General features: G+C 35.9%; 196 protein-coding genes, 6 tRNA genes, 1 other RNA gene, 2 pseudogenes and 1 riboswitch (2 of these 206 only partly in view). Of the genes and pseudogenes, 80 read left to right on the top strand and 125 right to left on the bottom strand.

Annotation, left to right across the window (positions count from 1 at the left end; translation table 11 throughout):
- The 5 genes from C7377_RS06990 to pyrB form a co-directional block, all read right to left on the bottom strand.
- Window positions 1-259 carry the beginning of a putative DNA modification/repair radical SAM protein gene (locus tag C7377_RS06990; RefSeq protein WP_116496614.1) on the bottom strand. 1,001 nt of this gene lie to the left of the window's left edge, so 259 of the gene's 1,260 nt are visible here — the first part of the coding sequence; it begins with the start codon at window positions 257-259; the stop codon falls past the left edge of the window.
- Window positions 260-326: 67 nt separating this feature from the next.
- Entirely contained in the window at window positions 327-1,814 is a 1,488-nt protein-coding gene (locus C7377_RS06985) for a dihydrolipoyl dehydrogenase family protein (protein WP_116496613.1), read from the bottom strand.
- A 39-nt stretch (window positions 1,815-1,853) separates the two neighbouring features.
- Complete coding sequence (locus tag C7377_RS06980) at window positions 1,854-2,483, bottom strand: hypothetical protein (RefSeq protein ID WP_116496612.1); 630 nt, start codon at window positions 2,481-2,483, stop codon at window positions 1,854-1,856.
- 4 nt (window positions 2,484-2,487) lie between these two features.
- Window positions 2,488-2,943 (bottom strand): aspartate carbamoyltransferase regulatory subunit, encoded by a 456-nt coding sequence (locus tag C7377_RS06975; protein WP_116496611.1) that lies wholly within the window; start codon window positions 2,941-2,943, stop codon window positions 2,488-2,490.
- A gap of 34 nt (window positions 2,944-2,977) precedes the next feature.
- Window positions 2,978-3,883: an aspartate carbamoyltransferase gene (pyrB, locus tag C7377_RS06970; RefSeq protein ID WP_116496610.1), complete on the bottom strand. Its 906-nt coding sequence runs from the start codon at window positions 3,881-3,883 to the stop codon at window positions 2,978-2,980.
- A gap of 189 nt (window positions 3,884-4,072) precedes the next feature.
- Here pyrB and C7377_RS06965 point away from each other — a divergent pair, with 189 nt between their 5' ends.
- The 5 genes from C7377_RS06965 to C7377_RS06945 all read left to right on the top strand — a co-directional run bounded on the left by C7377_RS06965 (window position 4,073) and on the right by C7377_RS06945 (window position 9,349).
- Window positions 4,073-4,972 (top strand): TIGR01777 family oxidoreductase, encoded by a 900-nt coding sequence (locus C7377_RS06965; RefSeq protein ID WP_116496609.1) that lies wholly within the window; start codon window positions 4,073-4,075, stop codon window positions 4,970-4,972.
- Between the two features lie 181 nt (window positions 4,973-5,153).
- Window positions 5,154-6,659, top strand: coding sequence for an OmpA family protein (locus tag C7377_RS09795; RefSeq protein ID WP_133241470.1), 1,506 nt, complete (start codon window positions 5,154-5,156; stop codon window positions 6,657-6,659).
- Window positions 6,660-6,728: 69 nt separating this feature from the next.
- Window positions 6,729-7,826: a DNA replication/repair protein RecF gene (recF, locus tag C7377_RS06955; protein ID WP_116496607.1), complete on the top strand. Its 1,098-nt coding sequence runs from the start codon at window positions 6,729-6,731 to the stop codon at window positions 7,824-7,826.
- Complete coding sequence (locus C7377_RS06950; protein ID WP_116496606.1) at window positions 7,819-8,109, top strand: DciA family protein; 291 nt, start codon at window positions 7,819-7,821, stop codon at window positions 8,107-8,109. Before recF ends, C7377_RS06950 begins: the two co-directional genes overlap by 8 nt.
- 40 nt (window positions 8,110-8,149) lie before the next feature.
- Window positions 8,150-9,349, top strand: coding sequence for a pyridoxal phosphate-dependent aminotransferase (locus C7377_RS06945; protein WP_116496605.1), 1,200 nt, complete (start codon window positions 8,150-8,152; stop codon window positions 9,347-9,349).
- On the opposite strand, the gene C7377_RS06940 is transcribed toward C7377_RS06945, so the two are convergent.
- The 6 genes from C7377_RS06940 to pdxA are packed head-to-tail and all read right to left on the bottom strand — an operon-like array spanning window position 9,344 to window position 20,917.
- Complete coding sequence (locus tag C7377_RS06940) at window positions 9,344-9,859, bottom strand: GNAT family N-acetyltransferase (protein WP_116496604.1); 516 nt, start codon at window positions 9,857-9,859, stop codon at window positions 9,344-9,346. The two genes, C7377_RS06945 and C7377_RS06940, sit on opposite strands and share 6 nt — an antisense overlap.
- Before the next feature lie 6 nt (window positions 9,860-9,865).
- Window positions 9,866-11,185, bottom strand: coding sequence for a dihydrolipoamide acetyltransferase family protein (locus C7377_RS06935; protein WP_116496603.1), 1,320 nt, complete (start codon window positions 11,183-11,185; stop codon window positions 9,866-9,868).
- A gap of 4 nt (window positions 11,186-11,189) precedes the next feature.
- Window positions 11,190-11,816 carry a recombination mediator RecR gene (gene recR / locus C7377_RS06930; protein ID WP_116496602.1) on the bottom strand — a complete coding sequence of 209 codons (627 nt, stop codon included), beginning with the start codon at window positions 11,814-11,816 and terminating at the stop codon, window positions 11,190-11,192.
- Window positions 11,817-11,834: 18 nt separating this feature from the next.
- Window positions 11,835-19,250, bottom strand: coding sequence for a T9SS outer membrane translocon Sov/SprA (sov, locus tag C7377_RS06925; RefSeq protein WP_116496601.1), 7,416 nt, complete (start codon window positions 19,248-19,250; stop codon window positions 11,835-11,837).
- Window positions 19,251-19,841, bottom strand: coding sequence for a Holliday junction branch migration protein RuvA (gene ruvA, locus C7377_RS06920; protein WP_116496600.1), 591 nt, complete (start codon window positions 19,839-19,841; stop codon window positions 19,251-19,253).
- A 2-nt stretch (window positions 19,842-19,843) separates the two neighbouring features.
- Window positions 19,844-20,917, bottom strand: coding sequence for a 4-hydroxythreonine-4-phosphate dehydrogenase PdxA (gene pdxA / locus C7377_RS06915; RefSeq protein ID WP_116496654.1), 1,074 nt, complete (start codon window positions 20,915-20,917; stop codon window positions 19,844-19,846).
- Between the two features lie 239 nt (window positions 20,918-21,156).
- Here pdxA and C7377_RS06910 point away from each other — a divergent pair, with 239 nt between their 5' ends.
- Together C7377_RS06910 and C7377_RS06905 are read left to right on the top strand one after the other, a co-directional pair.
- Window positions 21,157-22,572 (top strand): dihydrolipoyl dehydrogenase, encoded by a 1,416-nt coding sequence (locus C7377_RS06910; protein ID WP_116496599.1) that lies wholly within the window; start codon window positions 21,157-21,159, stop codon window positions 22,570-22,572.
- A 30-nt stretch (window positions 22,573-22,602) separates the two neighbouring features.
- The gene (locus tag C7377_RS06905) at window positions 22,603-23,403 is read left to right on the top strand and encodes an aspartate dehydrogenase domain-containing protein (protein ID WP_116496598.1); all 801 of its coding nucleotides are present in this window, start codon (window positions 22,603-22,605) and stop codon (window positions 23,401-23,403) included.
- A gap of 42 nt (window positions 23,404-23,445) precedes the next feature.
- Here the strand turns inward: C7377_RS06905 and C7377_RS06900 are convergent, their stop codons facing one another.
- Entirely contained in the window at window positions 23,446-24,657 is a 1,212-nt protein-coding gene (locus C7377_RS06900; protein ID WP_116496597.1) for a carboxypeptidase-like regulatory domain-containing protein, read from the bottom strand.
- 226 nt (window positions 24,658-24,883) lie between these two features.
- Between C7377_RS06900 and C7377_RS06895 the strand changes: the two genes are divergently transcribed.
- From C7377_RS06895 to C7377_RS06870, 6 genes are all read left to right on the top strand, one after another.
- A complete protein-coding gene (locus tag C7377_RS06895) occupies window positions 24,884-26,200 on the top strand; it encodes a M16 family metallopeptidase (RefSeq protein ID WP_116496596.1) in 1,317 nt (438 codons plus the stop codon).
- Between the two features lie 3 nt (window positions 26,201-26,203).
- On the top strand, window positions 26,204-28,258 hold the full coding sequence (locus C7377_RS06890) for a M16 family metallopeptidase (protein ID WP_116496595.1): 2,055 nt from the start codon (window positions 26,204-26,206) through the stop codon (window positions 28,256-28,258).
- A gap of 222 nt (window positions 28,259-28,480) precedes the next feature.
- Window positions 28,481-29,125 (top strand): LysE family translocator, encoded by a 645-nt coding sequence (locus tag C7377_RS06885; protein WP_116496594.1) that lies wholly within the window; start codon window positions 28,481-28,483, stop codon window positions 29,123-29,125.
- Window positions 29,126-29,344: 219 nt separating this feature from the next.
- Window positions 29,345-31,327 (top strand): monovalent cation:proton antiporter family protein, encoded by a 1,983-nt coding sequence (locus C7377_RS06880; RefSeq protein WP_116496593.1) that lies wholly within the window; start codon window positions 29,345-29,347, stop codon window positions 31,325-31,327.
- Window positions 31,328-31,516: 189 nt separating this feature from the next.
- The gene (locus tag C7377_RS06875) at window positions 31,517-32,149 is read left to right on the top strand and encodes a coiled-coil domain-containing protein (protein ID WP_133241469.1); all 633 of its coding nucleotides are present in this window, start codon (window positions 31,517-31,519) and stop codon (window positions 32,147-32,149) included.
- Between the two features lie 35 nt (window positions 32,150-32,184).
- Window positions 32,185-32,556, top strand: coding sequence for a hypothetical protein (locus tag C7377_RS06870; RefSeq protein ID WP_116496591.1), 372 nt, complete (start codon window positions 32,185-32,187; stop codon window positions 32,554-32,556).
- Here C7377_RS06870 and C7377_RS06865 read toward each other — a convergent pair.
- Both C7377_RS06865 and C7377_RS06860 read right to left on the bottom strand, forming a co-directional pair.
- The gene (locus tag C7377_RS06865; RefSeq protein ID WP_116496590.1) at window positions 32,553-33,167 is read right to left on the bottom strand and encodes a deoxynucleoside kinase; all 615 of its coding nucleotides are present in this window, start codon (window positions 33,165-33,167) and stop codon (window positions 32,553-32,555) included. The genes C7377_RS06870 and C7377_RS06865 overlap by 4 nt on opposite strands.
- A 3-nt stretch (window positions 33,168-33,170) precedes the next feature.
- Entirely contained in the window at window positions 33,171-33,797 is a 627-nt protein-coding gene (locus C7377_RS06860; RefSeq protein WP_116496589.1) for a deoxynucleoside kinase, read from the bottom strand.
- Window positions 33,798-33,907: 110 nt separating this feature from the next.
- Here C7377_RS06860 and C7377_RS06855 point away from each other — a divergent pair, with 110 nt between their 5' ends.
- Entirely contained in the window at window positions 33,908-34,174 is a 267-nt protein-coding gene (locus tag C7377_RS06855) for a DUF493 family protein (RefSeq protein WP_116496588.1), read from the top strand.
- A gap of 87 nt (window positions 34,175-34,261) precedes the next feature.
- Here C7377_RS06855 and C7377_RS06850 read toward each other — a convergent pair whose 3' ends face one another.
- Window positions 34,262-36,310 (bottom strand): M13 family metallopeptidase, encoded by a 2,049-nt coding sequence (locus C7377_RS06850; RefSeq protein WP_116496653.1) that lies wholly within the window; start codon window positions 36,308-36,310, stop codon window positions 34,262-34,264.
- 397 nt (window positions 36,311-36,707) lie between these two features.
- Between C7377_RS06850 and serC the strand changes: the two genes are divergently transcribed.
- The 5 genes from serC to C7377_RS06825 all read left to right on the top strand — a co-directional run bounded on the left by serC (window position 36,708) and on the right by C7377_RS06825 (window position 42,470).
- Entirely contained in the window at window positions 36,708-37,778 is a 1,071-nt protein-coding gene (serC, locus tag C7377_RS06845) for a 3-phosphoserine/phosphohydroxythreonine transaminase (RefSeq protein WP_116496587.1), read from the top strand.
- A gap of 153 nt (window positions 37,779-37,931) precedes the next feature.
- Window positions 37,932-38,855 carry an NAD(P)-dependent oxidoreductase gene (locus C7377_RS06840; protein ID WP_116496586.1) on the top strand — a complete coding sequence of 308 codons (924 nt, stop codon included), beginning with the start codon at window positions 37,932-37,934 and terminating at the stop codon, window positions 38,853-38,855.
- Between the two features lie 26 nt (window positions 38,856-38,881).
- Window positions 38,882-40,129 carry a DUF1015 domain-containing protein gene (locus tag C7377_RS06835; protein ID WP_116496585.1) on the top strand — a complete coding sequence of 416 codons (1,248 nt, stop codon included), beginning with the start codon at window positions 38,882-38,884 and terminating at the stop codon, window positions 40,127-40,129.
- 165 nt (window positions 40,130-40,294) lie between these two features.
- Entirely contained in the window at window positions 40,295-41,866 is a 1,572-nt protein-coding gene (locus tag C7377_RS06830; RefSeq protein WP_116496584.1) for a beta-N-acetylhexosaminidase, read from the top strand.
- An 85-nt stretch (window positions 41,867-41,951) separates the two neighbouring features.
- A complete protein-coding gene (locus C7377_RS06825; RefSeq protein ID WP_243408306.1) occupies window positions 41,952-42,470 on the top strand; it encodes a glutathione peroxidase in 519 nt (172 codons plus the stop codon).
- 3 nt (window positions 42,471-42,473) lie between these two features.
- Here C7377_RS06825 and C7377_RS09380 read toward each other — a convergent pair whose 3' ends face one another.
- Window positions 42,474-42,644, bottom strand: a complete 171-nt coding sequence (locus C7377_RS09380; protein WP_165806863.1) for a hypothetical protein — start codon at window positions 42,642-42,644, stop codon at window positions 42,474-42,476.
- Between the two features lie 94 nt (window positions 42,645-42,738).
- Here C7377_RS09380 and C7377_RS06820 point away from each other — a divergent pair, with 94 nt between their 5' ends.
- Window positions 42,739-44,442, top strand: coding sequence for a L,D-transpeptidase family protein (locus C7377_RS06820; RefSeq protein WP_116496583.1), 1,704 nt, complete (start codon window positions 42,739-42,741; stop codon window positions 44,440-44,442).
- Window positions 44,443-44,449: 7 nt separating this feature from the next.
- Here C7377_RS06820 and C7377_RS06815 read toward each other — a convergent pair whose 3' ends face one another.
- The gene (locus C7377_RS06815; RefSeq protein ID WP_116496582.1) at window positions 44,450-45,214 is read right to left on the bottom strand and encodes a murein L,D-transpeptidase catalytic domain family protein; all 765 of its coding nucleotides are present in this window, start codon (window positions 45,212-45,214) and stop codon (window positions 44,450-44,452) included.
- Between the two features lie 157 nt (window positions 45,215-45,371).
- On the opposite strand from C7377_RS06815, the gene C7377_RS06810 reads away from it, so the two are divergent.
- Entirely contained in the window at window positions 45,372-46,322 is a 951-nt protein-coding gene (locus C7377_RS06810) for a DUF6427 family protein (RefSeq protein WP_133241468.1), read from the top strand.
- Between the two features lie 60 nt (window positions 46,323-46,382).
- Window positions 46,383-47,039: a uracil phosphoribosyltransferase gene (upp, locus tag C7377_RS06805; RefSeq protein ID WP_116496580.1), complete on the top strand. Its 657-nt coding sequence runs from the start codon at window positions 46,383-46,385 to the stop codon at window positions 47,037-47,039.
- A gap of 72 nt (window positions 47,040-47,111) precedes the next feature.
- Here the strand turns inward: upp and C7377_RS06800 are convergent, their stop codons facing one another.
- The 4 genes from C7377_RS06800 to C7377_RS06785 all read right to left on the bottom strand — a co-directional run bounded on the left by C7377_RS06800 (window position 47,112) and on the right by C7377_RS06785 (window position 51,072).
- Complete coding sequence (locus C7377_RS06800; RefSeq protein WP_116496579.1) at window positions 47,112-48,545, bottom strand: MFS transporter; 1,434 nt, start codon at window positions 48,543-48,545, stop codon at window positions 47,112-47,114.
- A 35-nt stretch (window positions 48,546-48,580) separates the two neighbouring features.
- Window positions 48,581-49,324 carry a 3-oxoacyl-[acyl-carrier-protein] reductase gene (fabG, locus tag C7377_RS06795; RefSeq protein ID WP_116496578.1) on the bottom strand — a complete coding sequence of 248 codons (744 nt, stop codon included), beginning with the start codon at window positions 49,322-49,324 and terminating at the stop codon, window positions 48,581-48,583.
- A gap of 21 nt (window positions 49,325-49,345) precedes the next feature.
- The gene (locus tag C7377_RS06790; RefSeq protein ID WP_116496577.1) at window positions 49,346-50,542 is read right to left on the bottom strand and encodes a DEAD/DEAH box helicase; all 1,197 of its coding nucleotides are present in this window, start codon (window positions 50,540-50,542) and stop codon (window positions 49,346-49,348) included.
- Window positions 50,543-50,604: 62 nt separating this feature from the next.
- A complete protein-coding gene (locus C7377_RS06785) occupies window positions 50,605-51,072 on the bottom strand; it encodes a low molecular weight protein-tyrosine-phosphatase (protein ID WP_116496576.1) in 468 nt (155 codons plus the stop codon).
- Window positions 51,073-51,260: 188 nt separating this feature from the next.
- Between C7377_RS06785 and C7377_RS06780 the strand changes: the two genes are divergently transcribed.
- On the top strand, window positions 51,261-51,779 hold the full coding sequence (locus tag C7377_RS06780) for a DUF4136 domain-containing protein (protein ID WP_116496575.1): 519 nt from the start codon (window positions 51,261-51,263) through the stop codon (window positions 51,777-51,779).
- Window positions 51,780-51,890: 111 nt separating this feature from the next.
- Window positions 51,891-54,245, top strand: a pseudogene (locus C7377_RS06775) (bifunctional dihydroorotate dehydrogenase B NAD binding subunit/NADPH-dependent glutamate synthase).
- 78 nt (window positions 54,246-54,323) lie between these two features.
- Here C7377_RS06775 and C7377_RS06770 read toward each other — a convergent pair.
- A complete protein-coding gene (locus C7377_RS06770) occupies window positions 54,324-55,598 on the bottom strand; it encodes a mechanosensitive ion channel family protein (RefSeq protein ID WP_116496574.1) in 1,275 nt (424 codons plus the stop codon).
- Window positions 55,599-55,904: 306 nt separating this feature from the next.
- Between C7377_RS06770 and C7377_RS06765 the strand changes: the two genes are divergently transcribed.
- From C7377_RS06765 to C7377_RS06740, 6 genes are all read left to right on the top strand, one after another.
- Window positions 55,905-56,972, top strand: a complete 1,068-nt coding sequence (locus tag C7377_RS06765) for a bifunctional 3-deoxy-7-phosphoheptulonate synthase/chorismate mutase type II (protein ID WP_165806867.1) — start codon at window positions 55,905-55,907, stop codon at window positions 56,970-56,972.
- A 10-nt stretch (window positions 56,973-56,982) separates the two neighbouring features.
- Window positions 56,983-57,594, top strand: a complete 612-nt coding sequence (locus tag C7377_RS06760) for a rhomboid family intramembrane serine protease (RefSeq protein ID WP_116496572.1) — start codon at window positions 56,983-56,985, stop codon at window positions 57,592-57,594.
- A 153-nt stretch (window positions 57,595-57,747) separates the two neighbouring features.
- On the top strand, window positions 57,748-58,734 hold the full coding sequence (locus tag C7377_RS06755) for a GntR family transcriptional regulator (protein ID WP_116496571.1): 987 nt from the start codon (window positions 57,748-57,750) through the stop codon (window positions 58,732-58,734).
- Window positions 58,735-58,740: 6 nt separating this feature from the next.
- On the top strand, window positions 58,741-59,907 hold the full coding sequence (locus C7377_RS06750; RefSeq protein WP_207778439.1) for a galactokinase: 1,167 nt from the start codon (window positions 58,741-58,743) through the stop codon (window positions 59,905-59,907).
- A gap of 3 nt (window positions 59,908-59,910) precedes the next feature.
- Window positions 59,911-61,578, top strand: coding sequence for a sodium/sugar symporter (locus C7377_RS06745; protein ID WP_116496570.1), 1,668 nt, complete (start codon window positions 59,911-59,913; stop codon window positions 61,576-61,578).
- A gap of 101 nt (window positions 61,579-61,679) precedes the next feature.
- Entirely contained in the window at window positions 61,680-63,098 is a 1,419-nt protein-coding gene (locus tag C7377_RS06740; protein ID WP_116496569.1) for a carbohydrate porin, read from the top strand.
- Between the two features lie 79 nt (window positions 63,099-63,177).
- On the opposite strand, the gene C7377_RS06735 is transcribed toward C7377_RS06740, so the two are convergent.
- The 14 genes from C7377_RS06735 to C7377_RS06670 all read right to left on the bottom strand — a co-directional run bounded on the left by C7377_RS06735 (window position 63,178) and on the right by C7377_RS06670 (window position 80,830).
- A complete protein-coding gene (locus C7377_RS06735; RefSeq protein ID WP_116496568.1) occupies window positions 63,178-64,467 on the bottom strand; it encodes an alginate export family protein in 1,290 nt (429 codons plus the stop codon).
- 28 nt (window positions 64,468-64,495) lie between these two features.
- A complete protein-coding gene (ccsA, locus tag C7377_RS06730) occupies window positions 64,496-65,290 on the bottom strand; it encodes a cytochrome c biogenesis protein CcsA (protein ID WP_116496650.1) in 795 nt (264 codons plus the stop codon).
- Between the two features lie 5 nt (window positions 65,291-65,295).
- Entirely contained in the window at window positions 65,296-66,540 is a 1,245-nt protein-coding gene (locus tag C7377_RS06725) for a cytochrome c biogenesis protein ResB (protein WP_116496567.1), read from the bottom strand.
- Window positions 66,541-66,555: 15 nt separating this feature from the next.
- Window positions 66,556-68,040, bottom strand: coding sequence for an ammonia-forming cytochrome c nitrite reductase (gene nrfA, locus C7377_RS06720; RefSeq protein WP_116496566.1), 1,485 nt, complete (start codon window positions 68,038-68,040; stop codon window positions 66,556-66,558).
- A 35-nt stretch (window positions 68,041-68,075) separates the two neighbouring features.
- Entirely contained in the window at window positions 68,076-68,681 is a 606-nt protein-coding gene (gene nrfH / locus C7377_RS06715) for a cytochrome c nitrite reductase small subunit (RefSeq protein WP_116496565.1), read from the bottom strand.
- A gap of 212 nt (window positions 68,682-68,893) precedes the next feature.
- On the bottom strand, window positions 68,894-69,787 hold the full coding sequence (gene dapA / locus C7377_RS06710; RefSeq protein WP_116496564.1) for a 4-hydroxy-tetrahydrodipicolinate synthase: 894 nt from the start codon (window positions 69,785-69,787) through the stop codon (window positions 68,894-68,896).
- 55 nt (window positions 69,788-69,842) lie between these two features.
- Window positions 69,843-71,129, bottom strand: coding sequence for a uracil-xanthine permease family protein (locus tag C7377_RS06705; RefSeq protein WP_116496563.1), 1,287 nt, complete (start codon window positions 71,127-71,129; stop codon window positions 69,843-69,845).
- A 4-nt stretch (window positions 71,130-71,133) separates the two neighbouring features.
- A complete protein-coding gene (gene ligA / locus C7377_RS06700; protein WP_116496562.1) occupies window positions 71,134-73,140 on the bottom strand; it encodes an NAD-dependent DNA ligase LigA in 2,007 nt (668 codons plus the stop codon).
- 55 nt (window positions 73,141-73,195) lie between these two features.
- Window positions 73,196-73,373: riboswitch (cobalamin riboswitch) on the top strand.
- Between the two features lie 255 nt (window positions 73,374-73,628).
- On the bottom strand, window positions 73,629-74,471 hold the full coding sequence (gene prmC / locus C7377_RS06695) for a peptide chain release factor N(5)-glutamine methyltransferase (protein ID WP_116496561.1): 843 nt from the start codon (window positions 74,469-74,471) through the stop codon (window positions 73,629-73,631).
- Window positions 74,472-74,474: 3 nt separating this feature from the next.
- On the bottom strand, window positions 74,475-76,616 hold the full coding sequence (locus C7377_RS06690; protein WP_116496560.1) for a RelA/SpoT family protein: 2,142 nt from the start codon (window positions 76,614-76,616) through the stop codon (window positions 74,475-74,477).
- Between the two features lie 88 nt (window positions 76,617-76,704).
- The gene (locus C7377_RS06685) at window positions 76,705-78,444 is read right to left on the bottom strand and encodes a phospho-sugar mutase (RefSeq protein WP_116496559.1); all 1,740 of its coding nucleotides are present in this window, start codon (window positions 78,442-78,444) and stop codon (window positions 76,705-76,707) included.
- 178 nt (window positions 78,445-78,622) lie between these two features.
- Window positions 78,623-79,972: a trigger factor gene (gene tig, locus C7377_RS06680; RefSeq protein WP_116496558.1), complete on the bottom strand. Its 1,350-nt coding sequence runs from the start codon at window positions 79,970-79,972 to the stop codon at window positions 78,623-78,625.
- Window positions 79,973-80,043: 71 nt separating this feature from the next.
- Window positions 80,044-80,125 (bottom strand) — tRNA-Leu (locus tag C7377_RS06675).
- A gap of 165 nt (window positions 80,126-80,290) precedes the next feature.
- Window positions 80,291-80,830, bottom strand: a complete 540-nt coding sequence (locus C7377_RS06670; protein WP_116496557.1) for a nitroreductase family protein — start codon at window positions 80,828-80,830, stop codon at window positions 80,291-80,293.
- 141 nt (window positions 80,831-80,971) lie between these two features.
- Between C7377_RS06670 and C7377_RS06665 the strand changes: the two genes are divergently transcribed.
- The 3 genes from C7377_RS06665 (at window position 80,972) to C7377_RS06655 (ending at window position 85,752) form a co-directional block, all read left to right on the top strand.
- Window positions 80,972-83,380: an alpha-ketoacid dehydrogenase subunit alpha/beta gene (locus C7377_RS06665; RefSeq protein WP_116496556.1), complete on the top strand. Its 2,409-nt coding sequence runs from the start codon at window positions 80,972-80,974 to the stop codon at window positions 83,378-83,380.
- 114 nt (window positions 83,381-83,494) lie between these two features.
- Complete coding sequence (locus C7377_RS06660; RefSeq protein WP_116496555.1) at window positions 83,495-85,036, top strand: ArnT family glycosyltransferase; 1,542 nt, start codon at window positions 83,495-83,497, stop codon at window positions 85,034-85,036.
- 20 nt (window positions 85,037-85,056) lie between these two features.
- Window positions 85,057-85,752, top strand: coding sequence for a rhomboid family intramembrane serine protease (locus tag C7377_RS06655; RefSeq protein ID WP_116496554.1), 696 nt, complete (start codon window positions 85,057-85,059; stop codon window positions 85,750-85,752).
- Here the strand turns inward: C7377_RS06655 and trmD are convergent.
- The 3 genes from trmD to C7377_RS06640 are packed head-to-tail and all read right to left on the bottom strand — an operon-like array spanning window position 85,721 to window position 88,626.
- Window positions 85,721-86,395, bottom strand: a complete 675-nt coding sequence (trmD, locus tag C7377_RS06650) for a tRNA (guanosine(37)-N1)-methyltransferase TrmD (RefSeq protein WP_116496553.1) — start codon at window positions 86,393-86,395, stop codon at window positions 85,721-85,723. The genes C7377_RS06655 and trmD overlap by 32 nt on opposite strands.
- Entirely contained in the window at window positions 86,385-87,644 is a 1,260-nt protein-coding gene (locus tag C7377_RS06645; protein WP_116496552.1) for an aspartate kinase, read from the bottom strand. Before C7377_RS06645 ends, trmD begins: the two co-directional genes overlap by 11 nt.
- Before the next feature lie 25 nt (window positions 87,645-87,669).
- A complete protein-coding gene (locus C7377_RS06640; protein ID WP_116496551.1) occupies window positions 87,670-88,626 on the bottom strand; it encodes a transporter in 957 nt (318 codons plus the stop codon).
- A 559-nt stretch (window positions 88,627-89,185) separates the two neighbouring features.
- Here C7377_RS06640 and C7377_RS06635 point away from each other — a divergent pair.
- From C7377_RS06635 to C7377_RS06625, 3 genes are all read left to right on the top strand, one after another.
- Window positions 89,186-91,999, top strand: a complete 2,814-nt coding sequence (locus C7377_RS06635; protein WP_116496550.1) for a type I restriction endonuclease subunit R — start codon at window positions 89,186-89,188, stop codon at window positions 91,997-91,999.
- On the top strand, window positions 91,999-93,066 hold the full coding sequence (locus C7377_RS06630) for a restriction endonuclease subunit S (protein WP_116496549.1): 1,068 nt from the start codon (window positions 91,999-92,001) through the stop codon (window positions 93,064-93,066). The genes C7377_RS06635 and C7377_RS06630 overlap by 1 nt, the downstream gene beginning before the upstream one ends.
- Before the next feature lie 219 nt (window positions 93,067-93,285).
- Window positions 93,286-94,812, top strand: a complete 1,527-nt coding sequence (locus C7377_RS06625) for a class I SAM-dependent DNA methyltransferase (protein ID WP_116496548.1) — start codon at window positions 93,286-93,288, stop codon at window positions 94,810-94,812.
- A 427-nt stretch (window positions 94,813-95,239) separates the two neighbouring features.
- On the opposite strand, the gene C7377_RS06620 is transcribed toward C7377_RS06625, so the two are convergent.
- The gene (locus tag C7377_RS06620) at window positions 95,240-96,616 is read right to left on the bottom strand and encodes a tyrosine phenol-lyase (RefSeq protein ID WP_116496547.1); all 1,377 of its coding nucleotides are present in this window, start codon (window positions 96,614-96,616) and stop codon (window positions 95,240-95,242) included.
- A 196-nt stretch (window positions 96,617-96,812) separates the two neighbouring features.
- On the bottom strand, window positions 96,813-99,680 hold the full coding sequence (gene gcvP, locus C7377_RS06615; protein WP_116496546.1) for an aminomethyl-transferring glycine dehydrogenase: 2,868 nt from the start codon (window positions 99,678-99,680) through the stop codon (window positions 96,813-96,815).
- A gap of 236 nt (window positions 99,681-99,916) precedes the next feature.
- On the opposite strand from gcvP, the gene C7377_RS06610 reads away from it, so the two are divergent.
- Window positions 99,917-101,275: a dipeptidase gene (locus tag C7377_RS06610; RefSeq protein WP_116496545.1), complete on the top strand. Its 1,359-nt coding sequence runs from the start codon at window positions 99,917-99,919 to the stop codon at window positions 101,273-101,275.
- A 72-nt stretch (window positions 101,276-101,347) separates the two neighbouring features.
- Window positions 101,348-101,554 carry a heavy-metal-associated domain-containing protein gene (locus tag C7377_RS06605; RefSeq protein WP_116496544.1) on the top strand — a complete coding sequence of 69 codons (207 nt, stop codon included), beginning with the start codon at window positions 101,348-101,350 and terminating at the stop codon, window positions 101,552-101,554.
- A 4-nt stretch (window positions 101,555-101,558) separates the two neighbouring features.
- Here C7377_RS06605 and C7377_RS06600 read toward each other — a convergent pair whose 3' ends face one another.
- The 3 genes from C7377_RS06600 to C7377_RS06590 all read right to left on the bottom strand — a co-directional run bounded on the left by C7377_RS06600 (window position 101,559) and on the right by C7377_RS06590 (window position 104,062).
- A complete protein-coding gene (locus C7377_RS06600; protein WP_116496649.1) occupies window positions 101,559-102,527 on the bottom strand; it encodes a glycosyl transferase family 90 in 969 nt (322 codons plus the stop codon).
- Window positions 102,528-102,626: 99 nt separating this feature from the next.
- Window positions 102,627-103,340: an FKBP-type peptidyl-prolyl cis-trans isomerase gene (locus tag C7377_RS06595; protein WP_116496543.1), complete on the bottom strand. Its 714-nt coding sequence runs from the start codon at window positions 103,338-103,340 to the stop codon at window positions 102,627-102,629.
- Between the two features lie 29 nt (window positions 103,341-103,369).
- Window positions 103,370-104,062 carry an FKBP-type peptidyl-prolyl cis-trans isomerase gene (locus C7377_RS06590; RefSeq protein WP_116496542.1) on the bottom strand — a complete coding sequence of 231 codons (693 nt, stop codon included), beginning with the start codon at window positions 104,060-104,062 and terminating at the stop codon, window positions 103,370-103,372.
- A 147-nt stretch (window positions 104,063-104,209) separates the two neighbouring features.
- On the opposite strand from C7377_RS06590, the gene hpt reads away from it, so the two are divergent.
- The 4 genes from hpt to C7377_RS06570 are packed head-to-tail and all read left to right on the top strand — an operon-like array spanning window position 104,210 to window position 107,268.
- Window positions 104,210-104,755 (top strand): hypoxanthine phosphoribosyltransferase, encoded by a 546-nt coding sequence (hpt, locus tag C7377_RS06585; RefSeq protein WP_116496541.1) that lies wholly within the window; start codon window positions 104,210-104,212, stop codon window positions 104,753-104,755.
- Entirely contained in the window at window positions 104,748-105,332 is a 585-nt protein-coding gene (locus tag C7377_RS06580) for an adenylate kinase family protein (RefSeq protein ID WP_116496540.1), read from the top strand. The genes hpt and C7377_RS06580 overlap by 8 nt, the downstream gene beginning before the upstream one ends.
- 6 nt (window positions 105,333-105,338) lie before the next feature.
- On the top strand, window positions 105,339-106,328 hold the full coding sequence (gene obgE, locus C7377_RS06575; protein WP_116496539.1) for a GTPase ObgE: 990 nt from the start codon (window positions 105,339-105,341) through the stop codon (window positions 106,326-106,328).
- 22 nt (window positions 106,329-106,350) lie between these two features.
- A complete protein-coding gene (locus C7377_RS06570) occupies window positions 106,351-107,268 on the top strand; it encodes a glutaminase (protein ID WP_116496538.1) in 918 nt (305 codons plus the stop codon).
- Here the strand turns inward: C7377_RS06570 and C7377_RS06565 are convergent.
- Window positions 107,258-108,664, bottom strand: coding sequence for a carboxypeptidase-like regulatory domain-containing protein (locus tag C7377_RS06565; RefSeq protein WP_116496537.1), 1,407 nt, complete (start codon window positions 108,662-108,664; stop codon window positions 107,258-107,260). The two genes, C7377_RS06570 and C7377_RS06565, sit on opposite strands and share 11 nt — an antisense overlap.
- Window positions 108,665-108,828: 164 nt before the next feature.
- Between C7377_RS06565 and truA the strand changes: the two genes are divergently transcribed.
- From truA to glmM, 9 genes are all read left to right on the top strand, one after another.
- Window positions 108,829-109,572 (top strand): tRNA pseudouridine(38-40) synthase TruA, encoded by a 744-nt coding sequence (gene truA / locus C7377_RS06560; protein ID WP_116496536.1) that lies wholly within the window; start codon window positions 108,829-108,831, stop codon window positions 109,570-109,572.
- A gap of 11 nt (window positions 109,573-109,583) precedes the next feature.
- Window positions 109,584-110,714 carry a tRNA guanosine(34) transglycosylase Tgt gene (gene tgt / locus C7377_RS06555; RefSeq protein WP_116496535.1) on the top strand — a complete coding sequence of 377 codons (1,131 nt, stop codon included), beginning with the start codon at window positions 109,584-109,586 and terminating at the stop codon, window positions 110,712-110,714.
- Between the two features lie 33 nt (window positions 110,715-110,747).
- Window positions 110,748-111,827, top strand: a complete 1,080-nt coding sequence (locus tag C7377_RS06550) for an LptF/LptG family permease (protein ID WP_116496534.1) — start codon at window positions 110,748-110,750, stop codon at window positions 111,825-111,827.
- Window positions 111,828-111,847: 20 nt separating this feature from the next.
- A complete protein-coding gene (locus C7377_RS06545) occupies window positions 111,848-113,392 on the top strand; it encodes an acyl-CoA carboxylase subunit beta (protein WP_116496533.1) in 1,545 nt (514 codons plus the stop codon).
- A gap of 12 nt (window positions 113,393-113,404) precedes the next feature.
- Window positions 113,405-113,728, top strand: coding sequence for a biotin/lipoyl-containing protein (locus tag C7377_RS06540; RefSeq protein WP_116496532.1), 324 nt, complete (start codon window positions 113,405-113,407; stop codon window positions 113,726-113,728).
- Between the two features lie 231 nt (window positions 113,729-113,959).
- Entirely contained in the window at window positions 113,960-116,077 is a 2,118-nt protein-coding gene (locus C7377_RS06535; RefSeq protein ID WP_116496531.1) for a M3 family metallopeptidase, read from the top strand.
- Window positions 116,078-116,105: 28 nt separating this feature from the next.
- Window positions 116,106-117,596, top strand: a complete 1,491-nt coding sequence (locus tag C7377_RS06530; protein ID WP_116496530.1) for a sodium:solute symporter — start codon at window positions 116,106-116,108, stop codon at window positions 117,594-117,596.
- On the top strand, window positions 117,596-117,772 hold the full coding sequence (locus C7377_RS06525; RefSeq protein WP_116496529.1) for a DUF3781 domain-containing protein: 177 nt from the start codon (window positions 117,596-117,598) through the stop codon (window positions 117,770-117,772). Before C7377_RS06530 ends, C7377_RS06525 begins: the two co-directional genes overlap by 1 nt.
- 83 nt (window positions 117,773-117,855) lie before the next feature.
- Window positions 117,856-119,232, top strand: a complete 1,377-nt coding sequence (gene glmM, locus C7377_RS06520; RefSeq protein WP_116496528.1) for a phosphoglucosamine mutase — start codon at window positions 117,856-117,858, stop codon at window positions 119,230-119,232.
- 83 nt (window positions 119,233-119,315) lie between these two features.
- On the opposite strand, the gene lon is transcribed toward glmM, so the two are convergent.
- The 4 genes from lon to C7377_RS06500 all read right to left on the bottom strand — a co-directional run bounded on the left by lon (window position 119,316) and on the right by C7377_RS06500 (window position 123,608).
- Window positions 119,316-121,748, bottom strand: coding sequence for an endopeptidase La (gene lon / locus C7377_RS06515; RefSeq protein ID WP_116496527.1), 2,433 nt, complete (start codon window positions 121,746-121,748; stop codon window positions 119,316-119,318).
- A 134-nt stretch (window positions 121,749-121,882) separates the two neighbouring features.
- Window positions 121,883-122,146 carry a type B 50S ribosomal protein L31 gene (locus C7377_RS06510; RefSeq protein ID WP_116496526.1) on the bottom strand — a complete coding sequence of 88 codons (264 nt, stop codon included), beginning with the start codon at window positions 122,144-122,146 and terminating at the stop codon, window positions 121,883-121,885.
- An 85-nt stretch (window positions 122,147-122,231) separates the two neighbouring features.
- Window positions 122,232-122,945: a purine-nucleoside phosphorylase gene (gene deoD / locus C7377_RS06505; protein ID WP_116496648.1), complete on the bottom strand. Its 714-nt coding sequence runs from the start codon at window positions 122,943-122,945 to the stop codon at window positions 122,232-122,234.
- 48 nt (window positions 122,946-122,993) lie between these two features.
- The gene (locus C7377_RS06500) at window positions 122,994-123,608 is read right to left on the bottom strand and encodes a thiamine diphosphokinase (protein ID WP_116496525.1); all 615 of its coding nucleotides are present in this window, start codon (window positions 123,606-123,608) and stop codon (window positions 122,994-122,996) included.
- A gap of 57 nt (window positions 123,609-123,665) precedes the next feature.
- Here C7377_RS06500 and C7377_RS06495 point away from each other — a divergent pair, with 57 nt between their 5' ends.
- Window positions 123,666-124,049 carry an SPOR domain-containing protein gene (locus C7377_RS06495; RefSeq protein WP_116496524.1) on the top strand — a complete coding sequence of 128 codons (384 nt, stop codon included), beginning with the start codon at window positions 123,666-123,668 and terminating at the stop codon, window positions 124,047-124,049.
- Here the strand turns inward: C7377_RS06495 and C7377_RS06490 are convergent.
- The 4 genes from C7377_RS06490 to C7377_RS06475 are packed head-to-tail and all read right to left on the bottom strand — an operon-like array spanning window position 124,046 to window position 127,672.
- Window positions 124,046-125,035 (bottom strand): GNAT family N-acetyltransferase, encoded by a 990-nt coding sequence (locus C7377_RS06490; protein ID WP_116496523.1) that lies wholly within the window; start codon window positions 125,033-125,035, stop codon window positions 124,046-124,048. The two genes, C7377_RS06495 and C7377_RS06490, sit on opposite strands and share 4 nt — an antisense overlap.
- Before the next feature lie 3 nt (window positions 125,036-125,038).
- Entirely contained in the window at window positions 125,039-125,842 is an 804-nt protein-coding gene (locus C7377_RS06485) for a glycerol acyltransferase (protein WP_116496522.1), read from the bottom strand.
- 35 nt (window positions 125,843-125,877) lie between these two features.
- Complete coding sequence (gene tatC, locus C7377_RS06480; RefSeq protein WP_116496521.1) at window positions 125,878-126,696, bottom strand: twin-arginine translocase subunit TatC; 819 nt, start codon at window positions 126,694-126,696, stop codon at window positions 125,878-125,880.
- Window positions 126,697-126,703: 7 nt separating this feature from the next.
- Window positions 126,704-127,672: a KpsF/GutQ family sugar-phosphate isomerase gene (locus C7377_RS06475; protein WP_116496520.1), complete on the bottom strand. Its 969-nt coding sequence runs from the start codon at window positions 127,670-127,672 to the stop codon at window positions 126,704-126,706.
- 213 nt (window positions 127,673-127,885) lie between these two features.
- Here C7377_RS06475 and recQ point away from each other — a divergent pair, with 213 nt between their 5' ends.
- From recQ to C7377_RS06445, 6 genes are all read left to right on the top strand, one after another.
- Window positions 127,886-130,057, top strand: coding sequence for a DNA helicase RecQ (gene recQ / locus C7377_RS06470; RefSeq protein ID WP_116496519.1), 2,172 nt, complete (start codon window positions 127,886-127,888; stop codon window positions 130,055-130,057).
- Window positions 130,058-130,136: 79 nt separating this feature from the next.
- Window positions 130,137-131,276 (top strand): sensor histidine kinase, encoded by a 1,140-nt coding sequence (locus C7377_RS06465; RefSeq protein WP_116496518.1) that lies wholly within the window; start codon window positions 130,137-130,139, stop codon window positions 131,274-131,276.
- 18 nt (window positions 131,277-131,294) lie between these two features.
- Complete coding sequence (locus C7377_RS06460; protein WP_116496517.1) at window positions 131,295-133,133, top strand: DNA topoisomerase IV subunit B; 1,839 nt, start codon at window positions 131,295-131,297, stop codon at window positions 133,131-133,133.
- A gap of 1 nt (window position 133,134) precedes the next feature.
- The gene (locus C7377_RS06455) at window positions 133,135-135,729 is read left to right on the top strand and encodes a DNA gyrase/topoisomerase IV subunit A (protein ID WP_116496516.1); all 2,595 of its coding nucleotides are present in this window, start codon (window positions 133,135-133,137) and stop codon (window positions 135,727-135,729) included.
- A 6-nt stretch (window positions 135,730-135,735) separates the two neighbouring features.
- Window positions 135,736-136,233, top strand: coding sequence for a shikimate kinase (locus C7377_RS06450; protein WP_116496515.1), 498 nt, complete (start codon window positions 135,736-135,738; stop codon window positions 136,231-136,233).
- A gap of 78 nt (window positions 136,234-136,311) precedes the next feature.
- Window positions 136,312-137,049 (top strand): hypothetical protein, encoded by a 738-nt coding sequence (locus C7377_RS06445; RefSeq protein ID WP_116496514.1) that lies wholly within the window; start codon window positions 136,312-136,314, stop codon window positions 137,047-137,049.
- On the opposite strand, the gene C7377_RS06440 is transcribed toward C7377_RS06445, so the two are convergent.
- The 6 genes from C7377_RS06440 to aroQ form a co-directional block, all read right to left on the bottom strand.
- Complete coding sequence (locus C7377_RS06440; RefSeq protein WP_116496513.1) at window positions 137,039-137,650, bottom strand: IMPACT family protein; 612 nt, start codon at window positions 137,648-137,650, stop codon at window positions 137,039-137,041. The genes C7377_RS06445 and C7377_RS06440 overlap by 11 nt on opposite strands.
- Before the next feature lie 13 nt (window positions 137,651-137,663).
- The gene (gene dnaA, locus C7377_RS06435; RefSeq protein ID WP_116496512.1) at window positions 137,664-139,076 is read right to left on the bottom strand and encodes a chromosomal replication initiator protein DnaA; all 1,413 of its coding nucleotides are present in this window, start codon (window positions 139,074-139,076) and stop codon (window positions 137,664-137,666) included.
- A gap of 522 nt (window positions 139,077-139,598) precedes the next feature.
- Window positions 139,599-139,754 carry a DUF4295 domain-containing protein gene (locus tag C7377_RS06430; protein ID WP_116496511.1) on the bottom strand — a complete coding sequence of 52 codons (156 nt, stop codon included), beginning with the start codon at window positions 139,752-139,754 and terminating at the stop codon, window positions 139,599-139,601.
- Between the two features lie 9 nt (window positions 139,755-139,763).
- Complete coding sequence (gene rpmG / locus C7377_RS06425) at window positions 139,764-139,946, bottom strand: 50S ribosomal protein L33 (protein ID WP_116496510.1); 183 nt, start codon at window positions 139,944-139,946, stop codon at window positions 139,764-139,766.
- A gap of 14 nt (window positions 139,947-139,960) precedes the next feature.
- On the bottom strand, window positions 139,961-140,203 hold the full coding sequence (gene rpmB, locus C7377_RS06420) for a 50S ribosomal protein L28 (RefSeq protein WP_116496509.1): 243 nt from the start codon (window positions 140,201-140,203) through the stop codon (window positions 139,961-139,963).
- A 121-nt stretch (window positions 140,204-140,324) separates the two neighbouring features.
- On the bottom strand, window positions 140,325-140,744 hold the full coding sequence (gene aroQ / locus C7377_RS06415) for a type II 3-dehydroquinate dehydratase (RefSeq protein ID WP_116496647.1): 420 nt from the start codon (window positions 140,742-140,744) through the stop codon (window positions 140,325-140,327).
- Window positions 140,745-140,933: 189 nt separating this feature from the next.
- Here aroQ and xerD point away from each other — a divergent pair, with 189 nt between their 5' ends.
- From xerD to C7377_RS06395, 4 genes are all read left to right on the top strand, one after another.
- Window positions 140,934-141,839: a site-specific tyrosine recombinase XerD gene (xerD, locus tag C7377_RS06410; protein WP_116496508.1), complete on the top strand. Its 906-nt coding sequence runs from the start codon at window positions 140,934-140,936 to the stop codon at window positions 141,837-141,839.
- Between the two features lie 93 nt (window positions 141,840-141,932).
- Entirely contained in the window at window positions 141,933-142,430 is a 498-nt protein-coding gene (locus C7377_RS06405) for an RNA polymerase sigma factor (protein WP_116496507.1), read from the top strand.
- Entirely contained in the window at window positions 142,421-143,032 is a 612-nt protein-coding gene (locus C7377_RS06400; RefSeq protein WP_116496506.1) for a hypothetical protein, read from the top strand. The genes C7377_RS06405 and C7377_RS06400 overlap by 10 nt, the downstream gene beginning before the upstream one ends.
- A 4-nt stretch (window positions 143,033-143,036) precedes the next feature.
- On the top strand, window positions 143,037-143,345 hold the full coding sequence (locus C7377_RS06395; protein WP_116496505.1) for a phosphoribosylpyrophosphate synthetase: 309 nt from the start codon (window positions 143,037-143,039) through the stop codon (window positions 143,343-143,345).
- Here the strand turns inward: C7377_RS06395 and C7377_RS06390 are convergent, their stop codons facing one another.
- Window positions 143,346-144,311, bottom strand: a complete 966-nt coding sequence (locus C7377_RS06390) for an N-acetylmuramoyl-L-alanine amidase family protein (protein WP_116496504.1) — start codon at window positions 144,309-144,311, stop codon at window positions 143,346-143,348.
- A gap of 21 nt (window positions 144,312-144,332) precedes the next feature.
- Window positions 144,333-146,990 carry an alanine--tRNA ligase gene (alaS, locus tag C7377_RS06385; protein WP_394336363.1) on the bottom strand — a complete coding sequence of 886 codons (2,658 nt, stop codon included), beginning with the start codon at window positions 146,988-146,990 and terminating at the stop codon, window positions 144,333-144,335.
- Window positions 146,991-147,055: 65 nt separating this feature from the next.
- Here alaS and C7377_RS06380 point away from each other — a divergent pair, with 65 nt between their 5' ends.
- From C7377_RS06380 to C7377_RS06365, 4 genes are read left to right on the top strand one after another with little or no spacing between them, the layout of a single operon-like run.
- Window positions 147,056-148,027: a peptidoglycan DD-metalloendopeptidase family protein gene (locus C7377_RS06380; RefSeq protein WP_116496503.1), complete on the top strand. Its 972-nt coding sequence runs from the start codon at window positions 147,056-147,058 to the stop codon at window positions 148,025-148,027.
- A gap of 1 nt (window position 148,028) precedes the next feature.
- Entirely contained in the window at window positions 148,029-148,352 is a 324-nt protein-coding gene (locus C7377_RS06375; RefSeq protein WP_116496502.1) for a MerR family transcriptional regulator, read from the top strand.
- Window positions 148,352-149,452: a Nif3-like dinuclear metal center hexameric protein gene (locus C7377_RS06370; protein WP_116496501.1), complete on the top strand. Its 1,101-nt coding sequence runs from the start codon at window positions 148,352-148,354 to the stop codon at window positions 149,450-149,452. Before C7377_RS06375 ends, C7377_RS06370 begins: the two co-directional genes overlap by 1 nt.
- Window positions 149,453-149,457: 5 nt before the next feature.
- The gene (locus tag C7377_RS06365) at window positions 149,458-150,300 is read left to right on the top strand and encodes a zinc ribbon domain-containing protein (protein WP_116496500.1); all 843 of its coding nucleotides are present in this window, start codon (window positions 149,458-149,460) and stop codon (window positions 150,298-150,300) included.
- A gap of 80 nt (window positions 150,301-150,380) precedes the next feature.
- On the opposite strand, the gene C7377_RS06360 is transcribed toward C7377_RS06365, so the two are convergent.
- The 35 genes and pseudogenes from C7377_RS06360 to dapB form a co-directional block, all read right to left on the bottom strand.
- The gene (locus C7377_RS06360) at window positions 150,381-151,463 is read right to left on the bottom strand and encodes a lysylphosphatidylglycerol synthase transmembrane domain-containing protein (protein ID WP_116496499.1); all 1,083 of its coding nucleotides are present in this window, start codon (window positions 151,461-151,463) and stop codon (window positions 150,381-150,383) included.
- A gap of 119 nt (window positions 151,464-151,582) precedes the next feature.
- Window positions 151,583-153,775 (bottom strand): annotated as a pseudogene (locus C7377_RS06355) (glutamine synthetase III family protein).
- A gap of 83 nt (window positions 153,776-153,858) precedes the next feature.
- Window positions 153,859-154,305, bottom strand: a complete 447-nt coding sequence (locus tag C7377_RS06350) for a GatB/YqeY domain-containing protein (protein ID WP_116496498.1) — start codon at window positions 154,303-154,305, stop codon at window positions 153,859-153,861.
- An 8-nt stretch (window positions 154,306-154,313) separates the two neighbouring features.
- Window positions 154,314-155,561 (bottom strand): cell division protein FtsZ, encoded by a 1,248-nt coding sequence (gene ftsZ / locus C7377_RS06345; RefSeq protein ID WP_116496497.1) that lies wholly within the window; start codon window positions 155,559-155,561, stop codon window positions 154,314-154,316.
- Window positions 155,562-155,572: 11 nt separating this feature from the next.
- The gene (ftsZ, locus tag C7377_RS06340; RefSeq protein WP_116496496.1) at window positions 155,573-156,925 is read right to left on the bottom strand and encodes a cell division protein FtsZ; all 1,353 of its coding nucleotides are present in this window, start codon (window positions 156,923-156,925) and stop codon (window positions 155,573-155,575) included.
- A gap of 12 nt (window positions 156,926-156,937) precedes the next feature.
- Window positions 156,938-158,170 (bottom strand): cell division protein FtsA, encoded by a 1,233-nt coding sequence (ftsA, locus tag C7377_RS06335; RefSeq protein ID WP_116496495.1) that lies wholly within the window; start codon window positions 158,168-158,170, stop codon window positions 156,938-156,940.
- Window positions 158,157-158,915 (bottom strand): cell division protein FtsQ/DivIB, encoded by a 759-nt coding sequence (locus C7377_RS06330; RefSeq protein ID WP_116496494.1) that lies wholly within the window; start codon window positions 158,913-158,915, stop codon window positions 158,157-158,159. Before C7377_RS06330 ends, ftsA begins: the two co-directional genes overlap by 14 nt.
- Before the next feature lie 2 nt (window positions 158,916-158,917).
- Window positions 158,918-160,018 (bottom strand): undecaprenyldiphospho-muramoylpentapeptide beta-N-acetylglucosaminyltransferase, encoded by a 1,101-nt coding sequence (gene murG, locus C7377_RS06325; RefSeq protein WP_116496493.1) that lies wholly within the window; start codon window positions 160,016-160,018, stop codon window positions 158,918-158,920.
- Between the two features lie 25 nt (window positions 160,019-160,043).
- Complete coding sequence (locus tag C7377_RS06320) at window positions 160,044-161,306, bottom strand: FtsW/RodA/SpoVE family cell cycle protein (protein WP_116496492.1); 1,263 nt, start codon at window positions 161,304-161,306, stop codon at window positions 160,044-160,046.
- A gap of 4 nt (window positions 161,307-161,310) precedes the next feature.
- The gene (locus C7377_RS06315) at window positions 161,311-161,823 is read right to left on the bottom strand and encodes a Mur ligase family protein (protein ID WP_116496491.1); all 513 of its coding nucleotides are present in this window, start codon (window positions 161,821-161,823) and stop codon (window positions 161,311-161,313) included.
- 2 nt (window positions 161,824-161,825) lie between these two features.
- Entirely contained in the window at window positions 161,826-163,046 is a 1,221-nt protein-coding gene (gene mraY / locus C7377_RS06310) for a phospho-N-acetylmuramoyl-pentapeptide-transferase (RefSeq protein WP_116496490.1), read from the bottom strand.
- 2 nt (window positions 163,047-163,048) lie between these two features.
- The gene (locus C7377_RS06305; RefSeq protein WP_116496489.1) at window positions 163,049-164,497 is read right to left on the bottom strand and encodes a UDP-N-acetylmuramoyl-L-alanyl-D-glutamate--2,6-diaminopimelate ligase; all 1,449 of its coding nucleotides are present in this window, start codon (window positions 164,495-164,497) and stop codon (window positions 163,049-163,051) included.
- Window positions 164,494-166,548 (bottom strand): penicillin-binding protein, encoded by a 2,055-nt coding sequence (locus C7377_RS06300; protein WP_116496488.1) that lies wholly within the window; start codon window positions 166,546-166,548, stop codon window positions 164,494-164,496. The genes C7377_RS06305 and C7377_RS06300 overlap by 4 nt, the downstream gene beginning before the upstream one ends.
- Window positions 166,545-166,913 carry an FtsL-like putative cell division protein gene (locus C7377_RS06295; RefSeq protein WP_116496487.1) on the bottom strand — a complete coding sequence of 123 codons (369 nt, stop codon included), beginning with the start codon at window positions 166,911-166,913 and terminating at the stop codon, window positions 166,545-166,547. Before C7377_RS06295 ends, C7377_RS06300 begins: the two co-directional genes overlap by 4 nt.
- 1 nt (window position 166,914) lies before the next feature.
- The gene (gene rsmH, locus C7377_RS06290) at window positions 166,915-167,811 is read right to left on the bottom strand and encodes a 16S rRNA (cytosine(1402)-N(4))-methyltransferase RsmH (protein WP_116496486.1); all 897 of its coding nucleotides are present in this window, start codon (window positions 167,809-167,811) and stop codon (window positions 166,915-166,917) included.
- Entirely contained in the window at window positions 167,811-168,242 is a 432-nt protein-coding gene (locus tag C7377_RS06285) for a division/cell wall cluster transcriptional repressor MraZ (RefSeq protein ID WP_116496485.1), read from the bottom strand. Before C7377_RS06285 ends, rsmH begins: the two co-directional genes overlap by 1 nt.
- A gap of 325 nt (window positions 168,243-168,567) precedes the next feature.
- Window positions 168,568-168,882 (bottom strand): DUF3467 domain-containing protein, encoded by a 315-nt coding sequence (locus C7377_RS06280; protein ID WP_116496484.1) that lies wholly within the window; start codon window positions 168,880-168,882, stop codon window positions 168,568-168,570.
- A 100-nt stretch (window positions 168,883-168,982) separates the two neighbouring features.
- Window positions 168,983-173,248 (bottom strand): DNA-directed RNA polymerase subunit beta', encoded by a 4,266-nt coding sequence (gene rpoC, locus C7377_RS06275; protein WP_116496483.1) that lies wholly within the window; start codon window positions 173,246-173,248, stop codon window positions 168,983-168,985.
- A 14-nt stretch (window positions 173,249-173,262) separates the two neighbouring features.
- Window positions 173,263-177,075 (bottom strand): DNA-directed RNA polymerase subunit beta, encoded by a 3,813-nt coding sequence (rpoB, locus tag C7377_RS06270; protein WP_116496482.1) that lies wholly within the window; start codon window positions 177,073-177,075, stop codon window positions 173,263-173,265.
- A 113-nt stretch (window positions 177,076-177,188) separates the two neighbouring features.
- Window positions 177,189-177,563 (bottom strand): 50S ribosomal protein L7/L12, encoded by a 375-nt coding sequence (gene rplL, locus C7377_RS06265; RefSeq protein WP_116496481.1) that lies wholly within the window; start codon window positions 177,561-177,563, stop codon window positions 177,189-177,191.
- 46 nt (window positions 177,564-177,609) lie between these two features.
- On the bottom strand, window positions 177,610-178,128 hold the full coding sequence (gene rplJ, locus C7377_RS06260) for a 50S ribosomal protein L10 (protein WP_116496480.1): 519 nt from the start codon (window positions 178,126-178,128) through the stop codon (window positions 177,610-177,612).
- 33 nt (window positions 178,129-178,161) lie between these two features.
- On the bottom strand, window positions 178,162-178,857 hold the full coding sequence (rplA, locus tag C7377_RS06255) for a 50S ribosomal protein L1 (protein ID WP_116496479.1): 696 nt from the start codon (window positions 178,855-178,857) through the stop codon (window positions 178,162-178,164).
- 15 nt (window positions 178,858-178,872) lie between these two features.
- Window positions 178,873-179,313 carry a 50S ribosomal protein L11 gene (gene rplK / locus C7377_RS06250; RefSeq protein WP_116496478.1) on the bottom strand — a complete coding sequence of 147 codons (441 nt, stop codon included), beginning with the start codon at window positions 179,311-179,313 and terminating at the stop codon, window positions 178,873-178,875.
- Window positions 179,314-179,319: 6 nt separating this feature from the next.
- Window positions 179,320-179,871, bottom strand: a complete 552-nt coding sequence (gene nusG, locus C7377_RS06245; RefSeq protein ID WP_116496477.1) for a transcription termination/antitermination protein NusG — start codon at window positions 179,869-179,871, stop codon at window positions 179,320-179,322.
- A gap of 2 nt (window positions 179,872-179,873) precedes the next feature.
- Window positions 179,874-180,062, bottom strand: coding sequence for a preprotein translocase subunit SecE (gene secE, locus C7377_RS06240; RefSeq protein ID WP_116496476.1), 189 nt, complete (start codon window positions 180,060-180,062; stop codon window positions 179,874-179,876).
- A 15-nt stretch (window positions 180,063-180,077) separates the two neighbouring features.
- Window positions 180,078-180,150, bottom strand: a tRNA-Trp gene (locus C7377_RS06235).
- A gap of 74 nt (window positions 180,151-180,224) precedes the next feature.
- Complete coding sequence (gene tuf / locus C7377_RS06230; RefSeq protein ID WP_116496475.1) at window positions 180,225-181,412, bottom strand: elongation factor Tu; 1,188 nt, start codon at window positions 181,410-181,412, stop codon at window positions 180,225-180,227.
- A 68-nt stretch (window positions 181,413-181,480) separates the two neighbouring features.
- Window positions 181,481-181,555, bottom strand: a tRNA-Thr gene (locus C7377_RS06225).
- 13 nt (window positions 181,556-181,568) lie between these two features.
- Window positions 181,569-181,641, bottom strand: a tRNA-Gly gene (locus C7377_RS06220).
- A gap of 50 nt (window positions 181,642-181,691) precedes the next feature.
- Window positions 181,692-181,774, bottom strand: a tRNA-Tyr gene (locus C7377_RS06215).
- A 19-nt stretch (window positions 181,775-181,793) separates the two neighbouring features.
- A tRNA-Thr gene (locus C7377_RS06210) sits at window positions 181,794-181,867 on the bottom strand.
- A 111-nt stretch (window positions 181,868-181,978) separates the two neighbouring features.
- The gene (hpf, locus tag C7377_RS06205) at window positions 181,979-182,278 is read right to left on the bottom strand and encodes a ribosome hibernation-promoting factor, HPF/YfiA family (protein WP_116496474.1); all 300 of its coding nucleotides are present in this window, start codon (window positions 182,276-182,278) and stop codon (window positions 181,979-181,981) included.
- A gap of 12 nt (window positions 182,279-182,290) precedes the next feature.
- On the bottom strand, window positions 182,291-183,157 hold the full coding sequence (locus C7377_RS06200; RefSeq protein ID WP_116496473.1) for a tyrosine-type recombinase/integrase: 867 nt from the start codon (window positions 183,155-183,157) through the stop codon (window positions 182,291-182,293).
- A 78-nt stretch (window positions 183,158-183,235) separates the two neighbouring features.
- Window positions 183,236-184,600, bottom strand: coding sequence for a signal peptidase I (gene lepB / locus C7377_RS06195; RefSeq protein WP_116496472.1), 1,365 nt, complete (start codon window positions 184,598-184,600; stop codon window positions 183,236-183,238).
- Between the two features lie 81 nt (window positions 184,601-184,681).
- Window positions 184,682-185,398: a 4-hydroxy-tetrahydrodipicolinate reductase gene (dapB, locus tag C7377_RS06190; protein ID WP_116496471.1), complete on the bottom strand. Its 717-nt coding sequence runs from the start codon at window positions 185,396-185,398 to the stop codon at window positions 184,682-184,684.
- A gap of 105 nt (window positions 185,399-185,503) precedes the next feature.
- Between dapB and nhaC the strand changes: the two genes are divergently transcribed.
- Window positions 185,504-186,970, top strand: a complete 1,467-nt coding sequence (gene nhaC, locus C7377_RS06185) for a Na+/H+ antiporter NhaC (RefSeq protein ID WP_116496470.1) — start codon at window positions 185,504-185,506, stop codon at window positions 186,968-186,970.
- Between the two features lie 4 nt (window positions 186,971-186,974).
- On the opposite strand, the gene C7377_RS06180 is transcribed toward nhaC, so the two are convergent.
- The 12 genes from C7377_RS06180 to nifJ form a co-directional block, all read right to left on the bottom strand.
- Window positions 186,975-187,532 (bottom strand): RNA polymerase sigma factor, encoded by a 558-nt coding sequence (locus tag C7377_RS06180; RefSeq protein ID WP_116496469.1) that lies wholly within the window; start codon window positions 187,530-187,532, stop codon window positions 186,975-186,977.
- A gap of 84 nt (window positions 187,533-187,616) precedes the next feature.
- Complete coding sequence (gene atpG, locus C7377_RS06175; protein WP_116496468.1) at window positions 187,617-188,492, bottom strand: ATP synthase F1 subunit gamma; 876 nt, start codon at window positions 188,490-188,492, stop codon at window positions 187,617-187,619.
- A gap of 3 nt (window positions 188,493-188,495) precedes the next feature.
- On the bottom strand, window positions 188,496-190,103 hold the full coding sequence (atpA, locus tag C7377_RS06170) for a F0F1 ATP synthase subunit alpha (protein WP_394336364.1): 1,608 nt from the start codon (window positions 190,101-190,103) through the stop codon (window positions 188,496-188,498).
- Window positions 190,104-190,109: 6 nt separating this feature from the next.
- Complete coding sequence (gene atpH, locus C7377_RS06165) at window positions 190,110-190,649, bottom strand: ATP synthase F1 subunit delta (protein WP_116496466.1); 540 nt, start codon at window positions 190,647-190,649, stop codon at window positions 190,110-190,112.
- Entirely contained in the window at window positions 190,649-191,146 is a 498-nt protein-coding gene (gene atpF / locus C7377_RS06160; RefSeq protein WP_116496465.1) for a F0F1 ATP synthase subunit B, read from the bottom strand. Before atpF ends, atpH begins: the two co-directional genes overlap by 1 nt.
- 82 nt (window positions 191,147-191,228) lie before the next feature.
- A complete protein-coding gene (gene atpE, locus C7377_RS06155; RefSeq protein WP_116496464.1) occupies window positions 191,229-191,438 on the bottom strand; it encodes an ATP synthase F0 subunit C in 210 nt (69 codons plus the stop codon).
- 44 nt (window positions 191,439-191,482) lie between these two features.
- The gene (gene atpB / locus C7377_RS06150; protein WP_116496463.1) at window positions 191,483-192,541 is read right to left on the bottom strand and encodes a F0F1 ATP synthase subunit A; all 1,059 of its coding nucleotides are present in this window, start codon (window positions 192,539-192,541) and stop codon (window positions 191,483-191,485) included.
- 390 nt (window positions 192,542-192,931) lie between these two features.
- A complete protein-coding gene (locus C7377_RS06140) occupies window positions 192,932-193,363 on the bottom strand; it encodes a bactofilin family protein (protein WP_165806862.1) in 432 nt (143 codons plus the stop codon).
- 36 nt (window positions 193,364-193,399) lie between these two features.
- Window positions 193,400-194,395, bottom strand: a complete 996-nt coding sequence (locus tag C7377_RS06135) for a beta-ketoacyl-ACP synthase III (protein ID WP_116496460.1) — start codon at window positions 194,393-194,395, stop codon at window positions 193,400-193,402.
- Between the two features lie 103 nt (window positions 194,396-194,498).
- On the bottom strand, window positions 194,499-194,687 hold the full coding sequence (gene rpmF, locus C7377_RS06130; protein ID WP_116496459.1) for a 50S ribosomal protein L32: 189 nt from the start codon (window positions 194,685-194,687) through the stop codon (window positions 194,499-194,501).
- 7 nt (window positions 194,688-194,694) lie between these two features.
- On the bottom strand, window positions 194,695-195,207 hold the full coding sequence (locus C7377_RS06125) for a YceD family protein (RefSeq protein WP_116496458.1): 513 nt from the start codon (window positions 195,205-195,207) through the stop codon (window positions 194,695-194,697).
- Between the two features lie 147 nt (window positions 195,208-195,354).
- On the bottom strand, window positions 195,355-198,912 hold the full coding sequence (gene nifJ / locus C7377_RS06120; RefSeq protein WP_116496457.1) for a pyruvate:ferredoxin (flavodoxin) oxidoreductase: 3,558 nt from the start codon (window positions 198,910-198,912) through the stop codon (window positions 195,355-195,357).
- A 219-nt stretch (window positions 198,913-199,131) separates the two neighbouring features.
- On the opposite strand from nifJ, the gene C7377_RS09790 reads away from it, so the two are divergent.
- Complete coding sequence (locus C7377_RS09790; protein WP_116496456.1) at window positions 199,132-200,031, top strand: dihydrofolate reductase; 900 nt, start codon at window positions 199,132-199,134, stop codon at window positions 200,029-200,031.
- A 3-nt stretch (window positions 200,032-200,034) separates the two neighbouring features.
- Window positions 200,035-201,102, top strand: a complete 1,068-nt coding sequence (locus C7377_RS06110) for a chorismate-binding protein (protein ID WP_116496455.1) — start codon at window positions 200,035-200,037, stop codon at window positions 201,100-201,102.
- 70 nt (window positions 201,103-201,172) lie between these two features.
- Here the strand turns inward: C7377_RS06110 and C7377_RS06105 are convergent, their stop codons facing one another.
- Window positions 201,173-201,688, bottom strand: a complete 516-nt coding sequence (locus C7377_RS06105) for a tetratricopeptide repeat protein (protein ID WP_116496454.1) — start codon at window positions 201,686-201,688, stop codon at window positions 201,173-201,175.
- 71 nt (window positions 201,689-201,759) lie between these two features.
- Complete coding sequence (locus C7377_RS06100; protein ID WP_116496645.1) at window positions 201,760-202,530, bottom strand: exodeoxyribonuclease III; 771 nt, start codon at window positions 202,528-202,530, stop codon at window positions 201,760-201,762.
- A 127-nt stretch (window positions 202,531-202,657) separates the two neighbouring features.
- On the opposite strand from C7377_RS06100, the gene C7377_RS06095 reads away from it, so the two are divergent.
- From C7377_RS06095 to C7377_RS06080, 4 genes are all read left to right on the top strand, one after another.
- The gene (locus C7377_RS06095) at window positions 202,658-203,395 is read left to right on the top strand and encodes an MlaE family ABC transporter permease (protein ID WP_116496453.1); all 738 of its coding nucleotides are present in this window, start codon (window positions 202,658-202,660) and stop codon (window positions 203,393-203,395) included.
- The gene (locus tag C7377_RS06090; RefSeq protein ID WP_116496452.1) at window positions 203,395-204,153 is read left to right on the top strand and encodes an ABC transporter ATP-binding protein; all 759 of its coding nucleotides are present in this window, start codon (window positions 203,395-203,397) and stop codon (window positions 204,151-204,153) included. Before C7377_RS06095 ends, C7377_RS06090 begins: the two co-directional genes overlap by 1 nt.
- A gap of 6 nt (window positions 204,154-204,159) precedes the next feature.
- Window positions 204,160-204,921: a DUF4296 domain-containing protein gene (locus tag C7377_RS06085; protein WP_116496451.1), complete on the top strand. Its 762-nt coding sequence runs from the start codon at window positions 204,160-204,162 to the stop codon at window positions 204,919-204,921.
- A 65-nt stretch (window positions 204,922-204,986) separates the two neighbouring features.
- Entirely contained in the window at window positions 204,987-207,374 is a 2,388-nt protein-coding gene (locus C7377_RS06080; protein WP_116496450.1) for an efflux RND transporter permease subunit, read from the top strand.
- On the opposite strand, the gene C7377_RS06075 is transcribed toward C7377_RS06080, so the two are convergent.
- The 4 genes from C7377_RS06075 to rpe all read right to left on the bottom strand — a co-directional run bounded on the left by C7377_RS06075 (window position 207,358) and on the right by rpe (window position 212,378).
- A complete protein-coding gene (locus C7377_RS06075) occupies window positions 207,358-208,326 on the bottom strand; it encodes a hypothetical protein (protein WP_133241466.1) in 969 nt (322 codons plus the stop codon). The genes C7377_RS06080 and C7377_RS06075 overlap by 17 nt on opposite strands.
- 12 nt (window positions 208,327-208,338) lie before the next feature.
- A complete protein-coding gene (gene lptB / locus C7377_RS06070; protein ID WP_116496448.1) occupies window positions 208,339-209,079 on the bottom strand; it encodes an LPS export ABC transporter ATP-binding protein in 741 nt (246 codons plus the stop codon).
- 29 nt (window positions 209,080-209,108) lie between these two features.
- Window positions 209,109-211,601, bottom strand: a complete 2,493-nt coding sequence (locus C7377_RS06065) for a DUF5686 family protein (RefSeq protein WP_116496447.1) — start codon at window positions 211,599-211,601, stop codon at window positions 209,109-209,111.
- A 132-nt stretch (window positions 211,602-211,733) separates the two neighbouring features.
- Window positions 211,734-212,378, bottom strand: a complete 645-nt coding sequence (gene rpe / locus C7377_RS06060; protein WP_116496446.1) for a ribulose-phosphate 3-epimerase — start codon at window positions 212,376-212,378, stop codon at window positions 211,734-211,736.
- Between the two features lie 215 nt (window positions 212,379-212,593).
- Between rpe and rho the strand changes: the two genes are divergently transcribed.
- The 3 genes from rho (at window position 212,594) to C7377_RS06045 (ending at window position 216,552) form a co-directional block, all read left to right on the top strand.
- Complete coding sequence (gene rho / locus C7377_RS06055; RefSeq protein ID WP_116496445.1) at window positions 212,594-214,282, top strand: transcription termination factor Rho; 1,689 nt, start codon at window positions 212,594-212,596, stop codon at window positions 214,280-214,282.
- A gap of 210 nt (window positions 214,283-214,492) precedes the next feature.
- Entirely contained in the window at window positions 214,493-215,773 is a 1,281-nt protein-coding gene (gene glyA, locus C7377_RS06050; RefSeq protein WP_116496444.1) for a serine hydroxymethyltransferase, read from the top strand.
- A 2-nt stretch (window positions 215,774-215,775) separates the two neighbouring features.
- Window positions 215,776-216,552 carry a sulfite exporter TauE/SafE family protein gene (locus C7377_RS06045; RefSeq protein WP_116496443.1) on the top strand — a complete coding sequence of 259 codons (777 nt, stop codon included), beginning with the start codon at window positions 215,776-215,778 and terminating at the stop codon, window positions 216,550-216,552.
- 22 nt (window positions 216,553-216,574) lie between these two features.
- Here the strand turns inward: C7377_RS06045 and pdxH are convergent, their stop codons facing one another.
- Entirely contained in the window at window positions 216,575-217,219 is a 645-nt protein-coding gene (gene pdxH / locus C7377_RS06040; RefSeq protein WP_116496442.1) for a pyridoxamine 5'-phosphate oxidase, read from the bottom strand.
- 350 nt (window positions 217,220-217,569) lie between these two features.
- On the opposite strand from pdxH, the gene C7377_RS06035 reads away from it, so the two are divergent.
- Window positions 217,570-217,899 (top strand): zinc ribbon domain-containing protein YjdM, encoded by a 330-nt coding sequence (locus tag C7377_RS06035; protein ID WP_317045665.1) that lies wholly within the window; start codon window positions 217,570-217,572, stop codon window positions 217,897-217,899.
- Between the two features lie 55 nt (window positions 217,900-217,954).
- Here C7377_RS06035 and ffs read toward each other — a convergent pair.
- Window positions 217,955-218,047, bottom strand: an RNA gene (gene ffs / locus C7377_RS06030) — signal recognition particle sRNA small type.
- Window positions 218,048-218,127: 80 nt separating this feature from the next.
- Here ffs and C7377_RS06025 point away from each other — a divergent pair.
- Window positions 218,128-218,643, top strand: a complete 516-nt coding sequence (locus tag C7377_RS06025; RefSeq protein WP_116496440.1) for a DUF4199 domain-containing protein — start codon at window positions 218,128-218,130, stop codon at window positions 218,641-218,643.
- Window positions 218,644-218,671: 28 nt separating this feature from the next.
- On the top strand, window positions 218,672-219,619 hold the full coding sequence (locus tag C7377_RS06020) for a glycosyltransferase family 2 protein (RefSeq protein ID WP_116496644.1): 948 nt from the start codon (window positions 218,672-218,674) through the stop codon (window positions 219,617-219,619).
- A gap of 6 nt (window positions 219,620-219,625) precedes the next feature.
- Here the strand turns inward: C7377_RS06020 and C7377_RS06015 are convergent, their stop codons facing one another.
- The 8 genes from C7377_RS06015 to C7377_RS05985 all read right to left on the bottom strand — a co-directional run bounded on the left by C7377_RS06015 (window position 219,626) and on the right by C7377_RS05985 (window position 227,910).
- Window positions 219,626-220,210 carry a hypothetical protein gene (locus tag C7377_RS06015; RefSeq protein WP_116496439.1) on the bottom strand — a complete coding sequence of 195 codons (585 nt, stop codon included), beginning with the start codon at window positions 220,208-220,210 and terminating at the stop codon, window positions 219,626-219,628.
- 15 nt (window positions 220,211-220,225) lie between these two features.
- The gene (locus tag C7377_RS09740; RefSeq protein WP_262494794.1) at window positions 220,226-220,351 is read right to left on the bottom strand and encodes a hypothetical protein; all 126 of its coding nucleotides are present in this window, start codon (window positions 220,349-220,351) and stop codon (window positions 220,226-220,228) included.
- A 1-nt stretch (window position 220,352) separates the two neighbouring features.
- Window positions 220,353-220,691, bottom strand: coding sequence for a PadR family transcriptional regulator (locus tag C7377_RS06010; protein WP_116496438.1), 339 nt, complete (start codon window positions 220,689-220,691; stop codon window positions 220,353-220,355).
- A gap of 128 nt (window positions 220,692-220,819) precedes the next feature.
- On the bottom strand, window positions 220,820-221,212 hold the full coding sequence (locus tag C7377_RS06005) for a hypothetical protein (RefSeq protein ID WP_116496437.1): 393 nt from the start codon (window positions 221,210-221,212) through the stop codon (window positions 220,820-220,822).
- An 85-nt stretch (window positions 221,213-221,297) separates the two neighbouring features.
- Window positions 221,298-222,551: a methionine adenosyltransferase gene (gene metK, locus C7377_RS06000; RefSeq protein ID WP_116496436.1), complete on the bottom strand. Its 1,254-nt coding sequence runs from the start codon at window positions 222,549-222,551 to the stop codon at window positions 221,298-221,300.
- A gap of 251 nt (window positions 222,552-222,802) precedes the next feature.
- Entirely contained in the window at window positions 222,803-223,900 is a 1,098-nt protein-coding gene (locus C7377_RS05995) for a 6-phosphofructokinase (protein WP_116496435.1), read from the bottom strand.
- 99 nt (window positions 223,901-223,999) lie between these two features.
- Window positions 224,000-225,445: a DUF3078 domain-containing protein gene (locus C7377_RS05990; protein ID WP_116496434.1), complete on the bottom strand. Its 1,446-nt coding sequence runs from the start codon at window positions 225,443-225,445 to the stop codon at window positions 224,000-224,002.
- A complete protein-coding gene (locus C7377_RS05985; protein WP_116496643.1) occupies window positions 225,442-227,910 on the bottom strand; it encodes an endonuclease MutS2 in 2,469 nt (822 codons plus the stop codon). The genes C7377_RS05990 and C7377_RS05985 overlap by 4 nt, the downstream gene beginning before the upstream one ends.
- A 152-nt stretch (window positions 227,911-228,062) precedes the next feature.
- On the opposite strand from C7377_RS05985, the gene C7377_RS05980 reads away from it, so the two are divergent.
- Window positions 228,063-230,099, top strand: coding sequence for an Omp28-related outer membrane protein (locus C7377_RS05980; RefSeq protein WP_116496433.1), 2,037 nt, complete (start codon window positions 228,063-228,065; stop codon window positions 230,097-230,099).
- Between the two features lie 54 nt (window positions 230,100-230,153).
- On the opposite strand, the gene rsmG is transcribed toward C7377_RS05980, so the two are convergent.
- Window positions 230,154-230,686, bottom strand: partial view of a 16S rRNA (guanine(527)-N(7))-methyltransferase RsmG gene (rsmG, locus tag C7377_RS05975; protein WP_116496642.1) — the 3' portion only. It continues 88 nt past the right edge of the window; only the last 533 of its 621 coding nucleotides appear in the window; the start codon falls outside the window, past its right edge; its stop codon occupies window positions 230,154-230,156.

Here is a 230,686-nt window from a genome sequence, read left to right as displayed (position 1 = left end):
AGGCTGTTCGTTTTACCTCAGCATTACTTTTGCGAGATACGCAATACAAACAATCATAAATACAATGATTCGTCAAAAGGATTTTGAGCAAAGAAACACAACGCCCATCAGGCGTATAAGTATGACAGATACCTGAAAAACTAGCATTACCTAAGCCTCCTTTATTAGTACGCTTACTTCCACTTGATGAGCAAGACACATCATACTTTGCAGCATCGGATAATATAGATAATTTTTCTTGAAGTCTGTCCCAATTCATTGATTATGTAATTTTTATCTAAAAAGAAATCTCTAGCTTCAAAAATACACATAAAATATGAAACAAATTACTTGCTAGGCTTCCAAGTTCTATAGCTGATTAAATGAGGGAATGCTTCTGGCTTTAGCACAGATTTATTCTCAAAAACACGTAAGCATTCCTGTATTCCCTCCGTAATACTGGGGTGAGGATAGATGCCTTGGTTAGCATCTTTCAACGAGCTGTATTGATTAATAAGATAAGCAATTGAGGTAATAAAAGATGAGGCTTGGGGTCCAATAGCTCGCATTCCGAGAATACGATCATTACCGTCATCACTTACTAAAATTTTGACAAATCCGCCTTTACTCCTCATCGCAATTGATCTGTTTACTAACTCATTGGAATAAGTTGCAACGCGATAAGCTATGCCACGTTCTTGGCACATTTTCTCATTTAAGCCGACACTTGCTACTAAAGGACGGAAAAACATTAATGTTGCCATATTAGAATAATCCAACGGCATTTTCTCGTCAGAATATAGTGCTTCTATAACGTGACGCCCTTGCAATTCTGCTGCATTGTACAATTTCAGCCCTTCTACGGAAACGTCACCTACCGCAAAGATGTGGCAATTCTTAAAATCATCTAAAGCACAATGTCTTGTAATGTCCAATTCTCCCCTCTCCGTAGGTTTTATACCCACATTTTCAAGACCTAAATCATCTGAATTAGGCTGACGACCAATAGAAATTAATGCAATATCAACTTCTAAAACATCGCAATGACCATCCTCAAAGTCCAGAACGACTTCCAGGTAATCTTTCTTTTTACGAATAGTTCCTAATGATGCAGTATGGTGAATAATAACTCCATTATTTTCCAAACTGTTGGATATTGCTTTACTAATATCATCGTCTTCAAAAGGAATTACTCGTTTTTGTCTATCTAACAAATGAACTTCCGTTTGACCGTAATTTGAAAATATCGTTGCAAATTCACAACCAATAATACCTGAACCGATGATAAGCATCTTTTCGGGAAAATCCTTTAGTTTCATAATATCATCAGAGGTAATGATATTTTTATGATCAATCTCCACTCCTGGCAAACTACGAGGACGTGAGCCTGTAGCTATAACAATATTCGTAGCTTGTATAAGTTCTTCCTCTTCATTATGCGTAATTGATAAGGTATGTTTATCTACGAAACGAGCGTGTCCGTATTTTAGAACTACAGTACCTCCGGCTTCATTTTTAGGCTCTGAGAATGTCTCTATTTGTGACAACATCTGTAGTCTTGCTTGCTTAGCAGCCTGTTTCACAGAAGAAAGCACTTCCTTGTAGCTAACAGAGAGTCCCGATGAACGGTATCCTCTATCTACACGTGCTGCCATCGAGTAATCTTTTGACAATTCCCACATGGCTTTAGAAGTAAGTGCTCCATTCATAATTCCAGCACCGCCTAAATGTCCTGCTTCTATTAGGCACACTTTTTTCCCAAAGTCAATGGCACGCATGGCTGCAGAAAACCCTCCCGGTCCGCTTCCTATGACAGCTACATCATACTTTTCCATATCAATTTTCTCTTTGTTTTATTAATCAAGCTTTTATCGCTATTTATTTTGATGCCAAATATATTTAAATAAAGTATCAGATAATAATTGTGCTTCAACTAATTCTTCCTCAGAAAATTGATATTTATCCGAAAGTGTCTGTTCTGCTTCAAGCAAATATTCATCTTGATACAATTCATTGTTGTATGATTCAAGCGTTCGCAGATCTTGTGTTTGCATCGCAGCAATACGTCTTAAAATAAATGCTCGTCGGTCATATCTATCTGTATCTTTTTGGATAGGTGTATCATGAAAGAAGAAATAATCTAGGGTATCAATGAAAAAATCATCATGTGAATGTAATAAAATGACTCTGCTTCTTAAGATGTGAAAAAGCTCACTATCCTCTTTCCCTTTTTCTCGTCCACTCACCAATGCTTGTGTTATATAAGCAAAGGTTTTATGTGCCCATTGAATTTCTTCATCTTCATCATCAATACAATCTAAAAATAATACGCGAAGTGCTACTTGTGAAAGTGCTTCTATTTTTTTACTATCCCAAAGTAATAGAGGCTGATCATTGACCGCCTCTACTAAATTTTGTAACAATTGATTTATTTTACCTCCTCTACCAGAATGATTTAAAATATCATCAATCAGTGAATTCAATTGTTTCTCATCGGTATTCATATAATTACTTACGAATTTCTATATTATTATAATCGGTAATTTTTTCACAATATAAGCATTTTAGGTCTATTTCTTTCTTGTCAGTTACTTTAAATCTAGTCACAATATCTTCATGATTTGTAATGCATTTCGGATTCATACACTCTACCAACCCTACAACTTTATCAGGCACTTCAATAACTTTTTTATCAACCACTTCATAGTTTTTAATAATACTCAATTTTACATTAGGAATTATCAAAGCTATTTTATTTATTTCGTTATCTTCAAAATACTTTTCTTCAATCTTGATAATTGCTTTAACTCCCAACTTATTGCTAGTATAATTGTTACCAATAGTTATAGCAGTCTTGATTTTTTCTAGCTCCAATAATTTTATCACCTTAAATAATAAGTGAGGAGGTATATGATCTATTACAGTTCCGTTTTTTATTGCGCTTACTTGTAGTTCCTTTTTCATTTTTCCTATTTTTATAATATAATATTCCCCTTTCTTACAAATCCATTACTTTAGAAATAATAGCTTGGCGTGCATATACACCATTCAGTGCTTGTTCAAAATAGTACGCCTTTTCATTTTCATCAACATCCAATGCGATTTCATTAACCCTTGGTAAGGGATGTAGCACTTTCAAATTCGATTTTGTTCCTTCCAGCATAGCGTTACGAAGTACATATACATTTTTTACTTTTTCGTATTCTATTACGTCAGCAAAACGTTCTTTTTGTACACGGGTCATATACAACACATCCGCCCTCTCCAAAATGTCAGTAAATTCTAGATGTTCATAGTACGGGATTCCTCGCTCCATTAAATAGGATGTGTAAGCTCTTGGCATTTTCAAAGATTCAGGTGATATGAAATTAAAAGTTGGATTAAAATCTGCCATTGCCATCAATAGAGAATGAACAGTTCTTCCGTACTTTAAATCCCCAACCATGAAGATGTTTAAATCATCTAAACTGCCCTGTGTTTTATATATAGAATATAAGTCAAGCATTGTTTGCGTAGGGTGTTGATTGGCACCATCACCAGCATTGATTACAGGTACGTCAGAAATCTCCGAAGCATAACGTGCCGCTCCTTCAAGTGGGTGACGCATTACAATTAGGTCAGCATAGTTGCTCAGCATCTTTATCGTGTCTTTCAACGACTCCCCTTTAGTAACACTAGAGGATGAAGCATCAGTAAAACCAATAACTCGTCCACCAAGTCTATTTATAGCCGTTTCGAAGCTCAAACGTGTTCTGGTTGATGGCTCAAAAAAAACCGATGCCACTACTTTGTCTTTCAGCAAGTTCTGATTAGGATTTTCTTCAAATTTTGAAGCGGTATTCATTAATTCTAGGATTTCGTCCTTTGAATAATCATTAATTGATACAAAGCTTTTGTTATTCATACATCTATAAGTTTGATTGTTTGCTTTAATTTAGTGAGGATATAAAAAAAGGAGCCAACAGCAATGCTGTCGGCTCCTTTAAAATCTATAACTTATCTCGTTTTATTATTTTCTTTTTCATCAAAAGACAAAGATAGTTTTTTTTTATGTATATTGAACAAATATTTAATCTGAAAAGCAGTATTTATTATGAAAATATTAATCACTGGCGGAAGTGGGCTTGTAGGAACAGCTCTTACAGAGAAACTCATTGAAAAAGGTTATAAAGTCAATTGGATAAGCAGAAGTAATAAGTCACGAAAAGATGTAGATGTTTATCAGTGGGATTTGAAAAAAGCATATATTGACAAGGAAGCTTTCAAGGGTGTCGATGCTATTGTTCACCTTTCGGGAGCTAATATTTCTGCAAATCGATGGAGTGAGACATACAAAAAGCTTATTGCAGACAGCCGTATCGAAACTTCACAATTACTTTTTGATTCTGTAACTAAATATAATATCCCATTAAAGACATTCATTTCAGCATCAGCAATAGGATATTATGGAACTTTTACCTCAGACAAGGTACTCACAGAGGATTCACCTCCTGGAAATGATTTTTTAGCAAAGGTGTGTATTGAATGGGAGAAAAAAGCAAAGCAGTTCCAAACTATTGGTGCACGAACAGCGACTATCAGAACTGGAGTTGTCCTGAGTAATAAAGGAGGTGCACTGCCTCAAATAACTAAACCTATAAAATGGGGAGTGGGAGCAAATTTGGGGAATGGGCAACAATATATGCCATGGATTCATATAGACGACTTAGTCAATATCTATCTAAAATGCATTGAAAACTCAAGCATGCATGGAACCTACAATGCTACATCACCTGACTCCATCACAAACAAAAAAATAACCAAACAGCTGGCAAAATACCTAAACAGACCACTATGGCTTCCTAATATTCCAAAATCTATACTAAAACTTATATTAGGGGAAAGAGCTAATTTACTATTAGAAGGTACAAGGATTTTTCCTAAAAGACTACTTAATCAGAAGTTTAGCTTCAAATACTCAAGTTTTGCAGAAGCCATTGTTTCATTATTTTAAATAAAAATAGATAATCAATGGTGAAAGATACTAAATTTCATTTTTTTGTAGTACATTTGTATTACTATAAATAGAGCTGAAATACTTTATATGATTGACATTGACAAAGTTGAGATTGGCAAGGTATTTGCTCGCATACTTATTGAAAGATTTTGAAAATAAACTTTTTAATTACATTATTATGAAAAATTACAGCTTAAGATTTTTGGCAATATTTGCTTCTATCTTATTTTTAAGTAGTAGCGTATTTGCACAAACAGAGGACAACAAATGGAACATTGGTTTGCATTTGACTCAGACTGAGTACCAAGGAGACCTTGGTAATGGGTTCTTAAAATTTGATGATTTTGATCCTGGAGTAATGTTAAATGTAGGTTACTACTTATCTCCTACTTTTGACTTAAATGCTCGCTTTGGTTATGCTCAGGTAGATTACACTGATGATAACGGAACTTATGGTGTAGGTAATGGCGGTTATGCTGACTTATTAGGTTCTAACAGAAGTTGGGGATTTGATGGAGATTTTATGAATGCATCATTGAATTTGAAAATGAAGCTTAACAATGGCTGGTTATTTAGAGAAGATGCTGTTGTTGGACCATTTATTAATGGTGGTGTTGGTATGACATATATGGATGTTGACCACAAGCGTATTTATGGTCAAAGCAAGACATATTCAAATATGGCTTTGAACTATGGTGGTGGTTTTAATTTCCGTTTAGGTGAGCGCTTCAATATGGTTTTAGAAGCCAATGTTATCAACCCAATGACTGACGTATATGACGGTGTGGATGCAGGTACTGCTCCAGGTTGGACTGCTGATATGAATGATAAAGGTGGAGATGCAGGTGAAAGTGATGATATGTTCTTACAATATTCAGTTGGTTTCACTTACAACTTAGGTAAAAAGAAAGATGCTGACGGTGACGGTGTATCAGATAGAAAAGATAAATGTCCAAACACACCAGCTGGTGTAGCAGTTGACGAAGATGGTTGTCCTATCGATACTGATGGTGACGGTGTACCTGATTACTTAGATAAGTGTCCTAACGAACCAGGAACTGTTGATGGTTGCCCAGATAGAGATGGTGACGGTGTAGCAGACAAGGATGATGATTGTCCAGATGTAGCAGGATTAGCTCAACTCAATGGTTGTCCAGATACTGACGGCGACGGTGTAATTGATTCTAAAGACGAATGTCCTGACACTCCAAAAGGAGTTAAAGTTGATAGCAAAGGATGTCCAGTAGATACTGACGGCGACGGAATTCCTGATTACTTAGACAAATGTCCTAACGAAGCAGGTGTTAAAGAAAATAACGGTTGTCCAAAAGTAGAAGAGGCTCCAGTATATTATGACAGAGTTGTACATTTCAACTTCAACAAGTGGAATATCAGAAGAGTAGATATCGAAACATTAAATGAAGTTGCTGCTAAGATGATGGAAGACACAACTCTTACAGCTAACATCTCAGGTCACACAGACTGGATTGGTACTGATCCTGTAAACCAAAGAATTTCTGAATTGCGTGCAAGAGCAGTGAAGAAGTACTTAGTGAAGAAGGGTGTTGATGAAAATAGAATTAACACTGTAGGTTATGGTGAAAATTCTCCAGTTGACACTAACGAAACTTCTGAAGGTAGAGCTAATAACAGACGTGCAGAAGTAAGAATAAGATTAAAATAATCTTATAAAACATATTTTTTCTAAAAGGACGCCCAATGTGGCGTCCTTTTTTTTACTTATATTGCGAGCATGATTTTACAAAATATTTCAATATTAAATTATAAAAATATTGCAGAAGAAAATCTAAAGTTCTCTAATAGATTAAACTGCTTCATTGGTAAAAATGGTGAAGGAAAAACAAACCTTCTTGATGCCATATTTTACCTCTCTTTTTGTAAAAGCAACTATTCATCATCCGATGCAAATAATATAAAGCATGACGAGGAAACGATGATGCTAAAGGCTGAATATGAAGTACAAGGAAATACGGAACACATTCATTGTGGAGTAAAACGTCAATCAAAAAAAACGTTTAAACGTAATAATAAAGATTATAAACGATTTTCTGAGCATATCGGTTTGCTACCTTTAGTAATGATAGCACCTGCAGACATTAGCATTATTATTGGTGGAAATGAAGAACGTAGGAAGTTCATTGACAGTATCATATCTCAATATGATAAGGTCTATCTTCAAAAATTGGTTAATTACAATAACCTGCTACAACAACGCAACAAGTTATTAAAGCACCAACCCCAAGAAGATCTCCTTCTTGTTCTCAGTGAACAAATGGCAGGTATAGCCAACTATATTTATGAGAAAAGACTTGAGTTTGTTGAAAAAATCACTCCTATTTTCCAGGAATATTATAATAAAATCAGTGCTAATAAAGAGCCGGTAAGTATTGAATACTCCTCGCAAATGAATGCCGGAGATTTCATAGAACTCACAAAGCATAACTTAACCAAAGACTTGGTTTTAAAACATACTTCCGTAGGAATTCATCGAGATAATTTAGAATTTATTCTTTCAGGGTATCCTATTAGAAAGGAAGGTTCGCAAGGTCAAAAAAAATCTTATTTAATTGCTTTAAAGCTAGCACAATTTGATTTTATAAAAGAAATCTCTGGCAAACGTCCCATTTTGCTATTGGATGATATCTTTGATAAATTAGACACACAGAGAGTGCAACAAATCATTAATTTAGTTTCTGAGATTCATTTTGGTCAGATCTTTATTACAGATACTGATAAAGGACACATCGATGCAATGCTGGAAGAATTGGATTTAGATACGGAAAGTTCGCTATTTAAAGTTGAAAATGGTAAAATAACAAGCTATGCGTAGGACGAAGACTGAAAAGATAGATACACTCGTTAAAAAGATAATGGAAGATTATGCCAAACAAGGTGACAATTACCAGCATCTTATTTATGCAGAGTGGAAGCAGATGCTTGGTGTTACGGTAACGAATGCTACCCGAAAAATATACATCAAAGAACGAAAACTATTTGTACACTTAGATTCTCCTATTATAAAACAAGAGCTTATCTTGCTTAAAGACAAAATAATACAACATATGAATAGAAAGTTTCCGGATGGACAGTTGGAAAACATAATATTTAAATAATATAAGTAAATTTGTTTCAAACACTATAAATAAAATAAACATGTTGAAAATATCGCAAAAAGGCATCAATATGCCCGAATCACCAATTCGAAAATTAGTTCCTTATGCAGAAGCTGCTAAAAAAAGAGGAACAACCGTTTATCATCTAAATATCGGTCAACCAGACATTAAAACTCCTGAAGTTGCCCTAGATGCTATCAGGAATTATGATGAAACAACGATAGAATATAGTCACTCAGCCGGGAATGTAAGCTATCGCGAAAAACTAGCGAAATATTATAATAATATTGATATCCCTGTAACTTCAGACGATATCTTAATAACTACCGGCGGATCAGAGGCTATTCTTTTTGCCTTAAACACTTGCTGTGATGAAGGCGATGAGATTATTATCCCTGAGCCTTTCTACGCAAACTATAATGGATTTGCTACAGCTGCAGGTGTAAAAGTAGTACCTATCACCTCTACCATAGAGAATGATTTTGCCTTACCTCCAATCGAAGAATTTGATAAGTTAATCACGCCTAAAACACGTGCAATAGTTATTTGTAATCCTAATAATCCTACCGGATATTTATACAGCAAGGAAGAACTGCAACAATTAAAAGAACTAGTATTAAAGCATAATCTCTATCTTTTCTCTGATGAAGTGTACCGTGAGTTCTGCTATGGCGGACACACACACTTCTCTGCCATGCAATTAGAAGGGCTTGAGAATCATGTGATTTTGTTCGACTCTGTATCAAAAAGATACAGTGAATGTGGCATCAGAATTGGTGCATTAGTCACTCGAAATAAGGAAGTGATTAAAACGGCATTGAAATTTGGACAAGCTCGCTTATGTCCTCCTGGCTTAGGACAGGTAGCCGCAGAGGCTTCGTTGGACACACCAAAAGAATATTTCGACGAGGTCTATAATGAATATATTTCTCGTAGAGACTTCATGGTGAGTGCTTTAAATAAAATGGAGGGAGTATATTGCCCAGAACCTAAAGGAGCATTCTATACAGTAGTAAAACTGCCTATTGACAACAGTGACCGTTTTGCACAATGGCTGTTAGAAGACTTTTCTTACGAAGGACAAACTGTAATGGTAGCCCCTGCTAGCGGATTCTATGCCACAGAAGGTTTAGGACAGAATGAAGTGAGAATTGCTTATGTGCTTAAAAATGAAGACCTCGAAAAAGCTATGAAGGTACTTGAGGAAGCATTGAAAGTATATCCAGGCAGAAAACTATAAGAAACATTGAAGGAGGTATTCATCCTGCCAGCCTTCAAAAGTTTTTATCCAATCTTTTTTGGAGCCTGCAATAGTAAAGCCTTGCTTTTGAAAAAGAGCAAGGCTTTTTTCATTTGTAGCTAAGATGTTTGCATAAAGTTGATGCATGCCTAACGACTGTAAAGCATATTCTTTTAATAATTGTATTGCTTTTGAGGAATAACCATTTCCTTCGTATTTCTTGTCAATAAACACCCCCACCCCTGCACGAAGGTGATAGGGATCAAAATCGAACAAATCAATCAAACCTATAGGATTTCCAGCATCTGTTTGAATAACCAATCGCAATTGTTTCGTTTCATAGATGTCTAAGTGCGAAATCTCTATATATTTTTGCAATATATGTTTAGAAAACGGTGCTTTAGTATTGCTTAATTCCCAAAGCATGGTGTTATTTTCTAAAGCATAGAGCAAATCTATGTCATTAGGCTCTAGAGCTCTCAGACTTATATGTTTGCCTTTCAAAAGCATTAGAGACTAAATGCTTCTGTTAACATCAAAATTTTCGAGTTGATCACGAACCTCCTTCAGGAAATTCCCACCTAGACCACCATCTACAACACGATGATCATATGACATAGCTAACATCATTATATCTCTAATCCCTACTCCATAATTTCCGTTATCAGAAAGTACAGCAGCAGGTTTCTTTTTGATAGCTCCTACGGCAAGGATGGCAACCTCTGGTTGGTTTATGATAGGTGTACCTGTTAAGCTATCAAATGCACCTAAGTTCGTTATCGTAAATGTCCCTCCCTTAATATCTGTCGGAGCTAATTTGTTGTTACGTGCCTTTTCGGCTAAAGTGTTAACTTGCTCTGCAATGCCAACTATATTAAGTTGATGAGCTTTATGAATAACAGGAACAATTAAATTTCCATCAGGCAAGGCTGTCGCCATACCTATATTGACATTTCCTCTTTTAATAATATTATCACCATCAACGGAGATATTTATCATAGGGAATTTCTTGATTGCTTTAGCTACAACTTCGACAAAAAGTGTTGTAAATGTGAGTTTCTGACCATATTTTTCTTGAAACTCTTTCTTTACTTTATTGCGCCAATTGACCATATTTGTCAAGTCCGCTTCAATAAAAGAGGTTACGTGTGGCGATGTAGCTAGAGAATCCACCATATGCTCGGCAATCAATTTACGCATACGTCCCATCTCCACCACTTCATCATTCTCTCCTACGGTTAATTTAGGAACTGGTTTTTCTACTTTTTTTGATGAAGTCTTTTGGGGCTCTTCTTTGGGTTCTTTTTCGGTTTTTTTCTCAGATTCTTTTTTTGATTTAGATTCAGAAGCTAAATTATTTTCTGCAATATAATTTTCTACATCTTGCTTAGTTATGCGATAGTCTGCTCCTGTTGGTTCTATTTCATCTAAGACACCCAATGGCAAATCATGTTGTTGCAACAAAGCTCTCACAGTTGGCGAAATAAATTGTGAATACTTTGTATTTTCTTTTTTCTGAGCTGCTTGTTTTTCCTCAGATTCTTGCTTAGGTTCTTCACTTTCTTTCTTGTCTTCTGAATTTACATTCTCCCCTCCTTCTGTCTCAATTCTAGCTACTGCATCGCCAACGGGAACGACATCACCTTCTTCAAACAATAATTCTGCAATAGTTCCTTCAAACGGTGACAATACTTCACTATCAACCTTATCAGTCGCTACTTCTAAAATCGGTGTATCTACTTCAACAGTATCACCTACTGCTACCAAATATTGAGTGATTGTAGCTTCAATAATACCTTCTCCCATCTCAGGAAGTTTTATATCTCTTTTACTCATATCGTTAAGTCGTTAGTGTTTCTTCATATAAAGTTCTGTGCTTGATAGACCGACCCAATGTCAATTCATCAGCATATTCTAATTCATCTCCTAATGCCACACCTCTAGCCAATGTTGTAAGGCGGACACCAAAAGGTTTCAACTTTCTAAAGATATAAAAATTAGTGGTATCTCCCTCCATTGTAGTACTTAATGCTAAAATAACTTCTTTAACTCCTCCTTTTTTCACTCGATCTACTAATAAATCTATCGCAATATCAGATGGTCCTATCCCATCCATTGGTGAAATAATACCTCCTAAAACGTGGTATTTCCCCTTGTATTGTTGCGTATTCTCTATAGATAAAACATCACGGATATTCTCTACTACACACAGTATCTCTCCTGTTCTGTCTTCATTAGCACATATTGGACAAATTTCTTCATCAGAAATAGAATTGCATTCTTTACAATAGCAAACATCTTGCACCAATTGGTTTAAGGCTTCGGTTAAAGAAAACACCCGACTCTCTTCCTGTCTTAATAAATGAAGAACTAGGCGAAGTGCTGTCTTCCTTCCTATACCCGGCAATTGCGCAAACTGATTAACAGCTTGTTCTAATAAAATAGACGGAAATTTTTCGTTATGCATTGTTCAGCCTCTCTTTTTTTAATCTTGTACTTTTGCTACTCTCCGCTTCCTTTGACTCACAAAAGGACGATATTCTTTCTCAAAGTCAGTAAAATTGAATCGAACACTAAAGCCTACATTCGACACGATGGTTGGGAACGAACGGGATACATAAGGGTTACGAACCGTTCTGTCATAGAATAATCTAAGATTTAATCGATCACTCAAAGCGTAATCTGCTGCTAACTTATATAGGAATGATTCTTGTCCTGATGTCAACTGGCTTTCTCCATCAAATAGTTGACGAAGAATGGTGTAATCTTTCCTCAATGTGAATCCTGCCAAGATACGTAAGTCGTTTTTAAACTTGCGACTCTTTGCGCTACGCCCTATAAATAGATTTACATCTTCAAAACGATAGCCAAAGTCAAAAACCCATTCGTTGTTTGCACTTTCGTTGAGCATGCCACTACCTACATTTAGTTGCATTAAATGACCTCGGTTAATACTTACATTGGTTGTTAAATTATTTTGCCATTCCATTTTTATCCCTACTAATGGCGCAAAACGCTCATCAATAGTGATAGAGTTCACCTCAATCTCAGGCACTAAATCTCCTCTATTATTAAAAACTTCTGTACCATCATAATCCAGATTAGTTGTGTAGCCACCCACACTATATCTGCTTTGGTATGAATGATCTATGTTCACACGCTTGAATAATCTTTGAATTATCGGAACATTATTTAACCCTGAATATGAAACTTTCCAGTTAGGCATAATTTGTGAGATGCTTGGTAATAAGCCCTTGCGTTTGCCCCCATAAGCCTCATGAAAAGACTCTACGAGAACATCCTGAGCTGTTCCACCAAAGCCATCATAAAATCCTGTTTCGGTATTTAATTTTGATTTGTAAGTATTACCATAGTATTTTTTTGCTAGTCGCTCGGACACTCCTTTACGAGCATCTAAGAAGTCTTGGAAAGATGTAGAATTGTAGGTGCTTCGGTCACTTATACTAAAGAATGAAGATTTCAAACTTAAATAAGACATCGATAGATTTCCTGTTCGAAATAGCTGTCCCATTGAGAAGTTTCCTTTATCATCAAAACTGTAATATTGACTATTATTATCAAAATACTCTCTAGTAGCATTCAACGTTATCCTTAATGAACGGATAGGCTCTATGGTACTTCGAATCGTAAAACGCTCCTGCTTTGTCATTAAATACGGTTCATTGACAATATTATCTCGTAATATGTAATCTTTGTTCACCGCTTCTTCTAAAAAGCCTTCATCCTGCTTGCCTAAAACAAAACCGATTCCCGGAGCTCCGTTAAAACTAAAATCATTCAATCCAAAATAAGAAGGTTCCGGAGTGAAACCACTCAACATTGTTCCCTTAGTGCGGTCATATTCCAACTTAATATTACGAATGCCCATCAAGACTTTCAAAAATCCTTCACCTACTCGATTCATTACCGGGCGCTTAGCCACTACCGTACCTTTCAATTCTATTTTTGCATTTACGATAGTATCATAAACCGTTACTCGTATTCGGTTGTTATTAACAATCTTTTTTGAAGCACGTACTACTTTTCCATTTTCGTCTGTCACTTTCAGCGACACAGCTTTGGTTCCGAAGTTATGAGTAATCAGTTTTCCTTTATTCGGTTTAAATACATCAACTCTTTGCTCATATGTCTTACGCTCTGTTTTCCCTCTCAAAACTTTCCGACCGCTGAGCTCCTGATTCAGTGCGCGTAAATAGTCAGATTTGTTGTATAGTTGCACTAGGTCGATATTTCCATCTAGTCGTAACATCTGTTGGTTACTTATCTGGTTCCCAATATTTAATTCTTCATCACCTAGGTCGGGTCCCGCATTCCATCGATATTCTGCTCCATAACCGGCATTGGCTTTGATCCAGTCCATAAAAGGAATTTTATTTATGGGCAGTTGATAGTCAAAGTTTACTCTGTGGTTATAATTCACCGTTCGTCCACCATCACGGAAACTATCCCAAATAATACCTTTCCATACATCATACAAATCATTTTGATCTCGAACATAATCTTCTTCTATTCTTGACATATTTATTGCCGAGATGCTCATTTTTAAGCTTTTCGTCAACGGGTAATCAATGTCATAATATCTGTTCCAAATAAAATCACTATCAAATGTAGGTGTAGAGATAAAATTGCTGCTAATCACATTTCTCCGCATGATACTTCGATAGTGACGATTTAAATCAGAACGAATAGAAATTCTGGAAGGTAAGTAATAGAAATTGAAATCTTTTATCAATTTATAATATCTCGTACTTAAGAAGCGCGAGTTCTTAAAGGGCTCCACTGGTTTAGGTGTTGGTGAATAGTCATACCTTAAAACACCTCGGTAATTTTCTTCAAAGTCATGTGAACGAATAGGATCTCTCTGAGAAATCTCATTGTGCGCATACGTAGCTGAAAAATTTGTCAGACTCCAAGGTTTGATCTTTTGGTCTTCTTTAGGCAACACTTTCACGTCAGTTAGGCTGAAGCTCTTAGTTTTAATGTAAGTTTCTGAAGCGTTTTCAATATTATCTTTTTGTTCTTGCGAAACAGCATTATCAATAGCTCTGTCTAACTCTATATCAGGATCTAATTCATTATATCTTGGTTTCTCTTTATGTTCAGAAAAATTATAATACATTGGCACTTGTAATCTTGCCTTTTCAGGTAATAATTTTCCTAAATCCAAAGTTGCAGCGATATCGTAATGCATCACATCCTCTTGCAAGCGTTGGTTTAATTTCTCTTCTATGGAACCGAAACCAGCGGTCATCATTTGTCCGGAGAATGAGAGCGCACCCAAATCAGAAAGTTGAGTCGTCATATTTAAATTTGCTGCCCAACCTCCATCATTTTCAAAGTCTGCCACACGCAATTCATTGACCCATACTTCAACACTCTCATCGCCACCATTGTCTTTTGGATTTCTGATACCAATAAGCACTGACCTTAAATTCATCAGGTTAGGATTTCCTTTTACACTAATTTTATCACCAGCATGACCTGCATCATAATTGTTTTTCAGCTCAGGTAATGTGCGAGTATATTTCGTAGCATAGTCAATACTGCCTGAGGAGGATTGCTCTTGATTTCGCATCAGCTTTACTTGCTTTAACAACTCCATTTCGAAGTCAATACGATTGGCATCAGGCCATACGGCTTTTCTATCCATATTACTGTCGCTATATCTACCAGGAGCAGTCAATTTTAATGGTATTTCATATTCATAATAGTTATCTGTGAAATCAGACCCCATTCGCAAGAAGACTGTCGTTGCATTATCAGATAATGGGATATTCCTTACCTGCTCTGCGTGCACATCCATGATTAGACGTTTGTATCTACGTACATCAATTCTTAGTCTCTTTAAAACTGCACGAGCATCGCCGTCTTTTAGATTTTCTACTCGTAATTGCAATGCTTGCTCGTTCAATTCTCGTGCTTGTCGCCTTGATGGGTCAATCACTCTTTTAATATTGGGGGGCATTACATAATTTATGGGCTCTCGTCTAGAATTTTCAATTAGACTAACTGCCGACACATCAAAAGCAGTGCCTGTATTTGTTTGTGGATTTCCTTCTTTTCCTTCTTCCAATGAATATTCATAGCGTCTCCAATCGTCTCTCACCAAGTTTAGGCGAGCAAATCTCAATGTTACCGGATGAGCAAAACCACGCATATACATACGCATGAAACGAATGGAGCGGAAATCTGAGACATTTCCATAAATAGCTTCAAACTCTTTCAATGGCACTTTGAACTGGTACCAATTCTCTTGTGAGATAGTTCCATTTGCCAAAGGTGCATTAATAGTCATCATGTCTGTAATGAAACCGCGTCCAACACTCAATTCTTTAGGGGCTAATGGAATATGATATTGGAAATAATTCTCTGCTTCATTCAGGGTATTATCTTTATTAATATCTTCTACATCAGGCAGAGTGGTGTATGCAGTACTAAATTTAGAAGCCGTATTGTCTGAACGAGCATTACCTTCAAGATTATTGAATCTATAATAGCGCTCAATGATATTTGCATTTTGCGCATCATAGTCTTCACTTCTAAAATGAATATAATCATCATTAGCCGGGTCTGCCATAGCATTTTGGTAAGCTTGTGAGCCCACACCTAGACCAGGCAGATTGGCAATTTCGTCTAAATAAGCTTTAAAGTGTGCCAATTCGTCTTCATTATTCAAACCATCTAAACCTAAGTCTTGTTCATCGATACTGTTCGTATCATAAGCATTAACGACTGACTGTATCTTAGAAATACGCCCCCAAACAGTGGTATCAACTTTATAATCATTTTCTGAAGTTGGCAATCCATTTTCAAAAGCCTTACGAGAATCCTTCAAGATATCTTCTGAAATATCTCCAAAGTTAAAATAAAGATCTCCCCCATTACTAGTCGGTTCGTCAATAAATGGATCAAGTAGCCAGAACTCAATATATTCTACATTAGATGCTTCAAAATCGGTCACAGGCATTTCCCTCATAATCCCTCCCCAACGTGTTTCTGGCTTTTTTAAATTTCCTTCTGCATCAATACCTGCTGAAATTCCAGTCACTCCTGATGCATCAAAATTGTATTGACCCCGTTTTGATGGATCGAAATGTAAGGTTAGTACTTGCGAAAGATTAGAGGTTCCCGCTTGCATTTGCTGATTTGGGAATAACTCACTTTCTCGCACTTTACGTACATAAGAATTAGAACGTTCTTGAGCAGCTACTGGCGAATTAGAATTATGGAACAATGGATCTATAATGAACCATGACAGCAAAGCTCTGTTGTATCCATATTCTAAATTATCATACTTCTCAGCCTCTGGAAATACAGCTGGTTGCTTACCTGGCGTACTAGCCAAAAACCATAAGCGTGATGCTCGCAAATCAATTATTTGTTTACTTCCTTCAAAGTCGTCAATATAGGCATTGCCTTCATCACCAATCAATTTATTATGCCCAGGCATTAATTGTGCAAATTCTCCTTTCACATCAAATAGGACTTTCTCCTTAGTTTTATAGAATGGCAATTTATTAAGCATACGAGTCAAGAAATTAGACTCTGTGCTATAACCCCCATGAAGTCCCCACATGAAATTAGCGACAGGTTCATCCCCAATATTTACTTTGGAATACAACGCCTGCTCTTTATAATACATCGCCGTTGCTCCCAAGTAGAAGTTATCATTAAACCGATAGGTCATATCCGTACCTACTAAGGTTTTTGTTGCTAAATCAAATAGTGAATTATTTTGCGTATCTATACGTATGGGTATAGATGATTCTAATAATGCGGGATTGATGATTTTCACTTTCCCGGTCATATAATCAACAATATAGTCATAACCTTCTCTCAACAATCGTGAGCCAGCATAAACTCTAACTGAACCTTGAGGAATATTAAATGAACCTAGGTTAATATCACCGCCTTCACCTCCAGTAAAAGTCCCCAGCAATTGGAATTTATCTTTAGATGGTCGCTGCATTAATTGAGATTGAGTTTGCGTATATATTTCCTCGAAGACATATTTATCAGCAATATTCTCATCGCCTATCGCTTTACGTAAATCTTCACCAAAAGGCTCTAATACTGGGAAAATAACCAAACCTCTTTCAGGAATAAAGGTGGTGCCCGCGATATAGTCGAACATGCCGTCAGGATGACGATCTAACTGACTATTGAGTCTGTCTAAATTTAAGACTTCCAACAAAGGTTTTCCTGCGATATCGCCTTCTTCGATGTAGTTTAAAGGTAAACTACCCGCTTTGTCATTCTTATAGGCAACATCTAACATAAAGTCAGAAGGAGATATATTACTAGCACCAATGCTATAGATATTCTTCATCATTAAATCCCAAGTTGGTAAATTTGGTGAAGTTGATGTACCTTTCAGTAGCTTTACGTATAAATTTTGGGGCGTCGCAGGTCCAGAATTTGTAAATTCTCCTACTCGGTAAGATTCACCTCCCTTAATATATTCATAAGCAACAGCTACAATTTCATTATTTCGCAAAGGCATTCGCAAGGAGATGTATCCTAATTTAGGATGAAAAGTGAACTCCGAATCATCCAGTTTGCGTGCAGTTTCCAATTTCACAAAATCCACACCTTCTGAGAAATTAGGAATTGCCGATAATGTTGAATTGGCGGTATTGATATCTCTAGCGCCGCTGTAGGTTGAATTCAGTAAGGGATATAGTGAGTTGGTTTCGTTTGAAGGTGCTGTAAAACTACCGGTTTGAGAAAAATAAGGGTTAGAAATATTTGACTGATTTTCACCCAAATCAACAAATGCCATCAAGTTTCTCAACTCCTCACGCTCATAGTTTACGGTTACATTTGTGATCCAGACTTCAACTCTAACCACATTTATATCAGTACGAAATACTGGTAAAGTGGCGTTTGTTTTATTATAGTTATCTCTAAAATACTTTGATAAAAAGAAGTGTCTGTTTTCGTCGTAGTTTACTGCATCTACCTCAAATTCTCTAGTTTGAGCGCCATTATCTAAATTAATGGTTTTCATCTCACCCTTTTGCTGTGAAAACACCGTGGTCATATATAATTTACCAAATTGCAAATCTGTTTTCACTCCAAAAAGGTCTTTACCTCCTCGTATCAGGCTATTTTGCAAGTCTAACGATACATTCCCAGCTTCCACTTTTTGAATGATATCGTCCTCGTTACCATCATAGGCTAATTTTGTTTTATTATTGAAATCAAATGTTGCTTCAGTATCATAATTAATATCTAGGTTCAACACATCACCTATAGATCCAGAAATAGAAGCTTGGAATTTGGGATCCATAAAGAAACTGGTATGTTTTCGATACCGCTCTGGAATGGCAGGATTATCAACTTTTCTAAAACGTAATCCCATTTTTATATCAGCAGCACCTTTAGCACTTAAAGCAATAGTACCATCACCAAATATTTTTTGAATAAAATCTTCCTTCTCGTATTTTTTCCCTGGCAATAAACGATATTGATACTGTTGGCGTTCATCACGTGCTCTGCGAAACCAAAAGTCCTCTTTTGACTTTTCCATATCAAATTTCAGGTATTCCTCAAAAGATAGTGCGCGTGGTCTTCGGTACCATTGGTCGCCCACTTTTTGCATGATATAGTAGCTTTTAGTCTCAGGGTCATAAACCACTTTAGTAGCTACATTCTCTGGGGTTGACAAGAACAGTGGAGATTGATCTTTTTCTTCAGCTACGGTATTATCGTTGTCATCTTCAAACACATAAGGCAGTTGCTCGTTAGTAGCCTCCTCATTCTCTTTAATATAAAATGGTGATTTCTTATTTATTGGCAGTTCTTCTTCTTGTTGCGAGATTGCAACAATAGGAAAACACAATAGGCACAAAATCAATATAGTAAAATGTCTTGGCACTTACAATTGTTTTAATGATAGTTTAATAATCTCCTCAACCGATGCATCTGGTTGGGCTTTTATAATTTTATTGATCGCTTTTTCTACGATGTTCTTTTTGAATCCAAGCATCAGCAGTGCAGCGATAGCTTCTTCTCTTTCCTGACTTTTTGGAACGCCCGCACTTGTTGATGTGAAAGTTTCACCTTCTAATTTCACCACCTTGTCTTTCAAGTCAATAATAATTCGTTGTGCAGTTTTAGCACCAATACCTTTTATACTCTGCAATACTGCTACATCACCCGAAGCTATTGCTTCTTTGATATCATTAAGCCCCATAGCAGAGAGCATCATTAAGCCCGTAGCTGCACCCACTCCCGAAACAGAAATAAGCAATAAAAACATACTGCGCTCAGCTTTCTCAGCAAAGCCAAACATTTCATTACTGTCTTCTTTTACCACTTGATGGATATAAACTTTAGCCTCATTTTTATTTTGAAATGATGTATAGGTATTTAAAGAAATATGTGTTCTATAACCAATACCATTTGCATCCACAACGAGATATGTGGGTGTAATTTCAATGAGTTTCCCTGAAATATATTCGTACATCTTTAAGTAATTTTGGGTCTATATGACTTTCGCTGTGGTCTTTCTTTAGGTTTCAAGGAATTCTCTCTACACTCTTCATGATAACTTCGCTCTTCATATATTGCTACTGCCTCATAAATAGCTTCTTTAAACGAAATTTCAGAGGCTTCATTCTTTCCTACAATGCCATAAGCTGTTCCATGAGCTGGCGACGTTCGCACAATAGGTAATCCTGTAGTGAAATTCACACCACCTTTATTTGCTAGAGTTTTAAATGGAATTAATCCCTGGTCGTGATACATGGCTAAAATAGCATCAAATCCTGAAAAACTACCGCTTCCAAAAAAGCCATCTGCTGGATAGGGTCCCATGGCTAAGATGCCTTCCGCTTTGGCATCTTCGAGCACAGGTTGCAATATTTCAATCTCTTCATTGCCTAGTAAACCGGCATCACCAGCATGTGGATTCAACCCTAAAACTGCAATCTTAGGTTTTCTGATACCAAAGTTGTAGATTAACGCTTTGTTTAAAGCTCGTAGTTTTTGGAACACCTTATCTTTCGTAATCTCACCAGCTACTTTACCTAACGGAATATGTCCTGTAACAACAGCTACACGCAAATTGTCTTGCACCATTAACATAACAGTATCCTCAACACCAAATCGTTGGGTCAGGTATTCTGTATGTCCTGGAAATTTAAAATCATCAGACTGTATAGTATCTTTATTGATTGGAGCTGTAACCAAGATTTCTAGCTGTCCATCTTTCAAATCATTGGTCGCTCTTTCCAAAGCTTCTAATGCAGCCATCCCTGCTTCCTTAGTCGCTTGTCCGAGTTCCACTTTAATTCCATTATCATTGCAGTCGATCACATTAATTTGGTTAGCCTGCGCCTCACTAGTATGACGGATTGTATTGTGAGGAATTCTCTCAAGTCTTAAAACTTTTTTGTAATACGCTAAGACTTTTGGAGAGCCATAAAGTATAGGTGTGCAAAGATTAAAAAGATATTTATCCTTAAATGATTTTAGTATAATTTCATAGCTAATGCCATTAATATCGCCTTGAGTAATAGCTACTTTAACTCGTTCTTCCATAGTAATTTTTGAATATGTCGTAAGTAACTCAATTAAATAGAGCACCTAATATCTGCCAAATATACAAAGAATATAGTTTTAATAAACAAACACCCATACAGGAATAACTTATATTTCAAATTTTAAATCCCTGTAATATTGTTAATAAAATTAATTAACACATAAAATATGGATAACATTTTTCTCCTTGATTTATATATGCAAAAGTCTTATCTTTAATCTGAAAATATGGAAATGATATGAAACCAACTCGCACTGTAGATGTAGCTATAATTGGAGCAGGGACTGCAGGTCAATCGGCTTTTGAGCAAATAAATAAAATAACGGATAATATTGTTGTAATTAATAAAGGATATTGGACGACAACCTGTGCTACAGTGGGTTGTATGCCAAGTAAATTAGTAATTGCTGGTGCTGAGCGAGCTTTTCATGCCTTGCAATCTGAAGAGTTTGGCATTGGAACTAGTCAAAAATCAAACATTGAGGGGACACAGGTGATGGCAAGGATACAAAATGGGCGAGATCATTTCACAAAATCTGTGAAAAAAGCCATAGAAGATTGGGATGAAAATAAGAAAATAGAGGGTAAAGCTTCAATCATTAAAGAGCGCTTCATTCAAGTTAATGAGGAGATTATTGAATACAAGTATTTGATAATAGCCACAGGAACACAAGCTGTTATCCCAGAACAATTTAGTGATAAATTAGGCAGTATGTTACTAACATCTGACACTATATTTGAGATGAAAGATTTGCCAAATAAAATGGCTATAGTAGGTGCTGGACCTGTTGGTATCGAACTAGCCCAAGCATTTAATAGACTCGGTGTTGAAGTTATTCTGTTGAATCGGACTTCTAAGATTGCGGGAATTACAGACAAAACCATAAATCAGAAAGCTATAGATTGTATAGGCACGGAACTTACCATGCACCTCAACAGTAAAATAACAAATGTTGATCGTGAAAATGGACAAGCTGTTCTATACTTCACGGATGATAAAAATCAAGAGCGAACTTGGCAAGGCGATAAAGTTTTGATAGCTACTGGTCGTCACCATGTTCTTGATGAATTGGGCATTGAAAATTTAGCTGTCGAGCTTGATGATGATAAAAAACCCATTCATGTAAACAAGCAAACAGGTCAAATTGCTGATTCTACTATATTCATCGCTGGTGATACAAGTACACATACTCCTATACTGCATTTGGCAAGCTATGTTGGTAAAAATGCAGGAAAAGTAATCGCTTCCTTATTACAAGACAAAGACCAACCAACGTTTGAGCCATTGACACCTTTATCAATCGTGTTCAGCGAACCTCAAATAGCTCAGGTTGGAGCACATATTGATAATATTAGGTATGAACTAGGGAAAGATAATTTTGTTATCGGAAAGTTTAATTTTGAAAAACAAGGACGCAGTCGAATAGAAGGTGTTAACTGCGGACTTATACATATTTATGCAAATAAAAAGTCTGGTGAAATTCTAGGAGCAAGTATGGTAGCTCCAGATGCTGAATACATCTCACATATTTTAGCAATGGCAATTACTCATAAGCTAACGGTAACTGAGTTGCTAAAGACTCCATTCTATCATCCCACAATATTAGAAGGTTTGCGAGTGGCACTATTAGATATTCTGAACCAATTAAAGTAATCATTACTTTTTTATTAAAAAAACACAATAATGAAAACACATACTTTTGCAATCATCGGTTGTGGCAAATTAGCAAATATTGTTGTTGATGCACTCATTGACAATATGCTCCCTGAATACGAACTTATTGGTTGCTATTCTAGAACCTTTAATAGTGCAGAAAAACTTGCAACTAGAGTAAATAATAATGTCGAAAATTATGCATGCAAGCCCTGTAAAACTATAGACGAATTATTTCAGTTAAAACCTAAATATATCGTTGAAACTGCAACTCCTAATTCACTGAAAAATTGGGGAATCAATGCTTTGAAGAACGGTTCCTCAATCATAACTCTATCTATAGGAGCTTTTTCTGATGATACTTTTAAAAACGAGATGAAACAGACTGCAGAAAAGTATAATACGCGTATCCATATAGCTTCGGGTGCTATTGGTGGTTTAGATATACTTCGCACGGCTTCATTATTTGAGGACTGTGAGGTTTCTTTTACTTCTATTAAAGGTGCACACCGATTAAAGAAGTTGGATCTCTACGATAAAAAATTAGAAAAAGAAAAACGAGAAGTATTTCGAGGTAATGCGAAAGAAGCTATTGAATTATTGCCCACAGGAATTAATGTGGCGGTTGCCACTGCTTTAGCTTCCGTAGGTACCGAGAAACTTGATGTCTCTGTACATTCTGTTCCTGATTTTAAAGATGATGAACATATTATAGAACTGTCAAGTGATACTATCAAAGCTGAAATAGACATATTTAGTAGCACTTCTAAATTAGCAGGCTGGAGTATCGTAAGTACCATGAGAAATATTCAAGCTCCTATCACTTTTTAGAACTAGATATTTGACTGATTAATCTTTATTGATAGCTCGGTATTATTCTCTGTCCTTAATAATATTGTAGGACTTCCAGAATTCTTCGTTATATGGTTTATTTTCGTAATATGCACGACGTTCAATGACTTGTGGACTGAAAGTATCTATTTTCGTCACCAAAAGTTCTGCGAGAATAGATTCTTTTTTCTTTTCACCAGTTTTTTTAGACTTCCAATCATGATTTCGCTCATAAGAAATATAACTTAAGTAATAATAATCCATGTGTTGTTTATAAGTCGTCGTTACCTTATAACTAATACTTTGCGGTTCGTAATTTTGGCGAGCTTCTTCAACATAGAATGAACGTCCCTGTGGACTGTAATTTGAAGCTGTAACTTCCATCGTATTTTTCACCACTGCATAGTCTTTTTGCTTGATATAAAGCTTACCTTTATATGTCCTCACATAATAATCTCCCGTAGAAGCTAATGTAGCATTAGGATTTTCATAAGCAATAATCCAAATCTTATCACCCTGGTATTCTGTTTCTCCTTCTAGAGTCAACTTGTAATCATCAATTTCATTTACATTAAGAACATTTCCACGTACTCTAACAATATCCATTTCAAGGAGCTCATCCAAATAAGTGCCACCATCGGCTAGCGTTTCATTTTCAAAATTCTTCCGCACCTCTAGAAAATCATATCCTCTTTCTTTAAAAACCTGGTAAGCATCTCCTCGCTCATATCCTTTATTGTCATAGAGTCTCACTGCTGCTTCTCGCAATCGCAATACATTATCTCCAGATTTCAGTTCTCCTCTGTAGTACATATCGTAATTAAAAGGAGTCTGCAGGTAATTTTTGGAAATATTTTCAACGGCTTTTTTAACTCGAGTATATTGCAATCTTGATTCTCCTAAGATCTCCACCTCTCCTACTTCAAAAGCCATCGGATTTAGTTCGACGTTATAGGTTTTGGATTTAGCGATATCCGCCACTTTTTCTTTAACTGTACTATAGCCCACCGCAGAAATTTCTAACTCTTTTTCTTTATATTTTGATGGAATTTTAAGGTCATATAATCCGTCCATATTCGTAGCAGCACCTGTATAAGTTCCTATTACACCAATATTAACGAATGGTATAGGTTCTCCTGTTTTTTTGTCTGTGACTTTTCCTGTAATCACAATCATGTCTTGTGCAACGATAACTGAGCCTAAAAACACAAGGCATACCACTGATAATATCTTTATTTTTTGCATTCGATCCATTCTTTTTTAAAATTGAAGTATAGTGATCTTTGAGGCAAATAGTATGCCGAAACATTTTCCTAACCACACTAAAGCTGATACAAAATAAAGGAATATATCCTCCCAACCAAGCGATTCATTTTCATGCTGCATAATATTTTATGAAAAAAGTCATCTTTTTTGTAACAATTTTAAAAGAAGTACGACTTATCTTTATGATTAATTTAAAAACCAAACTTTTTTCTGTATGAAAAGAATTATCACATTAGTAGCATCAATAGTTGCCCTCGGGACTGTATTGAGCGCTCAAGAAATCAAATTTGAAGAGTACGACCTAGACAATGGGATGCACGTAATTCTTCACCAAGACAACACTGCACCAGTTGTTACTGTTGGTGTAATGTACCACGTAGGTGCAAAAGATGAAAATCCTGAACGTACTGGATTTGCTCACTTCTTCGAACATTTATTATTTGAAGGAACCAAAAACATTGGTCGTGGTGAGTTTATGAAAATCGTTTCAAAAAATGGTGGTTCTAACAATGCAAACACGAGCAGTGATAGGACCTATTATTACGAGACATTCCCTTCTAACAATCAAAAACTCGGTTTATGGTTAGAGTCTGAGCGCTTACGTCATCCTGTTATTAACCAAATTGGTGTAGACACTCAAAACGAAGTAGTAAAAGAAGAAAAACGTATGAGAATGGATAACCAACCTTATGGTAACATCTCTACAGCACTTTTACAAAGTATGTTCAAAAAACATCCTTATAAAGGGACTGTTATTGGATCAATGGAACATCTTGACGCTGCACAACTATCAGAGTTTCAAGACTTCTTCAAAAAATATTATATTCCAAATAATGCAAGTTTAGTTGTGGCTGGAGACATTGATCCTGCTGAGACTAAAGAATGGATACAGCAATACTTTGCAGACATACCTGCAGGTGAGCCTATCGTTCGTGATTTCCCTCAAGAAGATCCAATCACAGAAGAGACTGAAGTGACTTGGAACGATGCTAACATTCAAATCCCTGCTTATTTATTAACATATAGAACTCCATCAAACAAAGTGAAAGATGCTTATGTACTAAATATGCTCTCAACTTATTTAAGCGATGGTAAATCTTCTGTTTTATATAAAAAATTGGTAGATCAAGACAAAAAAGCTTTGCAAGTTGGTGCATTTAATATGGGAATGGAAGATCAAAGCATTTTTGCAATCTTGGCGCTACCTATGGGTGACACCTCTAAAGAAACACTCATCAATGACATTGATGCTGAGATAAAGAAAGTACAAGAAGAATTGATATCTGAGAAAGATTTCCAAAAATTACAAAATATCGCGGAATCTAACTTTGTCCAGTCTAACTCTTCTATTCAAGGCATTGCAGCTTCACTTGTTACCTATAATGTATTGTATGGTGACACTAACCTCATCAATAATGAGATTGATATTTATAGAAACATTACTCGTGAAGACATTAAACGTGTAGCAAATCAATACTTGAAGCCTAGCCAACGTGTTGTAATCAATTATTTACCAGAGCAAAAGAAATAAACAATGAAGAAATACATTATATATATAATCGCATCAATCCTTAGCTTAGGAATACTAAATGCACAAGATTTTGATAGAGATGCAATGCCCAAAGCGGGACCAACACCCAGCATCAATATTACACAACCAGAAACTTTCGTTTTAGATAACGGACTTACTGTAATGGTGGTAGAAAACCACAAACTTCCAAGAGTAAATGTAACTCTAAGTGCAGACCAACCACCATTATACGAAGGAAACATTGTAGGCGTAGGTCAGGTTTTAGGAGATCAATTAGGAAACGGAACTACAAATATGAGTAAAGATGATTTCAATTCTCGTATTGATTTTCTAGGTGCCTATTTAACATTTGGTTCATCTGGTGGCTATGCCAACATGCTTTCTAAGTATTTTGACGAGGTCATGGGAATGATGTCTGATGCAGTACTAAACCCTTTGTTTGCAGCTGAAGAAGTAGAGAAAACAAAAGAACAAATGATCGAGGGGCTAAAAGTTGAAGAAAAAAGTGCTGAAGCAATAGCGGGCAACGTATATCCTGCCCTTACTTATGGTAAGAACACAGCTTTAGGTGAATTCACAACAGAGGAAAATATCAAGCAAATAACTACTGCTGACGTAGAAAAGTATTACAAAAAATACTACTCTCCAGAAAACTACTATTTAGTAGTGGTAGGTGATGTGACTGTTGATAAAGTAAAAGCGGTTATAGCTGACGGATTAGCCAAATGGGAAAAATCTACAGATAATGCTAGACTACCATTAAAACCAGCACAGAATTTAGAAACTGCTGAAATAAACATTGTCAATGTTCCTTCTGCTGTACAGTCAGTTATCAAGGTAGGTAATCTTCATGAGCTAGGTAAAAATGACAAAGACTACTTCGCTGCTAGAATTGCAAACTATATACTAGGTGGTGGTGCTTTAGATTCTCGTTTGAATATGAACTTACGTGAAAAGAACGCATTTACCTATGGTGCATATGCTAATTTCTCTACAGGAAAATATCACAAAGAGTTTAGTGCTTCTACCAACGTAAGAAACGAGGTTACTGCAGCTGCAGTAAAAGAAATCATGAAAGAGTTAGAAGGTATTACAACTATTTCTGATGATGATTTAAAAGATGCTAAGGCAAAATTAAAAGGACAATTCATCATGTCCTTAGAGCAACCCTCTACTATTGCTAATTTTGCTCTAAATAAAGCGATTTATGACCTGCCAGATTCTTACTATCAAAATTATTTAAAATCCTTAGATGCAGTTACAAAAGAAGATGTTAAAAATGCAGTACAAAAATATATTAAACCTAATAAGACTCGCATATTTATAGTTGGTAAAGCATTAGATTTCCTTCCAGAATTAGAGAAGTTAGGCTACCCGATTCATTTCTATGATAAAGATGCTATGCCAACAGCAAAACCTGAAAAGAAGGAAGTAGCTAATGACGTTACACCTGCTACTGTTGCTGAAAAGTATATTCAAGCTATTGGTGGTAAGGAAGTTGCAGAAAAGATTACTTCTATCAAAATGACCTCTGTAGCCAAAGTACAAGGTATGGAATTGCAATCTGTAACACTTGCTGCTAACGGTCCAAAAATGATGGTTGACATTTCTATGATGGGAAATACTGTCCAAAAAATCGTTTTTGATGGGACTGAAGGTTATATAATGGCACAAGGACAAAAAATGCCATTACCTGAAGATGCAAAAGCCGAAATGCTAAAATCTAAAGTTGTAATTCCTGAGCTTATGTATGCGAACAACAGCGAGCTTGAGTTAACTGGCATTGAAACTATCAAAGACGAAGAAGCCTATGCATTGAAAAACGGTAATACCGTTACATACTATAGTGTAGCTACTGGTCTTAAAGTTGCCGAAATTACTACCAAAAAAGCTCCTAACGGGCAGGAAGTAGCTTCACCAACTTATTATTCTGACTATAAAGAAGTAGAAGGAGTAAAAATGCCATTTAAATTAACTCAAGACATGATGGGTCAAGAAATTGTGTTTGACGTACAATCTTATGATTTTAATACAGCTAAAGATGAAGATTTTAAATAAAATGTTGTTTTTTAGTACTTAACATTGTGAATCCCGCATTAAATTTAAATGCGGGATTCTTTTTTATGCTTATTTTAAGCAGAATAATATGATTCAGATTAATACATTCATTCAAAAAACATAAAATCAACACTAACTCTTCAAAACTATAAAGGACTTTCTTTATTTTTACAGAAATTGAAGAAAAAGCAAAACATACCCCTCGAAAAATTTATCTAGTAAATGATAACCGAAGAATCAATCCAATACCTTCTAGCTGCTGCTTTGCTGGGTTTTACTTCGGGCATATCTCCCGGCCCTATGCTGACTTTAGTAATTACACAAACAATAAGACATGATAGAGCTGAAGGAATTAAAGTTGCCTTATCGCCTCTCATCTCTGATTTACCTATTATATTAGTAGCTGTAGTAGTTTTTGAACGCCTATCTGATTTCGAATCGGTATTTGCTATCATATCTTTTGCCGGAGCAGTATTCCTTTCCTATTTGGGGATTGAATCATTAAAAACCAAGGCTTTAGATATAGACATAACTAATACCAAACCGGGCTCTTTAAAGAAAGGAATAGTAGCGAATTTCGCAAATCCAAACCCATATATCTTCTGGGCTACAGTCGGTATTCCCTTACTGTTTAAAATTTTCGCTATCAGTTTTATTTCTTCCGTCTTATTTTTAGTGGTATTTTACAGCTGTTTAGTTGGCTCAAAAATCACTATTGCAATATTAATTTCAAAGTCAAAAGCCTTTATCAACCAAAATCTTTATGTGACTATCATGCGTCTACTAGGAATTACATTACTTATTTTTGCACTATTATTTTTCTATGAAGGGTTAAAGTATCTGGGGACCATTTTTTTAATATGTTGATTCGATTCATTTTCTTCAGTAGAACATGATAGCATGAAAACTTAAGGCGATTGAGGATAATTACTATCTGCACATTTTTTACTATTTTTGTTTATAATATAAAGAGCTCCAAAACTCAATTTTTCCGGTTAGATATTAAAGAAGGACGATTTTGAAACTTATGAATATACCGACAAGATATTGACTGAACGAAAGCTACAAACAAAAACATAATATTCTATGCATTTTCCATTGCTACAAGATATACTCGTTTTATTAGGATCTTCGGTTTTAATTGTTTTTGTACTCCAGAAGATTAAGTTACCATCTATCATTGGTTTCCTACTTACAGGTATAATTATTGGTCCCTACGGTTTAAGTCTTATTACTGCTATTGAGCAAGTAGAAATACTTTCTGAAGTAGGGGTTATTCTTCTCCTCTTCGTTATCGGGATGGAGTTATCAATCAAACAATTAGTTTCAATAAAACGTACCGTCTTTATTGGTGGCTTACTCCAAGTTGGTGTTACTGTGGGCGTGGCCGCCTTAGTGTATCATTTTTTAGGAAATACGTGGAGTGAAGCAGTATTTGTAGGTTTTCTCTTTTCATTGTCAAGCACCGCGATAGTTTTAAAGACGCTTCAAGACAGACAAGAAATCTCTGCCCCACATGCAAGAAATGCATTGGCAATTTTAATTTTCCAAGACATTATTGTAGTGCCTATGATGCTGGTGACACCGATGTTAGCAGGAGAATCCACAGATATCACGATGAGCATTTTATCATTACTCTTTAAGTCTGTAATTGTGGTTGTTCTTACCTATGTAAGTGCTCGGTATGTTATTCCTAAATTTATGTACGCAATAGCAAGAACCAAAAACAAAGAACTTTTCCTATTAGTGACTATTACCTTATGTTTTGCTATTGCATTTTTAACTGCAGAAATAGGGCTTTCACTGGCTTTGGGTGCATTTATTGCAGGTCTTATCATCTCAGAATCTGAGTACAGTCACCAAGCAACAAGCATTATACTCCCCTTTAGAGAGCTTTTCACGAGTTTCTTTTTCGTTTCAGTAGGAATGCTTCTTGATTTGAACTTTTTCATGAATCATATACCCATCATTCTGTTGCTGGTATTCGTAGTTATTTTAGTAAAGTCTGCCATAGCTGCTGTGGCTGTAGCTGTATTAAAATATCCTACACAAAGTGCACTACTCACGGGTTTGGCTCTATGCCAAGTTGGTGAATTCGCTTTCGTATTATCAAAAATTGGTATTGATTATAATCTTCTTACGGTAGAAACAAATCAGTATTTCTTATCAATCTCTATCGTTTCTATGATTTTGACTCCCTTTATTATTATTTTCTCTAGACAAATATCACATATCATCTTACAAATTTCTCTAAAAACAGGCTTTAATAAGATCATGACATCTAATTCAAATGATGCGATACCAGGAACGACGAATTTGAGCAATCATTTGGTAATTATCGGCTACGGCATTAATGGGCGTAATTTAGCTAAGGCTGCAATGGCAACAAATGTTCCATATATCGTTATTGAATTGGATGCAGACAAAGTAAAGCGTGCACGGGAAAATGGAGTAAATATCATTTTCGGTGATGCTATCCGCAGTCATATATTAGAAACCGTTCATATTTCTGAAGCCAGAGCAGCAGTTATAGCTATTTCAGAAAATCGTGCTGTCCAGCCGATAGTTAAGAGTATTCGTTCACAATCAGACTCCTTATATTTAATTGCAAGAACTCGTCATACAGGTGAAATTTCACACCTGCTGGCATTGGGTGCCGACGAAGTTATTCCAGAAGGTTTTGAAACCTCCATACAAATATTTTCACATATACTTCACAATTTCCTTATCCCTGAGCACGATATCGAGCAACTTATCGATAGGTTTAGGTCACATCATTATCAATTATTACATAGCAAATTTCAAAATCCTAGAACCTTTAAACCCACTGAAATTGCTGATTTTAATATAACTTGCTTGCGTGTGAATACTGATAGTACAAAGGTTGTAGGAAAGTCTTTAAAGGAATTGGATTTACGTGCAAATTATGGCATTAATATCTTAACCATAAAAAGAGATGATAATGTGCTTGATAGTGTGCAACCAGATGAAGTAATAAAGCAAGGTGACATAGTATATATTTTCGGAAATCTTCCACAAATTGATCAATTTTATAAATTGGTAAATTAGCGTATTCCTATCTCATTGTTAATATTTGAGATGCAAACACACTATTTGCCCGCAATTTCCACTTTTTTAACTATTTAAGTAATAAAAAGGTATAAGATTTGCTTCTATTTGAATACTTTTGTAAATGATAAGAAAAAACAGCGAAACCTAGCTATGTTGGCTGGAGAAATAACTATAAATTCAAAGAGGATGAAACTGAAACATATAGTAACTACACTTATTTTAGCAACAGTACTAAGTTCATGCGTAGTATCAAAGAAAAAATACGAAGCACTGAATATGGCGAAACTTGCCAGTGATAGAAAGGTAAGAAGTTTATTAAAAGAAAAAGGACAATTAGAACAAACCGTTGCTGAAAAAACCGCAACTGTAAATTCATTGAGCGCTAAGCTGAGTTCTTTAAAAGAAGAGTTTAACAACTTAAAGTATGATATGTCTGCGAGTAATGCTAAAAAAAGTTCTGAGATAGACAAGCTGTCTAAAAAACTAGGTAGCACGATAAAAGATAAAGAAACCATCAAAGAGAAATCAACCGAATTAGAGAATGATTTGAATTGGTTGCGTAAAGAGAAGCAAAGACAAGCAGAGGAGATTTCGAAAATGGAAGCGACTATTAAAGATTTGGAGACTAAAATAAGCAACTTGGAATCAACTAAAGAACTTGCAAGTAGTTCGCTTAGCGAAAAAGATAAGAAAATAGAGAATTTAGAAAGTAAAGTAAATGCACTAGAAGAATTGATAAAGCGAGAACAAGCAACTAATGCAAAATTGCAAAAAGAGTTGAGCAACCAACCCGCTGAAGAAGCAATTCCTGAAATTTAAAAGTGTAACATCATAATTATAGAGTTTAGTCTGCTATGCTCATCATTATATCGGCATTAATTATCCTAGGAATTATCATTGCTATTTATTCCTACTTCTCTCCTAACTCAGGAGAAGATGAGGCTATTATCATCCCTGATGAAGAATGCTGTGGTGCACACGAAATCTGTGAGGTTGATTTAAAAAAATTATCTGAAGAAATTATTTATTTCGAAGATGAAGAGTTGGATGCATTCAAAGGTACTCCAGACGATAGCTATTCTGATGAAGCGATAGAACAATTTAGGGAAGTCCTCTATACTCTGAAACCCAAAGAAATAAGTGATTGGTTACACAGTTTGGAGTTGCGGAAAATAGAAATTCCAGATATTCTAAAGCCAGAAGTGCGAATGTTGCTAGCAGGTTAAAACAAACCATGAAGTTTGCTCTCTACCGCATCAATAATACCATTCAAATCTTCTTTATTCTCTAAGAAATCTATAGAATCTGCATCTACGAGTAAGACATTGCCTTTATAGTTAGAAAATATCCAGCTATTGTAACGGTTATTTAGATTTTTCAGATAATCCAATCGGATACTCTCCTCGTAAGCTCTGCCACGCTTTTGAATGTTACCGACCAAAGTTGGAACAGACGATTTTAAATATATCAATAAGTCAGGTTCATCAATGAGGGAAGTCATTAGTTTAAAAAGTTTCTGATAATTTGCAAAGTCTCTAGATGTCATCAGTCCCATATCATGAAGATTGGGAGCAAATATCATAGCATCTTCATAAATAGTACGGTCTTGGATAACGGCTTGATCTTTTTGATGAATTTCTACCAACTGCTGAAAACGACTCTTGAGAAAACAGACTTGCAGATTGAAAGACCACCTTTTCATATCATCATAAAAATCAGCCAAGTAAGGATTGCTTGACGCATCTTCATAGTACGGTTCCCAATTATAATGTTTAGCCAATAATCGGGTAAGTGTGGTCTTACCAGAGCCAATATTTCCTGCTACTGCTATATGCATATCCTAACTATTTTTTTCATTGAACAAGCCGTAAAGTTCGGCATCAATTTTTGAAATGACTTGATTCAAATTTTTGGGATCACGAATGTTTATCTGATTTACATCTACTATTAGCAATTTTCCCAATTTATAATTGTGAATCCACTCCTCGTACCGGTCGTTCAATTCCTTCAAATAATCCAGGCGAATAGTCTTTTCATAATCTCGCCCTCTTCTTTCAATATTTTTCACCAAACTAGAAACATCAGCTCGCAGATAAATCAATAAATCAGGAGCTTGAACCAAACCAGACATTACTTCGAACAATGATAAATAATTCTCAAAGTCACGACGCTCCATCATATTTAACGAAGCAATACTTGGCGCAAAAATATAAGCATCTTCGTAGATGGTTCTGTCTTGAATCACATTTTCTTTTTTTTCTCTAAGTTCAAGAACCTGCTCTAATCTGCTGCTCAAAAAATAAATTTGCAAAGCAAAAGACCAACGCTCCATATCATCATAAAAGTCTGAAAGATAGGGATTATGAACAGTATCTTCATACTCGGCACGCCAGCCATAATGCTTGGCTAACAGCTCGGTAAGAGTTGTTTTTCCTGCTCCAATATTTCCTGCTACGGCTATGTGCATAAGTAGTTTTATTATCTATCCACAAATGTAAGAAAAGAAATGTAACAGATGAAGTAAAAAATCATTCTATTCTAATCTTTGTATCTTTGCAAAAAAGAAGTCATAAATATATGAACACTGAAAATAAACTTCTCAAATTGTTAGAAGAAAATAAAGAATGGCCATTACGCTATATGTTTAAATTTGTAGCTCCTAATGATGATGCTATCGTCGCAAAGATTAAGGAAATATTGCCTAAAAGCGAGAAAACAACAGCGAAATTGAGCAAGAACGGCAAATATATTGCCATCACTTGTATCGCTTTTATGACCTCTGCTAAACAAATTGTAGATATCACAAACGAAGTAAACAGCATAAAAGGTGTTATGACTTTATAGGTCAATATTTTTCTAATACAACTTGCAGACAATAAAAAAGCCCCACTCTAACCGAGCAGGGCTTTTATAATGTTTTAACAAATCAGCTTACCAAATTTTCACTCGGTTTTCTGGCTTTATATACATCGCATTTCCTTCTTCGATATTGAATGCTTCGTGGAACTCATCCATGTTTTGGATAGGCATGGTTGCACGGTACATTCCTGGAGAGTGGGGGTCAGTCTTAATCTTGTTGCGCATTGCATCTTCACGCATCATAGTACGCCATACAGTAGCCCATGAGATAAAGAAACGTTGCTCTGGAGTGTAGCCATCGATTTTCTCTGGACGACCATTATCCTCTAAGTGCATCTGTAAACCTTCGAAAGCAGCATTTACACCACCTAAGTCACCAATATTTTCACCTAAAGTAAAGCGACCATTCAAGTTTACGTCTTCATAAGGTTTCACGGCATCAAACTGAGCGACTAATTTATCTCCTAATTTTCCAAATTTCTCATTGTCCTCATCTGTCCACCAGTTATTCAAGTTTCCATTTTCATCAAAACGTGCTCCTGAATCATCAAAACAGTGTGAAATCTCGTGACCTATTACAGCACCAATACCACCATAGTTTACAGCAGCATCAGCTTTATAATCATGAAATGGAGGCTGTAAAATAGCTGCAGGGAATACAATCTTATTATACAATGGGTGGAAATATGCATTTACTGTTTGTGGTGCCATACCCCACTCCTCACGGTCAACAGGTTCTCCTAATTTTGACTTAGCATCTTCAAAATTCCATTGACGAGCATTCAACACATTCTGAAAGAAAGATCCGCCATTTTTGAAGTTGTTGATCACAAGTGAAGAATAATCTTTCCATTTATCAGGATAACCGATTTGCACCATCATTTTATCCAGTTTCTTTTGCGCCATCTTTTTGGTATCATCAGACATCCAAGATAGATTTTTGATACGATTGCTGTAAGCTTTCATGATATTATCAACCAACTCCTTAGCTTTTTCTTTGGCTTCTGGAGGGAATACCTCTGCCACATAGAGCTTACCAACAGCCTCGCCAAGCACACGGTTTGTCATAGAGAGCATACGCTCCTCACGTGGACGCATTTTCTTTACACCGGTAAGAGTAGTTGTATAAAAGTCAAAATTAGCTTTTTCCAGCTCCTCTCCTAACATTCCTGCACCACTATTGATAATATTCCAAGTAAGAAGCTCCTTAATAGTACTCATAGGCACTTTAGTCAATACTTTCTGCACTTCTTTCATGTACTCAGGTTGCATGACTGTTATAGTGTCAATCTCTCCTGTATTTAAATCTGCAAGGTATTTCTTCCAATCAATAGCCGGAGTAAGTTTTTGCAGCTCAGCTACTGTCATAGGATTGTTGAAGTTGTTCATATTACGAGACTCTTCCTTAGTAAGCATTGCTGTTGCCAACTGAGTTTCTAATTTCATAATACGGTCAGCTTTCGCTTCAGCATCTTCTATACCTACTATAGTAAGCATACGCTCAATATGTTTCACATAGGCATCACGCTTTTCTTTAGTATCTGCATCTTCATCTACGTAGTAGCTTCTATCTGGTAATCCTAAACGTGCCTCAGCAATGTAAGCTACATTTGTGTCACTTTTGCTTAACCCAGAAAATACTGCATAACCGAATAATTGCTCCATGCCATAGGGAGACATTTCAGCAAGAAACTCTTGGAGGTCAGTAGTATTTTGAATTTCCTCTACCTTTTCAAGATAAGGCTTTAGAGGTATTGTCCCTTTTTCATTGATGGCGGTAGTGTCCATTGCAGTATTGAAAAACACCATTGCTTTATATTCATCACTGCCTTCTTTATACTCACCGCTTTCTATAGCGTCTCTTAGTACTTTTAATGTAGCACTGTCATTCATTTTACGCAACTCATCAAAACTACCCCAAGTTCCCCTATCATCAGGAATCTTATTGTTTGCTAACCAATTTCCATTTACAAACTTAAAAAAGTCCTCTTTTGGACTCACTGTTGTATCCATATAGGCTAATTGAATACCGTGTGTTTCCATGTCTTCTTGTTTTTCTTGCTTACAGGACGATAACCCCAATAAGGCTATGACTCCTGCAAATACCATAAATTTTTTCATTATTTTTTTTATTAAATATTTAGCTAAATAATCTCTATCATCATTATTACTAGTCGCAAAGATACGGTTATTGTTATGCAATGTTCAAAAAATTCATCAAAACCTATAAAAATATTCGAAATTATAGCAATAGGGCGTATTTTAGATAGACAAGCGATAGCAACGTTTTTTACGAAAACCTTTGCGTAAATTAGTGTTTATATTATTCTTAAAAAATAGTGAATATTAATAGTGAAAAAGAGTGAGAAACATCTCTGTAACCTACTTATTTTCAACAAAATAACTATAAAACATTAAAGTTGTTGTAAAACACCGTAATTATTGTATGGATATGTCATCTTTTCTTTGCAACTTTGTTCTGAAATTTTATCATTATTAAATAATATTTTTTGTAATTATGAAAACACATAACTATTCGGCGGGACCATCTATCTTGCCACAGGACACAGTAAAAAACACTGCAGCTGCGTTAATTAATTTTGCTGATACTGGTTTATCTTTGATGGAAGTATCACACCGTAGTAAGGAGTTCGTTGCTGTGATGAATGAAGCTAGAGAAATGTTCAAGATATTATTGGATATTCCTGATGGTTACCAAGTGTTATTTTTAGGTGGAGGTGCGAGTACACAATTCTTCCACATCCCATATAATTTAATGGAGAAAAAATCAGCATACTTAAATACCGGAGCTTGGGCAAACAAAGCCATGAAAGAAGCAAAATTGTTCGGAGAAGTGGTTGAAGTTGCTTCATCAAAAGATAAAATGTACAACTACATCCCTAAGAACTTCGAAGTACCTCAAGATGTTGATTATTTCCACATAACTACAAACAATACTATTTACGGTACAGAAATTAAAGAAGATAAAGACTATGGTGTACCATTGGTAGCTGATATGTCTTCTGATATTTTCTCTCGTCCTGTTGACGTTTCTAAATATGATTTAATTTATGGTGGCGCTCAAAAGAACCTAGCTCCTGCTGGTGTAACTTTCGTGATTGTAAAAGAAGATGCTTTAGGCAAAGTTTCTCGTGAGTTGCCTACTATGGTTGATTACCGTACACACATCGCTAAGGACTCAATGTTCAATACACCGCCAGTAGTACCAGTTTATGCTGCTTTGATGACTTTAAAGTGGATTAAAGCTATGGGTGGTGTTGGTGAAATGCAAAAGATAAACGAAGAAAAAGCAGCAATCTTGTATGATGAGATTGAACGCAATAAATTATTCCGTCCTACAGTTGAGTTAAAAGAAGATCGTTCATTAATGAATATCTGTTTCATAATGAATGATGAATACAAAGAGCTTGAAAAAGACTTCTTCGATTTTGCAACTTTACACGGTATGTCAGGCCTTAAAGGACACCGTTCGGTTGGTGGTTTCCGTGCATCTACTTACAATGCTTTACCAAAAGCAAGTGTAATAGCTTTAGTTGACTGCATGAAAGAATTTGAAGCAAAGCATTAATACGTCATTAAAATATGAGTAATCAATTTTGCTAAATATAGAAATCTCACAATTTATAATCAAAGATTATCGGTTGTGAGATTTTCATTAGTTGGAACTCTCCATCAGTAGCAAATGAATTAACACACTTATAAACTTATAAATAAAAATATCATGGCAAAAATATTAGTAGCAACAGAAAAACCTTTTGCTCCAGCAGCAATCGAAGGTATCAAAAAATTGACAGAAGAAGCAGGATATGAATTTGCTCTTTTAGAAAAATACACAGATAAATCTGAACTTTTAGACGCAGTAAAAGATGCCACAGCATTAATTGTACGCTCTGATAAAATCACTCTAGAGGTAGTAAATGCAGCTCCTGAGTTAAAGATTGTAGTTCGTGCAGGTGCTGGTTTTGATAATGTTGACCTTGAAACCACAAAAGAAAGAGGTATCGTAGTGATGAATACCCCAGGACAAAATGCGAATGCAGTAGCAGAATTGGTTTTAGGAATGATGGTTTACGGTGCACGCAACCAATTTAATGGAAAACCGGGAACTGAGCTTAAAGGCAAACGTTTAGGTATTCAAGCTTATGGCAACGTAGGTAAAAACGTAGCACGTATTGCAAAAGGTTTTGGTATGGAAGTTTGTGCATTTGACCCATTTGTAGATGCAAAAGATATCGAAGCTGATGGTGTAAAAGCTGTTGAAAAAGTCGAAGATTTATATAGCAACTGTGAGTATGTTTCTTTACATATACCTGCTCTACCAGCAACTATAAACTCTATTAACTACACGCTTACCAGCCTAATGCCTAAAGGAGGAACATTAATAAACACTGCGCGTAAAGAAGTAATACATGAAGAGGATTTAGAGAAGATTTTACGTAACCGTCCTGACTTCTCTTATATTTCAGACATCGCACCAGATAATGCAGAAGAATTGAAAAAGGAATTTGAAGGACGCGTATTTTTCACTCCTAAGAAAATGGGTGCTCAAACAGGTGAAGCAAATGTAAATGCAGGTTTGGCAGCAGCTAAACAAATCATCGGTTATTTGAAAGATGGAGACGAAACATTTAGAGTAAATAAATAAAATATTGATAAATTAATTATAACACGATGGCAATAGTAAAACCTTTCAAGGGCCTACGCCCACCAAAAGAGATCGCAGAGACTTTGGCATGTCTGCCTTATGACGTAATGAATAGTGAAGAAGCAGCTGAAATGGCTAAAGGTAAAGAGGAATCTCTACTACACGTAACACGTGCTGAGATTGATCTTCCTAAAGGAACAGACATTCACTCTGAAGAGGTCTATGAAAAAGCTGTTGAAAATTTCAAAGAATTTCAAAATAAAGGATTTCTAAAACAAGATGAGGAAGCTCGTTTTTACATCTATGCACAAACAATGAATGGCGTAACACAATATGGTATTGTGGGATGTGCTGCTTGTCAAGATTACGAAGACGGAATCATCAAAAAGCATGAGCTTACTCGCCCTGACAAAGAAGAAGACCGCATGGTTTTAACTCGCTATGTAAATGCGAATATAGAGCCTGTTTTCTTCTCATACAAAGCTGTTCCTGAAATTGATGAAATCGTTCAAAGCATCGTAGATACTGAAGAGCCTGAATATGATTTTACTGCAGAGGACGGATTCGGACATCATTTTTGGCCTGTTCATGACAAAACTATGAACAAACGTCTAGAGGAATTGTTTGCTACTAAAGTTCCTTACACTTACGTTGCTGATGGTCATCACCGTACAGCAGCCGCGGCACGTATTGGAAAAGAATATGCAGCAAAAAATCCAAACCATACAGGAGACGAGGATTACAACTATTTTATGGCTGTACATTTCCCAGATAATCAACTGCAAATCATTGATTACAACCGTGTAGTAAAAGATTTGAATGGATTGACCAAAGAAGAATTCCTAGAGAGAGTTGAAGAACACTTTGAAGTAAAAAATGAAGGAAAAGAAGTTTACAAACCAAGCAAACTTCATGAATTCAGTATGTATATAGATGGCGAATGGTACAGTATGCAAGCGAAAGAAGGTACTTACGATGATAATGACCCAATAAAAGCGCTTGACGTAACTGTACTTTCTAACTACGTATTGGACGAAATTCTAGGAATTAAAGATTTACGTACAAGTACTCGTATCGACTTTGTAGGTGGTATTCGTGGTCTTGAGGAGTTAAAACGTCGTGTTGATAGCGGTGAGATGGAAGTAGCATTTGCTTTGCACCCAGTATCAATGCAACAATTGATTGATATCGCGGACACTGGCAACATAATGCCTCCAAAAACTACTTGGTTTGAACCAAAACTTCGCTCTGGACTGGTAATTCACAAACTCTAAGAACTAAGATTTCATACTATACTAAAGAGCTTGCTTCGGCAGGCTCTTTTGCTTTTCATAAATCCTCAACATTCATCTACAATGGTGTCGCTTGATACTATCGACACATCGTGCTTTTAGAATATTATGTATCTTTGATAATTCATATAACTAATTACTGAATAAATGAGATCCTACATAAGACTAATAGCTTTCCTTACGTTGTTCACATTACTATCATTTATTTCATGTGCTAAAAAACGTAATCTGAACTTGCCACCTACTCCTTTAACAGCGGCGGGGTTAATTCCACACCCTGTAGAAATAAAATCAACCAATGCCAGTTTCCCACTAGATAAATTTACTGCTATATACACAGCGGGCACAAAAGAGATGGAAGATATTGGTAATTTTCTTGCAGAAAAAATCACTTTTAAAACCGGACTAAGACTAAAAGTAAATCCTGAAAGTGCTAAAAACTTTGAATCAAGGATTCTTATTCAGTTAGATAATGATTTTACTATCGAGAATGAGGAAGCCTATAAATTAAAGATTCTGCAAGATTCTATCATACTCACTTCAAAAACACCTTCTGGTGCTTTTCGTGGCATTCAAACACTTCGCCAGTTAATCCCTCAACAAAGTAATGACACCATTGCAGATTATAGCATTTGGGTACTTCCTACGGGAGAAATAACAGATTATCCGCAGTTTGAATATCGTTCTGCTATGTTAGACGTAGTTCGTCATTTCTTTAGTGTTGAGGATGTAAAAAAGTACATTGATGTATTGAGTTATTATAAATTCAACACCTTACACCTGCACCTCACTGATGATCAAGGCTGGAGAATAGAAATAAAATCATGGCCAAAATTAACTGAAATAGGAGGCAAAACTCAAGTTGGTGGCGGTACAGGAGGTTTTTATACACAAGAACAGTATCGTGACATTGTAAACCATGCATTGGAAAGACATATAACCATTGTTCCCGAAATAGACATGCCGGGTCATACTAATGCAGCATCTCTTTCCTATCCTTTCTTAAATGGAAACGGGAAAGAATTAAAGCCCTACACAGGCACTAAAGTAGGGTTTAGCACTTTTGATTGTGGAAAAGATACAGTTTATGCATTTATTGATGACGTTATTGGAGAAATGGCTAGCCTAACTCCAGGACCGTATATTCATATCGGTGGTGATGAAAGCTTAGTAACAAAGAAAAAAGACTATAATTATTTCATTAGCAGGGTAGAAAAGATAGTACAGAAACACGGAAAAATAATGATTGGCTGGGATGAAATAGCCAATGCAACTATTGGGGAAAATACTATTGTTCATTTTTGGAGAAATAAAAACAATGCACAAACAGCTGCAGAAAAAGGAATGAAAGTGATATTATCACCTGCACAAAAAGCCTATTTAGACATGAAATATGATGAAAACTCAAAGTACGGTCTCACTTGGGCAGGCTATGTGCCAGTAAACACTGCCTATAGATGGTCTCCAGAGAACTACGCTGAGATTCCTATAGATAACATATTAGGCATTGAAGCTCCGCTATGGCCAGAAACAATTACGAATATAGGAGAATTAGAATATTTGGCATTCCCCAGAGTTATAGGTATCGCTGAATTGGCTTGGACAAAACAGGAAAATAGAAATTGGAAAGATTATAGAGTAAGACTGGCCAACCAAACAGCCTATTTGAAATCTATGAATATTAACTATTATCCGACAAAACTTATTGATTGGAAATAAAATAAAAACACTAAATCTAAAAAATATGAAAAAGATTATTATTTACACTATTTTGGGTTTGCTCGCACTAGCATGTGGTAAAAAAATGAATAATACTGAAGCCATTAAAGATGGTGATGGAGTGTCTATTTACCATACGGATTTCAATATAAAAACGCTATCTGGCGAAAGTTTTGATTTGAAAAGCCTGAAGGGAAAAAAGGTAATGATTGTAAATACAGCATCAAAGTGTGGATTGACTCCACAATATGAAAAGCTTGAAGCACTTTATCAAAAATATAATGCTAAAGGTCTGGTCATTATTGGATTTCCTGCCAATAACTTCATGTCACAAGAGCCAGGAACAAATGAGGAAATCGCTACATTTTGTAAACAAAACTATGGTGTTACTTTCCCCATGATGAGTAAAATTTCTGTAAAAGGAGATGATATGCATCCACTCTATCAATTTTTAACCCAGAAAGAAAAAAATGGAGTTTCAGATAGCGAAGTAGCTTGGAATTTTCAAAAATATCTTATTGACGAAAACGGATTTATTCAATTTGTTATTCCTCCAACAACTGAACCTGATGACGAAGAGATAATTAATTGGATAGAAGGCTAAGGACTAGTCAGCATTTTTCATAGATTCGAAAATCAAATAAATAAGATAGATACATCCTAAACCTATCATTACACTGCCAATATTCCCCACAAGAGGTGGTCCGCCATGAAGCATTCCAAATCCAAAAAAAATAAAAGTTGCTGCTATGATAGCAAAAACGGTTTTTCTTTTCATCTCCTTAATTTTAGGTTAAAGATACATTTTTTCCAGCTTTCATTCAAAGTGGAATCCTTTTTGTTATACAATCCCCAGATAAAAATTTAATGGTATGAATATAGTAAAATATACAGTCTATTTTCTTCTTTTATTACTTATGTTTTCATGTAGTAAGAATAAAAATGAAGTAGTATTAACCTCTGAAGAGAAGAGAGAATTAGAAGAGGATTTGAAGACGCGAGAAGAATTTAAAAGTCCTGAGGCTATCGAATTTAGCGACACGACTAAACAATCTTTTAAAGCTTTAGCAAACTACAACACACATCTGAAAGAAGAAGTTGAAGAAAAAACCTACAATTTTTATAAGTTGAATGGTTTTAAAACCCGTTGGTTATATACTGATGAACATACAGATTTGTTTGATAGCTACTTAGATGTCTTAGCGAATATCGAAAATTATGGAATGAATCCTGAGACTTATCATTATGAGAAGCTAAAAAAAGAAGCCGAAGAACTTTACAGTCGAGACCATGATAATGACGAGGTAATTGCTTTAGACAAGAAAATTACCGCCTCTTTTCTACTCTTATCTCAGCACATCATCGTAGGGAGAATTGACAAGTTTGCTTCAGGAGATAAAATTTGGAGAAATACGATCAGCGATAAAAATGGGACAGACCTCTTGCTTAAAGTGGCTGATGACGAAGACCTCCTGCGTACCATGAGTATCCTACATCCAGACCACGTTTATTATGGCAGATTGCATAATCTGCTTCGCCAGCTTAATAGTGATGCTTTACCAGATACTATAAAGCAGTTTGTATTCGATAAACCCAAAGATGTAAAACCTGGATATAAAGATGAAAAGGTGGCTTACTTACGTGAAAATCTAGCTCTTAAAGGCTTTGAAACAAGAAATGGGGATGTAGCTGTGGATAGTGTTGATGATAAGCTTGTAGAAACGATTGGGCAGTTCCAACAATCAATGAACCTAGAAGTAGATAGTATCCCAGGACGAAGAACTCTGTATTATTTGAATATGACAAAGGAGCAAAAGAAAAACTTAGCTATTCTAAGCATGGAACGTATTCGATGGTTTAATAAAGAGATTAGTAAAGATCACATCATTGTAAACATTCCGCAATTCAAATTGTTTGTTTTCAGAGACAACTCATTGGTGAAAGAAATGAATGTAATTGTAGGTTCTGAATATAATTCTACACCAGTCTTCTCTGAACTTTTAGAATACATAGAGTTTAGACCAACGTGGACTGTTCCTCAAAGTATAATTCGTGGTGAGATGATTCCTAAATTACGCCGAGACCCCAATTATTATACACGAAGAGATTTTAAGATTTACGAAAACGGCAAAGTAATCAATCCTAACAATGTAAATTGGAATAATACAAAAGGACGCGTATTTTATTTTGTACAACAACCATCAGCCTCTAATGCTTTAGGTCTGGTTAAGTTCATGATGCCTAACAATCTTAGCATCTACCTTCATGATACACCTACAGACTATTTGTTTGAAAGAAAAGATAGAGCTCTTAGTCATGGTTGTGTACGTGTAGAATATCCTGCAGAGTTAGCAGCTACATTGCTCGAAGGACAAGGAGATTGGAATTTGGAAAAGGTACAGAATGCGATGAACTCTGGGAAATCGCAAAACAGGGTGAACTTAGAGCGTAAATACGAAGTGGAATTAGTGTACCTTACAGCTTGGGTCGATGAAAATAACATTTTTAGAGTAGCTAACGACGTATATGGATACGATGAGAGCCAGTTGCAGGAATTACAAATGTTTATCAGATAGGATAAGATTAAAGGGTAGCTATTAAATTTTTGCTATCCTTTTCTTTTAATAGTTGTGAATTTTGCAAATATTCAGTATCGTTGTAATATGCGAATATTAAAGATCCACCCTTAATTTTGCGAATAATCTCTTTGTGCTCTCCCATTGGTAATGCTGGACAACCAAAGCTACGTCCTAATCGTCCATAGCTTTTTATAAAATTATCGCTCACATAATCTGCTCCATGGATGACCACCGCTCTTTTATAAGCATTCGCATTATAGCCTCGCTCATTGCCGTGTAGTCGCAGACTTTTTCCATGTTTACCGATATAAGTATTGCCTGTAGTATAAAATCCTATACTGCTTTGGTGTGATTCCGGAATGTCGGAAAATTTAGTGCAAACATTGCTACCGCTTTTCTTGCCATGGCTCACTAAAGTATTGAAAACAATTTTTTTCTCCGATAAATCAATAGTATAAAAGCGTTTTTTGCAACTATCTTTGGTGAAATCAATAATAGTAATAACTTCATCATTATCCAAAGCTTTATTCTCTACCATAGCTATATAGCCCAACATAGCATAATGAAAAGCTTCATAACTCAAATCATAAGATGCTGCATCTATATCCTTGTACAGCTCCTTAAAAATAGATTCGGTCGTAGTTGTATTTGCTGAACCTGACTTAGCTATTATTTCTGATTCTAGGGATTGAATACTTGATGATTTGGCTTCTAATAATAAAAGGATGGTGAGGAAACTGATAAGAATATAGTATCGAATGTTCTTCATACTTAAAACATATTTTCTGAATAATGCCAACAAAGGTAAAGTTATTTTTAGCAAATCACCAAACTATAGAGATTCAATAGCATTTTTTAACATTTATACCGTAATTATGACAACATTATTGATTTTTTTCATTACTTTGAATAAAAATACAGATTGCGTGAAACGGATACGATTTGCTACATTTACTTGGCTGATTTTACTACCAATCTTTGCCGTTATTAAACTGGTTTGGGAATTGTATACACCTAATGCTGAGGGTTTAATTATAAAGCCCACTCCTATTTCTTGGTTAGACAATGAATTTCCTGCTAATGTTTACATTGGGATTATATTTATTCTTACAGCAACTTACTTCTCATTTGCTTTTATCAATGCGTATATCAAAGTGCAAACAACCTATGCCATTGCGTTGTTTTTTGGCATACTCAGTTTACTTGCATACACGCCTGAACTGACCTCTTCGCTCTTTGCCCTACTCCTGTTCATGAATGGAATCCTGCGGTTATTGACTTCAGAGGAAAATAAAAAAGGTATATTTCTAGTATTTAATACTGGTTTTTTTATTGGTCTAGCACTCATAATAGAACCCTACTTAATTGTTCTGGCAATTGTTTTATCACTGTCCTTATTTCTTTTCAGATTCTCCTTACGTGAATTTCTGCAGTATTGGGCTGGAGTATTTATTCCTATTCTTTTTGTTTTCCCGTTACTCTATTTTCTAGATTTATTGCCTAATTGGGAACGATATTTTATAGAAATCCCCCAACATTGCACTCAAATACCTGTGCTTACTCTAGCTGATTATTTATTAATTGGATTATTGTTTGCTCTCATTGTGCTGCAAGCGATAAGGCTGTATTCTAGTTTACAAAAACCTGTGGAACATATATTGATTTTCTTTTTAGTTATCTATTTCATTTTATCTCTACTTTTAGGTCTTACTCTTTATCCTATCACCGGCGGATACATTATATTTATAGTCCCCCCACTCACTATTCTTTACAGTCTTTCAAAACATGAAAACCATCTATTCCCAAGCATTATTGTTTTTTTGGTTATAGGCTATTTACTCTTTGACCTAGCAAAAACATACCCTTCTTTCTTTTAAAAATATAGCTACTTTGGTTTTCACTTTTTACAGAAAATAGTATCTTTGGGCAAAAATCTTATGGAAGTAATTAACTTAGGACTCAAGAATTCTATTTTCAACTATTTTATTTCGGAACTTCGTTGTTCAAAAACCCAATCGGATCCCATGCGATTTCGAAAAAACTTAGAACGTATTGGAGAAATCTTCGCATATGAAATCAGTAAAAGCTTAACTTATCAACCTGAAGATATAACAACCCCCTTGGACCACATAGAGGTCCCTTTGCATAAGGACAACATAGTTGTGGGTTCTATTCTTAGAGCAGGTATTCCATTGCACACCGGTCTGCTAAATTATTTTGATAGAGCAGAAAATGCGTTCATTTCATCTTACAGAAAATATTTGGATAATGGGGATTTTAAGATAAATTTTGAATACCTGTCATCTCCTTCGATTGAAGATAAAGTTTTGATTTTGGCAGACCCTATGTTGGCAACAGGTTATTCTATGGAGGTTTCTTACAACGCTATGCTAAAACAAGGCACTCCTAAGCATACGCATATCGTTTCGGTGATTGCCAGCCGACAAGGTGTAGAATATATAATTGAAAAATTCAATGCTAAAAATACAACTCTATGGGTTGGAGCAGTCGATGAAAAACTCACTGGAAAATCATACATTTCACCAGGATTAGGTGATGCAGGTGACTTAGCTTTTGGTGAAAAACTAGGGTAAAAAATTCATTTCTAAAAAAGTAACGGTTGCCATAAAAAATGACAACCGTTTTTTTTTACTGTAGTTGTTGAATTATTTTTTCTCTCTCATCATAAATCTATCATACAAGTAAAGAGCAATAACAGACACTAGTCCTATTCCTAAAATAACATACCACATATCATAAGGATGATAGGCATCCCAAAGATAGTTGGTTAATTCACGAGAACTCATACCCATTTGAGTAGCAGCAGTTTCAAAATAATCATTCTGTGATAAACTATCAGATATATCTAAACCTCTTTTGGCTACTTCCTGTTGCACAAACTCAGTTTTATCTGAAAGATTTTGATAAACACCTCCAGAAATTAAGCCTGCTAGAGCATTTCCAACAAATACTGGGATAAAAGAGTAACCCATATAAAGCGCTTTCTTATCAAGCGGAGCTATACGACCAATATATTCTGTAATTTTTGGTGAGCCTGCCATTTCTCCTAAAGAGAATATTAAAATTGCCCCAATGGTGTACATGACATTCTGGGTAGCTAAAGTTAAAGCCATACCAATAGAACAAACTAGAAACCCAACAGTCATCGTTTTTAATGGCTTGATACGCATAACTATACTAGATACGACTATTTGAAAAATAATGATGAACATCGCATCAAAATTTGTGATAAACTCTGCCTCCATCTGTCCGTCAGCTTTACCATAGTTTTCACTAAAGAAAGGGATATTTACACTAAAGAAATCATATACTGCAGAGGTATCAACCCACTGTGCAATAAATACCGGAAGTGTAAAGAACAACTGATTATACATTGTCCAGAAACCTGCTACAATAGCTAAAAATACTACGAACTTAAAATCTGCCAAAACTTTCCCAATATTTACAAAAACAGTCTTCAATGATTCGCCAAGACTCTCTTTTGTAACCACACGGTCGGGTTCCTTATAAAAAAGTAATAAGATAAAATTCAAAGCAATAATACCTGCTGAAATATAGAATACTAAATCATACGAAGAGTTTTTAAACAGCAAAGTTACCATTGGACCTATAAATGCTCCAATATTCACCATCATATAGAAAATACCGAAGCCTATTGACGATGTTTCATCAGTAGTGGTTTTGGCAACAGTAGCAGAAATAACGGGTTTAAAGAGTGCTGCACCTATAGCTAAATAGATAAAGATGCCAAAGACTCCCCAAAAAGAACTAACCATGGGTAAGAAGATAAATGCAGTGGTATAAATAACGAATGCGACAAAAAGCACTTTTTTATAGCCATATTTATCTGCAATAGAACCGGTTAATACAGGAAGAAAATAAAGGAAGGCTGTTCCAAAACCCATGATATAGCCTTTCTCGGTTTGTGTTAACCCTAAGGCTCCTGTATCCACTGAGCCTGTCAAATAGTTTGCGAACAACATAAAGAAGCCATACCAGGCCCAACGCTCAAAAAGCTCAATGATATTGGCAACCCAAAATGTCTTAGGAAATTTTTTAAATACTTTTGCTACTCCCATAATTTTATAGTTTAAGATAGTTCGTTTATTTTCTTTTAGATCATACCTCCGCAAACACTGATAGTCTGCCCAGTGATATATGCAGACATGTCTGAAGCTAAGAATATGACAGTATTCGCGACGTCTTTCACGTCTCCAAATCGTTTCAATGGCACCATATCAATCCATTGGCTTTTCACAGAATCAGGAAGTTTCTCAGTCATCTCGGTTTGAATAAATCCTGGGGCAATAACATTGGCACGAATGCCTCTTGCACCAAACTCTTTTGCAATAGATTTTGTAAAGCCTATGATACCTGCCTTGGAAGCAGCATAGTTGGCTTGTCCCGCGTTTCCATTGATTCCTACCACAGAGCTCATGTTGATAATGCTTCCGGCACGTTGTTTTAACATCGTTTTTTGAACAGCTTTAGTATAATTAAATACTGACTTCAAATTTGTAGCAATAACATCATCCCACTGCTCTTCAGACATACGCAACATTAATGTATCTTTAGTGATACCTGCATTATTAACTAAAATATCTATCTGTCCAAAATCTTTAAGCACTTCACTTACAGTATTCTCTGTAGCTTTTAAATCAGCCGCATTCGAAGCATAAGCTTTGACTTTACACCCAATAGAAAGCAATTCTTTTTCCGTTTCAAGTGTCTTCTCGCTTAGTGAGGTTGCTGTAAAGGCAATAGCAGCTCCCTGCTGAGCCATTGCTATGGCGATCCCCTTCCCAATTCCTCTAGATCCACCTGTGATTAAAGCAACTTTTCCATCCAATAAATTCATAGTATCTAATTATTTAAATTTTTACTTCTTCTTTTTCCACCTTTTCTTTTCGGGTTTGGCATTAGGATTCCATTCGGGTCCGTCACCTATTTCTCCAGGTGGTTGTAATTTGATTATCTCTTTGTCAATAAGTTTTTCAATCTTTTGGAAACGATACATATCATCAGGGTTGATGAATGTCAATGCCACCCCTGTGGTCTTTGCTCTTGCTGTGCGCCCAACTCGATGAACATAATCTTCAGCATCAGCAGGTACATTAAAATTCACGATTAGCTGTATGTCTTTAATATCTATTCCACGACTAATGACATCAGTTGCCACGAGAATACGAATATTTTTGGCTTTAAATTTTAATAAGACCTCTTCCCTCTCTCGTTGCTCTAAATTCGATGAAATACCTTGTACGCTCATTTTCATTTGCCGAAGTTCTCGAACGACTTCGCTCACCTGTTGTTTGGTAGCACAAAAAATAATCACGCTTTCATATTCATCTTGTTTGTCTTTCAACAATTCACGAACCAACGCTACTTTTTGATTATTATGTACCAAATACGCTGCTTGTAAGACTCCCTCAGCAACCTTTGATACTGCTATTTTAATTCTTTTAGGATTTTTCAGTATTTTTTTGGATAATTGCTCAATTTTGGGAGGCATAGTCGCACTGAAAAGCATAGATTGTCTCTCATCAGGTAATTGTTTAATAATACCAATAATATCGTCAAAGAATCCAATATCCAACATCCTATCCGCTTCATCCAAGATGAGATGCTTAACATTAGAAAACTCAACATATCCCATATTGAGGTGGGCAATAAGTCTGCCCGGTGTGGCAACTACGATATCAGCACCAACTGTAAGTGACTTTTTCTCCTGTTCCCAGTTATTGCCACTGTCACCTCCATAAATAGCTATAGAGCTAATCCCTGCAAAGTAGGCAAATGCTTGTATTTCTTGCTCTATCTGTATGGCTAATTCACGTGTGGGGCAAAGCACCAATGTATTGACTCCCCCTTTTGACTTTTCTTGAGTTAATTTATGCAATACAGGCAAAATAAACGCAGCGGTTTTCCCTGTTCCTGTTTGAGCAGAAGCAATTATATCATGACCATCGATAATAAGAGGAATCGCTTCTTCTTGTACGGGTGTAGCCGTTTCAAATCCCATGCAACTGAGGGCATCCTGCAAGACATCGTTAAATGGTAAATCTGTAAATTTCACGTATTCGTTTTTGATTTTAGAGGCAAACTTTTTCCAAATTTAGTTTCAAATGTACACAATAATTACGAGATTTTCGTTTTAACCTCCGCTGAGAGTCCCTTACAGGCATCTTCAAGCAAATCAATCACTAATTGAAATCCTTTATCACCCCCATAGTAAGGATCAGGGACTTCGGTGTGTGAATATTCTTGTGAATAATTAGTCATTTTTTCAATTTTATGAAGAAATTCTGGAGGACATATTTTCTGTAAGTTCTGAACATTGCTATCATCCATTGCAATTATTTTATCATAATATTTGAAATCGTCTATAGCTACGGTCCTTCCCAGACTTGTTATTAAATATCCTCTTTTTTCAGCATGACCACGCATACGTGGATCTGCTTTTTCTCCAATATGCCAATCTCCAGTCCCCGCAGACTCTATCTCAACGTTCTCCTCCAGACCTTCTTCAGCAATCATCTTTTTAAATATCGTTTCAGCCATGGGTGAGCGACATATATTCCCTAAACAAACAAAAAGTATCTTCATAGTCTCATTATCTATATTATTTCCCTTATTGCAAAAATATCATTTTTATGTTGATATACTAAAATCCATCTCTTTCGTTTTGAAGATAGCTCTTAGATTTTCACAAAGCCTTGTTATAGTTTTTAAATGCAATATTTGGTATTATAATTGTAGTTTAATTTTAAAACCAATCAATAAAACATTTTATCATGAAAAAATTGCATATTCTTTACGGTCTATTGCTTATAGCAATATTAAGTTCTTGTTCATCATTACGTACAGCCTATGATTACGATAAAGATGTTGATTTTACAAAATATCAGACATTTGCCTTCTACAAGGAAGGTATGGATCAATTAAAACTCAACGATATCGATAAGAAACGATTTGTAGAGGCTATCACGGCTGACCTGCAAAGTAAAGGTTTTGAAAGCAATGTCGCTGATCCTGATTTGCTGGTCAATGTCGTTGTTACGGGTAAAGACAAAGTGAGCGTTACTGATGATTATCCTTTTAGTTACGGATGGTGGTATCCATCACCAACACTTACAATGCGCCAATATACTGAAAGTACAATCTACATAGACCTTATAGATAAAGATTCAAATCAATTAGTATGGCAAGGAAAAGGAACTGATGAATTTAATGCCTCAGAGAAAGATAGAGATACGCGAGTGAAAGAAACGGTTACTAGAATATTAGAACAATATCCTTACGGAAGAAAATAATATTTATTTAAACCTATTCTAAATTGAAAAGGCATCTGTACAACAGGTGCTTTTTTATTTGTAATAAAAGGTAAATTTCTACATTTGACCCAATATTAACTCTGTATATTCATGAACAAAATTGTAAAAAAAGAGAAATTAGCCGAACGAATTTATCGTCTTGAGGTAGAGGCACCTCTGATAGCGGCATCGAGAAAAGCAGGAAATTTTATTATTGCTCGTACTGGAAAGCTAGGTGAACGCATACCATTAACGGTTGTTGATTCTGATTTAGACAAAGGAACTATTACTTTAGTAGTTCAGGAAATGGGCGTGTCATCAAAGAAGATATGTGCTTTGAATGAGGGTGAATATATTACTGACCTGGTAGGTCCACTTGGCAGACCTACAGACATCAAAAAAGTTGGTACAATATTGGCTTGTGCTGGAGGACTCGGAGCTGCTCCAATGCTCCCAATAATCAAAGCTTTCAAGGAAGCTGGAAACCGAGTAATAACAATCCTTGCTGCAAGAAGTAAAGATTTGCTTATTCTCAAAGAAGAGTTAGCAGCAAATTCTGATGAATTCATCATTATGACTGATGACGGAACAGAAGGTAAGAAAGGTTTAATAACTGTTGGAATGGAAGAGGTTATTGCACGCGAAAAAATAGATGAGTGCATCGCTGTTGGACCAGGAGTTATGATGAAATTCTGTGCTTTGACAACTAAAAAACATAACATCCCAACTATGGTAAGCTTAAATGCTATTATGGTAGACGGTACAGGTATGTGTGGTGCTTGCAGGGTTACTGTAGGTGATGAGACTAAGTTTACTTGCGTAGACGGTCCTGAATTTGATGCACATAAGATTGACTTTGACGAATTTCTTCTACGCTTGGGAGGGTACAAAGATCAAGAAAATGTACTCCTTGAAAATTTTGAGAAAAGTTGTAAACTTAAATAAAAGCCTTATTACCCTACTAATTATATTGTAAGAAAAATGAAACAATCTTTAGATTACTATAAAGAACTACGTAATGAAGAGTGGCGAGTTGCCTTGAGAAAGAATATAAAAGCTAAAGAACGTATTGCAAAAGAGCGTGTAGAAATGCCTGAAGTACCACCAATGGTACGAAGCAAAAGTCAAACTACAGAAGTAAACAAAGGATTGACTAAAGAAATGGCAGTGGAAGAAGCTAAACGCTGTATGGATTGTGCAAATCCGACTTGTATAGATGGATGCCCGGTTGGAATTAACATTCCAAAGTTTATTAAACACATTGAAAATGAAGAACCTTTAAAGGCAATTGCTACACTTAAAGAGTCAAGTGCTTTACCAGCTGCATGTGGGCGTGTTTGTCCTCAAGAAAAGCAGTGTGAAGCTAATTGTTTTTATACTCTAAAATTGAATAAGCCAGCTGTAGCCATAGGACATCTAGAGCGTTATGCTGCTGATTATGAAAACAATTCTGATGAAAAAGTTGTACAAGAAGTTGCGCCAAGCAATGGAATTAAAGTAGGTGTTGTCGGTTCTGGACCTTCGGGTTTGGCATTTGCCGGTGATATGGTCAAGTTTGGCTATGACGTTACTGTATTTGAAGCTTTACACGAAATCGGTGGAGTTTTAAAATATGGTATTCCAGAATTCCGACTTCCAAATAGCTTGGTTGATGTTGAAATTGAAAGTTTGAAACGTATGGGTGTGAAATTCGAAACAAACTTCATAGTTGGACAGACTCAAACTATCGAGCAGTTACGCGAACAAGGGTTTAAATCATTCTATGTAGCTAGTGGTGCCGGTTTACCTAGATTCATGAATATACCAGGAGAAAACGTGAATGGTGTTTTATCAGCAAATGAATACTTAACCCGTGTAAATCTAATGTTTGCCGGTAGTGCAGAAGCTGACACACCAGTCATCAAAGGTAAAAATGTGGCTGTCATAGGTGGAGGTAACACAGCTATGGATGCCGTACGTACAGCAATCCGTATGGGGGCAGAGAATGCGATGATTATATATAGACGTTCATTAGAACAATTACCAGCACGTGCTGAGGAAGTACATCACGCTAAGCAGGAAGGCGTTTTCTTCAACACGCTTAAAAATCCTATTGAATTTTTACATGAGAGCGGAAAACTTAATGCGGTAAAAGTTCAACATATGGAGTTAGGAGAGCCAGATGCTTCTGGTAGACGACGTCCTATACCTATAGAAGGTAAAACTGAAATCATACCAATTGATGTAGCTATTATGGCTATTGGGGTATCACCCAACCCTATTATTCCAAATTCTGTAAAAGGATTAGATATTAGTAAATGGGGAACTATTGAAGTATCTGAAGAGACTCGACAAAGTTCAGTTGAAGATATCTATGCAGGAGGAGATATTGTAAGAGGAGGTGCTACAGTGATTCTTGCTATGGGTGACGGTAGAGACGCCGCTGCTTCTATGCATAAAAAGTTACAAGCTGAAATGAACAATTAAACTCATATCAATATAGAAACAAAAAAGAGGATTAACTGGGTTAATCCTCTTTTTTGTTGGAAAACCTTCTGTTGATAATTATATCTTATTTTGTAAAGATTCTTGTGTTCTTACTAATTTTAAAATACTATTACTTGTAGGTGTTTGGAAGATACGAAGATCAAACTCTGGAACCATCGCAAAAATATGGTCAAAAATATCTGACTGTACCCCCTCATATTTTTCCCATGCTTTCTCCTTGCTGAAAAAGTAGATTTCAATCGGCACACCCTTTTCAGTTGATTGCAGTTGGCGAACAATAAAAGTCATGTTTAAATTTGGGTAGTTCGTCTGTTTTAAATAATTTTCAATATATTTCCTGAACGTCCCTATATTCGTCAGCCTTTTTTGATTTACATATTCTGTCACCCCTTCATTTATCTTATTTATTTCCTCTTCTTTTTCACTAATGTAATCTACTAGCAATTCAAACCTTTTATAATATTCAATCTCTTCTTTTGAAAGAAAACGAATGGAATCCATATCTATATTCACAGAGCGTTTTATACGTCGTCCGCCAGACTGTTCCATTCCTTTCCAGTTTGTAAAAGACTCTGACATCAATGAGTAGGTTGGAACTGTCGTAATGGTTTGGTCCCAGTTTTGAACCTTCACAGTATTCAGAGTGATGTCTATAACAGTACCATCAGCATTATCTTGCGGAATAGAAACCCAGTCTCCGACTTTCACCATTTTATTGGCAGATAACTGAATTCCCGCGACAAATCCCATAATTGTATCCTTGTAAACAATTAAAAGAATCGTTGCCATTGCCCCTAATCCTTTTAGAATTTCCATGAAATTTTTGCTTGCGAATATGGAAATCACCCAAATGGCACCTAACGACAAAAGCAACACTTTCAGAAGCTGTAGATAGATTTTAATGCCTGCAACCTTTTGTCGTTTAATTTTTGCATAAATATCTCCTACTGCATCTATGAGAGAATTGATGAAAATTAAAGTTACTATGACAAAATAAACTTTAATCAAATTCATTATTACCCCTTGAAATCCTTGAGAACTAACCAACGGGTTTAAATAAACCATTGCAATACCTGGAAGATAGTGGGCAAACTTTGCAAACACCTTGTTTTCTAAGAAGATATCATCCCATTTGTTTTTGGTTTTGCCAACGACTTTTGGCAGAAGGCGTCTCATTAGCAATGTCGCCATCTTATCTATAAACCAAGCAAAAATTAAGATACAAACTACTGCAATAGTTGATTGTAAGAAAACTGCCCATCCTTGTCCTAGCCCAAACTCCTTAATTAACTCAATGGTGTAGTCTTTTATTTGTATCAAATACTCTTCCATCTGATGTTTTTTTAGCTTAATAATGTGTTGCAAAGATAACAAAAGCCATTCCAAAACATAACAATATCAAACAGCTTATCTGGCTTTTTATTGAGAGTGAAAATAAAGCATAAATAGAAGCAATATGGAATTTAAAAATAAAAGTTTTATTTTTACAAATGCGACAATTCAATTTACACCTACTATCTCGTTCTGTATTGGGCGAGATTTTTGTATACTATTGAATTCTATAAAAAAATAAGATGCTATCTGAAATTACAATATACTACCATAAAATTAAAAGCAATAAACGCTAATTAACCTATGATTGAATTAGATTTGATGCCATTCACATTGTCAGGACTGGATACCGAACGCCCCATAGTGATAGCAGGACCTTGTAGCGCAGAAAGTGAAGAACAAGTACTTAAAACTGCAAAAAAACTGCAAAAGCAAGATGTCCAGATATTCCGTGCAGGTATATGGAAACCCCGTACCCGTCCAAATTCATTTGAAGGTGTTGGGAAAAAAGGATTAGCTTGGTTGCAAACTGTAAAAAAAGAATTAGGCATGTATACTAGCACTGAAGTTGCTAATAGCCAACATGTTGAAGATGCACTAAAGCATGATATTGATATTCTTTGGATAGGAGCACGTACTACAGTTAACCCATTTGCCGTACAAGAAATTGCTGACGCACTGAAGGGAGTTGATATACCTATAATGATAAAAAATCCAATAAATCCGGATATTAATCTTTGGATTGGAGCCATAGAACGTATTAACCAAACAGGAATCAAGCGTATAGTTGCTATTCACCGCGGATTCAATGTTTACAACAAATCGCTATATCGAAATAATCCCAAATGGCATATCCCCATAGAGCTTCGTCTGCAAATACGTGACATTCCCTTATTTTGTGACCCCAGTCATATCGGAGGCAAGCGTGAACTCATTAGCCCCATATCTCAACAAGCGTTGGATCTGAATTTTGATGGCTTAATGATAGAATCGCATATTGATCCTGACAATGCGCTAAGTGATGCGTCACAGCAGATAACACCGGAAACTCTAGGCTCTATCCTGTCAGACTTAATTTTAAGAGATGAAAAAGTAACTACAGAAGATCTAGCAGACTTACGCAAACAAATAGATGAATTAGATGATACAATCTTAGAAATTTTATCTGAGCGCATGCAAATAGCCTCGCAAATTGGTCAGTATAAAAAAGAACATAATGTTACCATTTTTCAAGCTGACCGCTTTGATGAAATATTAACCAAAAGAATACGTCAAGCAATTGACCTTGGTTTGACTGAAAAGTTTGTAAAAACCATCTTTACGAACGTACACGAGGAATCTATCCGTCATCAAAATAAAACCATGAATAAATAACACATAAATTATGATTACATATATCATTATAGCACTAACAGTTTTAGTTTCATTTTTATGCTTTCAGAACCACGAACTGTTTCAAAAACTAAAGTTCAATCCAGTAATGGTAAGGAAAGACAAGCAGTATTATCGCATGATAACCCATGCTTTCGTTCATGTAGATTGGACGCATTTATTAGTAAATATGTTTGTTCTGTACTTTTTTGGTAGAGCAGTGGAGTATTATTTTTCATTTTATTTCGGGCAAATGTCTACACTATTCTATATATTGCTCTATTTTGGAGGAATAGTTGTTTCTAATTTTTGGAGTCTCGAGAAACATAAAAACAACTATAATTACAACGCAGTAGGTGCATCAGGTGCTGTTTCAGCTGTTCTCTTTGCCTTCATATTTTTTGCTCCTTGGGAATTGCTTTATTTCTTTGGCATCATCCCTATACCAGGCATTTTATTTGGCATCGGATATTTATATTATTCTTACAAAATGACGAAACAAAATACTGATCAAGTGGCACACGATGCACACTTGTTAGGCGCAGTTTTCGGTTTTGTTTTACCCATGATTTTAAAACCCGGTTTATTACAGCATTTTATTCATGAACTTATATCAATCTTCTAGTTTTTTTCTTTTATCTCAATAATACTTTTATTGATAAAACTTTTACTTAACGGAATATGTTTTCCAACATTTAGTTAAATTTTTAACAATCCAACTGGTTGCAACTGGTTGAATTTATGTATTTTTATACCCTAACAATTAATTTTTGGTGTTATGCATAACGATTCTTCCATTCCGCATTATCAAAAAGTTATAGATTTTATAATAAACTCAGCACATGAAGGAAATTTAAGTGTTGGAGAAAAACTTCCTTCTTTAAATAGCATCGCAAAAACTTTTCAAATTTCAAGAGATACTGCATTAGCTGCTTATAAAATCATGAAATCAAAGGGAATAATTAAATCTGTCCCTGGCAAAGGTTATTTTTTATCTTCATTAGATTTTAATCAAAATTTAAATGTTTTTATATTATTCGATGAATTCAATTCATTTAAAGAGGATTTATACTCTTCTATTATTGATAATTTAGGAGAAAATGCTACTACAGATATTTATTTTCACCACTTCAACATTACAACATTTTCCCAGTTGATAAACAACAGTGTCGGTAATTACAGCCACTACATTATTATGCCTTGTCAATTTGAGTCTGTACACAAAATTTTATCAGTATTACCAACACAGCGAACCTATATACTCGACCAGTCTAATACAATACTTAACAGCATATATTCATCAGTTTATCAAAATTTTGAAGAAGATATATATAATGGTTTAACGTCTGCAAAATCATTACTAAACAAATACCAAAAACTTTGTATGATTTACCCTGGAGGTAAAGAACCTAAAGGGCAATTAAATGGTTTTATAAAATTCTGTACGGATTACGATTTCCCCTACGTCATCTTTTCATCCTTCAACGATACAATAATGAATAAAGGCAATTTATATATCACTCCTAATGACAGGTATTTAATTGAGCTGGTAAAGTTTGCAAAAAAACATCAATGGGAATTAGGTAAAGATATGGGCATTATCTCCTACAATGATACTCTGTTGAAAGAAGTCGTGGCAGATGGAATCACAACTATATCAACGGATTTTATAGAAATGGGACATAATATTACTAAGATAATAAAAGAGAACATAAAAACAAATATACATAACCCCTCATCACTAATAATTAGAAAATCTATATAAACTGTTATGGAAATTTTCAAAAAACTTAATGACGAATTTGAGAAACGCTATAATACTATAGCAGATGAAATCTATTTCGCTCCCGGACGTGTCAATTTAATCGGAGAACACATTGACTATAATGGGGGCTTGGTATTCCCTTGTGCATTGACAGTAGGTACTTATTTAGCACTTCGTAAACGAAATGATGATAAGATATTGTTGCAAAGCTTAAATTTTGAAGATAAACTCGAAACTGCTTTAAACGATTTAGAAAAGACCAACGAATGGTTTGACTATCCTATTGGAATTTTAAAATCGCTACAGGAAAAAGGTGGTAAATTTTCAGGTATGGAAATTCTATATTATGGGACAATTCCTAACAGCTCCGGATTATCATCATCAGCATCAATTGAATTGGTTACTGCCTATGCTCTAAATGACATCGCAAATATGAATTTAGATACTGTTGATTTGGTTAAATTATCCCAGCAAGTGGAAAACAAATACATCGGTGTAAATTGTGGCATAATGGATCAGTTTGCTGTAGGAATGGGTAAAGAAGAACATGCTATAGCACTAGATTGTAACTCTTTATCTTATGAGTATGTTCCCGTTGTCCTTAATGAATATTCATTACTCATAAGCAACACAAACTCGAAACGTAAACTCTCTGACTCAAAATACAACGAGCGTTTAGCTGAATGTAATAAAGCACTAAAAATAGTAAAACAACATTTTGATGTGAAAAACTTATGCGACCTAAACATCAAAGACTTAGAAAGCATAAAAGATAAATTTGAGGATATTACTATCTATAAAAAAGCCAGACATGTTGTTACGGAACAAGCACGAGTAGAAAAAGCCATAGAGCTTTTAAAAGCAAATGATTTGAAAGGATTTGGAGAATTAATGAACGCTTCTCATGATTCATTGAGAGATGATTATGAAGTTACCGGAAAAGCTTTAGATACATTAGTCTATGAAGGCAGAAAGACAAATGGCGTTATCGGAAGTAGAATGACAGGTGCAGGCTTTGGAGGCTGTACAGTTACTTTATTACATAAAAACAGTATCGAAGAATATAAAGAAAAAGTAAGTAAAGCCTACGAAAATGAGATGGGTATTTTCCCTGAATTTTACGCTGTAGGCATAGGCAGTGGAGTTATGAAACTAAAAAACCAAACAATTTAAGATATGGGAAATTCTTTTGAAACTTTAGATTACATCATTTTTGGAGTATATGCTCTGATTATCGTAGGTGTCGGACTTTGGGTGTCACGTGATAAAAAAGGTCATAAAAAAGATGCTAATGATTATTTTCTGGCAAGTAAATCGCTACCATGGTGGGCTATTGGAGCGTCTTTAATAGCTGCAAACATTTCCGCGGAACAGTTTATAGGAATGTCGGGCTCAGGCTTTGCTATGGGGTTAGCAATAGCTTCATACGAATGGATGGCCGCACTGACTTTAATTATAGTGGGTAAATATTTCCTGCCTGTTTTTATAGAAAAAGGTCTTTATACAATTCCAGAATTTATTGAGAAAAGATACAGTACTCATCTGAAATCTATACTAGCAATATTCTGGGTGGCTTTATTCATCTTCGTAAACCTTACCAGCGTTTTATTTCTTGGAGGTAAAGCTCTAAACGTAGTACTTGGCGTAGATACTATGACAGCCATTATCTGCTTGGCACTATTTGCCGCCGCCTACTCTCTATGGGGAGGACTCTCGGCAGTCGCCTGGACTGATGTTATACAAGTGGCATTACTGGTTGTCGGAGGATTAATTACAACTTTTATTGCATTAAGTAGTGTAACACCAGAAGGAGGTTTCTTTGCAGGACTTCAGCACATTTATGAACAAGCTCCAGACCATTTTCACATGATTCTGGACAAGTCTAATCCGGAATATATGAACTTGCCGGGTATTGCAGTATTAGTTGGTGGTTTATGGGTAGCCAACTTATATTATTGGGGATTTAACCAATACATTATTCAAAGAACTTTGGCTGCTAAATCTTTAAAGGAATCACAAAGAGGAATTGTGTTTGCTGCTTTTTTAAAGATGATAATCCCGCTAATCGTTGTAGTTCCAGGTATTGTTGCCTATGTCTTGTACCAAGGTGGAGAAGGAACTGCAATAATAGACGGCGTACAAACTGCTTTTTCCAAAGCAGGTGGTGGATTGAATAATGATAATGCATACCCTTGGTTGATTAGCACTTTTGTCCCTACAGGCTTGAAAGGATTAGTGGTAGCAGCCTTAGCAGCAGCTATTGTTTCATCACTTGCATCTATGTTAAATTCTACAGCAACAATATTCACAATGGATATTTACAAGCAAAATTTTAATAAGAGTGCTTCGCAAAGTTCATTAGTGAAAGTTGGCCGAATATCTGCAACCATTTCACTAATCATTGCTGTTTTGATAGCTCCCATGCTTGGAAATATTGATCAAATGTTCCAATACATTCAAGAGTACACAGGCCTAGTAAGTCCTGGTATTTTAGCAGTATTTATTATGGGATTATTTTATAAAAAAGCGACCAACAAAGGTGCTATATGGGGAATTATCCTTTCTGCATTCATTGCTTTTTATTTCAAAATCGGTCCTAATAATTGGGTTATAGGTGATATGGCGTGGTTATTCCCTACGCTACCATGGATGCACCAGATGATGATAACATGGATACTTTCTATGATAATCATTGCTATTATCAGTAATTATGATGGAAAAGGAAAAGCAAGTCCTAAAGCAATAATCATCAACAATAAAACTTTTGAAACAGGAAAGAACTTCAATATTGCATCATTTATAATCATCATACTATTAGCATTCCTTTATGCAATGTTTTGGTAATAAGAAATTTACAATCATCAATAATAAAAAACAGATCAATTATTAATTCCTGTCAGACGGTCTTTTAACTGTCTGATGGGAATAAAAGTTATTAATAAAAAATGAAAAAGAATATATCCAAATTTCTCAGAGATACAGACTCTCACAAATTTTCTAAGTCTTCATTAGCAAAACTACCAATCACACTAACATTATTATTTTTAACTCTTACTTCTCAATACGTTTTTTCTCAAACCATCGTAAAATCCAATGACGGTGAGTTAAAAATTACGGGATATATACGCAGTGGTTTTGCTAAAGATAAAGAAGGTAATACTCAAGTTTCGTTGCAAATGCCGGATGCTCCAAGTAAATTTAGTCTTGGCAATCAACCCGATACTTATGGAGAATTAGAATTTCGCTACAAACATTTTCTCAACGACGAAAAAGATAAATCAATTGAGGTTCGGTGGATGACTTCGTATTATGAATCTTTTAATGATGAAAGTAGCAGTAATCTTAATGAGTGGGAAAAATTGAATATTAGATTTCACAATCTCCTAAACAGAAATGAAATCATCTGGATTGGGAAGCGTTTTTATGACCGACACACTCTTTATATGATTGACAGACACTGGCTTAACCAAGGACAAACAGGTATTGGATTTGGCATGGAGCAATTATTATCTGGATCAGAGAAGGGAGGACAAGATATAAAATGGGGAGTTTGGAGACTCGAGCGTGATGATGTAAAATCTTTTAAAAATGAAAAAGAAGATGAACTTATAAACTATTTAGCAGACATAAGATGGGTCAAGATTCCTATAGCACAAAACTATTTTGTCAACTTCGCACTAAACTACTCTGTACGAACTGAGAACGAAGACTTAGGTTATGACACCAAACACGGTTACGGTGCCATTTCATGGTTAGATTATACGAAAAACAATATTTCACATACTACAGCATTACTTTATAAAAAAGGTGCTAATATTTTTAAAGATCATGCTACAGGAGAATCGATTATAGAAAATCCTAATAATGACAAAATAGTTATATATGACTTAGATGATGCCTATACATTAGAACTTAACCATAGTTTTCTTTATGATGATAAGGAAAACTTTGCTTTCAATGCTACACTCGTTGCTATTCATAAAGATTTTGGAACCGCTCCGAAGGTCTATAATCAGCAATTGCAAAATTTCCAAAAAACTGATGCTGGTCATACAATGGATTGGATAGGTATCGGGGCAAGACCAATGGTTTACATTAATAAATATTTCAGACTTACCGGAGAGTTGTCTTATGAATATATAAATAACAAATCTGCAGGTGTTCAAGGAAATATGACTAAGCTCGCTTTCACTCCTGAGTTTTCACTAAAAAAAGGTTTTTACTCAATGCCGGTAGTCCGACCTTACATTGCCTACGCACACTGGTCTAATGAATTGAAAGGTAGTATAGCATCATCCTCTGAATATTTAGCATCGAGAACTTCAGGTTTAATGTTTGGGTTGCAATTTGAATTATGGTGGTAGTTTGATATAGGAAAAACTAAAAGAATCCTCTTTTCTAGAATGAAAAGAGGATTCTTAATATCATAGGAATATCATTAAATTATCGTGTAAATAACCTTGGTGAAATATTTAGAGACAACCACGTCCAATATTGAAATTCGTCAGAATCTCCTCCTTTTACAACATCCATAGAGTCTGATAATAGTGCAAAAGAGAATCCTCCAGTTAGTGTTATGTCTTTATGAATATTCCATTTAGCATTTAAGTCAATCTCAGAACCTAAATCTTTATCAAGATAACTCATATTGTTATCATTTCTATTATAAGTATCTGTAGCCATTTGGAAATAGTGATATGTTAAACCCAAGCTGACTTTTGGAACTAACATTGTATTGACCCCAATGTAGGTATCCCATAAACCGGGTTTGTAGCCGTCTGCAAAAGGACTTACAAAAAAATAATCCATAAATCCATAAAATTTATGATGTGTACCGTATAAAGGATTGAAAGCTGTCAATTCCTCACTCTCATCCTGTCCACTTAGGTAATCTGTACCTAATTTTGCACTAATATTATTTGAAAACTTATAGTTAAGTATTCCCGAGAGCATATACGCGGATACATCTTGTTCTGATGCGGTCTTTCCGAACTGATAGTATCCAGAAACTGTGGCTTGTAACTGTGGAAGTACACCAAATTTCATATGACTACCCGCTGTTTGCATATATTGTACCTTCTTTGGGAGACCTAATCCGTAATCAATTTTTTGTGCTCCGAGGTTCATAAATAAAAAGGACATATTTACCGATGGATTGATGCTAACATTGTACCATAATGTTTGCATAGATTTATAGGGTTGTCCTATAGATGAATCATAGTAGTTGCCATGAACATTTTCTTTGTTTTGATTAAATGCTGCAATAAAATGCAATTTATGCTTCGCATTTTCATAGCCAAGTTTTACCGCATCATGATGACGTCCTGCAACGTGCCAGTCTAGAGCACCTAAAATACGTTGATCATCATAACTAATTACTTGACGCCCCAACTTTACGAAAAAACCCTCGCCAAAAGTCATCTTTGCCCAAGCTTCATGAACTCCAAAGTCAGCATCTTTATGAACCTGTTTATCATCTCCCCAAACACCTACGTGCTGAACAGACAAGCCTACCTCTAAAAAATCCTTAACATAGCCCAGATTCAATCGAGTTCTATTATTAATAAATGCACCAGGCAACTCATCTTCTGTCTTAGGAACTAAAGCTCCTTCTCTTAGCTCACCACGTGAGCGCAATTGCAAATCCAGTGTTAGCTTACTTCCATCATTTTGTGCCCAAAGACTCATACTTGAGAATATCATCACAAGTATCATTACATAATTTTTTTTCATAATAATCTGAATTAGATTTTCTTAATAATTATTCTGCGCTATAGGTATGAATACTTAAACCTTGGGCTGAAGGTAAATAATTTACGCCAAACCAAGTTATTTGTAACAACAAAAATCCGAAAACAACTACACAAAGAGCATTTTTATATCTTAAAGGTTTATGATTCCGATAATGAACATAAACTAAATACCCCATCCAAGTGGCAGCTGCCCAAGTCTCCTTAGGATCCCAACTCCAATAGTGTCCCCAAGCTTCCTTAGCCCAGAGAGCTCCGAATAACATTCCTATTGTGAGGAAGGCTAGCCCAACGTAAATAAAATTATCAATCAAATCCATGATTTTAGTCTCTATTTTCTGCTTTCTGCCAAAAAGCAAAAAATACAAACTCACCAAAGCTCCTGCTCCTAACATTGCATAAGAGAACATATACACAATTACATGTGGTGCGAACCATGGACTTTGTAAGGCCGGCATTAAAGTTTTATTGTGAATCTCAGGTTTTAAGATATTTACAAATATAAATACTGTGGCTAATATGGTACTAAATGTTAATATCCATGGATAACGCCAACGAATATATGTTATCAAACCTGCAATAGGCAGAAAGAAAGAATACCATAAGCGTGTTTCTCCCATTGTTCTAAGTGGAGGTCGCTCCAAAGACTGCCAAAATGCAGCTATAAAAGCAAAGAAAACTAGCAAGCCTAATATAGTCAAAAGTATAGACGGTACTCTTCCTGATTTTTTATAGGCAAAAAATGCTCCCAAAGCCCATAAGATAATGGAAGGAATCGCAAAATATATGAAATGTTCCCAAGTAATCGTCATTATTTATTGTCCTTTCTTTTAGCTACTAAAAATAGTCCTACTGACCCAATAAGCATCATGATTATCCCAAGATATACATAAGGTAACCAAGGGTCTCTTACCAATTCAAAAATACTGATATTACTCCACCGTCCCATCACCTCATCATAGCTTAATTGGTAAATTTTCCAACCTTCAACCTCTAAAGGCTTATTTACTTCAATCGTGGTTTGGATGTCTTCACCATCTTTTACATAAACATTCACTCCCGAAGCATATTTTTTAGGCTCTCGCTCGGGCATCACTACGCTGAATTCATCATTCAATGTAAGTGCTCTGTGGGGAAACATATGATTTCCTGCACTCACCCATCCTTCCTTTACCTGTTCATCTTTTTTAGCTTTTACATATACTGCAGAGGTAGCACCATGTGTCTCAAAGTTTACATACTTTACTGTATCTTGAGTTATCACTGAGGCAGCCATTGGAAGAAACTCTGTAACTTCAATCTCCCAATCTAACAGCTTTCCTTTGATTGGTGTCTCTTCTACTAATAAATTATGAGGTTGTTTTTTGGGTAATGCTTCTCCTGTTTCATTTGAAATGACAAGAAGTTTAGGAGGATATTGTTCTATTGTAAATGATTGTAATTCTATGGCTATAGGAAGTTCCACCATTTGTCCATCATCTGTGGTTGCTCTCCATTCCGGTTGTCCCAATTGAGTTTGCATACGAAGACGTTGCATATCCGCACTTCCTAGCACTCCAGCTAACAATGCGATAAATAGTCCTAAATGGTTCATTGCGAAGGTAAAATCTTTCCATTTGAAAGAAGCTAATCTTCTAATAGTTGCTAACCCAAGAATATTTAGGAAGTACAAGAATAATAAGGCGAAAATCCATGAACGTGTCATCTGGTGAAAACCCAAATTCCAATCACCTATATTTTTATGAGGATGACCATCGATAGGCATTATGACTTCCTGTCGGGTAAACCCCATAATAATTACAAGTATTAGTAAAGAAACAATGCTTGTAATCGCAGCTTCTGATTTTGAAAACCAAAAAATGTATTTATTATGTTTACTTAGAAAATAGAATGCAACTAAGATAACGCAATAAATAATCCCAAAAATTAAATTTAAAGGGTATTTAAGATATTCTAAGACAATCGGACCTATGGTAAATTGTAAAACTGCACCGGTTACAAATAAACCGATGCAGATTACAATACCTTCAGCATATTTCCAGGGATATTTCCACATATACGAGATGGTATATTATTTTGCAGAAACTAAGCGACCATTTTCCTTAGCTTCTTTTATCCACTCTGGGACAACTGTATTTAAAAACTTCTCTTTATTTTTCTTCATTTTTTCAGGATCTAGTCCGATATATCTCTGCGCTTTGTCTTTAGTAGAAACGTCTGGCAATGGTACTTCGTCAGTATAACCGAGTTTCGCTAATACTTTTGACACTGCCAATCTAGCTTGAAGCGATTTTTCTAATCCACTAGCTAAAATACGTTGCATTTCTTGCGGTGCATGGAAAGATGCTCCATGTGATGCCACACCAAAATCCCAACGCCATTGTGCTTGTCTCAACAGCTTTAAAGTTTCTTGCATTTGTGATTCGCTAGCTCCTTTCTTCCATGCAAACTCAGCTTCTAAATGAGCTTTTGCCAACTCTCTTTCAAGGGCAGTACGGGTTTCATTAGCTTTTCTTTGACGCTCATACACATTATTACGAAGTGTTTCTTCACTCTCTCTGTGGCAAGTTTGACAAGTTCTATCAATCATTGCTAAAGGACTTTGTATGTGGTGATCACTAAACTTAATACCACCTTCACTCTTATACGGCATGTGACAATCTGCACAAGAAACGCCACGCTGTCCGTGAATACCCATTTGCCAAGTCTCATAACCCGGGTGTTGAGCTTTGATAATTTTTGCTTTACTCAATTTATGGGTATAGTCAGCAAACTCAGCTTCATCATAATAAGCTTCAATGTCTTCCATCTTAAATCCTTTATCCCAAGGGAAGGTAAGGTAATTGCCTTCGCCTTTAAAGTAATATTCAACATGACATTGTGCACATACCAAAGTGCGCATTTCTTGCAAAGTTGCTTTGGTAATATCCTTACCTTGTCTAGCAAAAGCTTCAATCAAAGCAGGACGAGTGATTTGTAAATTCATTGTTTCAGCATCATGGCAATCTGAACAACCAATGGGGTTTACAATTTCTGGTCCAAGATCAGACCACCTCTGACCGTAAAACTCCTCTACGCCAATAGACTCCATCATTCTAGGCACGTCAGGACTTTTACATGCCCAACATGTAGATGGCATTGGTTCAGGACCATCTCCCATAGGAGCACCTACACGAAGAATTTCTCTCATATCTTCAATAGCATGCATGTGTCCGCGAGGTGTATTATATTCTTTCGAAAAACCATAACCAGCCCACAAGATGACCATATTTGGACGCTCTGCTAATACATCTTTTCTCTGGTTGCCATTAAACTCTGATTCAAAATCAGTTTCAATTGTTGCAGCCCAAGTTTCATATTCTCTAGGATAGTTGTCTTCAAAAATTTCGTTGCGCGCCTCTCCCTTCTCGATGTCAACCTTTTTATTATTATAAATACTTATAACCTCAGCATGTCGCTCATTAACAGATGCAGCTAACATTAATAAGACAAAAACTAAAGCCATTACTCCAATGAATAATAACCAACCTTGCCATGATTTTAATCCCGTTTTCATAGATGCTATTTTTTATTTTATATTTTCAATATTCTTTAAACTCCTGTTTTATTACTTTTCATCCTCTTCTTCAACCATTCTGGCACTATCCCTTCAGGATAAGGCACTATAGCATGTGGTGTTGAGGATAAACTATTTTTTCCTCTATGAGGTACCTCTGTATGGCAATCCCAACATGCTTTTCCTTTGCCACATGTAACCTCAGAGTATGTTACGCGACCCGTCTTTACAGCTTCCTGATTTAATTGCGTGTGACAACGGATACAATTATTCATTATAACCTCAGAACTTGCAGGTATCGCTTGCATTACTTGTGGTTCTAACCTCAATGTAAAAACTGCTGTATGGCGTAAGCCGTCTTTTGCTTTAAAGAAATACTTATTAAAAACATTATTGTGAGGAACATGACAATCATTACAAGTTGCCACTCTAGCGTGTGAACTATGATTCCAAGTAGCGTAAAATGGTCCCATCACATGACAATTAACACATGCCTTCGGGTCATCCGATAAATAACTGGTAAATTTTGAAGCATACATTAGGTAGACTGCCAAACCAAAAACAACTCCTGCCAATACAATACCTAAAACTTTTGAACGTTTTGTGGGAAGTATCCTGTCTATCTTCTTTTTAAGCTTCATCAATTTCTGCTCTTAATAATTATATCTATGAGTATGAAATCAAATTTACCTATTGAAAAAATATATAGGCTACAATAGACTTATGCTGTAAAACATAAAATCATATACTGATTAATATAACTTAAATTGTACGAAACTCCACTAATCATGTAACTGACTTTGAATTAATAAGTTGTAACACTATTAAGCATCTTATCTAAACTGAATCTATTTTAAGATTCTAAATCTAGAAAACATCTGGATAATTCATTTTCTAATGTGGCAGAGGCAGGAAGCAAAGGTAAACGTAAACCATTTTTAATTAAACCTTTCTGTTCCATTAACACTTTTATTCCTGTTGGATTTCCTTCTGCAAATATTTTCTGAGAAATTTCAAATAAGACTTTCTGCATTTTTTGAGCTTGCACATAATCTCCAGTAAGAGCAGCATTTACCAATCGGCTCATTTCCTTTGGTAGTGCATTTGCCAAAACTGAAATAACTCCTATAGCTCCTATGGCTATCATTGGCAGTGTTAAACCATCATCACCTGATATAACTTCAAAATGGTTTGGCTTTTGATTGATAATTCTGTTGATTTGAATTAGATTTCCGGATGCTTCTTTGATTGCGATAATATTCTGAAAATCATTGGCTAATTTCAAGCTCGTTTCTGCAGACATATTAACTCCGGTACGCCCCGGAACGTTATAAAGTACTATCGGTAAAGAAGTACTTTGGACAATTGCTTTATAATGCTGATACAGTCCTTCTTGATTGGGTTTATTATAAAAAGGAGTGGCTATCAATAAAGAGTCATATTGTTGTATCCATTCGTTTTGCTCTATCGTATTAATTACTGCTTGGGTATTATTTCCTCCTGCTCCTATCACTAAAGGTACGCGTCCTGCTGTTTCTTTAAAAACACAATCAGCAATCGCCTTCTGCTCTTCAGTAGTTAATGTCGCTGTCTCGGCCGTTGTTCCCAAAGCGACCAAATAATCAACACCGCCGTCAATTAAATAGTTTACAATTCGCTTCAATGCGTCAAAATCAACCTCTTTATTCTTAGTAAACGGAGTAACCACCGCAACTCCCGTTCCTTTTAAATCTTTTGCCTTTATCATATCTCAATCGTAAACTAATTTCTATACGAGTATAAGATTTCCAACGATAGAAAACCTAAACTTCTTTATTCTTCTTCTTCTTAAAAATAAAATGTTCCGACAATAAAACAACAATAACACCCATTACAAAAGCATTACTTAAAATGGGTTTCAGTATTGTTGGTATCGCATTTTGTATTTCTTTAGGTAAAAATGCAATAAAAATAGCAATAAGCAAAGGGATAGCTATTATTAAACTTTGCTCGAAACTTTTAACGGCTTTGTTTGTTGGTATCATCTGCAAGGCTGCTCCTAATTGCGATGTCATTAAAAATAAAAACACAAAACCCATCACCGGATTAGGTATTAGGAGAAAAATTTCAATCAAAGGAGGAAAAAAAGCAATCAGGATTAAGGCAATTCCTGCAGGAAGCAGTGCATATCTTGAGGCACATCCGGTTGACATAATAACCCCGGGACTGAATGAAAAATCAACCGTCCCTATCACTCCAAATATTCCTGACAAAGCATTTGCTAATCCTGTAACACGTAATCCACTTTCTGTAGACTCATCTACACTCTTCGCATCAATAGCTTTAGCAACTCCCTGTATAGAGCCTAATTCGTTAATAAATAGCGCCAAATAACAAAATATAAAAGAGAGAATAATTCCTATGTCAAATCTCAAAGGAAACACAGTCCAAGAGGAAGAAACCTCACCTTTGTTAACTGTATTATCCACAGGTATTCCTAAAACAAAATAATAGGCTAAAGCTCCAAAAATCAAGCCCCAAAGAACAACAGTTGATTTCCAAATACCTTGAAGAAATTTATTCAATAATATTAAAATAAATAACCCTATTAAACCAAAAGAAAGTGCACCTAATGGAGCTAAACCGCCTGAGAATACTAAATCAATAATGGTAGGCATTAGCGTAAAAGCAATCAACGCCAAGATAACAATAACAATGCGTGAAGTAAAAATTAGTGGAATACGATTTAATATTGGCTTGATATATGAAGTAAGGAAAACCAAAACTCCTCCTATGAGTATCGCAGTATAAATCTCCGAAATCTTATCAGCTTGTGATGAAAGAATGCCAATAAGTAAAACGGATGCAGGTCCTATAACGATCGGTAAGCGATGCCCCCATAAAATCTGTACAACTAAAGCAAAACCAACAATTCCAAGCAAACGTTGTGTGTAAAAAATTTGATCGGCTATACTCTCATAATGAAACTGTGCAACAATAGCCCCCACGATTAAAATACTCGGAATCGTTACTAAAAACCATTGTAGTCCATACAGTATCATCGGTAAGCTTGGAAGCTTTTCATCTATATCGTATCGTAGTTTAGACATGGTATCATTCAATCATTTTCAATAATTCCTCTTCCGAAATAATCGGGATATTTAATTTTTCGACTTTAGCCATTTTAGCAGGTCCTACCTTTTCCCCTGCAAGGAAATAATCGGTATTTTTTGAAACACTGCTACTATTCTTGCCTCCGTTTTTTTCTATGAGTTCTTTAATCTCATCGCGAGAACGCGAAAAAGTTCCTGAGAGAACAATGGAAAGTCCACGAAGTTTATCCGATGTATCAACTAATGCCTCTTCACTCAACATCATTTGTACTCCAGCTTCTTTTAATCTGTTTATCAATTGGATATTTTTCATCTCCAAAAAGAAGTTTACCACACTTTCGGCAATTTTACCCCCTATTTCATCTATTTTTTCTAATTCCTCTTGCGAAGTCGCCATTATTTTGTCAATACTATGTAGTGCTAAAGCTAATTGTTTAGCCACAGTTTGTCCCACGTAGCGAATGCCCAAACCATACAACACTCTCGGGAAAGGAACTTGTTTTGAAACTTCAATTCCCTGGATAATACGCTCTGCAGACTTTTCTCCCATGCGCTCTAAACCTATGATATCAGAAATTTTCAAAGAATATAGGTCTGCAATATCATCTACTAAATTCTCTCTGTATAATAAATCGATGGTTTCCTCTCCTAAACCATCAATATCCATAGCTTTTCTACTTACAAAATGAATAATGCGTCCTTTCACTTGCGGTGGGCAATCGGTAATATTGGGGCAGTAATGATTTGCCTCATCAATGGCTCTCACAAGTGGCGTTCCGCATACAGGGCAATCTTTTATGAATGTAACAGCTTTTGCATCAGGTTTACGCTCGCTAATATCGACTCCTGTAACTTTGGGAATAATTTCGCCTCCTTTCTCTACAGAAACGGTGTCTTCTTCGTGTAAATCCAGACCAATGATAAAGTCTTCATTATGCAAGGAAGCTCGGCGTACAGTGGTTCCTGCCAATTGCACTGGCGAAAGATTTGCCACAGGAGTGACTGCTCCTGTTCTTCCTACTTGAAAGCTCACGCTTTCCAGACGTGTCATGGCACTTTCAGCTTTAAATTTATAAGAAATAGCCCAACGTGGCGACTTCGCTGTATAGCCCAACTGCTCTTGCTGTGCAATATTGTTTACTTTAACAACGATACCATCGATTGGTACAGCTAAATTAGCTCTATGCTTATCCCAGTAATCAATAAAGGCAAACACTTCTTCCATTGATGCACACAGTTTTGCATCAGGTGAAGTCTTAAAGCCTAATTCCTCAGCCCATTGCAAATTTTCCCAATGCGTAGGTTTTGTCTCATCCTCCGCAAGCATATAGTATAAATAGCAATCAAGTCCCCGCTCGCCAACGAGTTTAGAATTTTGCAATTTTAATGTTCCAGCTGCAAAGTTTCTCGGATTGGCATAAGGCTCTTCTCCATTTTCAATTTTCTCAGCGTTTAATTCTTCAAACCGCTTAAAAGGCATCAATATCTCTCCACGTATTTCAAAAAAGTCAGGATATTCATTGCCTCTCAATTTTAAAGGAATACTGCGAATCGTTTTTACGTTGTCAGTTACATTATCACCAATAGCTCCATCTCCTCTAGTGAGTGCTTTTGTCAAAAGTCCATTCTCATAGGTCAAGCTAATAGAGCTTCCGTCATATTTCAATTCACAAACATATTCTACGGGTTCTTTTACCATTCGAAATACTCTATCTTCAAATGCTTTTAATTCTTCTTTAGTATAAGTATTTCCCAAAGAAAGCATTGGATATTTGTGAGGCTCTTGTGTAAAAGACTTATTGATATCACTGCCAACACGCTGTGTGGGCGAGCTAGGGTCAAACATCTCAGGGTAAGTAAGTTCCAAGTCCTGCAACTCTTTCAACATCATGTCAAAATCATAGTCACTAACAGAAGGTTGTGCTTTTACATAATAGTTATAATTATACTCCCTTAAAGTATTTCGCAGATACTCAATACGTTGTATATCTTGTTCTTTTTTTCCCATAATCAAATGTAAAAATAATTTTAGGAAATAACTCGTTCGTTGAAAAAAAATGTGCTATATTCGCAACGTGATGAGGTGCTTAATAGCCTAACAGGGAATTACGTGAAAGTCGTAAACAGATTCCGCTGCTGTAAGTTCCTAAAAAAGAACCACAATTCTTTGACCACTAGTTTAACTGGGAAGGTCGATGGTTCGGAACAAGTCAGAAGACCTACCTATCACATTATGCTGTTGTTGCGTTCGGAAATTTAACAAGACAACCACTTAGAAGAACAATGATGAATAGTTAAATATAGGGTATTACTGATACATAAAATTACATTCAGTTACCCAAAACATATTAGAAAATTAATACCTTTTTTGTGTTACTTTTCATGCGATGGTGTAGTGTGTTTCAAGCTAATGTTACCAAATTATCCTCTCACATACATCATAAGGGGTATTTCAAGGACTGTCTTTCTCTCACTCTGACAGTCCTTTTTTTATTTTTAGCGTGTCGCTCTTATCATTCGATCCTTACCGTTGATATCCTTGCGAAGTTCTATATTTCTATAGCCCTTACTATCCAGCAAATCTATAGTTTCTTTTCCCAGTGCTTCATTTATTTCAAAATACAGAGCACCGTTATCATTCAAATGTTCAGTAGCTAAATCTGCAATTGCTTCATAGTACAAAAGTGGCTTCTCATCTGTGACAAACAAGGCTGTGTCAGGCTCATAATCTAATACATTTGGGTGCATCTGCGAATTTTCTGATTCGCGGATATAAGGAGGATTACTGACAATAACATCATATTTCCCTAAACCATAAGTTTCCCATTTTAATACATCAGCATAAAGGAATGTAGGACGCAGACTATACCTATCGCAGTTTTCTCTTGCGAGATCAAGAGCATCTAGCGAGATATCTAGAGCCGTGCAATGTGCTCGTTTAAAATGCTTGCCTAGGGCTATAGTAATGCAACCGCTTCCGACACCTATATCTAAGATTTGGTTGATTTCTGATTCTCTTTGTATAATCCAATCGACGAGCTCCTCTGTTTCTTGACGTGGGATAAGCACTCCCGGCTCAACATATACATCATAGCCATAAAAAGTGGTCTCGCCTAAAACATATTGGACTGGCATACCTGTAGCTACTTCTTCCAAAGACTTTTCTAAAGCTTGTAATTGTTCAGACTTTAAAGCTTCATTTTGTGATAGCAACAAGTCAGAGTCGCTGTATTTTAGCAGGTAGGAGGCTATGCGTTTAGTTATTGCACGACTTTCATTACTATTGTAAAGTTTGGCTAATTTCTCTTCTCCTTGTTTATAAAATTCTTTTAAAGTCATTAATTACTTTTTTAAACGAATTACTTTTTGGACACCTTTCAAGGTTTGTATTTTTGAGCTAATCATATCCAAATATCCTTTATTAGGAACTTCTACACTCAATTTTCCAATAAAAAGTCCATCTTCTGTAGTAAAACTAATTCCTCTAAGTTTAGCACTCTGTTTATCGGTGAATAATGCTGTTATACCATTGACAATACCAGCACTGTCTTCTCCATGCACTTCTAATTGTGCCATATAAGATGTATCGCCTTGTTTCGTCCAGCAAGCAGGCACTACACGGTATGGATAGCGCTGCATCATATTTTCAGCATTAGGACAATTTTTGCGATGAATTCGAATGCCTTTACTAATAGATATAAATCCAAAAATATCATCTCCAAACACAGGCGAGCAACAGCTTGACAAGGTAAAATCTACGCCAGACACCTTATCTCCAATAACGAGTACATCTGATGGAGTACCCAATGGTTTCTTGGTCTCTTGTAAATCTTTTATTTCCTCTACAGATATTTCTTTTGCTTCTTTCTCTTTTTGAGTAAAGAATTCTTTTATTGTGTTGAGTTCAATCTTATTCGTACCAATATTGTAATACAACTCATGTACCTGTTTCATTTTGAAATGCTGTTGCAAATCACGGACAGCTATGTCATTGAAGGGAATATCCCAATTCTTCATCCGTCTCATAAGCATTTCCTTACCTAAAGCTATCTCTGAAGCTTGTTGCTCTTTCATAGCTTGACGAATGTGGCTTTTTGCCTTAGAGGTAACCACAAATTGCAACCAATCTTGGTTAGGCTTTTGATTCTTTGCGGTGTTTATCTTAACGGTATCACCACTTTGTAAAACATAGCGAATAGGGACATTTTTATTATTAATTGTTCCACCGGTACAGGTATTTCCTATATCACCGTGAATGCTATAAGCAAAGTCTAAAACCGTTGCTCCTCTTGGCAGCTGTTTCAAATCTCCATTGGGAGTGAAAATATACACTTCTTTATCAGATAATTCCAACAAAAGATCATCAATGACTTCTTCACTTCCTTCCTTTCCTTCACTTTCCAAAATTTCTCTAACGTTGAGCAACCATTCGTCTAATACAGTATTATCCTTGCCCCCTTTGTACCGCCAATGCGCTGCAAATCCTTTTTCTGCCACTTCATCCATGCGCTCGGTACGAATTTGCACCTCAACCCAACGCTTGTCTTTCGTCATTACAGTGGTATGTAACGATTCGTAGCCTGTTGATTTTGGAATGGTTATCCAATCACGTAAGCGCTTAGGGTTTGGCTGATAGATATCACTCACAATAGAATACACTTGCCAGCAATGCATTTTCTCTTTTTCACGTGGAGTATCTAAAATAATTCGAATGGCAAAAATATCATAGACTTCCTTGAGGGAAACTTGTTGCTTTCTTATCTTACCCAAAATGGAAGCAATCGATTTTGTTCTGTACTTTACCGTGTATCTTAAGCCTTCTCTGTCCAGCCTTTCTTTAATCGGCGCGATAAAACTTTCAATAAATTGTAAGCGCTCTGCTTCAGACTCTTCCAGTTCTGCGACCAGTTTGGCGTATGCCTCTGGTTCATTAAACTGCAACAACCTGTCTTCCATATCCATTTTCACTGGATATAAACCGAGGCGATGAGCAAAGGGGAGATAAACAAAGGTAATTTCGTCAACTAAGTTTTGTTGCTCTTCCTTATCTTGTTTTTCAATGTGCCGAAGTGCATACAGCCTCCGTGCTAAAATGATGAGAATAACCCGTACATCCTCCGCCAAAGACAGCAATAATTTCTGAAATATTTCGGCATTTTCTTTATGTACTTGATATAATTCCTCAACCTTTCCTAAGCCCAAGATTAATCGATAAACAGAGTCAGGATAATGATTCTTTATTTCTTCTTTACTAAACTTGCCAATATAAAGCAATTCGTACAAAATACTGACAATAGCTGAAGTACTTCCAAGCCCCAACTCTGTGGTCACGCTTACGGCTAACTTTAATGCCTTCCCCTCTTGCTCATCATCAGTAAGTTCTTGCAGTAAAGCCAGTGTCTTTCGCAGTAATTTTTCATCTGTAGAAGTACTCCCCTTACTATTTGCTATAATAATCTTATGTAACTCTTCTCGCCACTCCATAATTCTCTTTCTCTATATTCCTAAGCACCATGTATTTATCATACTGCCATTAATGTGATAAATTAACACACACTACTTAGAGAAACTCTTACTTTACGCCCATATCCTCCGCAATCTTAGCAATCTTATCAAGTGCTTTAGCTGATACTTTATCAAATTGTTCGGCGGATTTAAGCTCATCTTTCACTTCAAAATAAAACTTTATTTTAGGCTCAGTTCCTGACGGGCGTACAGAAATCTTAGAACCATCTTCTAGGTAATATTGCAAAACATTAGAGGCAGTTTCATAATTTAACTTCTCTCTCTTACCGGTCGTTATGTCTGTTGATTCTCTGACTTTATAATCGTTGATTTTCATGACCTCTGAACCATTGATAGTTTTTGGTGGATTATGACGAAAATCATGCATCATCTGATTGATTTCTTCTGCTCCACTTATTCCTTTACGTACAATATAAATCATCTTCTCCTGAGAAAAACCATATTCTACATAGATTTCCTTCAGCAATTCATATAATGTTTTGCCTTGTTCTTTTGCCCAAGCAACAATTTCTGCCATGATGGAACAAGCTGAAACACCGTCTTTGTCTCTTACGATATTACCCACCATATATCCAAATGACTCTTCTCCTCCTCCTATATAATGCCCTTCAGGATGTTTACGAATGGCTTCTGCAATCCACTTAAATCCGGTGTAGGTATCGTAACATTTCACATTATTTTCTTCTGCAATTTTCCGAAGCAACTCACTAGTAACGACAGTTTTCACAATATATTCATTCCCCTTCATCAGTCCTTTCTTCTTATATTGGGTAATGAGGTAATAGGTAAATAAAAGTGCTGTTTGGTTTCCATTGACTAATATCCATTCTCCTTTATCATTCTTTATTGAAATACCAATACGGTCACCGTCAGGATCACAAGCCATCACCAAATCAGCATCTACTTCTTTCGCTCTGTCTATTGCCATTTCTAAGGCTACCGGTTCTTCTGGATTTGCTGATTCTACTGTTGGAAAATCTCCTGAAATAACATACTGCTCTGGAACGTCATAAACATGACTAAACCCATAATTCTTGATAGAAGCTGGCGTCATATAATGAGTAGCGCCATGCAACGGAGTAAATACAATTTTTAAATCTTTATGCTTCTGGATAACTTCAGGATCTAATGAAAGAGACTTAACTGCAGCTAAATATTTTTCATCCATCTTTTTGCCTAATACTTCAATAAGTTCAGGATTTCCATCAAACTTTATGTCTTCAACTTTTATCTTTTTAACTTCATCAATCACTCCTTTGTCATGTGGAGGAACTAACTGTGATCCATCATCCCAGTATGCTTTGTATCCATTGTACTCCTTAGGATTATGAGACGCTGTTATAATAACACCAGATTTACACCCTAATTCACGAATAGCAAACGAAAGCTCTGGAGTAGGTCTTAGATCTTCAAAAATATAAGCTTTAATACCATTGGCTGACATGACATTAGCAACGGTATTTGAAAATAATTTATTATTGTGACGACAATCATAGCCTATACACATCGAGATTTCTTCTCCTTTAAATTGTTTATTCAAATAATTGGCTAAACCTTGTGTTGCACCTCCAACGGTATAAATATTCATCCTGTTTGTTCCTACTCCCATGATGCCGCGTAAACCACCCGTTCCAAACTCAAGGTCTTTGTAGAATGAATCTACCAACTCCGTTTTATCCTCAGCCTCAAGAAGTTCTCGAACTTTTGCTTTGGTTTCTTCATCATAACTTCCTTCTAACCATGTCTTTGCCTTTTCAGTTGCTTTTGCAATTATTTGCTTATCCATATTGTTGTAATTTTATGATTGATCATTTTGTTCTTAACAAAGTTAAAAGGATTTTTCTATTTACCATTACGTTATATTACAACTAATAAAAGTTTATTATTTGAAAACAAAAAAGCATCGTCTTTTCAGACGATGCTCTCCATTACTAATCACTAAAAATCAATGTTATGAAAACTTTTTACTCTTCAAACATTTTATTGAATTCCTCTACAGTAACCTCTTTATCTTCAAGAGTTACTTTAGATTTTATAAAGTCTAACACTTTCTGTTCTTCTACACGTTCGTGTAACTTTTGTACTTCCTGCTGATTTTGCATCATTTGATTTGCATACTGTTCAAGATGCTCCTCTGGTACATCCATGATTCCGTATTGTCTGAATTGAGTCAGAGCAAAAGTTTTAGCCAAAGCTTTTATATCTTCTGGATTTACCTTTAATTCATTCTCTTTAGCAATTTTTGCCTTGATTAATTGCCATTTGATTTCTTTAGCATAGTTTTCAAAATTCTCTTCTACACTTTCTTTTGTGAAATCTTTATTTGCAAGAACTAACCATCGTTTTAGGAATGCCTCAGGCAATTCAAAATCTGCCTGCTCTTGCAATAATTCTTTAATGTCTAATCCTAGTTTATAATCAACATCACCGGCAACCTGACTTTCAATCTCTTCTTTGATTTTAGCTCTGAATTCCTCTTCTGACTTCACCGTTCCCTCACCATATACTTTATCAAAAAGTTCTTGATTTACCTCATGAGATTCAAATCTTGAAATTTCTTTGATCGTAAAACGGAACTTTGAATTTGCTTCTTCAATCTCTTCTTTCTTTACATCTAAAAGAGATGCTAAATCAGAAAGATTTGGATAAGCCTTTTTCAAATCAAAATCAATAGTTTCTCCCGCTTTTGCTCCTATAAACTGCTTTTTAATCTCTTCATCTTTCATGTATTCCAATGCTATAGCTACATTGTCTTTTTGAATACCATCCTTCTTAGGGTTTACTCTCGCCAGCTCCACAAAGTCTCCACGAAGCAAATCATTATCAGCTACCTCTTCAACCTCTTTATTTTCTCCAAATCTGCGAGCATGCATTTCTATTCCATTATCGATCATTTCATCAGAAACGATAATTGGATAACGCTTTACCTTAGTATCTTCAGTAGCATCAATGTTTATTTCTGGAGATAAACCAATATCGTAAGAGAATGAAAATTCTTTATCTTTTTTCCAATCAACTTCAGCTTGTTCAGTTTCATTTGGAAGTGGCTCTCCTAAAATGTCAATATTATTGTCAACGATATACTTATAAAGATTATTGCTCACAACTTTGTTCACCTCATCAACTAAAACAGAAGTACCGTAAAGTTTTTTCATAATTCCCATTGGTACTTTACCTTTACGAAACCCCTTAATTTCAGCTTTTTTCTGTTGCTCTTTTAAGGTTTTCTCAACGTTAGCTTCGTAATCTTCCGGTGTTACTTTTACGGTAATTGTTGCGTTCAACGCGTCGTTATCATTTCTAACAATATCCATGCTTGTATTATTTTTAGCATTATAAAAAAATACCGTTGCTCACATTCGAGTTAACGGTATTTGTGTGTGTGTGCGGATGAAGGGACTCGAACCCCCACGCCCGAAAGCACTAGATCCTAAGTCTAGCGTGTCTACCAATTTCACCACATCCGCTCTAAAAGCGGTGCAAATATAATTATATTTCTCTAAATACTCACTATTTTTCTTTTTTTATTTACTCTTTTTCTCGAAAAAAAGCTTTAGCAGTGAATTATCTTATTATTAAAACTTAGTAAATGAATGTTTCTATCAATATCTAAGAACTAATAACTATTTTCCCTACTCCCAGCTATTGTAGCGAACGATTTCTTCAGTCGCTTTTCGCTTCTTCTCAGACGTCTTATCTTTATCACTGTATCCAAGTGAAATCATAGCAATAGGTTCCCAATTTGACGCTACCGGAACAACTTCAAGCAAAGCCTCAGGAACAAAATGACAAACCCAGCAAGTTCCTAATCCAAGTTCAGCTGCCATCAGTGTCATATGATCCACAGCAATTGCAACATCAACATCACAATGATTTTTTCCATCATAATCACGTACCCAAGCTTCTTCTCTATTACCATATGCAATAATCACTGCCGGAGCTTTATGAAACCATGCTCTTTTATATGCTGTACCAACCTTTTCAAGTAGTTCAGGCTCATCAATTACCATAAACCGCCAAGGCTGTTTGTTGCAAGCTGAAGGGGCTAAACGCCCAGCCTCAACAATCTTTTCAATTAAATCCCTGCTAACTTTTTTAGGACTATAATTTCTTACAGAATGACGTTTATGTATTAAATCTTTAAAATCCATAGCTATTCCTTTCAAATTCATCTACTGCAAATATAATTAACCTGTTACACATTGTAAGGAACAGTCCCAATTATTCTAGAAAAAGACAAAACCCTCTTATATCATTTCCTCTTCTTATTAAATATTCGTAGTTTTGTTTGAATTTAGCAAAAAAACCTACTTATGACAAATAATGAGTTATCCTTTGAAGATTTTAAGAAAGAGGTCATTGCAGATTATAGACTTGCAGTACTGAGCCGTAAATTAAGTTTGCACGGCAGACGAGAAGTGCTTAACGGACGCGCCAAATTTGGTATCTTGGGTGATGGTAAGGAAGTGGCACAAATTGCTTTGGCTAAAACATTCCAAAAAGGTGATTGGCGTTCCGGATATTATAGAGATCAAACGATGATGCTCGCTGTTGGATTGCTAACTCCAAAAGAATTCTTCGCACAACTCTACGGAACCACAAATCTCAAAGAAAATCCAACTCATGGTGGCCGTTTAATGAATAACCACTTTGGTTCCAGAAATTTAGATAAAGATGGAAATCCAACTGACCATATGGCGCAACGTAATAGTGTAACAGATATTTCCCCCACTGCTGGACAGATGCCTCGCTCATTAGGTTTGAGCTATGCTTCAAAATTATACAGAAACAATAAAGATATACAACACAAAACTACATACTCTAACAAAGGAAATGAAGTTACTTTTACTACCATAGGTGATTCCAGTACTTCAGAAGGTCATTTTTGGGAAACGCTGAATGCAGCTGGTGTTTTACAAGTACCGCTTGCAGTATCCATTTGGGATGATGGCTATGGTATTTCAGTTCCTAAAAAATTACAAACCATAAAAGGGAGTATTTCGGAAACCCTGCAAGGTTTTGAAAAAACGAATGACAAGTCCGGATTTCTTATCTATAAAGCAAAAGGCTGGGATTATCCGACACTTTGTAAAATCTATGCAGAGGGAGTCAAAAAATGTCGAGAAGAACATGTCCCTGTACTTTTCCATATTGAGGATATGACACAACCGCAAGGACACTCTACTTCTGGTTCACACGAAAGGTATAAAAACAAAGAACGCTTAGAATGGGAAAAAGAATTTGACCCAATTGAAAAAATGAAAGCTTGGATGTTAGAAAAAAACATCTTCACAGAAGAACAAGCAGACAAATTAGACAAGGAAGTTGAAGAAGAAGTAAAACAAGCAAAAAAAGTAGCCTATGAAGAAAGCCAAGCTCCCATCCTAAAAGCCAAAGAAACATTTCTATCTTTATTTAATAACATTAAAAACCCACTGCCTATAATTCAAGAACAGGCGGAATATATTCGGACAAAGAAACAAATTTCAAGAGGAGATGTGGCAACTGCATTGAGCATGACTATAAGGTATTTTCTTCCTTCTGAAGAATCTCAGAAAGAAATAAGGAAAGGAATGATTGTCTATTTAAAAGAGCTAAATAACAAAGGCAAACAATATTTCAACACAAATTTATATAGCGAGAGTAAGAAGAATCCACTTAACTTCCCTTCTGTTCCAAAAAAATATGCAGAAGGTGCAAAAACAAAACCCGGACGAGAAATTCTACGAAATAATTTCGATAAATTATTTGAGAAATATCCTGAATTGGTAACTTTTGGTGAAGATACCGGTTTTATTGGTGGAGTGAATCAGAGTTTACAAGGATTGCAAGAAAAATATGGAGACTTGAGAGTTACTGACACAGGAATTCGTGAAGCTACAATTATTGGACAAGGCATCGGTCTGGCAATAAGAGGTTTAAAACCCATTGCTGAGATTCAGTATTTTGACTACTTAATGTATGGTTTGCAAACAATCAGTGATGATTTGGCTACCTTATTTTACAGAACTGTCGGTGGACAAGCAGCACCGCTGATTATTCGCACCCGAGGACATCGTTTAGAAGGCGTTTGGCATTCCGGTTCATTTTTGAGTATGGTGGTAAACTCTATCAGAGGGGTTTACGTTTGCGTACCAAGAAATATGACACAAGCCGCAGGTTTTTACAATACCTTATTGCAGGGAGACAATCCTGCTTTAGTTATTGAGCCCTTAAATGCTTACCGTAAACACGAGCGTGAGCCGGAAAACTTAGGCGAATTTATGACACCTGTTGGCATTCCTGAAATTTTAGAAGAAGGAGAAGATATTACTATCGTTACCTACGGTGCTTGTGTCGCAGTGGCTCAGGAAGCCGTCAAGCAACTTTATGACTTTGATATTTCAGCAGAGTTGATTGACGTGCAAACGCTACTGCCTTTTGATACTCATGGCATTATCAAAAAATCCATAAAAAAGACAGGAAAAGTATTGTTTTTGGACGAAGACGTACCCTATGGAACCACTGCCTATATGATGACAAAAGTGTTAGAAGAACAATGTGCGGCAAAATATCTAAAAACGGATGCTCGTATGCTTTCAGCTAAAGCACATCGACCAGCTTACGGTAGTGACGGAGACTTTTTCTCGAAGCCGAATACGATACACGTTTTTAATGCTGCCTATGAAGTGATGCATACCTACGCCCCTGAGTTGTACCCCAAATTGTATGAGGAAAAGTAGAAAAAAGAAAGAGGCTTAGTCCTCTTTTTTTATGCTTCCAAAGTTCAAGTATTTTCAAATAAAAAATGCCAGTAAAGAAAAACAATCCTATTTTTACAAAAACTTTCAAGATTTATGAAAAAAAGCATAGAGCAACATACGTTCATTTATTTACTGGCAGTGCATTTGTTTGTTGTACTACTTCGTTGTCTTTGGGTTCTCTACGGAAATATTGATTTGCATACAGAAGAGGCACAATACTGGACTTGGTCACAACACCTCGATTGGTCGTATTACTCCAAACCTCCGATGGTTGCTGTGCTCAATTATCTTTCTGAAAGCCTTTTTGGTCATTCTGAATTCAGCGTACGTATCAATGCTATTATTTTCGGTTTTCTTACGAGTATCGTTACCTATCTTTTCACGAAAGAGTTATTTAAGGATAAATTCACTGCATTTGTTGCATCAGTTTTAGTATATGCCATGCCTTTCTTTCAAGGTGCTGCTCTGTTTTTCTCTACTGATTCTCCATTGCTATTCTTTGCTATATGGGCAATGTATTTAGGCTGGATGTCAATTACTTATGACAAATGGAAATATTGGATACTTTTTGCAACAGCTATGGGCTTAGGCTATCTTTCGAAATATGCCATGCTTTTTTTCATTCCCAGTATTATCCTGTATCTATTTTTAACTGATAGAAAGATATTAAGCAATAAAAAGCTGTACATTTCACTTTTGATTTCCTTTGTATTTTTCTTGCCTGTTGTTATTTGGAATATTAAATATGATTTTATCGGGTTTAAACACTTAGCACACCTATCTGGCGCTGTTGAGCACCAACCCAATCCAATTTCACGAAGGTTATCAAAATTATTGGAATATGTGAGTGGGCAATTGGCTATCATTTCTCCACTGTTTTTAGTCTATTATTTCAATGCTTTCAAAAAAAACAAGCTTGATAAAAAGGCAATGTATCTTTGGTTACCGGCACTCCTCTCATTTTTGATGTTTTTAATTACTGCCTTAACAAAACGTTCAGGTGCTAATGTAAACTGGACAATGTTTGCCTATGTTGGTTTACCGATTTTGTTGGCACATTATATCGTGCAAGCGAAGAAGATAAAACCAGCTAGCATTTTATTCTGCATTACTATAGGTTTATTTTTATTAGCTACGAATATGCGTTTTATGGATTCTGTAGGCTTAGGAAACATATTTCCCGTAAAAATAGACCCTCTTAAAAAAATGGTGGGCTGGCAAGAAGTGGCTAGTAGTATCGACAGTTTAGAAAACACGCTTGATACTGAAAGGGTGTTTATTGCTACAGACAGCTACCACATCACTTCTGAATTACGATTCTACAATTATCCAAAAACAAAATATTTTTATGCGAACAGAGGCAATCGAATGACGCAGTTTAGCCTTTGGGACGGTATTGAGCAGTATGAGAATAAAAACTACACAGGGATTTTTGTAACGAAGGAGAATTTATCGAATAAAGAGTTTAAAATACAACCGGAGCGAGCTCTCCCTGAAGATATTGCTAAGGCATTTGATAAGAACTACACCTATCATACACATATTACTTATTATCGTGGCAAACCGGTTACACAGTTTCATATCTATGTATTAGAAGATTTTAAAAAGCTACCCACAATTACGGTAAATTATTAGTTATAACTATTTTTGCATAAATGGATGCTATAGAATTTAACAAAAAACTGCGTCTCAGTATTTTTATCCCTTTACTGCTCACATTAACTATGTGGTTTGTGAAGGTTTACGAATGGCTGTTCGATGATTCTCTGGTTTCTTTTGGAATTATGCCCAGAAAAGTCGAGCACCTATATGGCATTTTATTTTCACCAATTATCCATAGTGATTGGTCTCATTTATGGGCGAATACTATTCCCTTTTTTGTACTTTCTACCTCCTTGTTTTTCTTTTATCGAACCATTGCTACCAAGACATTTCTTATTATGTATATTGGTTCCGGATTTTTACTGTGGTGCATTGGCAGAGAATCTTACCATATTGGGATGAGCGGTATTATCTATGCATTGGCAACATTTTTAATGGTAAGCGGACTCATTAAGAAAAACTACCGATTGACTGCCTTGGCACTTATCGTAGTCTTTCTTTACGGGAGTTTATTCTGGGGACTCTTCCCTATCGAAAAGCAAGTCTCATGGGAAGGACACATTAGCGGAGCTTTAATCGGGTTGGTTTTAGCAGTTATTTTCAAAAACAAAGGTCCTCAACCACCTGTCATCTTGTCTGAAGATGATGAAGATGACGAGACAATACCTGAGGAAATTTGGAATGCAGAGAATATTCAAAAAGAAAATCCCGAGGATACTACTCCAACAAATCAGGACGCAACTTTTTAGTACGCTCCAAGGCTTGTTGCTCTTGCCATTTACTTACTGCCTCATGGTCACCGCCGAGCAAAACCTCTGGCACTTTCCATCCTTTGTATTCAGCCGGTCGTGTGTAAATAGGATGCGAAAGCAAATCATCTTGAAAGGAATCTGATAATGCCGAACATTCGTCAGAAATGGCTCCAGGAAGCAGACGGATAATGCTGTCTGTTATCACTGCGGCGGCGAGCTCCCCTCCCGTCATCACAAAATCCCCAATAGAAATTTCCATCGTTATCAAATGTTCTCGTATCCGATGATCTATTCCTTTGTAGTGTCCGCAAAGAATGATAATATTCCCTGATAGCGAAAGCGTATTTGCCAATTTTTGATTAAAGACCTTACCATCAGGACTTGTATAAATAACGTGATCATAGTCTCGCTGACTCTTCAGATAAGTAATCGCACGATCTATCGGCTCTACGCTCATTACCATCCCTCCTTCTCCTCCATAAGGATAATCGTCCACTTTTCGGTGTTTATTTAACGTATAGTCACGCAAATCATGAACATAAAGCTCAGCAATTCCCTTATCCTGTGCACGCTTTAGTATTGAGTTATTAAAAAAGCTGTCTAACAAGTTAGGGACAGCAGAAAGTATATCAATTCTCATCGTCTTTTTCTATTATAATATGCTCCACATTATCTTTTCTCTGTCGCAGTAGTGGTTTTATCTCTCCAAAACGTTTTTGAAAATCCTTTTGGCAGAAATTACGAACTGTATAAAGCGTAACATCTTCAATAAAGTTCACATTATAGTTTTCTTCTAAAATATCGATACATTTCCGAATATCTCCCAATCTGTCGTCAATACATAGTGATAACGATATTGCAGAATTATGCATCAAGTTCACTTTCATTTGGGTTTCACACAGGATTTTGAAAATATCACTTATATCATTTTCTACAATAAAAGAAAACTCTTTAGAAGCTACTTTTAGCAACTGCTGATGTTGTTTCAAAATATAGCACGGCACATCAGGCACCAAATCTGCTCCCGCACTGACTTCTGTTCCCGACTCAGTGGGAGATATAAAAGAACGTACTTTTAGCGGAATTCCTTTCCGATGTAAAGGCTGAATGGTTTTAGGATGGATAATTGATGCACCATAATAGGCTAACTCTATCGCTTCATTAAAAGAAACATGCTCTAGCAGAACAGTATCTTGAAAATGCCGAGGGTCAGCATTTAGCACACCGATTACATCTTTCCATATTGTTAATTCATTAGCATCTAAACAATAGGCAAAAATACCGGCAGTATAGTCAGAACCTTCCCTGCCTAAAGTAGTTGTGTAACCGAGTTCGTTTCCTGCAATAAATCCCTGAGTGATAAAAAACGTTTCTCTACCTGCTAACTTTTTGATATTTTCACAAGTTTTTGACCAATTTACCGTAGCATCACGATAGGTACCATCAGTTACAATATACTCTGTAGCTGATAACAACGTATTATCAAAACCCTCATCTGCTAAATAACTTGCAATCAATTCTGCAGTAATGAGTTCTCCATAAGAAACCACTTGGTCGTACAGAAAATTATACGGCTTGTCTTTATATTCAATGAGCTTACTCTCCATCTCTGTAAACAAACTATCTATTTTATCATAGATAATCGAATTTGCAGGAAACAACTCAGAAGCTACAGCAGTAAATTCTGACTTTAACTTTTCGAGAGCTGAATTATAATCTTCATCATGAAGAAAACACCTTAAAATATGCTCTATTTTATTGGTCGTCTTCCCCATTGCAGAAACAATTAAAACCAATCCTTCAGTCCCTTCTTTTTCAAGAATAGCCTTAAGATTGATGATACGTGCTGCACTGTTTATGGAAGCGCCTCCAAATTTGAATACTTTCATACTAATCTGCGAAGATACGAAAAAGCTATCCTTTTTCCTTTTTCTTGCGGTATTCGTACAACTGCATCGTGTTGATTACGTTATGCCATATACTATAAAAACCACCAACCAGTGAGGTGATAGGACTGAAAAACGTATATCCCATCCAAATTGCCAATACGGTATTTTTTTGTCCTAAAGATTGACCTGCCGCAACCTTATCATGGTAATTAAATCCCACTTTTCTGCCTAAGTAAAATTGCAAAACACAACAAACCAACGATACTACGACTAGCCATAATTGAGTAGATATCGGCACCTTAGTATGTACAATGCTTCTCGTCGTTATTGCCATAGCTAAAGCCAATGCCACCGCCCATAAGTAAAAAGCGACTTCTTGATTTCGGTAAAATAAAAGATGTAATTTGGGGAACAAATATCGAACTAAAAAAGCGAGCAGCAATGGAAAAAGAAGCAACGGAAACACTTTTCCCAAGATAAGCGTAGCAGAAGTAAATAAGCTCATAGAACTCTCAGGATGAATCAAAGGTACGAAGGCTGGAATTAATATCGCAGTAACTAGATTAATCAATATCGTGTAGGTAGTAATGTGGGTAACGTTTCCACCCAGTTTCTTCGTAATTACTGCCCCTGCTGTAGCCGTAGGACATATCAAACAAATCATAGCACCTTCTATGAGAACACCATGATTGCCCAGTGGCAGCAACAAAAATAGACCTGCAAGTAGAGAAAATGATAAGGCTTGAAAAAGCAATAACCACAAATGCCAACGACAAAAGCGAAGCCTTTTAGGATTTACTTTGCAAAACGTAAGAAACAGCATCGAAAAAATAAGAATAGGCTGTGTAATTTTTATGGCATTGTAAGCAAACTCATGAGTACCGTCTAAAAACGGAATATTCACATAGATAAAATAACCGAAAACACCTGCAAGAATGGCAATAATCAGCGTCCAATTTCTTAAAAAATTAATAATCTTCATGTTGCAAATTCTCCTTAGCACTACAAAAGTAAGGTATTTGAAACAGAACGAATCATTTGTGTTGAGAAACTATTTTTATGATTTAGTAGCGGTACGTTTTCCGTTATTAGCATACACTTTCCCGCTTTCCGTTCCTATCTTTTTTCCCTTTTCGCACCAATCCTCCCACAAAAAGGATATACACTACAATCGGGGCTAATTTGCTTAGTTTATCAGTATCTAGTTTACAATATTTTTGTCCTTCTGAGCAAAGCGAAGAAACTCACGCAACCATTGTCATGTAATGAAAAATTAACAATGAAAAAGTAAAAATTATCCGTTGAAATTATCACGTAGTGCAGGACAGACCTTGGAAGCGTTGATATTACAACCAAAAAGATAACGATATATGGAAATTTATTAACTTTGGCTTTAATAAACGAGTAGAGTGCCATGCAAAAATAAGCCATTAGTAAAAACGAAATTTGTATGAGACTTAAGAGCTATTTTTTGCCTACGCTTGACCGAAAACTGAACAAAAAAATGTAAATTAGTCTTCTTATAACTTTTTCATCTTTGTATGCCTATAATACTTAACCAAAATCCTGAACAAATAGCTCGTGATAAAATAGACGAAATGCTACGAGAAGCTGGATGGTTAGTTCAGTCCAAAATCAAAGTTGACTTATCTGCTGGAAAAGGTGTTGCAGTACGTGAATATCAAACCGAGGTTGGACCTGCTGACTATGTGCTTTTCGTAAACCGAAAACCAGTCGGAATTATAGAAGCGAAACGTGAAGACGAGGGACACAGACTTACTGTAGTTGAAGAACAATCTTCAAACTATGCAAACGCAAAACTGAAATATCTAAATAACGACCCTTTACCTTTTGTTTACGAAAGTACAGGAACGATTACACGATTTACCGATTATAGAGACCCCAAACCCAGAGGTAGAAATGTCTTTAGTTTTCACCAACCGAAAACCATTACAGAATGGTTAAGAACGGATAAGAGTCTTCGAGAAAGATTGTTATCTATTCCAACGTTAGATGAAACAGGACTACGTCCTGCTCAAATTGTTGCGATTAATAATTTGGAGCATTCTTTTAAAAAGAACCGACCAAAAGCATTAATTCAAATGGCTACTGGTGCAGGTAAGACCTTTACGGCTGCTACATTTATTTATCGTTTATTAAAACACGCAGATGCAAGACGTGTGTTGTTTTTGGTAGATACAAAAAACTTGGGAGAACAAGCCGAACAAGAGTTTATGACGTTTCAGCCTAATGATGACAACCGAAAGTTTACCGAATTATATAACGTTCAACGCTTAACATCTAGCTATATAGCAAATGATAGCCAAGTGTGTATTTCAACAATACAACGCCTTTATTCTATTTTAAAAGGAGAAGAGTTAGACGAAAGTGCAGAGCTCGATAATCCAAATGAAAACTCTTGGTTACAGAACAAAATGGCCAAAAATAAAGCTATTCCTGTTGAATACACTGCAGAAGTACCTATTGAACAATTTGATTTTATTGTTATTGATGAGTGCCACCGTTCTATTTACAATCTTTGGAAACAAGTTTTGGACTATTTCGATGCGTTTTTAATTGGATTAACGGCAACGCCAGATAAAAGAACTATAGGTTTTTTTGAAGAAAATATGGTTAGTGAATATACCTATGAACAATCTGTAATAGATGGAGTAAATGTTCCTTATAATGTTTATCATATTGAAACAGAAATTTCTAAAAATGGGGCTGTTGTAGAGTCTGGATGGTGGATTGATAGGAGAGATAAATTAACCCGAGCGGAACGTAGAAATTTAGAAGATGAAGATACAGCGTATTTTAAGAACGATTTAGACAAAAAAGTAGTCAATCCAAGTCAAATCCGTAACATCATTCGTGAATATAAACGTGCTTTAAAAACTACTATTTATCCAAATCGTATTGACGAAAATGGCGAATACGAAGTACCAAAAACATTAGTATTTGCAAAAACAGATAGCCACGCAGACGATATTATAAAAATCATTCGGAAAGAATTTGACGAAGGAAATGACTTTTGTAAAAAAGTAACCTATAAAATTGAGGAAGACCCAAAATCGGTATTGAATCGTTTTAGAAATTCGTATTATCCACGAATTGCAGTTACAGTTGATATGATTGCAACAGGCACAGACGTAAAACCTTTAGAGGTTTTACTGTTTATGCGAGATGTAAAAAGCATCAACTATTTTGAGCAAATGAAAGGTCGTGGAACACGAACTATAAATAGCGATTCTTTGCAATTAGTAACGAAAACGGCAAAAAATAAAACACATTTTGTTATTGTAGATGCAGTTGGAGCCACCAAATCTAAAAAAACAGACAGCAGACCATTAGAGCGCAAACCTTCTGTGCCAATGAAAGATTTATTGGGAGCAGTAACAATGGGAGTTGCAGACGAAGATTTGTTTTTGTCTTTAGCAAACCGTTTAATTCGTTTAGAAAAGCAAATCACAGAAAAGGAAAAAGAAAAGTTATTGGAATTTTCAGGAGGTAAAAACCTAAAGCAAATTACCAAAGAATTAATTACAGCCTACGACCAAGATGCTATTGAGCAAAAAGCACAAAAAGAAATCGATAAAATCCCTACACAAGAGCAAACACCTCTGCTCATTGAGGAAACCAAAAAGAAAGCGCAAGAACAGCTGATTTTAGAAGCGAGTAAAACTTTTAATGGCGAACTCAACGGATATTTAGAAAACGTGCGTAAACAACACGAACAAATTATTGATAGCGTAAACATAGATACGGTTACAAAAAGCGAATGGGAAACTACTTCTGTAGACAAAGCACAACAAATAGTCAAAGATTTTAGTGAGTATTTAGAAGCAAACAAAGACGAGATTAAGGCCTTAAGTATTTTTTATAACCAACCTTATAACCGCAGAAACATTACGTTTAAAATGATAAAAGAAGTGATGGAAAAACTGCAATTAGAAAAACCACTATTAGCACCAGATTATGTTTGGGATGCTTACACACAATTAGAAGAAGTAAAAAGCCAACAACCCAAAGATGAATTAACGGCATTGGTGTCTTTAATACGAAGAGTCTGTGGAATAGACAACGAGCTAAAAGCCTTTGATAAAACCATAGACGAAAACTTTAAAAACTGGATGTTTAAACAAAACGCAGGGCAACACAACCGTTTTACCACAGAACAAGTAGAATGGCTCAGAATGATAAAAGACCACGTAGTGAGCAGTTACCATATAGAGATAGACGATTTAGACTATACACCTTTTGATGCCAAAGGCGGAAAAGGGAAAATGCACCAATTATTTGGTAACCAAATGAATGACATTATTAACGAACTCAATGAAGTACTAGCAGCATAATGAGAGAAGATTGGGGCGAAATTGAATTAGGTGAATTATGTAAATTTTCACAAGGAGTACAAGTACCGAAAGGAAAACAATATACTGAGGACAATGAAAATAGAGTTCGATTTTTAAGAATTATTGATTTTACTCAAGGAAAAGATGAACCGCGTTATATTGATAAACCAAATGATATAAATATTGTTGCTAAAGATGATATCTCAATGGTACGATATGGTACTGTAGGTTTTGTTTGCACAGGTATTGAAGGAGCAATAGCAAACAATTTATTCAGAATAATTCCCAATATTGATATTGACAAAAAGTTTTTAATCAATTTTCTAAATTCTGTAACATTTAAAAGTCAAATTAACGCGAAAGGAGCAACAATGCAAGCGTTAAGTTTTGGTTTAATCAAACCTATTAAAGTTACGTTACCACCTGTAGTCGAACAAAAAGCCATTGTCAAAAAAATAGAAGAACTATTTAGCAGTTTAGACAGCGGAATTTCAGACCTAAAAAAAGCACAAGACCAATTGGTTATTTATAGACAAGCGGTTTTAAAAAAGGCGTTTGAGGGAGAATTGACATCAAGTAAAATGGAGCCTAAACAATTAGAACCTTTTACAAAATTAATCACCAAAGGTGCTTCACCAAAATGGCAAGGTTTTGACTATATCAATGATAAAAATGAATTACTCTTTATAACAAGTGAAAATGTTCGTGAGGGTTTTGTTTCTCTTGAAAAAGAGAAATATTTACCAAAAGGATTTAACAATGTTCAAAAGCGCTCAATATTAAAAATTGGTGATGTTTTATTAAACATTGTTGGAGCTTCAATTGGAAGAGCTGCAATTTTTGAATTAGAAAAATTATCTAATATCAATCAAGCTGTTTGTTTAATCAGACTTAAAGACGAAGAACTTTTAAAAAAATATTTGTGCTATTATTTAAATTCTGAAACAGCAAAACAAGATTATTTAAACAAACAAGTTGACGTAGCTCGTGCTAATTTGAGTTTAACTAATGTAAAAGAATTAGAAATTCCTTTCTGTTCACCCAAAGAACAATATAAAATTATTTAAGAAATAGAAAGTCGTTTATCGGTTTGTGATAAAGTAGAAAAAGATATTGAAAACAGTTTAGAAAAAGCCCAAGCTTTACGCCAAAGTATTCTTAAAAAAGCATTTGAAGGTAAACTGTTAAGCGAAGAAGAAATTGCCGCTTGTAAGCAACATAAAGATTATGAACCTGCTTCGGTTTTATTAGAAAAAATAAAAGCAGAAAAGAAACAAAAATAAAGAATGACAGATTCAACAATCATATCAAAAATATGGAACCTTGCCAACGTACTTCGTGACGATGGTGTTGGTTATGGAGATTATTTAGAACAAATTACCTATTTGCTATTCTTAAAAATGGCAGATGAACTCAATAAACCACCTTACAACAAAGGTTTGGTTTTTCCTAAATTAAAAGATGTAGAAGGCAACGAGATTGCAGATGCAGAAATTTGTAATTGGGAAACTTTATCCAATAAACGTGGTGCAGAATTAGAAGCGTTTTACAGCCAGTTATTGCGTACACTTTCCACAGAAAAGGGAATGTTAGGGCAAATTTTTACCAAAAGTCAGAACAAAATTCAAGATCCAGCCAAACTACTCAAAGTCATTGATATGATTAACAGAGAAGATTGGAATATGATGGGAGCTGACATAAAAGGAAAAATTTATGAAGGCTTATTACAGAAAAACGCAGAAGATACTAAAAGTGGTGCTGGGCAATACTTTACACCAAGAGCATTAATACAAACTATTGTAGCTTGTGTGCAACCCAAACCAATGAAAACCATTGCAGATCCAGCTTGTGGAACTGGTGGTTTCTTTTTGGCTGCTTACGATTGGATTGTTGAAAACAACCAACTAGACCGAGAAGAAAAAGAGTTTTTAAAGAACAAAACCTTTCACGGAAATGAAATTGTGGCCAATACACGTAGAATGTGCTTAATGAATATGTATTTACACAATATTGGCGAAATAGATGGCGAATCGTTTATCAATCCAAACGATGCTTTAATTGCAGACGATGGAAAACGTTTTGATTATGTGTTGGCAAATCCACCTTTTGGTAAAAAAAGTAGTATGACAATTACCAACGAAGATGGAGAAGCAGAAAAAGAAGATTTAAGTTATAATCGTCAAGACTTTTGGGAAACAACTTCAAACAAGCAACTAAACTTTTTACAGCACATTAAAACACAACTGAAAATTGACGGAGAAGCAGCAGTTGTACTTCCTGACAATATTTTATTTGAAGGTGGTGCTGGAGAAGAAGTAAGAAAACAGTTAATGAAAACAGCAGACTTACACACCATTTTAAGATTACCAACTGGAATTTTTTATCGCCCAGGAGTAAAAGCCAATGTGTTGTTTTTCAAAAACAAACCTGCGAGTAAAGAAGCTTGGACAAAAGATATATGGTTTTATGATTACAGAACTAATGTGCATCATACTTTAAAGAAGAAACCAATGCAGTTATCTGATTTGGAAGAGTTTGTAAAGCTTTACAATCCGAGTAACATAAACAAACGAGAAGAAACTTGGAGCGAGGAAAATGAAGAAGGAAGATGGAGAAAATATACTTATGATGAAATCATTGCAAGAGACAAAACGAGTTTAGATATTTTTTGGCTAAAAGATAAGAGTTTAACTGACTTAGATAACTTACCAGATCCGGATATCTTAGCTAATGAAATCATTGAAAACATAGAATCCGGTCTACATAGCTTTAAAGAAATAATGGAAACCATAAATACGCCCTTAGAGAACTGATAAACAAGGCGGAGGAAACCCGCACATAGCTTATTACATAAGAACCGTTGTTTGATAATACCTACGGCAACAAAAAACATTCGTAAATACCATCTCTTTATGAGCCTTTTCGCATTGCTCAAAATGACATTATTTCTAATAACTAAAAGCTAGGTTTTACTTTTCATTTTTAATTTTTCACTTAATAGTGTGAGACTCTTCGCTTTGCTCAGGATGACAGCATAATAATAAAGAGCACTAAAATCTAATAATTAGCCCCGATTGCAGTGGTTATCCTTTTTTATGGGGTGGAAAATCAGTGCGAGAGGGAAAAAGATAGGAACAGAAAGCGGGACTTTGACTAAAAAATCATGAAAACGTACCGCTACTAAAAGAAAAAGAGAGCAAAGTTTCCCTTGCTCTCTTCTCATCATCAACTATAAATTTTTTATTTATGCTCAAACCGAGCTGTAAAGAATCTTAATTGTTTGGGTTCGTAAGCAAATTTTAAGCCCTTGATTTGTTCTTTATTCTTGTACAATTCAATCACTGCATCAGCCACTAAATCCATGTGCCTGTAAGTGTAAACACGACGCGGTATCGTTAAGCGAACGGTCTCTAACTTAGGTGCGTGGTTGTTACCATTTTTATCGCGACCGGCAGAAACAATTCCTCGTTCCATACTGCGAACTCCGGATTCTATGAACAAATTCGCCGCTAAACTCTGTGCTGGAAAATCTTCTTGCTTCAAATGTGGGCAGAAACGACGGGCATCTAAAAACACTGCATGTCCACCAACAGGCTGAACAATAGGCACTCCTGCTTCTTTTAATTTCTCACCCAAATAGCGAACTTGTTTCACACGATGCTCAATATATTCGTACTGCATGGACTCTTTCAAACCAATAGCCATTGCTTCCATATCACGACCTGCCATACCTCCGTAAGAAGGCATACCTTCATATACTACCACCAACTCTTTGGCTTCTTCGAACAATTGCTCATCATTCATACAAAGGAACCCACCGATGTTTACAATACAGTCTTTCTTACCACTCATCGTACAGCCATCGGCATAGCTGAACATTTCTTGAACAATTTCCTTAATGCTCTTGTCGGCAAATCCTTCTTCTTGTTCTTTAATATAAAATGCGTTCTCTACACAACGTGTAGCATCGTAAAACACCTTGATTCCATGCTTTGCAGTCAATTCGCGTACTTCACGCATATTTTTCATGGAAACAGGTTGACCTCCTGCTAAGTTTACCGTAACTGCCAAACAGACGTAAGCAATATTGTCAGCACCTTGTTCATCTATCAGTTTTTGCAGTTTATTCAAATCAATATCTCCTTTGAAAGCTACATCTAAAGTTGCATCGTGAGCTTCGTCACGGATGATATCTACAAAGGTTCCTCCATTACGCTCTTGGTGGTAGCGAGTCGTGGTAAAATACATATTGCCGGGAACGTATTGTCCTGGTTTTATTGCTATTTGTGAGAGCAAGTTTTCAGCACCACGCCCTTGATGTGTCGGCACCATATGTTTGAATCCAAACAACTCTTTTACGGTTGCATCTAGATGTTTGAAGTTTTTGCTGCCTGCATAGGCTTCATCTCCTATCATCATTCCTGCCCATTGCTTGTCACTCATAGCATTCGTACCGCTATCCGTAAGCAAGTCGATATAAACATCTTCCGAGTTTAGTAAAAAGGTATTATAACCGGCTTCTCTCATAGCCTTAACACGCTCTTCTCTCGTGCTCATTTTTACAGTTTCTACCACCTTAATTCGAAAAGGTTCCGCAGGATAATTTTTAATATCCATTTTATTGATTTTTTATGTGAATAATAATTCTATAAATATACTTCAAATGGACAATAAAGCAAAGTGAATTAAACCTTTTTAAGGTTTTGCCTGTTCATTCTATTATTTGAGAAATAACAATAGATTTTTTACAAAAAAAACTGTCCCTAACAAAGTAGGAACAGCTTGATAAAGAGCATTAAAATATTTGAATAATCTATTCTTCGTAGTTTTCTAAACCTACACAAGAACACATTAAATTACGGTCTCCATATCCATCATCAACACGTGAAGTGGCTGGCCAGAATTTATTTTCTCTAAGATAATCAACTGGGTAAGCAGCCTTAGTTCGAGTATATGCATGAGTCCACTCATCAGCCAAAAGCATAGTTTGTGTATGCGGTGCATTTTTCAACACGTTATCATCTGCTGGATAATCTCCATTGTTCACTTCCTCTATTTCTTTTTTGATGCAAACCAATGCTTCAATAAATCGGTCTAATTCTGATAAAGGCTCACTTTCAGTAGGCTCTATCATCAAAGTACCATGTACAGGGAATGATAACGTAGGTGCATGGAATCCATAATCCATTAATCGTTTTGCAATATCAGAATCGGTAATTCCTGCTTCCTTGTTAAATTCATTGCAATCAAAAATCAACTCATGTGCTACGCGACCATTATTCCCTTTGTACAATACTTTCATATTATTTTCTTCCAACTTCTTCGCGATATAGTTTGCACTCAATATGGCTACTTGAGTTGCATAAGTCAAACCTTCGCCACCTAGCATTTTCAAATATGCATAAGTAATAGTATTGACACTTGCAGAACCATAAGGAGCTGCAGCTACCGCACCGATACCTTTTTCTCCACCTACATTTTTCATCACATGGTTAGGTAAGAATGGCACTAAATGCTTCGCCACACCGATAGGACCAACTCCAGGGCCACCACCACCGTGAGGTATGGCAAAAGTCTTGTGTAAATTCAAGTGGCAAACATCTGCACCGATAAACCCAGGGTTTGTCAAATTACACTGTGCATTCATATTGGCACCATCCATATAAACTTGTCCTCCATGTTCATGAACGATATCAATAATCTCACGAATTCTATGTTCATACACTCCATGAGTAGAAGGATAAGTAATCATGGCAGCCGCTAAGTTGTCTTTATGTTTCTCTGCTTGCACCTTTAAGTCCTCTACATCGATATTACCATTTTCATCAGACTTCACGATAACGGGTTCATATCCTACAACAACAGCTGATGCTGGATTTGTTCCATGTGCTGAACGTGGAATCAGCACCTTTTTACGTTCTGCTTGTCCCCTATCGTTATGATATTGGCGAATCACCAATAATCCTGTATGCTCCCCAGTTGCTCCAGAATTTGGCTGAATAGAAATACCTGCAAAACCTGTAATTTTGCAAAGCATATCTTTCAATTCAGCAATCATCTCTTCGTAACCTTTCGTTTGCTCGTCTGGTGCAAATGGATGAATGCTATTGAACTCAGACCAAGATAATGGAAACATTGAAGTGGCGGAGTTTAATTTCATTGTACAAGATCCTAAAGGGATCATTGCTGTATTTAATCCTAAGTCTTTGCGCTCCAACTGTTTAATATATCTCATAAATCCTGTTTCAGAACGGTATTTATTGAACACCTCAGCAGTTAGAAAATCAGATGACCTCAACAGAGATTTTGGTAAATTCACTTCTTCATCAACTTCAATCTCTGGAGCCGATTTTCCAAGAGCCCTTGCAAAAACTGCGACTAATTTCTCTACTTGTTTAGTATTGGTGTTTTCTCCAAAACTAATTGTAATGACACCTTCAAAAGGATAATTGAAGTTAATTTTTTGAGCTAGAGCCTCTTCTTTCACTTTTATTTGCTCGGCTCTTGTAAGATTGATGCGAATAGTATCAAATACATCCTCAGCATGTACTTCTAATCCCATAGCACCTAGAGCTTTTGCTGTAGCGTAAGCATTACTGTGAATATTTGTTGCAATACGCTTCAGTCCTTCTTTACCATGATATACAACATAGAAAGAAGCCATGGTTGCTAACAATGCTTGAGCTGTACAGATATTAGAGGTTGCTCGCTCTCTTTTAATATGCTGTTCACGAGTTTGCAATGCCATACGTAAAGCCTTCTTGCCTTCAGCATTTTTAGTAACTCCTATGATACGCCCGGGGATAGTACGTTTATATTCCTCTTTACAAGTGATAAATCCTGCATGAGGTCCACCATAGCCTAATGGAATACCAAATCGCTGTGTACTGCCACAAACGATATCAGCACCCCACTCTCCCGGAGGTGTCAGTAACACTAGGCTCATCACATCAGCGATAACCGTGAGTTTTATTCCTTTTTCTTCTAATGATTTAGAAAATTCTCTATAATCAACTACAGTTCCATTAGCATTTGGATACTGCACTACTGCTCCAAAGAAAGATTCATCTAACTCAGCTGTTTTGTAGTCACCTATTCTCAAATCAAAATCAAGTGCTGTAGCTCTTGTTTTGATTAAATCTAAGGTCTGAGGAAATACACATTCATCAACAAATATTTTATTGACTCCTGCTTTCTTCATTTTAGCAGTTCTTGCTGAATACATCATATAAATAGCTTCATGCGCAGCACTAGATTCGTCTAACAAAGAACAGTTTGCTAAGGGCATGGCTGTTAAATCCATCAACATGGTTTGGAAGTTCAACAAAGCCTCTAAACGACCTTGAGAAATCTCTGCTTGATAAGGAGTATATGATGTGTACCAAGTTGGATCTTCCAATACGTTTCGAATGATTGGTGCTGGAGTTACCGTCTCGTAATATCCTTGTCCAATATAATTTTTAAAACATTTATTCTTAGCTCCAAGTTCCTCCATATGAGCGTACATTTCTGCTTCAGTAAAAGGCTCATCTTCAAAAACAGGTTTCTCCAATTGAATATTCTGAGGGATAATCTCATTCATCAACTCCTCTAAAGAAGACGCTCCTACAGTTTTTAACATCTTTTGTACATCTTCCTCGGTAGGTCCAATGTGTCTGTTTATAAATAAATCTTTCTTCATTTGTATATCTTTTTTGATTGTAGCCCGTGCTAAATTCTACAATCTGTTTCTGTATGAATTAAATGACTATTACACAATAATCTAATTGACCACAAATCTATATTAATTAGAAATTAAAAAAAAACGTTTTTATCTTTTTTTTGATACTTATGAATCAAGTCCACTTTTACACGGGTTTCGATTTTGTCCCTTAGCTGAAAACATGTATTTTTACAGTAATTAAAAAAATTAATATTATGACAATTAAAAACTATATTGAAGAGAACAAAGAACGTTGGTTAGAGGAACTTTTTGAAATGATTCGTATTCCATCTATCAGCTCTATTCCAGATCACAAACCTGATATGTATAAAGCTGCAGAAAAGTGGGTTGAGTTATTAAAAAAAGCGGGAATAGACAAGGCAGAAATCTATGACACCCCTGGAAATCCTGTAGTCTATGGTGAGAAAATGATAGATCAAAAACTACCAACCGTATTGGTTTACGGGCACATGGACGTGATGCCGGTTGACCCTATCGACTTATGGGATAGTAAACCTTTTGAACCTGAAATACGTGATGGTAAAATTTATGCGCGTGGAGCTGATGATGATAAAGGACAATCATTTATACAACTGAAGGCTTTTGAATACCTTGTAGCTAATGGCTTGCTAAAATGCAACGTTAAATTTATGGTAGAAGGAGAAGAAGAAGTTGGCTCTCCCAATTTAGGCGCTTGGTGCGAAGAGCACAAAGAGATGTTAAAGGCTGACGTTATTTTGGTATCTGACACGGGAATGTTAGCTAGAGATATTCCTTCAATAACTACAGGACTTCGTGGTTTAGCTTACTGGCAGGTAGAAGTTACTGGACCAAACCGCGACTTGCACTCAGGAATTTATGGTGGTGCTATTGCTAATCCTATCAACGTACTATGTGATATGATAAGTCAAATGACTGATAAAAATAACAAAGTTACTATCCCAGGCTTTTACGATGATGTAGAAGAAGTTTCTGAAAAAGAACGCACATTATTAAACAAAGCTCCTTTTGATTTAGAGGAATACAAAGAGTCTTTAGATGTGAAAGCAGTGCATGGTGAGGAAGGATTTAACACAAGAGAGCGTACAGGAATCCGTCCATCATTCGATGTGAATGGTATCTGGGGTGGCTACACCGGTGAAGGTGCTAAAACGGTAATTCCTTCAAAAGCTTATGCGAAAATTTCTTCACGCCTAGTACCTAATCAGGATTATCATAAAATTGCTGATTTGTTCAAAAAGCATTTTGAGTCAATTGCTCCTGATTATGTAAAAGTAAATGTTGAAGTTTTACATGGAGGTCAAAGCTACGTATGCCCTATTGATTCTAAAGCTTACGAAGCTGCTTCAAAAGCATTTACAGAAGTATATGGCAAAGAGCCTGTTCCTGTCCGTAGCGGTGGCAGTATTCCTATTATTTCCACATTTGAAGATGTGTTGGGTATCAAGTCATTATTAATAGGATTTGGTTTAGAGTCTAATGCGATTCATTCTCCCAACGAGAATTTCCCATTAGAGCAACTATATAACGGAGTAGAAACTGTTGTGTCCTTCTACAAACATTTTACAGCATAGAACTCATTAAGAGAATTGGATATGGTTTTGGGCTTGTTTCAAAATAGTTTATCCAATTCTTTATTTTAGATTATGACTACTGATTTTAATATTGAAATACTTGCCTGTGTCACTTGCAATAACGCAATTCTTCAAGACTTAGGATCTCTGCAAGGAGTATTTGGTGCCACCATTGACCGTATTAATGGAAAAATAAGTATTATTCATACAGATGAAATCAGCAGAGACAGTTTAAAAGAAAAACTTTCCGGACTAGGATTTAAAATCATTGAAGATTAAGCCTTTATTTTTGAAGCTTGAAATATTTATCCATAACTAAGAGCGAGAGTAATTTTTCTCGCTTTTTGTTTTTAAATTGCTCAACATGTTTATTGGCATTTCGGATAATTTCTTTGGAAGCAACTGGATTGTTGTGATAAAAGGTAATTTTCTCAATTAAATCTGAAAAATCATCTTTCACTTCTATATAATGATAGTCGGGAATAAGAGTCCCTTCCATAAACCAGGTTTCGTATTTAGGTCTAGGCATTACGGCAATAGAATTAGAAGACATCACCCACTTTAAATTTGTGGCAACGTCATTCCCTTCCAAACTCATCACAAACTGATACTTTAAATGCTCATAAATGGGTAACTTTTCTTTAAGTTCATAATCAAAGTCAACCAAGTTATCATTAATATGCCCAATGTCACATAGTGGATGGTTATGATACTCCTCTATAAAATTCATACGTGTTTTCTTACGAGGATTTGCTTTTCCTCTCCATAGCAATTTGAATTCTTTATCTTCAAAATCTCTTTTGTCATTCACAAAAACAAAATGACGAACTTTGTTTAATTTTAACAATACGCTATTCTCATTTTCACCGTGTATAGGACGACTTTTGACGAAAGAAAGTTCTTCTGGAATTTCAGTCACATCCCCTAAAATATAATTCATAGTATGTGTATCTGGGAAATATCTTGAATACTGGTAAATATCAAAAAAATAATTCTTGCAACGTGCTCTATATTTAAAATCACTTAGTTTCTCCCCTTTTTTCAATGCAAATTTCTGGTCAATTTTAAGGTAATAATCTAAGCGTTTTTGCAGGTATTCTCTATCAAAGTCTGAAACTTTTTTTAATTCATACTCAAGTCTTAATTGACATAATTTTCTTGGTATAATGAGTCGAAGATAGTTTAGAAGAAAATAGGTAAACTTACTATTTTTCCAGAATGCTGATCGAAATTGTGCATAGAATTTTTGCATAGACTCCATGGGCACAAATATAAATGATTTTTTTATAGTATAATAAAAAAGCACCTTTCTGGCAGGAAAGATGCTTTTTCAATATCATCAAACACCAAACTACTTGATTTCCAACAATTCTACATCGAAAACAAGTGTAGATCCGCCTTTTATTTTAGGAATTTCCCTATCACCATAAGCTAATTCCGATGGGATAAACAACTTCCATTTAGAACCAACAGGCATTAACTGTAAGGCTTCATCCCAACCTTTAATGACTCTTCCTTCTCCCACTACGAATTCGAATGGAGCACGTCCTTCATTTTCTGTAGTATCAAATACAGTTCCATCAATTAAGGTACCTTTATAATTCACTTTTACAGTATCTCCTTTTTGTGGCACTTTGCCCTCTCCCTGCTCTATAACTTGGTATTGCAAACCGCTTTCAGTGGTAATAACACCAGCCTTTTCCTTGTTTTCTTCCAAAAACTTCACTCCTTTGTCTTTGTTTTCTTCAAGGTCTTGTTTTGCTTTTTCTCTTTTCTTCTCGTTTTGTTTCGCTAAATAACCATTCCAAATACGAATAGCTTCATCTCTAGTAATTTTAGCAGTTGTATCCTCTTCCAATCCAACAACAAGTCCTGAATGAATAAGATCATGATTCAAAACTTCATTTTCAAGAGAATTCTTTTTGATATCAGAACCTATCAACACGCCGAAGCTATAACTAGCTGAATCTAGATCAGAAGTAAGAGTTGGGTTTTTATCAACAGTCTGTTTCCCACATGAAGCTAATAGGGCTACTACCCCTAAAATTAAAAATACTTTTTTCATTGTTAATTATTTTAATATTGTTTATTTGATTATTCTGGTTTGTCCGTAGAAACTATTTCTAGCAATTCTATCTCGAAAATAAGTGTTTCGTTTGCTCCTACTGCTCTTCCTGCTCCACGCTCTCCATATGCCAAATCTGAGGGAATGTATAACTTCCACTTAGCACCTATTGGCATCATTTGGAGACCTTCAACCCATCCATCAATCATATCCATCACTTTAAACTCTATGGGATTCTCTCTGTTCCAATTTTCATCAAAAACTTCTCCATCTATCGTTGTACCTCTATACAGACATTTCACTGTACTATACAAACTTGGACGTGGACCTTCTGCCATCTTTAGCATTTCATACTGCAATCCACTGGGTGTTGTGTAAACTTCGTCTCTTTTAGCATTCTCTGCAAGAAATGCCTCTCCTTTTGCTTTATTTTCTTCTGCTTTTGCTTGGCGTTTCCCCATGATGTAACCAACTAATAGACTATCAGCCTTTGACATGTCCCACAGTGTTTCCTCGTTATTTATCTTCTGACGCAATGCTTCAAAGAAAACAGCTTGATTAATATTATCAATATCTGTACGCAACAAGCTTTCGCCCATTGAAATACCAATACTGTAACTTAATGAGTCCCTCATATCCTTCAAAGGAACTTTCTTTTCCTGACTAAATGCTGTGTTGAAAAAAGTAGCTGTGCAAATAACAATAAGTAGGTATTTTTTCATTGAAATTTTTCATTTTAAAATTACAACTACAAAGGTACAATTTTATTTTCTGACAGTACAATAGCATATTCCTCTATTTCTAAGTGTTTTTGCAATAAATATCCTAACTTTGTCATAAACTATATATTATTTTTCAAAATTATACTTATGAAAACAGTGCAAGTTTTAGATAAAAGGTTCAAACTATCTATATCTGAAGAGGATATTCAAAAACGTGTAAATGAAATCGCTCAGCAGATGAATAAAGACTTAGAAGGTAAATCTCCTTTATTCGTCTGTATCCTGAATGGTGCGTTTATGTTTGCTTCAGACATTTTCAAACAAATCACGGTTGAGAATTCCTCTATAACTTTCTTTAGACTTTCTTCATACGTTGGGACAAAATCTACAGGAAAAATAAAACTTATTATGGGTTTTACAGAAGATTTAGCAAATCGCACTGTAGTCATCTTAGAAGATATCGTGGATACTGGCGTTACTATCCAAAATACAATAGAGCAGGTAAAAGCTCACAAACCAAAAGAAATTTATATTGCAACTCTAGTCTATAAACCAGAGGCTTGTAAAGTTCCTGTAAACTTAGATTATGTGGGTTTTGAAATCCCCAATAAATTTATAGTTGGCTATGGACTAGATTATGATCTTATGGGACGCAACTTGCCGGCTATTTACACTTTAGCAGAAGATGAATAAGAGACAGTTACATATCATCATTATGGGCGCTCCTGGCTGTGGTAAAGGTACGCAAGCGAAACAGATTGTGTCAAATTTCGGTTTCGTGCATCTTTCTACAGGGGAATTATTTCGTAAAAAATATTCTCAAAAAAATCAGGAAACTATAGCTTTTAAACATGCTATTGATAAAGGCGGTTTTTTTAGTGATGAGATGGCTTATCAGATTATTCAAGATTTCATTAGTGAGAATAGTGAAGTGGAAGGGATTATTTATGATGGATTTCCTCGAGATATTGCACAAGCAAAATATTTCAGGAAGCATATTTGCACAAATCCTATCGTTATTGAATTAAAAGCTGATGAGGAGCAACTTATCGACAGGATACTCAAACGGGCGTCTAAAAAAAATCGTAAAGATGATCAATCAGAAAAAACTATTCAACACCGAATGGAGCTGTACCGAAAGAAAACCTATCCTGTGGTAGATTTATTCGCTAAAGAAGATTTACTGCATACATACCACAGTGAAGGCAAGATTGAAAAGGTCGCCAATCAAATAAAAGAGTTAATCGAAAAAATGCAACAAAAACACTAAAGAATAATGGCAGAATCAAATTTTGTAGATTATGTAAAGATATTTACCCGTTCTGGAGCTGGAGGAAATGGCTCTGCCCACTTACGTCGTGACAAGATAACTGCAAAGGGCGGTCCCGATGGCGGGGATGGTGGTCGCGGTGGACACGTCATTTTGCGTGCAAACCCTCAACTATGGACACTCATTCATCTAAAATACCAACGCCATGTCTTTGCAAAAGATGGGGAGAACGGTAGCCAGAGCCGAAGTACCGGAGCCAATGGCGAAGATGCTATTATTGAGGTACCACTGGGAACTGTGGCTAAAGATGCTGATACTGGCGAAATTATAACAGAGATTACTGAAGAAAATGACGAAGTAATTCTTCTTAATGGCGGTCGTGGCGGTCAAGGTAATTGGCACTTTAAATCAGCAACGATGCAAACGCCACGTTTTGCCCAAACGGGTGGCGAACGTAAAGAACGTACAGTTATACTTGAACTAAAAGTACTTGCAGATATTGGATTAGTAGGTTTCCCTAGTGCGGGAAAATCTACGTTATTGTCTGTAGTTTCTGCAGCTAAACCTAAGATTGCTGCTTATCCATTTACTACATTAGTCCCCAATTTGGGTATCGTTACCTATCGTGACAATCTTTCATTTGTAATGGCAGACATTCCTGGCATCATTGAAGATGCACATCTAGGCAAAGGTCTGGGCATCAGATTCCTACGGCATATTGAAAGAAATGCCACACTTCTCTTTATGGTACCTGCTGATACTAAAGACATTAAAAAGGAATACGAAATACTACTCAACGAATTAAAACAATATAATCCAGAGTTGCTCGATAAAAAGAGACTATTGGCTATTTCTAAGTCAGACTTACTAGACGATGAATTAATTGCCGAAATGAAACAAGAGTTACCGGAAAATATACCAACTATTTTTATCTCAAGTGTATCGGGAAAAGGAATTACGGAATTGAAAGATATGATTTGGAAGACACTTAATTGATTACTTTTTTAGATTATAGGTGATGGCTAACTATGCTGAAATTATTACGAAAATATATAATGACACTTTAGCTATAAAAGATAAAGGAAGTTTAGCTACGTATATCTCAGAATTGGCAAATACTGATTCTAATAAGTTTGGTGTCTATATAACTACTGTAGATGATGCAAGTTTTGGAATAGGTGACTATTTAGAATCTTTTTCTATTCAAAGTATCGTAAAAGTGCTTTCCTTGGCTATTGCTTACAAACTTTTTGGGGAGGATATTTGGAAACGCGTTGATGTAGAGCCTTCTGGCAATAGTTTTAATTCTTTGATTCAATTAGAGGCAGATAACGGAATACCACGGAATCCTTTTATCAACGCAGGAGCCATTGTAACTTCTGATATTCTTCTAAGCTATTTGCCTGACACCAGAAAATATTTCTTAGATTTTATAAGGGAGTTGGCTGGAAATGACGACTTAGATTATTGTGAACGTATCGCTGACTCCGAGTGGGCTACAGGATATCGGAACATTGCAATATGTAATTTTTTAAAATCTTTCGATAATATCCAAAATGACCCCAATGAGGTACTCGATTTATATTTTAACCTGTGTTCTATTGAGGTGAATTGTAAAGATTTGTCGAATATTTTCTCCCTTTTTGCAAACGAAGGGCGCATGCTCAATAAAAACAAGCAGGTTTTAACGAAGAGCCAAACCAAGCGTATTAATGCTATTATGCAAACCTGTGGTTTTTATGACCAGTCAGGAGATTTTGCTTTCAGAGTAGGTTTGCCGGGAAAAAGTGGCGTTGGTGGCGGTATCGTTGCCATACATCCTGAGCGTTATGCTATTACCACCTGGAGTCCAAAGCTGAATGAAAAAGGTAACTCATACAGAGGAATGTATTTTTTAGAAAATTTCACTACTGAAACAGAATTTTCTATTTTCTAGATTGTCGCCGTTCCTCACGACGCTTTCTGCGACTTTCTTTCTTATTATAGCCTATTTCGCCTTGGAATTCCTGATTTCTCTCATGTATGGCTACCACACATTTCTTTACTTTTTCAGGTGTTAATCTTCCAACATAGGGTTCCCAAAAGCTATCATTATTAAAGGAAGTCACATCAGTTTCTTCAATAGCATCTTTGGCGTCTTTATTTTTCTTCCAAAAAGCTGTAGCATCACCATCAAACAGCCTAGGTTGCTGATAGAAAAATTCTGATTCTGCATAGCTGTCCAGCAATCGTCTCTTTTTTCTCATAGAGCCACCAAATCTAAGATAGTCATAGGTTTTGTACCATTTTCCATCATTCCCAATTGCATAAGAGTTCATCATGGTTAATTGATCCAATACGGGTCTGTAGCCCATTAATCGGATAACACTTCGCGCTATCCACGGCACAAATTCTTTATATAAATCCACATTTTGGTTTGCAATTCGGATTTCTGAAAAAGCATAGGTTGCACTGTCAATAAGCAACTGACCTTTAATAATTGTTTTCCTTTTATGTATTAATTCGACTAACACACGATGTGAAGTTCTGCCTCTATACTTCATAGTGCCATTATATTTTAACTCAGACGAAACATCTAATCCTATGCTTAGTCCTTTTTTATTTGAGTCTTCATCACTTTCCTCCACAGCATCTTGTTCCCTACTTATTTCAGAAAATAATATCGTCGGATCTAAACCGGTAATCTCACGGGTAATGGCTTCATTAAAAAAAGAAATGGTATCTTCTTTCATTTTAAACATATCATTCAAAGTCCACAGTTGCAGTGAATCTTGAATGCCTCGTGCTTTCAAAGTTTTATTGATTTGATGATATTCTCCGGTAGTATGTTTGGGCAGTTTTAATTTATAAGCATCTACAATATTTTCTGAAGCTCGAAAACAAACACCTTTATCAAAATACAGTTCCCTATTGAAGTTTCGTTGCACTGTAGAATGGTCAACATCATGATTTTTAGCTCTATTTTTAGCTGCCTTTTCTAAAAGTTCATAAGGATTTATGGGATAAATAACCACCTCCCCCAACACATTACTATCCAGTTCCAATTTTATCAATTGGTTTTTCATTAAATCGCTTATGGCTATTGTTTTCTCTTTGTACGATAAAGAACTGACTACAATACTATCCTGCTCATATCCAGCAGGTAAATCCAAAACGTAATCCCCATTTTCATCCGCCTGTACACCATACAGCGTGTTTTTAATAATAAGCATCGCAAATGGAACAGGGTTCTCACCCCCTGCCTCCTCTACCCTTCCAGTATAAATTTTATTTTCAGCTTTTATTGAACTGAAAATTAAAACTGTGAGCAACACAAGCAGGAAACGTTTCATAGACTTTATTTTTGGGTTTTAGATTTTCCAAAAGTAGAAAAACTCTATTCTTAAAAACGAGTAACAATTCACATTTACCATATTTTAACACAAAGCATAAGCCCCTTAACATTCTTTGTTTTTTTGAATAAAGCGTATCTTTGTCTTAATTACAACAAAATAAAATGGCAAGATATTTTGTAGAATTAAACTATAAAGGCACTGATTTTCATGGTTGGCAAGTGCAACCCAATGCCGTAACCGTACAAGAAACTTTAGAAAAAGCTTTTAGTCTAATCCTAAGAGAAGATGTTAAAATAATAGGCTGTGGCCGTACGGATACTGGCGTACACGCGCAACAGTTTTTTGCACATTATGATAGCGAAAACCTTAGCATACCATTAGAAAAGCTATGTTACAAATTGAATAGCCTGCTTCCTAAGAGCATTGCTATCCAAAGGATTTTTGAAGTACAAAACAAGACACATGCACGTTTCGATGCGACTTCGCGGACTTATAAATATTATATTTCAAAAGTAAAAACGCCTTTTGACTATGAAAAAAGCTATTTCTACCCTTTTGCTTTAGACCTTCAAAAGATGAACGAAGCCTCTCAATTATTGATGAAATATGAGGATTTCACCAGCTTTAGTAAATTACATACTGATGTAAAAACGAATATTTGCCAAATTAGAGATGCACATTGGAAAGAAAATGACGAGCTATTAATTTTTACGATTACAGCAGATAGATTTTTGAGAAATATGGTGCGTGCTATAGTCGGCACGTTATTGGAAGTTGGAAAAAATAAATGCACTGTCCGCGATTTTCAAGATATCATTTTAGCAAAAGACAGGGCTAGAGCAGGTAGCTCTGCACCCCCGGAAGGTTTATTTTTACACAAAATCGCTTATCCTTTTATAAATTAATTGAACACAGAATGTACTATACGATAGAGACACAAGATAAAGAAACCAATGCCCGTGCTGGAATATTGCATACCGAACGTGGCGATATACACACCCCTATTTTCATGCCTGTGGGCACACTTGGAACGGTAAAAGGAATTCATTTTAAAGAATTACGAGAAGATGTGAATGCTGAAATTATTCTTGGCAATACTTATCATCTTTATCTCCGTCCCGGGTTAGAGGTTTTGGAAGAAGCTGGCGGTGTTCATAAATTCAATGGCTGGGATAGACCAATGCTGACCGACAGCGGTGGTTTTCAAGTATTTTCTTTAGCAGAGAACAGAAAACTGACAGAGGAAGGAGCAACATTTCGTTCTCACATTGATGGCTCGAAACATCTTTTTACTCCAGAAAATGTGATGGATATCCAGCGCATTATCGGTGCTGATATCATGATGGCATTTGATGAGTGCCCTCCCGGAGATGCTCTGTATGATTATGCAAAAAAATCATTAGACCTTACCGAACGATGGCTAGACCGTTGCGTAAAACGCTTTGATGAAACCCAACCTAAATATGGCTACGAACAACAACTCTTCCCTATTGTACAAGGTTGCACGTATAAAGATTTAAGAATACGCTCTGCTGAGAACATAGCAAAATTAGACCGTGCAGGAAATGCTATTGGAGGCTTAGCTGTAGGTGAACCAGCTGAAGTGATGTACGAGATGATAAGTGTGGTCAATGAAATCTTACCAAAAAGCAAACCACGCTATCTAATGGGTGTAGGTACTCCCGAGAACATTTTAGAAGCTATTGCATTGGGTGTAGATATGTTTGACTGCGTAATGCCTACACGAAACGGTCGCAATGGCATGATTTTCACAAGTGAAGGGAGTATTAATATCAAAAATAAAAAGTGGGAAAAAGATTTCTCTCCATTAGACCCAGACGGTACATCATTCGTAGATTCTGCCTATTCTAAAGCGTATGTAAGACACCTTATTAAAGCAAACGAAATGCTTGGAGCACAGATTTGCAGCCAACACAATATAGCCTTTTATCTGTGGCTGGTAAGAGAAGCGCGTACACATATTAACAATGGAAATTTTAATTTGTGGAAAAATGAAATGGTAAAAAAGTTAGGAGTTAGGCTATAATTTTATAGCTTTACCGATTAAAATTGGCTATTTATGCTAAAAAAGATAGACTGGTATATTATCAAGAAATTCCTCGGGACTTTCTTTTTTTCACTACTCCTCATTATTATAGTAGTGCTTGTATTCACTTACTCTGAACAGGCTGATAATTTCCAGTACAACAATGCTCCAAGTGATGTTATTGTAAAATATTATTTAACATTAGCGCCTTTCTTTGCAACACTTTTCAGTCCTACTTTTACATTCATTGCGGTGGTCTTTTTCACTTCTAAGATGGCTTTTAACTCTGAAATTATAGGAATGTTTAGCAATGGAATTAGTCTACACCGATTGCTTAGACCATATTTTGTGGGTGCATTTATAATTGCTGCCTTTTCTTTTATCCTTACCAACTTTATTTTGCCATCAACAAATGAGATTAAAAATGATATCTATGATAATTATATCACTAAAAGACGTGGAGGACAGCAAAATACCAACATTCATATGCAATTAGAAAAGGGACTGTTTATTTCTATCGGTTCTTATTCTACTGATAAAGAAATAGGAAGACGGGTAAAAATGGAACGTTTCGAGGATGGGGTTATGCAATCTACACTCACAGCTTCAGAAATTGTATGGAATAACGACAATCAAAATTGGACTTTAAAACAATATAACATTCGAGATATTAACGATTTAAGTGAAACGATAACAAAAGGTAGAGCATTAGATACAGTTATCAATCTCGTACCCTCTGAACTGATAATAAAAGACAACTCTACAGAGTCTATGACCTTAGTCGAGTTATATCGATTCATAGAAGATCAGAAAACAAAAGGAACTAATAATGTAGCTGAGTATCAAGTTAAACTATACGAACGTTTGGCAAGTCCGTTAGCTACATTTATTTTAACACTTATAGGTGTTTCTCTTGCCTCAAGAAAAATACGAGGCGGAGTTGGACTACATTTAGGATTAGGACTGCTTATTGCTTTCTCTTTCCTTATGTTTATGAGAGTATCTACGGTTATTGCTTCCGCAGGTACAATCACTCCATTGCTTGCAATCTGGCTACCCAATATTATTTTTGCCTTGATTGCCTATATTCTGTATAGATTAGCACCGAAGTAAACAACTAAAATCATTAATGTATGGCATTAACAAGAAACATCCTTGACTTAAGGAAAAGAAAACAAACTATTGAAAAAGGCGGTGGCGACAAAGCCATCCAGAAACAAGTATCTATGGGTAAGTTGACTGCACGTGAACGTATCCTTGCGATAGTTGATGAAGATTCTTTCAACGAGTATGATATGTTTGTTGAACATCAAGCTCGTGATTTTGATATGGACAAAAAAGTCCTTCACGGTGATGGTGTTATTACAGGAACAGGAACGATATTCGGACGCCCTGTTTGTATTTATGCACAAGATTTTACCGTTGCCGGCGGTTCGCTAGGTTTAATGCATGCTAGAAAAATCACTAAAATGATGGATCATGCCTTAAAACTGCGGGTGCCCCTTATTGGTATTAATGATTCTGGTGGAGCACGTATTCAAGAGGGAGTTAATTCTCTAGCAGGTTATGGTGAAATATTTTTCCGAAACACTTTGGCATCAGGCGTTATTCCTCAACTATCAGTGATTTTAGGGCCTTGTGCAGGGGGCGCGGTATATTCTCCTGCCCTCACCGACTTTGTTTTTGTGGTAGAGAATATTTCTAAAATGTTTATCACAGGACCTGAAGTGATTAAAACAGTGCTTGGTGAAGAAATAAGTATGGAAGATCTCGGTGGTGCAAAAGTTCATAGTGAAATCACTGGGAATGCACACTTTTATGCGCTAAGCGAAAAAGAGTGTTTTAAGCAAATCAAAGAATTGCTTTCATTCATTCCTTGGAATAATGGAGAAAAAGCGCGCTCATATCCCGCAAAAAAGCCAAAGAGAGGCTATAAAATTCAAAATATCGTTCCTAACGATCCTTCTCAACCTTATGATGTCCGAGATGTGATAAAATCATTAGTGGATGAGTCTTACTTCTTCGAAGTGATGGAGAAATTTGCTCCAAATATTGTTATTGGTTTTGGTCGCTTAGAAGGTGATACTATAGGCTTTATAGCTAACCAGCCAAAATATTTAGCAGGTGTGCTAGATTGCGACTCTTCTGATAAAGCCGCACGTTTTATCCGCTATTGCGATGCTTTCAATATCCCTATTATCACTTTAGAAGATATGCCTGGTTACCTTCCGGGAGTTGATCAAGAACATATGGGTGTAATCCGCCACGGTGCTAAAATTCTATATTCTTACAGTGAAGCAACAGTTCCTAAGATTACAGTAGTACTTCGCAAGGCCTATGGTGGTGGTTATATTGCCATGAACTCTCGCCATTTGCGTGCTGACTTTATGTTCTCATGGCCAAATGCTGAAATTGCAGTGATGGGTCCAGAAGGTGCTGCAAATATTATTTTTAGAAAAGAGATAATGAATGCTGAAGATCCTGACAAAATGCGTAAACTTAAAGTAAAAGAATACAAAGAAAAGTTTGCCAACCCTTATGTAGCAGCTGCCAAAGGTTATATTGATTCGGTAATAGAGCCTGAAGAAACCAGAAAAACATTGATACATGCCGTAAACGTTTCTAAGAACAAGCATGATGGACGTCCAAAGAAGAAACATGGATTACCTCCATTTTAAAATGATTGTATTATGACGAAAGAAAAAAAGAAACGAAATAAGAGCTTGATTGTTAGCGGACAAAAATTTTATACTCAGCTAACGCCAAAGTTTGAAAGCAGAACTGCTTGGGAAAAAGCAAACCCTAAACATCTACGCGCAATTATTCCCGGGAATATTGAAGACATTGTAGCTGTAGAGAAGAAACGATACAAGAAGGGCGATGTTTTATTAACATTTAAAGCAATGAAAATGTTAAACACTGTCCTCATGCCCTTTAGTGGTGTTGTAAAAAAAATACATGTAAAAAAAGGTGATGTTTTGACTAAAAACCAACTAATGGTGGAAATAGAATAATTTTTTTTTAACTTAAAAAGCAATATTATTTGACATAGTATTGCTTTTTTTTGTATATTTGTATCGTTCAAGCAGAAATGAATGAATCTTTTTTCATTTAAATCATGCGAGATTATAGTTGTTTAGTAGTATTTAGAAGGCGTCTAGTAATAGGGCGCCTTCTTGTTTTTATTGCATTTTTACTTATATTTACACTCAAATATTTCAAAAATTATTTTAAACTTATATTCCATGAAACTTAAAAACATTTTTATTCTTCTTGCATCAGTAGGACTACTTGCAAGTTGTAACGAGAAAAAAGAAGGAACGACTATGGCAGAAGACAACCCATTTGCTAAAGAATCAACATTAGCACACGGATTTCCCGATTTCGCTAATATAGAAGAAAGTGATTATGCTCCAGCATTTGAAGAAGGCATCAAACAAAAAAGAGAAGATATAGATGCAATTGTCAATAATAGTGATGATCCTACATTTGACAATACTATAGTGGCTATGGAACGCTCAGGAAAGTTGCTACGAAGAGTCTCTAATGTGTTTTTCAACATCACTTCGGCAGAGACAAATGACAACTTACGCTCTATTGAAAAGGACTTAGCACCTAAGCTTTCAAAACTTAGCGATGATATAAAGTTAAATGAAAAATTGTTTGAACGTATTAAAGCTGTAAAAGAGAGTGATGAAGCGAAGAGTTTAGGAACAGCAGAAACACGCCTGTTGGATGATTACTATAAAGACTTCGTAAGAGGCGGGGCAAATTTGAATGAAGAAGACAAAGAAAAACTTCGCGAGATTAATAAAGAACTTTCATTACTTTCTATAGAATTTGGCGATAATGTTCTTAAAGAGAATAACAAGTATGAGTTAGTTATCACTGATGAGAAAGACTTAGCAGGTTTACCACAAAGCGTTATAGATGCAGCAAAAGCAACAGCTGACGAGCATGAAAAAGATGGCTGGATGTTTACCATTCACAAGCCTAGTTTATTGCCTTTCTTAACTTACGCAGACAATAGAGAACTACGTAAGGAAATGTTTATGGCATACATTAATAAAGGTAATGGTGGTGAATTCAATAACAAGGAGATTCTCAAAAAAATGGTAGAGCTTCGCATTAAGAAAGCAAACCTTTTAGGCTACCCAACCCATGCACATTTTATCTTAGAAAAGAACGTAGCAAAGAATCCCGATAACGTAAAAGAATTACTGAATAAACTTTGGACTCCAGCCTTAGAAAAAGCAAAAGAAGAAAGAGCACAAATGCAGGCTATCATCAAAAAAGAAGGTGGCGATTTCGATTTAGAAGCTTGGGACTGGTGGTATTATGCTGACAAAATCAAACAAGCAGATTATTCTCTCGATGAAGAAGCTCTTAGACCTTATTTCCAATTAAAAAATGTAAGAGACGGAGTTTTTATTGTAGCAGAAAGATTATTTGGAATTAAATTTACAAAAGTTGATAGTCTAAAAGGATATCACCCTGATGTAGAGGTTTTTGAAGTGACCGATTCAGACGGATCTCACCTTGCTATGTATATGGCAGACTATTTCCCACGTCCAGGTAAAAGCAATGGTGCTTGGATGAACGCATATCGTAAGCAATCAAATCTGGATGGTAAATATGTAACTCCAATTATTACTAACGTTTGTAACTTTACTAAACCTGTGGGTGACAAACCTGCTTTATTAAGCTTAGAAGAAGTACAAACACTTTTCCATGAATTTGGGCATGCATTGCATGGAATGCTTTCTGATGGTAAATATCCATCACAGACTGGAACTTCAGTTTCACGCGATTTTGTAGAATTACCTTCACAGGTATTAGAAAACTGGGCAATGGAACCTAAGGTGATGAAGCTCTATGCAAAGCATTATAAAACCGGTGAAACAATTCCTGATGAACTTATTGCAAAAATTAGGAAAGCAGGAACGTTTAACCAAGGTTTTGCAACTACAGAATACTTAGCAGCATCATTGTTAGATATGGAATGGCATAGTTTAACAGAGCCTTTTGAGGGAGAAGTTATCGAGTTTGAAGAAAATTTCCTTAATAAAGAAAAAGGATTGATTCCTGAAATTGTATCGAGATATAGAAGTCCATATTTCAGTCACATTTTTGCAGGAGGCTATTCTGCAGGATACTACGGATACATCTGGGCTGAAGTCTATGATGCTGACACTTACAGTTTTTTCAAAGAAACAGACGTATTTGATCAAGAAAAAGGAATGAAATTCCGCAATACGATTTTATCACAAGGCGGTTCAGTTGATTCGGAAGAATTATACAGAGAGTTCCGCGGACAAGATCCTGATATCGAAGCATTAATTGAAAAAAGAGGATTAAAATAGTTCAGCATATTTTTTCGAATAACTAACTATGAATAGTTTTACACTATTAGCTATTGTAGCAGGATACTTCGGTATCCTGCTACTTTTATCATATACTACCGCTAAAAATACAAACAACGATACCTTTTTTCGTGCCAATAAACAATCACCATGGTATTTAGTCGCCTTTGGAATGATAGGTGCTTCACTATCAGGAGTTACGTTTCTTTCTATTCCTGGCGTTGTTGGTTCAGGTGGTACCAATAGCAATCTTGCCTATATGCAGATTGTGTTTGGCTATGTTTTTGGCTATATCGTCATTGCAAACATATTACTACCTCTCTACTACAAACTAAATCTCACTTCAATTTATACCTATCTTGAACAGCGGTTTGGAAGCACTTCACACAAAACAGGTGCTGTTTTGTTTATGGTTTCAAAAATAATTGGTGCAGCATTCCGTCTTTTTCTTGTGGTTATTGTATTGCAAAATTTTATTATGGAAGACTTGGGTGTACCTTTCTATATCACTGCTGTAGCCACATTAATGCTCATATGGCTTTATACTTTTCGCGGAGGAATAAAAACGATTGTCTGGACTGATACTCTACAAACAGCTTCGATGCTTCTATCCTTAGTGTTTTCTGTGATAATATTAACGAATGCTTTAGAGTTGGACTCTTGGAGTAAATTTGTCAGCACTATTGAAGAAAGTGGATATGCTAAAATGTTCTACTTTGATAATGGTTGGGGCGATGCCAACTTCTTCTGGAAGCAATTTTTTAGTGGTATGTTTATCACAATCGTAATGACGGGACTCGACCAAGATATGATGCAAAAAAATCTCACTTGTAAAACGCTAAAAGATTCTCAGAAAAACATGTACACTTTAGGGTTCGCACTCGTCCCTGTAAATTTTATTTTTTTACTCTTGGGAATATTGCTTTTTCTATATATGGGAAAATTTGGTATTCCAGTTCCTACCGAAGAATTAGCTGGAGTTGTAAAGCCAAGATATGATTTAGTTTATCCCACGATTGCATTGAAGCATTTCAGTCCTGCAGTAGGTATTGTTTTCATTATTGGTGTAGTAGCGGCTGCTTTTTCAAGTGCAGATTCTGCGCTCACATCACTTACCACCTCCTATTCTGTTGATTTCTTAAATATGGATAAAAAAGAGAATAAAGACTTTACTATTAAAAGAAATTTTATCCATGTGGCATTTTCTATCATTCTATTAATAACACTACTTGGTTTTTGGATTATCAATGATGAGTCTGTCATTAATTCTCTGTTCAAAGCGGCAGGATATACTTACGGCCCATTACTGGGACTTTTTAGTTTTGGTTTATTTACGAAATACCAAATTAGAGATAAATTGGTGCCCTTCATTGCCATTTTATCACCTATTCTTACTTATTTGTTTAGTAAGTATTCCAAAGAACTATTATGGGGCTACGAAGTCGGTTTCGAATTGCTAATTATTAATGGATTATTAACTTTTGTTTTATTAATGCTAAGTAGAAAAAAGAACGAATAATGAGAGTTGATAAATCACAAATACTCGAAAACATTTGCTACACAAAATTAGTCTACAATAGAATTATCAAGAAGCTAAACGCTGAATTAGCACGTAAAGAAATTCAAGAGTTTATATTTTCATGTTTAGAAAAGACACCCGAAACATCGTTTCAAAAGAAAGGGAAGAATTATTAAATTCATGCTATTGAAAACAATTTAAGAATTACAATAAATTCAAATACTTTTAGAATAATAACAGTTGACAAATTAAAATAATTATGACGCTAATAAAATCAATATCAGGAATACGTGGCACTATTGGAGGAAAGGTTTCGGAAGGACTTACACCTATAGATGTAGTAAAATTTACCGCGGCTTATGGACAATGGTTGAAAAATACTCAAGGACAATCTTGCAAAGTTGTAGTTGGGCGTGATGCCAGAATATCCGGGAAAATGGTTGAAGGATTGGTTTGCAACACATTATTGGGCATGGGGATTGATGTCATTCATCTAGGACTAGCAACTACTCCTACGACAGAATTAATGGTCACAGCGTTCGATGCAAACGGTGGTTTAATTTTAACTGCTAGCCACAACCCAAAACAATGGAATGCTTTGAAAATGCTTAATGAGAAAGGAGAATTTCTAACTGCAGCAGAAGGTGAATCTATTTTAAAGTTAGCAGATTCTAATCAAATAAATTTTGTAGATGTAGACGATTTAGGAGAAATAAAAACCGTTGAAGATGCACTAGAACGACATATTGAACACGTTAAAAATTTAAAATTAGTAGATGTTCAAGCTATAAAAGAAGCGAAGTTTAAAGTCGTGGTTGATGCAGTAAATTCTGTTGGTGGGTTGGCAATACCAAAGCTATTAAAAGAACTCGGCGTAGAAGTTGTCGAACTTTACTGCGAACCTAATGGTGAATTTCCTCATAATCCTGAACCACTACCCGAAAATCTTACAGAAATTTCTACTTTAGTGAAAGAAGAACAAGCACACCTTGGCATTGTTGTTGATCCTGATGTTGATAGATTGGCTTTTGTCTGTGAGGATGGTACTATGTTTGGTGAAGAATATACCTTAGTAGCTGTAGCTGATTATGTATTACAGCATACTCCCGGAAATACCGTTTCTAATCTTTCCTCAACTATGGCACTTCGAGATGTAACTGAAAAGCATAATGGTACTTATACCGCAGCTGCTGTTGGTGAAGTCAACGTAGTCTCTCAGATGAAAGCCACAAATGCCATCATCGGTGGTGAAGGGAATGGTGGTGTTATCTACCCCGAAAGTCACTATGGACGTGATGCCTTAGTTGGTGTAGGTCTTTTCCTATCACATTTAGCACATTCAAAAATGAGCTGTACAGAATTACTCAAAACGTATCCAGCTTACTACATTTCAAAAAATAAGATAGAACTAACCCCTGAAACTAATGTTGATGCTATTCTTGATGCTCTTAAAGAAAAGTATAAAGAAGAGGAAATCAATACGATTGATGGCGTAAAAATTATTTTTGGAAAAGAATGGGTTCATTTAAGAAAATCAAATACGGAGCCTATCATCCGGATTTATTCTGAAAGTAGTACATCGGAAAAAGCTGAAGCACTTGCTGAACAAATCAAACAAGATGTAAATAATCTTTAGATATTAATTTATGAAATAAAAAAGCTTTGCCTATCTCTTTCGAGGTTGACAAAGCTTTTTTTAGTTTAATGCTGAGTGTGGATTTACTTTGCTTTAGTTTTTAACAAAGCAATATTCAATACATCAGCAACTGTATCTACATAATGGAAATTTAACCCTTTTAAATACATTTCCTTAATTTCCGCTACATCTTTTTTATTATCAGACGATAAAATTACATCTTTGATTCCGGCACGCTTAGCTGCCAATATCTTTTCTTTGATACCTCCTACTGGCAGAACTTTACCACGCAAGGTAATTTCACCCGTCATCGCTAACTTATTGCGAACTTTTCTCTTAGTAAGTCCAGAAGCTATCGCTGTGGCTATTGTAATACCAGCTGAAGGACCATCTTTTGGTACAGCTCCTTCTGGAACGTGTAAGTGAACTTTAATCTTATCAAAATCTTCGGCTTTCATATTAAGCAAGTCAGAATTAGAGCGAAGGTATTGCAATGCTAATGTTGCTGATTCCTTCATTACATCCCCAAGATTACCTGTTAACGTAAGTTCACCTTTTCCTTTACTTACAGAGGTTTCTACGTAAAGAATAGTTCCTCCCATTGCAGTCCATGCTAAGCCAGTAACAACTCCAGCATATTCATTCCCCTCGTATATCTCCTTAGCAAATTTTGGAACACCAAGATAATCTTCCAACTGCTCAGCTTCGATAGTATAATTTTCTCCTTCTCCTTTTGCTATAGCAACTGCTAATTTACGCATCACCTCAGCAATTTTCTTATCTAAAGCACGAACTCCGGACTCTCTTGTGTATTCCTCAGCAATACGTTTTATAGCTCCGTCTGTTAACTCTACAGCTTTTTCATCAATACCATGTTCTTTCAACTGTTTAGGAATCAAGTGACGTTTAGCAATCTGCATTTTCTCTTCAATTATGTAGCCGTTAATGTCAATCAACTCCATGCGGTCAAGCAATGGACGTGGGATGGTGTTTAGCTGATTGGCAGTAGCAATAAAAAGCACTTTAGAAAGATCATAGTCTACATCTAAATAATTATCATGAAATGCATTATTTTGCTCAGGATCTAGAACTTCTAATAACGCAGATGAAGGATCTCCTCTGTGATCAGAACCTACTTTGTCAATTTCATCTAAAATAAATACTGGATTGGAAGCTTCCGCCTTCTTAATGCCACGAATAATACGTCCAGGCATTGCTCCAATATAAGTTCTTCTATGACCGCGTATTTCAGACTCATCATGCACCCCTCCTAAAGACATTCGAATATACTTCCGCCCTAGTGCCTCTGCTACAGATTTACCCAGTGAAGTCTTTCCAACTCCGGGAGGTCCATGAAGGCATAAAATAGGTGCTTTTAAATCTCCTTTCAATTTCAATACTGCTAAATGCTCAATGATTCTTTTTTTAATATTATCCAATCCATAATGATCTCGATTTAGCACTTCTTCTGCGTGGTCTAAGTCAAAATTATCTTTTGTATAGGTATCCCATGGCAATCCAACAAACTCTTGTAAATAAGTCAATTGAACAGAATAATCAGGAGCCGAAGGATTTAGTCTCTTTAGCTTCTTCAACTCTTTTTTAAAGATTTTAGACACTGACTTTTTCCAACGTTTCTTTTTAGCCAATGCTTCTAATTCTTTTACATCCTCATCAGCTGGGGTACCTCCTAATTCATCTTGAATGGTTTGCATTTGCTGATGCAAGAAGTATTCACGTTGTTTCCGACTCATATCATTATGAGCCTTATTCTGAATATCATTTTTAATTTCGAGCATTTGCAACTCTTTCACCAACTTTTGTAAAAGGAGTTCTGCTCTCTTATTGACATCATCTAAGTCTAAAAGTTCCTGTTTATCTTCAATATCGATATTTGAGTGAGTACAGATAAAATTGATTAGAAATGTAGGATACTCAATATTTTTAATAGCGAATGTCGCTTCAGAAGGCATATTTGGTGTTAATTTAATAATCTTCACCGCCGTCTCTCTGATTGCTGCCATTAAGGCAGTCATTCTTACATCTTCCGTATTTAATTTTGAATCTTCTAATAACGAAATATCTCCTGTTCTATATGGACTATCTCCTACTATTGCGTTGAGTTTAAAACGCCTGCGTCCCTGCAAAATAACAGTAGTTATATCATTGGGCATCTCCAGAATCTTTACAATCTCTGCAACTGTACCAATAGTATGCAAGTCTTTAAATTCTGGACTTTCAATGGTCTCATCCTTTTGGGTAACCGTACCTAACATCCCTCCTGATTTATTGATATGTTCAATAAGTTTCAATGATGACTTACGTCCTACGCTTATAGGCAGGATAACACCAGGGAATAATATAGAATTGCGTAGTGGTAATATTGGTAAGTGGTTTCCAACTTCTATATCTCCTATACTCTCCTCGTTACCTTCCATAAGTATCGGAACAAAATCATTATTCGACGAATCACTCATAGCAAAAGCCTCTAAAGCTATTTTTTTCTTTTGTTTCATATATAAATCTCCTCTGCCATATTGGCAGTATTTTAGTTGTTTTATCTCTTACCTATTATTAGGCAACAGTTATGCCAAAAAACAAAAGCCCGAGCTTATACGCTCGAGCTTTGTAGTTTTATGAAAATTGCAAATTACTTTTTGCGATTCGACATGTGATTTTTATACTTGTTCATAAACTTATCAACACGACCAGCGGTATCTACGAACTTCATTTTTCCTGTATAGAATGGATGAGAAGCACTTGAAATCTCCATTTTATATAATGGGTACTCCACTCCTTCTACTTCAACTGTCTCACTTGTTTTTACTGTAGATTTTGTCAAAACAATATTGTCTGTAGACATATCTTTGAATGCTACAATTCTAAAATCTGTTGGATGAATATCTTTTTTCATTTCTCTGAATATATTTTTCTCATTCTACTTTCGGACGGCAAAGATAGTTACTTTTTTGAAAAACACAAAAAACTTAACAAAATTATTATTGTTTAATTGCAGTTTCTAAACCTATAGTAATCATATCATTCAGAGAAGTTTGGCGCTCTTCTGAAGTTGTCTCCTCTCCTGTAACCAAGTGGTCACTTACTGTAAGGATAGAGAGTGCACGCTTATGATGCTTTGCAGCTAATGTATAAAGAGCTGTTGTTTCCATCTCTACGGCCATTACTCCAAAATCTGCCCATTTTTTCCATGAATTTGCACGATCTTCATCATAATAAAACACATCTGAGGTCAGAATACCACCAACATTTGTCTTTAGTCCTTTTTCTTTTGCTGCAATATATGCATCTAAAAGCATATCAAAATCAGCACAAGGCGCATAATCTTTTCCATCAAATCGGTTTCTATTGATAGCCGAATCAGTAGATGATGTCATTGCTAGGATTACTTCTTTTACATGAATATCGGGTTGAAAACAACCACAAGTTCCAATACGTATAAGATTTTCTACATCGTATTCTTGCATCAATTCTTCAATATATATAGAGATTGATGGAATCCCCATTCCTGTTCCTTGAACTGATACTTCTTTACCTTTATAAGTCCCAGTATATCCAAACATATTACGAACCTGATTATAGCATTTAACATCTTTAAGAAAATTCTCTGCTATATATTTTGCTCTTAAGGGATCACCGGGTAGCAATATTGTTTTTGCAATTTCGCCTTTTTTAGCTTCATTATGTGCTGTCATATCAATTGAGTTTTTATCTTTTTTACGAAGATACAATTTTTAAATAAACTACGAATAAGTTCTATAGACTAACAAAACTCCTTTATCAAAAGCTAAATAAAATGTATCTCCTTCTGATTGATTGAGCGTCCCTGAATTTAAATAAGGTAACGATTGATTCGTTAACGGATATTTGAGCCCCCTCGTTGTTATTTTCATACTCAAAGGTTGTGGGAATAATGAAACCTGTTGACCATTAAAAGATGTCAAAATTCCTGATTGTAACATTGTTATAAAAGAGCCTTCATTCGTATATAAAATTAAATCAATTTTAGTGGCATAATTAGTCAATGTAAAAATATTCCCGATAGAATGATCATCTCTGCCACCTGTAGCTCCAAGAATATCTACCTTATCTCTTTGATTCTCTATACACCACTCTATTGCCTTCATCAAATCTGTATTGTCTTGACGCTCTACCTTCAATATTATATTGCTGAAATTCGAGATAGTAACTGAATCTAAAGAATCTAAGTCACCAATAATTAACTGAGGTTCTATTCCCTTCTTTAATAATTTATCTGCAGCTCCATCACAAGCAATAATATAGTCAGCCTCTGCTAGAATTGCTAAAGGTTTGGGGTGTATGGGAAAGACTCCATTGGCAACTATAACAGTTTTCATAAATTTTCTGTAATTTTGGCTTAATATTTGACTAAAGTACTAAAAAATATATAAACGATGATGAAACGAGTTCCATTCCTTATCATAACATTTATATGCCTAGCAATAACTGCAACTGCACAAACGAAACAATACGGAAAAATAAGAGTTATAGAGGAAGAAGGTATTGCAGAGTTAGTTGCACAAACTGATGAAAGTATTAGCGGATATCGTATCCAAATTTTCACAGGTAACGCCAATGAACGTCAAAAGGCTCAAAATATAAAAGCTCATGTGGAAAGTACTTTTGGAATAAATGCGTACGTTGATTATGAATCTCCTTTATTTAAAGTAAGAGTGGGCGACTTTATTGATAAGCTTGAAGCTACTGCTATGAAACATAAATTGAAACAGCATTATAGCAATGCCTACCTCGTAAAAACAAAACGAATAAACCTTTAATATTTTTTCTTAGAAAAAATATTCTTAGGCAACTTAAAATACAAAGTCGGAATGTATGAACTTAAGTGTCTTTTCTTCTTTGCTTCATAAATATCAGCTATGGTAAGGAGAATTGCTGTTTCTTGAACATTTCCAAATCGTTTGTTGATTGCAGTACCAAAATGCTTCATAGATGGAGATAAATTCATATAAGCATTGAACAAAGGAGGAATCTTCTCCCCTAAACTTCTTATCTCGTGCGATAGAATCTTGTAGTTTTCTTTGTACGTTTCACCAGTAAAAATATCCTCATACTTTTCTCTGTCATATTCTAAAGGCATCGGTTCTTCTGGATAAACCAAACGTTCTTCATCACTAAAATATTTTTTAAAAAAGTGAGCCAACAATATTCGAGCTTCATTGTGATAATGCGGATACATGGTTATTTTTCCAAAAAAATACTTCATATCTGGATATACCTTAAATAAAGCACCTAAACCATCCCACAAATTATCTAAAACAAATATGCTCTTAGCTAGTTTATCTTTATTTGAACTTTGAAAATCAGGGTGAACAAAAGAACGCCCCAGTTCTAAGGTATAAGGCAAATATTCTTTTTTGAATTTGTCTGAAAAAACAAACATATGATTGGTCGCTAATTTCAACTCCCCATCAGCTTTTTTTTCGGCATCTTTACAAACAATATATCTATAGCCTCCAAGGATTTCTTTATCTGCAGGGCTCCATACAACTAACTGATAATAAGGAATCTCAGCAGTATCATACTCATCAATATCCATACCTTTTCCAGTTCCTCCGCCAGCCGCACGAAAAGCCATTTCTCGCAAGCGCCCCACTTCTTTCATCAAGTTTGGACACTCATGAGCAGTAAAACAATAAATTTCATTATTGCATTTATTTGTTCGTCGTAAGAGATTATTTTCCGTCAACTCTGACAACAACAATTCTCTTGCTATTGGAGCTACTATCTGTACATTTTCGCTCATATATCATTTTAAGTTATAGACCTTTTCCTTCACAAAAGATGCCCACTCTGCAGGTCTTTTACTATTGTCAAAAGTATTATGTTTTATGGGTTTCCCAACCTTTATAGTAAAATTTCGTCCTCTTTGTTTGAATAATTCATTGCTCAAATATAGCATTTCTATATTCAACTTTATTCCTAAAAATGCTCTAATATTAGCTAAATTATAAAAAAAGTTACTATTTCTACCACTGAAGAAAACCGGAATCACATCTCGCTGGTGTTTTTTCGCTTTAGCAATAAAGTGCTTTTGCCACCCCAAGTCTTTAATAACTCCTTTTCTTTTGCGAGAAACCAAACCTGCTGGAAACATCAGAATCTGCGAATCAGAAGCTAATGATTCCTCCATCAATCTTGCACCTTCCTTACTCTGTGTTCCGTGTTTATTGATGGGGATAAAAAACTCTGACATATTTTCTATCTGCATCAAAATATCATTCACTGGAAAAATAATTTTATCAAAATACCTACTAAAATAATCTATTAATATTATGCCATCGGGACCTCCCAGCGGATGATTGGAGGCTAAAATGTATCGTTTTGATTTATCAAGCGGTTCCTCGAACTCAACATTGTAGGTAATGTCTAATGTGTCTAGTACGCTTATTGTGAATTCACTCCCCGTCTTATCCCCGTGTTTTTGAATAAAGTCATTAATTTCATCTTGATGTATAATACTTTTCAGGTAACGGATTATGAAACCTGGCAAAAAGTGATATATTTTAGGGCTTTTTTCTTGTAAAGCTTTAACTACGTCTATTTCTTTCATCTCATTATAAGTACCTACACGAAATGCAAAGATACTTATTTTTTGACAAGTGCTTTTGTTCGTCTTTTTTCAACATATACTGCAATGTATATACTTAATTCATACAACAGCAGTAAAGGTAAACAAACCAACACCAAACTAAACGGATCAGGTGGCGTAAGGATAGCCGAGAGTGCCATAATCAATACTACAGCATGTTTTCTGTACTTACGGAGAAATCTTGCATTAACTATACCGACTTTCACTAAAAAATATATGAGTACAGGTAACTCAAACACAATTCCAGAAGATAAGAGTATGGATGTCATACTTCCAACATAAGATTTTATGTTTATTGTGTTTTCAACGGCACTGCTTACCCTGTAGGTGCCAAGGAAATCAACAGCCAAAGGTGCTATTATGAAATATCCGAACAAAACACCTATAAAGAATAATAAAGAAACCGTAGCTACTGCAATTCGAGCACTGCGTTTCTCTTTCTTGTGTAATGCTGGACTCACAAAACTCCATAACTGGTAAAAGACATAAGGAAAGGAAAAAATAATACCCGCAACTAAAGATACAGTGATGTGTACACCCAACTGACCAGAGAGTTGAATGCTCTGAAGATCTAATGCTGTTTTATTAATCTGTAACGCAGGCATATCTAATGAAACGGACAAGTCTGACAACCATTTATTCGTAAAAAACTCAGGTTCTCGTGGTGCCAATAAGATAATATCGAATATAAAGTCCTTAGCTATAAAAGCGACTACTGATGCACCCATAACAGCGACAATAGCTCGAATGATGTGCCAACGGAGATCTTCAAGATGCTCCCAAAAATCCATATCATCACTACTTTTTTTTGCCATATGTTTTCTATACTACTCCTTCTTTTAGAATATCATGCAAATGTATCATCCCTACATAATGATTGTTATTATCTACGACGATTAGCTGAGTGATATTTCTATTTTCCATTAAATGATAAGCTTCTATTGCCAGTTGATCAATATGAGTCGTGATCGGTGAAGGTGTCATTATCTGTGTCGCAGTTATTTTTTCAACATCAAGACTTTTCTCTAACATTCTACGTAAATCACCATCAGTGATCATACCTTTTAATATATTATTATCATCGACAACAGCTACAGCGCCCATGCGTTTATGTGACATTTCTATAATAATTTCCTTAAGATGTTGATTCTCTAAGACACAAGGTGGATCATCGTCTAGCATTAACCCACCAACTTTCGTATAGAGTTTTTTACCTAGTGCGCCACCTGGATGGTACTTTGCAAAATCTTTCGAGGTAAACCCCCTCCCTTCCAACAAACAAATAGCCAAAGCATCTCCCATAACTAATTGGGCAGTAGTAGAGTTTGTTGGGGCGAGACCCAATGGACAAGCTTCTCGCTCTACAGTTACTCTTAGAATATAATCTGCCTGTTTAGCCAATGCAGATTCGGTATTCCCTACCAATGCAATAAGGATATTCCCTCGGCTCTTAATCAATGGAGCAAGAACTTTAATCTCCGGTGTATTTCCACTGTTGGAGATACAAATAATAATATCATCGGGCTGTACGATGCCCAAATCGCCATGTATAGCATCAGCTGCATGCATGAAAACTGCCGGAGTTCCTGTTGAGTTCATCGTGGCGACAATCTTTGCTGCAATATTTGCACTTTTCCCAATTCCTGTAAGTACCACTCTCCCTCTGCTTTGTAAAATCAGCTTAACTACTGAAACAAAATCATCATTGATATACTCTACTAAATTCCCTACAGTTTGCATCTCGCTTTTTATAAGAGATTTAGCTCTATTTTTTATTGAACTATCTTTCATAATTTTATTATTTAGGTTTCAAAGATACAATCATTTTATTTATCTTTACAGAGGTACGACACGTTAAGTTTGTAATAATAACTGGACATTTTTTTTGAAAACAAACTGATTTTCCGAATTATTATTATATTTATATTGAAATTAATTTTAATTCAATGAATTAAAACGTATTTCGTATTACTAAATTATTGCATAGAAATTTCCGCCATTAATATGGATATTGATTATATAAAAGATAAAATGCTATTTCACTTTGGATTTAACACATTCAAAGGGAAACAAAAAGAAGTTATTACAAATATTTTAAAAAACAGAAATACCTTCGTGCTGATGCCGACTGGAGGTGGTAAGTCTCTATGCTATCAATTACCTGCTCTACTTAAAGAAGGTACAGCCATTGTTATCTCTCCACTTATTGCATTGATGAAAAATCAGGTTGATGCCATGAGAGGATTTAACCAAAATGATAGCATAGCTCATTTTTATAACTCATCTCTAACGAAGGCACAGGCTAGTGAAGTTCGCAGGGATGTGCTCGCAGGGAAAACGAAGTTATTGTATGTGGCTCCGGAATCCTTAACTAGAGGCAGTAATATTGAATTCTTAAAACAGGTAAAAATTTCATTTTATGCTATTGATGAAGCTCATTGTATTTCCGAGTGGGGACATGATTTCCGCCCGGAATATCGAAATATACGTAACATTATAGAGGATATACAGCAAGCACCAGTCATTGCTCTTACTGCTACTGCTACGCCTAAAGTTCAACAAGATATCTTGAAAAATTTAGGAATGGTAGATGCAGATGTGTACAAATCATCCTTTAACCGTTCAAACTTATATTATGAGGTAAGGCCTAAAAGCAATCCAGAGAAAATGCTCATCCGTTTTATCAATGAGAATAAAAATAAATCAGGAATTATCTATTGTCTCAGTCGTAAAAAAGTAGAGCAACTTGCAGAAACTTTACAAGTCAATGGCATAAATGCTGCACCTTATCATGCAGGTCTGGAAGCATCAAAGCGTTCAAATACACAAGATTTATTTTTAAAAGAAGAAGTAAAAGTCATCGTTGCTACTATTGCATTTGGTATGGGAATAGACAAGCCAGATGTTAGATTTGTTATCCACTACGATATGCCCAAAAGTTTAGAGGCTTATTATCAAGAAACTGGACGAGCAGGTAGAGATGGTGGCGAAGGAAAGTGTATCGCCTTATACAGTTATAAAGATATAGAAAAACTTGAGCGATTTATGCAGGGTAAGCCTGTCGCCGAGCAAGAAATAGGTGCACAACTCATAGAAGAAACAATGAGCTATGCAGAGTCTTCTATTTGCAGACGCATCAGTTTGCTCAATTATTTTGGTGAAGATTACTCTCAAGACAACTGTGGGAATTGTGATAATTGCCTAAAGCCTAAAGAAGAATTTGAAGGGAAAGACTATTTACTCACCGCTATGAAGGTGATAAAAGAAGTACAACAAAAATACAAAATAGGTCATATCGCAAATATTCTTTCAGGAGTTGCGAATGCTACCATAAAATCATTTAAACATAATGAGCTAAAAACATTTGGTATAGGTAAAGAAAAAGATGTTAAATTTTGGAGTATGATTATACGTCGTGCATTGATAGAGAAGTATTTGATGAAAGAAATTGAGCAATATGGCGTATTAAAAATTACTGAGGCAGGCGAAAATTTCATCAAAAATCCCAAATCATTTCCTGTTTCAGAAAACAATATTTTTGATGTAGAAGAAACTTCGTCAACGGCACAAGTATCAGGTGGTGCTACAGACACTGAATTAGCAAGTATGCTTATGTCATTAAGAGAACAAATCGCAAAGAAGGAAGATCTCCCTCCTTACGTGATTTTTCAAGAACCCTCAATTCATGATATGGCTACGCAATATCCTGTAACTATAGACGAATTAGCCAAAATACAGGGTGTTGGTACGGGAAAAGCAAAACGCTATGGTAAGAAATTCATAGAGCTTATAGCCAAACATGTAGAAGTAAATGACATAGACAGACCTCAGGATATGGTTTTAAAAACCGTTGCGAATAAATCAAAACATAAAATACATATCATCAAAGCGATAGACAGTCAAAAAGATTTGGAAACAATTGCTGATGCTCAAGGTATTTCTATGGATGAACTCATTAAGGAAATGGAAGCCATCGTTTTCTCAGGTACAAAATTAAATATCGACTACTATTTAGCTGACGTACTTGATGAGGAATATCAAGAAGAACTTTATGACTATTTCAGAGAAGCCGATACAGACAAAATAGCTGTAGCATATGAAGAATTTGAAGGCGATTACTCTGAAGAGGAAATTCGCTTGATTCGCTTACAATTCTATTCTGAAAATGGAATTTAATTTCGTAATACATAGAGCTCATCTGAGAGATCAGAAGGCAAAGATTAAACTCGTATTATTATAAATTTAGCGAACCTATATGTATTACAGAAAAAATATATTAAGATCACTCTTCCTTATTATTGGTTTTTTTATTGCAATAGGTACGCTTTTTTATACAGGAAGTTTGTTTGAACGTATCGCTAAGGAGGAAACAGAAAAAGTCCAACTATTTGCTGAAGCATTGAAAAGCATGTCAAATCAAGAGCAAGACGGGCTTAGCATTTATTGGTCTGTTCTGCAAATGAATAAAAATGTTCCTATTCTTATCTTTGATGATAATGAAAGATTGCTTCAGCATAAAAATATAGAATTCAGTCCGGCTGACAGGAAATTATCACAAACTCAACTTTTGAGTAAAAAAAACATGATAAGTGATCCTATTGAAATTCAGATAGGTAAGGATACCAAACAATATATTTATTACGGGCACTCTGATACTTTAAGAAAATTAAGATACATACCGGCTATCCAGATAATTTTAATTTTTATGCTTATCATCTTAGGCCTGATCATTGTCAAACACATACAAAAGGCAAATCAAGACAATCTATGGGCAGGACTATCGAAGGAAACTGCACATCAACTAGGCACTCCTATATCTTCACTTATAGGTTGGATAGAAGTATTAGAAGAACAAAATATTGCCCCCAATTATCTACCTGAGATGCGAAAAGATATTGATAGTCTAAATGTTGTCTCTAACCGTTTTTCTAATATTGGTTCCACACCTATCACTTGTGTCCAAAACATCATCCCTTTAGTTGAAAAAACAATAGACTATATGGAAGATCGCATATCCCATTCTGTAAAAATTCATTTAAATAAAAGCAGTGAAATTATAAATGTAAAAGTTAACAAAGAACTTTTCACTTGGGTAATTGAAAACCTCATAAAAAATGGTGTTGACTCCATTGTACAGCGTGGTAAGATTACGATCAACATTAATGAGTCAGACAAAAAAGTATATATCGACATTATTGACACAGGTAAAGGAATGAGTTCTACTATTGAAAGGCAAATTTTTAATCCAGGCTTTACTACAAAGAAGCGTGGTTGGGGTTTAGGATTATCACTTACCAAAAGAATTGTAAAACATTACCATAATGGTCGTATATTTGTAAAAAATACAGAAATTGGAAAAGGAACGACTTTTCGTATTGTATTACCTAAAGCATAAAAACGTAGCATATAAACAATGGCAATAGATTACTCTGAAGATCATATTAAAACATTAGAATGGCAAGAACACATACGAATTCGCCCCGGTATGTATATTGGGAAGAAAGGCGATGGATCCTCGCAAGATGATGGCATATACATCCTTTTAAAGGAAGTAATAGATAACTCTATCGATGAGTTTGCAATGGGAGCTGGTAAGAAAATCGAAATTACGATAGAGGATGGAAATGTGAGCATTAGAGACTATGGACGAGGCATCCCATTAGGGAAAGTCCTTGATGTAGCTTCTAAGATGAATACCGGAGCAAAATATGATTCGAAAGCGTTCAAGAAATCTGTGGGGCTAAATGGTGTCGGAATAAAAGCTGTAAATGCACTTTCAGAATACTTTTCGGTGACCTCATTTCGGGAGGGAAAAGTAAAACAAGTGGTATTCAGCAAAGGAATTTTGACAGAAGACACTAAAGAAACCGAAACGAAAGAGCCCAACGGCGTGTTGGTACAGTTCAGACCTGATGAGGAGACATTCACAAATTATAGATACATTACTGAATATGTAGAAACGATGTTGCGTAACTATTCTTACCTAAATTCAGGATTGAGCATATATTTCAATGATCATCGTTTTTATTCTTCCAATGGTCTTTTAGACTTACTTAATGAAAATTTAGCTGAGGGAGAAGCTATCTACCCCATTATTCATTTGAAAGATGAAGATATTGAAATAGCTATAACTCATGGGAAGTCCTATGGTGAAGAATATTTCTCCTTCGTTAACGGACAAAATACAGTACAAGGGGGAACCCATTTACAAGCATTTCGTGAGGGGATTGTAAAAGGAGTTAGAGATCATTACGGGAAAAATTTTGACACTTCTGATATCAGAGCTTCTATTATTGCAGCTATTAGTATAAAAGTTGAAGAACCCGTATTTGAATCACAAACTAAAACGAAGTTAGGCTCTAAAAACATGAGTCCTGATGGTGTTTCTGTAAATAAGTTTGTGGTTGACTTCGTATCTACTGGCATTGATAATTTTTTGCATAAAAATTTAGAAACTGCGGAAATATTACACAAGAAAATCTTGCAGTCTGAAAAAGAACGCAAGGCAATTTCTGGAATTAAAAAATTAGCTAAAGAACGAGCAAAACAAGTAAGTCTTCACAATAAGAAATTGAGAGATTGTAGGGTACATTACAATCAAAATCATGAATTAAGCAACGAAACTTCCATATTCATCACAGAGGGAGATTCAGCAAGTGGTTCTATTACCAAATCAAGAGATGTACAAACTCAGGCGGTATTTAGTTTGAAAGGAAAACCCTTAAATTCTTACGGCTCTACGAAGGAAATCGTATATAAAAACGAAGAATTCAATTTATTGCAAGCAGCACTAAATATTGAAAATGGTTTAGATGATTTACGTTACAACAACATTATAATTGCAACCGATGCCGACGTAGATGGTATGCACATACGCCTACTTTTATTAACATTCTTTCTACAGTTTTTCCCTGAATTAGTAAAGTCAGGACATGTATATATTTTGCAAACCCCTTTGTTTAGAGTTCGAAATAAAAAAGAAACGTTTTATTGTTATACTGAAGAGGAAAGAGTGAATGCTATAGAAAAAGTTGGAAAAAATGCTGAAATTACGCGATTCAAAGGTTTAGGAGAAATCTCACCAGATGAATTCAAGCATTTTATTGATAAAAATATGCGATTGGAACCCGTACGTATGGGAAAAAATGAATCGATAAGTAGCATGTTAGAATTTTTTATGGGTAAAAATACTAGCGAGAGACAAGACTTTATTATAGATAATCTTGAAGTAGAATTAGAGACGATAGAGTAAAATGAGTGACGAGATACAAGATTTAGAAGAGAAAAACGAGGGTGAAGGGCAAATGCGTGCACTCACGCACTTGTCTGGAATGTATAAAGAGTGGTTTTTAGATTATGCCTCCTACGTGATATTATCACGAGCTGTGCCGTATGTAAATGATGGTTTAAAACCTGTGCAACGCAGGATTTTGCATGCGATGAAGCGTCTTGATGACGGTCGCTACAACAAAGTCGCGAACATCATTGGTCACACCATGCAATTCCACCCTCACGGAGATGCTTCTATTGGTGATGCTTTGGTTCAATTGGGACAAAAGGATTTGCTAATAGATACTCAAGGGAACTGGGGAAATATACTTACTGGGGATAGTGCAGCAGCTCCTCGATATATAGAAGCCAGACTTTCAAAATTTGCCCTTGAAGTAGCTTTCAATCCTAAAACGACAAAGTGGACAAAATCCTACGATGGTCGTAATGAAGAACCTATCGCTCTTCCAATGAAGTTTCCGCTCTTATTGGCACAAGGTGTAGAAGGTATTGCCGTTGGATTGGCATCAAAAATACTGCCTCATAATTTTAATGAGTTATTAGATGCTTGCATCAGTTACTTGAAAGGTAAAGAGTTCCAACTCTACCCGGACTTCCCTTCCGGTGGAATGATTGACGTAGAACGTTATAATGATGGACTTAGAGGAGGTAATATCAAAGTACGGGCGAAAATTGAAAAAGTAGATAACAAAACGCTCGCCATCAAAGAATTACCCTATGGAAAAACTACCGATACACTTATAGATTCTATCTTAAAGGCTAACGACAAAGGTAAAATTAAGATAAAGAAAATAGATGATAATACCTCTGACGAGGTTGAAATCCTTATTCATTTAGGACCTGGCGTTTCTATAGACCAAACTATGGACGCACTCTATGCTTTCACCGACTGTGAGACCTCTATATCACCCAATGCTTGTGTCATCATGGATGACAAGCCACAATTCCTTCCTGTTAGCGACATTTTGAAGCGCTCAGCTGATGATACGAGAGATCTACTGAAATTAGAGCTCGAAATTCGTAAGAATGAGTTACAGGAAGAATGGCATATGTTGTCATTGGAGCGAATTTTCATCGAAAAGCGCATTTACCGTGATATTGAAGAATGTGAGACTTGGGAAGCTGTTATCACTACCATTGATAAAGGATTAAAACCTTATACGAAAAAATTATTACGCCCTGTTACAGAAGAAGATATCATCAAGCTCACAGAAATACGCATCAAAAAGATTTCAAAGTACGATATTGACAAAGTAGGTAACAGAATTCAAGCTATTGAAGATGAAATAGCTGAGGTACAAACACATATAGAAAACATTGTTCCTTTTACGATAAGATATTTTCAAGGTATAAAAAAGAAATACGGTGCCGGCAAAGAACGCAAAACAGAGATTAGAAGTTTTGATAACATAGTTGCTACTCGAGTAGTTATCGCTAATGAGAAACTTTACATAGACCGAAAAGAAGGTTTTATAGGTACTTCTCTTAAAAAAGATGAGTTCCTTTTCGAATGTTCTGATATTGATGATATTATTATCTTCAGAAAAGATGGAACTTATATGGTGACCAAAGTGGCAGATAAGTTATTTATTGGCAAAGACCCTCTTTATGTCGGACTCTTTAATAAAAATGACGACCGGACTATCTATAATGTTGCTTATCGTGATGGAAGAGGTGGCACAACCTACGTTAAGCGTTTTGCAGTTAGTTCCATTACTCGCGACAGAGAATATGATCTTACTCAAGGCAAGAAAGGTTCTGCAGTCACCTATTTTACAGTAAATCCTAATGGAGAGGCCGAAGTAATCCGTGTTGTACTAAAACCACAGCAACGCATCAAAAAACTTAGTTTTGATTATGATTTTTCAGACTTAGCCATAAAAAATCGTTCTGCTAAAGGGAATATACTGACTAAATACCCTGTACATCGAATTACTATGAAAGAAGCCGGAACATCAACTTTAGGCGGACTCGAATTATGGTATGACAAACAAGTACAACGACTGAATACAGAAGAGCATGGCGAGTATCTTGGCGAATTTATGGCAGAAGACAAACTTTTGCTTATTACTGATGATGGTAGCTACAAACTAGAAACTTTTGACATTACCAATCATTTTCCTGAAAATTTGGTTTTGATAAAAAAATACGACCCAGCTGAAACTTGCTCCTTAGTATTTTATGAAGGTGAGCAAGAGTATTATTATCTAAAGCGTTTCAAATTTGAGGATATTATGCGCTATGTGAGTCTTATTGGCGAAGATAGTAATTCTAAACTTATCACTTTTTCTTTAGAGAAGCATCCACAATTTAAAATCACATTTGGAGGTAAACATAAAGACAGAGAAGCTGAGATCATAAATGCTGAAGAGTTTATCGGAGAAAAGTCATACAGAGCTAGGGGAAAACGACTAACGACATACACTGTTAAGAAGATTGAAGAAATAGAACCAATCATAAAAGACGAGGATTTACAGAATACCAATGAGAATAATGAAAATTCTTCTGATGATAAGATTGATGAAGAGACCAAAGCAGAACAGGGTTCATTATTTTGATTATTTATGAGAATTTATCTTGTCGGATATATGGGATGCGGAAAATCTACTTTAGGCAAACAACTTGCTCTACGACTAGGCTATGATTTTGTTGACCTCGACAGATATATAGAAACGAAGAATGAATGCTCCATAACCTCAATATTCAAAAAATATGGCGAAACAGTATTCAGAAAAGAAGAACGATTGTGTTTAGAAGAAGTTTCTAATAAAATAAGCATTGTAATCTCTGTGGGTGGTGGCACTCCTTGTTTTAGTGACAATATGGAATTGATGAACCATACAGGCAAGACACTCTTCCTTAATCCACCCATATCCTTACTTTTCAAACGGCTAAAGAATAGAACAGAACATCGACCTCTTTTGGCTAATAAAACAGACAAAGAACTGCTTGAATTTATTGAAAGAAATTATAATGAGAGACTGCCTTGCTATCAAAAAGCACAGCATACTATTATAAGTGAGAATATTAAAGTAGATGATCTTCTGCCTTTTTTTAATTAGTTGTTGATAACTTCCTTTGCGAATTGTAGGAAAATGCACGCTCATTCTTTATCTTCGTAACTAAACAACTAAATAAACATGCCCTACCGCAGACTTCCAAATACTGATAGAGCTAGAATGAGAGCCATGAAAACGGCATTAAAGAATCAAGAAGAAGAAGTCGAGCTCATTATTCCTTATGATTTTCGGATGAAATTGCAGGAAGTGTCACAGAAATTTGAAGGAAGGCTCAATTTTAAAAACTCAACCCAACAAAAAGGTTTATTACTCAATAAAAAGCACAAAGAATTTACAAACAAAGCACGTATGTACATATCGCACTTCATACAAGTTGTGAACATGGCTATACAGCGTGGAGAGTTAGGAGAAAATGTAAGATCTTATTACGGCATAGACATAAAAAACACCAAACTTCCCGATTTGAGTTCGGACAATCTTCTCTTGGAGTGGGGTGAAAAAATCATTAATGGCGAAAACGATCGAATGAATAAGGGAGGAAATCGAATATACAATCCTTCGCTTGCATTAGTCTCTATCAATTATGAAAAATTCAAGGATTCCTATAAAGAGCTAAAATATCAACAAGAAACCCAACTAAGAGCAAATGAAGAGCTTGTAAAATATAGAGATACTGCTGATAAACATATTGTTAAACTTTGGGATATTTTAGAAAAACATTTTGACTTCTCAAATGAAGATAAATCACGAACAGCTTGCAGTGCATGGGGAATCAATTATGTGTACAGGAAAAATGAATTGGAGAAAATAGAGAAAAAGCGCTATGCCGATTCTATTTCTTTGTCATTCAATTTTTAATCTGAATCTTCTCTGCAAAATCTAGCTGTCTTCGAATCTCATCTAATAGATTTTCTCTGACTCGAAGTTGGATAATTACGTGTGTGGCTGTATAGTCTTGATTTATAATTTGTAGATCATAATTTTTGGCTAAGCGCATTACAAAGTCAACCTCAGCAAAAGAGCATGTAACTTTTATGTCTTTCGTAAGAATATGAGGAACAATTTTAGCATTCTCTAAAGCATCAGAAGCAGCCGACTTATACGCAGTAATTAATCCACTTGCGCCTAATTTTTTACCCCCAAAATAACGCACCACAACAATCATAACATTGGTGACATCATAAGAATAGAGTTGTCCTAGTATTGGTTTCCCGGCAGTAGAAGAAGGTTCCCCATCATCATTAGCACGAAAGCGTTCTTTATCTTTACCAAGTATATATGCATAACAATGATGACGTGCATCATAATATTTCTTTTTGAGTGCATGAATATAGTCTTTGATGTGCTCTTCTGTACTTACAGGATAAGCAAATGCTAAAAACTTACTTCCCTTCTCCTTGTACAAGCCTTCAGAAGGATGAGCTATGGTTAAAAAAGTATCTTCGGGAAGATTTCCCATGAAAAAGTTTGATTTATTCTTCTAAAATGGTTCGTAACTCTTCAATCAAATAACGGAATTTTTTATCAGTTTCCATTAAGTTCTCAACAGTCTGGCAGGCATGTAATACAGTTGCATGATTCTTATTACCTATCTGTGCCCCTATCGAAGTAAGCGACGATTTAGTGATTTCGCGAGCAAAATACATAGCAATCTGGCGAGCTTGAACAATTTCTCTGCGACGGGTCTTAGCAACCAAGTTCTCCTCTGTAAGATTAAAGAATGAACTCACTTTCTTTTTAATGTAAGGAACATTCACTTCTCGTTGAGGATTCTTTACTACCTGCTTCACAATACTCTCAGCCAAGGTAAGATTAACGTCTTGGTTGTTGATAGTTGCATGAGCTACCATAGATACTAAAATGCCTTCTAACTCTCTTATGCTTGTTTTTACGTGCTTACAAACATAATCAATAATCTCTTCAGCTATTTCAATCCCCTCTTGCTTAGCCTTAGCAGTGAAAATAGCTTTCCTTGTCTGAAAGTCAGGAGTTTTGAGCTCAACTGAAAGCCCCCACTTGAAGCGTGAAAGCAAGCGTTCTTCTATTCCTTCCAATTCTATTGGAGGTCGATCTGAAGTAAGAATTAATTGTTTATTTGATTGATGTAAGTGATTAAAAATATGGAAAAATACATTCTGTGTTTTTTCGGTGGTTAACTCATGAATATCATCAATAATTAACAAATCAATCATTTGATAGAAATGAATAAAATCATTCAAGGTATTTTTCCGAATAGACTCTGTATATTGAGTCTTAAATTTATTAGCACTTAAATATAATATGGTCTTTTCAGGATAACACTTTTTCGCTTCAATTCCAATAGCTTGAGATACATGTGTTTTCCCCAATCCAGATTTACTATAAATAAACAAAGGATTAAAAGGCGTCTCTCCAGGTTTTTGAGCAATAGCATGCCCCGCTTCGCTAGCTACTCGGTTACAGTCACCCACAATAAAATTATCAAAGCTATGTTTCTTCTGAAGATTAGAATCAACAGTAATCTTCTTGATTCCGGGTATTACAAAAGGGTTATGAACCTTATCCTTTATTGAATTAGGTTTAGCAACCGGTCTATTTTGCGTATTAGGCTTCACACTTGATGGTAAGTTTACTTTACCATTTTTAGAGCTCTTATTTACAACGATTACATATTCTAATTTTGCATGTTCCCCAATCTCTCTACGCAATACTTTTTTAAGCAAGTCAATATAATTCTCCTCAATGTATTCATAGAAAAAATGACTGGGAACTTCAACTGTAATTATATTATTCTCGATTTTCACTGGACGAATAGGGACAAACCAAGTTTTAAAGCTACCAGCCGGCACATTATCCGCAATAATTTGCAGACATCTATCCCATATGTCGTTACATCTGTGCTTCATAGTTAGTTTTATGGATTGTTCCAATTCGGTACTACAAAAATTGCAAAAAAAAATGGTAAAAAAAAATCTTTTTCACTTGTTTTTTTGGAAAGCTTATTAACACCACTATATGTCAGACAGTTATACACAAATCACTGATAAACAGATAATTACAACCTATCACAATATAACAACCCTCTCATTTACAATAGCTTGTAAGTAGAAAAAAAACTATATTTTTTACACACTTTGAGTTGAAAATTAAAATTAAACAAATGAATAATTTTTAATGTGTCGTGATCTCTTATTTTAATCAAAATACAGCTAATAATTAGAGATAATAACGCTTCTGTGATTTTTTAAAAACATTGATGATTAATGAATCAATATAAAATCAGAGAAAAGCAAAAATTACAAAAGAACTTTATCATTGATCCCTGCAATTTATTATTCATATTGACATTAAATTACTAACATAAAAAAAAGAGCTTACTCCATTTCATTTGGAATAAACTCCTTTTAATATTATAAATCAAAGTTTGCTTAATTATTTGCAAAAAAGTCTTTTACAGCATCATTAGCTACCATTGCTTCTTTAAATACGTAAGCTCCTGTTTTTTCTGAACGTACCATTTTAATTACTTTGGTAAATCCACGACCTTCTCCTTTTTGTAAGGTTGCAACTGCTTTCTTAGCCATATCTCTTTATTATTTAATTTCTTTATGAACCGTCATTTTGCGAAGAATTGGATTGTATTTTTTCAATTCTATACGCTCAGGTGTATTTTTTTTATTCTTAGTTGTAATATATCGTGAAGTTCCTGGCTGACCACTTTCTTTGTGCTCAGTACACTCCAATATTACCTGTACTCTGTTTCCTTTCTTAGCCATTGCACTTTACGTTTTTAATATTTTCCAATATAACCTTTAGCCTTAGCATCTTTAAGTGCTTTAGCTAATCCTTTCTTATCAATGGTACGCATACCATTGGCAGAAACTCTCAATTTAATCCAACGCTTTTCATCTTCAAGATAAAAACGTTTATCAAAAAGATTAGGAACGAAAGTTCTCTTCGTTCTTCTCAATGAGTGAGATACATTGTTTCCCACCATTACTTTTTTTCCTGTTATCTGACAAACTCTAGCCATTTCTCTTAGTTTCTTCTTTTTACGGAGTGCAAAGTAACCACTTAATTTTGAGCTATGCAAAAAATCGAGCCACTTTTTTCTCCAAAATTAAATTTTCTATTCTATCTCAAATATTCACTTACTACAGAAGTGAGGCTAATGCTAGGCTATAGCTATTTAGCCCAAATCCAAGAATCAAACCTCTGCATACTGGGGTTATTAAAGAGGTGTGTCTAAACTCTTCTCGAGAAGTAACATTCGAAATATGTACCTCTACAACCGGAGTTTCAATAGCACTAATAGCATCAGCTATAGCAACTGACGTATGAGTATATGCAGCGGCATTTAAGATGATTCCATCACATTCAGATGATACTTCTTGTATTTTTGATACCAATTCTCCTTCAACATTCGACTGAAAATAAAAAAGATCCGTTTGAGGAAAAGTGCGTTTCATTTCTTCAAAATATTCTTCAAAGCTAAGGTTTCCGTAAATATCATTCTCACGTTTACCAAGTAGATTTAAGTTCGGACCATTAATTATATATACTTTTTTTCTCATTCGAAGTAAATTGATAAACTGTTTCGTATTAAGAGTATCAAAGAATAGTATTGCCTGCAAAGATAACATTTCATTGTGGTTTACGTGCATAAATATTAGTTATATTGTCAACTAAAACGTTTAGACAAGCTCGAATAAGCATAAAATTGATACCTTTACTTATTGTTAACTCAAAAATTTATGTAAAAAATGGTTTGGAAAGATTGTATCGAAGGGTTTTCTAATTATCTTAAGCTTGAAAAAGGTGTTGCGGAAAATACTCTCAAAGCCTACAAAAATGATATTAATAAGCTTTCAAACTACCTTTCAGTAAGTTCTCAGGTAAAATCACCTTTGCGCGTTACGAAAACTGACTTGGATAAGTTTATTCAGTCACTAAATGAGATAGAGGTGGCAACTGCTACGCAAGCTAGAATCATTTCTTCCATAAATAATTTTTTTGAGTATTTAATTTATGATGGCTCGATAAAAGAAAATCCTGCATCTTTATTAGAAAGCCCTCGACTCTCAAGGAAACTGCCAGAACCACTTTCAATTGAAGAAATTGACCTCATTATTGACAAAATAGATTGTGAAACTAAACATGGCATACGAAATAAAGCAATGATTGAAACAATGTATGCTTGTGGACTAAGGGTTTCTGAATTAATTACACTTCGCCTCTCAGACCTTAATTTTGATGAGGATTATATCACAGTAATCGGGAAAGGAAACAAAGAGCGTATTGTGCCCATCGGAAGCAGAGCTCAAAAGTACATCAGCGAGTATATAACAAATGTTCGCTCACAATTAGCTTCTCATCCAGAGCATCGTGACACTCTATTCTTAAATAACCGAGGGAAAGGTCTTTCTCGAACAATGGTATTCTACATCATCAAAGATTTAGCACAATTAGCTGATATACAAAAAAGCATAAGCCCACACACATTTAGACATTCATTTGCTACACACCTTATAGAAGGGGGAGCAAACTTACGTGCTGTACAAGAGATGCTTGGACATGAATCTATCACTACGACAGAGATTTATACGCATCTAGACAGGCAATATTTAAGTGAAACTCTAGCAATGTTTCATCCGCATGCAAATAAATAAGCGACTAAATGTAACATTTAATATAAATCATCGACTTATCTAATTATAGGCAAAACTACGGTTAGATAGTAAGCCGCCACACAAAGAACTTATTTGAGTACAAGACAAGACATATTCGCGAATTTAGTTGATGAAAATCAAGGTATTATTCATAAAGTATGTCGTACTTATGCTGACAGTGACGAGGAACATAAAGATATGTTTCAAGAGGTTGTCCTCCAACTTTGGAGTTCTTTTGATTCTTTTAAAGAAGAATCAAAATTTAGTACGTGGATGTACCGGGTGGCACTAAATACTGCAATCACATTGTTTAGAAAGAAGAAAAAAGCAATTACCACTACTGAAATAGAGGAATATCACTCACATCAATATAAAGAAATTGTCGAACATGATAAGCAAGAGGAGATAGATATTCTCTATAAATCAATAAAACAACTAACGGAAATCGAGCGTGCACTCGTACTTCTCTACTTAGAGGAGAAGCCCTATAAAGAGATTGCAGAAACCATCGGTATTACAGAAGGGAATGCGAGAGTGAAGATCAATAGGGTAAAAGTGAAGTTAAAAGAGATTATGCAACAATGGATATAAATCAATTAAAAAATGTTTGGAAAGAGCAAAAAACCACCTCTTTCAGCAGGGAACAAATTCTTGCGATGCTTAAGAGAAAATCTTCTTCAGTAGCGAAATGGATTTTTTACATCAGTCTAGGTGAATTTATATTCTGGATTTTATTTTCATTACTATTACCAGAAAGCAGTTTGAAATTGAACAACAGTTCTGAATTTTTTGTTACTGCAATTAGCGTTGTAAACTATATTGTTATCATCGGGTTTATTATTCTTTTCTTTATCAACTTTAAAAAAATAAAAGTAGAACAAAATGTTAGTGAGCTTTTGGCAAACATTTTTAGACTTCGAAAGACGGTACGCTATTATATCATTTACAATTTAGCGATGTTTGTTCTCTCGGTAATTTTAAGCACGTGGTGGATATTAATCTATGATTCAGAAGCAATTAATATTCCATCAAATGTAAAAAACAATACAGCATTTTGGTTAGGCTTAGTTTTTGCAGTATTTACAGTTACATTAATTATAGTGATTTCATTGTATTTCTTTTATCGATTGCTTTATGGTTTCCTATTGCGTCGATTAAAGAAAAATTATGAAGAATTGAAACAATTACAATAAAAAAATGAGACAAATGGAAGCTTACGACACTTTAGTACATGGAATTGAGGGCTTAAGAAAGCAAGGATACACAAAAGATTTTAATCTTAACAATAACTGTATAGAAGCGAGTGACAGATCATGCAAATTGTTACATAATGAATTTGAAATTGATAAGTTCTTCCGATTTGAAGGTGAGACTAATCCAGCTGATTCTTCTATACTTTACGCCATTTCTTCATTAAAGGACGATACAAAAGGTGTGCTTGTGAATGCCTACGGTATCTACTCTGATGATATGACAGACGAAATGATTAAAAAGTTAAATCTGTAACTACTTTTTCTGAAAGTCATTCTTAATACCCTCGTAAATCCAATTGGCGAGTGCTTGACGATTATTTGGTTTCACAAATCGTAACTGATCTCGTCTGTTTTGGATATTACCTAATTCTATAAAAGCTACTGGAGGTATTGTTTTCCGTACTACATAGAGTTCTCTGTCACTCACAGTACCCGAAAAGCCTCTGCCTGGTTGGTGTTTGCCGTATTTTTCAGAGAAAGTATCAGCAATGCTATTGACCAATCGCTTGCCTTTGCTACTTTTAGGATGATGATAAAAGAATACATCTAACTTCTTTGTTTTGGTGCGACTATCTACATGCAAGACAATGCAACGCTTATAACTTGATTTATCTTTATGATATAGTTTATTGACTGCATCTGTACGCTGTTTCAAACGTTTTAATTGATTAATAGGGATTCGCTTCCCCATACAGGTTTCCCGTTTGCTATTAGACAAAACCGCGGCATCACGAATACCATCTTTTATATCTTGAATAATCACATAAACTTTCGCACCGTTCTCCATTAACTTTCGTGCTAGACGCAACGTAACATCATAGGCATATTCATCCTCGTGCAAAGGTTTTTTCATATAGTGACCAACCGCACCAGGGTCAGGTCCTCCATGCCCACTTACTAAATAGAACACAGCACCGTTAAGTGCAGTTGTCCTTTGTTTAAATTTCTTGTATTTTTTTCCAAACAAAGGTATTTCAAAGTTCACTTCATCATCAGGAAGTTCATAAACAACACCAGCCAATAAACTGTTGTTTTTCCCAAACTTTCCTTTATTTAACTCTATAAATTTTGTTTTATGTTTACTTACAGACAACTTATTTCTTATAAGAAATGCATGTAAGCCTTCACCCTTCTGAGGTATTGCTGTTTTCGACTGAGCATAACAAAAAACACAAGCAATCAATAACGTAATTAACAGTATGGTTGCTTTTTTATGCATGAATATCTTTTTATTCGTGGATTATAACTTTGCTTTAATCATTTCCTTTGCTTTTGCGAAAGCGTTCTCAATTCCTTCAGGATTACGACCGCCTGCCGAAGCAAAGAATGGTTGCCCTCCGCCTCCACCTTGAATCTCTTTGGCTACCTCTCGCACTAGATTTCCGGCGTGTAATCCATGCTTCTCAACCAAATTTTGACTAAACATTATCGTAAGGTTAGCTTTGCCTTTTATATTAGCACCCGCTATAAAAATCAAATTGTTAATTTCTCCTTTTAGCTGATACGCCAAATCACGGATTTGGTCTGCACTTTCCACTTCCAATTTCTTAATCAACCATGATATGCCATCTTTTTCAGTTACATCTCCCTTCAGTTCCTTTTTAAGTGAAGTCAAAGCTTGCTTCTGGTACTCCTTAATCTTGAGTTGCAATTTTTTATTTTCCTCTTGTAAATGATGAATGCTTGAAAGTACTTTTTGTGTAGGCACTTTAAATGTCTGTTCTAATTCTTTTACAATAGTTAAATGCTCATTAAAATACTTCAATGCGCCATTACCCGTAACAGCTTCAATCCTACGGATACCAGAGGCAATAGAGCTTTCCGAAGTAATCTTTAGCAAGCCAATCTCTCCAGTAGAACTTACATGAGTACCTCCACAAAGCTCTACCGAATCACCAAACTGAATCATTCTTACTACATCTCCGTACTTTTCTCCAAAAAGAGCCATAGCTCCTCGTTTCTTTGCTTCATCTATCGGTAAAGCTCGTTCTTCTTGCAATATAGTATTTTGCTGAATTAGTTTATTTACAATCCCTTCAACCTCAGCAATTTCGTTTTCTGTCATCTTTTGAAAATGAGAAAAGTCAAAGCTGAGATGTGTATCAGCCACCAAAGAGCCTTTTTGCTGTACATGATCTCCCAACACCTTGCGAAGTGCATAGTGAAGCAAATGAGTTGCTGAGTGATTCTTTTTGATATTATTTCTTCGCTCTAAGGCAATTTTTGCAGAAAACGTGGCATCTAAATGCTCGGGCAACTTTGGTAATACATGGATAATTTCATTATGTTCCTTTATCGTATTTATCACATGATATTCATTACCGAAGACATCTTCTATTATTCCAGTATCACCTATTTGTCCTCCACTCTCTCCATAAAATGGTGTGTGATTAAACACCAAATGATATAATTTTTTTTTCTTATCCGTTACGGTTCGGTATTTTACTAATTCAATTTTTGATTCTGAATAATCATAGCCTATAAATTCCTGTGCTTGATTTTCACGTACGAACGTCCATTCATCGGTTTCTGAAATAGCAGTACGTGAACCTGCGCGCTGTTTCTCCAACGCAACATTAAACCCCTCATTATCAACAGTGAAACCTTGTTCACGAGCAATCAAATCAATCAAATCGAGAGGAAATCCGTAAGTATCATACAATTTAAAAGCGACATCACCTTCTATGATTTTGCTATCTTTATTTTTTGCCTTTTGAATGACATCATCCATCAATTTCAAACCATTAGAAAGCGTTCTTAGAAAAGCATTTTCTTCTTCCTTAACTACTTGTTCTATCAATGTTTTCTGCTTGCCTATTTCTTCAAAATGACCGCCTAAAGTCTCGTCTAATACCGATACTAATTCGTAAATGAATGGTTCTTTCATACCTAAAAAAGTGTAGGCATAGCGAATTGCTCTACGTAAAATACGTCGGATGACATACCCTGCTTTATTGTTTGAGGGCAATTGCCCTTCAGCAATAGAGAAAGCTACAGTACGTATATGGTCTGCCACTACACGTATGGCTATATCTGTTTGCTCGTCCTTGCCATATTCTTTATTTGAAAGTTGAGCTATTCTTTGAATAATTGGCTGGAATACATCGGTATCATAATTAGACTTCTTGCCTTGCAACGCCATACATAAACGCTCAAAACCCATTCCTGTATCTACGTGGGTTTTAGGTAACTTCTCTAAAACACCTCCAGATTTTCTATTAAACTGAATAAATACTAAATTCCAAATTTCAATAACTAGCGGATGGTCTTGGTTTACCAAGTCTCGTCCATTAACCTTTTCACGTTCATCATCATCGCGTAAATCGATATGAATCTCAGAACAAGGACCACAAGGACCGGTCTCACCCATTTCCCAGAAATTGTCTTTGGCATTACCATTGATGATTCTATCTTCAGGTAAATATTGCTTCCAAAAATCAAAGGCTTCAGTATCACGAGGTACTTCTTGATTTCCCTCAAAAATTGTTGCGTACAATCTTTCTTCAGGCAGTCCATAAACATCCACTAACAGCTCCCACGCCCACGCAATGGCTTCTTTTTTAAAATAATCACCAAAAGACCAGTTACCCAGCATCTCAAACATCGTATGATGATAGGTATCAACTCCTACTTCCTCAAGGTCGTTGTGTTTACCAGAAACGCGCAAGCATTTTTGAGAGTCTGCAACTCTCGTATGTTTTATAGGTGCCAAGTCTAAGAAAATATCTTTAAACTGATTCATTCCGGCGTTAGTAAACATCAATGTTGGGTCATCTTTCACGACCATCGGTGCAGAGGGAACTATTGTATGCTTCTTGCTTTCAAAAAAGTCTAAAAATTGCTGTCTTATTTGGGCTGCTTTCATGGAATCTATTCTATTTTTTGCTATTTTTAACATTACTCCTAAATTGCAAAAATAGATTATTTACCTAACTTTGTGCATTATTTTGAATAAAATCTTTTATGGCAAAAAACCAATACCGTTTTAATCCGGAGTCTGTTCGCTTTGAAAACCAAAGCAATCCCTCACGAAAAAAGATATTGTTAACCTTAGGTTTTATAGTAACTGCAATGCTAACAGGCTTTCTGACGTTTTGGCTTTTTGGAGAACTTATCGGTTCACCAAGAGAGCAGGAACTTCTCAATGAAAATGCTGCCTTAAAAGCGAACTATGAGGTTATGGATAAAAAACTGCAAAATATTAATGCTGTTTTAGAGGACATTCAAAATAGAGATGATAATCTGTATCGCTTCTTGCTGAACGCAGACCCCATTCCTAATGAACTTAGAAATTCTGGAATGGGTGGTATCAATAAATACAATAAGTTGGATTCCTTGTCGAATGCTGAAATGGTACGAACAACAGCAGAAGACTTGGATAAAATGCTAAAAAAAACCTATGTTCAAAGTAAATCTCTTGATGAAATAGAATCACTAGCCAATTTACAAAAAGAGATGCTTACATCTGTACCCGCAATCATGCCTATTCGTAAAGAATTACTACGCACGCATCCTTCTGGTTACGGTATGCGACTGCATCCAATCTATGGAATTTATAGAATGCATAAAGGCATGGACTTTGCCGCTCCGTCAGGAACTGACATTTATGCCACTGGAGATGGTGTGGTCACCAAAGTAAAAAGGTCTAAGGGCTACGGAATACATGTAATTATAAAACATAATTATGGTGGATATGAAACGCTTTACGCCCATATGATTCGAGCAAAAGCAAAAGTAGGTCAAAAAGTGAAACGAGGTGATGTCATCGGTTATGTGGGAAGTACAGGAGACTCTACAGCTCCACATGTGCATTATGAAGTGCACAAAAATGGTAGAGTTTTGAATCCTATTAATTTTTACTTTAATGATTTGAGTCCTGAAGAATACGAAGAAATCATTCACCAATCAAATAATTCTGTAAAATCCTTTGACTAATATGACGACATTTAACAAGTTATATTACTCAATAAGTGAGGTTGCCAACCACTTCGATGAGGAGGTTTCTGCCATTCGTTATTGGGAGAAGCGTTTTAGTATTTTAAAACCTAAAAAAAACAAAAGAGGAGTACGGCTTTTCACTGCTAAGGATATGGAAAACATTGAAATAATCCATTATCTTATTAGAGTCAAAAAACTTACTGTCGAGGGTGCAATAAAGGAACTTGAGCTACACGGAGAAAAAACAGAACACAAGATTGAAGTACTTCGCAAATTGAAAGATATTCATTCATTATTAGAAAAAATAAAAAACAAACTCTAATGCCTACAGTTAAAGATATTTGCAAAATAATAGAAAAATTAGCCCCTACATCTTACCAAGAAAGTTATGATAACGCAGGTTTATTAGTTGGTGATGCGGATATGGAACTTACGGGTGTTCTGCTTTCAGTGGACATTACTGAAGAGGTTGTTGAAGAAGCTATTGCCAACAATGCAAATATGGTTGTTGCCCACCACCCTATTATCTTTAAAGGACTAAAACGTCTTACCGGTAGAAATTACGTAGAACGTACTGTAATTAAAGCCATTCAAAACAACATAGCTCTTTATGCATCACATACCAATTTAGACAGTGTGCAGGGCGGCGTAAACACTAAAATTTCTGAAATGCTTGGGCTACAAGATATACATATGCTTTCGACGAAAAAGGACAATCTATTGAAACTTGTAAGCTTTGTACCGGTTTCTCATGTCGAAACGGTAAACAAGGCTTTATTCAGCGCAGGTTGTGGTCATATCGGCAATTATGATAAATGTAGTTTTAATACTAAGGGCTTAGGAACTTTTCGTGCTTTAGATGGAACAACCCCTTATGTGGGAAAACAAAATGAACTTCATAAAGAAGAAGAAATACGCACAGAAACGATTCTACCTCGTCATCTATTAAGTCAAGCAATTGCTACTTTAAAAACAGCACATCCATACGAAGAAGTGGCTTATGACATCTACGAATTGGAGAATGAAGATCCTTCGGTTGGAATCGGTTGTATCGGAAAACTTCGTGAAAGCATGCCCACTAAAGATTTTTTGGAATTTGTAAAAGACACTTTCAACCTAAAAGTTATTCGTCATACTCCTTTATGCAAAGACAAAATCTCGACAGTGGCTGTTTGTGGTGGCAGTGGAAGCTTTTTATTAGAAAATGCCAAAAGAGCTAATGCTGATATTTTTATCACAGGCGATTTTAAATATCATGATTTTTTTGATGCAGACAGGCAAATTATTATTGCTGATATAGGGCATTACGAAAGCGAGCGTTGCAGCATGGAAATATTTAATGAGTTAATTACAGAAAATTTACCTAACTTTGCAACCACATTTACAAAATTGGATACCAATCCCATAAATTACTTTTTATAGTCGATATGGCAAAAAAAACAATCAAAACGAACAAAGAAGAAGTGAGTGTTGAGGATAAACTGAAGAGTTTATACGAACTTCAGCAAATTGATTCTGAAATAGACGAAATTAGAAAACTCAGAGGAGAACTTCCTTTGGAAGTAGAGGATTTGGAGGACGAGGTTGCAGGATTACAAACACGTGTTGCCAAACATGATGAGGAGCTGAAAGAAAGCACTGCTAGTATTTCAGCAAAGAAGAATGAGATTAAAGAACATCAAGCCTTAATCGAAAAGTACACGAAGCAACAAAACAACGTACGTAACAATAGAGAATTTAATGCTTTATCCAAAGAAATTGAGTTCAAAGAGTTAGAAATAGAATTAGCCGAAAAGCATATTAAAGAATTCTCTGCAACTGAAGATTTCAAAAAAGAAGCAATAAAGCAATCGAAAGACGAGCTCAAGCAAAAAACGGCTTTATTAAAAGAGAAAAAATCTGAACTAAAGGCAGTAATTGCAGAAACCGAAAAAGATGAGAAGGCTTTAGAAAAAAAATCACAAGCTTTGCTTGATAATCTTGAAGAACGTTTAGCCGTTGCCTATACTCGTATTCGCTCTAATGCTAGAAATGGCTTAGCGGTTGTTACCGTAAACAGAGACGCTTGCGGTGGCTGTTTCAATAAAATACCACCACAGCGACAGTTAGATATACGAGCTAGAAAGAAAATTATTGTATGCGAGCATTGCGGTCGTATTCTTGTTGATAAATACATCAATGACGACGACAATACCCAAGAGCAATTGGATATTGAAAAAGCAGCACAAAAGAAAAAGAGAACGGTAAGAAAACGTAAAGTGACAAAATAATCCCACTTTATTCTGAATATCTAAAAAAAAGAGTAACTTTTAAAATTAAGGTTGCTCTTTTTTTATTTAAGTATCCCAGATTATTCTTTAGATCTAAATTTAGCTTTAATCCATCGAGGTAGGATAATAGCCCCAATGATCAGATAAGGATAATACGTAATAATACGCCACAGCAGGGCTATTCCTATCGCTACACCAGCACCGGGAATAAATTCTGCTAAAAACTCTTTGAAAACAAACTCCGCGAACCCACTACCACCGGGTGTAGGACTTATAAGCATCAATATCCACATGATGAGCTGACGTCCGAAAATAATAAAATGTTCTGACCATCCGTAAGCGTTTGCCCAAAAGGCAACGAGTAAAGCATTGACAACCCAATAACGAGAAGTCCATGACATGAGTGTAGCAATAAATGACTTCACCCAAAAATTCCACTTGCGTGTACGCAAGCGATAGGAACTGTTTACCATATCTGTACCGACGGTATTCATTCTGCCTCTAAAACGTCTTAAAATCGGAAGTTTAAATACTTTCAATAAAAAATATTTCATACCTCTCGGATTATAAAACAATCCGTAGGTAAGCATACACGCCCACAAAAACTTTATAGCATAACCCACCAAACACAAATAAAGAATATTTTGGGCTAACCAAGCACTTCCTTCCTCGGCGTGTGGTATGTTAAACAAATTATCAGTATTTAAAAAAAGGAGTAAGAGAGGAAACATAATAATAAAATACAGCTCATCCAGAAATGATGTTGCCATAACAATTGCCGTACTTCTACCGAGAGGCACCCCCTCTTTATTGACGTAGATTACTGCTAAGCTAGTTCCTCCAATAGCCGAAGGCGTAACTGCAGAGGTAAACTCCCAAAGCATGATAACACGAAAAGCTTGTTTCCAAGTAAGGTCGGCTTCTGAAAGTATTTTGAGACGAATCATATATCCGAGGTCTCTCAGTCCCATAAAAAGACAAGATAAGAGCAACCAAAAAGCAGAAAATTTTGAAAAAGACAATGTATTAAAAGCTTCCCAAGAAAATTCTCTTGAAAACATATAGGCGACAACGCCAAGACCAATTAGTACTGGCAACAGCACCCGACTTGGTTTTATTTTTTCAGTAAGATCTTTCTCTGGATTACGCTTCTCCTCGTTCATTATACTTCATAAGTTGTGTATGCAAAGATAATGAAATGGGGATAAGAGAAAAACAAGTAAATGCGATATAATACTAAAGTAATATGATTCTTTATTAAATACTTAAAAGGCTAATGTTTTTAATGAATAAAAAGGAGTTCACGATACTTTGGAAGCGTCCACATCTCATCATCAACAATCAATTCCAATTTGTCAATATGATAGCGGATTTTTTCCAAATATGGTTTTACTTTCGTCGAGTATGCTTTTGCCTGTTCTGGTAGGTCTGTAATAGCATTAGATTCTTTACGAACTTCCACCAATTCTTTCACCATTTCTCTTATAGCTTTTACATGTTTAGATATCTTTTTAATGCTCTTCAATTGTGATCCGGCGAGATTTTGATAATCCTCATCATCAGAAAATAATTCTCTAATTCCCTTAACGTTAGTAATTAAAACATTTTGATAAGCTATAGCTGTTGGAATGATATGGTTTATTGATAAGTCACCAAGCACACGTGCCTCTATCTGAACAACCTTCGTATAAATCTCGTTGTTGATTTCAAAACGTGCCTCTAACTCACGTTCACTCAACACTCCATAATCCGTCAGTATTTTCACTGAAGATGCATCTTTAAAGACCTTGAATGCCTCTACTGCACTAGGAATATTAGGTAAACCTCTGCGAAGGGCTTCATCAAACCACTCTTGACTGTATCCATTACCTTCAAAACGAACGTTCTTGGACTCAATAATTACTTTGCGAATAGACTTTAAAATAGCTTCGTCTTTTTTCACGCCTGATTTAACCAAATCCTCAACACGTTTCTTGAAACTATTCAATTGATGAGCGACAGCGGTATTCAAAATCGTGAGCGGTGATGCACAGTTAGCTGTAGTGTAGAGCCGACTGCTCTAAACTCAAATCTATTGCCTGTAAATGCAAATGGAGAAGTACTGTTTCTATCAGTATTATCTAAAAGTATTTCTGGAATTTTTGCAATATCGAGTTTAAGCTCTGTTTTCTCTTCTGAACTCATTTCGTCGATAGCAATACTATTTTCAATATCATTCAAAAGTTGATCGAGTGTTCTACCTATAAATACGGAAAGGATAGCTGGTGGCGCTTCCTGTGCACCTAAACGATGTGCATTTCCTGCATCAATAATACTACTGATTAATAAACCGCTGTTGTCATACACTGCCTTTATCGTATTTACTAAAAAAACTAGAAATTGGGTGTTATTTTTTGGAGTGCCTCCCGGGGATAATAAATTTACACCCGTGTCAGTAAGTAAACTCCAATTACAATGTTTTCCAGAACCATTGATTCCTTTAAAAGGTTTTTCGTGTAATAAGACTTTAAATTTATGCTTATGGGCAATTTTCTCCATCAAAGACATAATTAACTGATTATGATCAACTGCAAGGTTCGCTTCTTCAAAAATTGGTGCACACTCAAACTGATTAGGTGCTACTTCATTATGGCGAGTTTTTACAGGTATTCCTAGTTTATAAGCTTCTCGTTCAAAGTGTCGCATAAATATACTCACACGCTCTGGAATGGCTCCAAAGTAATGATCATCAAGCTGTTAGTCTTTTGCCGCTGAATGTCCCATTAAGGTACGCCCGCAAAGTGCTAAATCAGGACGTGCATTATAAAGTGCTTCATCTACTAAAAAGTATTCCTGTTCCCAACCCAGCGTTACTTGCACTTTTTTCACCTCCCTATTAAAGAATTTGCAAACCTCAGTAGCTGCTTCGTCAATGGCTAAAAGTGATTTTAAATATGGCGTTTTAAAATCTAGTGCTTCTCCTGTATAGGAAATAAATATAGTGGGAATACAAAGTGTTTGGTCTAAGACAAACGCGGGTGAAGATGGATCCCAAGCAGTGTATCCACGTGCTTCAAAGGTATTAGGAATACCGCCATTCGGAAAACTTGATGCATCGGGTTCTTGTTGCACCAATAAATTTCCATTAAAACTTTCTACGGCATTACCATCTTTTGTGAGGGAAAAGAATGCATCATGTTTTTCTGCAGTAGCACCATTCAATGGATGAAACCAATGCGCATAATGGGTAGCTCCTCTTTCCATTGCCCACGTTTTCATTGCCGATGCTACTTGACTTGCGGTCTGTCTATTTTTCTTCCTTCATCTATAGCATTTATCACACTCTCATAAGCATCTTTCTCAAGATAGTTTCTCATTTTCTTACAATCAAAACATTTACTCCGTAGATGTCTGATATATTTTCACAATTTTCTACTATTGATTGTAATTCTCTTTTTTGAGCTTCTTCGACAGCTCTAAACCTAATGTGCGCCATAGATATCTTTTACTTCTGTAAATACTAAATCGAATATTCTTCGAATGTTTTTACAAAAATAGCATAAACAATGAGAAAATTTTTTAAGACAATAATTTCTTTACAGTATCAGCAATAGCCCTACCCTCTGCTTTACCAGCTAAAGTCTTAGAAGCGACTCCCATTACCTTACCCATATCAGCCATAGATGTGGCTCCAACTTTTGTGATCACATCTTTTATTGCATCTTCTAGTTCGTTAGCACTTAGTTGTTTGGGAAGGTAAGCTTCTATGTAGCTAGCCTCTTCCAATTCTTCATTAGCCGCTTCTTCTCTGCCGTTTTGCTTATATATAGTAGCAGAATCTTTCCGTTGTTTCACCAACTTTTGGAGCATTCTTATCTCATCTTCTTCTCTAATCTCTTTATTTTCTCCTTTAGTCTGCTCTAAAAGAAGAGCTGCCTTTATTGCTCGAAGTGCTTTTAATTTATCTGTTTCTTTTGCAAGCATGGCTTGCTTTATATCTGAGTTGATTGTTTCAATTAATGCCATTGTTTTTATTATTCTTTTTCTTTTAATTCATATTTCTTGACCGGACCATTAAAACGTCTTTTTGAAAAAATCTTAGACTGTGTTCTTTTGTGTGCTGGCTCTTTTGTGAGTTCCAAAATCTGCGCCTCTGTTAATGAAGGAGTCACCCACACCCTTTCTCCTTCAAAAATAGGCACTTTTCCAGTATCATCTTTATCAGCTTTGGCTGTTGGTGTTGCTACAGAGCCAAACGGATTTACATTCACTGACAAGTAGCGTTTGTCTAAAACACCTTCCAATTCAAAACCTGTTGCAATAATCGTTACAGATACTTGGTCGTTTAGACTTTCATCATAATTCACTCCTGTGATAATATTTGCATCTTCACCAATTGCACTATCTACATAATTAGCAATATAATCCAATTCTGTTAATTTAATAGCATGTTCTGGCGATGGATTGAATGATATATTCAAAAGAATCTGTTTTGCTTTACGTACATCACTACTCATTAGCAGTGGCGAGGTTAATGCCTTTTTTATTGCTTCTAAGGCTCTATCTGGACCCGAGGTAGTTGCAGCACCCATAACAGCAACTCCAGAATTTAAGGTAACTGTACGCACGTCAGCAAAATCTAGGTTGATATGTCCATGTACGGTGATTAATTCAGAAATGCCTTTTACGGCTGTATTTAACACTCTATAGACACTTTCTTTAGCTTCAAAAAAGTTGTCTTCAGAATCAGCCAATTCAAAAACTTTTTCATTATTGATAATCAAAACTGAATCCGCGTACTTTGCTACCTCTCTGATGCCATTTAGAGCCACTTCCATACGTGCTTCACCTTCATCAATAGGTGGCAATGAAAGCACTGCGATTGTAAGCAATCCTCTTTCTTTGGCAATTTTAGCTATCATAGGAGCAGCACCTGTTCCGGTGCCTCCCCCCATACCTGCGGCAATAAAAACCATTTTAGCATATTGCTCAAAAATCTCATCAATTTTCTCGTGGTCTTCAATGACGGCTTGTTCACCTTTTTTAGGATCTCCTCCAGCACCAAAGCCTTCAAGAGTTTTGGTACCAATAGGTATTTTAACGGGAACTTTACTCTTGTTGAGATCGTGCATATCCGTATTACATACAAAAAAGTCAACTCCTTTTATTCCTTTTTCGTACATATAATTTAGAGCACGAACACCGAAACTCCCAACCCCCACCACCTTGATGATAGAAGCATGTTGCTTATCTGTAATCATATCAATAACGCTACGTTCCATAAATATTAAGTTTACATCTCAACATCATCTCTCACATCAGTACCTCCGAAAAAGTCTATCAGTTGTTGCATTCCACCGCCTCTCTTCGTTGATGTTTTTTTCTTTTTCAATTTTTCAATTGGATCAGGTCGTTTAGCTCCTACTTCCTCAATCTCTTGTTCTATCTCTGGTTTAGGGATTGATGCCTTTTCTCGTGCTCTACGTTCTGCTTCTTCTTTAGCTTTTAAGCGAGCTTGGCGTTGCTTTTCTTTACGCTCACGATTTCTTCTTGCTTTTTCTTCCAATTTATGAGCATCCTCTACTTTCATCCAATCATTATCTTCCTCATGCTCTACATCAATGGGGTGCGCAGGAATAGCTTCTTCTGTTCTGGTCGTTATGCCTAATTCATTTTCAGAGAAATTCGTTGCAATAATTGTAATAACCAGTTCATCTGACGCTAAATTCTCATCGATACGGGTTCCATGCTTCATTTCATGATAGCTACCCGCCATACGTCGCATATAGACGCCTACATTACGGCGCTCTTGCACAGATAATCGCTTCTCTCCTAATACAATATTGACTAATAAGCTTTTCGCTCCAGAAATATCACAATTGTCTAAAAGTGGAGAGTATAAAGCGGCTTTTATCGCCTCACCGACGCGATCCTCACCTCCTTTAGCACTTCCTACTCCGAAGACAGCCATTCCACTTCCCCTAAGCATACGCTCTAAGTCAGCATAATCAATATTCTGTTCGGCTGTTTTTGTAACAATTTCAGAAATACTCTTAGCTGCCATCACCAAAACTTCATTTGCTTTTCCACAAGCTTCAGGAAATGACAAGTCACCATACATTCGTTGCAGTTTTTGATTATTGATGATTAAAAGTGCATCAGAGACTTCTTCTAAGACTTCAATTCCAATAACTGCTTCTTTCAATCGCTGGCGTTCAAAACCAAACGGTGTAGTAACGATAGATACTACAACGAGTCCCATATCTTGAGCTATACGAGCAACAACGGGTGTAGCTCCAGTTCCTGTGCCACCACCCATGCCTGCAGTGAGGATAACCATCTTAGTAGTTCCTCCTAACATTTCCCTTATTGCTTCTTCACTCTCCTCTGCAGCATCTTTCCCTGATTGTGGGATACTTCCGGCACCCAATCCCTCTGTGAGACGGACGCCTATTTGCAATTTATGCGGTACGTGACTATGGTTTAAATCTTGTATGTCGGTATTGCAAACTACATAATCGATGCCATCAACCTTACGCTCATACATATCGTTTACGGCATTATTACCAGCGCCACCAATACCAACTACCTTAATTATATTATGGGAAGATTCTTCTTTATAATCCTCGTTTATTTGCAACTCCATTTCTATTTATTTTTACATTTTTGCATCATCACCACTGCCTCTACTTCCAAATAAACTACGCAATCCTGTAGATATTTTTTCAAAAAACCCAGACTGGTTATTAGCTTCTTTTTCAATCTCCTCATCTATCATATAGTGTAGCATTCCCAAAGCATTGGCATAATACAAAGCAGATAAATTTTTATTATCTACAAATACATCTTCTCTTAGCTTTGCTTCCCTAACGGGAACCTCAAATTTCTTTTCTAAAAATTCTTTCATTGAGTTTTGTAACGCTCCGCCTCCTACAAGAGTGATTGACTCTACAAAATCATCTAATCCCATTTTGCGCAACTGGTAACTTATTCCTCTGAAAATTTCATCTAACCGACATTGCACGACGGCTGATAATTGACTAACTCGTAAACTTCGACCTCCCCAGGCATCTGCTGAAGAGAAACTTACCTCTGCATTTTCCTCAGCCAGGTCAGCCAGGGCATGACTAAAATCTTTTTTTAAGGCATCAGCTTGCTTCATCGTTACGGGATAGCTACTCTTAATATCTTGGGTGACACTTTGACTGCCAAATGGTACGGCAAAGGATGCATACATAGCGCCATCTACAAACAAGGAGATTCTAGTAACATCAGCACCAAGATCTATAACCAGTACGCCTGTTTCCTTATCTTCTTCTGTGAAAATCACTTTAGAGGCATAATAAGGACTGAAAATGAACTCTGCGACATCAAAGCCTGCATTATTTACACATTGTTCTATATTAGAAATAAGTTTTTTGCTACAAGAGAAAATATTATAAATACCTTCTAACTTAATACCTTCCATATCCAAAGGATTCTGGATTCCTTTTATTTCATCAACATTATAGTGCTGTAAGAATACATCAAGCATAACCAATTCTACTTTGAGATAGGCATTCTCAGCATTCTCATATAACTCATCTAAATCATTATGGTCAATTTTTTTTCCCTCAGCAATAAACTTTTGTTGTGGCGTCCTAAAGCTCTCTACATAATAATTGCTCACCCCAACAATAATCAAGTCGTTCTCTTTTGCCTTTACATTTTTCAATGCTGTTTTAATACTAGCAGTAAACTTTTCAACATTATTGACGACCCCATAAGCAACACCTTGTGCAGGCACTAAAGTTGCATCAATAATTTCATGCCCTTCAAATGACTTTGTTCCAACTACAGCTTTTATCGAGTGGGAACCTATATCTATACATATTACTCTATCTCGTTGCATTAGCTTCCTTTTTTTTAACTACTACTTGGTTATCATATCGCAAGTCAATGGTTTCATAAGTCTCCAAACCATTAAACTTGCCTACCTTATTGATAAAAAGGAGTAATTTTTCTAACTTTTCAGCAACATTATCAGGCTTACCCAAATGGATTTTTCCTGATTTTGCCCTCAGATACAAAGTTAATTCTTCTTTAGAATTAACCATAATATAATCAATCATTTCAGACCAAAAAGAATGATCATCCAAATAGGCTTGAAATTGTAATAATTCCTTTTGCGCAAAGGACTCTGAGATATTTCCTCGGTACATATGTACTAAAGCAGCATATTTTGTTCCCGTAGGCATTTTGTAACCATCTTTATCCAAATAATAAGATGCTGTATCTGTCCATACACGCAATACCGGACTGCGTTGTGTTATTTCAATCCTGCAAGCATTGTCCGAAGAACGAAATACTTGTGCATCTTCTACAAAGGGATTTTTATTTATGGCTGATTCTAAGCTATTTTTATTAATGCTATCTAATTTTACATCTTTAGTATTTCCAAGTTGTTTTTCTGCAATCTTTAGTATCTCTTTTTTATTAACAAACTTAAATTGAGGATTGGTCATTTCCACAACAATACCATTTGCTTTAAACACTTTCTCCTCTTGTCCAATTCTAAAAAAGGCGAAAGCGAGATACACCAGAAGTAAAACTAATGGCAATCCAAATAATAATATTTTTTTTAGGTTTCTCTTCATACCTACTTCATCAGTTTAATGACTTCATTTGCAATATCATTGGCGGCATTGGGTTTGGCAAAATACAATATTTGTGTAGCTAATTGCTTACGCCTTTCTTCAGCCTTCATGAGCTGTATTACTTTCGGTACTAAATTTTGCTCTGCATCTTCATCCTTAACCAATATGGTTGCCTCTTTTTTCACTAGCGCCATTGCATTTTTAGTCTGATGATCTTCAGTAACGTTAGGCGAAGGCACAAGAATCGTTGATTTCCCTAAAACACTTAATTCTGAAATAGTTAGGGCTCCAGCACGTGAAACTACTATATCAGCAACACTGTATGCCCAATCCATTCTATCTAAAAATTTAAATAAATGCACATTTGATGGACAAGTATCATTAATCTGTCCTTTCAACTGCTCATAATAGTAAGCACCTGATTGCCAAATAATTTGGAAATTTTGTTTTCCTAAAAAGTCTAAATTTCTCTTCAAACTCTCGTTAAGAGTTCTTGCTCCCAGACTTCCACCAACGACTAATACAGTCTTTTTTGTACTATCTAGCCCATAATATTTAAATGCTTCAACTTTATCTATATTTTTATCTAATAAATCTTGACGAATAGGATTGCCTAGAAAAAAAAGCTTCTCCTTTGGAAAAAATCGCTCCATATTATCATAAGCAACACAGATTTTCTTTGCTTTATTAGCAAGTAGTTTATTTGTAATCCCCGGATATGAGTTTTGTTCTTGAATCAGAGTTGGGATCTTCATTTTAGCCGCTTGATGGAGAACAGCCGCACTGGCATAACCACCTACACCTACGACCACAGCTGGATTTTCTTTCTTCAATAACTTCCTTGCCATACGAAGGCTTTTAAGAAGTTTAAACAAAGTTATAGGCAATGTAACAGGTTTACTGCGTTGAAAACCACGAATTGGCAAGCCCACAATATCATATTCCGCTTTGGGTACACGTTCCATCTCCATCTTTCCTTCGGCACCAACAAAAAGAATTTGTGCATCTGGCAGGGCTTCTCTCAAAGCATTGGCAATAGCAACAGCAGGAAAAATATGTCCTCCTGTACCTCCTCCACTTATGATTATTTTAGGCTCCCTCATAATTTTTTCATTTAATTGTCATGATTTACTCTTGAATATGTTTTGCTAATTCCTCTTCTTCTTGCCGTTTCAGCCAATAGGTCACACTCAATATCATTCCGATTGAAAACCCAGTAACGAGTAACGATGTACCTCCTTTACTCACAAAAGGTAATGGCTGTCCGGTAACTGGCATGAGGCTGACTGCAACTGCCATATTCATAAAGGCCTGCAATACAATAATGGTGGTTAACCCAATGACTAAAAATGCGGGAAATGTGCGAGTACAACGTTGTGCAATCATTCCAGCACGATAGACCATTGCAAGGTATGCAAATATTAAGAAAAATGCTGCGAGTAAACCTAACTCTTCAACAATAATCGCAAATACATAATCTGAGTAAGGTAATGGTAAGACATAGCGCACATTGCTGTTACCCGGTCCCTTACCAATTATACCTCCTGTGGCAATAGCAGCCTTGGCGGCTTCTACTTGTTTCTTTTCATCTTCCCTGCGTTGCTTGCTAGCCAGAGCTATTTGCCGTTCTCTTGGTGTTTTAAGCTTGGCAAACTCTTCAGCTTCACGATTAGCTGCCTTTTCGGGTGCTACGAATCGTTCAACTCTATTTAGGGCTGTAGTTACCCGTCCTATGTTTGGTCTCCAATCAGTATTCACAGCTATCAAAACCACTACAGCAACTAGAGCCATTGCACCAAAGAAAAGTGATAGAATCCATTTTGTCCTAATCCTTCCAACTGCCATCATAATGAAAACGGTAAGTGCCATTAAGATGGCTGTAGAAACATTAGACGTCGCAATCCAAACAAAAACTATTGCAGTCACAGTGAAGATTCTTCGAAATGCCACATCATCACAGCCTTTAGCTGTTTGAAAAATAGCTAAGGTTCTTGCAACATAGATTACTAATAGAATCTTAATCAACTCAGAGGGCTGAAAAGTAAAACCAATGAAAGGAATAGTAATCCAACGCTTTGCACCATTTATAGTGACTCCAAAAAAAGTGAGACTTATTAATAAAATCAAAATTAATAATGGGGCGTAAGTAGCAATCTTTCGTATGTGATTATAATGAATGTAGTGTAAACTTACCATCACTAAAAATGCAATAATGAAGAACACTAATTGCACAAAAGTATTCTTCCAAGGATCGCCTAACGTATCTGTAGTGCTAAACATTAGCACTATCGAAACAAAAGCTAGTACTATGGTGGAATACCAGAGTCCCCTATCACTTTTTTTTATACGATCTCGTATATTCTGAAATATATTTCCTAAGTTTTCTTTCATACGATTATAACTTTCTCACAGCCTCTTGAAAAATTCTGCTTTCTTTATCCACATCAACTTTTACTCCCGCACAAAACAGCACAGCATCATCGCTTTCCGTATTTTTATATGCCCAACTTACAGCCTCATCCATAGTTTTGGAAAAATGTATAGCGCCGACCATAGGACGTAACAATTTGATGTATTTTCTCTTTGGAGTCAAAAAAACAATTCCTTTAACTTTTAGCATCAAAAGTTGTTTTAATTTTAGCAATTCTTGTAAATCATCTATATCTTTAGCAATAAGCGTAACCGGACAATGCATGCTTTCCAAAGAATACCAAATTGCATTAATACTCTGAGCTTTGGTATCATCTATAAAATTAATCCCTCGCAGGGATAGAAAATATTCTAATCGCTTGGGCTCATTCTTCATGTCAGCAAATTGTTCTGCATATTGTGCCTCTTTGGCTGCCATCATCTTATAATTAACTAAATTGATGAATGGATTATTTATATTTTTTTCTTTAATCATCATATTTAACGCATTTTTAAGGTAATAACTGTGAGTACCGCTAGAAAGATTCCAACAATCCAAAAGCGAGTTACTATTTTGGGCTCTGGAAATCCTTGTACCTGAAAATGATGATGCAATGGAGACATTTTAAAAATACGCCTTCCCTCACCAAACTTCTTTTTAGTGTATTTAAAATAGGAAACTTGCATGATCACAGAGAGATTTTCTATCAAGAAAATACCACAAAGTATTGGGATAAGTAATTCTTTGCGAATCATAATTGCAAAGACTGCAATGATTCCACCAATGGTCAAACTCCCTGTATCCCCCATAAACACTTGAGCAGGATAGGCATTATACCAAAGAAAACCTATCATAGCACCTACGAAGGCTGCCATAAAGACCACTAACTCACCAGTGTGAGGTATAAACATTATATTCAGATAATTCGCATAGATGAAGTTACCGGAAACATAGGCAAAAACGAGTAGAGTGCTTCCAATAATTGCAGACGATCCGGTAGCTAAACCATCTAATCCATCAGTCATATTGGCTCCATTGGAAACTGCTGTTACTATAAAAATAACAATGAAAACAAAAAGTATCCAAGTCAATATTTCTTGATATTCACCTGCAAAAGAAACAATTTTCGAATAATCTAATTCATTATTTTTAACAAAGGGAATGGTTGTTTTTGTACTTTTTACATCTATCGTTGTAGTTTGGCTAGATTTCCCCACACTACTTTGTATTTCCGTGGGTAGTTGTTCTCGTACAACAATGTCATTACTCATAAAGAAAGTGAGCCCGACTATGAGTCCAAGACCGATCTGACCAACAACTTTAAACTTTCCGGAAAGACCGCTTTTATCTTTTCTTACCACTTTGATATAATCATCAAGAAAACCTAATGCACCGAGCCAAACTGTCGTTATTACCATCAAAATAATATAGATGTTATCTAATTTCGTAAAAAGCAGTACTGGAATCAATATTGACAACACTATAATGAGACCACCCATGGTAGGGGTACCTTTTTTTTGCATCTGCCCTTCCAATCCCAAATCACGTATTTCTTCTCCAATTTGCTGGCGTTGCAACATTCTAATGATTTTTTTTCCAAAAAGGGTTCCTATCATCAGAGCGAATAGCAATGCCATAGCTGCACGAAATGAAATGTAATCAAACATTCCAGCACCGGGAACGTCTAATTCATTAAGATATCTGAATAAATAGTATAACATAGCTAGTTCAGTATTTGTTTTATTTCTTCTTTATCATTAAAATAGTTACGCTTATCTTCAACCTCTTGATATGTTTCATGTCCTTTGCCGGCAATCAGAATCAGATCACCTTTTACAGCTAATAATGCTGCCATTTTTATCGCTTCTCTCCTATTCGTAACACAAAGTGTCGCTAGTTTTTGTTCTTCAGGAACACCGTTAAACATATCTTCAATAATGCTTTCTGGCTGTTCATTACGAGGATTGTCAGATGTTAAAATCACTCGGTTACTGTATTCGCAAGCTATGCGTGCCATCTTTGGGCGCTTCGTTTTATCCCTGTTCCCTCCAGCACCCACTACCGTGATAATTTGCCCGTCATCTACAATCCCTTTCAGCGTTTTCAAAACATTTTCTAAAGCATCAGGTGTATGTGCATAGTCCACAACGGCAGTAATACCACTGCCTGAGACATAAGTATCAAGACGACCAGCTACAGGTTCTAAAGTGCTTAGTGCAACTAAAGTACTTTGTTCTGGAATATCTAATAAACAAGCTGTTGCATATACTGCTAATAAATTATAGGCGTTAAAATCACCTATGAACTGTGTCCAAACTTCTGTCCCATTAAATTCCATGAGAGTAGTATCGAAGTGTCTTTCAAGAATTTTCACATTAAAGTCGCCTAAGGACTTTGCCGCATAAGCATACTGTTTCGCTTTCGTATTCTGAAGCATTACTTCGCCATTTCTATCATCTATATTGGTAAGCGCAAAACTATCTTTAGGGAGCTTATCAAAAAAAGATTTTTTGGCAGTTAGGTACGATTTAAAAGTCTCATGATAATCTAAGTGATCGTGGGTAAGATTCGTAAAAATACCGCCAATAAAGTGAACACCGGCTACTCGATGTTGAACTAAAGCATGCGAACTCACCTCCATGAAGCAATATTCACATCCTTCATTTACCATGTCTCTCAACAATACATTGAGTTGAACAGCATCGGGCGTAGTGTGAGTTGCTTTATGCTCCTTCTCTCCCACATAGTTAGCAATCGTAGAAAGTAAACCAACTTTATAGCCCAATTTATTAAACATTTTATACAAAAGTGTCACTATTGACGTCTTTCCATTAGTTCCTGTAACACCTACTAACTTCAACTCTTTTGATGGTTCATCATAAAACAAACTTGCTATCTGTCCTAGAGCCCTTGCAGTATTCTCAACCAAAACATAAGTAACATTATCATAGATAGTTTGAGGCATGGTTTCACAAACTACACATGTCGCTCCTGAACGAATTGCTTTCGAAATGAATTGATGTCCATCTACTTGTGTACCACGTTGTGCAACATAGAGAGTACCCTCTTGTACATTTCGGCTATCGAAACAAACACTCGAAACCTTTACATCCAAGTCTCCTTGATATTTTTTCACATCACAATTCTTTATGAGCCCAGCTAATGTTTTCATGATAAATAAATATTTACTTGTGTTCCCTTCACAATTTTAGTTCCCGGCTTCAGGGATTGATTGGTTATTAGTCCACTTCCCTGCACCTTTACTTTTAAACCTTTACTTTCCAATAAAAAAACTGCATCAGTTAGTGTCATCCCTACAACATTGGGCATCAAACTTTCACTGTTTTTAATAGGAGAATTTTCTTGTAAAAACTCCTCACCTATCACTTTACCTAATGCTGTGCTTTCATTTATACCAGGCAACAACATTAATCGGTGTCTCGTAGAATCAAGAACAGATTCTAAAGGCTTTTTTTCAGTAAGCATTCCTTTAGCATACAAGGCGTCTGATATTTTTTTAAATACAGGTCCGGCTACACTACCACCAAAACGACCAATGCTTCTATCGGGTTTATCAATAACAACTGCACAAGAATATTTGGGATTATCGGCAGGGAAATAACCTATAAACGTAGCTCGATAATTTTGGTTATCATATCCACCACCAACTTTTGCAATATGTGCAGTACCTGTTTTTCCAGCAATTTTATAACGACTATCTCTTATATTTCGTGCTGTTCCACGCTCCACAACACCTTCCAGCATTATATGCAACTTTTTCACCGTTTCTTCTGAACAAATGTTATTGTCAATAACAATAGGTTTAGAAAAATCTCTTATCATTTTACCATTTCGCTTAATGGCATATACTAGACGTGGTTTTACCATCTTACCATTATTAGCGATTGCATTATATAACGTCAACATATGTAAAGGAGTCACATTCACTTCGTATCCTACCGACATCCATGGCAGTGAAGTACTCCACCATGCTGACGATTTAGTATCTTTTATATACGGACGTCCCTCTCCTTTAATCTTCAAATTCAGAGGTTCTCCTAAATGCAAATCATATAAACGGTCTATATATCTCTGGGGATTATCTTTATACGCTGCATGTACCAACATAGAAGTTCCTACATTAGAGGATTTTTCAAAGACTTCCTGAACTGTAATTTTACCCACAGCATGATAATCACGCATAGTAGCTCCATAAAACCGACGAGCACCATTTCCTGTGTTGATAGAATCCGTCAATTTCACTACACCATCTTCTAATAAAGCTATCATTGATGGAAGTTTAAAAACAGATCCAGGCTCAACAGCATCAGCAATAGCATGATTTCTGCGTTCATAATAATTCCCATCTGAAGCAATTTCTAAATTGGCAATTGCTTTGATTTCTCCTGTGGAAACTTCCATCACCGTTACAGTACCATGATGTGCTTTAAACTGTTCTAGTTGCTCCATCAACGCACTTTCTGCCAGATCTTGCATATCCACATCTATTGTTGTAATGATATCATTTCCTTCAACAGCTTCTTTAACGATAAAATCCATTCTATTGCGTGGAGCTATTCGCCATTCTCTAACCCCCTCAACCCCTTTCAGCTCACTTTCATAGGCATGTTCTAAACCCAGTGCACCTACTTTTACGCCTTTTGCATTGGTTTCCAACTTACCTAGAGTACGTTCTCCTAGCATACCAAAAGGTCTATGACGCAATATTTCTTGCTCTAAAATAAGTCCTCCTTTATATTTCCCTCTTCTTAAAATTGGAAAGCGTTTTACTTTTTCCGCTTCCATATAATTAATCTTCCTATTGCCTAAATAGTGATAGCGTTCGTTATTTCTTCTTGCAGATTTTAATTCTCTTAGATAGGCGTTTTGATTCTTGTCCTTAAATAAACGAGCTAAACACAATGCTAACGAATCCACGTTAGCACTAAAAATACTATCCGTAATCGCTTCTGCTCCTAAATCCATTCTCAAATCAAAGAAAGTAAGAGAACAAGCAAGTAAGTATCCATTTTTAGCATAAATCTCTCCGCGAGGTGCAGCAAACTTCTTTTTAGTGGTATAAACCTCCACAGCTACGGCTCCAATCTCGCTAACTGGCGTCATTTGAAGCTGAACGATACGACCGACTATGAGCAAAGCAAAAAATGCTAAAATTGCCCAAAAGATGCGCACATTTCTAACTATGTCTCTCTTAATACTCATTCATTATTTTCTTCTAAAACTAAAGGTGGCTCAGAGGATAGTTCCAAGCCTAAATTTTTGCTTTCAATCCGCTCCAGCACCTGTGATTGTCTACTGTATTTCATTAATTCTGCACGGAGCTCCATCGACTTAAATCGTAATACAGCAACTTCTTTCTTTACTGCACCAAACTCTTTGTGTGTTTTTTTGTACTTATGTTGATTAGCAATGTAAAGCATCATTAAACAAACAATAAAAAAAATGAATGGCAATTGCTTTACGACTAGAGAGCTTGTTAAAAAATCTCCACTCATCAGATCATTCCAAGAGAACTTTTCAGCTTCACGTTGCTCTTGCTTTGCTGTTATAAATTCCTTTTGTTTCATACTATACTCTTTCTGCAACTCTTAGTTTTGCACTACGTGCTCTCGAATTCTCTGCTATTTCTTCTTCTGAAGGTGACTGAATTTTACCTATTGTTTTGAAATCCTTAATAACGTTTCCATAGAAATCTTTCTCTAAATCACCTGCAACATTGCCTGTTTGCATAAACCTTTTAACCAACCTATCTTCCAATGAGTGATATGAAATCACTACTAATCTACCTCCGGGCTTTATCACTTCTGGCATTTGCATCAATACATCTCGTAAAGCTCCTAATTCATCATTCACTTCAATACGAATAGCTTGAAAAACCTTAGCCAGAAAAGAAGCACGTTTGAACTCAGGAATCTTTCCGGCAACAATATCAGCGAGCTTTGCTGTTGTCTTTATTTCTGAAGAACTCCTAGCGCTCACAATAATTCTACTGAGCTGTTTGGCATTCTTCAACTCTCCATATTCCTTTAAAATTGTTGCTAACTGTTGTTCAGAATAGGTATTAACCACGTCATAAGCAGTCAACAAGCCATCTTGATTCATGCGCATATCCAAAGGGCTATCAAAACGAAAAGAAAAACCACGACCTGCTTCGTCAAATTCATGAGAAGATACACCTAAGTCTGCCAATACACCATCAACTTGATTTTTCTGCAAATACCGAAGGAAATATTTTAGATACCTAAAATTATGCTGAACAAAAGTGATTCTTTCATCATCAACGAGGTTACTTTTAGCATCTACATCTTGATCAAAACAAATAACCTCAGCGGCACCTCTTCGTAAAATCTCTCGAGTATGTCCTCCGCCGCCAAAAGTCAAATCCACATAGACTCCCCTATCATGGATTTTCAAAGCATCCATGCTTTCCTCCAATAATACGGGTATGTGGTATTTTTCGGTCATCAGCCCAATTCTTTAGCGATTAAATCTTCAAATTCTTCTTGTGTCATTTCAGTGGCATCATAGCTTTGCTTGTCCCAAATCACAATCTTTTCACCTACACCAGCAACAACAACCTCTTTGATAATTCCTGCATAGTCTAGCAGTCTTTGGGAAAGTAGAATTCTTCCCGAGCTATCTAGGCTAACCTCAGCAGTACCACGATAATATTCTCTTATGAGTTTATCATGATACCGATTATACCTATTCAATTTTTCTGTAAAACGTGCTACTTCTTCTTTCCATGCTTCTGCTGGAAATAGGTCTAGTGATTTATCGTAAATGCTTTGTTTTACAACAAAAGTTTCCCCTTCATTACAATTTTTGCGAAACTGCGATGGGATAATCATTCTGCCTTTAGCATCAACTTTTCCTGTATAATCACCTATAAACATGCAATAAATTTACTTTTCGTTTGTAAAGATATTGATAATTTTCAAAAATCTCCCACTTTTTGGGATTTTCTCCCACTTTGTTGATAACTTTTACAGATTTTAGTCTTATCTATTCATTATTAAACTATTACTAATAAGCTCTGAGACTTATGAATGCATCGTTGTAAGAAATTTAAGATGGTTTTTTTGTGATTTTGGGAAGGATGTGATAGTTTTCTGTTGATGATTAGCGGAGTTTAAAACCTATATTAAAAAAGAGGATAATAGAAAGAGAGATAAAGCACTGCTTCATTTCTCTTAAAAAATTTATTTAAGTAAAGTAAATTTATGCTTCTCCTAATGGTCCAAAATTAAGAGGCATTTTATGCAATTTCTCCTGCTTGTTTTCTTTAATCTCACCATACATTTTTTCATATTTGATCACATTATCTTGTAAGGTAGCTAACAAGCGCTTTGCATGTTCAGGCGTTACAATAACACGTGATTTTACTTCAGCTTTCGGCAATCCTGGCATCATACGCACAAAATCTAGTACAAACTCTGATGAAGAATGAGTTATCACTGCTAAGTTTGCATAAGTTCCTTGTGCTACTTCCTGATTTAATTCTATGTCTAATTGGTTATTCTTTTTATCGTCCATCTTTTTAAGTTTTATTCTCAAAGATACATATTTTTATAAAAAAAAGGACTATGCTTTTCTGCACAGTCCTTCAATAAATATCTCAAATTAGCAAGTTGTGCTATTCTTGGGTTTCAGTCTTATTAGCTATTAAAGATTCATAATCCTCTTTATCTCCGACAATTAAGTTTTCATAATCTCTCAGCCCAGTACCTGCAGGTATCAAGTGTCCACAGATTACATTTTCTTTCAACCCTTTCAATTCATCAACTTTACCGCTTATAGCTGCTTCGTTTAGAACTTTCGTAGTTTCCTGGAAAGAAGCTGCAGACATGAAACTTTCTGTCTGCAATGAAGCTCTAGTAATACCTTGTAGTATCTGTACTGAGGTTGCAGGAATTGCTTCTCTACATTCTACTAACTGCTTATCTTGACGCTTCAATGCAGAGTTTACTTCACGTAAATCTCTTGCACTGATAATTTGTCCTTCTTTCAGTTCTGTACTATCGCCATGGTTCATCACGACTTTCATGCCATAAATAGCATCATTTTCTTTCATAAAATCGACTTTCTCAACTATAGCTTTCTCTAGGAATTTTGTATCGCCTGGATCCTCAATCTGAACCTTACGCATCATCTGACGAACAATAACTTCAAAGTGCTTATCATCAATGATTACACCCTGCATACGATACACATCTTGAACTTCGTTCACGATATATTCTTGTACTGCTGTAGGTCCTTTAATTGCTAGGATATCTGCTGGCGTAATCGCACCATCAGACAATGGTGTTCCAGAACGTACATAATCATTTTCCTGAACCAATAACTGTTTAGATAATGACACGAGGTATTTCTTCACTTGTCCTGTTTTCGAAGTCACAATAACCTCACGATTACCTCTCTTAATTTTACCAAAAGTAACCTCTCCGTCAATCTCTGTAACAACAGCCGGATTTGAAGGATTTCGTGCTTCAAACAACTCTGTAACACGTGGAAGACCACCAGTGATATCACCAGAAGTTCCTAATGCACGAGGTATTTTCGCCAAGGCTTCACCGATAACAATCTCATCACCTTCATTTACTGAAATGTGAGCTCCTACAGGTAAATTGTATGCTTTTTCTACATTCCCTTTCTTATCGAGTACCTTTAACAATGGAGACTTCGTTTTATCTTTAGATTCAATAATAATCTTCTCAACAAAACCGGTTGTTTCGTCCATTTCCTCTTTATAAGTACCACCAGATACAAAGTTTTCAAAGGCGACCTTACCATCATATTCAGAAACGATAAGAGCATTATAAGGATCCCATTCACATATCAAATCATCTTTCTTCACTTTATCTCCTTCTTGGAAGTATAACTTAGCTCCATAAGGGATAAGCTGAGAAGTCAAGACTATTTTTGTATTTGGATCAATAATACGAACCTCTGCCAAACGTCCAACTACCACGTGGTAATCTTCACCGTGAGCATCTACGGTACGCAACTCATCAAATTCCAAATAACCGTCATATTTTGACTTTACAGTAGAGTTCGCAGATACGTTACCTGCCACACCACCAACGTGGAATGTACGCAATGTCAACTGTGTACCTGGCTCACCAATAGACTGAGCAGCAATAACACCTACAGCTTCACCTTTCTCAACCGTTTTACCAGTAGCAAGGTTACGACCATAACATTTTGCACAAACTCCAAGCTCAGCTTCACAAGTCAACACAGAGCGAATTTCTACCTGCTCTATATCTGCCTCTTCAATCTTTTTGATTGCTTCTTCATCTATTTCTTTTGTTGATGCAACAATCAATTCTCCTGTTCTTGGATTATGGATATCATGCAGTGCAATACGTCCTAAAATACGCTGCCCTAAAGAAGCAACTTCGTCTTCATTTTTCTTCAATGCCGAAACAGTCAATCCACGTAAAGTTCCACAATCTTTTTGTGTAATAATTACATCTTGAGAAACATCAACCAAACGACGTGTCAAATAACCCGCATCGGCAGTTTTTAATGCTGTATCCGCAAGACCTTTACGAGCACCGTGAGTAGAGATAAAATACTCTAATACTGATAATCCTTCTTTAAAGTTTGCCAAAATAGGGTTCTCAATAGTTTGACCGCCTGTAGAGCCGGATTTCTGTGGCTTAGCCATCAAACCACGCATACCTGATAACTGACGAATCTGCTCACGAGAACCACGAGCACCAGAGTCCAACATCATATAAATAGAGTTGAAACCTTGCTGGTCAGTCGAAATCTCCTCCATCAGCTTTTTGGTCAAGTTATTATTTACATGTGTCCAGATATCAATAATTTGATTGTAACGTTCATTATTCGTAATGAAACCGTTGTTATAATTCATCATTACATCATCTACCTTCGCATAGCCTTCATCAACCATTTTCTGTTTAGAATCAGGAATAATGATATCATCCAAGTTAAAAGATAATCCTCCTTTGAATGCCATTCGGTAGCCTAAGTCCTTAATCTTATCAAGGAAATCAGCTGTTGCAGCAACACCACATAGATTATAAACATTAGTGATAATGCCACGCAATGCTTTCTTAGTAATCAATTGATTAATGTAAGGCGCTTTCTCTGGTCTATTTTCATTTAAGATAATACGTCCAATAGTGGTTTCTATCAGCTTATTTTCAGTCTCATCTGTCTTTGGATTGTAGTCATCTACCAAGACTTTTACAGTAGCATGAAGATTAACTGCTTTTTCGTTATAAGCAATAATAGCTTCCTCTGGCGAGTAAAACTTCAAGCCTTCTCCTTTAGCACCTTTACGTTCTTTGGTAATATAATATAGTCCTAAAACCATATCCTGAGAAGGGACGGTAATAGGTGCGCCATTTGCAGGATTCAAAATATTGTGAGAACACAACATTAACAATTGTGCTTCCAGTATAGCTTCATTTCCTAGAGGTAAATGCACCGCCATCTGGTCACCGTCAAAGTCAGCGTTAAAACCAGTACAAGCAAGCGGGTGTAATTGGATTGCTTTACCCTCAATCAATTTTGGTTGAAAAGCTTGAATACCTAAACGGTGCAATGTTGGTGCACGGTTAAGTAACACTGGGTGTCCTTTCAACACATTCTCCAAAATATCCCAAACTACAGGATCTTTTCTATCTACAATCTTCTTAGCAGATTTTACGGTCTTCACAATACCACGCTCGATCAACTTCCTGATGATAAACGGTTTGTAAAGCTCTGCAGCCATGTGCTTAGGAATACCACATTCATGCATTTTCAAGCTAGGACCAACAACAATTACCGAACGCGCAGAATAGTCAACACGTTTACCCAGTAAGTTCTGACGGAAACGTCCCTGCTTACCTTTCAAGCTATCAGATAATGATTTTAAGGCTCTATTACCTTCCGTTTTTACTGCATTCGATTTACGAGAATTGTCAAACAATGAATCAACTGACTCTTGCAACATACGTTTCTCGTTACGCAAAATAACTTCAGGAGCTTTAATCTCAATCAATCGCTTCAAACGATTATTTCTAATAATCACTCGGCGGTATAAATCATTCAAGTCAGAAGTTGCAAATCGTCCACCATCTAAAGGTACCAATGGACGCAACTCTGGTGGTATGACTGGAATTACTTTCACAATCATCCACTCTGGTTTGTTGATATTTCTAGATTTTCTAAAAGATTCAACCACCTGTAAACGCTTCAGTGCATCGTTCTTTCTCTGCTGAGAAGTCTCTGTATCTGCACTATGACGCAATGTGTAAGATAATTCATCTAAATCTAAACGAGAAATAAGCATTTCTAATGCTTTACCTCCCATTTCAGCGATAAATTTATTAGGGTCGCTATCATCCAAATGTTGGTTGTCTGCCGGCAATTCATCTAAAATATCGAGATATTCTTCTTCAGAAAGAAAATCTAAGTACTGAATACCGTCAGCTTCTTTGATACCTGGATTTACAACCACATATTTTTCATAATACACGATTGATTCTAATTTCTTAGAAGGTACACCTAATAAATAACCTATTTTATTCGGTAATGTTTTGAAGTACCAAATATGAGCAACAGGAACGACCAACTGAATGTGTCCTACACGCTCTCTACGTACTTTTTTCTCCGTTACTTCAACACCACAGCGGTCACAAACGATACCTTTGTATCTAATACGTTTGTATTTACCACAATGGCACTCATAATCTTTTACGGGACCAAAAATTCTTTCACAGAACAAACCATCTCTTTCAGGCTTATACGTTCTGTAGTTAATTGTTTCTGGCTTGAGCACTTCACCATGTGAACGCTCTAGTATTTCGTCAGGCGATGCTAATCCAATTGTAATTTTGGAAAAGTTTGCCTTTTCTTGCTTATTTTCTTTTCTAAAAGCCATAATTTTTGCTGTGGTTAATCAAGTTCTACATTCAAGGCAAGACCTCTTATCTCATGTAAGAGTACATTTAGAGATTCTGGAATTCCAGATGGTGGCATTGGCTCTCCTTTTACGATAGCCTCATACGTCTTCGCTCTACCATGAACATCATCAGACTTCACTGTCAGTACCTCTTTCAAGATGTGTGCAGCACCGAATGCTTCAAGTGCCCAAACCTCCATCTCACCAAAACGCTGTCCACCAAATTGAGCTTTACCACCCAATGGTTGCTGTGTAATCAATGAGTATGGTCCTATAGAACGTGCGTGCATCTTATCCTCTACCATATGACTCAATTTAATCATATAGATAACACCAACGGTCGCAGGCTGATCAAAACGCTCTCCTGTGCCTCCGTCATACAAATAAGCCTTACCATATCGTGGTACATTAGCTTTATCAGTATACTCAGTAATTGCCTCTAAACTAGCTCCGTCAAATACAGGAGTTGAGAATTTCAAGCCAAGCTCTTTACCAGCCCAACCTAAAACAGTTTCAAATACCTGACCTAAGTTCATACGAGAAGGAACACCCAATGGATTCAAACAAATGTCAACAGGAGTTCCATCTTCCAAGAATGGCATATCTTCCATTCTTACTACACGAGACACGATACCTTTGTTACCGTGACGACCTGCCATCTTGTCTCCAATTTGGAGTTTTCGTTTCTTCGCTATATAAACTTTAGCTAATTTTATAATACCTACAGGTAGTTCATCACCTATAGTTACAGCATATTTCTTACGTTTGATTGCTCCATCAATTTTCTTATGCTCTAATATATAATTATTGAGCAACCTGGATATCAAACTGTTAGTTCTTTCATCATCAGTCCAGCCTTCAGCATCTACTTCAAGGAAATTGATTTTCTCAATATTCTTCAATGTAAATTTCTTGCCTTTAGCTAGCAGTTCAGCACCCAAGAAGTCAACAACACCAGCCGAAGTTTTACCTTCTAAGATTGTCATTATTTTCTCAATAAGACGCTTTTGCAACTTGGTAACTTCTTCTTCAAAGCTCTCATCTAACTTAGCAACAAGTACCTTATCAGATTGTTTTGCTTTTCTATCTTTTATAGCACGTGAGAAAAGATTCTTACGAATAACTGTCCCTTTCAAAGAAGGTCCTGCTTTCAATGAAGCATCTTTTACATCACCGGCTTTATCACCAAAGATGGCACGAAGTAGTTTTTCTTCAGGAGAAGGATCTGATTCACCTTTTGGTGTGATCTTACCTATCAAAATATCTCCAGGACCTACTTTAGCACCTACTCGAATAAGTCCATTTTCATCAAGGTCTTTTGTAGCTTCTTCACTTACGTTAGGAATATCGGCAGTCAACTCTTCTACCCCACGTTTGGTATCACGTACTTCGAGTGAAAATTCTTCAACGTGAATTGATGTAAATACATCTTCACTAACGATACGTTCCGAGATTACAATAGCATCCTCGTAGTTATACCCTTTCCAAGGCATGAAGGCAACTTTCAAGTTTCTACCTAATGCAAGTTCTCCTTTTTCAGTTCCATAACCATCCGTTAAAATTTGTCCTGCAACTACCTTATCACCTTTTTCTACCAAAGGTTTTAAGTCCATTACAGTATTTTGGTTGGTTTTGGCATATTTTGAAATATTATAAGTTATAAGTTCATCATCAGTAAAAGCAACCAATCGGTCATCATCAGAACGTTCATATCTTATAATAATCTTTGTAGAATCTACATAGTCAACAACACCATCTCCCTCTGCTACTACTTGTGTTCTTGAATCCCTTACCACTGTATGCTCTAATCCTGTTCCCACGATAGGAGATTCTGGACGCAATACAGGAACCGCTTGACGCATCATATTAGAACCCATCAAAGCACGGTTCGCATCATCATGCTCCAAGAAAGGAATCAGAGATGCAGCAATAGAAGCAATTTGGTTAGGTGCAACATCCATCATCTCTACCTCTTCAATATCAGCTAACGGATAATCTGCATCTTTTCTGGCTTTAACTCTTTCATTGGTGAATTTCCCTTTATCATCAATAGGTGCATTAGCTTGTGCTATTACTACACCCTCTTCCTCTTCGGCAGAGAGATAAGCTACACCTTTATCTGATAAATCAACTTTACCGTTCTTCACTTTACGGTAAGGCGTTTCAATAAATCCTAAGCTATTTACCTTCGCATAAACACACAAGGAAGAAATCAAACCAATATTAGGCCCTTCAGGAGTTTCAATTGGACATAAACGACCATAGTGAGTATAGTGAACGTCACGAACCTCGAAACCTGCACGTTCTCTAGAAAGACCACCTGGTCCTAAGGCAGACATTCTACGCTTATGTGTAACCTCTGCCAATGGATTGGTTTGATCCATAAACTGAGACAAAGCATTCGTTCCAAAGAATGAATTAATTACTGAAGACAACGTCTTAGAATTAATCAAATCGACTGGGGTAAATACCTCATTATCACGAACGTTCATACGTTCACGAATCGTACGTGCCATACGCGCAAGTCCCACACCGAATTGGTTAGCCAACTGCTCTCCTACGGTACGTACACGTCTGTTACTCAAGTGGTCAATATCATCGACATCTGTCTTAGCATTGATCAACTTGATAAGATACTTAATAATTTCAAGGATATCTTGTTTTACCAATACTCTTGTATCAGGATCAGTATCCAAATTCAATTTTTTATTCAATCGGTATCGACCTACTTCCCCTAAGTCATAACGCTTATCCGAAAAGAACAATTTGTCAATAACATCACGAGCCGTAGCCTCATCAGGTGGCTCAGAGTTTCTTAATTGACGATAGATATAAAGTACTGCCTCTTTTTCAGAGTTACAGGGATCTTTTTGTAGTGTGTTGTGAATAATTGCATAGTCGGTAGAATTTTCCTCTTCTTTATGTAACAAGATAGTTTTCTCACCTGACTCTAATATTTCTTCGATATGCTCAGGCTCTAGAACAGTTTCTCTATCTAGAACGACTTCATTTCTTTCTATAGATACAACTTCTCCTGTATCTTCATCAACAAAGTCTTCAACCCAAGACTTTAGGACTCTAGCAGCCAAGGTACGTCCAACAACTTTTTTCAAAGATGTTTTATTTACTTTTACTTCATCTGCTAAGCCAAATATTTCAAGTATATCTTTATCACTCTCATAACCAATTGCACGGAGCAATGTAGTTACCGGTAATTTCTTTTTTCTATCTATGTATGCAAACATGACATTATTGATGTCTGTTGCAAATTCTATCCAAGATCCTTTAAAAGGAATTACTCGGGCAGAATATAATTTTTTCTGATTTGTATGAATACTCTGACCGAAGAAAACACCTGGCGAACGATGCAATTGAGAAACAATAACACGTTCAGCACCGTTAATTACAAATGAACCACGATAGGTCATTGCCGGCACATTTCCAAGATAAACATCTTGAATAACGGTATCGAAATCTTCATGTTCAGGATCAGTACAATAGAGTTTAAGTTTTGCGCGCAATGGTACGCTATATGTCAACCCTCGCTCGATACACTCATCAATATCGTAGCGTGGCGGTGCAATGGAATAATCAATAAACTCCAATACAAAATTATTTCTTGTATCAGTTATAGGGAAATTCTCATTGAAAACTGTGTACAGGCCTTCATTCTTTCTCTCGGAATGTTTAGTATTAGCCTGGAAAAATTCATTAAATGATTTGATTTGAATCTCCACAAAATCTGGATAATCCAGCTTGTTTTTAGTAGATCCAAAATTGATTCTTTGGGAAGTATTTTGAGACATTTTTCGTATGTGTAAAGTGAACTTTATAAAATAACCACAAAAGGTTTAGAGTACCTGCCATAGATGCAGACACTCTAAACCGTTAAATTAAAAACAGTGTTAGTGCTTTTATTTTATTTAAGTTCAACTTCAGCTCCAGCCTCTTCTAATTGAGTTTTTAATGTTTCAGCCTCTTCTTTAGATACTTTCTCTTTTAATGGAGCAGGAGCAGAGTCAACTAATCCTTTAGCTTCTTTAAGTCCTTGTCCTGTTAATTCTTTAACTAACTTAACTACAGCTAGTTTAGATCCACCTGGATTAACTAAGATTACGTCGAACTCAGTTTGTTCAGCTGCTGCAGCGTCTCCGCCTGCTGCTGGAGCTGCTGCTACAGCTGCCGCTGCTGCAGGCTCAATGCCATACTCGTCCTTCAATACATCTGCTAACTCTTTTACCTCTTTTACAGTCAAATTAACTAACTCTTCTGCAAGTTTTTTAATATCTGCCATTGTATGTAAATTTTTTAAAATTATTCTTTGTTTGTGTTGTTTAATATTATTCTTTCTCTGATAAAGTTTTCACTAGACCTGCTAGTGTATTTCCACCTGATTGAAGTGAAGAAACAACTTGTTGTATTGGTGATTGTAATAAACCAATAACATCGCCAAGCAATTCCTCTTTTGATTTTACACTTACTAGGTTTTCTAACTCCTCTTCACCAAGATAAATTGCTTCTTCTACAAATGCACCTTTTAAAAGTGGTTTGTCATGTGATTTTCTAAAGTCTTTAATCAATTTAGCAGGAGCGTTTCCTGTATCACATAGCATTATAGAAGTCGATCCCTTCAATGTTTGGTGAAGTTCATCATATTCTCCATCAAGCTTGTCTAAGGCACGTTTTAGTAAGGTATTTTTCACCATTACTAATTTAATGTCTTTTTCAAAACAAGCTTTTCTAAGTTCGTATGTTGCTATTGCATCTAGATCAGAAGAATCAGTTAAATAAAAATGCTTTGAATTACTTAACAATTCTGTCAAATCATCAATAACGGTTAATTTTTCTTCTTTTCTCATAATTTCTTATCTTCTATCAATCCGTTATACAAATTAGTCTACTAATGATTTTGGATCCACTTTAAAACCCACTCCCATTGTACTAGACACATACACACTTCTCACATACGTACCCTTTGCAGATGAAGGCTTCAATTTATTAATTGTACTCATAAATTCTGAAGCATTATCAACTAGCTTATCAGCATCGAAAGATACTTTTCCTACTGATGAATGGATGATTCCGTACTTATCTACTTTAAAATCAATTTTACCGGCTTTCACTTCTTTTACAGCCTTGCCGATATCCATAGTTACAGTACCACTCTTAGGGTTAGGCATTAGACCACGTGGTCCTAATACTCGTCCTAATTGTCCTACTTTAGCCATTACAGAGGGCATAGTGATGATCACATCAACATCAGTCCATCCGCCTTTTATTTTAGCTATATAGTCATCCAATCCAACATAATCTGCTCCTGCTTCTTTAGCTTCCTCCTCTTTATCAGGAGTACAAAGAACAAGAACGCGTACATCTTTACCTGTACCATGTGGCAGGGTAACAATACCACGTACCATTTGGTCAGCTTTTCTAGGATCTACTCCAAGGCGGATATCCATATCAAAAGAGGCATCGAATTTAGAGAAAGTGGTACTTTTCACTAAATTTACTGCTTCTTTAATATCGTATACCTCATTTAATTCAACCTTGTCCAGCGCTTTTTTTCTATTTTTTCCAATCTTACTCATCTCTTTCGCTGTTTTTTAATTAGTAGATTTTTTCCCTTTAACAGTCACGCCCATACTTCTTGCAGTACCTGCAATCATACTTTTGGCACTCTCTATCTCAAAGGCATTCATATCCTTCATCTTGCCTTCGGCAATAGTGTGGATTTGATCCCAAGTGATAGCTCCGACCTTGCTTCGGTTAGGTTCCGCAGAACCTTTCTTTAGCTTAATCGCTTCCATGATTTGAACTGCTACTGGAGGTGTTTTTGTAATAAAGTCAAAAGAACTATCAGAATATACGGTAATGACTACTGGAATTAGCTTACCCATATTTTCTTGTGTTCTTGCATTGAACTGCTTACAGAAATCCATGATATTCACCCCTTTAGCACCTAAAGCAGGTCCTACAGGAGGTGATGGATTTGCTTGTCCACCTCTAATTTGCAGTTTTATTAATCCAGCAATTTCTTTAGCCATAATAAACTACTCTTTTTCTACTTGAACAAAACTTAACTCGAGAGGTGTTTCCCTTCCGAAGATTTTCACCATAACCTTCAGTTTCTTGTTATCATTATTCACCTCTTTTATCTCACCCGAGAATCCATTAAATGGACCATCTGTTACCTTTACCATCTCTCCAACATGGTATTGAGTTTCAAACTCAACATCTTGCTGTGCCAATTCATCAACAGTACCTAAAATACGCTGAATCTCATTTTTTCTTAATGGTGCTGGTGCTCCGCCTCTGGTGTCTCCCAGGAAGCCAATTACATTCGTGATATTACGAAGTATATGAGGAATCTCACCTACTAACGAAGCTTCTATTAAAACATATCCCGGATAAAAATTTCTCTCTTTACTTATTTTTTTACCGTTTCTTACTTGATATACTTTTTCTGTTGGAATCAATACTTGACTTACATATTCAGTAAGACCTAATGCATCAATTTCTTTATCGATATATTCCTTAACTTTGCGTTCCTTTCCTCCAATGGTACGTAATACATACCATCTTTTCTTAATCTCTTCAGCCATTCTTATAAAATATTATACAAGAATTTCATCAAGTTTTCAAACACTGTATCCATCGCCCAGACAATCAGAGCAATAACAACACTGGCTACCATAACTACAACCGCACTATTTTGCAATTGTTTCCATGCAGGCCATGTTACTTTATGGATTAATTCAGAATATACGTCTTTTAAATATGCAACAGCTTTCATACTATCAAGTTTATGCACGGGCGGAAGGGATCGAACCCTCGACCTTTGGTTTTGGAGACCACTGCTCTACCAGCTGAGCTACACCCGTATGGTTTAAATGGGCAGTCACATTTTTGGGCTGCCCATTTTATATTAGCTATAAAATATGTTTACAGCTATAAATTATTCAATAATTTCAGTTACCTGACCAGCACCTACTGTTCTACCACCCTCACGGATTGCAAAACGAAGTCCTTTATCAACTGCTACAGGGTAGATAAGCTCTACAGTGATTGTTACGTTATCACCAGGCATTACCATCTCTGTTCCTTCAGGTAAAGTAATCTCACCAGTCACATCCAATGTACGGATATAGAACTGAGGACGGTATTTGTTGTGGAATGGAGTGTGACGTCCACCTTCTTCCTTCTTCAACACATAAACCTCAGCTTTCACCTTAGTGTGAGGAGTAATTGTTTTAGGGTGACAAATCACCATACCACGCTTAATCTTATCTTTATCAACACCTCGAAGCAATAAACCTACGTTATCACCAGCTTGACCTTCGTCAAGAATCTTACGGAACATCTCTACTCCTGTGATTACTGATTTCATTCCTTCTGCACCTAAACCGATAATTTGAACTTCTTCACCAGTTTTCACAACACCAGTCTCAATACGACCAGTTGCAACAGTACCACGACCAGTAATAGAGAATACGTCCTCAACTGGCATCAAGAATGGCTTATCTACATCACGTGGAGGTAATGGAATCCACTCATCTACAGCTTTCATAAGCTCCATAATCTTCTCTTCCCACTCAGGCTCTCCGTTCAATGCTCCTAATGCAGAACCTTGAATAACAGGAGTATTGTCTCCATCAAATTCATAGAAATCAAGTAATTCTCTTACCTCCATTTCTACAAGCTCTAACATTTCCTCGTCATCTACCATATCCACTTTGTTCATGAATACAACAATCTTAGGAACGTTTACCTGACGAGCTAATAGGATATGCTCACGAGTTTGAGGCATAGGTCCATCAGTTGAAGCTACTACAAGAATAGCGCCGTCCATTTGAGCAGCACCAGTAACCATATTCTTCACATAGTCAGCGTGTCCTGGACAGTCAACGTGAGCATAGTGACGAGCTTCGGTTTGGTACTCCACATGAGCTGTATTAATTGTAATACCTCTCTCTTTCTCTTCTGGAGCGTTATCAATAGTATCAAAAGCTTTAACTTCTGATAACCCTTTCTTGGCCAAAACCGTAGTAATAGCCGCAGTTAATGTTGTTTTACCATGATCGACGTGACCGATAGTACCAATGTTCACATGCGGTTTCGAACGATCAAAATGCTCTTTTGCCATAATTTTAGTTATTAATATAATTCAACAATCTGTTTAATTTCTTTTTTTCTTACACTTCCTTATAAAACTGGAGCCATTGACGAGAATTGAACTCGTGACCTCTTCCTTACCAAGGAAGCGCTCTACCCCTGAGCTACAACGGCAGAACACAAAAAGAGCGAGAGACGGGGCTCAAACCCGCGACCCTCAGCTTGGAAGGCTGATGCTCTATCAACTGAGCTACTCTCGCATAATTTCCCCTCATGCTTACCGCTATATTTATATAGCAGTAAAATTTTGTGGGAAGAGCAGGATTCGAACCTACGAAGACATAAGTCAGCGGAGTTACAGTCCGCCCCAGTTGGCCACTTTGGTATCTTCCCAACATTATAAAATAAATAGAGCCGATGAACGGATTCGAACCGCCGACCCGCTGATTACAAATCAGCTGCTCTGGCCAACTGAGCTACATCGGCACTCTAGTTATTTTCAACAATTCAAATGAACTTTCGTTGTTTACTTTTACGGTGTGCAAATGTACATATTTTTTCTTTACCACCAAAAATTGATTACGTTTTTTTTGAAAATTATCTTCTCATTAATTTTTCTTTATGTTTTTTTAATTGCCTGCGCAAGGCTTCAACTACATCATCAACAGCTTCTTCAAAAGTAGTACTATTTCTCTTGGCAAATAAATCACTTTGAGGTACGTTTAATTTGATTTCTGCTATTTTATTCTCTTTGGATTCTTCTTTTTCTAAACGTAATTTTACATCAGCAGACACAATTCCATCATAGAACTTCGTTAATTTATCCACTTTCTTCTCTATAAAATCTAATAATTTTTTATCCGCTTTAAAATCTAATGATTCAATATTTACATTCATATTCTTGATATTTTATGCCCTTGGGTGGGCTTGTTTATAATCTTTTTTTAACTGTTCCTGAGTGCTGTGCGTATATACCTGAGTAGCTGCAAGGCTGCTATGCCCTAATAATTCCTTTAAGGCATTAATATCTGCACCACTATTTAACATTTGAGTCGCAAAGGTGTGGCGTAGCACGTGCGGGCTTCTCTTTAAAGCACTACTTACCTGTGACAGGTATTTTTTTACAATATAATAGAGTTGATTTCTATTCAAAGCTTGATTCGAGCTACTTACAAACAAGTGTATATTGCTCCCTACTTCTCGGTCTCGTATAACAATATAATTCCTCAAACCATTAAGGACAAAGGGGAGCAAGGGTATAAGCCGTTCTTTATTTCTTTTACCTAAAACTTTTATTAATTTTCGATCATAATCAATAGCTGAAATCTTCAAGTTGGCGAGTTCACTCACACGCATCCCAGTACCATAAAAAAGATTAAGAATCATTTCATCTCGTTCGCCTTCAAAATCATCAGCATATTTTATTTGAGAGAATAGCGCTTGAGTTTCTTTTTCTTTTAAAAAAGTGGGCAACCGCTTTTCTTTTTTGGGAAGTGTCAGTTGCGAAACTGGATTTGTTTTCATCTCTCCCTGTTGCATTTGATATCGGTAAAAGGCTTTTAAACTTGACATCTTACGATGAACGGTTGATTGACTTTTATTTTCCTTCAACAACTTCAATAGCCAAGAACGTATATCAGAGTGTATTGCTGTTAAGAGCAATTGCTCACCGCCCAACCATGCAACAAATTGATTAAGATCTAATTCGTAAGCCTCTACGGTATGTGGACTGTATCTTTTTTGATACTTTAAATATGCTAAAAACTCCGAAATCATAAATACTACGAACTATTCTTTGTACTAAAATACAAAAAAATCTATTGGTAAATTATTTTTTTATACTTTTCTCAAAGTTTATGGGTGAACTGATTTTAGTAGTCTATTCCAACGAATCCCCCCTTCTGGTTTTTTAGACATCCAGATAAGCCACGCTTTTCCAACAACATGATCTTCTGGAACGAATCCCCAATAACGTGAATCAGCCGAGTTGTGGCGATTATCACCCATCGCCCAATAATAATTCATCTTTATCGTGTACGCATCGGTTAATTGTTCATTAATATAAATATTATCACCTTCAACCCTTAAAGTATTTCCTTCGTAGGCTTCTATAATTCTTTTGTAAAAAGGCAGATTTTCAACTGATAAATTTATAATATCTCCTTTTGCAGGGATTGTTAAAGGTCCCATATGGTCACGATTCCATCCTAATTCTGAAATAAAAGGAAATACACGCCCATCTACTCCTTTAGAAGACAGTTGCTTATCTACACTTACAACGCCATTCATTTCTTGTATTGATTGTGCCATACTCGCAGATAGTGAAAGTAATCCTGACTGTTTGTATCCTTGATAATTTGCTAAACTAACACCTATTGGCTCTAATTGCTCGTAAGAGAGCAACTTATTTGCATCAGTCACAATTTGATAGGTGAGCAAGATATTGTCAAAGTCTGGTTGAGGATTGCCGTTCGTATATACTTTTCCATCTTTTATTTCCAATTCATCTCCTGCTACAGCTACACAACGTTTGATAAAATTCTCTCTTTTATCAACCGGGCGGTCTAAAATAGTATATCGCTGAGCGAGCAATTCTTCAGCTTTTTGTTCATACTGTGCATCAGTGAAATTTCCTCCTTGAGATTTGAGTTGTTGTATAAAATCGCGCACATGGGTATGATAATCTGGATTCTCATATCCCTCTATATAAATATCTCCTGCGGGAAAGTTAAAAACAAATATGTCATCACGCTTTATCTGTGAAAGACCTGCTAATCGTTTATAATCCCAATGAATAAGTTCACTATATGATTTTATATTCGTACCGGGAATTTTATTATGAACCAAAGGAACAGAAAGTGGCGTCATCGGCACACGGGGTCCATACGCAACTTTACTGACAAAGAGAAAATCTCCAACTAAAAGCTCACGTTCCATAGAGGGTGTGGGAATGATATAAGCTTGAAAAATAAAAATACGAATGATAGAGGCTGCAATAATTGCGAATATAATTGCATCAACCCACTCGATAAGCCTTGTTTGTTTTTTTACTCCTCGTTTTTTCCAAAAAGCCCAATGAACCTTCTTACTGATGTACATATCATAAATAATAACTAAACCGAGTAGCAACCAAAAATTACGCAACCAAATACACCATAATATATATATCAGTGCTACGATGCCAAACTTAATCCATTGTTTTGTTGAGGTATTTTTCATTGTTTTAATATTAATTCTATTTAATGCAAAAAAAGGACTTTCATCTTATTATATGTTTTTCAGATGCGTACAAACTTAACGCTATAAGTTCAGTAAATCGTCCATCCCATACCAGCCTTTGTCCTGTTTTACTAAAAACTCTGCAGCTAACACCGCTCCTAAAGCAAAACCTTCACGGCTTTTAGCCTCATGTTTAATGGTCAAAACATCTTCTTTTGAAGTGTAAATTACACTGTGCATTCCGGGAACTGCACCAATACGCTTTGATATAATAGGTAGAATATTTCGATCTTTTGTTACATAATTTTCCCACTTTTTTAATTTTGGGTTGTGCTCAATAATACCTTCAGAAAGTTTGATTGCCGTGCCACTGGGTGCATCCAGCTTTTGTGTATGATGCACCTCTTCTACCTGTGCAGTATAGTTATCGTAAGGCCATAAAAGTTTAGCAACATACTTATTTATTTGAAAGAAAAGATTTACACCCAGACTGAAATTCGAAGCATAGAAGAAACGACCTCCTTTAGTACAGGCTTCATCAACCTTTTCTTTCTCAGATAGCCAGCCTGTTGTTCCAGACACAACAGGAATATTAAAATCAAAACATTGTAGATAATTTGATACCGCAGCCTCAGGAGTGGTAAATTCTACAGCAACGTCGGTATCTTTTAGATTCTCTTTATTTAAATCCTGTAAATTATCTTTATCTATTGTAAGGCTTATGGTATGTCCACGTTCTATAGCAACTTGCTCAATAACGTGCCCCATTTTCCCATAGCCAATCAGTGCAATTTTCATATTTTAATCTAATAATTTATTGCAAATATAGTATTTTAGACTTTGCTTTTCCCTTAAAAGTCAAGTTTCATTTTTTTAGTACATTTGTAACTAAATTTATTTTTTATGCCTAAAAAAAATATCACACTCTTAGAAGCAATTATACCCATTATTTTTTTAATCATATTTTTGGCAATAAATTATCGTGTCTTTGGCGACGAGGCTTCAAGCGGAGCTAATCAATTTGGATTAATTTTAGGCTCTGCTGTAGCCATAATCATTGCAGGCATTCACAAAGTGCCATTTTCCGACGTTATGGAAAAGGTATCTCAGAATATAAAAGATACTGTGCCCGCTATTCTTATATTACTATTGGTAGGTGCGCTAGCTGGCACTTGGCTTCTCAGCGGTATTGTTCCTGCCATGATTTACTACGGTCTTCAGATTTTAAACCCAACCATTTTTTTAGTCTCTGCCGTAATTATATCCGCATTAGTGGCTACGGCAACAGGTAGCTCATGGACAACTAGTGCCACTATTGGTATCGCATTGGTGGGTATAGGTAATTCTCTAGGAATAGATACAGCAATGACTGCTGGTGCTGTAATCTCTGGCGGTTATTTTGGTGATAAAATGTCTCCGATGTCTGATACTACGAATTTAGCTCCAGCAATGGCAGGAACTGACCTCATTACTCATATTCGCTACATGACGATTACAACCTTTCCATCTATTATTATCACATTAATTATCTTTCTAATTATCGGTTTTACTACTGATACGCATGGAACGGTAAATCCTGATGATATACTAGTGGCAATAACTAATCGTTTTACGATAACGCCATGGCTTTTTGTAGTGCCGGGAATCGTTATTTTACTCATCATAAAGAAGGCACCTCCTTTGGTTGCTTTGCTTGCTGGAGCATTATTAGGCGTAGTATGCGCTGCACTATTTCAACAAGATCTCGTCTTGGAATTATCCAATAAAATCAACAATACTGATTCTACAACGCTTAGCTTAAAAGACATTTACCATGTTGGCATGCAGAGTATCGGTGGTGATATAAACATCATAACAGGCAATGCAATATTGGATGATAAAGCACTGTTCTCATCAAGTGGTATGACGGGTATGCTCAGCACTATTGAACTTATCATCTGTGCAATGATATTTGGTGGTAGCATGCAATCTATCGGGGCTCTACGAAAAATAAGTCGTGCCTTACTTTCATTGGTTCGTGGCACTTCTTCACTGGTTGGTGCAACCATCACCTCATGTTTCGGGATGAATATTTTAGCATCAGATCAATATCTTGCTATCGTAATACCTGGTAAAATGTTTTCGGAAGCCTACGAAGAAAAAGGATTGGCTCCTGAGAACCTAAGCCGAACGCTTGAAGATGGGGGTACTGTAACTTCTGTATTGATACCTTGGAATACTTGTGGTGCTTACCAAAGTAAAGTGCTTACAGTTGATGTATTTGATTATCTCCCCTATGCATTTTTCAACATCATAAGCCCTTTTATGAGTTTAACGGTAGCTGCATTGGGTTATAAAATTAAAAAGATAGATAATAAGACCGACGAATAAAAGACTACCGTTGTTCTTTAATGCTCTTCATAAGTTGGTTCTTAGCTCGGTGCAACTGCGTCTTTACAGTGCCCATTGGCAGGGATAATTCCTCCGATATTTCTTCGTAAGTATATTCTTCGAAATACCTTAATTCTAACAACTTTCGGTAATGTTCTTTGAGGTCTTCTATTTTCGCACGCAGGGCTTTGAGACTTTGTTTCTGTATAAGATGTTCTTCAGGATTGGGTGTGGGGGATTCTGATGCCTCTGCATTCTTCAAATCTTTATCTTCATCATCAAATGAAATTTCTATATATTTCTTCTTCCTTAAAAAATCAATAGACGCGTTGGATGCGATTCCAAACAACCACGAACTAAAGGCATATTGCTCATTGTATTGTAAGAGCTTACTGAATGCTTTGGTAAATGTATCTTGTGCAATTTCTTGTGCATCGGTCATGTTTTTGACCAACTGTAAAACCATGACATAAATAGAGTCATAATAACGCTCCATTAATTTCTCATAGGCAATTTCACTGCCCTCTAAGGCTTGTTTTACTAATTCTTTATCTTGTTGCACCGTATTACGTTTAGAAAGCGTTTCTCTTTAGATTAAATGAATACAAAATGTGTGCTAAGAATCTTAAACGAAAAAATAATCAGACTATCCTTTGTTTAATGCTTCAGCACCAGATACAATTTCAAGTATTTCATTCGTGATAGCAGTTTGTCGTGCTTTGTTGTACTCTAGCTTAAGCTCACGCAGTAAGTCACCTGCATTGTCTGTAGCCTTGTTCATAGCTATCATTCTAGCAGCATGTTCGGCAACGAGAGCATCCAATAGCGTTTTGTAAAATTGAGTTCTTAGCATTTGAGGCACTAAAACTTCTAAGATTTCCTTCTTGTTAGGTTCAAAAATATAATTTATATCACCTACATCATCATTTTCTTCCGGTGGTGTGATGGGCAAGTATTCTTCGTGAGTCGCCACTTGGGTGCTTGCAGTCTTAGCATGGCTATAGATAAAATCTATTCTATCAAATTGCTTACTAACAAAACTATCCATTAACTTATTGGCAATAACTGTTGCTTTCTCATAAGTTAATTCTTCTTGTATTTCTTCATTAGAAGCAATTATATCCTCTGTTTTCTTAAAAGTCTGATATACTTTCTTCCCAATAGTGTAAAGGGCAACCTTAGTATTTTGTTCTTTATATTGTGCAATTCGCTCACGAGTTTCTGCAATTAAATTAGCATTTAAAGCACCACACAACCCCTTATTTGAAGACACTGCAACTATTAATACATTTGCTGTTTGAGCTGGTTCCTTGAAAAATGGACTTGTAGTATCCTCTTCATCAATGCCTCTTGCAAGATTCTCTAAAATATGATGTTGTTTGTCAGTATAAGGATAAAACTTATTGTACAGACCTTGCACCTTTCTCAGCTTAGCAGCAGAAACCATTTTCATGGCAGAAGTCACCTGTCTTGTATTCTTAACTGAAGCAATACGTGTACGTGTTTCCTTAAGGGTTGCCATAGTTTACTTTTTATATTTCAATGAAATGTCTGCAGCTACCTTTGTCAATACTTTTTGAGCTTCTGCTGTATATTCTCCAGATGCTAATTCTGCAATCACATCTTCATGTTCTAAACGAAGTCGCTCTAAATAATCCTGTTCAAATTCCTTAACTTTTTCTACTGGCACATCACGCAACAATCCTTTTGTACCCGCAAAAATAATAGCCACCTGTTCTCCTACAGGGACTGGCTGATATTGACCTTGCTTTAATATCTCTACGTTCTTTGCTCCTTTATTAAGGACAGACATTGTGGCTGCATCCATATCAGAACCAAACTTAGAAAATGCTTCTAACTCACGATATTGTGCTTGGTCAAGTTTTAATGTACCTGAGATTTTCTTCATTGATTTTATTTGCGCATTACCACCTACTCTAGATACAGAGATACCAACGTTAATTGCTGGTCTCACGCCTGAGTTAAACAAATCGGTTTCTAAGAAAATTTGCCCATCGGTAATCGAAATTACATTAGTAGGAATATAAGCAGAAACATCACCCGCCTGTGTTTCAATAATTGGTAAGGCTGTTAGTGAACCGCCTCCCTTTATCAATGGATTTCCTTCGTTATCTTTAGCATTTTGTAATGATTCTGGCAAATCATTCATCGTACGAGCAATTTCATCGTTATCAATAATTTTTGCAGCACGTTCCAACAATCTTGAGTGCAAATAGAAAACATCTCCAGGGTATGCCTCACGTCCCGGTGGACGACGAAGCAACAATGAAACCTCACGATATGATACCGCTTGCTTTGATAAATCATCATAAACAATCAAGGCTGGTCGACCTGTATCTCGGAAAAATTCTCCGATAGTGGCACCTGCAAATGGTGCATAGTACTGCATAGCAGCAGGGTCTGCAGCTGTCTGTGTTACAATAATTGTATAAGGCATTGCTCCCTTTTCTTCCAATACTTTCGCAATCTGTGCAACCGTAGAACCTTTTTGACCTATAGCTACATAAATACAATAAACGGGTTCTCCCTTATCATAGAATTCTTTTTGATTAATAATGGTGTCTATTGCAATCGCCGTTTTACCTGTTTGGCGGTCACCGATAATTAACTCACGCTGTCCTCGGCCAATAGGAATCATCGCATCAATCGCTTTTATTCCTGTCTGCAACGGTTCCTTTACAGGCTCACGATAAAGCACGCCTGGGGCTTTACGTTCTAGGGGCAGTTCAAAAGTTTTACCTTCTATAGGACCTTTACCATCTAATGGCTCTCCAATCGCATTAACAACGCGTCCTAGCAATCCTTCTCCTACATTGATAGAGGCAATTCTCTTAAGACGTTTTACCATACTCCCCTCTTTTACCTCTTCTTGATCTCCTAAGAGTACGACACCGACATTGTCCTCCTCCAGGTTCAATACAATCCCTTTTACGCCATTTTCAAATTCGACTAACTCATTAGCTTCAACGTTTTGCATGCCATAAATACGGGCAATACCGTCACCGATAGTAAGAACGGTACCTACTTCCTCAAATTGTGTCTCTGAATGAAAACCTTCGATCTGTTTTTTGATAATATCAGAAACTTCTGCAGGATTTATTGTTGTCATAATGCTTTATTATTTACTCAGTAATTCTTTTTTGATATTTTCCAATTGTGTAGCGATGCTTTTATCCATCAGCAGGTCATCAACACGTAATTTAAATCCTCCGATAAGTTTTTCATCAACGATGGTTTGCATAGCTACTTTAGTGTGCAATTTTTCACTTAACTCTTTCTGCAACTGTGATTTTGAGTCCTCTGTTGCTGGTTTTGCGGTTGTTAAGATCACCTCACGGAAACCTTGTTTTTCTTTATAAATTTGCAGGAATGATAAGCAAACTGCATTTAGAAAATGTTCTCTATTATTGTCAACTAATAACTTAAACATAGAGAGAATTATTGGTTGAACTCTGTCCCCAAATGCAGTTACAAGCAACTGTTTTTTCTGTTCTTCCTTTACTACAGGATTCTCTAAAAACTCCTTTAAGGAATTATCAGACTTCAACACAGCAATAACACCTTGCATATCATTATAAACATCTTTTAAAATATTTTTTTCTGTGGCAAGCTGATAAAGAGCTTTAGCATATCGAACCGAAATCATTCCTCCATCCATTAGTTCAATTCTATATCATTCATTAAACTACTCAGATATTGATCTTGCACTGCTGGCTTTTGCATTGAGTCTTTTAGTATTTTTTCAGCAATATCCACTGCATGCTCAGCCACTTGTGATTTCATATCTTGTACGGCAGCTAAACGCTCTTGCGTGATGCGTTTTTGTGCCTCAGCCAATATTCTATTCGCTTCTTCTGTTGCTTTATCTTTTGAAGCTGCAACTATTTTTTCACTGGTAAGTTTTGCCTCCTTAAGTATCGCTTCTTTTTCTAATTTCGCTTGTTGGATAATTTGTTCATTTTTAGCTTTCATTTTATCTACCTCAGCACGTGCATCTACTGCTGCTGACATCGCTTTATCGATAGCATTATTGCGTTGATGTATTGCTTTTAGAATAGGTTTCCATGCAAATTTCTTGAGTAATACTATCAAGATAATTATTGCAATAGAAAACCAAAAAATCAAACCGATACCTGGGTTAACTAATGGATTCATAATCTACTTTTTCTCGTTGTGGTTAAAAAAACGCCTCTATAGCCAACCGCTATATAAGGACGTTTTTACTTTTCTGTGGTTATTACTTAATGAAACCGCCAAGTGCGATAGCAAATAAGCCTACACCTTCAATAAGACCCGCTGCAATAAGCATTGCACTCTGAATCTTACCTGAAGCTTCTGGTTGGCGAGCGATAGCGTCCATAGCCTGGCCACCGATTCTTCCGATACCAAGACCTACACCTATTACTACTAAGCCAATACCCACATAAATTAATCCAACTCCATCCATAATTATAAATATTTAAAAATTAAAAAAAACTCTATTCCTATTTTCTAATGATGTTCTTTTACTGCTAAACCAATAAATAATGCTGATAATACAGTAAATATATATGCTTGTAATGCCGCAACAAGCAACTCAAGTAAAAGCACAAAAAGTGTCATTGGGATTGCTCCCACACTCACAAATGCACTTTTAAATATAAAAATCATTCCTATCAAACTTAACACAATAATATGTCCTGCTGTGATGTTCGCAAACAAACGAATCATCAAAGCAAATGGCTTGGTGAAAATACCAATAATCTCCACGGGAATCATAATCGGATACATCAATATTGGCACATCAGGTGTAAATATCTCTTTCCAATAATGCTTATTCCCATTTAAGTTTACTATTACCATCGTACATAAAGCCAATACTAGCGTAACTGCAATATTGCCAGTTACGTTCGCCCCACCCGGGAATGTTGGCAATAGTCCCAATAGGTTATTAAACCAAATAAAGAAAAAGACAGTCAATAAATAAGGTAAATACTTATCTGTTTTATTTTCTCCTATATTCGGAATTGCAACTTCTTCTCTAATAAAAACAACTATTGGTTCTAAAAATGCAGCAATCCCTCGTGGCTTCAACTTATTCTTCTTATACGATTTTGCCATTGTAATAAAAATAAGCAAAAGCAATAATATAGAAATGAACATAGCTGTGGTATTTTTTGTAATTGATAAATCCACATACTTACCTTCGAGACCACTAAACAAATCGACTATGGTAGCTTTATCAGTACCATCAGTAGCGGTTAAAACACCATCTACCATAGTATAACCTCTGTGTGTATGACCGTGTGCTATTTTGGAGGAAAGGAAAGCTTTGAATTCACCATCCCAGATAATAATTGGAAGTGGTATTGAGACATGATGTTCATGACCTTCCTCGTCAGTAGTTGTCCATAGATGCCATTCGTTAGAGTCCGTGATATGACTCATTATCATATCTACCGGCTGAAATTCTTTACCTTCGGTTGCCTCATTATCAGTATGTTTTTCAGCAAAAACAGCTGTAAACATCAATAGACAGATAATAAAGCTAATTATATATTTTGAATGCATTTATCACTTATTTCTTCTACGACAAGTACAAAGTTAATCTTTTATTTTTGAGATAAAAATCTTGTTCCAAGAAAGATACTTAAATAAAGTAACAAAAAATAGACAAGCAGATAGTTTATCAAAAAAGGTGTGCTGAGTTTCAAGTATTTTTTAATCAGTAATAAAGAAGCAAAAATATAGATAATCTTAAAGGGCATCGCTCCTAGAAAGATGAAACCTACATTGGTTTTCCCCTGCTTTACTTTTTTTTGCATAATATAAATCAACAAACCTACAGGTATAAGATTGATGAGATAAATCAAAAAAAGTTCAAAAAAGCTCAAAAAAGAAAATGCCCAAACAGCTAAGCTATTGAGCATTATGAATACTAATAAAAATAGAAGTGCAATTTTACTTTTTTGCAACATTCTCTTTCGGTTTATTATTCAGATCTTCGGACGAAACAAGTTGCCCTTTGGAAGCACCAATAAAATGAGCCCCCATTTCTACTGAGAATTCTGGAGCGTATAAATCTCCTTTTAGCTTGGCTGTCGGATATAATTTAGCTCCCTTTTTGCATTTTACATCTCCAACGATATATCCATTCAATTCTAAGAAGTCACAGTCAACATTCCCCTCTATTTTAGCTTTATCGCCTACAATCACTCTCATATCTCCTTTGATATCACCTTTTATTCTCCCATCGATACGAACATCTCCAGAAACCTTTAATGTACCTTCAATTACAGTGCCTTCACTTAAAATAGTCACATCACCGTGAGCAGGCAATGCCGAATTTTTATTTCCATGTTTCTTTTGGCTTGTGTTCTTTTTACCATACATTGCCATGACTGTTTCGAATATTATGTTTGTAAATCTTTAGGAATTGTAAGCCCATTCTAAATAAATAGCTCCCCATGTAAAACCGGCACCAAAAGCTGTTAAGATAAGTTTATCTCCTTTTTTCAATTTATCTTCCCAATCCCATAAACATAAAGGAATAGTTGCTGAGCTGGTATTACCATATTTTTCTATGTTTATCATAACTTTTTCAGGTGGTAACCCCATACGATTGCCCGTTGCACTGATAATGCGCAGGTTTGCCTGATGAGGCACTAACCAATCAACATCTTCACTGGCTAAGTCATTTCTATCCATAACATCTAAAACTACTTCTGCCATCTTCTCAACTGCATGCTTAAATACCGTTTTCCCTTCTTGGTAAATATAGTGTTCTTTATTGGTTACAGTTTCTTGAGTTGCCGGGTATTCAGACCCTCCAGCCTTCATATTTAAATACTTTCTGCCAAATCCGTCGGCATGAAGTACGCTATCTAATATTCCAGTATTTTCAGTAGTCGGTTCTAGTAATATTGCCGTTGCAGCGTCACCAAAAAGCGGACATGTTTGTCTGTCGGTATAGTCTGTATATGCAGACATTTTCTCTGCTGAAACAACGATCACTTTCTTACAACGACCAGATTTTACGTATTGCTGAGCTGTATCAAGTGCATAAAGAAAACCTGAACAACCTGCATTCATATCAAAACTGAAAGCATTACGTATGTTCATTTTATCACAAATGATATTGGCTGTGGCAGGAAAAAGTCGGTCAGGCGCCACGGTGGAACATACCAGCATATCTACTTCCTCAGGTTTCAGTCCTGTTTTCTCAAATAGTTCTCCCACAGCTCTTTCAGCCATATAGGATACTCCTAATCCTTCACCTTTTAATATTCTTCTTTCTTTTATACCAATACGAGTCATTATCCATTCATCAGATGTGTCTACCATCTGTGAGATTTCCTCATTAGTCAATCTATAGTCAGGGACATAGCCACCTACACCCGTAATTTTTGCATTTATTTTTGTCATCTCTACAAGCTTACTTTTCTAAAAAACAGGGCTAAATTAATAAAAAAAAACGACTACTAAATATTTTTAGCAGTCGTTAACAAGCTTTTCGTTTAAGAAAAGACTATTCTTCTTCTTGATCTATCACCAATCTACCTTTGTAGTAAAGCTTACCTTCGTACCAGTGAGCTCTATGATACAAGTGAGATTCGCCTGTAGTTGTATCCACTGCTATTTGTGGAATATCTAACTTTTGGTGTGTTCTTCTTTTACGTTTTCTCTGTTTTGAGATTCTACTTTTAGGATGTGCCATAACTTAATTATTTCTCTTTCTTTATTAATTTTTCTAATGTTGCCCATCGAGGATCCACTTTATCCTCCTTTTTTATTTCTAATGCTTCTAGCTTTTGAAGCATCTCTTTATTACAATTTTCTATTTGATGCGTTTTTTTCTGTGGCAAACCTATCATTACTAGTTCGTAAAACAATTGTGATAATTCCACATGGGTATCATCTGGTGCTACAAAAACTACATCATCTTTTTCTTCTTCTCCTTCTTCTGCTTCTTTTAAGTAATAATGTCCTTCTACACTAAATGGCAAATCTAAAGGATCTAAACATCTATCACAAATTGTTTCTAGCGTTCCTTCCATACTTACAGTTAGTTCTTTCTTACTGTCTTGCTTAAAGAAAACAACAGTTACCTCCACTTCACCCGAGTATTCTGAAAGCGTATGGTAGCTTTCAAAAAATGCTGTATCTAACTTAAAATCGTACCTATGTGTTCCTTCTGAAAGCGTTCTAAAAGGTATTACATAAGGTTGTTTTTTCATTCTCTCCACCTAGTCTAGTTTCAAAATTGGGGCAAATTTACAAAATAATGTACAATTAAACCTCATAAAGTAAAACAATTTTTTAGAATAAAAAAGTACAGCCTTCCTCAATTTAAGGCTGTACTTTAAATATCTCAGATTTCTCCGCTATTTTTCTTCTTCAGAATAATTTAATTGAGACTGGCGTTTATAGCTTTGATATCTCCATTTTGCATTCTCCTCTGCAGCTTTAAATAATTCATCAGCTTCTGCGGGGAAAGACTTCTGCAATGCAGTATAACGTGTTTCTGAAAGTAAGAAGTCTTGGAATTTAGACCAATCTGGCTCTTTAGAATCCATTTGGAATGGGTTTTTACCTTCATCTTCTAACATAGGATTGTAACGATACAGGTGCCAATATCCTGCAGCCACTGCATCTTTCTGTTGCTGATTAGCCTTACCCATAGAATTTTTCAATCCATGAGAAATACAAGGCGAGTAAGCTATAATTAAAGATGGTCCAGGATAAGCTTCAGCCTCTTTTACTGCTTTGAAGTATTGTGCTTGGTTTGCTCCTAGAGCTACTTGTGCTACATAAACATAACCATAGCTCATCGCCATTATTCCTAAATCTTTCTTACGCACACGCTTTCCTGATGCTGCAAACTTAGCTACAGCACCAACCGGTGTAGATTTAGACGCTTGACCTCCTGTATTAGAATAAATCTCAGTATCTAAAACAAGCAAATTTACATCTTCGCCTGAAGCTAAAACATGATCTACACCACCATAGCCTATGTCATAAGCCCAACCGTCACCTCCAAAGATCCATACTGACCTTTTAGGTAGATAGTGTGCTAATTCACTAATTTTTTGAGCCACTTCATGAGGTTCATTATCAATGGCTTTTTTCACATCATCAGATAGCTCAATGGTTTTTTCTCCATCTTCATATCCATCTATCCATGCTCTGAAAGCTTCCGCAGTTTCAGGTTTTACAGCATCTAGACTCTCTTCCATCAAGTTGAGAAGGCGTTTACGGATTTTTCTTCCACCTTCTGCCATACCAAATCCATACTCGGCATTATCTTCGAACAAGGAGTTTGCCCAAGCCGGACCCGCGCCTGATATATTATTTTTGGTATAAGGTGTAGCCGGTGCAGAGCCTCCATAGATTGAAGAACAACCAGTAGCATTAGCCACCATCATTCGCTCTCCATATAATTGAGTGATTAATTTAATGTATGGTGTTTCACCACAACCTGCACAGGCTCCAGAAAATTCGAATAATGGTTGAGCAAACTGTGAGTTTTTCACACTCTTATTTTTATCCATCAATTCTTTATATCCTACCTCTGCGTGCATGTAATCCCAACGCTCTATCTCTGGCTCTTGAGTCTCAAGAGGTCTCATTGCTAAAGCTTTTTGTTTAGGCGCAGGACACACGTCAACACAGTTATAGCAACCAGTACAGTCGAGCGGACTTACTTGGATACGATATTTCAATCCTTTTACTTCCTTACCTTTAGCCTCTTTGGTTTTTGTTCCTTCAGGTGCATTTGCTAATTCTTCTTCATCAATCAAGAAAGGACGTATAGCTGCGTGAGGACATACATAGGCACATTGGTTACACTGAATACAAGTTTCTTCGAACCATTCAGGCACCACTGTTGCAACCCCGCGTTTCTCATATTGTGTTGTTCCTGCAGGAAATGTTCCATCTTCTCGTCCTTTAAATGTCGATACTGGTAATTCATCTCCTTTTTGAGCATTCATTACATCAACAACTTGCTCAATAAATTCAGGTCGTTCTTCTTTATATACAACCTTTTCACTTGAAACTTCAAGGTTCTTCCATTCTTCTGGAATACTTACTTTAATCAAGTTCGCTTCATCCCCACCTGCATCAACAGCAGCATAGTTCATGTTTACGATATTCTCACCTTTTCGTCCATAAGATTTTACAATGAAATTTTTCATTTCACTTACAGCTAAGTCATAAGGTATTACATCTGTAATCTTGAAGAAGGCAGACTGCATAATGGTGTTAGTTCTTGAACCTAAACCTAAATCTTTGGCTATTTGAGTAGCATTAATGATATACATTTGAATATCATTTGTTGCTAAATATTTCTTCATTCTGTCTGGCAGATTGGCTTTTGTTTCTTCTTCATTCCAAATAGAGTTGAACAAGAAAGAACCACCAACCTTTAATCCCTTCAAAACATCATACAAGTGAATGTATGCTGGCACATGGCAGGCAATAAAGTCTGCTGAATTTACTAAATATGTAGAACGTATAGGTTCATCACCAAATCTCAAATGAGACGTTGTAAAACCTCCCGATTTTTTCGAGTCATACGCGAAATATGCTTGACAGTATTTATCAGTAGCTCCACCAATAATTTTAATAGAGTTTTTATTGGCTCCTACAGTACCATCAGATCCAAGACCATAAAACTTTGCTTCATAAATTTTATTAGATGTAACTTTTATCTCTGGCAATAAAGGTAAAGATCTAAAAGTAACGTCATCATCTATACTTATAGTAAAGCCATTTCTAGGCTCTGGAAGTTCTAAGTTATCATATACAGAAATGATATGAGCCGGAGTAGTATCTTTGGATCCTAAACCATAACGACCACCTACTACAATAGGAGCATTTTCCTTACCATAGAATGCATCTCTAACATCAAGATACAATGGTTCTCCATTCGCTCCGGGTTCTTTTGTTCTATCTAACACAGCAATGCGTTTTACGGTCTTAGGCATTACTTTCATCAAATAATCTATTGAGAATGGACGATAAAGGTGTACACTAACCAGCCCCACTTTCTCACCACTCTGTGCTTTATAATCAATAACCTCACGAATGGTTTCCGTTACAGAGCCCATTGCTACAATGATGTTTTCAGCTTCAGGATCACCATAGTAAGTGAATGGATGGTATTCTCTTCCTGTAATTTCTGAAATTTTATTCATATAAGCTTCTACAATGTCAGGTATAGACTCATAGAGGGGGTTACTTGCTTCTCTTCCTTGGAAATACACATCAGGATTTTGAGCAGTTCCTTTAGTAACCGGGTTTGATGGATTTAGTGCTCTCTTTCTAAAATCAAGAAGTGCTTGTTGATTGATTAATGGACGAATATCATCTTCAGTTAAAGCTTCAATCTTTTGAATCTCGTGTGATGTTCTAAAACCATCAAAGATATTCATGAATGGAATTTTCGATTCCAATGTTGCTAAGTGTGAAACTGCCGACAAATCCATTACCTCTTGAACTGAACCTGCCATTAGCATTGCAAAACCTGTTTGCCTAGCAGCATAAACGTCACTATGGTCTCCAAAGATGGACAAAGCATGTGCTGCTAATGCACGTGCACTCACGTTAAAAACCGTTGGCAACATCTCTCCAGCAATCTTATACATATTAGGAATCATCAACAATAAACCTTGTGACGCCGTATAAGTAGTTGTTAAAGCACCTGCTTGCAATGATCCATGAACTGCACCTGCAGCACCTGCCTCCGATTGCATCTCAACCAGTCGAAGTGTTTCTCCAAAGAGGTTCTTTTTCCCAGTTGCAGCCCACTCATCAACACTTTCCGCCATTGGAGAAGAAGGTGTGATAGGATAAATACAGGCAACCTCACTAAACATGTATGAAATATGCGCAGCCGCAGTGTTTCCATCACATGTCATAAATTTCTTTTGCTTAGCCATAATACTATTTCCTTTTATAATGTCAAAAAAATATCTCTATTTTGAACCGCTAATTTACAAATAATAAGCTGTGAATGTTTTACAACATGATAATTTATAATAGTTAAAAATAACATCTTGCTGAGACTGTAAAAAAACTATTTGCCACAAAGTTATGACACCAATTCTATTCGAATATTAAAAAAATGATATTTTTGTATTTTACAGAATAAGGAGAATATGAAACTTGCAATTATAGTAGCCATTGCTGAAAACAATGCCATTGGCAAAGACAATGATTTATTGTGGCATTTACCAGGAGACCTGAAACGATTTAAGCAGATAACAACTGGTCATAGTATTATCATGGGCAGAAAAACCTTCGAATCAATTGGTAAACCTCTCCCCAACAGACGCTCTATTGTTATAACAAACAACAAAGATTACAAGGCTGAAGGCGTTACTGTAGTGCATTCTATTTCTGAAGCGTTAGAGGTTACAAAAAACGAAGATGAAGTATTTATCATTGGTGGCGGAAAGATTTACGACCTCACGCTGCCTTTAGTCCATCGTATGTATCTTACCATCGTTCATGAAACTTTTAATGCTGACACATTCTTCCCAAAAATTCACATGAGTGATTGGAATATTTTAGAACAAGAAGAATTACCCCAAAATGAAAAGAATCCCTATAAAGCTACTTTTTATAAATTAGAACGAAAAGCATCTGGGCAAATAATAACAAAAGAGCAATTGCAAACATTGTGTAAAAATACAATGGTTTCTCACCTTGGGATTGAATATACCGATGTAAACACACAGTCTGTAACAGCCCGTATGCCGGTTGATGAAAGGACTTTACAACCGTTTGGCTATTTACATGGAGGAGCTTCTTTAGCATTGTTAGAGACAGTTGGCAGTGCATTAACTGTAATCAATACTGATACTGCACAGCATAATGTCTTTGGAATGGCTGTAAATGCGAACCATGTAAAACCCGCAAAACAGGGATATGTTTACGCAACTGCAACTTTCTTGCACAAAGGAACTAAAACACAAGTTGTGAATGTAAAAATCACCAGTGAAAAAGGAGAGTTAGTTTGTGATGGTAGAATTACCAATATAATATTTCCAAAATAAGTGATGCTAAGCCCACAATTTGCTTACTTAGAACATGCGGTTGCTAATAGTAAACCGTTTGTAGCGTATAGGTTGCCTGATGAACTAGAAGCAATCACTTTAATTCTAAATGAAGAATCCGTTATTGAGGTAACAGATTTCGATACATTACAGCATGATTCTGGTTTTATTTTTACCCCATTTGATCCTGATAAGAATAAGAGTTATTTTATAAAACCTGAAGAAATCATTAAAGGGGATAAAGGCTTTCGAGGTGATTTATTTCTAAAAGAAATGAAAATTCCATCCAAGAAACACCAACTAGATCAAAACGAGGAGACCAAGAATGCCTATACTCAACAATTTCAGGAAATGCTCCGATTTTTAAAGGATGACATCCTCCAAAAAATCATTCTTTCTCGGACTCTAACTGTCAAGGATCTCCCTAAAGACGAGCAAATTTATATTTATCACAATTTAATCACACAATATCCACAAGCTATGGTGTATTGGTTGCATCTGCCCCATTTAGGTATAGAATGGATGGGCGCTACTCCAGAATTATTGGTTTCTAAGAAAAATGACCAATTTCACACGCTTGCTTTGGCAGGAACAAAAAAGTCCGGCGAATCGTGGACACCGAAAGAAATCGAGGAACAACAAATGGTTGCTGACTATATCAAAAAGCAACTTCTGGATTTCGATCCTGTAATTTCCCAAACAGAAACAATAAGTACGGGAACCGTAGAACATTTAGCTACCCATTTTACATTATCAAAAAACAAATTAAATCTCTTTGATATTATTGAAAAAATCCATCCAACACCAGCTATTTGTGGTCTCCCACAAGATAAAGCTTTTAAAATCATCCGAGATGTAGAAAAACATCAGCGAAATTATTATTGCGGATTTTTAGGGCCCATAAATTTGGCAGAAACTACAGCAACATTTGTTAATTTACGTTGTATGGAGTTGGCCAATCATTCAGTCAGGTTGTATGTAGGTGGCGGTCTCACTAAAGACTCTGACCTTGAAAGGGAATGGCAAGAAACAGAACGTAAAGCGGAAACCTTACGAAAATTTATACTTTAAATTTATCAAAAAAAATGATTATTAAAAAAGCCCTGAAGAATCAAGGCTTTAAATTCATTTGAGAACTCATCTATATTTTTCCTAAATTTTGTCTCATCATATCGACTTGCTCCTTGAGCATTTTGGTTTTATCCAATTTTTTAACCTCATTCAGCAACATAGTTGCTTCGCGTTTTCTCCTACGTTGCATTGCCATACCTGCCAATTGCAATTTAGCTAAAGCTTTATCATGATCTAAACGTAAGCCCTTTTTCAACGCCTTTTTAAAGTATTTTTCGGACTCTTTCAAGTTTGTCTGTGCATTGATAAGGCCATGTAAAAAATAATAGTAAGCAACCTGACCTTTTACTAACGAGGTTTCAGGCTTTTTGATATATCCTAAGTATTTCTCTGCTTTCTTGAAATTTCCTTTACGTACAAACCAAAAAGCCAAAAGCATCATCTCATGTCTATAAATCGTGAAAATAACGATTCCCATTAAAAACAGTATAAAAATACCATTCCCAATATGACCTAGATAAAATTCATATACTGACCAAGCAAAAAGTGCTGTGGCTATTGTTATTCTTATAATTTTATTAAGCATAATTTGTCTGTTTTTTCAAAGATGCTTGCAAAGATACGCAACTCTACTTTAAAAATGAAAAGGAAGTGAACCTAGTCTGCCGATATGGTTACTCCTACGGGACAGTGGTCTGAATGCACGGCATCTTGTAAAATTTCAGCATCCACAAGTCTGGGTTTCATTTCCGCAGTTGCCATACAATAGTCTATACGCCAACCTTTATTACGAGCACGTGCACCCGCCCGGTAGCTCCACCAACTATATTGATCAGGCTCTTTATTAAAATATCTAAACGTATCAATAAAATCATCATTGATTAACGAATCTAACCAAGCACACTCTTCAGGTAAAAACCCTGACACCTTACGGTTGCGAACAGGATCATGAATATCTATAGCCTGATGACAAATGTTGTAATCACCACAAATAATAAGATTAGGTATTCTTTTTCGTATTTCTTTGACATACTCATAAAAACCATCCATATACTGAAACTTGAAGCCTAAGCGTGCATCATTGGTACCTGATGGCAAATAAAGACTCATTACAGAAAAATCACTAAAATCCAAACGAATGTTTCGCCCCTCATCATCCATATACGGTATTCCTGTACCTACCTCAACATGTAACGGCTGCGCTAATGATAAGATTCCCACCCCGCTGTATCCTTTCTTTTTAGCAGAATGCCAATAACATTGGTAGCCTAATTCTGTAAAAGCTTCTTCATCTATCTGTTCCGGCTGGGCTTTGGTTTCTTGAAAGCAAATAATCTCAGGCATTTCCTTGCTCAGCCATTCTACCAAGCCTTTCCTCATCGCTGCACGAATTCCGTTGACATTATACGAGAGTATTCTTTTTTTCATATCTTTATTCAATATTTGAAGGAAAGTACACTTCATAAATTTATACCTCAGAAGTAAACAAATATGTGTACTTTTGCCACAAACCTAATGGAAAAAGAATAAATTACAAATTTTAACCAAGGATTGTATGAAATTTTTAGAGGAAATCGGTGAATATTTTTACTTTATGCTCAAGGTTTTTTCTAAGCCTCAAAAACATAGCGTTTTTTTTAAACAATGGGCTTTAGAGCTGTATAAAGTTGGTGTTGATTCTATCGGGATTGTTGTCATCATATCCTTTTTTATGGGTGCTGTTTTGGCCTTACAGGCAGCCTACAATATGACGAATCCCCTTATGCCTACCTATCTTATTGGATACGGGACTAGGGAATCTATGTTGCTAGAGTTTTCATCAACTATCGTTAGTTTAATACTCGCCGGGAAGGTCGGTTCAAGTATTGCTTCAGAAATTGGCACAATGCGCTCAACCGAACAAATAGATGCGCTTGATGTTATGGGTATCAACTCAGCCAATTATCTGGCACTACCTAAAATCATGGCTAGTCTGACTATCAACCCCATCCTATATATACTTAGTGTGTTTGTTGGTATCACTGGAGGTTTACTTTCATCTGTTACAATAGGTGTAAGCAGTTTACAAGATTTCATCTATGGAATACGTATGGATTTTAAGCCTTATTTCATTGTATATTCTGAGATAAAGATGGTAGTTTTTGCTTTTATCATCACTTCATTAGCATCATATTATGGCTATACAGTGAGGGGAGGGTCTTTAGAAGTAGGACGAGCAAGTACTAAAGCTGTTGTAAACAGTAGTATTTTGATACTAATTTCGAATCTTGTACTTACACAAATTCTTTTATAATGATAACAATAGATAATATACATAAATCATTTGACGACCACCATGTTCTAAAAGGAATTTCGTTTGAGTTTGAAACCGGAAAAACAAATCTCATCATAGGACAAAGTGGATCAGGTAAAACGGTATTGCTAAAAAGCATTGTCGGTCTGCATACCATTGATAAAGGGGATATATTGTATGATAATCGATCATGGCAAGAAATGACTCAAGACCAAAGGATTGAGCTACGAACAGAAATGGGGATGGTATTCCAAGGAAGTGCTTTGTTTGACAATATGACTGTCGAGGAAAATATTGGATTTCCTATGTTAATGTATTCCAAGGAATCAACTAAGGCGAAACAAAAACGAGTGGCAGAGTGCATAGACCGAGTAAACTTAACTGGCAGTGAGGACCTTTATCCCTCTGAGATAAGTGGAGGTATGCAAAAAAGAGTAGCCATAGCCCGTGCCATAGTGATGAAACCTGAATATTTGTTTTGTGACGAACCAAACTCAGGGTTAGACCCTAAAACAGCTATTGTGATTGATAAACTCATTCATGAAATCACCAAAGAATACAATATTACCACTATTATTAATACTCATGATATGAACTCAGTATTGCAAATTGGTGAAAATATTCTTTACTTAGACAAAGGGGAAGTTGGCTGGAAAGGAGATAAATCACACATATTTAATTCAGAAAACGAAAGTCTGAATGAGTTTGTATTTGCTTCTGATTTATATCAAAAATTAAAAGAGATAAAAGAAGATTAAAAGTACATGAAGATTTTAAAAGGAATTGTTGTTTTATTACTCGCCCTATCCTGCAACCTTGGAGTTCCTGATGGAGTAGCCTCACCTGATAAGATGATTGCTATTCTGGAAGATGTTCATCTAGTTGATGCCATTCTTGTAGATAAACATATCCGTGAAGGTGACGAAGAGGCTCTGCCCTATTACGAATACATTTACGAAAAACATCAAATCACCAAAGAAGAATTTGAGCATTCTATAAATTATTATGCAAAAGATCCTCGTGAGCTTCGAAAAGCATATCCTAAAATTGTAGAAAAATTAGCAGAAAGAGATTCTTTACTAAAAGTCGCAGAGAGAACACATATTGATACAATACAACTTTGGCAAGGCAAAAAGTCGTATAAGGTAGAAAAATATACTATGAATACCCTACCTGTGTCAATACCAGTAGAATATTTAAAAACATACATTATTTCAGCTGAAATCAAAATTTATGATGATTCACAACAAAGGGAAATTAGTCCATATTTTTCTTTTGTAGCCCCTGATACTACGTATGTGTTCCCGACAAATAAAATTACTGCTGACTCTGAATTCCATCAATTTAAAATCTCAAAAATGGTTTCAGATTCTACTATTACTCAATTAAAAGGTGATTTCTTCCCAGCAGAAAAAGATAGTATCGAGCAATTTAAACACTATGAAATTCAAAATATTAGCATCAGCACAACCAGTATCAATACTATAGATGCTCCGAAAGAATTGCTCCCAACAGATAAACGATAAAATCTTTTATTATTAGTAAAATCATTTTACTTTTGTAACGTTTTCAAACTTATATCCTAAAAGTTATGTGGCAACGTATTGCACGTATTATTCTTAGAAATCGTATTTTGCTAATGATTATCATTGGAGTGCTTACCCTATTTATGGGATACCAAGCGTCCAAAGTGCAGATGTCTTATCAACAGCAAAGTGTATTACCATCAACTGACAGTACACTAGTTGCCTACGAGAATTTTTCACAAGAATTCAGTACTGAAGGAAATGTTATCTTCTACACCTTGCAAGATAAAGATTTTTGGAAATTTGAACATCTAAAAGAATGGAAAGTCTTAGGAGAAAGAATTAAGAATATTAAAGGAGTTACAGCAGTAGCCTCTGTTGTTCACAACACTGCCTCTTTACAGAAAGACACGGAGCATAAGAAGTTTAACCCAGAGGTTATTTTCCCAGACACCTTAAAAAATCAAGAGCAGATAGATTCCTTACGCAGTAGATTGTTCAGCATTCCATTCTACAAAAACAAATTGTACGACGAAACGAGTCATTCATATATGATGCTTATCACTGCCGATAAGCAAATAATGGATAGTAAAGAGCGTATTCCTTTTATGAATGAACTCAAAAAGGAACTTCATGATTTTACAGATGCTAAATGTGATAGCAAGACCTATATTACAGGCTTGCCATACATTCGCGTAGAAACAGCACAGATGATAAAGAAGGAAATGTTCCTTTTTGTAATTTTATCTGCGCTGGTGACAGCAATTATTCTCTTTCTTTTCTTCCGTTCGTTTCGCAACACCCTCATTTCATTATTAGTTGTGGGAGTAGGTGCAACTTGGGCAATAGGAACAATGAGTCTTTTAGGTTATGAAATCACTCTACTAACAGCAATGCTTCCACCATTGCTGATTGTCATTGGTATTCCAAACTGTATATTTATGATTAATAAATACCATGCGGAATATGCAACACATAAGAATAAAATAATGGCACTGCAACGTGTTATCATGAGAGTAGGTAATGCTATTTTCCTCACGAACCTAACAACCGCCTCAGGATTTGCTACATTTATTATTACATCAAGCGCAATTCTAGTAGAGTTTGGTATCGTTGCTTCAATAAATATTCTGCTTTTATTCATTTTTTCTATCATACTACTACCTTCAATCTTCAGTATGCAACCACCTCCTAAAGAGCGACATACTAAGCACTTGGAGTATAAGTATGTAAATGGTATTATTAAAAATTTGGTTCATATCGTTGAACACCATCGAAAGCTAGTGTACGTTTTTACCAGTATCGTGTTGATATTAAGTATTATCGGGATATCCCAGATGAAAAATACAGGTTACGTTATAGATGATTTACCTGAAGATGGACAAATAATGACTGATTTGACATTTTTTGAAAATCAATATGGCGGTATCCTACCCTATGAGGTAATTGTAGATACTAAAAAGCCAAGAGGAGTCATGAATTTAAGGACTTTAAGGGATATTGATAACTTTAGTCAAAAACTCGTAGAATTAGAACAATTTTCCTCCCCCATTTCCGTGGCTGAAATAGCAAAGATTTTGAATCAGTCTTTTTATAATGGTGCAGAAAATCAGTATCGTATCCCCACAAATAAAACCGTATTCCGCTATTTACTGACGTATGCAAAAAATAGCGGTGAAGGAGAAACCTATGAAATGTTAAAGTCGTACGTAGATAGCACAGGACAAAAAACCCGACTGACTTTTTATATGAAAGATATCGGCACATCAGCCATGGAAGAATTGCAAGTAAAGGTTGATAGTATTGCGTCTGAAACTCTATCTTCTGAACGATATGAGGTGAGTACTACCGGCTCTAGTGTAGTTTTCTATAAAGGCACCAACTATTTAGTTCGCAATCTGCTATTAAGTTTAGCTTTAGCCATTTGCCTTATTGCATTATTTATGGCATTCATGTTTAAATCTAAGCGAATGGCCGTGATTGCCTTAATTCCAAACTTCATCCCGCTGTTAGTTACTGCCGGTCTTATGGGATATTTCGGTATTCCAATAAAAGCCTCAACTATTTTGATTTTTAGTATCGCCTTTGGTATTTCTGTAGATGACACCATTCATTTCCTTGCAAAATATCGTCAAGATTTAGGCATTACGAAATGGAAAATTAAGAAATCGGTAAAAATGGCACTTCGTGAAACAGGACAAAGTATGCTTTATACCTCTATCATCCTCTTTTTTGGTTTTTTGATTTTCTCATTTTCAGATTTTGGGGGCACGAAAGCCTTGGGAATATTAGTTTCATTGACCTTGCTGACTGCTATGTTTGCCAATCTCATCTTACTTCCGTCAATGTTACTTTCACTTGAAAAGAGCATAAGCAACAAAGATTTTAAACGGGCAAGAGTACGAATATATCCAGATGATGAAGATGATAAAAATCTTAACGCAGGCGGATAAATAATTTACGTGTCTCAGTAGAATCTGTTTTTCGGAGCAATTCTTCTAAAGGTAGCCCTTCAGCAACATTGTTGCTTGCATGCAGTCTGGAGTATAAACTATCCCATGCTAAAGACAAATCTTGTGGTGTCCCAGTATAGGTCGCTGAATAATATTGACCTGTAACTGAATCAACTCTACCGCCACGCAACCACAGCAATTGTTTAGGAGATGGCGTTCTTAATATCGGAATACATACATTAAACTGTATTAAACTATCAGTCCAGTCAGAATATTGTATAAACTTTACTTTTGTTGTGTCCAACAATCTATAACGAGAAAGTCTTGCCAACAATAAACTATCTATCTCTTGTTTTTTAGCTTCCATAATACTTGACATTTCAGTTCGATGAGGTACTGCAAACACCAAATCATCGCGCAAACCAATTCTACTTGGAGAAAGAGTATATCGTTCGTAATCTATTTGTTCACTTACATTTTTTATATGATTTAATAGACTTTCTATAGCATCTTCTATTTTATCTTTATCAAGTCCATAAGTATATCGGGCTGATGGCAACAGTTCCTCAGAAAACTCTACCTTTAAATGAATATTTGTAAGTGTTTCCCCAACGTCTTCTAGGGCGTATGAAATAAAGATTTTTTTCTTATTATCTACATTCTGTGCAACTAAGACTAAAGAATCGTTTGGAGTATTTTTTTTTATATAAAAATGATATTCTTTATCCCAAAGTTCAAAATATAACTTATCAACCCCCAAAGAAATACGTTTTTCTGAATCCTGATTAGACCAACCTTGTATGGTTTTTAAGTCTTGAATGACATTATAGACTATTTTCTTATTGTTTTCTACCGTTACCTCTTTCTTTACAATCAATTGAGTGGGCATAAATAAAGACCCTAAGAGATACAGGAAAGAAAGTAGCAGAAGAAAAGCTAAGAATCTTCGCATTGTTTGAGTTTTTTACGGCGTAACTTTTTTTCTTCTCAATTCGAAATTCTTACCTAAGTAAACCTTACGCACCATTTCATCGGCGGCAAGATCTTCTGCAGTTCCATATTTTAAAATACTACCCTCAAAGAGCAAGTATGATCGTTCTGTGATAGACAAGGTCTCCTGCACGTTATGGTCAGTTATTAAAATTCCAATATTGCGTTCCTTAAGCTTCATTACAATCTCTTGTATATCCTCTACAGCAACTGGATCCACCCCGGCAAATGGCTCATCTAAAAGTATAAATTTCGGTTTTATAGAAAGTGCTCGTGCGATTTCTGTTCTGCGACGCTCCCCTCCTGAGAGCTGAATTCCCAAGCTTTTCCGGATATGTTGTAAGCCAAACTCATCTAGCATTTGCTCCAAACGCTCCTTTTGATAATCTTTAGGAAGCTTGCTCATTTCTAAGACTGACATGATGTTATCTTCCACACTCATCTTTCTAAAAACTGACGCTTCTTGTGCTAAATAACCAACTCCCATTTGAGCACGTTTATATACGGGAAGGTTTGTAATCTCCTGATCATCTAGAAATATTTTGCCTCCGTTGGGCTTTATTAACCCCACTATCATATAAAACGATGTCGTTTTCCCAGCACCATTAGGTCCCAGCAATCCAACTACTTCTCCTTGTTTAACCTCTAAAGATACGTCCTTTACAACGGTACGCTTACCGTATATTTTCTTAATATTTTCTGCTCTTAACTTCATGATTGGATCTATTTCTGAGGATAAAGATATTAAAAAGTCAACTGTAAAGTAGCACGAATGCCAAACTTATCAATATCAGAACGTGTGTCTCTATGGGATAGACGCCAAACTGCATCTATTCTAGCTATTTTAAAAATGTTTTCAATACCTACACCTGCTTCAAAATAGGGCTTGGATAAATCGCTCAACCCTTCAGGGAAAAGTAGCGGTGCATTCATTCTATTATTATTGTCACTTAATGTTCCCCATAGTGCCTTTCCTGTGACCACTGTACGTAAATTCATTTTCTTTAACAGAGGGATTTTATTAAATAAGAATCCCATGAAATGATGTTCTGCACCAATACTTGCATAAGTATCGCTAGCAAATTCATAATAATCCATAAGATTGTAGGCATAGGTATCATACACATAAGTTTCATTCCCTTCATGTAAATGTAATAACGGAAAGGGTGCATCACCAAATATTTTTCCTCCTCTTAGAGTGTAATAAGTATGACCAATTGGATATACTGGCAATGTATGCTCCATTAAAAAATCAACTTTTTGGTATTTGTAATCACCTAATCCAACTGCCATTTTTAAGTTTAGAATTGGTAAACTGCTCGTTATTTGCATTCGACTGAAAGTCCTTCGGATGACCTTTGCCCTAGGCGACCAGCGTGTACTCAATTCAATCTCGTTTGTCTTTATAGACTCACCAATTAAATTATCCACATCGTTTGCTGGTGTAAAGGGCACATAATCAGAAGGTATTAACTCCTTATAACGAAATGTCAGTTTGGTAGAGAAATTCTCTACCCATTCTTTTTCATAGTTTAAATTCAATTCATTTTGTAAGGTTAGTTTGTCAGTATCACCACGAGAAAGCAAAGAAGCAAGGATATTTCCTGCAGTTAAAAATGGACTACTTCCTTTCCCCAACTGCTCCATATCATGCGTGTAGTTGACACTTGCGGACTCCCACAAATCATTCTTTTCACTAAATTTATAGAGTGTCCCAATACCATATTTCCATTCGTTGTCGTCAGTTCCATAGGCAAGGTGCCCAGAAAGCCGAATTTTTGAACTGAAGTCACTTGTAGTCCGTCCACCAAATTGAAAACGAGTACCCTCAATATCGTTAAAACTCAGTAATTTATAATATGGTCCTATTTCAAAATCTCCGAAATCATAATAACCCGTAAGTACTGTAGAGATAATATCCACATAAGTCTGATAAATAGGTACACTTTTTATGGAATCTACCATTTCATAAATACCTTTCTCTGATTTTGAAAGTTCGTATGGTCTAGCTTCATCCCAATAATCATCTCCCTTTTCATAAACTTCTGCATCAATAAGTATATTATTCTTAGCTTTTGCAAATTGCTCTGGCATCGGTTTATTAAAAACCACATTATCAAAATGAATCGTACTTGTTCCTAAGAATCCTTTATGTTGTGTAGTGTCCTTTTTTAACAGCATAAAATCAACGGTCAATTTTCGGTTTTTCCAGAACCATATAGAATCTTCCATCAAATTAAACTCTTCGGAAATCATCACATCATTTACCCAGTTTACATTCACTTTATTGTTGATTCTCATCTTCACGCTGGTCACTGCAAAGTCATCAGCCGTAACCCAGAACTCTCCAGTAAATGTAGCATCTTTTGGATTCTTAGGCTGGAAAGAAATGTTGTATTGAAGTTTATTGTCTCGCTGAATGCTATCGGTCAAATAATATTTGTAGAACAACAAGCCACTGGAATTAAATGGACTTATAAAACCCTGTTCAAAAAGAAGGATATAATTATCATAAATATTAAAATCTTGATATAATTGTCCTGTAAATTGACTTACACTAGCATTATCTCCATCAAATCCTGATATCTTGTTTGCTTTGATAATCTCCTTTGTAAGTTTTGGGTTATTTGAATGGTACACTTCTGATTTCGTTTCTGAAATCATAAAAGGTAAATATGCCTTACCTGTAAGTGCAGAAGTATCTACGTAATCAAATACAAAATTGAAATCCTTCAACAACTTTTTCTTTTTAAATTTTTCGTTGATGTTTGTCAGGCTCATCTCCATTTTAGTATAACTATCATATTGAAAAGAGTTCGAGCGCTCTGGATTGTTACGTTTTTTATTAGCTATAATGCCTCTAATTATTCGATGAGTCGGATTTTCTCGATGTTTATCAGCTACAATTACGACTTCATCGAGCATCGCTGTATTTTCCTGCAACGCAACATTTATGGTTTTAAAACCATGTTTATTAACTGGAATGATTTGTTCCAAGTAACCTATGTAGCTTATTTCTACAGAATCTACATCTTCTCTTGTCTCTAAGAAATAATTTCCATCAAAATCTGTAGAAGCGCCTATAGTTGTACCTACAAATACTACTGAAGCAAAAGGAATAGGTTCTTTAGTTGTTGCATCAATTACAGTTCCTCTTATCTTGGTGGGCTGTGCTAACGCAGGGACAGTTGCTACAGCGAGGATTATATAAATAAGTAAGTGTTTTATATGATTCATTTTAATAATGGTTGGCAACGATTAGTATAATTCAAATAGAAGTCCTTTTATAGGACATAAAAGTAAGAAACTCTCAGTCACATTAATCACTGAATAGTTCCTAAATACTTAAATTTAATAATATGATTACTTTTAAACTTTCAAGGAAGCTATCCGTGCCTTAGGATCATCAGCTCCAAAGACATAGCTACCCGCTACCAGAGCATCAGCACCAGCTTCCACGAGCTTCAATGCATTTTTGTCTGTAACACCACCGTCAATTTCTATTGTCAGAGGTGTACCCTGCTCGTCAGCGATAGCACGCATTCTTCGGGTTTTATTGTAAGTATTCTCAATAAACGATTGCCCTCCAAATCCAGGATTAACAGACATCAAAAGCACTAAGTCGATTTCAGAAACAAGGTCTCTTAACAATTCTACGGGTGTATGTGGATTTAACGATACGCCTGCTTTCATTCCTAATTCCTTAATTTTCATTACCGTTCTATGTAAGTGAACGCAAGCCTCAGCATGTACAGTCAAAATATCTGCTCCTGCTTGGCAGAATTCTTCTAAATATTTCTCAGGTTCTACAATCATCAGATGCACATCTAATGGCTTATCAGTCAAAGCCTTCATTTGTGAAATTATAGGCATTCCAAACGTTATATTAGGCACGAAACGCCCATCCATAACATCAAGGTGAAGCCAATCTGCCTCACTTTCGTTCAACATATTTATAGCATCAGCTAAATTCATAAAATCTGCTGATAATAAGGAAGGAGCTACGATAGTCATTTTTTCTTCTAAAAATTTAAAATTGATATACAAAGGTATGAATAACTCACAAAACTGCCATTTATTTGTCTTTTTTTTGTGTATTCTTCAAATTTATCTTATCATTGCACTACAATTACAGAATGCAATAGAATTTGTATATCTTCTGATTAAGAATAATATTCTCTGAATATATTTTCATTATTATTTAAAAATAAAATTCAAACACACTTTATATGTATGATATTCTTGAACTAAACAAGAAATTGCTGACTGAGTTAAAAGCAATTGCTAAAGAATTAAAAATCAAACGTGTAGATAGCTATAAAAAGCAAGATTTAATTTATCAAATATTAGATCAACAAGCAATTGTTGCTTCTACTCAACCCAACAAACCCTCAACAAAGAGTGACAAGCCCAAAACTCCTTCTCGTACAAGAAGTAAAACTACAAAAAGAGAGCCCGAACAGAAGCAAAACAATAACAAGTCTAACACTACAGACACTGATGATTCTAAGAAGAGAAGAACCAACTCCAAGTCTGCTTCTAAAAGACAAACTAAAGAAGAAACTCAGAAGGCTACAAGTACAAGTACTGATTCTACTAGCAAACATCCTGACAACACTCAGAATAAGCAGAAGAGTCAATCAAATCAACAAAATAATTCCAACAAGCAAAAGAACTCGAACGAGAAACCACAAAATAATAATCCAAAAAACAACCAACAGAATAAGAATCAGCAACATAACAATCAACCAAACAATAGACAAAATCAACGCAGAAAAAATCCTAAATACGAATTTTCAGGCAGCATAATTGCTGATGGCGTTCTTGAAGTCATGCCTGATGGTTATGGATTTTTGCGATCTTCTGATTACAACTATTTGAATTCTCCTGATGATATTTATATTTCACAATCCCAAATCCGTCTGTTAGGATTAAAAACAGGTGATTTAGTAGAAGGAGAAGTTCGTCCTCCCAAAGAGGGAGAAAAGTACTTTCCATTAGTAAATATCAAAACAATTAATGGAAATACCCCACAAGAACTTCGTGACCGTGTTGCTTTTGACCATTTAACTCCACTTTTTCCAGACGAGAAATTTAATTTGACTGGTAATGGTGATAATGCCTCACTTTCAGTAAGGGTTATCGATTTATTTGCTCCTATCGGAAAAGGTCAACGTGGGCTTATCGTTGCGCAACCAAAGACTGGTAAAACAGTATTACTCAAGGAAATAGCTAATGCTATTGCTAAAAACCATCCAGAAGCGTATATGATTATTTTATTAATAGATGAGCGTCCTGAGGAGGTTACAGATATGGCAAGAAATGTAAATGCCGAAGTTGTATCTTCCACTTTTGATGAGCCGGCAGAGCGTCACGTTAAGGTTGCAAACATCGTTTTGGAAAAGGCGAAACGTATGGTGGAATCAGGTCATGATGTTGTGATTCTATTAGACTCTATTACTCGATTAGCCCGTGCTTACAATACAGTATCACCTGCATCCGGTAAAGTTCTTTCCGGTGGTGTTGATGCAAATGCTTTACACAAACCTAAGCGTTTCTTTGGTGCAGCACGTAATATTGAAAATGGAGGTTCATTGACTATTTTGGCTACTGCACTTACAGAAACAGGTTCTAAGATGGACGAAGTTATCTTTGAGGAATTTAAAGGTACGGGTAATATGGAATTACAACTAAGTCGTAAGCTTTCGAACAAGCGAATCTTCCCTGCAGTTGATATTCCTGCATCAAGTACACGAAGAGAGGACTTGTTACTTGACGAGAATGTACTCAATCGCATCTGGATATTGCGAAATTATCTTACAGATATGAATCCAGTTGAAGCCATGGAATTCTTGAAAGAACGTATGGAACGTACTATCAACAATGAAGAATTTCTGGTATCTATGAATGATGGTTAAGCCATTCATCCTTCCGAAATATAAGAAGAGAAGTTCCAAGGAACTTCTCTTTTTTTGTGATGGCATTTTTATGTTACATAATTACTTTAAAATAATCAAAAGGTTTATAAAAATGCTTATTTTTACGCACAATTTTAATTTTAAAAGAAATATGCACCTCTGCATAGCCTTTGTGCTTTTGCAGGTTAACTTCAAAATTTTTATAAAACAATGAAAAGAGATACACGAATTTTTGATTTAATTGAACAAGAGTATCAAAGACAAAAGAATGGCATCGAGTTAATCGCCTCAGAAAACTTTGTAAGTGAACAAGTGATGGAAGCTATGGGGTCTTGCCTTACAAACAAATATGCAGAAGGTTACCCAGGGAAACGTTATTACGGTGGTTGCCAAATCGTTGACCAAACAGAACAATTAGCAATTGATAGGGCTTGTGAACTTTTTGGTGCTGAGTACGCAAACGTACAACCTCACTCTGGAGCGCAAGCTAACGCAGCTGTTTTCTTTGCAGTATTGAAACCTGGTGATACATTTATGGGATTGGATTTAGCGCATGGTGGTCACCTTTCTCATGGTTCTCCTGTAAACCTTTCAGGAATTATCTATAATCCTGTTCCCTACCATGTAAAAGAAGAAACAGGACAAGTTGATTATGATGAAATGGAGCAAATCGCTCTTGAAAACAAGCCTAAACTAATAGTAGCAGGAGCATCAGCATACTCTCGTGATTGGGACTATAAAAGAATGCGAGAAATCGCTGACAAAGTGGGTGCATTACTAATGTGCGATATGGCTCACCCTGCCGGTTTGATTGCTACAGGATTACTAAGCTCACCAATGGAGTACTGTCACATTGTAACTTCAACGACACATAAGAGTTTACGTGGACCACGTGGTGGTATCATTTTAATGGGTAAAGACTTTGAAAATCCATGGGGATTGAAAACTCCAAAAGGAGCAATCAAAATGATGTCTCAAGTGTTAGATTTTGCTGTATTCCCAGGACAACAAGGTGGACCATTAGAGCATGTAATTGCAGCTAAAGCAGTAGCATTTGGAGAAGCTTTAGATCCAAGTTACAAGACTTATATGGAGCAAGTAAAGAAAAATGCTGACGTTATGGCTAAAGCATTTATCGACAAAGGGTATCATGTGGTTTCCGGTGGTACTGACAATCACTCAATGCTTATCGACTTACGCAGTAAGTTCCCTGATATCACAGGTAAAAAAGTAGAAAATACATTGGTAAAAGCAGAAATTACCATTAATAAAAATATGGTACCTTTTGACACTCGTTCTCCATTCTCAACCTCAGGATTACGTGTAGGTACTTGTGCTATCACTACCCGCGGTATGAAAGAAGATGAAATGCCAATAATTGTAGATATGATTGATGAGGTCATTTCAAATATTGACAATGAAGAAGTTATTGAAAAGGTCGGTAAGAAAGTAAATGAAATGATGCAAGACAAACCAATGTTTGCTTGGTAATAATGACTGATTGGTATATATATCCAATTACGGTACTTGCAGGAATTCTCGTGGGTTTCGTAAATGTAATGGCAGGTGGAGGATCCGTTCTTTCCCTGCCTTTGCTTATGTTTCTTGGTCTACCTGCCGGGGTAGCCAATGGAACAAATCGAATCAATATTTTGTTAACGAGTGTTGTTGGTATTTATACATTCAAGAAGGACGAAAAACAAGGAGCGGTATCTCTTAAATCCAGTTTGCGTTTTCTAATTCCAGCTGTAAGTGCTGCTATCATTGGAGCTTTTTTTGCCGTAGATATCGACAATGAACTCTTAGAACGCATTATCGGCATATTGCTGATTATCTTTTTCTTTATCCTGCTGTATAAACCTAAGCGCTGGCTACAAGGCAATGAAGTTCTCACAGAAAGAAAACACTGGTGGCAGATTCCTCTGTTCTTTGCTATAGGGCTGTATGGAGGATTTATTCAAGCTGGTGCAGGTATATTTTTCCTTACCACACTGGTATTGGGTGCCGGCTTTGATTTATTAAGAGCCAATTTACTAAAATTAATTATTATTCTGCTTTATACCCCTTTTGTTTTTGCCATATTTCTATACAACAATCAAGTTGACTGGGCATTAGGTATAAGTTTGGGTATAGGAACAGTTATCGGAGCCTATTTTGGAACTAAAGCGGCATTAAAACGAGGGGCGATTTTCGTACGGTATATTTTATTGAGCGTTATTGTTATCTCAGCATTTAAATTCTTAGGACTTTTTGAATTATTAGGTTTTTAGGAATTCTATAGCATCACACACATCAAGGTGCCAGACGCTGTTTTATCCAAGTACCATCTTCTTGTAACAAATATTCTATTCGGTCATGGAGACGACTGGGTTGCCCCTGCCAAAACTCAAAACGCTTAGGCATAATACGATAGCCTCCCCAAAACTCTGGTAATGGCACATCTTTATTCATAAATGACTTGGATAGCTGTTTTACCTTATTCATAAGCATAGCTCGAGAAGAAACGACGGAACTCTGTTCTGACACCCACGCTCCTATTTGACTTCCTCTAGGTCTAGATGAAAAATATTTTAAAGATTCTTTAGTGCTCACCCTTTCTACAGGACCGTCTATCATGATTTGTCTTTCTAAAGTGTACCAAGGAAAACAAGCTGATACCATTTTATTTTCAGCAATATCCTTTGCTTTCTGACTACCATAATTCGTGAAAAACACATAACCAGTTTCATCAAAGTATTTTAGCAAAACAGTACGTGTACGTAATCGCCCTTCCCCATTGGATGTTGCTAAAACAAATCCGTTGGGCTCTACTATTTGCTCATTACGTGCTACTGCAAACCACTCATCGAAAAGTGTATGTGGATTGTCTGGAACTTCATTTAAGTGTATCTCGGGGTTGCGCTCAAACTGCTTGCGCATATTACTAATATCTGTCATCTCTTTACATTTTATTAGAAATAGCAAAGATACTTATTTATGCATATAACTCAATGTATATTTTGTTTTGCTCAGATACTCATTTTATGCTTTTTGAGATTTTTCGCTTTGCTCACAATGACAATTTTCTTGTTCTGTCTCATCAAGTGAATTTGCGAAGCTAATTTGTATCAAGATATTTGTTATTATGTTCTCGACACTAATTTTACAAGCTTCCGGTCGTAAAATTCACTCAAACTGACAATTGTCTTTTAACCCTAAATCCCCTTAAGGGGACTTTTTAACTGTTAGAGATTCTTTTTTGACTATTTTTGTGTAATTAATTAACAATTTGAAATATGAGTGAAACTATGAATTGTCCAAAATGTGGCTCAGAATACACCTATGAAAGTGGTGCTTTAACAGTCTGTTCGCTATGTTTTCATGAATGGAACCAAGAAGAATTAGCAGAAGATCAAGCAAAAGAAGGAAAAGTATTTGACGCTAATGGTAATGAATTAAAAACGGGCGATGCAGTTATCGTTATCAAAGACCTTCCTGTAAAAGGTGCTCCTAAGCCTGTAAAAGCAGGTACTAAAGTAAAAAATATCCGTTTAACTGATGGTGACCACAATATTGATTGTAAAATTGATGGATTTGGTGCAATGGGTTTAAAATCAGAATTTGTTCGAAAAGCATAAAATCGTTGAAGTAAAAAAAGGAACTACAAAATTGCAGTTCCTTTTATGAGGTGGGTAAGCGACCTATGTCGCACCGCTACGACCACCTACCCTTGCTGCCTTCCGACCCTGGGGGATTCAGTAGGAGCTGGTCGCATAGGACTTACCCGACTGCAAAAGTAGTATTTTTGGGCGATTTTACAATAGGGAATAACAAAAAACTATCTTTGTAGCTTAAATATAGACGAGATGACATATAATATATTTGCAAAACCCGTCCTTAAATTGGGAGGATTCCTTGGTACAGGCTATGTATTAGCTCAGTATTTATTCTATTTTAGCGGAAAATCAATTATCCAAGATGATAGTTTTAATGGTGCTATACAACTCTTGACAATACTAGGACTGTACATGGCTCTATTGTATTGTAGAAGACTTTATCCTCCGTCAAGTTTTTGGAAACTATTTTTGTTTGGCATTGTCATTATGGGTGTTGCCATAGTATTAAAAACAATTTTCTCCATTTTACTTTATACGCTTATAGATCCTGAACTGGCAATTGTACACAAAGAACTTTTACTTGAACAGATGAGCACTATATTTAAAGATATGGACAGCTTCCCTCAAGATCAATATCAAGAAACCTCTAAAATGATGCTTAATGGTGTAAGTATGCCTTTAATGGAGGGTTTTAGTTTATTTATCACTGGAACTATATTTTCTGCATTCATTTCAGCAATACTTAATATGTTTAGAAGAAGATAATGTAACTTTGCGTTTTATGAAATCAACTATCGAACTTTCTATTATCGTCCCACTTTACAATGAGGAAGAGTCATTGCCTGAACTGGTTACTTGGATTGACCGAGTGGTCAAAAAGATGCAAATCAGTCATGAAGTTATACTGGTAGATGATGGTAGTACAGACACTTCATGGGAAGTCATCAAACAACTCAAGACACAATTCCCAAAGGTTCAGGGATTGAAATTCCGAAGAAATTACGGAAAATCAGCCGCACTGTTCTGTGGTTTTGAAGTCGCAAAAGGAGATGTAGTTATTACCATGGATGCTGACTTACAGGATAGCCCTGATGAAATTCCTGAGTTATATGATATGATTGCTACACAAGAATATGATATGGTGTCAGGTTGGAAACAAAAACGCTATGACCCTATAAGCAAGACAGTTCCAAGTAAATTTTTCAATAAAACGGCACGTATCATCAGTGGCATAAAACTGCACGATTTCAATTGTGGGCTTAAAGCGTATGATAAGGAGGTCGTGAAGAATATTGAAGTCTATGGAGAAATGCACCGTTATATCCCAATGTTGGCTAAAGAAGCTGGTTTTAAAAAGATAGGCGAAAAGATCGTGCAACATCAAGAGCGAAAATACGGGACTACCAAGTTTGGGATGAGTCGATTTATTAACGGTTTTTTAGACTTACTTTCCGTTTCTTTTATAACTAAATTCCGTAAGAAACCGATGCATCTGTTTGGTGCTTTAGGCACACTGATACTGATGATTGGATTTTTTGCTGTTGTTTATTTAGGAGCGAATAAGCTTTACTACATTTACCATGAAATGCGTGCTCCTCTTATTACCGATAATCCTGTTTTTTACATTGCTCTCGTATTGATGATAATAGGAGTACAACTATTTCTTGCTGGATTCCTTGCAGAGTTGGTTGCCAGAGATTCTACAGATAGAAACCATTACCAAATTGACGAAAAGATATAAATCTTTTTATACTTTCTCTACTAATTGATATTCCGGATAGGTCTCGGATAGGTATTTTTCTGCATTTTTGGGAAAGTAATAGAATGCAATATAAATCAATATAGCAAATACCACAAGTAGCAAACTGAAACTCATTAAGAACATATTTACATTATCTTCTGCAATAAAGAAACTTGAATGCATACTCCATAAAATCCCCACATTATTAGGTAACATAACAAGAACAGCTGCCATCCCTCCCCCGGTTCTTAACATTTCTTCAAACAGCCATTTATGTTGAGTCCGCTCTTTAACTTTTTTGTATTCTTTGTTGTGCTTGATTAGTAATACAAAAGCTATAAATGTCAAAAGCACAGATAAAAGCATACAAACTTTGTAAGGATTCTCAAAAATTCTTAGAAAAAAATATAGTCCTAAAATAGAAATGATTGTTAGCAGTATCTTAGGCAATCTATAGAACTCTATGAATTTCCTCCATAGTATTTTCCGATATTTCTTATTAAGTGATGCTTTTCGCTTTTCTACAACATCCATAAAACCCAAAATGCCAAACTTTTTAAATTCTGCTTTGATACAATCCTCCAAGTCCATTTCCGGTTTTTCCTCTCAACGTTTTTCAATAGCATTTGCTAAATGATCGACCAACTCACTCTGCAAATCATAATGCTCCACATAATGCTGACGAGTAAATTCATACAAACGTTCTAATTGTTTATCGGACACGGTTCCCATATTATTCTAAACTAAATTTAGGGTTAACCAATATTTCCATAGTCTTCAGAAACTCTTTCATTTCCTCCAATCGGTTTACTGTTTCTTTTGTTCCCTGTTCGGTCAATTTGTAGTATTTCCGTAAGCGATTACCAACTTTAGCTACTTCCACATCCAACAAACCATCTGCCTCCAATTTATGTAAAGCAGGATACAATGCCCCTTCCGTAATTTCTAATTCTCCTTTGGTCAGTTCCTTTACCTTCTGCGTGATTTCATAACCGTACATCTTGTCGTTCTCTTCCAACAAGCGTAAGATGATTGTCTGTAAAGAACCTTTATACAATTTCTGATTTCCCATAATGATTATTTTATCGCAACAAATATACACATAATTATCTTATGCATAATAATCTTAGGTATAAAAAATAAGACATAAAAAAAGCCCTTATTAACATAAAGGCTCTTTTAGGTAAAATATTATAAGAGTTATTGCATCATTTTTTGTGCTAATTCTTGCATCTCTTTAGATTTTTCTTGCATATACTCATTCAGTTTTCTTGAATCAGATTCACTTAGACCTTCAGTTGCTAATGCTTCAGCTTTTTCAGCTAATTCTTGTCCTTTAGAACTTAGAGCTTGGAACTTTGACATATCCTTGCTTTCAACAGCTTCTTTATAATCATCTAGATATGAATCATAAACTTCTATATATTCTTCTAAATTCTCATTATCAAATTCTGGTACATCCGCGTCAGTTGTAGTTTCAATAACTTTTTGTGTCTCCTGCTCATCTTGTAGGTTGCTTCCTTCTTTCTCTTTGTTACAAGCAACAAGTGCAAGTGTAGCTACAGCCACTAATACTAAAAATAATTTTTTCATAATTTTTTAAAATTTAATCTGTATAAATATTAATGCAATAATAAGCATTAATTCTAACATCTGATAAAAATAATTTAAAAATTAACTATAAATTAAAAGACTCTTTAAGTTTAGATACATAATCAAGCTTTTCCCAAGCAAAGAATTCTACTTCTTTTTCACTATCTACTCCATCATATTTTAGTTTCACAAAATCTTTACGGTATTTACGACCAACATGTCCATAGGCAGCTGTTTCTTTAAAAATGGGGTATTTTAATCCAAAACGCTCGATAATACTATAAGGTCGCATATCGAAAAGTTCTTGAACTTTCTGTGCAATTTCACCATCGGTAAGGTCTACATTTGCTTTGCCATAGGTATTAACATAAAAGCCCACTGGTTCTGCAACCCCAATAGCATATGCAACTTGCACTAATACTTCTTCAGCAACACCTGCTGCCACCATATTTTTCGCAATATGACGAGCAGCATAGGCCGCTGATCTATCTACTTTTGAAGCGTCTTTTCCTGAAAAAGCTCCTCCTCCATGCGCTCCTTTACCACCATACGTATCTACTATAATTTTTCGTCCAGTCAAACCAGTATCTCCATGAGGACCACCGATAACAAACTTCCCTGTAGGGTTTACAAACAATTTATAATCCTCTTTAAAGAGCTTTTGCACTCGCTCAGGTAAACGCTTTTTTGCTCTTCGGATAAGATACTTTTTAACATCTTCTCTTATCTTCTCCAACATTCTTTCATCATCGTTATCAAATTCGTCATGCTGTGTAGATACAACAATCGTATCTATGCGTTGCGGTACATTATCATCACTATACTCGATCGTAACTTGCGCTTTAGCATCTGGTCGAAGATAGGTCATCACCTCTCCTTCACGACGAATTTTGGCCAACTCTTGCAGCAAAATATGCGATAAATCTAATGATAACGGCAAATAATCATCGGTATCCTTTGAGGCATACCCAAACATCATTCCTTGATCTCCTGCTCCTTGTTCTTCAGGATATTGACGTTCTACTCCACGATTAATGTCCGGCGACTGTGGATGAATTGCTGATATTACAGCACATGAATTGGCTTCAAATTGGTAATCAGAATTAGTATATCCAATCTCACCAATAGTTTCTCTAACAAATTTTTCTACAGCTACGTAATCTTTCGTATTGACCTCCCCGCTCAAAACGACTAAGCCGGTAGTTACCAATGTCTCACAAGCGACTTTTGCCTCTGGATCTCTGCGCAGAAATTCATCTAATAAAGCATCGGATATTTGGTCGGCAATTTTATCAGGGTGCCCTTCTGATACTGATTCTGATGTAAATAAATATGACATTTCTCTCTATTTTTTAGTTAATAAATAAAGAAAAATAAGACGTGCTTGAAAATGCTTTTGTAGAAAGATGTATTTATACGTTTTAGCATTTTTTTAAGTGGTTGCAAGCAGTCAAATTTTTCCACTTTGTTATATCGGCACAAAGAAAAAGATTTTTTTGTCTTTTTCCAAATAATTTCACAACTATTCCAATTTATAAAAAATTGCCTTTCCCCGTAGGGAAAGACAATTCAGTTCATTCTTCAATAGGTTTAGTCACCAAAACTAATCCCTATGCCTTTCGCTGTACGTACCAATTGACTGTCTGGTGCTACAAAATTTTGAGAACTAATGGCTTCGGTAATTGGAACCGAAACAATATCCGGATGACGATAAGCAACCATTTGTCCAAATTCTTTCTGAAGTACCATTTCGAAAGCTTTCACGCCAAACTGAGTAGCTAAAATACGGTCATAAGCACAAGGAATACCTCCTCTTTGAAGGTGTCCTAACACTGTGGTACGAATATCAGCTTTGATACCCACATCTTTTAATTCTTGCGCTAAACGGTCAGAAGCTCCCGATAATTTTAAATTCGGATTGCCAATCTCACCATATTCATCAGCTAAGACTTCTCCACCAATTGGTTTCGCCCCCTCTGCGATGACAATTACAGCAAAACCTTTACCTTCACGCGTGTATCTCGTTTCTATTTTTTCAACTATTTTATTGATATCATAAGGAATCTCTGGTATAACACAGACCTCAGCCCCACCAGCTACAGCAGAGCTTAAAGCAATCCACCCTGCATCACGTCCCATAACTTCTAAAATAAAAATACGGTTATGACTGGCAGCTGTTGTTTTCAATTTATCGACAGCATCCGTTGCTATCTCAACAGCTGTTTGATAACCGAACGTAAAGTCTGTAGCCAATAAGTCGTTATCAATGGTTTTGGGGACTCCGATGATATTTAGTCCTTTTTCATATAGTTTTTGTGAAATACGTTGCGAACCGTCTCCTCCAATGTTTATCACGGCATCAACCCCCATATAGCCTAATTTACGAATCATTTCATCAGAACGATCTGCAAATTCATAAGTACCATCGTTCATTTTAACTGGCCAAGCAAAGGGCCCCCCTTTAGTAGTTGTTCCAATAATGGTACCTCCTTGATAATGGATACCTTTTACGGCTTGATCATCTAAAACTCGTATTTCTGAAGGCTCTTTCAGTATTCCATCAAATGATTGAATACTACCTATAACTTCCCAATTTTTTTCTTGTGATGCCCTTTTAACAACAGCTCGAATAACTGCATTCAAACCTGGGCAATCGCCACCCCCTGTGGCTACTAAAACTCTCTTCATTGTTTTAATTTTATTTTTATATCTCTTTATAAATCAATACAAAGATAGAAAAATTATGATTGCCCTTTTTCTCTGATAAGAATTTAATATAGACTTAGCTTACAGTCTAAAAACGAGTCCTATTGATAGATTTTCATTAAACTGTAGCTGTTGTTTTGTACCGATTTGCTCTCTACCTCCGTCAACCTCTTTATATATAGGTATCTCAATATCGTCATCGTAAATCATCTGGAATAATAGTCTTGCTGACATGAAATAGTTTATTTCCATATCTATAGCAGTACTCCAATCTAAATCGACATTTTTCACTTTGTTAAAATAATTTGAAAAGAGCTCTAATGAGGTGTCAATATTGACAGACTTGAATATTTCATCATTCCATTTTAGTCTAAAATAGGGGCCTAACTCACCGAGTACATGTTTTCCCTCTTCTATACCATAAACGGTTTCATCAAGTGCTTCAATATCTTTCATGTAAATGAGACGCCCCGACACTGGTGAAAGTAACAGAGAGAAATGCTTACTCGGTTTGTAATCCATACCCAACGCCAGTGACAAATAACCGGGTGAAAGAAAGTCTGAAATTTTATGTTCTCCATCACTTTTGTAATTATAGCCGTCAAACAACTGTGTCTTAATATTAAGTTGGGTAGAATAATACCAATATTTCGAAGCTTTTAATCCATATTTTGAATTTAGTTCCACCTGGTCTTCATTGCGAATAAACTCTTCTAAATCACTAGATTGCATTACACCATATTTCCATCTCAAATAATTCTCCCACTCTATTTTATTTTTCTTATAATTCGCGAATACTTTGATATTACTATGAGCTGCTATGCTATTTTCACCTCCTTTGACCCAATTCTCGAAGTAAGACTGTGCAAAACCTATGTTAGTAATCATCCCGACATCCCACGGACGCAAAATCATCTCATATTCTTTAAATGGCACTAATTTGAACCGCTCTGAGTTTTCCTTAATGGGTATAGGAATCAATAATGAGGATCGGAACTCTGTGAATTGTGTTTCTTGGTAAACATCAAAATCGGGTACTAACATAATTCCTTTAGTCGGTAAACTGTGTACCCAAAATCCGAGTGAATCTGTAGGGGATTTATGTAACCAAAAACGTATAGATTGTAGTTCTGGTGTATTAGTCCATATCTTAGCTTGATTTCCCACAACATCATACAGGCTGAACTGTAAAGAATCTCTTGTTAATTCCCTAAACCAAGTAAACCATTCATCACTTTTCATGGTATTTAACACACTATCAATTTGTAACTTTCTTTTTGCTGTTAGAGAATCATTTTTAGTAGCTTCTTCTAATATTTCCAGGGCTTGTCCTGTCCTATCCAATTCAATATTCTCCTTGAGAATTATCAAAGCTTGTCTTAGACTATCATTTTTACTGTGTTCGTGCAACACATCAATGGCTTTCTGCAATCGTATGGAGTCTTGACTCTCCACATTCTCCTGAGCAGACACTGTAGATAAACTTATTAACAAAAAGACAACTATTATTTTAAAGTATTTCATCATAATTCTACAACTGTTATTCCACTGCCTCCATGGTCGATATGCTCATCTTTATACCTATCAACATCAGGGAGTGTTGCTAAATATTCACGAATCATTTTGCGCAAAACACCATGACCAGTTCCATGTAAAATTCGTACTCTACTGACTCCTAACATCAATGCATTGTCAATATGTTCACTGACTTTTGCCACCGCATCTACACCTCTTTCACCTCTTACGTCGATATCAGGATCGAATGACAATCTTTTATCAAATACTTTACGTTGAATAGAACTATTGGAATTGCTACTTTGTCTTTTTGCTTTGTTGTTGCTCAAAGGCAATAAATCCTTTTTCTTAGTATGCATTTTCAATGAACCAATAACAATAACCACATCTTCTCCTGAAATTTCGAGTACTTCTCCAATAGCTCCGGTCTTCGTAACCTTTACCTGTCCACCGACTTCTATACTTTTTTCTTTCCTCTCAGTGATTTTAGAACTAGATCTTTCTTTTGATTTTCTGTTCTTTTTACGTTCTTCTCTTTCCTTTATTTTTCGGATTTTTTGATCAATAGATGCATCTTTCTCTTCTTCTTTTAAAAGTCGCTCTTTTTCCTTCTCAAACTTATCACGAATGGTTCTTGTTACTGACTTATTTGCCTTGTTTTCGGTAATTGTTTTTATGGTTTTTTCAATTGTTTTGTTAGCCTCACTTAACAACTGATTCGCCTCCTCTTTAGCTTTACTAATCTCTTTTTTCTTGAGTTGTTTCAGTTCCTCAAGCTCTTTCTTGTAGTTTGCCAAAACTCGCTCTAGAGTCTTCTCTTGCTGTGACATTTTGAAACGTTTCTTCTCCCAAATCATTTTATCCTTTACAACCTTACGAAGGTGGGAGTCAAAATTCACTCTATCCTCACCAATCTTCTCTTTTGCTTGAATTAATATTTTCTCTGACAGTCCAATTTTTCTAGCAATTTCAAAAGCAAAAGACGAGCCTGGCGTTCCAATTTCCAACTTATACATGGGCGTCATCGCAACGGTATCGTAAAGCATTGCTCCATTTACAATACCTTCATTTTCAGAAGCATAATGCTTTAAGTTAGTATAATGCGTTGTTATCAATCCAAATGCTTTCTTTTTATTTAGCTCTTCTAAAACTGATTCTGCAATGGCTCCACCCAATAGCGGTTCTGTTCCAGTTCCAAACTCATCAATTAACAACAAGGTTTTAGCATTAGCATTCTTTGTAAAATATTTCATATTTGACAGATGAGAACTATAGGTACTTAAATCATCATCTATACTCTGTTCATCTCCAATATCTATAAACATTTTTTGAAACAATCCACATTTACTTCCTTCGTTTAGCGGAATGAACAACCCACATTGCAACATATATTGCAATAGACCTACTGTTTTTAGACAAATTGACTTCCCTCCAGCATTAGGTCCCGAAATCAGCAATATTCTCTGATTTTCATTTATAGTTATATCTAAAGGGACTAACTGTTTCTTTTCTTTTTTGAAATGTAAATAAAGCAATGGATGTCTAGCTTGTTTCCATTGTACTAAAGGTTGATCTTCTATATGAGGACGAATAGATTCTGTAGTCTGTGCGAATAAAGCTTTAGCACGTATAAAATCAATTTCTGCGAGAAAATTATAAGACAACATTAAATCATCTAGATATGGACGAATGTCTTCAGCAAAGGCTACTAAAATACGAAGAATCTCTCGGCGTTCAGCATACTCCAATTCTCGAATTTCATTATTCAACTCTACAGCCTCAGCTGGTTCAACATATGATGTCTTTCCTGTTGCTGACTCGTCATGTACAATCCCAGACATTTTGCGTTTATAGGCTGCATTCACAGGAACTACCAAGCGTCCATCACGAACAGAAACTTCAGTTTCTGCTGGAGCCCAGCCTTGTTCCTTCGCTCCTTGCAACAGTCGACTTACTACTTTTGATACAGATTGTTGCTTCCCAAGTAAGCTGTTTCGTATTTTTCGTAATTCCGGTGATGCGTTATCCTTGATTTTTCCGCTTTTAGTAAGAATATTATTTAATCGCTCTCGCACGTAAGGGTATGTATGATTATGCTCACCAAGCATCTTTTTCAAATACAAGCACTTATCTTCTTCTTGCTTGCTTATAAATGACACTACAGAACTAATCGTTTCTATAGAGCGTTTAAAATCAAAAAGTTGTGACAATTCTAAAAATGTTCCTGAAACTCTAATTTTCTGCAAATAAGGTCGTAAATCAATATAATACGAGACAGGAAATTCCTGACCTTCGTCTAACAATGCTTTCATATCTGCAACCTTTCCCAGCAGATTTCCCAGAAATGATACGTCATCGATAAATGCCATTTCATCAACCAACTCCTTACCCATTGGACTTAAGGCTTGCTCTTTGATTAAGATTTTTACCTTATCAAAATGTATTTTTTCTTCAAAACTGTCCGGGTAGTTTACCATACGTCCTCCTTTAATATTGACTTGCAAAATTACAAAATATATGATTATTGGTACTACTAAGATTATATTATAGGAACTAAATAAAATATATCATTATATAAGTTAGGATTTTTATTAGTTTTGTAGCGATACATATCTTATATTTAAACCTTATGAAACATATCAAAAACATTTTTGTTATACTAACAGCCATTATATTATGTGCTGCTTGTTCAAGTGATGACCCTAAACCACCAGTTCCAAGTATAGAGACCATTAATTTATCCTCAAATTCTACTGAGATAACTTTAGGAGAAACTGTTGAATTCACAGTCATTGCAAACACTAAAGAAGACTTAACAAATAAAGCCATCTACTTTGTAAATGATAATGAAATAAACAGTAATAACTTTGAACCCCAAGAGGTAGGTAATTATGAAATATTTGCAAAATATGGTGATATTAAAAGTAATATACTAAACCTAAAAGTGAATGAAGTTCCAATAGAGTCTATAACAGTAACGGCAACAAAAGAAGAAATGTATGTTGGAGATGTTGCATCTCTATCGGTATTATCAGATACTGAAAAAGACATTACATCTGAAGCTAAAATATACGTTAATGATGAGCTTTATGAGGATACTGACTTTACTACTATGACTGCTGGCGTTTATGAGATCTATGCTACTTTTGGGGATACATTGCAGAGTGAGAAGATTATAATCACCGTAAACGAACTTCCAGTCACATCTGTTACTATAACTATTCACAACAATGAAATACAAAGTGGAGATACTGTTAGCTATACTGTAAAGTCTGACACGGACAAAGACTTAACTAGAGATGCCAAATTATACGTGAATGGCTCATTGTTTGAAGATGGAAATTTTATCCCTACAGAAGCAGGAGAATATACCATTTACGTTGTATATAATGAAATAAAAAGTAATGAGGTCACAATCAGAGTTAAGGACATTCCTATAAACTCAATTACTTTAACTATTCACAACAATGAAATACAAAGTGGAGATACTGTCAGCTATACTGTAAAGTCTGACACGGACAAAGACTTCACTGAAGAAGCCAAATTATACGTGAATGGCTCATTGTTTGAAGATGAGAATTTTGTCCCTATAGAGGCAGGAGAATATACCATTTACGTTGTATATAATGAAATAAAAAGTAATGAGGTCACAATCAGAGTTAAGGACATTCCTATAAACTCAATTACTTTAACTCTTCACAACAATGAAATACAAAGTGGAGATACTGTCAGCTATACTGTAAAATCTGACACGGACAAAGACTTCACTGAAGAAGCCAAATTATACGTGAATGGCTCATTGTTTGAAGATGAGAATTTTGTCCCTACAGAAGCAGGAGAATATACCATTTACGTTGTATATAATGAAATAAAAAGTAATGAGGTCACATTTGTGATAGATAATAGTGAACCTGTAGTTTTCGTAAAACATCCTGTGATCGAAAGTTTTACACATACCAAATGTTCTTATTGCCCTAGATTATTCTATGCAATTGAGAAAATTGAAGAACAGACTGATCAGGTTATTCATATCTCTTATCACCCATTTCATTACTTAGGTGGTAACCCTGCCAAACCGGACTTTTTATTTAATTCATCACCATTACCTTTATGGGATGCTTTTAAATTCAAATATGGATTAAATACTGTTCCTAATGCAGAAATCAACAGAGTTAGTGTATGGAATAGACCACAACCGGAAAAACTTGAAGAGGTTACTGGCTTAATTGATAACGATGGAGTGGTTGGACTTGCGATTGATTTAGCTCAAGAAAATGGCAAACTTAGTATCACTGTAAAGTCTAAATTTTCGGAAGATTTTTCAGAACGATTAATGCTTACTGTTTATGTTTTAGAAAACAATTTAATTCATGACTATCCTAATGTGACATCTTATTTCGATGGACAAAATCCAGTAAAAGATTATGCAATAAATCATGCATTTAGAATGAATATAACAGGGATTTATGGAGAAAATATTCCTTATGAAGAGACCATAAGAAATAATATATATGTAAAAGACTATTCCGTTGATATTCCTCAAAATGTTACTGATGCTTCCCAAATAAGTATAGTAGCTTTTATCACCAGTACCACTACTAGAGAAATATTGAATGCACGTACCATCAATATAGGTGAGGAATCTCAGTCATTTGAAGTAAAATAATTCTAGCCCAGCAGTTACAGCGTATTTACCCATTTAATTTCTTTAAAAGTCTAATTAAATGGGTAAATACACTATCTTTTTTGTTTCGAAAAAAGGCTCTTCAAAATAATCTGCTATAGGAAATTCTGCAACATTATTATCAAAAGGACGTAATTCTTCTGATAAATCTCCTCCTTTTAAGCAAATAATACCATTAGGTAAACCATTTTTCCCTTCTTTCTTAATATTCTTACGACTTATTTTAACTAGTTCTTGTAAATTAGTCACAGCTCTGCTCATTACAAAATCATACTTATTTTTATTTTGCTGTACTCTTTGATGATATGATTTGATATTTTCTAGCCCCAATGCTTCTACTACAGCATCAACCACTTTTATTTTCTTGCCTATAGAGTCAATTAAGGTAAATTGAGTATTAGGAAACATAATTGCTAAAGGTATCCCAGGAAATCCTCCACCAGTACCTACATCTAAAACTTCTGTGCCATCTTTAAAGCGAATAACTTCTGAAATAGCAAGAGAATGAAGAACGTGATGTTCCATCAAATTATCAATATCCTTCCGCGATATTACATTAATTTTCTCAT

This window comes from Balneicella halophila, assembly GCF_003096835.1.
In the GTDB taxonomy this organism is placed as follows: domain Bacteria; phylum Bacteroidota; class Bacteroidia; order Bacteroidales; family Balneicellaceae; genus Balneicella; species Balneicella halophila.
Note: the sequence above shows the minus strand (reverse complement) of the source record. Positions and strands in the feature narration are given on the sequence as shown.

Bases quoted from the DNA above. Each gene is read 5' to 3' on its own strand.
- C7377_RS06455 (WP_116496516.1), top strand. From the start codon at position 133,135: ATGAGTGACGAGATACAAGATTTAGAAGAGAAAAACGAGGGTGAAGGG.
- C7377_RS06815 (WP_116496582.1), bottom strand. From the start codon at position 45,214: ATGAAGAACATTCGATACTATATTCTTATCAGTTTCCTCACCATCCTT.
- C7377_RS06610 (WP_116496545.1), top strand. From the start codon at position 99,917: ATGACAATTAAAAACTATATTGAAGAGAACAAAGAACGTTGGTTAGAG.
- nusG (WP_116496477.1), bottom strand. From the start codon at position 179,871: ATGGCTGAAGAGATTAAGAAAAGATGGTATGTATTACGTACCATTGGA.
- C7377_RS06980 (WP_116496612.1), bottom strand. From the start codon at position 2,483: ATGAATACCGATGAGAAACAATTGAATTCACTGATTGATGATATTTTA.
- C7377_RS09795 (WP_133241470.1), top strand. From the start codon at position 5,154: ATGAAAAATTACAGCTTAAGATTTTTGGCAATATTTGCTTCTATCTTA.
- C7377_RS06305 (WP_116496489.1), bottom strand. From the start codon at position 164,497: ATGAAAACATTAGCTGGGCTCATAAAGAATTGTGATGTGAAAAAATAT.
- C7377_RS06125 (WP_116496458.1), bottom strand. From the start codon at position 195,207: ATGAAAAAACAACCTTATGTAATACCTTTTAGAACGCTTTCAGAAGGA.
- C7377_RS06645 (WP_116496552.1), bottom strand. From the start codon at position 87,644: ATGAAAGTATTCAAATTTGGAGGCGCTTCCATAAACAGTGCAGCACGT.
- C7377_RS09790 (WP_116496456.1), top strand. From the start codon at position 199,132: ATGAAACTTGCAATTATAGTAGCCATTGCTGAAAACAATGCCATTGGC.
- C7377_RS06280 (WP_116496484.1), bottom strand. From the start codon at position 168,882: ATGGACGATAAAAAGAATAACCAATTAGACATAGAATTAAATCAGGAA.
- rho (WP_116496445.1), top strand. From the start codon at position 212,594: ATGTATGATATTCTTGAACTAAACAAGAAATTGCTGACTGAGTTAAAA.
- C7377_RS06010 (WP_116496438.1), bottom strand. From the start codon at position 220,691: ATGGGAAATCAGAAATTGTATAAAGGTTCTTTACAGACAATCATCTTA.
- C7377_RS06740 (WP_116496569.1), top strand. From the start codon at position 61,680: ATGAAAAAGAATATATCCAAATTTCTCAGAGATACAGACTCTCACAAA.
- C7377_RS06605 (WP_116496544.1), top strand. From the start codon at position 101,348: ATGACTACTGATTTTAATATTGAAATACTTGCCTGTGTCACTTGCAAT.
- C7377_RS06360 (WP_116496499.1), bottom strand. From the start codon at position 151,463: ATGAACGAGGAGAAGCGTAATCCAGAGAAAGATCTTACTGAAAAAATA.
- lptB (WP_116496448.1), bottom strand. From the start codon at position 209,079: ATGAAGTTAAGAGCAGAAAATATTAAGAAAATATACGGTAAGCGTACC.
- xerD (WP_116496508.1), top strand. From the start codon at position 140,934: ATGGTTTGGAAAGATTGTATCGAAGGGTTTTCTAATTATCTTAAGCTT.
- C7377_RS06065 (WP_116496447.1), bottom strand. From the start codon at position 211,601: ATGAATCATATAAAACACTTACTTATTTATATAATCCTCGCTGTAGCA.
- C7377_RS06475 (WP_116496520.1), bottom strand. From the start codon at position 127,672: ATGAAAGATAGTTCAATAAAAAATAGAGCTAAATCTCTTATAAAAAGC.
- hpf (WP_116496474.1), bottom strand. From the start codon at position 182,278: ATGAATGTAAATATTGAATCATTAGATTTTAAAGCGGATAAAAAATTA.
- C7377_RS06110 (WP_116496455.1), top strand. From the start codon at position 200,035: ATGCTAAGCCCACAATTTGCTTACTTAGAACATGCGGTTGCTAATAGT.
- C7377_RS06670 (WP_116496557.1), bottom strand. From the start codon at position 80,830: ATGAATTTGAAAGGAATAGCTATGGATTTTAAAGATTTAATACATAAA.
- dnaA (WP_116496512.1), bottom strand. From the start codon at position 139,076: ATGAAGCACAGATGTAACGACATATGGGATAGATGTCTGCAAATTATT.
- C7377_RS06200 (WP_116496473.1), bottom strand. From the start codon at position 183,157: ATGATTTCGGAGTTTTTAGCATATTTAAAGTATCAAAAAAGATACAGT.
- C7377_RS06045 (WP_116496443.1), top strand. From the start codon at position 215,776: ATGACTGATTGGTATATATATCCAATTACGGTACTTGCAGGAATTCTC.
- pyrB (WP_116496610.1), bottom strand. From the start codon at position 3,883: ATGAATAACAAAAGCTTTGTATCAATTAATGATTATTCAAAGGACGAA.
- C7377_RS06460 (WP_116496517.1), top strand. From the start codon at position 131,295: ATGGCAATAGATTACTCTGAAGATCATATTAAAACATTAGAATGGCAA.
- C7377_RS06535 (WP_116496531.1), top strand. From the start codon at position 113,960: ATGAAACTTAAAAACATTTTTATTCTTCTTGCATCAGTAGGACTACTT.
- C7377_RS06785 (WP_116496576.1), bottom strand. From the start codon at position 51,072: ATGAAGATACTTTTTGTTTGTTTAGGGAATATATGTCGCTCACCCATG.
- C7377_RS06595 (WP_116496543.1), bottom strand. From the start codon at position 103,340: ATGAAAAAAGTATTTTTAATTTTAGGGGTAGTAGCCCTATTAGCTTCA.
- tatC (WP_116496521.1), bottom strand. From the start codon at position 126,696: ATGGCAAAAAAAAGTAGTGATGATATGGATTTTTGGGAGCATCTTGAA.
- C7377_RS06880 (WP_116496593.1), top strand. From the start codon at position 29,345: ATGCATTTTCCATTGCTACAAGATATACTCGTTTTATTAGGATCTTCG.
- C7377_RS06135 (WP_116496460.1), bottom strand. From the start codon at position 194,395: ATGACAAAAATAAATGCAAAAATTACGGGTGTAGGTGGCTATGTCCCT.
- recR (WP_116496602.1), bottom strand. From the start codon at position 11,816: ATGCATAACGAAAAATTTCCGTCTATTTTATTAGAACAAGCTGTTAAT.
- C7377_RS06465 (WP_116496518.1), top strand. From the start codon at position 130,137: ATGTATTACAGAAAAAATATATTAAGATCACTCTTCCTTATTATTGGT.
- dapA (WP_116496564.1), bottom strand. From the start codon at position 69,787: ATGATAAAGGCAAAAGATTTAAAAGGAACGGGAGTTGCGGTGGTTACT.
- C7377_RS06965 (WP_116496609.1), top strand. From the start codon at position 4,073: ATGAAAATATTAATCACTGGCGGAAGTGGGCTTGTAGGAACAGCTCTT.
- obgE (WP_116496539.1), top strand. From the start codon at position 105,339: ATGGCAGAATCAAATTTTGTAGATTATGTAAAGATATTTACCCGTTCT.
- C7377_RS06285 (WP_116496485.1), bottom strand. From the start codon at position 168,242: ATGTTTATAGGTGATTATACAGGAAAAGTTGATGCTAAAGGCAGAATG.
- C7377_RS06080 (WP_116496450.1), top strand. From the start codon at position 204,987: ATGTGGCAACGTATTGCACGTATTATTCTTAGAAATCGTATTTTGCTA.
- C7377_RS06760 (WP_116496572.1), top strand. From the start codon at position 56,983: ATGATTACATATATCATTATAGCACTAACAGTTTTAGTTTCATTTTTA.
- C7377_RS06905 (WP_116496598.1), top strand. From the start codon at position 22,603: ATGAAAACACATACTTTTGCAATCATCGGTTGTGGCAAATTAGCAAAT.
- C7377_RS06800 (WP_116496579.1), bottom strand. From the start codon at position 48,545: ATGGGAGTAGCAAAAGTATTTAAAAAATTTCCTAAGACATTTTGGGTT.
- C7377_RS06295 (WP_116496487.1), bottom strand. From the start codon at position 166,913: ATGAAACAAAAGGAATTTATAACAGCAAAGCAAGAGCAACGTGAAGCT.
- atpG (WP_116496468.1), bottom strand. From the start codon at position 188,492: ATGGCAACCCTTAAGGAAACACGTACACGTATTGCTTCAGTTAAGAAT.
- C7377_RS06395 (WP_116496505.1), top strand. From the start codon at position 143,037: ATGAGACAAATGGAAGCTTACGACACTTTAGTACATGGAATTGAGGGC.
- fabG (WP_116496578.1), bottom strand. From the start codon at position 49,324: ATGAATTTATTGGATGGAAAAGTTGCTTTAATCACAGGTGGATCTAGA.
- C7377_RS06685 (WP_116496559.1), bottom strand. From the start codon at position 78,444: ATGGATAAGCAAATAATTGCAAAAGCAACTGAAAAGGCAAAGACATGG.
- deoD (WP_116496648.1), bottom strand. From the start codon at position 122,945: ATGACAGCACATAATGAAGCTAAAAAAGGCGAAATTGCAAAAACAATA.
- C7377_RS05985 (WP_116496643.1), bottom strand. From the start codon at position 227,910: ATGGTAAACTACCCGGACAGTTTTGAAGAAAAAATACATTTTGATAAG.
- atpF (WP_116496465.1), bottom strand. From the start codon at position 191,146: ATGAATCCATTAGTTAACCCAGGTATCGGTTTGATTTTTTGGTTTTCT.
- atpH (WP_116496466.1), bottom strand. From the start codon at position 190,649: ATGGATGGAGGAATGATTTCGGTTCGATATGCTAAAGCTCTTTATCAG.
- ligA (WP_116496562.1), bottom strand. From the start codon at position 73,140: ATGGGAAAAAAAGAACAAGATATACAACGTATTGAGTATCTGCGAAAT.
- C7377_RS06865 (WP_116496590.1), bottom strand. From the start codon at position 33,167: ATGCATATAGCAGTAGCAGGAAATATTGGCTCTGGTAAGACCACACTT.
- rplK (WP_116496478.1), bottom strand. From the start codon at position 179,313: ATGGCTAAAGAAATTGCTGGATTAATAAAACTGCAAATTAGAGGTGGA.
- C7377_RS06860 (WP_116496589.1), bottom strand. From the start codon at position 33,797: ATGCACATAGCCGTAGCAGGAAATATTGGAGCAGGAAAAACAACTCTT.
- pdxA (WP_116496654.1), bottom strand. From the start codon at position 20,917: ATGGAAGAACGAGTTAAAGTAGCTATTACTCAAGGCGATATTAATGGC.
- hpt (WP_116496541.1), top strand. From the start codon at position 104,210: ATGAAAACAGTGCAAGTTTTAGATAAAAGGTTCAAACTATCTATATCT.
- C7377_RS06870 (WP_116496591.1), top strand. From the start codon at position 32,185: ATGCTCATCATTATATCGGCATTAATTATCCTAGGAATTATCATTGCT.
- C7377_RS06745 (WP_116496570.1), top strand. From the start codon at position 59,911: ATGGGAAATTCTTTTGAAACTTTAGATTACATCATTTTTGGAGTATAT.
- lepB (WP_116496472.1), bottom strand. From the start codon at position 184,600: ATGAAAAATACCTCAACAAAACAATGGATTAAGTTTGGCATCGTAGCA.
- C7377_RS06095 (WP_116496453.1), top strand. From the start codon at position 202,658: ATGAAATTTTTAGAGGAAATCGGTGAATATTTTTACTTTATGCTCAAG.
- C7377_RS06380 (WP_116496503.1), top strand. From the start codon at position 147,056: ATGGCAAAAAACCAATACCGTTTTAATCCGGAGTCTGTTCGCTTTGAA.
- rsmH (WP_116496486.1), bottom strand. From the start codon at position 167,811: ATGACCGAAAAATACCACATACCCGTATTATTGGAGGAAAGCATGGAT.
- C7377_RS06900 (WP_116496597.1), bottom strand. From the start codon at position 24,657: ATGGATCGAATGCAAAAAATAAAGATATTATCAGTGGTATGCCTTGTG.
- ftsZ (WP_116496496.1), bottom strand. From the start codon at position 156,925: ATGGAGTTGCAAATAAACGAGGATTATAAAGAAGAATCTTCCCATAAT.
- ftsA (WP_116496495.1), bottom strand. From the start codon at position 158,170: ATGCAACGAGATAGAGTAATATGTATAGATATAGGTTCCCACTCGATA.
- C7377_RS06705 (WP_116496563.1), bottom strand. From the start codon at position 71,129: ATGTCTAAACTACGATACGATATAGATGAAAAGCTTCCAAGCTTACCG.
- C7377_RS06735 (WP_116496568.1), bottom strand. From the start codon at position 64,467: ATGAAAAAAAATTATGTAATGATACTTGTGATGATATTCTCAAGTATG.
- trmD (WP_116496553.1), bottom strand. From the start codon at position 86,395: ATGAGAATTGATATACTTTCTGCTGTCCCTAACTTGTTAGACAGCTTT.
- C7377_RS06490 (WP_116496523.1), bottom strand. From the start codon at position 125,035: ATGAGCGAAAATGTACAGATAGTAGCTCCAATAGCAAGAGAATTGTTG.
- C7377_RS06750 (WP_207778439.1), top strand. From the start codon at position 58,741: ATGGAAATTTTCAAAAAACTTAATGACGAATTTGAGAAACGCTATAAT.
- C7377_RS06300 (WP_116496488.1), bottom strand. From the start codon at position 166,548: ATGAGTATTAAGAGAGACATAGTTAGAAATGTGCGCATCTTTTGGGCA.
- nifJ (WP_116496457.1), bottom strand. From the start codon at position 198,912: ATGGCTAAGCAAAAGAAATTTATGACATGTGATGGAAACACTGCGGCT.
- recQ (WP_116496519.1), top strand. From the start codon at position 127,886: ATGGATATTGATTATATAAAAGATAAAATGCTATTTCACTTTGGATTT.
- C7377_RS06365 (WP_116496500.1), top strand. From the start codon at position 149,458: ATGGCAAAAAAAACAATCAAAACGAACAAAGAAGAAGTGAGTGTTGAG.
- C7377_RS06910 (WP_116496599.1), top strand. From the start codon at position 21,157: ATGAAACCAACTCGCACTGTAGATGTAGCTATAATTGGAGCAGGGACT.
- glmM (WP_116496528.1), top strand. From the start codon at position 117,856: ATGACGCTAATAAAATCAATATCAGGAATACGTGGCACTATTGGAGGA.
- C7377_RS06400 (WP_116496506.1), top strand. From the start codon at position 142,421: ATGGATATAAATCAATTAAAAAATGTTTGGAAAGAGCAAAAAACCACC.
- lon (WP_116496527.1), bottom strand. From the start codon at position 121,748: ATGAAACAAAAGAAAAAAATAGCTTTAGAGGCTTTTGCTATGAGTGAT.
- C7377_RS06840 (WP_116496586.1), top strand. From the start codon at position 37,932: ATGGCAAAAATATTAGTAGCAACAGAAAAACCTTTTGCTCCAGCAGCA.
- C7377_RS06940 (WP_116496604.1), bottom strand. From the start codon at position 9,859: ATGCTTTTGAAAGGCAAACATATAAGTCTGAGAGCTCTAGAGCCTAAT.
- C7377_RS09380 (WP_165806863.1), bottom strand. From the start codon at position 42,644: ATGAAAAGAAAAACCGTTTTTGCTATCATAGCAGCAACTTTTATTTTT.
- C7377_RS06370 (WP_116496501.1), top strand. From the start codon at position 148,352: ATGCCTACAGTTAAAGATATTTGCAAAATAATAGAAAAATTAGCCCCT.
- C7377_RS06885 (WP_116496594.1), top strand. From the start codon at position 28,481: ATGATAACCGAAGAATCAATCCAATACCTTCTAGCTGCTGCTTTGCTG.
- upp (WP_116496580.1), top strand. From the start codon at position 46,383: ATGGAAGTAATTAACTTAGGACTCAAGAATTCTATTTTCAACTATTTT.
- C7377_RS06825 (WP_243408306.1), top strand. From the start codon at position 41,952: ATGAATAATACTGAAGCCATTAAAGATGGTGATGGAGTGTCTATTTAC.
- C7377_RS06450 (WP_116496515.1), top strand. From the start codon at position 135,736: ATGAGAATTTATCTTGTCGGATATATGGGATGCGGAAAATCTACTTTA.
- C7377_RS06835 (WP_116496585.1), top strand. From the start codon at position 38,882: ATGGCAATAGTAAAACCTTTCAAGGGCCTACGCCCACCAAAAGAGATC.
- atpB (WP_116496463.1), bottom strand. From the start codon at position 192,541: ATGCATTCAAAATATATAATTAGCTTTATTATCTGTCTATTGATGTTT.
- C7377_RS05990 (WP_116496434.1), bottom strand. From the start codon at position 225,445: ATGATGAAATACTTTAAAATAATAGTTGTCTTTTTGTTAATAAGTTTA.
- C7377_RS06935 (WP_116496603.1), bottom strand. From the start codon at position 11,185: ATGAGTAAAAGAGATATAAAACTTCCTGAGATGGGAGAAGGTATTATT.
- C7377_RS06985 (WP_116496613.1), bottom strand. From the start codon at position 1,814: ATGGAAAAGTATGATGTAGCTGTCATAGGAAGCGGACCGGGAGGGTTT.
- C7377_RS06375 (WP_116496502.1), top strand. From the start codon at position 148,029: ATGACGACATTTAACAAGTTATATTACTCAATAAGTGAGGTTGCCAAC.
- C7377_RS06635 (WP_116496550.1), top strand. From the start codon at position 89,186: ATGCCTATAATACTTAACCAAAATCCTGAACAAATAGCTCGTGATAAA.
- C7377_RS06445 (WP_116496514.1), top strand. From the start codon at position 136,312: ATGCCCTACCGCAGACTTCCAAATACTGATAGAGCTAGAATGAGAGCC.
- C7377_RS06485 (WP_116496522.1), bottom strand. From the start codon at position 125,842: ATGAAAGAAATAGACGTAGTTAAAGCTTTACAAGAAAAAAGCCCTAAA.
- C7377_RS06600 (WP_116496649.1), bottom strand. From the start codon at position 102,527: ATGCAAAAATTCTATGCACAATTTCGATCAGCATTCTGGAAAAATAGT.
- ruvA (WP_116496600.1), bottom strand. From the start codon at position 19,841: ATGTACGAATATATTTCAGGGAAACTCATTGAAATTACACCCACATAT.
- murG (WP_116496493.1), bottom strand. From the start codon at position 160,018: ATGAGGGAGCCTAAAATAATCATAAGTGGAGGAGGTACAGGAGGACAT.
- C7377_RS06820 (WP_116496583.1), top strand. From the start codon at position 42,739: ATGAATATAGTAAAATATACAGTCTATTTTCTTCTTTTATTACTTATG.
- rplA (WP_116496479.1), bottom strand. From the start codon at position 178,857: ATGAGTAAGATTGGAAAAAATAGAAAAAAAGCGCTGGACAAGGTTGAA.
- C7377_RS06430 (WP_116496511.1), bottom strand. From the start codon at position 139,754: ATGGCTAAGAAAGCAGTTGCAACCTTACAAAAAGGAGAAGGTCGTGGA.
- C7377_RS06660 (WP_116496555.1), top strand. From the start codon at position 83,495: ATGAAAAAAAGCATAGAGCAACATACGTTCATTTATTTACTGGCAGTG.
- rpoC (WP_116496483.1), bottom strand. From the start codon at position 173,248: ATGGCTTTTAGAAAAGAAAATAAGCAAGAAAAGGCAAACTTTTCCAAA.
- C7377_RS06025 (WP_116496440.1), top strand. From the start codon at position 218,128: ATGACATATAATATATTTGCAAAACCCGTCCTTAAATTGGGAGGATTC.
- rpmG (WP_116496510.1), bottom strand. From the start codon at position 139,946: ATGGCTAAGAAAGGAAACAGAGTACAGGTAATATTGGAGTGTACTGAG.
- C7377_RS06085 (WP_116496451.1), top strand. From the start codon at position 204,160: ATGAAGATTTTAAAAGGAATTGTTGTTTTATTACTCGCCCTATCCTGC.
- C7377_RS06565 (WP_116496537.1), bottom strand. From the start codon at position 108,664: ATGAAACGTTTCCTGCTTGTGTTGCTCACAGTTTTAATTTTCAGTTCA.
- atpE (WP_116496464.1), bottom strand. From the start codon at position 191,438: ATGGATGGAGTTGGATTAATTTATGTGGGTATTGGCTTAGTAGTAATA.
- C7377_RS06895 (WP_116496596.1), top strand. From the start codon at position 24,884: ATGAAAAGAATTATCACATTAGTAGCATCAATAGTTGCCCTCGGGACT.
- tig (WP_116496558.1), bottom strand. From the start codon at position 79,972: ATGGATATTGTTAGAAATGATAACGACGCGTTGAACGCAACAATTACC.
- rplJ (WP_116496480.1), bottom strand. From the start codon at position 178,128: ATGAGAAAAGAAGAAAAATTAACCGTTATTGATGATTTGACAGAATTG.
- C7377_RS06655 (WP_116496554.1), top strand. From the start codon at position 85,057: ATGGATGCTATAGAATTTAACAAAAAACTGCGTCTCAGTATTTTTATC.
- mraY (WP_116496490.1), bottom strand. From the start codon at position 163,046: ATGTTATACTATTTATTCAGATATCTTAATGAATTAGACGTTCCCGGT.
- C7377_RS06545 (WP_116496533.1), top strand. From the start codon at position 111,848: ATGGCATTAACAAGAAACATCCTTGACTTAAGGAAAAGAAAACAAACT.
- C7377_RS05980 (WP_116496433.1), top strand. From the start codon at position 228,063: ATGAAACATATCAAAAACATTTTTGTTATACTAACAGCCATTATATTA.
- rpmF (WP_116496459.1), bottom strand. From the start codon at position 194,687: ATGGCACATCCTAAAAGTAGAATCTCAAAACAGAGAAAACGTAAAAGA.
- rpmB (WP_116496509.1), bottom strand. From the start codon at position 140,203: ATGGCTAGAGTTTGTCAGATAACAGGAAAAAAAGTAATGGTGGGAAAC.
- pdxH (WP_116496442.1), bottom strand. From the start codon at position 217,219: ATGACAGATATTAGTAATATGCGCAAGCAGTTTGAGCGCAACCCCGAG.
- C7377_RS06500 (WP_116496525.1), bottom strand. From the start codon at position 123,608: ATGAAAACTGTTATAGTTGCCAATGGAGTCTTTCCCATACACCCCAAA.
- metK (WP_116496436.1), bottom strand. From the start codon at position 222,551: ATGTCATATTTATTTACATCAGAATCAGTATCAGAAGGGCACCCTGAT.
- C7377_RS06510 (WP_116496526.1), bottom strand. From the start codon at position 122,146: ATGAAAAAAGATATTCATCCAACAGATTTTAGAATTGTAGCATTCAAA.
- ftsZ (WP_116496497.1), bottom strand. From the start codon at position 155,561: ATGGAACGTAGCGTTATTGATATGATTACAGATAAGCAACATGCTTCT.
- recF (WP_116496607.1), top strand. From the start codon at position 6,729: ATGATTTTACAAAATATTTCAATATTAAATTATAAAAATATTGCAGAA.
- C7377_RS06875 (WP_133241469.1), top strand. From the start codon at position 31,517: ATGAAACTGAAACATATAGTAACTACACTTATTTTAGCAACAGTACTA.
- tgt (WP_116496535.1), top strand. From the start codon at position 109,584: ATGTACTATACGATAGAGACACAAGATAAAGAAACCAATGCCCGTGCT.
- nrfH (WP_116496565.1), bottom strand. From the start codon at position 68,681: ATGAAGCTTAAAAAGAAGATAGACAGGATACTTCCCACAAAACGTTCA.
- C7377_RS06530 (WP_116496530.1), top strand. From the start codon at position 116,106: ATGAATAGTTTTACACTATTAGCTATTGTAGCAGGATACTTCGGTATC.
- C7377_RS06665 (WP_116496556.1), top strand. From the start codon at position 80,972: ATGACAAATAATGAGTTATCCTTTGAAGATTTTAAGAAAGAGGTCATT.
- nrfA (WP_116496566.1), bottom strand. From the start codon at position 68,040: ATGAAAACGGGATTAAAATCATGGCAAGGTTGGTTATTATTCATTGGA.
- C7377_RS06690 (WP_116496560.1), bottom strand. From the start codon at position 76,616: ATGGAGTGGCGAGAAGAGTTACATAAGATTATTATAGCAAATAGTAAG.
- C7377_RS06100 (WP_116496645.1), bottom strand. From the start codon at position 202,530: ATGAAAAAAAGAATACTCTCGTATAATGTCAACGGAATTCGTGCAGCG.
- tuf (WP_116496475.1), bottom strand. From the start codon at position 181,412: ATGGCAAAAGAGCATTTTGATCGTTCGAAACCGCATGTGAACATTGGT.
- C7377_RS06620 (WP_116496547.1), bottom strand. From the start codon at position 96,616: ATGGATATTAAAAATTATCCTGCGGAACCTTTTCGAATTAAGGTGGTA.
- C7377_RS06630 (WP_116496549.1), top strand. From the start codon at position 91,999: ATGAGAGAAGATTGGGGCGAAATTGAATTAGGTGAATTATGTAAATTT.
- C7377_RS05995 (WP_116496435.1), bottom strand. From the start codon at position 223,900: ATGAAGAGAGTTTTAGTAGCCACAGGGGGTGGCGATTGCCCAGGTTTG.
- C7377_RS06015 (WP_116496439.1), bottom strand. From the start codon at position 220,210: ATGGACTTGGAGGATTGTATCAAAGCAGAATTTAAAAAGTTTGGCATT.
- prmC (WP_116496561.1), bottom strand. From the start codon at position 74,471: ATGACTTTAAAAGAATTTTATAAACAAGGAGAAGAGAAATTAGCCAAA.
- C7377_RS06590 (WP_116496542.1), bottom strand. From the start codon at position 104,062: ATGAAAAAATACCTACTTATTGTTATTTGCACAGCTACTTTTTTCAAC.
- C7377_RS06440 (WP_116496513.1), bottom strand. From the start codon at position 137,650: ATGGGAAATCTTCCCGAAGATACTTTTTTAACCATAGCTCATCCTTCT.
- nhaC (WP_116496470.1), top strand. From the start codon at position 185,504: ATGCCTAAAAAAAATATCACACTCTTAGAAGCAATTATACCCATTATT.
- C7377_RS06390 (WP_116496504.1), bottom strand. From the start codon at position 144,311: ATGCATAAAAAAGCAACCATACTGTTAATTACGTTATTGATTGCTTGT.
- C7377_RS06755 (WP_116496571.1), top strand. From the start codon at position 57,748: ATGCATAACGATTCTTCCATTCCGCATTATCAAAAAGTTATAGATTTT.
- C7377_RS06495 (WP_116496524.1), top strand. From the start codon at position 123,666: ATGATGAAACGAGTTCCATTCCTTATCATAACATTTATATGCCTAGCA.
- rpoB (WP_116496482.1), bottom strand. From the start codon at position 177,075: ATGTCTCAAAATACTTCCCAAAGAATCAATTTTGGATCTACTAAAAAC.
- C7377_RS06330 (WP_116496494.1), bottom strand. From the start codon at position 158,915: ATGAAGAGAAACCTAAAAAAAATATTATTATTTGGATTGCCATTAGTT.
- C7377_RS06315 (WP_116496491.1), bottom strand. From the start codon at position 161,823: ATGATGATTAAAGAAAAAAATATAAATAATCCATTCATCAATTTAGTT.
- secE (WP_116496476.1), bottom strand. From the start codon at position 180,062: ATGAAAGCTGTTGCATATTTAAAAGACGTATATTCTGAATTAATCCAT.
- C7377_RS06090 (WP_116496452.1), top strand. From the start codon at position 203,395: ATGATAACAATAGATAATATACATAAATCATTTGACGACCACCATGTT.
- C7377_RS06320 (WP_116496492.1), bottom strand. From the start codon at position 161,306: ATGAAAGAAAACTTAGGAAATATATTTCAGAATATACGAGATCGTATA.
- C7377_RS06945 (WP_116496605.1), top strand. From the start codon at position 8,150: ATGTTGAAAATATCGCAAAAAGGCATCAATATGCCCGAATCACCAATT.
- C7377_RS06770 (WP_116496574.1), bottom strand. From the start codon at position 55,598: ATGGAAGAGTATTTGATACAAATAAAAGACTACACCATTGAGTTAATT.
- C7377_RS06580 (WP_116496540.1), top strand. From the start codon at position 104,748: ATGAATAAGAGACAGTTACATATCATCATTATGGGCGCTCCTGGCTGT.
- C7377_RS06780 (WP_116496575.1), top strand. From the start codon at position 51,261: ATGAAAAAATTGCATATTCTTTACGGTCTATTGCTTATAGCAATATTA.
- C7377_RS06005 (WP_116496437.1), bottom strand. From the start codon at position 221,212: ATGAAAAAATTATTTTTAGTATTAGTGGCTGTAGCTACACTTGCACTT.
- C7377_RS06725 (WP_116496567.1), bottom strand. From the start codon at position 66,540: ATGTGGAAATATCCCTGGAAATATGCTGAAGGTATTGTAATCTGCATC.
- C7377_RS06890 (WP_116496595.1), top strand. From the start codon at position 26,204: ATGAAGAAATACATTATATATATAATCGCATCAATCCTTAGCTTAGGA.
- C7377_RS06540 (WP_116496532.1), top strand. From the start codon at position 113,405: ATGACGAAAGAAAAAAAGAAACGAAATAAGAGCTTGATTGTTAGCGGA.
- C7377_RS06550 (WP_116496534.1), top strand. From the start codon at position 110,748: ATGCTAAAAAAGATAGACTGGTATATTATCAAGAAATTCCTCGGGACT.
- C7377_RS06850 (WP_116496653.1), bottom strand. From the start codon at position 36,310: ATGAAAAAATTTATGGTATTTGCAGGAGTCATAGCCTTATTGGGGTTA.
- alaS (WP_394336363.1), bottom strand. From the start codon at position 146,990: ATGTTAAAAATAGCAAAAAATAGAATAGATTCCATGAAAGCAGCCCAA.
- rplL (WP_116496481.1), bottom strand. From the start codon at position 177,563: ATGGCAGATATTAAAAAACTTGCAGAAGAGTTAGTTAATTTGACTGTA.
- C7377_RS09740 (WP_262494794.1), bottom strand. From the start codon at position 220,351: ATGGGAACCGTGTCCGATAAACAATTAGAACGTTTGTATGAATTTACT.
- C7377_RS06625 (WP_116496548.1), top strand. From the start codon at position 93,286: ATGACAGATTCAACAATCATATCAAAAATATGGAACCTTGCCAACGTA.
- rpe (WP_116496446.1), bottom strand. From the start codon at position 212,378: ATGACTATCGTAGCTCCTTCCTTATTATCAGCAGATTTTATGAATTTA.
- C7377_RS06075 (WP_133241466.1), bottom strand. From the start codon at position 208,326: ATGCGAAGATTCTTAGCTTTTCTTCTGCTACTTTCTTTCCTGTATCTC.
- C7377_RS06105 (WP_116496454.1), bottom strand. From the start codon at position 201,688: ATGCTTAATAAAATTATAAGAATAACAATAGCCACAGCACTTTTTGCT.
- C7377_RS06975 (WP_116496611.1), bottom strand. From the start codon at position 2,943: ATGAAAAAGGAACTACAAGTAAGCGCAATAAAAAACGGAACTGTAATA.
- C7377_RS06140 (WP_165806862.1), bottom strand. From the start codon at position 193,363: ATGTATGGTAAAAAGAACACAAGCCAAAAGAAACATGGAAATAAAAAT.
- C7377_RS06830 (WP_116496584.1), top strand. From the start codon at position 40,295: ATGAGATCCTACATAAGACTAATAGCTTTCCTTACGTTGTTCACATTA.
- dapB (WP_116496471.1), bottom strand. From the start codon at position 185,398: ATGAAAATTGCACTGATTGGCTATGGGAAAATGGGGCACGTTATTGAG.
- truA (WP_116496536.1), top strand. From the start codon at position 108,829: ATGGCAAGATATTTTGTAGAATTAAACTATAAAGGCACTGATTTTCAT.
- gcvP (WP_116496546.1), bottom strand. From the start codon at position 99,680: ATGAAGAAAGATTTATTTATAAACAGACACATTGGACCTACCGAGGAA.
- aroQ (WP_116496647.1), bottom strand. From the start codon at position 140,744: ATGAGAAAAAAAGTATATATAATTAATGGTCCGAACTTAAATCTACTT.
- C7377_RS06855 (WP_116496588.1), top strand. From the start codon at position 33,908: ATGAACACTGAAAATAAACTTCTCAAATTGTTAGAAGAAAATAAAGAA.
- C7377_RS06350 (WP_116496498.1), bottom strand. From the start codon at position 154,305: ATGGCATTAATTGAAACAATCAACTCAGATATAAAGCAAGCCATGCTT.
- C7377_RS06570 (WP_116496538.1), top strand. From the start codon at position 106,351: ATGGCTAACTATGCTGAAATTATTACGAAAATATATAATGACACTTTA.
- C7377_RS06640 (WP_116496551.1), bottom strand. From the start codon at position 88,626: ATGAAGATTATTAATTTTTTAAGAAATTGGACGCTGATTATTGCCATT.
- C7377_RS06525 (WP_116496529.1), top strand. From the start codon at position 117,596: ATGAGAGTTGATAAATCACAAATACTCGAAAACATTTGCTACACAAAA.
- serC (WP_116496587.1), top strand. From the start codon at position 36,708: ATGAAAACACATAACTATTCGGCGGGACCATCTATCTTGCCACAGGAC.
- C7377_RS06035 (WP_317045665.1), top strand. From the start codon at position 217,570: ATGAATTGTCCAAAATGTGGCTCAGAATACACCTATGAAAGTGGTGCT.
- glyA (WP_116496444.1), top strand. From the start codon at position 214,493: ATGAAAAGAGATACACGAATTTTTGATTTAATTGAACAAGAGTATCAA.
- C7377_RS06950 (WP_116496606.1), top strand. From the start codon at position 7,819: ATGCGTAGGACGAAGACTGAAAAGATAGATACACTCGTTAAAAAGATA.